This is a genomic window from Aeromonas genomosp. paramedia (assembly GCF_023093515.1).
Classification (GTDB): Bacteria; Pseudomonadota; Gammaproteobacteria; order Enterobacterales; family Aeromonadaceae; genus Aeromonas.
The window spans coordinates 56,919-287,604 of the sequence record NZ_JAAROG010000018.1; the positions used below are offsets into that span (position 1 = coordinate 56,919).

201 protein-coding genes, 3 tRNA genes, 3 pseudogenes and 2 riboswitches (2 of these 209 only partly in view) are annotated in these 230,686 nt (G+C 62.3%); of the genes and pseudogenes, 92 read left to right on the forward strand and 115 right to left on the reverse strand.

Annotated features, from left to right (window positions below; all coding sequences use genetic code 11):
* A protein-coding gene (locus HB860_RS13410) for a response regulator (RefSeq protein ID WP_247626974.1) crosses the window boundary here: on the forward strand, window positions 1-3,006 show its 3' portion. Its footprint begins 195 nt before the window's first position; 3,006 of the gene's 3,201 nt are visible here — the last part of the coding sequence; its start codon lies off the left edge, out of view; the stop codon is at window positions 3,004-3,006.
* 101 nt (window positions 3,007-3,107) lie between these two features.
* Here HB860_RS13410 and HB860_RS13415 read toward each other — a convergent pair whose 3' ends face one another.
* Together HB860_RS13415 and HB860_RS13420 are read right to left on the reverse strand one after the other, a co-directional pair.
* A complete protein-coding gene (locus HB860_RS13415; protein ID WP_247626975.1) occupies window positions 3,108-3,581 on the reverse strand; it encodes a DUF1203 domain-containing protein in 474 nt (157 codons plus the stop codon).
* A gap of 324 nt (window positions 3,582-3,905) precedes the next feature.
* A complete protein-coding gene (locus tag HB860_RS13420; RefSeq protein WP_025327782.1) occupies window positions 3,906-4,106 on the reverse strand; it encodes a YbfA family protein in 201 nt (66 codons plus the stop codon).
* Window positions 4,107-4,320: 214 nt separating this feature from the next.
* Here HB860_RS13420 and HB860_RS13425 point away from each other — a divergent pair, with 214 nt between their 5' ends.
* Complete coding sequence (locus HB860_RS13425) at window positions 4,321-4,614, forward strand: hypothetical protein (RefSeq protein WP_202046854.1); 294 nt, start codon at window positions 4,321-4,323, stop codon at window positions 4,612-4,614.
* Window positions 4,615-4,689: 75 nt separating this feature from the next.
* Here HB860_RS13425 and HB860_RS13430 read toward each other — a convergent pair.
* Window positions 4,690-4,763, reverse strand: a tRNA-Cys gene (locus HB860_RS13430).
* 57 nt (window positions 4,764-4,820) lie between these two features.
* A tRNA-Gly gene (locus HB860_RS13435) sits at window positions 4,821-4,896 on the reverse strand.
* 248 nt (window positions 4,897-5,144) lie between these two features.
* Between HB860_RS13435 and HB860_RS13440 the strand changes: the two genes are divergently transcribed.
* The gene (locus HB860_RS13440) at window positions 5,145-8,582 is read left to right on the forward strand and encodes an ATP-binding protein (protein ID WP_247626976.1); all 3,438 of its coding nucleotides are present in this window, start codon (window positions 5,145-5,147) and stop codon (window positions 8,580-8,582) included.
* Window positions 8,583-8,884: 302 nt separating this feature from the next.
* Here the strand turns inward: HB860_RS13440 and HB860_RS22370 are convergent, their stop codons facing one another.
* Window positions 8,885-9,679, reverse strand: coding sequence for an SPOR domain-containing protein (locus HB860_RS22370; protein WP_247626977.1), 795 nt, complete (start codon window positions 9,677-9,679; stop codon window positions 8,885-8,887).
* 714 nt (window positions 9,680-10,393) lie between these two features.
* Here HB860_RS22370 and HB860_RS13450 point away from each other — a divergent pair.
* The 11 genes from HB860_RS13450 to HB860_RS13500 all read left to right on the forward strand — a co-directional run bounded on the left by HB860_RS13450 (window position 10,394) and on the right by HB860_RS13500 (window position 26,955).
* Complete coding sequence (locus HB860_RS13450; protein ID WP_247626978.1) at window positions 10,394-12,697, forward strand: tetratricopeptide repeat protein; 2,304 nt, start codon at window positions 10,394-10,396, stop codon at window positions 12,695-12,697.
* 265 nt (window positions 12,698-12,962) lie between these two features.
* Window positions 12,963-13,937 carry an AAA family ATPase gene (locus tag HB860_RS13455; RefSeq protein WP_247626979.1) on the forward strand — a complete coding sequence of 325 codons (975 nt, stop codon included), beginning with the start codon at window positions 12,963-12,965 and terminating at the stop codon, window positions 13,935-13,937.
* Between the two features lie 8 nt (window positions 13,938-13,945).
* Window positions 13,946-14,902: a DUF58 domain-containing protein gene (locus tag HB860_RS13460; protein ID WP_247626980.1), complete on the forward strand. Its 957-nt coding sequence runs from the start codon at window positions 13,946-13,948 to the stop codon at window positions 14,900-14,902.
* Window positions 14,899-15,402: a DUF4381 domain-containing protein gene (locus HB860_RS13465; protein WP_247626981.1), complete on the forward strand. Its 504-nt coding sequence runs from the start codon at window positions 14,899-14,901 to the stop codon at window positions 15,400-15,402. Before HB860_RS13460 ends, HB860_RS13465 begins: the two co-directional genes overlap by 4 nt.
* Window positions 15,389-16,378, forward strand: a complete 990-nt coding sequence (locus HB860_RS13470; protein WP_247626982.1) for a vWA domain-containing protein — start codon at window positions 15,389-15,391, stop codon at window positions 16,376-16,378. The genes HB860_RS13465 and HB860_RS13470 overlap by 14 nt, the downstream gene beginning before the upstream one ends.
* Window positions 16,375-17,976: a VWA domain-containing protein gene (locus tag HB860_RS13475; protein ID WP_247626983.1), complete on the forward strand. Its 1,602-nt coding sequence runs from the start codon at window positions 16,375-16,377 to the stop codon at window positions 17,974-17,976. The genes HB860_RS13470 and HB860_RS13475 overlap by 4 nt, the downstream gene beginning before the upstream one ends.
* Window positions 17,973-19,334 (forward strand): BatD family protein, encoded by a 1,362-nt coding sequence (locus HB860_RS13480; protein ID WP_247626984.1) that lies wholly within the window; start codon window positions 17,973-17,975, stop codon window positions 19,332-19,334. The genes HB860_RS13475 and HB860_RS13480 overlap by 4 nt, the downstream gene beginning before the upstream one ends.
* The gene (locus HB860_RS13485) at window positions 19,334-20,338 is read left to right on the forward strand and encodes an HAD family hydrolase (protein WP_247626985.1); all 1,005 of its coding nucleotides are present in this window, start codon (window positions 19,334-19,336) and stop codon (window positions 20,336-20,338) included. The genes HB860_RS13480 and HB860_RS13485 overlap by 1 nt, the downstream gene beginning before the upstream one ends.
* Window positions 20,339-20,456: 118 nt before the next feature.
* A complete protein-coding gene (locus HB860_RS13490) occupies window positions 20,457-22,028 on the forward strand; it encodes an arylsulfatase (protein ID WP_139439660.1) in 1,572 nt (523 codons plus the stop codon).
* A gap of 84 nt (window positions 22,029-22,112) precedes the next feature.
* Entirely contained in the window at window positions 22,113-24,644 is a 2,532-nt protein-coding gene (locus HB860_RS13495) for a fused MFS/spermidine synthase (protein WP_247626986.1), read from the forward strand.
* 505 nt (window positions 24,645-25,149) lie between these two features.
* Window positions 25,150-26,955, forward strand: a complete 1,806-nt coding sequence (locus HB860_RS13500; protein WP_247626987.1) for an amidohydrolase — start codon at window positions 25,150-25,152, stop codon at window positions 26,953-26,955.
* Window positions 26,956-27,069: 114 nt separating this feature from the next.
* Here the strand turns inward: HB860_RS13500 and HB860_RS13505 are convergent, their stop codons facing one another.
* The 3 genes from HB860_RS13505 to HB860_RS13510 form a co-directional block, all read right to left on the reverse strand.
* A complete protein-coding gene (locus HB860_RS13505; protein WP_247626988.1) occupies window positions 27,070-28,239 on the reverse strand; it encodes an MFS transporter in 1,170 nt (389 codons plus the stop codon).
* A 193-nt stretch (window positions 28,240-28,432) separates the two neighbouring features.
* A complete protein-coding gene (locus HB860_RS22375; protein WP_432612680.1) occupies window positions 28,433-28,705 on the reverse strand; it encodes an IS1-like element transposase in 273 nt (90 codons plus the stop codon).
* 209 nt (window positions 28,706-28,914) lie between these two features.
* Window positions 28,915-29,664: a 3-oxoacyl-ACP reductase family protein gene (locus tag HB860_RS13510; RefSeq protein WP_247626989.1), complete on the reverse strand. Its 750-nt coding sequence runs from the start codon at window positions 29,662-29,664 to the stop codon at window positions 28,915-28,917.
* 171 nt (window positions 29,665-29,835) lie between these two features.
* Between HB860_RS13510 and HB860_RS13515 the strand changes: the two genes are divergently transcribed.
* The 6 genes from HB860_RS13515 to HB860_RS13540 all read left to right on the forward strand — a co-directional run bounded on the left by HB860_RS13515 (window position 29,836) and on the right by HB860_RS13540 (window position 35,471).
* The gene (locus tag HB860_RS13515; RefSeq protein ID WP_247626990.1) at window positions 29,836-30,759 is read left to right on the forward strand and encodes a LysR family transcriptional regulator; all 924 of its coding nucleotides are present in this window, start codon (window positions 29,836-29,838) and stop codon (window positions 30,757-30,759) included.
* Window positions 30,760-31,116: 357 nt separating this feature from the next.
* Window positions 31,117-31,494, forward strand: coding sequence for a hypothetical protein (locus HB860_RS13520; protein WP_247626991.1), 378 nt, complete (start codon window positions 31,117-31,119; stop codon window positions 31,492-31,494).
* Window positions 31,495-31,544: 50 nt separating this feature from the next.
* A complete protein-coding gene (locus HB860_RS13525) occupies window positions 31,545-33,587 on the forward strand; it encodes a protein-disulfide reductase DsbD family protein (RefSeq protein WP_247626992.1) in 2,043 nt (680 codons plus the stop codon).
* Window positions 33,584-34,315, forward strand: coding sequence for a DsbA family protein (locus HB860_RS13530; RefSeq protein ID WP_247626993.1), 732 nt, complete (start codon window positions 33,584-33,586; stop codon window positions 34,313-34,315). Before HB860_RS13525 ends, HB860_RS13530 begins: the two co-directional genes overlap by 4 nt.
* Before the next feature lie 2 nt (window positions 34,316-34,317).
* Complete coding sequence (locus HB860_RS13535) at window positions 34,318-34,842, forward strand: protein disulfide oxidoreductase (protein ID WP_247626994.1); 525 nt, start codon at window positions 34,318-34,320, stop codon at window positions 34,840-34,842.
* A gap of 152 nt (window positions 34,843-34,994) precedes the next feature.
* Window positions 34,995-35,471, forward strand: coding sequence for a DoxX family protein (locus HB860_RS13540; RefSeq protein ID WP_247626995.1), 477 nt, complete (start codon window positions 34,995-34,997; stop codon window positions 35,469-35,471).
* Between the two features lie 319 nt (window positions 35,472-35,790).
* On the opposite strand, the gene HB860_RS13545 is transcribed toward HB860_RS13540, so the two are convergent.
* Window positions 35,791-35,880 (reverse strand) — tRNA-Ser (locus HB860_RS13545).
* Between the two features lie 369 nt (window positions 35,881-36,249).
* Between HB860_RS13545 and HB860_RS13550 the strand changes: the two genes are divergently transcribed.
* Both HB860_RS13550 and HB860_RS13555 read left to right on the forward strand, forming a co-directional pair.
* Window positions 36,250-37,167, forward strand: a complete 918-nt coding sequence (locus HB860_RS13550) for a L,D-transpeptidase family protein (RefSeq protein ID WP_247626996.1) — start codon at window positions 36,250-36,252, stop codon at window positions 37,165-37,167.
* Window positions 37,168-37,186: 19 nt separating this feature from the next.
* Window positions 37,187-38,185 (forward strand): DUF481 domain-containing protein, encoded by a 999-nt coding sequence (locus tag HB860_RS13555; protein ID WP_247626997.1) that lies wholly within the window; start codon window positions 37,187-37,189, stop codon window positions 38,183-38,185.
* Window positions 38,186-38,245: 60 nt separating this feature from the next.
* On the opposite strand, the gene HB860_RS13560 is transcribed toward HB860_RS13555, so the two are convergent.
* The 3 genes from HB860_RS13560 to HB860_RS13570 form a co-directional block, all read right to left on the reverse strand.
* Complete coding sequence (locus HB860_RS13560) at window positions 38,246-38,968, reverse strand: MaoC family dehydratase (protein WP_247626998.1); 723 nt, start codon at window positions 38,966-38,968, stop codon at window positions 38,246-38,248.
* A 253-nt stretch (window positions 38,969-39,221) separates the two neighbouring features.
* Window positions 39,222-40,163 (reverse strand): 23S rRNA (adenine(1618)-N(6))-methyltransferase RlmF, encoded by a 942-nt coding sequence (rlmF, locus tag HB860_RS13565; protein ID WP_247626999.1) that lies wholly within the window; start codon window positions 40,161-40,163, stop codon window positions 39,222-39,224.
* Between the two features lie 151 nt (window positions 40,164-40,314).
* Window positions 40,315-40,803: a C40 family peptidase gene (locus tag HB860_RS13570; RefSeq protein ID WP_162519271.1), complete on the reverse strand. Its 489-nt coding sequence runs from the start codon at window positions 40,801-40,803 to the stop codon at window positions 40,315-40,317.
* A gap of 276 nt (window positions 40,804-41,079) precedes the next feature.
* Here HB860_RS13570 and HB860_RS13575 point away from each other — a divergent pair, with 276 nt between their 5' ends.
* Entirely contained in the window at window positions 41,080-41,802 is a 723-nt protein-coding gene (locus HB860_RS13575) for a 4'-phosphopantetheinyl transferase family protein (protein WP_247627000.1), read from the forward strand.
* On the forward strand, window positions 41,799-42,647 hold the full coding sequence (locus HB860_RS13580) for a tetratricopeptide repeat protein (RefSeq protein WP_247627001.1): 849 nt from the start codon (window positions 41,799-41,801) through the stop codon (window positions 42,645-42,647). Before HB860_RS13575 ends, HB860_RS13580 begins: the two co-directional genes overlap by 4 nt.
* Window positions 42,648-42,780: 133 nt before the next feature.
* On the opposite strand, the gene HB860_RS13585 is transcribed toward HB860_RS13580, so the two are convergent.
* Entirely contained in the window at window positions 42,781-43,023 is a 243-nt protein-coding gene (locus HB860_RS13585) for an Lpp/OprI family alanine-zipper lipoprotein (protein WP_025327798.1), read from the reverse strand.
* 223 nt (window positions 43,024-43,246) lie between these two features.
* The gene (gene ribB / locus HB860_RS13590) at window positions 43,247-43,900 is read right to left on the reverse strand and encodes a 3,4-dihydroxy-2-butanone-4-phosphate synthase (RefSeq protein ID WP_139438249.1); all 654 of its coding nucleotides are present in this window, start codon (window positions 43,898-43,900) and stop codon (window positions 43,247-43,249) included.
* Window positions 43,901-44,005: 105 nt separating this feature from the next.
* Window positions 44,006-44,152, reverse strand: a riboswitch (FMN riboswitch).
* 209 nt (window positions 44,153-44,361) lie between these two features.
* On the opposite strand from ribB, the gene purU reads away from it, so the two are divergent.
* A complete protein-coding gene (gene purU / locus HB860_RS13595; RefSeq protein WP_247627002.1) occupies window positions 44,362-45,198 on the forward strand; it encodes a formyltetrahydrofolate deformylase in 837 nt (278 codons plus the stop codon).
* 64 nt (window positions 45,199-45,262) lie between these two features.
* On the opposite strand, the gene HB860_RS13600 is transcribed toward purU, so the two are convergent.
* Entirely contained in the window at window positions 45,263-46,531 is a 1,269-nt protein-coding gene (locus HB860_RS13600; RefSeq protein WP_247627003.1) for a DUF945 family protein, read from the reverse strand.
* 107 nt (window positions 46,532-46,638) lie between these two features.
* The gene (gene cls / locus HB860_RS13605; RefSeq protein WP_139438243.1) at window positions 46,639-48,120 is read right to left on the reverse strand and encodes a cardiolipin synthase; all 1,482 of its coding nucleotides are present in this window, start codon (window positions 48,118-48,120) and stop codon (window positions 46,639-46,641) included.
* A 96-nt stretch (window positions 48,121-48,216) separates the two neighbouring features.
* Between cls and HB860_RS13610 the strand changes: the two genes are divergently transcribed.
* On the forward strand, window positions 48,217-48,768 hold the full coding sequence (locus HB860_RS13610) for a DUF1439 domain-containing protein (protein ID WP_161507403.1): 552 nt from the start codon (window positions 48,217-48,219) through the stop codon (window positions 48,766-48,768).
* On the opposite strand, the gene HB860_RS13615 is transcribed toward HB860_RS13610, so the two are convergent.
* A complete protein-coding gene (locus tag HB860_RS13615; RefSeq protein WP_226989643.1) occupies window positions 48,759-49,199 on the reverse strand; it encodes a GNAT family N-acetyltransferase in 441 nt (146 codons plus the stop codon). The genes HB860_RS13610 and HB860_RS13615 overlap by 10 nt on opposite strands.
* A 325-nt stretch (window positions 49,200-49,524) precedes the next feature.
* Here HB860_RS13615 and HB860_RS13620 point away from each other — a divergent pair, with 325 nt between their 5' ends.
* On the forward strand, window positions 49,525-50,223 hold the full coding sequence (locus tag HB860_RS13620) for a lytic transglycosylase domain-containing protein (RefSeq protein WP_139438319.1): 699 nt from the start codon (window positions 49,525-49,527) through the stop codon (window positions 50,221-50,223).
* 118 nt (window positions 50,224-50,341) lie between these two features.
* Here the strand turns inward: HB860_RS13620 and aqpZ are convergent, their stop codons facing one another.
* The 4 genes from aqpZ to HB860_RS13640 form a co-directional block, all read right to left on the reverse strand.
* Entirely contained in the window at window positions 50,342-51,028 is a 687-nt protein-coding gene (gene aqpZ / locus HB860_RS13625) for an aquaporin Z (protein WP_025327805.1), read from the reverse strand.
* 313 nt (window positions 51,029-51,341) lie between these two features.
* Window positions 51,342-51,863: a crossover junction endodeoxyribonuclease RuvC gene (ruvC, locus tag HB860_RS13630; protein WP_139438236.1), complete on the reverse strand. Its 522-nt coding sequence runs from the start codon at window positions 51,861-51,863 to the stop codon at window positions 51,342-51,344.
* A gap of 263 nt (window positions 51,864-52,126) precedes the next feature.
* Entirely contained in the window at window positions 52,127-53,053 is a 927-nt protein-coding gene (locus HB860_RS13635) for a Gfo/Idh/MocA family protein (RefSeq protein ID WP_247627004.1), read from the reverse strand.
* A 50-nt stretch (window positions 53,054-53,103) separates the two neighbouring features.
* Complete coding sequence (locus HB860_RS13640; RefSeq protein WP_247627005.1) at window positions 53,104-53,343, reverse strand: hypothetical protein; 240 nt, start codon at window positions 53,341-53,343, stop codon at window positions 53,104-53,106.
* Window positions 53,344-54,013: 670 nt separating this feature from the next.
* Between HB860_RS13640 and HB860_RS13645 the strand changes: the two genes are divergently transcribed.
* From HB860_RS13645 to HB860_RS13660, 4 genes are all read left to right on the forward strand, one after another.
* Window positions 54,014-55,570 carry an OmpA family protein gene (locus tag HB860_RS13645; protein ID WP_247627006.1) on the forward strand — a complete coding sequence of 519 codons (1,557 nt, stop codon included), beginning with the start codon at window positions 54,014-54,016 and terminating at the stop codon, window positions 55,568-55,570.
* 17 nt (window positions 55,571-55,587) lie between these two features.
* A complete protein-coding gene (locus HB860_RS13650; RefSeq protein ID WP_247627007.1) occupies window positions 55,588-57,183 on the forward strand; it encodes a hypothetical protein in 1,596 nt (531 codons plus the stop codon).
* A gap of 2 nt (window positions 57,184-57,185) precedes the next feature.
* On the forward strand, window positions 57,186-58,019 hold the full coding sequence (locus HB860_RS13655; protein WP_247627008.1) for a hypothetical protein: 834 nt from the start codon (window positions 57,186-57,188) through the stop codon (window positions 58,017-58,019).
* A 1,282-nt stretch (window positions 58,020-59,301) separates the two neighbouring features.
* The gene (locus HB860_RS13660) at window positions 59,302-60,030 is read left to right on the forward strand and encodes a hypothetical protein (protein WP_247627009.1); all 729 of its coding nucleotides are present in this window, start codon (window positions 59,302-59,304) and stop codon (window positions 60,028-60,030) included.
* Window positions 60,031-60,092: 62 nt separating this feature from the next.
* Here the strand turns inward: HB860_RS13660 and HB860_RS13665 are convergent, their stop codons facing one another.
* The 4 genes from HB860_RS13665 to HB860_RS13680 form a co-directional block, all read right to left on the reverse strand.
* Window positions 60,093-62,510, reverse strand: a complete 2,418-nt coding sequence (locus tag HB860_RS13665; RefSeq protein WP_247627010.1) for a YgiQ family radical SAM protein — start codon at window positions 62,508-62,510, stop codon at window positions 60,093-60,095.
* Between the two features lie 101 nt (window positions 62,511-62,611).
* Window positions 62,612-62,983: a hypothetical protein gene (locus HB860_RS13670; RefSeq protein WP_139438225.1), complete on the reverse strand. Its 372-nt coding sequence runs from the start codon at window positions 62,981-62,983 to the stop codon at window positions 62,612-62,614.
* Window positions 62,984-63,078: 95 nt separating this feature from the next.
* On the reverse strand, window positions 63,079-66,216 hold the full coding sequence (locus tag HB860_RS13675; protein ID WP_247627011.1) for an efflux RND transporter permease subunit: 3,138 nt from the start codon (window positions 66,214-66,216) through the stop codon (window positions 63,079-63,081).
* Window positions 66,216-67,268, reverse strand: a complete 1,053-nt coding sequence (locus HB860_RS13680; protein ID WP_162852240.1) for an efflux RND transporter periplasmic adaptor subunit — start codon at window positions 67,266-67,268, stop codon at window positions 66,216-66,218. Before HB860_RS13680 ends, HB860_RS13675 begins: the two co-directional genes overlap by 1 nt.
* 212 nt (window positions 67,269-67,480) lie before the next feature.
* On the opposite strand from HB860_RS13680, the gene HB860_RS13685 reads away from it, so the two are divergent.
* Together HB860_RS13685 and HB860_RS13690 are read left to right on the forward strand one after the other, a co-directional pair.
* A complete protein-coding gene (locus HB860_RS13685; protein ID WP_247627012.1) occupies window positions 67,481-69,040 on the forward strand; it encodes a sensor domain-containing diguanylate cyclase in 1,560 nt (519 codons plus the stop codon).
* A gap of 33 nt (window positions 69,041-69,073) precedes the next feature.
* Entirely contained in the window at window positions 69,074-69,937 is an 864-nt protein-coding gene (locus HB860_RS13690) for a patatin-like phospholipase family protein (protein ID WP_139438218.1), read from the forward strand.
* 69 nt (window positions 69,938-70,006) lie between these two features.
* Here the strand turns inward: HB860_RS13690 and HB860_RS13695 are convergent, their stop codons facing one another.
* Entirely contained in the window at window positions 70,007-71,368 is a 1,362-nt protein-coding gene (locus HB860_RS13695) for a sodium-dependent transporter (RefSeq protein WP_139438216.1), read from the reverse strand.
* A gap of 195 nt (window positions 71,369-71,563) precedes the next feature.
* The gene (locus tag HB860_RS13700; protein ID WP_005298604.1) at window positions 71,564-71,830 is read right to left on the reverse strand and encodes a helix-turn-helix domain-containing protein; all 267 of its coding nucleotides are present in this window, start codon (window positions 71,828-71,830) and stop codon (window positions 71,564-71,566) included.
* Window positions 71,831-72,088: 258 nt separating this feature from the next.
* On the opposite strand from HB860_RS13700, the gene HB860_RS13705 reads away from it, so the two are divergent.
* The 4 genes from HB860_RS13705 (at window position 72,089) to HB860_RS13720 (ending at window position 76,725) form a co-directional block, all read left to right on the forward strand.
* Window positions 72,089-72,682, forward strand: coding sequence for a hypothetical protein (locus HB860_RS13705; RefSeq protein ID WP_247627013.1), 594 nt, complete (start codon window positions 72,089-72,091; stop codon window positions 72,680-72,682).
* Between the two features lie 308 nt (window positions 72,683-72,990).
* A complete protein-coding gene (gene ompA / locus HB860_RS13710) occupies window positions 72,991-74,010 on the forward strand; it encodes a porin OmpA (protein WP_041206213.1) in 1,020 nt (339 codons plus the stop codon).
* 417 nt (window positions 74,011-74,427) lie between these two features.
* Window positions 74,428-75,429, forward strand: coding sequence for a porin OmpA (gene ompA, locus HB860_RS13715; RefSeq protein ID WP_139438212.1), 1,002 nt, complete (start codon window positions 74,428-74,430; stop codon window positions 75,427-75,429).
* A 219-nt stretch (window positions 75,430-75,648) separates the two neighbouring features.
* The gene (locus HB860_RS13720) at window positions 75,649-76,725 is read left to right on the forward strand and encodes an OmpA family protein (RefSeq protein ID WP_247627014.1); all 1,077 of its coding nucleotides are present in this window, start codon (window positions 75,649-75,651) and stop codon (window positions 76,723-76,725) included.
* 73 nt (window positions 76,726-76,798) lie between these two features.
* Here HB860_RS13720 and HB860_RS13725 read toward each other — a convergent pair whose 3' ends face one another.
* Both HB860_RS13725 and HB860_RS13730 read right to left on the reverse strand, forming a co-directional pair.
* The gene (locus HB860_RS13725; RefSeq protein WP_247627015.1) at window positions 76,799-78,493 is read right to left on the reverse strand and encodes an NAD-dependent malic enzyme; all 1,695 of its coding nucleotides are present in this window, start codon (window positions 78,491-78,493) and stop codon (window positions 76,799-76,801) included.
* Window positions 78,494-78,548: 55 nt separating this feature from the next.
* Window positions 78,549-79,406, reverse strand: a complete 858-nt coding sequence (locus HB860_RS13730) for a helix-turn-helix transcriptional regulator (RefSeq protein WP_247627016.1) — start codon at window positions 79,404-79,406, stop codon at window positions 78,549-78,551.
* Between the two features lie 120 nt (window positions 79,407-79,526).
* On the opposite strand from HB860_RS13730, the gene HB860_RS13735 reads away from it, so the two are divergent.
* Both HB860_RS13735 and HB860_RS13740 read left to right on the forward strand, forming a co-directional pair.
* Complete coding sequence (locus HB860_RS13735) at window positions 79,527-80,906, forward strand: MATE family efflux transporter (protein WP_247627017.1); 1,380 nt, start codon at window positions 79,527-79,529, stop codon at window positions 80,904-80,906.
* A 133-nt stretch (window positions 80,907-81,039) separates the two neighbouring features.
* Entirely contained in the window at window positions 81,040-81,288 is a 249-nt protein-coding gene (locus HB860_RS13740) for a DUF2498 family protein (RefSeq protein WP_247627018.1), read from the forward strand.
* 27 nt (window positions 81,289-81,315) lie between these two features.
* On the opposite strand, the gene HB860_RS13745 is transcribed toward HB860_RS13740, so the two are convergent.
* The gene (locus tag HB860_RS13745; protein WP_139438202.1) at window positions 81,316-82,455 is read right to left on the reverse strand and encodes a GGDEF domain-containing protein; all 1,140 of its coding nucleotides are present in this window, start codon (window positions 82,453-82,455) and stop codon (window positions 81,316-81,318) included.
* A 243-nt stretch (window positions 82,456-82,698) separates the two neighbouring features.
* Here HB860_RS13745 and HB860_RS13750 point away from each other — a divergent pair, with 243 nt between their 5' ends.
* The gene (locus tag HB860_RS13750; protein ID WP_139438201.1) at window positions 82,699-84,096 is read left to right on the forward strand and encodes a nucleobase:cation symporter-2 family protein; all 1,398 of its coding nucleotides are present in this window, start codon (window positions 82,699-82,701) and stop codon (window positions 84,094-84,096) included.
* A 100-nt stretch (window positions 84,097-84,196) separates the two neighbouring features.
* On the forward strand, window positions 84,197-84,913 hold the full coding sequence (locus HB860_RS13755; RefSeq protein ID WP_247627019.1) for a lipoyl protein ligase domain-containing protein: 717 nt from the start codon (window positions 84,197-84,199) through the stop codon (window positions 84,911-84,913).
* Window positions 84,914-85,007: 94 nt separating this feature from the next.
* Here HB860_RS13755 and HB860_RS13760 read toward each other — a convergent pair whose 3' ends face one another.
* Window positions 85,008-86,390, reverse strand: coding sequence for an alanine/glycine:cation symporter family protein (locus HB860_RS13760; protein WP_247627020.1), 1,383 nt, complete (start codon window positions 86,388-86,390; stop codon window positions 85,008-85,010).
* Window positions 86,391-86,640: 250 nt separating this feature from the next.
* Window positions 86,641-86,756: riboswitch (glycine riboswitch) on the reverse strand.
* Between the two features lie 506 nt (window positions 86,757-87,262).
* Between HB860_RS13760 and HB860_RS13765 the strand changes: the two genes are divergently transcribed.
* The gene (locus HB860_RS13765) at window positions 87,263-88,411 is read left to right on the forward strand and encodes a type III PLP-dependent enzyme (protein ID WP_202046888.1); all 1,149 of its coding nucleotides are present in this window, start codon (window positions 87,263-87,265) and stop codon (window positions 88,409-88,411) included.
* A gap of 74 nt (window positions 88,412-88,485) precedes the next feature.
* On the opposite strand, the gene HB860_RS13770 is transcribed toward HB860_RS13765, so the two are convergent.
* The 3 genes from HB860_RS13770 to yfcD all read right to left on the reverse strand — a co-directional run bounded on the left by HB860_RS13770 (window position 88,486) and on the right by yfcD (window position 90,850).
* Window positions 88,486-89,451, reverse strand: a complete 966-nt coding sequence (locus HB860_RS13770; RefSeq protein WP_247627021.1) for a calcium/sodium antiporter — start codon at window positions 89,449-89,451, stop codon at window positions 88,486-88,488.
* 124 nt (window positions 89,452-89,575) lie between these two features.
* A complete protein-coding gene (locus HB860_RS13775; RefSeq protein WP_247627022.1) occupies window positions 89,576-90,049 on the reverse strand; it encodes a peroxiredoxin in 474 nt (157 codons plus the stop codon).
* A gap of 282 nt (window positions 90,050-90,331) precedes the next feature.
* On the reverse strand, window positions 90,332-90,850 hold the full coding sequence (gene yfcD / locus HB860_RS13780; protein WP_247627023.1) for an NUDIX hydrolase YfcD: 519 nt from the start codon (window positions 90,848-90,850) through the stop codon (window positions 90,332-90,334).
* A gap of 177 nt (window positions 90,851-91,027) precedes the next feature.
* Here yfcD and HB860_RS13785 point away from each other — a divergent pair, with 177 nt between their 5' ends.
* Window positions 91,028-91,243 (forward strand): DUF1107 family protein, encoded by a 216-nt coding sequence (locus HB860_RS13785; RefSeq protein ID WP_139438188.1) that lies wholly within the window; start codon window positions 91,028-91,030, stop codon window positions 91,241-91,243.
* 102 nt (window positions 91,244-91,345) lie between these two features.
* Here the strand turns inward: HB860_RS13785 and HB860_RS13790 are convergent, their stop codons facing one another.
* The 20 genes and pseudogenes from HB860_RS13790 to HB860_RS13885 form a co-directional block, all read right to left on the reverse strand.
* Entirely contained in the window at window positions 91,346-92,089 is a 744-nt protein-coding gene (locus tag HB860_RS13790) for an amino acid ABC transporter ATP-binding protein (protein ID WP_005328952.1), read from the reverse strand.
* A gap of 13 nt (window positions 92,090-92,102) precedes the next feature.
* Window positions 92,103-93,197 carry an amino acid ABC transporter permease gene (locus tag HB860_RS13795; protein ID WP_202046892.1) on the reverse strand — a complete coding sequence of 365 codons (1,095 nt, stop codon included), beginning with the start codon at window positions 93,195-93,197 and terminating at the stop codon, window positions 92,103-92,105.
* Window positions 93,198-93,206: 9 nt separating this feature from the next.
* Window positions 93,207-94,394, reverse strand: coding sequence for an amino acid ABC transporter permease (locus HB860_RS13800; RefSeq protein WP_247627024.1), 1,188 nt, complete (start codon window positions 94,392-94,394; stop codon window positions 93,207-93,209).
* Window positions 94,395-94,460: 66 nt separating this feature from the next.
* Window positions 94,461-95,480 (reverse strand): amino acid ABC transporter substrate-binding protein, encoded by a 1,020-nt coding sequence (locus HB860_RS13805; protein WP_202046893.1) that lies wholly within the window; start codon window positions 95,478-95,480, stop codon window positions 94,461-94,463.
* Window positions 95,481-95,964: 484 nt separating this feature from the next.
* Entirely contained in the window at window positions 95,965-96,264 is a 300-nt protein-coding gene (locus HB860_RS13810; RefSeq protein ID WP_139438182.1) for a DUF2845 domain-containing protein, read from the reverse strand.
* A complete protein-coding gene (locus HB860_RS13815) occupies window positions 96,261-97,274 on the reverse strand; it encodes an ABC transporter permease (protein WP_247627025.1) in 1,014 nt (337 codons plus the stop codon). The genes HB860_RS13810 and HB860_RS13815 overlap by 4 nt, the downstream gene beginning before the upstream one ends.
* Before the next feature lie 76 nt (window positions 97,275-97,350).
* Window positions 97,351-98,232: an ABC transporter ATP-binding protein gene (locus tag HB860_RS13820; protein ID WP_247627026.1), complete on the reverse strand. Its 882-nt coding sequence runs from the start codon at window positions 98,230-98,232 to the stop codon at window positions 97,351-97,353.
* Window positions 98,233-98,377: 145 nt separating this feature from the next.
* Window positions 98,378-98,989, reverse strand: a complete 612-nt coding sequence (locus HB860_RS13825; protein ID WP_005324672.1) for an FKBP-type peptidyl-prolyl cis-trans isomerase — start codon at window positions 98,987-98,989, stop codon at window positions 98,378-98,380.
* Between the two features lie 181 nt (window positions 98,990-99,170).
* A pseudogene (locus HB860_RS22380) lies at window positions 99,171-99,289 on the reverse strand (copper homeostasis protein CutC); the annotation flags it as partial.
* Window positions 99,290-99,424: 135 nt separating this feature from the next.
* Window positions 99,425-99,541, reverse strand: a pseudogene (locus tag HB860_RS13835) (copper homeostasis protein CutC); the annotation flags it as partial.
* Window positions 99,542-99,550: 9 nt separating this feature from the next.
* Window positions 99,551-100,276, reverse strand: coding sequence for a copper homeostasis protein CutC (locus tag HB860_RS13840; RefSeq protein ID WP_247627027.1), 726 nt, complete (start codon window positions 100,274-100,276; stop codon window positions 99,551-99,553).
* Window positions 100,277-100,317: 41 nt separating this feature from the next.
* A complete protein-coding gene (locus tag HB860_RS13845) occupies window positions 100,318-101,220 on the reverse strand; it encodes an ROK family protein (protein WP_247627028.1) in 903 nt (300 codons plus the stop codon).
* 110 nt (window positions 101,221-101,330) lie between these two features.
* The gene (locus HB860_RS13850; RefSeq protein ID WP_247627029.1) at window positions 101,331-101,837 is read right to left on the reverse strand and encodes a GNAT family N-acetyltransferase; all 507 of its coding nucleotides are present in this window, start codon (window positions 101,835-101,837) and stop codon (window positions 101,331-101,333) included.
* Window positions 101,825-102,634 (reverse strand): M48 family metallopeptidase, encoded by an 810-nt coding sequence (locus HB860_RS13855; protein ID WP_043131085.1) that lies wholly within the window; start codon window positions 102,632-102,634, stop codon window positions 101,825-101,827. Before HB860_RS13855 ends, HB860_RS13850 begins: the two co-directional genes overlap by 13 nt.
* A 152-nt stretch (window positions 102,635-102,786) precedes the next feature.
* Entirely contained in the window at window positions 102,787-103,761 is a 975-nt protein-coding gene (locus HB860_RS13860; protein WP_139438166.1) for a PstS family phosphate ABC transporter substrate-binding protein, read from the reverse strand.
* A 290-nt stretch (window positions 103,762-104,051) separates the two neighbouring features.
* Window positions 104,052-105,347, reverse strand: coding sequence for a phosphate regulon sensor histidine kinase PhoR (phoR, locus tag HB860_RS13865; RefSeq protein ID WP_042648619.1), 1,296 nt, complete (start codon window positions 105,345-105,347; stop codon window positions 104,052-104,054).
* An 8-nt stretch (window positions 105,348-105,355) separates the two neighbouring features.
* Window positions 105,356-106,045 (reverse strand): phosphate regulon transcriptional regulator PhoB, encoded by a 690-nt coding sequence (phoB, locus tag HB860_RS13870; protein WP_041206225.1) that lies wholly within the window; start codon window positions 106,043-106,045, stop codon window positions 105,356-105,358.
* Window positions 106,046-106,147: 102 nt separating this feature from the next.
* Window positions 106,148-106,558: a VOC family protein gene (locus HB860_RS13875; RefSeq protein ID WP_202046898.1), complete on the reverse strand. Its 411-nt coding sequence runs from the start codon at window positions 106,556-106,558 to the stop codon at window positions 106,148-106,150.
* 135 nt (window positions 106,559-106,693) lie between these two features.
* Window positions 106,694-107,974 carry a GGDEF domain-containing protein gene (locus HB860_RS13880; protein WP_247627030.1) on the reverse strand — a complete coding sequence of 427 codons (1,281 nt, stop codon included), beginning with the start codon at window positions 107,972-107,974 and terminating at the stop codon, window positions 106,694-106,696.
* A 318-nt stretch (window positions 107,975-108,292) separates the two neighbouring features.
* A complete protein-coding gene (locus HB860_RS13885) occupies window positions 108,293-109,963 on the reverse strand; it encodes a sigma-54-dependent Fis family transcriptional regulator (RefSeq protein ID WP_247627031.1) in 1,671 nt (556 codons plus the stop codon).
* 296 nt (window positions 109,964-110,259) lie between these two features.
* On the opposite strand from HB860_RS13885, the gene exaC reads away from it, so the two are divergent.
* A complete protein-coding gene (gene exaC / locus HB860_RS13890; RefSeq protein ID WP_247627032.1) occupies window positions 110,260-111,777 on the forward strand; it encodes an acetaldehyde dehydrogenase ExaC in 1,518 nt (505 codons plus the stop codon).
* Window positions 111,778-111,828: 51 nt separating this feature from the next.
* Here the strand turns inward: exaC and HB860_RS13895 are convergent, their stop codons facing one another.
* Window positions 111,829-112,623 (reverse strand): AraC family transcriptional regulator, encoded by a 795-nt coding sequence (locus HB860_RS13895; protein ID WP_247627033.1) that lies wholly within the window; start codon window positions 112,621-112,623, stop codon window positions 111,829-111,831.
* A gap of 96 nt (window positions 112,624-112,719) precedes the next feature.
* Here HB860_RS13895 and HB860_RS13900 point away from each other — a divergent pair, with 96 nt between their 5' ends.
* Window positions 112,720-113,607, forward strand: coding sequence for a DMT family transporter (locus HB860_RS13900; RefSeq protein ID WP_247627034.1), 888 nt, complete (start codon window positions 112,720-112,722; stop codon window positions 113,605-113,607).
* A 77-nt stretch (window positions 113,608-113,684) separates the two neighbouring features.
* On the opposite strand, the gene HB860_RS13905 is transcribed toward HB860_RS13900, so the two are convergent.
* The 4 genes from HB860_RS13905 to HB860_RS13920 are packed head-to-tail and all read right to left on the reverse strand — an operon-like array spanning window position 113,685 to window position 118,847.
* Complete coding sequence (locus HB860_RS13905; protein ID WP_005324712.1) at window positions 113,685-114,377, reverse strand: response regulator; 693 nt, start codon at window positions 114,375-114,377, stop codon at window positions 113,685-113,687.
* Between the two features lie 3 nt (window positions 114,378-114,380).
* Window positions 114,381-115,946: an ATP-binding protein gene (locus tag HB860_RS13910; RefSeq protein ID WP_247627035.1), complete on the reverse strand. Its 1,566-nt coding sequence runs from the start codon at window positions 115,944-115,946 to the stop codon at window positions 114,381-114,383.
* A gap of 17 nt (window positions 115,947-115,963) precedes the next feature.
* Window positions 115,964-117,514, reverse strand: a complete 1,551-nt coding sequence (locus tag HB860_RS13915; RefSeq protein WP_247627036.1) for an NAD-dependent malic enzyme — start codon at window positions 117,512-117,514, stop codon at window positions 115,964-115,966.
* A gap of 22 nt (window positions 117,515-117,536) precedes the next feature.
* Window positions 117,537-118,847, reverse strand: a complete 1,311-nt coding sequence (locus tag HB860_RS13920; protein WP_247627037.1) for a 2-hydroxycarboxylate transporter family protein — start codon at window positions 118,845-118,847, stop codon at window positions 117,537-117,539.
* A gap of 217 nt (window positions 118,848-119,064) precedes the next feature.
* Here HB860_RS13920 and slyA point away from each other — a divergent pair, with 217 nt between their 5' ends.
* The 4 genes from slyA to HB860_RS13940 all read left to right on the forward strand — a co-directional run bounded on the left by slyA (window position 119,065) and on the right by HB860_RS13940 (window position 122,173).
* The gene (gene slyA / locus HB860_RS13925) at window positions 119,065-119,538 is read left to right on the forward strand and encodes a transcriptional regulator SlyA (protein WP_247627038.1); all 474 of its coding nucleotides are present in this window, start codon (window positions 119,065-119,067) and stop codon (window positions 119,536-119,538) included.
* 1 nt (window position 119,539) lies between these two features.
* Complete coding sequence (locus HB860_RS13930) at window positions 119,540-120,595, forward strand: HlyD family secretion protein (protein ID WP_202047145.1); 1,056 nt, start codon at window positions 119,540-119,542, stop codon at window positions 120,593-120,595.
* A 10-nt stretch (window positions 120,596-120,605) separates the two neighbouring features.
* Window positions 120,606-121,634 (forward strand): DUF2955 domain-containing protein, encoded by a 1,029-nt coding sequence (locus tag HB860_RS13935; protein ID WP_247627039.1) that lies wholly within the window; start codon window positions 120,606-120,608, stop codon window positions 121,632-121,634.
* 179 nt (window positions 121,635-121,813) lie between these two features.
* Window positions 121,814-122,173, forward strand: a complete 360-nt coding sequence (locus HB860_RS13940; RefSeq protein WP_139436481.1) for an MliC family protein — start codon at window positions 121,814-121,816, stop codon at window positions 122,171-122,173.
* A gap of 60 nt (window positions 122,174-122,233) precedes the next feature.
* Here the strand turns inward: HB860_RS13940 and HB860_RS13945 are convergent, their stop codons facing one another.
* From HB860_RS13945 to nrdD, 4 genes are all read right to left on the reverse strand, one after another.
* Window positions 122,234-122,617, reverse strand: coding sequence for an energy transducer TonB (locus HB860_RS13945; RefSeq protein ID WP_247627040.1), 384 nt, complete (start codon window positions 122,615-122,617; stop codon window positions 122,234-122,236).
* 153 nt (window positions 122,618-122,770) lie between these two features.
* Window positions 122,771-122,941: a YqaE/Pmp3 family membrane protein gene (locus HB860_RS13950; protein ID WP_025327864.1), complete on the reverse strand. Its 171-nt coding sequence runs from the start codon at window positions 122,939-122,941 to the stop codon at window positions 122,771-122,773.
* Window positions 122,942-123,112: 171 nt separating this feature from the next.
* Window positions 123,113-123,628: an anaerobic ribonucleoside-triphosphate reductase-activating protein gene (gene nrdG, locus HB860_RS13955; protein ID WP_247627041.1), complete on the reverse strand. Its 516-nt coding sequence runs from the start codon at window positions 123,626-123,628 to the stop codon at window positions 123,113-123,115.
* 196 nt (window positions 123,629-123,824) lie between these two features.
* Window positions 123,825-125,942, reverse strand: coding sequence for an anaerobic ribonucleoside-triphosphate reductase (gene nrdD / locus HB860_RS13960; protein ID WP_247627042.1), 2,118 nt, complete (start codon window positions 125,940-125,942; stop codon window positions 123,825-123,827).
* A gap of 432 nt (window positions 125,943-126,374) precedes the next feature.
* Here nrdD and HB860_RS13965 point away from each other — a divergent pair, with 432 nt between their 5' ends.
* A complete protein-coding gene (locus tag HB860_RS13965; protein WP_247627140.1) occupies window positions 126,375-127,349 on the forward strand; it encodes an ABC transporter substrate-binding protein in 975 nt (324 codons plus the stop codon).
* Window positions 127,350-127,408: 59 nt separating this feature from the next.
* On the opposite strand, the gene ligA is transcribed toward HB860_RS13965, so the two are convergent.
* The 3 genes from ligA to HB860_RS13980 form a co-directional block, all read right to left on the reverse strand.
* Window positions 127,409-129,415 (reverse strand): NAD-dependent DNA ligase LigA, encoded by a 2,007-nt coding sequence (gene ligA, locus HB860_RS13970; protein WP_247627043.1) that lies wholly within the window; start codon window positions 129,413-129,415, stop codon window positions 127,409-127,411.
* Window positions 129,416-129,515: 100 nt separating this feature from the next.
* Window positions 129,516-130,643, reverse strand: coding sequence for a cell division protein ZipA (gene zipA, locus HB860_RS13975; RefSeq protein ID WP_139436491.1), 1,128 nt, complete (start codon window positions 130,641-130,643; stop codon window positions 129,516-129,518).
* A 15-nt stretch (window positions 130,644-130,658) separates the two neighbouring features.
* Entirely contained in the window at window positions 130,659-134,033 is a 3,375-nt protein-coding gene (locus HB860_RS13980; RefSeq protein WP_247627044.1) for an AAA family ATPase, read from the reverse strand.
* A 387-nt stretch (window positions 134,034-134,420) separates the two neighbouring features.
* Here HB860_RS13980 and cysZ point away from each other — a divergent pair, with 387 nt between their 5' ends.
* A complete protein-coding gene (gene cysZ, locus HB860_RS13985) occupies window positions 134,421-135,185 on the forward strand; it encodes a sulfate transporter CysZ (protein WP_247627045.1) in 765 nt (254 codons plus the stop codon).
* A gap of 134 nt (window positions 135,186-135,319) precedes the next feature.
* Window positions 135,320-135,934, forward strand: coding sequence for a trimeric intracellular cation channel family protein (locus tag HB860_RS13990; RefSeq protein WP_042649503.1), 615 nt, complete (start codon window positions 135,320-135,322; stop codon window positions 135,932-135,934).
* A 94-nt stretch (window positions 135,935-136,028) separates the two neighbouring features.
* Here HB860_RS13990 and HB860_RS13995 read toward each other — a convergent pair whose 3' ends face one another.
* From HB860_RS13995 to HB860_RS14010, 4 genes are all read right to left on the reverse strand, one after another.
* On the reverse strand, window positions 136,029-136,280 hold the full coding sequence (locus HB860_RS13995) for a DUF3862 domain-containing protein (protein WP_202046917.1): 252 nt from the start codon (window positions 136,278-136,280) through the stop codon (window positions 136,029-136,031).
* A 61-nt stretch (window positions 136,281-136,341) separates the two neighbouring features.
* Window positions 136,342-136,887, reverse strand: coding sequence for a YcbK family protein (locus HB860_RS14000; RefSeq protein ID WP_139436499.1), 546 nt, complete (start codon window positions 136,885-136,887; stop codon window positions 136,342-136,344).
* A 148-nt stretch (window positions 136,888-137,035) separates the two neighbouring features.
* Complete coding sequence (locus tag HB860_RS14005) at window positions 137,036-138,517, reverse strand: L,D-transpeptidase family protein (RefSeq protein WP_247627046.1); 1,482 nt, start codon at window positions 138,515-138,517, stop codon at window positions 137,036-137,038.
* 91 nt (window positions 138,518-138,608) lie between these two features.
* A complete protein-coding gene (locus HB860_RS14010) occupies window positions 138,609-139,376 on the reverse strand; it encodes a substrate-binding periplasmic protein (RefSeq protein WP_247627047.1) in 768 nt (255 codons plus the stop codon).
* Between the two features lie 310 nt (window positions 139,377-139,686).
* Between HB860_RS14010 and HB860_RS14015 the strand changes: the two genes are divergently transcribed.
* From HB860_RS14015 to HB860_RS14035, 5 genes are all read left to right on the forward strand, one after another.
* Window positions 139,687-140,232, forward strand: coding sequence for a hypothetical protein (locus tag HB860_RS14015; RefSeq protein WP_025327877.1), 546 nt, complete (start codon window positions 139,687-139,689; stop codon window positions 140,230-140,232).
* A 56-nt stretch (window positions 140,233-140,288) separates the two neighbouring features.
* Entirely contained in the window at window positions 140,289-141,326 is a 1,038-nt protein-coding gene (locus HB860_RS14020; RefSeq protein ID WP_247627048.1) for a glycosyltransferase family 2 protein, read from the forward strand.
* The gene (locus HB860_RS14025) at window positions 141,323-141,694 is read left to right on the forward strand and encodes a GtrA family protein (RefSeq protein ID WP_005324511.1); all 372 of its coding nucleotides are present in this window, start codon (window positions 141,323-141,325) and stop codon (window positions 141,692-141,694) included. The genes HB860_RS14020 and HB860_RS14025 overlap by 4 nt, the downstream gene beginning before the upstream one ends.
* A complete protein-coding gene (locus tag HB860_RS14030) occupies window positions 141,694-142,860 on the forward strand; it encodes a hypothetical protein (protein ID WP_139436507.1) in 1,167 nt (388 codons plus the stop codon). Before HB860_RS14025 ends, HB860_RS14030 begins: the two co-directional genes overlap by 1 nt.
* Before the next feature lie 239 nt (window positions 142,861-143,099).
* The gene (locus HB860_RS14035) at window positions 143,100-145,226 is read left to right on the forward strand and encodes an alpha-amylase (RefSeq protein ID WP_247627049.1); all 2,127 of its coding nucleotides are present in this window, start codon (window positions 143,100-143,102) and stop codon (window positions 145,224-145,226) included.
* A 71-nt stretch (window positions 145,227-145,297) separates the two neighbouring features.
* Here the strand turns inward: HB860_RS14035 and HB860_RS14040 are convergent, their stop codons facing one another.
* On the reverse strand, window positions 145,298-145,924 hold the full coding sequence (locus HB860_RS14040; RefSeq protein ID WP_247627050.1) for a glutathione S-transferase N-terminal domain-containing protein: 627 nt from the start codon (window positions 145,922-145,924) through the stop codon (window positions 145,298-145,300).
* A 159-nt stretch (window positions 145,925-146,083) separates the two neighbouring features.
* Here HB860_RS14040 and HB860_RS14045 point away from each other — a divergent pair, with 159 nt between their 5' ends.
* From HB860_RS14045 to HB860_RS14070, 5 genes and pseudogenes are all read left to right on the forward strand, one after another.
* Window positions 146,084-146,728: a response regulator gene (locus HB860_RS14045; protein WP_005324525.1), complete on the forward strand. Its 645-nt coding sequence runs from the start codon at window positions 146,084-146,086 to the stop codon at window positions 146,726-146,728.
* A gap of 120 nt (window positions 146,729-146,848) precedes the next feature.
* A pseudogene (locus HB860_RS14055) lies at window positions 146,849-146,953 on the forward strand (DNA-binding response regulator); the annotation flags it as partial.
* Between the two features lie 88 nt (window positions 146,954-147,041).
* Window positions 147,042-147,623, forward strand: a complete 582-nt coding sequence (locus HB860_RS14060) for a TetR/AcrR family transcriptional regulator (RefSeq protein WP_247627051.1) — start codon at window positions 147,042-147,044, stop codon at window positions 147,621-147,623.
* A 71-nt stretch (window positions 147,624-147,694) separates the two neighbouring features.
* Entirely contained in the window at window positions 147,695-148,552 is an 858-nt protein-coding gene (locus tag HB860_RS14065) for an alpha/beta fold hydrolase (RefSeq protein WP_247627052.1), read from the forward strand.
* Window positions 148,553-148,674: 122 nt separating this feature from the next.
* On the forward strand, window positions 148,675-149,820 hold the full coding sequence (locus tag HB860_RS14070) for a patatin-like phospholipase family protein (protein WP_247627053.1): 1,146 nt from the start codon (window positions 148,675-148,677) through the stop codon (window positions 149,818-149,820).
* 67 nt (window positions 149,821-149,887) lie between these two features.
* Here the strand turns inward: HB860_RS14070 and HB860_RS14075 are convergent, their stop codons facing one another.
* Window positions 149,888-151,840: a cation:proton antiporter gene (locus HB860_RS14075; protein ID WP_247627054.1), complete on the reverse strand. Its 1,953-nt coding sequence runs from the start codon at window positions 151,838-151,840 to the stop codon at window positions 149,888-149,890.
* 303 nt (window positions 151,841-152,143) lie between these two features.
* On the opposite strand from HB860_RS14075, the gene HB860_RS14080 reads away from it, so the two are divergent.
* Window positions 152,144-152,986, forward strand: coding sequence for a GGDEF domain-containing protein (locus HB860_RS14080; protein WP_247627141.1), 843 nt, complete (start codon window positions 152,144-152,146; stop codon window positions 152,984-152,986).
* A gap of 152 nt (window positions 152,987-153,138) precedes the next feature.
* Here HB860_RS14080 and tilS read toward each other — a convergent pair whose 3' ends face one another.
* Window positions 153,139-154,476, reverse strand: a complete 1,338-nt coding sequence (gene tilS / locus HB860_RS14085) for a tRNA lysidine(34) synthetase TilS (RefSeq protein ID WP_247627055.1) — start codon at window positions 154,474-154,476, stop codon at window positions 153,139-153,141.
* Window positions 154,477-154,603: 127 nt separating this feature from the next.
* Here tilS and HB860_RS14090 point away from each other — a divergent pair, with 127 nt between their 5' ends.
* The 4 genes from HB860_RS14090 (at window position 154,604) to HB860_RS14105 (ending at window position 159,910) form a co-directional block, all read left to right on the forward strand.
* Window positions 154,604-156,634 carry a M13 family metallopeptidase gene (locus tag HB860_RS14090; RefSeq protein ID WP_247627056.1) on the forward strand — a complete coding sequence of 677 codons (2,031 nt, stop codon included), beginning with the start codon at window positions 154,604-154,606 and terminating at the stop codon, window positions 156,632-156,634.
* Window positions 156,635-156,748: 114 nt separating this feature from the next.
* Window positions 156,749-157,186: a PliI family lysozyme inhibitor of I-type lysozyme gene (locus HB860_RS14095; RefSeq protein ID WP_139436525.1), complete on the forward strand. Its 438-nt coding sequence runs from the start codon at window positions 156,749-156,751 to the stop codon at window positions 157,184-157,186.
* A gap of 365 nt (window positions 157,187-157,551) precedes the next feature.
* Window positions 157,552-159,291 (forward strand): ABC-F family ATP-binding cassette domain-containing protein, encoded by a 1,740-nt coding sequence (locus HB860_RS14100; protein WP_247627057.1) that lies wholly within the window; start codon window positions 157,552-157,554, stop codon window positions 159,289-159,291.
* An 82-nt stretch (window positions 159,292-159,373) separates the two neighbouring features.
* Window positions 159,374-159,910 carry a GNAT family N-acetyltransferase gene (locus tag HB860_RS14105; RefSeq protein WP_247627058.1) on the forward strand — a complete coding sequence of 179 codons (537 nt, stop codon included), beginning with the start codon at window positions 159,374-159,376 and terminating at the stop codon, window positions 159,908-159,910.
* 59 nt (window positions 159,911-159,969) lie between these two features.
* On the opposite strand, the gene yjeH is transcribed toward HB860_RS14105, so the two are convergent.
* Entirely contained in the window at window positions 159,970-161,247 is a 1,278-nt protein-coding gene (gene yjeH, locus HB860_RS14110) for an L-methionine/branched-chain amino acid transporter (RefSeq protein ID WP_247627059.1), read from the reverse strand.
* Between the two features lie 135 nt (window positions 161,248-161,382).
* Entirely contained in the window at window positions 161,383-162,675 is a 1,293-nt protein-coding gene (locus HB860_RS14115; protein ID WP_247627060.1) for an HAAAP family serine/threonine permease, read from the reverse strand.
* A gap of 496 nt (window positions 162,676-163,171) precedes the next feature.
* Here HB860_RS14115 and HB860_RS14120 point away from each other — a divergent pair, with 496 nt between their 5' ends.
* Together HB860_RS14120 and HB860_RS14125 are read left to right on the forward strand one after the other, a co-directional pair.
* Window positions 163,172-164,080 carry a LysR family transcriptional regulator gene (locus HB860_RS14120; protein WP_247627142.1) on the forward strand — a complete coding sequence of 303 codons (909 nt, stop codon included), beginning with the start codon at window positions 163,172-163,174 and terminating at the stop codon, window positions 164,078-164,080.
* Between the two features lie 101 nt (window positions 164,081-164,181).
* Window positions 164,182-165,588, forward strand: a complete 1,407-nt coding sequence (locus HB860_RS14125) for an MATE family efflux transporter (protein ID WP_247627061.1) — start codon at window positions 164,182-164,184, stop codon at window positions 165,586-165,588.
* Between the two features lie 76 nt (window positions 165,589-165,664).
* On the opposite strand, the gene accA is transcribed toward HB860_RS14125, so the two are convergent.
* The 17 genes from accA to rpsB form a co-directional block, all read right to left on the reverse strand.
* Window positions 165,665-166,615: an acetyl-CoA carboxylase carboxyl transferase subunit alpha gene (accA, locus tag HB860_RS14130; RefSeq protein WP_025327902.1), complete on the reverse strand. Its 951-nt coding sequence runs from the start codon at window positions 166,613-166,615 to the stop codon at window positions 165,665-165,667.
* Window positions 166,616-166,631: 16 nt separating this feature from the next.
* Complete coding sequence (gene dnaE, locus HB860_RS14135; protein WP_139436535.1) at window positions 166,632-170,111, reverse strand: DNA polymerase III subunit alpha; 3,480 nt, start codon at window positions 170,109-170,111, stop codon at window positions 166,632-166,634.
* The gene (gene rnhB / locus HB860_RS14140) at window positions 170,112-170,702 is read right to left on the reverse strand and encodes a ribonuclease HII (protein WP_247627062.1); all 591 of its coding nucleotides are present in this window, start codon (window positions 170,700-170,702) and stop codon (window positions 170,112-170,114) included.
* A gap of 80 nt (window positions 170,703-170,782) precedes the next feature.
* Window positions 170,783-171,922 carry a lipid-A-disaccharide synthase gene (gene lpxB, locus HB860_RS14145; protein ID WP_247627063.1) on the reverse strand — a complete coding sequence of 380 codons (1,140 nt, stop codon included), beginning with the start codon at window positions 171,920-171,922 and terminating at the stop codon, window positions 170,783-170,785.
* A complete protein-coding gene (gene lpxA / locus HB860_RS14150; protein ID WP_139436541.1) occupies window positions 171,915-172,706 on the reverse strand; it encodes an acyl-ACP--UDP-N-acetylglucosamine O-acyltransferase in 792 nt (263 codons plus the stop codon). Before lpxA ends, lpxB begins: the two co-directional genes overlap by 8 nt.
* 2 nt (window positions 172,707-172,708) lie before the next feature.
* Complete coding sequence (fabZ, locus tag HB860_RS14155) at window positions 172,709-173,170, reverse strand: 3-hydroxyacyl-ACP dehydratase FabZ (RefSeq protein WP_010673414.1); 462 nt, start codon at window positions 173,168-173,170, stop codon at window positions 172,709-172,711.
* Window positions 173,171-173,194: 24 nt separating this feature from the next.
* Window positions 173,195-174,214, reverse strand: a complete 1,020-nt coding sequence (gene lpxD, locus HB860_RS14160; RefSeq protein ID WP_139436543.1) for a UDP-3-O-(3-hydroxymyristoyl)glucosamine N-acyltransferase — start codon at window positions 174,212-174,214, stop codon at window positions 173,195-173,197.
* A gap of 3 nt (window positions 174,215-174,217) precedes the next feature.
* Entirely contained in the window at window positions 174,218-174,730 is a 513-nt protein-coding gene (locus tag HB860_RS14165) for an OmpH family outer membrane protein (protein ID WP_139436545.1), read from the reverse strand.
* A gap of 142 nt (window positions 174,731-174,872) precedes the next feature.
* Window positions 174,873-177,296, reverse strand: coding sequence for an outer membrane protein assembly factor BamA (gene bamA / locus HB860_RS14170; RefSeq protein WP_139436547.1), 2,424 nt, complete (start codon window positions 177,294-177,296; stop codon window positions 174,873-174,875).
* A gap of 34 nt (window positions 177,297-177,330) precedes the next feature.
* Entirely contained in the window at window positions 177,331-178,683 is a 1,353-nt protein-coding gene (gene rseP, locus HB860_RS14175; protein ID WP_247627064.1) for a sigma E protease regulator RseP, read from the reverse strand.
* 64 nt (window positions 178,684-178,747) lie between these two features.
* Window positions 178,748-179,944 carry a 1-deoxy-D-xylulose-5-phosphate reductoisomerase gene (gene ispC, locus HB860_RS14180; protein ID WP_247627065.1) on the reverse strand — a complete coding sequence of 399 codons (1,197 nt, stop codon included), beginning with the start codon at window positions 179,942-179,944 and terminating at the stop codon, window positions 178,748-178,750.
* Window positions 179,944-180,801: a phosphatidate cytidylyltransferase gene (locus HB860_RS14185; RefSeq protein WP_041206258.1), complete on the reverse strand. Its 858-nt coding sequence runs from the start codon at window positions 180,799-180,801 to the stop codon at window positions 179,944-179,946. Before HB860_RS14185 ends, ispC begins: the two co-directional genes overlap by 1 nt.
* Before the next feature lie 27 nt (window positions 180,802-180,828).
* The gene (gene uppS / locus HB860_RS14190) at window positions 180,829-181,605 is read right to left on the reverse strand and encodes a polyprenyl diphosphate synthase (RefSeq protein ID WP_139436553.1); all 777 of its coding nucleotides are present in this window, start codon (window positions 181,603-181,605) and stop codon (window positions 180,829-180,831) included.
* 72 nt (window positions 181,606-181,677) lie between these two features.
* Window positions 181,678-182,235, reverse strand: a complete 558-nt coding sequence (frr, locus tag HB860_RS14195) for a ribosome recycling factor (protein ID WP_139436556.1) — start codon at window positions 182,233-182,235, stop codon at window positions 181,678-181,680.
* Window positions 182,236-182,331: 96 nt separating this feature from the next.
* The gene (gene pyrH / locus HB860_RS14200) at window positions 182,332-183,066 is read right to left on the reverse strand and encodes a UMP kinase (protein ID WP_025327915.1); all 735 of its coding nucleotides are present in this window, start codon (window positions 183,064-183,066) and stop codon (window positions 182,332-182,334) included.
* Window positions 183,067-183,137: 71 nt separating this feature from the next.
* Window positions 183,138-184,019, reverse strand: a complete 882-nt coding sequence (gene tsf / locus HB860_RS14205; RefSeq protein ID WP_139436558.1) for a translation elongation factor Ts — start codon at window positions 184,017-184,019, stop codon at window positions 183,138-183,140.
* A 104-nt stretch (window positions 184,020-184,123) separates the two neighbouring features.
* Window positions 184,124-184,852, reverse strand: coding sequence for a 30S ribosomal protein S2 (gene rpsB / locus HB860_RS14210; protein ID WP_025327917.1), 729 nt, complete (start codon window positions 184,850-184,852; stop codon window positions 184,124-184,126).
* Between the two features lie 358 nt (window positions 184,853-185,210).
* Between rpsB and map the strand changes: the two genes are divergently transcribed.
* The 4 genes from map to HB860_RS14230 all read left to right on the forward strand — a co-directional run bounded on the left by map (window position 185,211) and on the right by HB860_RS14230 (window position 190,332).
* The gene (gene map / locus HB860_RS14215; protein ID WP_139436560.1) at window positions 185,211-185,999 is read left to right on the forward strand and encodes a type I methionyl aminopeptidase; all 789 of its coding nucleotides are present in this window, start codon (window positions 185,211-185,213) and stop codon (window positions 185,997-185,999) included.
* Window positions 186,000-186,085: 86 nt separating this feature from the next.
* Entirely contained in the window at window positions 186,086-188,731 is a 2,646-nt protein-coding gene (gene glnD, locus HB860_RS14220) for a bifunctional uridylyltransferase/uridylyl-removing protein GlnD (RefSeq protein ID WP_139436562.1), read from the forward strand.
* A gap of 176 nt (window positions 188,732-188,907) precedes the next feature.
* The gene (gene dapD / locus HB860_RS14225) at window positions 188,908-189,735 is read left to right on the forward strand and encodes a 2,3,4,5-tetrahydropyridine-2,6-dicarboxylate N-succinyltransferase (RefSeq protein ID WP_005330795.1); all 828 of its coding nucleotides are present in this window, start codon (window positions 188,908-188,910) and stop codon (window positions 189,733-189,735) included.
* 213 nt (window positions 189,736-189,948) lie between these two features.
* The gene (locus tag HB860_RS14230; RefSeq protein WP_202046941.1) at window positions 189,949-190,332 is read left to right on the forward strand and encodes a DUF3461 family protein; all 384 of its coding nucleotides are present in this window, start codon (window positions 189,949-189,951) and stop codon (window positions 190,330-190,332) included.
* A 177-nt stretch (window positions 190,333-190,509) separates the two neighbouring features.
* Here the strand turns inward: HB860_RS14230 and ptsG are convergent, their stop codons facing one another.
* From ptsG to HB860_RS14260, 6 genes are all read right to left on the reverse strand, one after another.
* On the reverse strand, window positions 190,510-191,940 hold the full coding sequence (ptsG, locus tag HB860_RS14235; protein WP_139436569.1) for a PTS glucose transporter subunit IIBC: 1,431 nt from the start codon (window positions 191,938-191,940) through the stop codon (window positions 190,510-190,512).
* 429 nt (window positions 191,941-192,369) lie between these two features.
* Window positions 192,370-193,344 carry a MalM family protein gene (locus tag HB860_RS14240; protein WP_247627066.1) on the reverse strand — a complete coding sequence of 325 codons (975 nt, stop codon included), beginning with the start codon at window positions 193,342-193,344 and terminating at the stop codon, window positions 192,370-192,372.
* A 90-nt stretch (window positions 193,345-193,434) separates the two neighbouring features.
* Window positions 193,435-194,691: a maltoporin gene (locus HB860_RS14245; protein ID WP_247627067.1), complete on the reverse strand. Its 1,257-nt coding sequence runs from the start codon at window positions 194,689-194,691 to the stop codon at window positions 193,435-193,437.
* A 519-nt stretch (window positions 194,692-195,210) separates the two neighbouring features.
* Entirely contained in the window at window positions 195,211-195,651 is a 441-nt protein-coding gene (locus HB860_RS14250) for a flavodoxin (RefSeq protein ID WP_139436573.1), read from the reverse strand.
* Window positions 195,652-195,836: 185 nt separating this feature from the next.
* Window positions 195,837-196,583 (reverse strand): tRNA pseudouridine(65) synthase TruC, encoded by a 747-nt coding sequence (gene truC / locus HB860_RS14255; protein WP_139436575.1) that lies wholly within the window; start codon window positions 196,581-196,583, stop codon window positions 195,837-195,839.
* 70 nt (window positions 196,584-196,653) lie between these two features.
* Complete coding sequence (locus HB860_RS14260; RefSeq protein WP_139436577.1) at window positions 196,654-196,989, reverse strand: YqcC family protein; 336 nt, start codon at window positions 196,987-196,989, stop codon at window positions 196,654-196,656.
* A 212-nt stretch (window positions 196,990-197,201) separates the two neighbouring features.
* Here HB860_RS14260 and HB860_RS14265 point away from each other — a divergent pair, with 212 nt between their 5' ends.
* The 5 genes from HB860_RS14265 (at window position 197,202) to HB860_RS14285 (ending at window position 200,181) form a co-directional block, all read left to right on the forward strand.
* Complete coding sequence (locus tag HB860_RS14265) at window positions 197,202-198,230, forward strand: DUF3549 family protein (protein ID WP_247627068.1); 1,029 nt, start codon at window positions 197,202-197,204, stop codon at window positions 198,228-198,230.
* A 71-nt stretch (window positions 198,231-198,301) separates the two neighbouring features.
* Window positions 198,302-198,598 (forward strand): DUF3301 domain-containing protein, encoded by a 297-nt coding sequence (locus HB860_RS14270; RefSeq protein WP_025327929.1) that lies wholly within the window; start codon window positions 198,302-198,304, stop codon window positions 198,596-198,598.
* Window positions 198,599-198,663: 65 nt separating this feature from the next.
* On the forward strand, window positions 198,664-198,900 hold the full coding sequence (locus HB860_RS14275; RefSeq protein ID WP_025327930.1) for a DUF2789 domain-containing protein: 237 nt from the start codon (window positions 198,664-198,666) through the stop codon (window positions 198,898-198,900).
* Window positions 198,901-199,089: 189 nt separating this feature from the next.
* A complete protein-coding gene (locus HB860_RS14280) occupies window positions 199,090-199,386 on the forward strand; it encodes a hypothetical protein (protein ID WP_247627069.1) in 297 nt (98 codons plus the stop codon).
* 9 nt (window positions 199,387-199,395) lie between these two features.
* Complete coding sequence (locus HB860_RS14285; RefSeq protein WP_247627070.1) at window positions 199,396-200,181, forward strand: Zn-ribbon-containing protein; 786 nt, start codon at window positions 199,396-199,398, stop codon at window positions 200,179-200,181.
* Between the two features lie 90 nt (window positions 200,182-200,271).
* On the opposite strand, the gene syd is transcribed toward HB860_RS14285, so the two are convergent.
* Window positions 200,272-200,820 (reverse strand): SecY-interacting protein, encoded by a 549-nt coding sequence (gene syd, locus HB860_RS14290; RefSeq protein WP_202046948.1) that lies wholly within the window; start codon window positions 200,818-200,820, stop codon window positions 200,272-200,274.
* 105 nt (window positions 200,821-200,925) lie between these two features.
* On the opposite strand from syd, the gene queF reads away from it, so the two are divergent.
* The 7 genes from queF to HB860_RS14325 all read left to right on the forward strand — a co-directional run bounded on the left by queF (window position 200,926) and on the right by HB860_RS14325 (window position 210,009).
* Window positions 200,926-201,774 carry an NADPH-dependent 7-cyano-7-deazaguanine reductase QueF gene (queF, locus tag HB860_RS14295; protein ID WP_247627071.1) on the forward strand — a complete coding sequence of 283 codons (849 nt, stop codon included), beginning with the start codon at window positions 200,926-200,928 and terminating at the stop codon, window positions 201,772-201,774.
* A gap of 114 nt (window positions 201,775-201,888) precedes the next feature.
* A complete protein-coding gene (locus HB860_RS14300; protein WP_247627072.1) occupies window positions 201,889-204,159 on the forward strand; it encodes a hypothetical protein in 2,271 nt (756 codons plus the stop codon).
* An 85-nt stretch (window positions 204,160-204,244) separates the two neighbouring features.
* Window positions 204,245-205,840 carry a GGDEF domain-containing protein gene (locus HB860_RS14305; protein ID WP_247627073.1) on the forward strand — a complete coding sequence of 532 codons (1,596 nt, stop codon included), beginning with the start codon at window positions 204,245-204,247 and terminating at the stop codon, window positions 205,838-205,840.
* Between the two features lie 158 nt (window positions 205,841-205,998).
* Window positions 205,999-207,354, forward strand: a complete 1,356-nt coding sequence (gene ppnN, locus HB860_RS14310) for a nucleotide 5'-monophosphate nucleosidase PpnN (RefSeq protein ID WP_025327937.1) — start codon at window positions 205,999-206,001, stop codon at window positions 207,352-207,354.
* Between the two features lie 132 nt (window positions 207,355-207,486).
* Window positions 207,487-208,296 carry a flap endonuclease Xni gene (gene xni, locus HB860_RS14315; RefSeq protein WP_247627074.1) on the forward strand — a complete coding sequence of 270 codons (810 nt, stop codon included), beginning with the start codon at window positions 207,487-207,489 and terminating at the stop codon, window positions 208,294-208,296.
* A 142-nt stretch (window positions 208,297-208,438) separates the two neighbouring features.
* Window positions 208,439-209,446, forward strand: coding sequence for an isocitrate dehydrogenase (locus HB860_RS14320; RefSeq protein WP_025327939.1), 1,008 nt, complete (start codon window positions 208,439-208,441; stop codon window positions 209,444-209,446).
* A 119-nt stretch (window positions 209,447-209,565) separates the two neighbouring features.
* Window positions 209,566-210,009 (forward strand): hypothetical protein, encoded by a 444-nt coding sequence (locus HB860_RS14325; RefSeq protein ID WP_247627075.1) that lies wholly within the window; start codon window positions 209,566-209,568, stop codon window positions 210,007-210,009.
* An 82-nt stretch (window positions 210,010-210,091) separates the two neighbouring features.
* On the opposite strand, the gene rlmM is transcribed toward HB860_RS14325, so the two are convergent.
* From rlmM to dinB, 6 genes are all read right to left on the reverse strand, one after another.
* Window positions 210,092-211,186 (reverse strand): 23S rRNA (cytidine(2498)-2'-O)-methyltransferase RlmM, encoded by a 1,095-nt coding sequence (rlmM, locus tag HB860_RS14330; protein WP_247627076.1) that lies wholly within the window; start codon window positions 211,184-211,186, stop codon window positions 210,092-210,094.
* On the reverse strand, window positions 211,179-211,565 hold the full coding sequence (locus tag HB860_RS14335) for a DUF423 domain-containing protein (RefSeq protein WP_043130931.1): 387 nt from the start codon (window positions 211,563-211,565) through the stop codon (window positions 211,179-211,181). The genes rlmM and HB860_RS14335 overlap by 8 nt, the downstream gene beginning before the upstream one ends.
* Before the next feature lie 34 nt (window positions 211,566-211,599).
* Window positions 211,600-212,238 carry an alpha/beta family hydrolase gene (locus HB860_RS14340; protein WP_432612681.1) on the reverse strand — a complete coding sequence of 213 codons (639 nt, stop codon included), beginning with the start codon at window positions 212,236-212,238 and terminating at the stop codon, window positions 211,600-211,602.
* Window positions 212,239-212,242: 4 nt separating this feature from the next.
* Window positions 212,243-213,163, reverse strand: a complete 921-nt coding sequence (locus HB860_RS14345; protein WP_042649544.1) for a transcriptional regulator GcvA — start codon at window positions 213,161-213,163, stop codon at window positions 212,243-212,245.
* 282 nt (window positions 213,164-213,445) lie between these two features.
* The gene (locus tag HB860_RS14350) at window positions 213,446-215,581 is read right to left on the reverse strand and encodes a methyl-accepting chemotaxis protein (protein WP_247627078.1); all 2,136 of its coding nucleotides are present in this window, start codon (window positions 215,579-215,581) and stop codon (window positions 213,446-213,448) included.
* Between the two features lie 67 nt (window positions 215,582-215,648).
* Window positions 215,649-216,701: a DNA polymerase IV gene (dinB, locus tag HB860_RS14355; protein WP_247627079.1), complete on the reverse strand. Its 1,053-nt coding sequence runs from the start codon at window positions 216,699-216,701 to the stop codon at window positions 215,649-215,651.
* Between the two features lie 198 nt (window positions 216,702-216,899).
* On the opposite strand from dinB, the gene HB860_RS14360 reads away from it, so the two are divergent.
* Window positions 216,900-217,112, forward strand: a complete 213-nt coding sequence (locus HB860_RS14360; RefSeq protein ID WP_247627080.1) for a hypothetical protein — start codon at window positions 216,900-216,902, stop codon at window positions 217,110-217,112.
* A gap of 73 nt (window positions 217,113-217,185) precedes the next feature.
* Here the strand turns inward: HB860_RS14360 and nqrM are convergent, their stop codons facing one another.
* The 9 genes from nqrM to HB860_RS14405 form a co-directional block, all read right to left on the reverse strand.
* Window positions 217,186-217,410, reverse strand: a complete 225-nt coding sequence (gene nqrM / locus HB860_RS14365) for a (Na+)-NQR maturation NqrM (protein WP_005330718.1) — start codon at window positions 217,408-217,410, stop codon at window positions 217,186-217,188.
* 94 nt (window positions 217,411-217,504) lie between these two features.
* Window positions 217,505-218,548 carry an FAD:protein FMN transferase gene (locus tag HB860_RS14370; protein ID WP_139436607.1) on the reverse strand — a complete coding sequence of 348 codons (1,044 nt, stop codon included), beginning with the start codon at window positions 218,546-218,548 and terminating at the stop codon, window positions 217,505-217,507.
* Between the two features lie 3 nt (window positions 218,549-218,551).
* Complete coding sequence (gene nqrF / locus HB860_RS14375) at window positions 218,552-219,775, reverse strand: NADH:ubiquinone reductase (Na(+)-transporting) subunit F (RefSeq protein WP_025327948.1); 1,224 nt, start codon at window positions 219,773-219,775, stop codon at window positions 218,552-218,554.
* 17 nt (window positions 219,776-219,792) lie between these two features.
* Window positions 219,793-220,389 (reverse strand): NADH:ubiquinone reductase (Na(+)-transporting) subunit E, encoded by a 597-nt coding sequence (nqrE, locus tag HB860_RS14380; protein ID WP_005330713.1) that lies wholly within the window; start codon window positions 220,387-220,389, stop codon window positions 219,793-219,795.
* Window positions 220,390-220,392: 3 nt separating this feature from the next.
* Complete coding sequence (locus HB860_RS14385) at window positions 220,393-221,025, reverse strand: NADH:ubiquinone reductase (Na(+)-transporting) subunit D (RefSeq protein WP_005303545.1); 633 nt, start codon at window positions 221,023-221,025, stop codon at window positions 220,393-220,395.
* The gene (locus tag HB860_RS14390) at window positions 221,018-221,806 is read right to left on the reverse strand and encodes a Na(+)-translocating NADH-quinone reductase subunit C (protein WP_202046957.1); all 789 of its coding nucleotides are present in this window, start codon (window positions 221,804-221,806) and stop codon (window positions 221,018-221,020) included. Before HB860_RS14390 ends, HB860_RS14385 begins: the two co-directional genes overlap by 8 nt.
* Window positions 221,796-223,025 (reverse strand): NADH:ubiquinone reductase (Na(+)-transporting) subunit B, encoded by a 1,230-nt coding sequence (locus tag HB860_RS14395; protein WP_247627081.1) that lies wholly within the window; start codon window positions 223,023-223,025, stop codon window positions 221,796-221,798. The genes HB860_RS14390 and HB860_RS14395 overlap by 11 nt, the downstream gene beginning before the upstream one ends.
* A 3-nt stretch (window positions 223,026-223,028) precedes the next feature.
* Window positions 223,029-224,372, reverse strand: a complete 1,344-nt coding sequence (locus HB860_RS14400; protein WP_139436612.1) for a Na(+)-translocating NADH-quinone reductase subunit A — start codon at window positions 224,370-224,372, stop codon at window positions 223,029-223,031.
* 438 nt (window positions 224,373-224,810) lie between these two features.
* Entirely contained in the window at window positions 224,811-225,119 is a 309-nt protein-coding gene (locus HB860_RS14405; RefSeq protein WP_041204526.1) for a BolA family protein, read from the reverse strand.
* Window positions 225,120-225,338: 219 nt separating this feature from the next.
* On the opposite strand from HB860_RS14405, the gene HB860_RS14410 reads away from it, so the two are divergent.
* The 6 genes from HB860_RS14410 (at window position 225,339) to HB860_RS14435 (ending at window position 230,573) form a co-directional block, all read left to right on the forward strand.
* Window positions 225,339-226,472: a methyltransferase gene (locus tag HB860_RS14410; RefSeq protein ID WP_247627082.1), complete on the forward strand. Its 1,134-nt coding sequence runs from the start codon at window positions 225,339-225,341 to the stop codon at window positions 226,470-226,472.
* A 29-nt stretch (window positions 226,473-226,501) separates the two neighbouring features.
* A complete protein-coding gene (locus tag HB860_RS14415; RefSeq protein WP_139436616.1) occupies window positions 226,502-227,074 on the forward strand; it encodes a YajG family lipoprotein in 573 nt (190 codons plus the stop codon).
* Between the two features lie 15 nt (window positions 227,075-227,089).
* On the forward strand, window positions 227,090-227,641 hold the full coding sequence (locus tag HB860_RS14420; protein WP_106886050.1) for a peptidylprolyl isomerase: 552 nt from the start codon (window positions 227,090-227,092) through the stop codon (window positions 227,639-227,641).
* 114 nt (window positions 227,642-227,755) lie between these two features.
* Window positions 227,756-228,085, forward strand: coding sequence for a hypothetical protein (locus HB860_RS14425; RefSeq protein WP_247627083.1), 330 nt, complete (start codon window positions 227,756-227,758; stop codon window positions 228,083-228,085).
* Between the two features lie 85 nt (window positions 228,086-228,170).
* Entirely contained in the window at window positions 228,171-229,574 is a 1,404-nt protein-coding gene (locus HB860_RS14430; RefSeq protein WP_432612682.1) for an AmpG family muropeptide MFS transporter, read from the forward strand.
* Between the two features lie 156 nt (window positions 229,575-229,730).
* Entirely contained in the window at window positions 229,731-230,573 is an 843-nt protein-coding gene (locus HB860_RS14435; RefSeq protein WP_247627084.1) for an outer membrane protein OmpK, read from the forward strand.
* Window positions 230,574-230,674: 101 nt separating this feature from the next.
* Here the strand turns inward: HB860_RS14435 and HB860_RS14440 are convergent, their stop codons facing one another.
* Window positions 230,675-230,686: the final stretch of a YajQ family cyclic di-GMP-binding protein gene (locus HB860_RS14440; RefSeq protein ID WP_139436622.1), read on the reverse strand. 471 nt of this gene lie beyond the right edge of the window; only the last 12 of its 483 coding nucleotides appear in the window; the start codon falls outside the window, past its right edge; it ends in the stop codon at window positions 230,675-230,677.

The following is a 230,686-nucleotide window of genomic DNA, read 5'->3' on the forward strand; positions in this document are numbered from 1 at the left end:
GTCTCCCGGCACAGGTTCGAGGGGATCTCCGCCGATTACCTCGGCATCCTCGCCCATATGCTGCAAAAGCCCCTGTCACTGCAGCTCTTCGCCGACAAGGAGAGCGCCCTGCTCGCCCTGCGCCGGGGAGAACTCGATCTGGTCAACCTCGGCAACCTGACCCTGGCGGACACCGAGGCCTCCGGGATCCGGCTCAGCCAACCCTACTTCAGCAGCGCCCTGGTCTTCTCGGCCCCCAAAGCCTATCAGGGCCCCCTGCTGACCCCGGGCCAGCGCGTCGCCGCCGTAAAGGGCCAGATAGACGCGCAGCGGTTCAGGCTCTACTACCCCACCCTCACCCTGGTGACCCATGACTCCAACATGGAGGCCTTCGACGCCGTCTTCTTCGGCCGCCAGGAGATACTGCTCAGCGACGCCCACGCCATGCACTACCTCAACAGCGAGCGCTTCGACCACCTCAGGCAGCGCGGCGAGGCGCAGCCCAGCCTGGCTCCGGCCGACTTTCGCTTCGCAGTCTCCGCCCGCGTGCCGGCCCTGCTCGGCCTCATCAATCGCGGCCTGGACGCCATCGACGACGGGACCCGCAATGCCATCTTCAGCCAGTGGAACGGGCCCATACGTGATATGAACGACGGCGCGAGCGAGCGCTATGACGCCGTGGAGCTTGCCTGGATGCGCCAGTCTCCCCCCATCAAGGTGTGGCTGATGGACAACCTCTATCCCTATGGCGCCCTGGATCACGACGGCCAGCTCACTGGCATGACGGTCGACATGCTGGCCAAGGTGAGCAAGCGCACCGGCCTCTCCTTCGAGTTCATCCGCTTCGACTCCGACCGGCAGCGGGACAAGGCCATCCGCTCGGGGCGCCTCGATCTCATCGGTGCCATCTCCCGGCCCGTGGCCGAGCGCTATGGCCTGCGCCCCTCGGTCCCCTATGCCACGGACGACATCTACGTGATCCTCACCCATCAGGGGGAGGAGAGCATGGGCTCGCTGCAGGGTCTGGCGGGCAAGCGCGTGGGGATGACCCGCTACAACCCGCTCGCCGATCAGCTCAAGGGCAGCCGGCTCACCACCATGGAGAGCGCCGAGGAGGCGATGCAGGCCGTCGAGGGGGGCAGGCTGGATGCCGCCATAGTGCCGCTCTATTTTGCCCGCCACGCCCTGGACAACGATCCGCAAACCCGGCTGCGCATCGCGGGGCCCGCCGATGACGAGCCCATACGGATGGGCTTTGCCAGCCAGCCCGGCAACGAGATGCTGATGGGTATTCTCGACAAGACCCTGCTCGCCATCCCGCCCAACGAGCTGGCCATGACGAGCTACGAGTGGCGCAACCGCAAACTGCCGATGCCCGGCTTCATGGAGCGCCACGCCCACGCCTTCTACCTGCTGTTTGCTGTGCTCTTCGCCCTGGCCCTGGTGCTGCTCTATCGCAACCTCATGCTCAAGCGGCTGGCCCGCGCCGAGCAGACCTCCCGCCAGCAGCTGGAGGCCCACGTGAGGTTCATCAAGGCGCTCGGGGAGAGCCAGCCCCACCCCATAGTGGTGCGGGACAAGAGCGGCAAGGTCTTGCTGTGCAACAGCAAATACCTGGCCCAGCTCGGTGCCCGCCCGGAGGACGTCATGGGGCACCCCTTCGTCCAGGGACTGGAGGGGCTCATCGAGCCCCGGAGCATCGCCGCCCTGGAGCAGGACTTTACAAAGGTGCTGCAGCATGGCCAGCCCGTCTTCGCCGATCGTATTTTCAACCGCGAAGGGAGGCAGACCCACATCTATCACTGGATGGTGCCCTACTTCGATGCCGAGGGGGCCATCAGCGGGGTGATCGACGGCTGGATCGACATCACGGACCGCAAGCGGCTGGAGGAGGCTCTGCGCCAGGCCAAGCTGCAGGCCGACAGCGCCAGCCGGGCCAAGAGCGACTTTCTCGCCACCATGAGTCACGAGATCCGCACCCCCATGAACGCCATCCTCGGCATGCTGGAGCTGGCCACCGAGGATCCCGCCCTCAGTCGTCACAGCGCCGAGCTGCTGCGCATCGCCGCGGACTCGGCCCACGGTCTGCTGGATCTGCTCGGGGATACCCTGGATATCGCCAGCATAGAGGCGGGCCAGATGACCCTGACCCCGACCCCCTGCGAGCTGACGCCGCTGCTGCTGTCGGTCACCCGGGTGTTCGATGGCATGGCCGGGCAAAAGGGGGTGGCCTATCGCGTCGAGCTGCCCGGCGCCCCCCTGCCGACCGTGCTGATCGATTCCCTTCGGCTGCGCCAGATCCTCTTCAACCTGATCGGCAACGCCATCAAGTTCACGGAGCAGGGGGAGGTGAGCATCAGCGCCGCCCTGACGGGAGACCCCCAGCAGGCCCCCGTGCTGCGCCTGGTCATCGCAGACACCGGGGTCGGCATCCCGGCGGACAAGCTGCCGCTGCTGTTCACCCCCTTCTACCGTGCGCACTCCCTCGAGCAGTACCTTGGCCTGAACCTGGCCCGCATCCTGTGCCAGCTGATGGGGGGAGAGATAGGCGTCGACAGCGAGCCAGGACGGGGGACCCGCCTCGAGATAAAACTCCCCCTGACCCTGGCCACCCCGGATCGCCCCCAGGTGATGGCCCCCCTACCCCCGCGGGAGCCAGGGCCCCGGCTGCGGATACTGGTGGTGGATGACAACCATGCCAACCAGATCCTGCTGCGCCAGCAGCTCAAGCACCTGGGACACGAGGTGAGCGTGCGCAGCAACGGGCTGGAGGCGCTGCGGGCCGTCGGCAGCCACCCCTTCGATCTCGTCATCACCGACTGCCAGATGCCGGTGATGGACGGCTTCGAACTGACCCGCAACCTGCGGGCCCGTGGCCATGAGCTGCCGGTCTGGGGCTTTACCGCCCACGCCTTGCCCCGGGAGCGGGAGCTCTGCCTCGCCGCCGGCATGAACGACTGCCTGTTCAAACCCATAGGTCTCGCCCGCCTGCGCGCGGCGCTGGCCGAACTCGGCCGGGAGGCATAGGCGCCATTTCGCAAGAGAAGCCGTTGTCCGGCGGGGCAAGGAGCACTGCCTTGCTTGGCAGACAGGGCTGCGCCTTGAGCGGTGCATGAACCAGAGCTGGCTCAGGCACGGCTGACGGTGCAGCTGAAACAACCCGGGCTGGCATTGTGTACCTGCATGTACGCAACCTCCCCATTCGACAGCTGCTGACGAATGGCTCGCTCGAATTCACTGCCTTGAATGGTCTGGGCGTGGATCATCATGTGCGCCCTGTCATAGGACCTGACCGAGAGCAGGCGCCCTGGCAGGATCTCCGGTATCTCATTGACACCCAGCACCGCAGTGTCGGCGTGTTCGCGCACAAAGATGGGTCCCCCTGCCCGATAGGGAGAGTCGACGTCATGGTGCAGGAAGTGGATCAGCAGTACCCTCTCCCCCGGCATGGCATCCTGCAGGGAAACCCGGCACGGGTAACCGGGTCTGGCATCGGCCGTCACCCATCTTGCGTTGATGCCCTGCAGCTCCTCCTCGCTCATCGCCATGAAGCGTGCAAACAGACCCTTCTCTAACCCCTGAATCCTGAAATCGGTGTTCATCGCGGCACTCCCTCTGATCAAAGACACCATGTTAGCCATGGCGCGGCCCTATGCTGGCCATTTCCGGTCAGGCAATCCTATTTCTGCCACCGGGCTCTGCTGTGCGGTGCTTGACGGCCCCTTCTGAGGTATGGAGTGAGGAGAGTGAAGATGGGATGAGATGGGAGCCAGCGCCGGGCCTGCGACCAGCCGCAAGGCGTGCTGTGGCTGTTCGATACCCATAAAAAAACCGACACCCGTGGTGTCGGTTTTTGTATCGGGAGGTGCGCCCTGCCTTCCTTTTGCGCCGACATAGGCCGGGCGAGGCAGGTCACGCGACGGGGATCAGTAGAAGATCCGCTCACCCCGTTCGCTCATCTTGAGCCACACCGGCTTGGTGCTGGTCTTGTTCCAGATCCGGTGCAGGTAGCTGTAGAAGCGGGCGCGATCGCGGCGAAACAGCATCACAGGGAAGGCGAGCAGACCCACCATCAGTACGAAGATGCGACGAAGGATTATCTGAGTCAGGGAGAAGGGATGAAACATGATTTAACGCCTCACTGGTAAGACCACTGAGCAAAGATTACTCCACAATCTGTAGGATTACTACACCAACAAGCCCACTTTTTTATAAAAAAACCGCCTAAAAACCAGAAAGTGAAACTGGGTTACATTATTTAACCAAAGAGTAACAAGGCTGGCAAAAACCACGCCTTGGGCAAGAGTTAGAACATGGAGAGGTAAATGGGGGGAGAAGCGCATGAAACTGGCAGACATTGCTGTCCTGAGCGTACTGGGTCTGCTCGCCTGGTCACAGTGGCAGGAGTGGCGGCTCAACCAGAACGACGCCATCACGCTGGCGTATCAGGGGGTGCCTGTCGTCAGCCTGTGGCAATGCGGTCAACTGAAGCAGAAGATGGCCGATCTGACCGACCACGCCGCCGAGCTGCAGCTTCAGTATCGGGGGCAATCCCTCGACGAGATAAGTCACTATCTGCAAAGAGAGTGGCGCCATCAGGGCTGCGAGCTGTTATTGACCCAGCAAGGATATTGAACGCAAGGGGATATGCCGAAAGAGGTTCTTGGGATGAAACCTGGCATGGAACAAGAATGAAACAGAGGAAGAAGATGGAGGCACGTTCCGGAGTCGAACCGGACTAAACGGATTTGCAATCCGCTGCATAACCGCTTTGCTAACGCGCCATGCTGACAAGACTGATGGTCTTGAAAGTGAGTTCCACCGTTGGTGCGATGGAAAATTGGAGCGGGAAACGAGACTCGAACTCGCGACCCCGACCTTGGCAAGGTCGTGCTCTACCAACTGAGCTATTCCCGCCTGACTTCATGATGCCAGTTGCCTGACAACGAGGCGCATTATACGTACCCCGAGCCCGGGCACAACCCTTTTTTATGACTTTGAGCGCTTTTTTGGAGCGTTTGCTCAGGCTTTAAACGCCTTGGTCGAAATTCCCGCCATTCCCTGTGACCCGACGAGCGAATTTAAGATAAAGCCATTGAAATAGTTAGTCTTTAGTCAGAAACTCAAGCCGCTTAGTAACTGGATTCTCAATTGAAATTCACACCATGAAATGGATCTTCAGGCCTCGTGGGCTCAGACCGCAGCTGATGCAGGCTTTCTTCATGTTGGGCCTGGTGCCTTTCCTGGTCGTCACCCTGTTTTTCCTCTACAGCCACGGCAAGGATCTCACCACCCAGACGTCCAACCATCTGGTGTCGGTGCGCAACATCAAGAAGAGCCAGCTGGAAGACTACTTCGGCAACCTCAAGGAGCAGATCATCAACTTCTCCCAGCAGGACTTTGCCGGCAACAGTATCGGTCGCTTCTACGGTTTCACCGGGGCCTTCGAAAAGCTCGGCACCACGCCGCAGGAGGCCCGCGCCCGCGCCCAGGCCCGCTATGTGCCCGGCTCCTGGGACAAGCTGCAACAGCCGGACAGCCAGGTGGACATAGAGCCGTCCATCAGCGCCCTGATCCTCGCTGACGAGATGTATGGCCGGGTGCACCAGCGCTTTCACCGCGGCTACGCCGACATGGTGCGCAAGTCCAACTACAGCGACATCTTCTTGGTGGATCTCAACGGTGACGTTGTCTATTCGGTCACCAAGCACCCCAACTTCGCCACCAACCTGCTCTCCGGCCCCTATCAGGCGAGCGGCCTTGGCAACACCTTCGCCAAGATCAAGCGCCGCCTCGACGGCGGCCAGAAGCCCCAGCAGATCTTCGAGTTCACCGACTTTGGCCGCAACGAGCTGACCGGCCAGGTGGTCGCCTACCTGGCCGCCCCCGTGATGCAGTACGACTATGTGCGCGGCGTGGTGATCTTCGAGCTGCTGCCGGACAAGCTCAACCAGATCATGGCGGAGCGGGAGGGGCTCGGCGAGACCGGCGAGACCATCCTCATAGGCCCGGACAAGCGGATGCGCGCCAACGCCTGGCTGGCCCCCGAATTCAGTGTGGAGAACAGCTTCAGCCCCAACTTCCGGCCGCTGCAGACCCCGCTCGTCATCAAGGCCCTCTCCGGCGAGCAGGGGGTCGGCCCCTTCCTCTCCTATCACGACGACGAGGTGCTGGCCGCCTACACCCAGGTGAAGGTGTTCGACACCGAGTGGGCCTTCATCGCCGAGATCTCCACCAGCGAGGCCTATGCCCCCATACGCCAGCTGGAAACCCTGGTGATCCTGCTGGGGGCGGGCTCATTGCTGCTGCTGATCCTCTTCTCCCGCTGGCTCTCCCACTCCATCACGGCGCCCCTGCGCTCCCTCACCGCCGCCGCCGAGCAGGTGGCGGATGGCGCCCTGGAGCACCCCATCACCATACCGCGCACCGACGACGACATAGACCGGCTGGCCCAGGCATTCCGCCACATGCAGCGCTCGGTGAAGGACAAGATAGAGCTCATCGAACGCCAGACCCAGGAGCTGCAGCAGCAGGTCAAGCTGACCCACAAGCAGAACCTCAGCCTGCAACAGGCGGACAAGCTCAAAGACGAGCTCCTGGCCAACACCTCCCACGAGCTGCGCACCCCCATCCACGGCATCAAGGGGATGGCCGAGTCCATGCTCGCCAGCCAGCAGGACCTGACCGAGGGGCAGCAGAAGCAGCTCGGACTCATCATCAAGAGCGCCGACGGCCTGGCCCGGCTGGTGGACGATCTGCTCGACTACCACCAGATGCGCTACGGCCAGCTGGAGATCCACCCCCAGCCCGTCTCCTCCAAGGGGGTGATCCGGCTGGTGCTGGATCTCTGCCAGCACCTGGTGCAGGCCAAGCCCCTCACCCTGGTGGACATAAGCCCGGCGGAGCTGCCTCCGGTGCTGGCGGACGAACAGCGCCTCGAGCAGGTGCTCTACAACCTGGTGGGCAACGCCATCAAGTACACCCCCCAGGGCAAGGTGGTGCTGAGCGCCCAGGTGGAGGGCAACTTCCTGCGCATCAGGGTGACAGACACCGGCATCGGCATCGCCAAAGATCATCTGGAACACATCTTCGAACCCCTGGTGCAGATGAGCCCGGAAGTGAGCAAGCAGGGGGCGGGCCTTGGCCTCTCCATCACCCGTCAGCTGGTGCACCTGATGGGGGGTGAGCTGTTCGTCGAGAGCGAGCCGAGCGTCGGCTCCACCTTCGCCTTCACCCTGCCGCTCGCCAGCGGCAAGGCGGGCAGCCTGACGCTCGACAGCCGCCAGATAGAGCATCAGCTGATGCGCCAGCAGCCCCTGATACTGCCGGACTGGGAGAGCGACGATCTGCCCCCGCCCCCACCTGGCGCGCCCCTCATCCTGGTGGTGGATGACGAGCCCATCAACCTGCACATCCTCCGCCACCTGCTGCAACCCTGCGGCTACCGCATACTGCCGAGCAGCGATGGCCACGACGCCCTGGCCAAGCTGGCCCAGGAGCCGGTGGACCTCATCCTGCTGGACGTGATGATGCCGACCCTGTCGGGCTTCGACGTCTGCCGCCGCCTGCGCCAGCAGCATCCCAAGGACAAGCTGCCGGTGCTGCTGCTCACCGCCCTCAACCAGCCCAAGGAGATCGAAGAGGGCTTCAACGCCGGGGCCAACGACTACCTGGTGAAACCCTTCTGCAAGGAGGAGCTGTTTGCCCGGGTCAGGGCCCTGCTGGAGGCCAGCGCCGGCCGCGCCTCCCTGGTGGAGAATCACCTGCTCAAGCAGGAGATAGAGCACCGCCTGCGGCTGCAGGCCCAGCTGCATCAGGATCAGGAGCGGCTGCTTGCGCTGCTCGGGGAAGGGGCCGACCCCATGGTCTTCATCGACGAGCAAGGGGTGGTGCTGTTTGCCTCCCGGGCCCTGGCCCGCTTGCTGGGCCAGGAGCCGGAAGCCATGGAGGGGCTGCCGCTGGACGAGTGGCTCGCGACCCCGCTGGCGAGCCAGTGGCCCGACATGGCGGCGCGACCGGAGCAGGATCTGAGCTTCCTGGTGGCGGGCCAGAAGGACGGGCTCAATGCCCGGGCCCTGCCCATCAGCCTGGGGGGTCAGCACGCCTTCGCGCTCACCCTCAGCACCGAGCAGCGCCAGGACGACAACAGGGTGATGGCCCTGGAGAACGCCCTCAAGAGCCTGTCGCGCCAGGCCATCATCGAAGATGGCCAGTTGCTGGGAGAGCTGAGCAGGCTGGGAGGGGAGTTCAGATCGCTGGCGGACAACCTCATTCGCCAGCAGGACGACGAACCCTTGCGCCGGGCCCTGGTGGACACCATGCGCCTGACACTGGATACCTGGCAGCAGAGCACCGGCAAGGGCAAGATAGTGCTGGCGGAGAAGAGCAAGCTGTGGCGCGTCTACATGGACAGATCCAGCCCCCAGACCCGCACCCTCGACAAATACCTGAGCCTTGACACCCTGCCCAAGGCGCCGCGCTGGAAGACGGTGGTGGCCAGCGCCGAATACGTGCTCAAGCAGTGCCCCTTGAGCGAAGTGCAGCAGCAGAGCCTGCACCAGAGCACCCAGCTGCTGCGCCAGCTCGCCAGCCGCAAGGGCTGAGGTTCTGCTGCGATCTCGGGCGGCCTCTCTTCCGTTGACGAAATGAGCCCGAGATATCGAGCAGATGACATGCCAAAAACACCACACCCGCGAATGACACGGGTGTGGTGTTTTTGACGTTGTGCCATTGAGGCGAAGGGGCTGCTCCGGCGGTGCGACTCAGCAAGCGGTCCGGCACATCCCGAACGAGGGCATACAGCCTACCCGATGTCAGCCAACGCTCACCTCCCCCCAAGGGCGCCGGTAGCCCAACGCCCATGGGATGAGGCCTGTTCACTCGGGCCTATCCCCTGTCACCCGGCTTATGGCTTCAATTCTCTATTCACCTGGGCGAAGGATTTGGGCCAGGGCTGTGCCTTCCGCAGGGCTGGCGACAGCTGGCGAATGGCTGCCTGCGCCTGGCTCAGGCCGACATAATCCCCTTTCAGCACCACATACCAGGGACTGCCATGGTAGTTGGTGCGATAGATCCACACCTGGTCGGCGAGCCGATTGACGCGCACAAACTGCGCTACGGCATCCAGACTGCTCGCTCCCATCAGCTGGATGCTGAGGTGGGTGATGTTCTTCTGGTGCAGGACGCTGGCGGGCGTCAGGTTGACCTTGCCGGATGCCTTGCCTTGCGGCTCGGGCACGGTGGCTGGTTTAGACTGCGATTTCGCTGCCGGCTTGGACACAGGCTCCGGGGCAGGCGTGGACACGGGCTCGGGGATGGCGGCAGGCTCGACCTCAACCAGAGGCGCCGAGGGGGCAGGTATTGGCGGCTCAGGCTGCACGACCTCTTCGGCCACGATCGGCAGGGCGCCGCTGGCCGGCATACCCAGCATGGGGGTCGGCTTGCCGGCCACACCGTCGACCTGCCGTTCGATCGACTCGGGAGCAGAAGGCAGGAACCCGGTCTCAGCCGGCGGGATCAACGTCGCGGCGGCGCCACTGACCTGATCCGTAGCGGCCTCCCCCACCTCGGGCTCGTCCTGCCGAGCCGTGGGGCTCACATAGCTCAACATCAGCAAGCAGAGGGCGCCTGCCGCCAGACCTATCCCTATCTGGCGAATGAGGAAGGCGGGGTTGCACTTGCGCAGATGGCCTTCGGTCATATGTCCTCCTGGACGGCATGAAAATGGGGGCGCCGGTGCGGCAGAAAAAGGTCATGGACCGGCATGGGGCGGCCGCTCGTCGCGGCAGAAAATGGGTGTAGTCCGTGAGAGCAGGCCCGGATCAGGATGTCACCCCATGTCGCCGTTCCTCATCGCCTTGGCGGGCTTGAAGAGAAACGGGCAGGGCTCGGCCTGCAGCCACCTCGCTTGCCATTCGTTGCCTCCCATCGACGCCGAGCACCATACCGGAGTCGCGCTGAACTTGGCCTGAATCCTCCCCCCATCCGGGGGCCTTGGCCCTGTCCAGGGGCTTGTTTCCTCTGGCATTTACCCCAGACGCTCTCCTCTGCTCCATGCGCCTTGAGAAAGCGCCAGCGAGCCGTTCGGGAGCCAAGAGGTCGGCAGACTCGAGACCCTGCAAGCTGACGGCAAAAGGCCGCCAGCAGCCTCTGCGCCACGACCTCGTCACTGCCTGCGTTGACGAGATCACGGCCAGGTTTCCATTTAGCGCTTGATGGTCCTGGCGCTTAGTGATAGTTAAATAACCAGAAAAATCAGTCATGTCGGACACATGACCACGCCAGCAACCTCGATGCCGAGCGGCAGGGGAGCACCATCCCGGACACAGGCAAGCAGCCAGATCCAGGGTGATACAGGATCAAGGAGCGATCAGTGAGGGAGAGGCGTTATCAGGGCGGGTTGCCGCGCAGGGTCATGACAGTCTTGCTATCCGCCCTCTGGGGGGGGATCTGGTGTATCGCCACCCTGGCCCATGCCGCAGCGGAGCCGACCAGCCCAGGTCAGCTCCCTGCGCTCGCCGCCAAGGCCGAGGGTTATGCCGCCGAGGCGAGCTGCCTCGGTTGTCACGACAGCCAGGTGGCCCAGTGGAAGGGGTCCGACCATGCCTGGGCCATGCGCCACGCCACCCCTGACAACGTGCTGGGGGATTTCAACGACGCCCATTTCGACGAGGCTGGCGTCAAGGCCCGCTTCTTTCGCAAGGGAGAGGGCTATTTCGTCAATCTCGAGGGGGAAGACGGCAAGCCGGTTGACGTCAAGATCCTCTACACCTTCGGCCATGATCCGCTGCAGCAATACCTGGTCGCCCTCTCCCGCGGCCGCCTGCAGGCCCTGACCCTGGCCTGGGATAGCCGTCCGAAAGAGGAAGGCGGACAGCGCTGGTTCTCCCTCTATCCCGGCCAGCGCTTCGCCACCAGCGATCCCCTGCACTGGACCGGGCGTTATCAGAACTGGAACGCCATGTGCGCGGATTGCCACTCCACCGCCCTCGACAAGGGCTACGACGACAAGAACGACAGCTTCACCACCACCTGGCACGAGCAGACCGTCGGCTGCCAGGCCTGCCACGGCCCGAGCCAGAGCCATGTGACCTGGGCCAATCAGCACAAGGCAGGCGGCAGCGCCAAGGCGCCGGATGACCACTATGGCCTCGGCGTCGATACCAGAGCGCTCGACAGCAAGGGGCAGGTGGAGCAGTGCGCCTTCTGCCACAGCCGTCGTCAAGGGCTGGGAACCGGTCAGCAGCCGGGTCATCCGCAGCTGGATCAGAGCCTGCCCACCACATTGCGGGCCTCCCTCTATCATGCGGATGGCCAGATAGATGGCGAGGTCTACGAGTTTGACTCCTTCGTCCAGAGCAAGATGTCCGCCGCCGGGGTGGGCTGCACCGATTGCCACAATCCCCACACCACCAAGGTCAAGCTGGAGGGCAACGGCCTCTGCCTCCAGTGCCACAATCCCCAGCCCCCGACCAACCGCTTCCCCAGCCTGCAGGCCAGGGAGTACGACAGCAAGGCCCACCATCACCATGAACCGGGCAGCGCCGGGGCACAGTGCGTCAACTGCCACATGCCGACCAAGACCTACATGGTGGTCGACCCGCGCCGTGACCACAGCCTGCGCATCCCGCGCCCCGATCTGGCGGCCAGGACCGGTAGCCCGGATGCCTGTACCGCCTGTCATCAGGACAAGGAGCCCGCCTGGGCGGCCAAGGCCATCGACACCTGGTATGGTAAGCCCAAACGCCCCCCCCACTACGGGGAGAGCTTCCACGCCGTGCAAAGCGGCCAGGGCTCCCCCCTTGACCTGCTCCCCCCCTTGCTGGCGGACAAGAGCAAGCCCGCCATAGTGCGTGCCACCGCGGCCGAGCAGCTGGCCGACCTCGGCTTGCCTGCCATCCCTGAGCTGCGTCTCGCCCTCAAGGACGAGAGTGCACTGGTACGGGCCTATGCCGTCTCCGGCTTTGCCAATACGCCCCCCATGGCGCGACTCGACGACCTCCTCCCCTTGCTGCGGGACCCGACCCTGGCGGTGCGGGACGAGGCCATCAGGGCTCTCGCCGACATACCGCCGGAACGCTTGCCCGAGGCCGAGCGGGCAGGATTCCAGCACCAGCTTGCCGACTATGAGCAGCGCCTGCGTGGCAATGCGGATCTGCCGGGCGGGCGCCTCAATCTGGCGGTGCTGCTCTCACGCCAGGGGCGCCAGCAGGAGGCGATGGACGAGTATCGCCAGGCCCTTAGGATGGATCCCTACTTCGTGCCGGCCCGGGTCAACCTGGTGACCCTCGCCAGCGCGGCCCAACAGCTGGATGAGGCGGAAACCCTGCTGCGCGGCGGCGTCGCCCTGGACAAGATGCCGGTCGCCGACCATGGCAATCTCGCCTACATGCTGGCGCTGCTGCTGGTGGAGCGGGGCAAGACCGAAGAGGCGGTCGACTGGCTGGACAAGGCCGCCGCCGAACTGCCTGGCAACGTGCGGATCCGCTACAACCAGGGTCTGCTGCTCTCCCAGCTGAACCGGCGCGAGGAGGCGCTGGCCGCACTGCGGGCAGGGCTGGCGCAGGCACCGGACGATCCCGACTTGCTCTACACCCTGATCTACCTGCATGCCATTGCCGGTGAACAGGAGGAAGCCTTCGGATACGTCAAGCGGATGCGCAAGGCCGCCCCGCAGGATCCCAGGCTGCTGGCCATCGAGCCCTACTGGACCAAATGATCCTCGGAATGGGGAGCATTCATACCCCATTCTGCGCCTGCCTGGCGACCTGGCCTGGCGCGAACCAGCCGTCTGCGTCAGCACTCGGCGTCACAAATGGGTAATTGAGAAACAGTAATGTTCTCACTACGATAGCGCCGAGATGCTGTGTTATGGTTGTTCAGTTGTTAACAAAAAGCTTGTTAGTCTGGATCTGACGGCTCATCGCACCGTCCCATGGGGATGCCGTCGATGAGCGAACCTCACTCTGCCAAGGAATGGAACGGTGACGACACGAAAACAGATTGCCCAGCTGGAGGCCAATGTCGCCGAGCTGGTATTCGGCCAGGCCGATACCATACGCCACGTGCTGCTTGGGCTCCTGGCCAACGGCCATGTGCTGCTGGAGAGCCTGCCCGGGCTCGCCAAGACCCGCACCGTCAAGGCACTGGCGACCCACCTCGATGCGCAGATGAGCCGCATCCAGTTCACCCCGGATCTGCTGCCCTCCGACATCACAGGGGGCGAAATCCTCCAGCAGACCCCCAGCGGCAACCGGATCAGCTTCCAGCAGGGCCCCTTGTTTGGCAACGTCATCCTGGCCGACGAGATCAACCGCGCCCCCGCCAAGGTGCAGGCCGCCCTGCTCGAAGCCATGGAGGAGCGCCAGATCACGGTGGCGGGGCAGAGCTACCCCATGCCTTCTCTGTTCATGGTGCTGGCCACCCAGAACCCCATAGAGCAGGAGGGCACCTATCCGCTGCCGGAAGCCCAGATGGACCGCTTCCTGATGAAGCTGCAACTGGACTACCCGAAGGTGGAGGACGAGATCCGCATCCTGCGCCTGATCCGGGGCGAGGATCGGCAGCAGGCGGGGGAACATCCCCAACCGAGCCACCTGCCCCAGGAGGTCATCTTCGCAGCAAGGCGCGAGGTGGCGGCCATCCATGTCTCCGAGGCCATCGACACCTACCTGATGGCCCTCATCAATGCCACTCGCCACCCGGCCGAGGTGGATGCCGACCTCGCCTGCTGGATCGCCATCGGCGCCAGCCCGCGGGGCGGGATCAGCCTGGACAGGGTCGCCCGGGCGCAAGCCTGGCTGTCAGGGCGCGACTTCGTCTCGCCCGATGACGTTCGCGCCGTGGTGCACCCGGTGCTGCGCCACCGGTTGCAGCTCTCCTACGATGCCATCGCCGACGGGGTCAATGGGGATGATGTCATCGACCGGCTGCTCGACAAGGTGGCCATTCCGGCCTAAGGAGCACCATGACAGCAGAGACGGACCTGCGCTCGCCAGATGGCTTCGTATATGCCTCCCTTCCCCAGCTTATGGCGCTGGAGCACCACAGCCGCGGGCTCAGCTTCCTCTCCCGCCAGCCCCTGTCGAGCATTCTCTCGGGCGCCCATGCCTCCCGCCTGCGGGGGCGTGGCCTGAGCTTCGACGAACTTCGCAACTACACCCCCGGGGATGACCTTCGTCACCTGGACGCTCGCGCCACCCTGCGTTACGGCAAGCCCTTCGTGCGCACCTTTACCGAGGAGCGCGACCGCCCGACCCTGCTGCTGGTGGATCAGCGGATGAACATGTATTTCGGCTCCCGCCACTGCTTCAAGTCGGTGGCGGCGGCCCAGCTGGCCTCCCTCTGCGCCTGGATGGCATTTCATGCCGGCGACAGGGTCGGTGGCCTGGTCTTTGGCGATGAGACGCTGGAGCATATCCGCCCCCAGCGCAGCCGCGCCCGCATCGAAGCCCTGTGCGCCGCCGTGATCCGGGCCAATCATGGGCTCCATGCCGCCCTGCCGGAGACCGGCCAGCCGGACAGGCTAGATACGGTATTGCGCCACTGCCTCGCCAGTGCCGGCCACGACCACCTCATCTGCATCATCAGCGACTTCGCCGGTGCCGGCGATCAGACCTTGCAGCTGCTGCGCCAGCTCAGCGCCCACAACGACGTGATCGCCATGCAGGTCTATGACCCCATCGCCCTGCAATTCCCCGACAAGGGCAGGATCACCATCACCCAGGGCTCGGTGCAACGGGAGCTGCAGGTGGACAAGCGCCAGGTACACGGGCCGCTCGGCGACTTCCTCTCCGGTCGTCTGCGGGACGTGGCCGAGCTGCTGCGCCGCAGTCGGGTGCCCCTGATGATGTTCGGCACGGGGGAGGAGGTGCTGGGGCAATTGCGCCTGGCGCTCGGCCGCCTGACCGGGAGCGCGCGATGACGGCCCAGGTCCCCGACATAGCCCAGCTAAAGGAGCTGGCCATTCCCACGCCCCCGGTCAGCTATCTGCCCCAGACCTGGGGCTGGCTGCTGTTGCTGCTGACCGTCCTCTCCCTGCTTCTGCTCTGGGGAGGGCGCCGCTGGTGGCAATGGCGGCGCGATCGCTACCGCCGGGAGGCGCAGGCACGGCTAGAGGCGCTGCGTCTTTCCCTCGCCGATCCCCAATCCCGTCTGGCGGCCCTGCGGGCACTGCCCGGTCTGCTCAAGCGGGTGGCGATCTCCATGCCCGGCGGCGAGGGCGCCCGGCCGCTCGGTGGCGATGCCTGGATGGCATTCCTGGCCCGCAGCGCCCCCTTCCCCCTGCCCTCCCATTTTGCCGAGGATCTGTTCACCCTGGCCTATGCCCCGTCCAGCCGGGTGCTGGACATCCCCCACGGCCGCATCGATGAGATCTTCCAGCTCAGCCGACGTTGGATAGGAGAGCATCATGTGGCAGTTTGACGCCCCCTGGGCACTGCTCCTGCTGCCCCTGCCCTGGCTGGCCTACCGCTATCTGCCCCCCTATCGCGCCGCCCGCAGTGCCCTGCGCGTGCCCTTCTTCGCCGCCATGGATCAGGCCCTTGGCCAGTCTCCCCGCACCCTGGGCGGGGGGCGCTGGCAGCTTGGCCTCAACCTGCTGGTCTGGGCGCTGCTGGTGACGGCCTGCGCCCGCCCCGTGCTGATCGAGCCCCCCATTCGCCATGACAGCCCCACCCGCGACATCATGCTGGCCATCGACATCTCCCAGTCCATGGAGACCCGGGATTACACCACTCCGGATGGCCGCCAGAGCGATCGCCTGAGCGCGGTGAAGGGGGCGGTGCAGGACTTCATCCAGCGCCGCAAGGAGGATCGCCTCGGCCTCATCGTCTTTGGCACCGGCGCCTACCCCCAGGCGCCGCTGACCCTGGATCACGCCAGCCTGCAACTGCTGCTCGATGAGGTCGGCATCGGCATGGCGGGCCCCAATACGGCGCTCGGGGATGCCATTGGTCTGGCCATCAAGCTGCTGGAGAAGACCCGGGAGAGAGAAAAGGTGCTGATCCTGCTGACGGACGGCAATGACACCGGCAGCGCCATCACCCCGGCCCACGCCGCCCAGCTGGCCCGTGACCGGGGGATCAGGGTGCACACCATTGGCATAGGCGATCCGGCGGCCAGCGGCGATGCCAGGGTCGACTTGCAGGTGCTGATGGAGATCGCCAACACCACGGGCGGGCGTTTCTTCAGGGCCGACGATCGCCAGGCGCTGCACGCTGTCTATGCCGCCCTGGACGAGCTGACCCCCCATAGGGTGAAGACCTTCAGCCACCAGCCCAAGCGCGACCTGTTCTGGTGGCCCCTGGGGGCCAGCCTTCTATTGCTGCTGGTGTGCCACCTCCTGGCCGCCCTGCTCGGCAGGCGCACGCCCCCCTCCCGTATCGAGGAGGAGTCATGACGATCGAGCTGGCGGCCTTCCATTTCCTGCGCCCCCTCTGGCTGCTGCTGATGGTGCCGGGGATAGTGCTGCCGCTGCTCTGGCTGCGTCGCCACGACATCAAGCGGCAGCTGCGCGGCATCATAGCCCCCCATCTGGTGGCATCCCTGGTCATCACCCCGGCCAGGGAGCGCACCCTGCACCCCATACACCTGCTGGCCAGCCTGCTGGTACTGGGGGGGCTGGCCGCCGCCGGCCCCACCTGGCAACAAGATATCCCCGATTTCCTCGACGATCGGGCCCCGCTCATCCTCGCCGTGGATCTCTCAGCCTCCATGGATGCCGATGACGTACCGCCGACCCGGCTCGCCGCCATCCGCCACAAGCTGCACGACCTCGTCCAGCGCCGGGCCGGTGCCCGTACCGCCCTCATCGCCTATGCCGGCAGCGCACACCTGGTGTTGCCCGCGACCGAGGATCCCGCCCTGCTGGACACCTTCGTCCAGGCGCTGGCCACCGATCTGATGCCAAGTCCCGGCAAGGACGTGCTGGGGGTGATCGATGAGGCCCAGCGCTTGCTGGCCGCCGAGCACTCCCCCGGCACCCTGGTCCTGCTGACCGACGGCGCCGACCCCAGCCAGTTTGATGCCATCGGCAAGCGCCTCGCGGGCAGTCAGCTTCAGGTGCTGGTCCTGGCGGTAGGCAGCCAGGATGGCACCCTGATCCGCGATGCGAAGGGTCAGCACCGCACAGGGCCTGACGGCCGCCCCCTGGTGAGCCGCTTCGACGAGGCAGCCCTCAAGGGGCTGGCCAGCGCCGCCAATGCCCCCCTGGGCAGCCTGACCCTCGACGATGACGATCTCGACTGGATTGGGCTGCACGCCCAGCAGCATTTTCAGGCCGCCCAGGGAGATGATCAGCAGATCCACTGGCAGGATGCCGGTTACTGGCTGTGCTGGCCCCTGGCACTGATCGCCCTGTGCTGCGTGCGCCGGGGCTGGCAGGTGCACTGGTTGGGGGGCGTGTTGCTGATGCTGATCCTGGGCACGGCATCTGCGCCGACGCACGCCAACGCCCTGGCCGACGCTTTCTTCACCCCGGATCAACAGGGCCGCTGGGCCTTCGAGCAGGGCCACTACCCCGAGGCGGCGGCCCATTTCAAGGATCCCTACTGGAAAGGGCTCTCGGCCTACCTGGCCGCCGACTTCGATCTCGCCCAGGCCAGCCTGGCCCGGCTGGACACGGCCAATGCCTACTTCTACCTCGGCAACACCTATGTGAAGCTGTTCAAGTTCCCGGAGGCGATCCTCGCCTATCAGCAGGCCCTGAAGCAGCAACCCGACTTCCCCGAGGCCAAGGCCAATCTGGCGTTGGCCCGGGCGCTCCAGCAGGATCACGAGGATCAGCAGGAGGCCGGCACGCCGGATGAGAAGGCCGACCAGACCCTGGAGGACCAGACCCCTTCCAAGGGCGGCAAAGCGCAACAGCAGCAGACCCCCCAGGCCAGCTCGGATCAGCTCTGGCTCGACAACCTCAGCACCTCGCCGGCCCAGTTCCTCAGGCGCAAGTTCCTGCTGCAGGATGCGGCCAGCACGCGCACGCCGGAGCCTGCCCCATGAGAGCCCTGCTGCTCATCCTGCTGCTCGGCCTCGGCGCCCTTGCCCGGGCAGCCGAGCCCGAGGTCCGCATTCAGAGCAGGCTGGTGCCCGCCAACGGCGTGAGCGTGGGCGGCACCCTCAATCTGGAGGTGGATCTGCTGGTGGACACCTGGTTTACCGCCGCCCCCGTGCTGGCGCCCCTCCAGCTGGCGGGGGCCGTGGTTGCCCCCCCCAGCAGCGAGGCCAGCCATCTCACCGAGCAGATCGATGGCAAGACCTTCTTTGGCATGAGGTTCACCTACCGCATCACCCCTCAGCTTGCCCAGACATTCGAGATCCCCCCCCTGCAGTTCCAGGTTCAGCCCGGGCAGGGCACGGGGCCGGTCAGCCTCAGCAGCCCGCCCCTGAGCTTCCAGGCCAGGGCCCTGCCTCATGGGGGCAAGACACCCCAGCTGGTCGCCAACGAGGTACGCTTCACCCAGCAGATCCAGCGCTCTCACACCCCGCTGCGGGTGGGTGACAGCGTGCAGCGTCAGCTGCGCATCGAAGCGGAGGGGGCCCAGGCCATGTTGCTGCCGGTGCCGCACTTCGCGGCTGTGAAGGGGCTCAGGCGTTATGTGCAGACCCCCAGTGTGATGGCCATGGACGACGGCCGCGGGACCACCACGGGGGGCGTGCGCGAGGACAAGGTCAGCTATGTGATAGAGCAGAGCGGCCACTTCACCCTGCCCCCCATCCGGCTCATCTGGTGGGATGCAGGCAGTGGCCAGTCCCAGGAGCTGACGGTCCCCGAGGTCGCCCTGAGCGCGGCAGCTGGCACCTATCAGGCCCCCTTCTCCATCAGCGAGGATCTGCACGCCCTAGGGCAGCAGGCCCGCATCACCCTGGCCGGTCAGGGAGTGCTGCTCGCTGGCCTGGGGCTGATGGCGGTCGCCCTCCTCTGGCTGGTGCGGCCCCGGCTGCAAGCCTTGTGGCACCGCCTCCAGCGGTGGCGGGCAAGCCGCCGGCTCGCCTGGCTCGACTCCCCCGACTACGCACTGCGCCTCGCACGCACCCAGTTGCGGCAGCAACCCGCCGAGCTGGGCGGACTCTATCTCTGGGTGAGGCGGCGCAGCGGGCTGCTGGCCATTGCCCCCTTGCTGAAGAGCGGCCCGACGAGTCGCCTCCACCCTGTGCTAGCCTTCTTCAGACTCAACTACGGCCTTGACAACAAGCCCTCGGGAGAGGACGCCACCGCCGCCCTCGCCGAGCAGATAGTGCCGGCCCTCGAAGGGGCCATGATGGAAGCAACCGATCGCCGACCCCGGCCCCATGCCTTGCAACCACTGAATCCTGGGCTGGATGAACCGGATCATCGTCGTCATACAAGGAGGTCATAATGCGTCATCCCCCCATGCTGTCGTTCATGCGCTGGTGTGCCTTGCTGCTGCTCGTACTGCCCTTGCTGGCACGGGCCGCCGATCCGCTCCCCTCCTGGCAGGATGGCCCCTCGCGCCAGGCCATCGAGGCCTTCGTCACCGCGGTGACGACGGAAGGGGGCAAGGATTATGTGGCCCCCGCCGAGCGGATCGCCGTGTTCGACAATGACGGCACCCTGTGGAGCGAACAGCCCGCCTATTTCCAGGTGCTGTTTGCCCTGTCCGAGCTCAAGCGGATGGCGCCTGAGCACCCGGAATGGAAACAACAGCAGCCCTTCAAGGCCGCCCTGGAGGGGGATCAGCAGACCCTGGCCAAGAGCGGCATGGCGGGCCTGCTCCAGATAGTGCTCGCCACCCACAGCGGCATGAGCTCGGCGCAGTTCATCCAGAATGCCCGGCATTGGCTCGACACCGCCCGCCACCCCACCACGGGGCGCCGTTTCACCGAGATGGTGTTCCAGCCCATGCTGGAGCTGCTCGATTACCTGCGGGCCAACGGCTTCAAGACCTACATAGTGTCGGGGGGCGAGGTGGTCTTCATGCGCGCCTTCGCCGAGCAGGTGTACGGCATCCCCCCAGAGCAGGTGATAGGCACCACCCTCGGCAGTCGCTTCGAGGAGAAGGCGGGTCGCCTCAGCATCCAGCGTCTGCCCAAGCTGGTGCACAACGACGATGGCGTCGGCAAGCCGGAGAGCATAGACCGCATCATAGGTCGCCGCCCCCTCTTCGCCTTTGGCAACTCGGATGGCGACCTGCAGATGCTGCAATGGACCATGGCGGGGGCAGGCAAGCGCTTCGCCGGTCTGGTACATCACACCGATGCCAAACGGGAATGGGCCTATGACAGGAACAGCAAGGTTGGGCGTCTGGACAAGGCGTTGAGTGCAGCGAACAGGGGTAACTGGACCGTCGTGGACATGGCCAGAGAGTGGCGCCGTGTCTATCCGTTCGAGTCGCCCAGGTAGAGTAAGTGCAAGTCAAGTAGAGAAGGACCGCAGGATGTCTCGGGATGACGCACCGTCATCAGCTTTCCGGCACTCGCCGTCGCGGACAAGGACTGTAGCGTGATACGGAGAAACAACTATGACATTTGCAAGAAAATGGATGCCCGGGCTGGCACTGTCCATTGCGACGGCCCTGGGGGCCTCGGCCGCCATGGCGGCAGACAAGCCCAACATCCTGGTGATCTTCGGTGACGACGTTGGCCAGACCAACATCAGCGCCTATGGCAAGGGAGTCGTCGGTTATCAGACTCCCAACATCGACCGCATCGCCAAGGAAGGCATGATGTTCACCGACTATTACGCGGAGAACAGCTGCACGGCGGGACGCTCGACCTTCATCACGGGTCAGACCATCTTCCGGACCGGTCTCTCCAAGGTGGGGCTGCCCGGCGTGCCTGTCGGATTGCAGGCCCGTGATGTCACCATAGCCCAGGCCCTCAAGTCCCACGGCTACGCCACCGGCCAGTTCGGCAAGAACCACCTGGGGGATCGTGACGAGTACCTGCCGACGGCCCATGGCTTCGACGAGTTCTTCGGCAACCTCTACCACCTCAATGCCGAGGAGGAGCCGGAGCGCGAGTGGTGGCCAAAGGATGACGAGAAATTCGTCAAGAGCGCCTCGCCGCGCGGGGTCATCCACTCCACCGCGGACGGCAAGATCGAGGACACGGGGCCGCTGAACAAGAAGCGCATGGAGACCATAGACGACGAAACCACCCAGGCCGCCATCAACTTCATGGAGAAGCAGGTCAAGGCCGACAAGCCCTTCTTCGTCTGGATGAACACCACTCGCATGCACCTCTTCACCCATGTCCGGGACTCCATGAAGGGGCAGAGCGGCATGCCGGGCAACGAGTATGCCGACGGCATGATCGAGCACGATGGCCATGTGGGCAAGATCCTCAAGGCGGTGGACGACCTGAAGATCGCGGACAACACCATAGTGGTGTACACCACGGACAACGGGCCGAACCAGTTCTCCTGGCCGGATGCGGCCACCACGCCGTTCCGCAACGAGAAGAACTCCAACTGGGAAGGGGCCTACCGGGTACCTGCCATGGTGCGCTGGCCGGGCCACATCAAGCCGGACACTGTCTCTACCGAGATGTTCTCCGGTCTTGACTGGTTCCCGACCCTGCTGGCCGTTGCGGGTGACACCGACATCAAGGAGAGGCTGCTCAAGGGCACCGATCTCGGTGGCAAGAACTTCAAGGTGCACCTCGACGGCTTCAACCAGCTGGACTACATCACTGGCAAGGCCGACAAGGGGGCTCGCAATGAGTTCTACTACTTCAACGACGATACCGACCTGGTGGCCATGCGCTTTGGCAACTGGAAGGTGGTGTTCTGCGAGCAGCGCATCCCGGGCGGCATGAGGGTATGGAGCGAGCCTTTCGTCTGCCTGCGCTTGCCGAAGATCTTCAACCTGCGCATGGATCCGTACGAGCGGGCTGACATCGTCTCCGATCAGTACTATGACATGCTGACCAAGAACGTCTTCATCACGGAACAGGCGACCCAGCGGGCCGCGGCCTTCCTGCAGACCTTCGTGGACTACCCGCCCAGCCAGCGTCCTGCCAGCTTCAGCATCGACCAGATCCGCGCCAATGTGGACAAGCAGATCGAAGCCAAGATGAACCAAAAACAATAAGTATCGTGCCAGGTGCCCGCCCCGGCGGGCACCTTTTTATCTCTTCTGTTCGTGCGGATAGTCCCGCCCGATAAGGCTAATTCGATGTCCAAAGCCGCCCATTCCCCCGTTGCCAACCGCCGTGACAAGGTGGAGGCACCCTGCCGTCAACGGGCCTCTTTGAAGATGCTGCTTCCCGCCGCTCTCCTGTTCGCCTCCGGCGGCGCGGCCCTGATTTACCAGGTACTCTGGGTCAAACAACTCTCTCTGGTGGTGGGGGTGGAGGTCTATGCCGTCACCACCGGCATCAGTGCCTTTTTTGCCGGCCTTGCCCTCGGTGGTCTCTATTTCGGTCGCAGAGCCGACCGGCTGCAGGATCCGGTGCGCCTCTACGCCTGGCTCGAGCTGGCCGTGGCGCTGCTCGGCGTTGGAGCCACCTTGGCCCTCTCCCACCTGGCCGAGCCGTTCGCTCGCCTGGAAGCGAGTCTGGGCCTGCTCGCCTGGGTGCTGCCCTTCGTGCTGGTCGGCCTGCCCGCCGTGCTGATGGGGGGCACCCTGCCGGTCCTGGTGCGTGCCCTGACCCCTGCCAGTGACAGGGTGGCGAGCGCCGGGGGCAGCCTCTATGCGGCCAACACCGCAGGGGCCATCCTCGGCACCCTGCTGACCGCCTTCCTGCTGCTGCCCCGGCTCGGTGTCCATGGCAGCGCCTTCGCCGCCGCCACCCTGAATCTGCTGGCCGCCCTCGGGGCCTGGCTCTGGTGTCGCAAGGCGCGCACGCCCCTCCCCGTCGCCCCGCCCCAGGACACCCCCTCGCCCCAGGCCAGAGTGGCCGTCGCCCTCTATTGCGTGGCCGGGGGCATAGCCCTCGGCTACGAGGTGGTCTGGAGCCAGTCCATAGTGCAGTTCATGAGCACCCGCACCTTTGCGTTCGCCGTGGTTCTGGCCACCTATCTCACCGGCCTGATGCTCGGCAGCGCGCTCTATGCGAGGCGAGCCGAGCGCATCCAGAACCCCTGGGGCCTGTTTGGCCTGCTGATCACCGCGGCCGGCCTGCTGGCGCTGTTGCAGGTGGCCGGCCTCGGTCGCTGGCTCGTGATGGCCCAATCCCAGATGGAGCTCTGGGCCCTGCAAGTGACCGGTAACGAGCTGGCCGGCATGTGTGCCCGCTTCCTCACCGTGGCCCTCTCCACCGTCTTCCTCCCCACCACACTGCTCGGCGCAGCCTTTCCACTGGCCCTGCGGCTGGCGGCCACCAGCTCGCAGATAGGCCGGGACGTGGGCACCCTGGTGGCCCTCAACACCCTGGGGGGCATCGCCGGGGTCGCCCTGACCGGCTTCCTGCTCATCCCGAGCCTTGGCCTGGTGCGTACCCTGGCACTCCTGGCCGTGCTGGCGGCCCTGCTTGGCTGCATTGCGACCTGGCAGAGCCCGGCTCCTCGCCGCTACCTGGCCGGAGCCACATTGGCCATGACGCTGATGACGATCCTCCTCGGCGCGCTCACACCACCACAGCGGCTGGCCGAGCTGTTGCCCGGGGCCAGAAACGGACACCTTGCCTACTACCATGAGGGCAAGGGGGGCACTGTGGCCGTCGTCACCCGGGGACAGGGGGAGCGCCGCTTCCAGCGTCTCTATATTCAGGGGGTCTCGAACACCGGGGATGCCATGCCCTCGCTGCGCTACATGCGGCTGCAAGCCCTGCTGCCGCTGCTGATCCACGGCCAGCAGCCGGATTCGGCCCTGGTCATCGGGTTTGGCACCGGCATCACGGCCGGCGCCATGCTGCGCGACCCCGGACTGACCCGCCCCGTGGTGGCCGAGCTGCTGCCTGAGGTGCTGGAAGCCGCCCCCCTCTTCAAGGGCAACTACGATGCCGTCCATGATCCGCGCCTCGACATCAGGCTGCGGGACGGGCGACGGGAGCTGCTGCGCAGTGACGAGCAGTACGATCTCATCACCCTGGAGCCGCCACCCCCCTCGGCGGCCGGGGTGGTGAACCTCTACTCCCGTGACTTCTATCAGCTGGCCGCACGGCGCCTGCATCGGGGGGGCATGGTGGCCCAGTGGTTGCCGCTGCCCACCCAGAACAGCGAGGAGAGTCGCTCCCTGGTGCGCAGCTTCGTGGAGGTCTTTCCTCACGCCACCCTGTGGACGACCGAGTTTCACGAGATGCTGTTGATAGGATCCCTCGACCCGCTGGCGCTGGATGTCCCCCGGATAAGGGCGCGCTTCGCCGAGCCCGGGGTGGCCGCGGCCCTGGCCGACGTCGGCATAGACACACCCGCCGCCCTGCTGGCCACCTGGGTCACGGACAGGGATGGCTTGCTGCGCTTTGCCGGTGACGCCCTGCCGGTCACCGATGACTGGCCGCGCATCGAATACGCCCCCTGGGTCAGGCGCAACGAGATCACCCGGGTGCTGCCCGAACTGCTGGCGCTGCGCTCACCGCCCCCGCTACGGCAGGCGGATGCGGCCTTCAAGGGAGAGGTCGAGCGCCAGTGGCAGTCGCTGGATCACTTCTACTCGGTGGCCTTCTATGCCTATCAGGGAGACAGGGACGCCTGGGCTCGCGGGGTCGGCCAGATGACCCCAGAGGAGCGGGCCAACCCCTACTACCGCTGGTTTATCGGCCACTGACCCCCAGGCCAGTCCGTCGGGCTGGCCTGCTCTGGACACAGCCATGCCTGACCCTGTGCGGCCCGATCAGGGCGCCGGGTCAGCCTCGTTTTTTGTGGTGGTGACGACACGACAACCCCCGCCATGGCGCAGCCTGGAGGGCAGCTGCAGCTGCGTAGCGCGCCATAGCCACCTCTTCTTTGATACGGACGGTTCAACCGGCCGATCGAGGCCACGCTTTGGCTGCGATGGGGGTTGCCCTGAGACTGGCCAACAAGCAGCAGGTGCTTGACGTGCGCACTGTCACAGCGCAGACACGAGACACGACGGTGATCCCATGCTGGAGTGGCAAGGCCTGGGAAGAGGGGGCGCTCTGAACGGGTGTTAAGGCTCAGATGAATTTCCCTGCTGTGTCACATTTGAGCGGGGCATATCCTTGTATATTCAGCATATTCCCTTCACAACGCGCCTGATTGGACAACTGCGGTGAGCCATCCCAGCGACCTTTCGGCATGGAGCATGTCACATGAACATCACCCCTATCGCCATCGCATTGCTGGCGGCCAGTTCGGCCAATGCCGCAAGCCCCGCCAAACCCACCGCCCAGACCATTTATCTCGGTGGCGATATCGTTACCGTCAATGATGCGGCGCCGACGGCGCAGGCGCTGGCCATCAGGGATGGCCGCATTCTGGCGCTGGGCAGCGAGCGCGACATCCTCACGCTGCGAGATGGCGAAACCCGGGTAGTCGACCTGCAGGGCAAGACCCTGATCCCGGGCTTTATCGATGCCCATGGTCATGTGTTCAACACCGGGATCCAGGCGCTCTCCGCCAATCTGCTGGCCCCGCCGGATGGAGCAGTGACCAGCATTGCGACCCTGCAACAATCGCTGCGAAACTGGGTCGCCAAACCGCAACACAGGGAGCACGGGATCATTCTGGGTTTCGGTTATGACGACTCCCAGCTCAAGGAGGGGCGCCACCCCACCCGTCAGGAGCTCGATGCCGTCTCGCAAGAGCTCCCGGTGCTCATCATTCATCAGTCCGGTCACCTCGCGACACTCAACAGCAAGGCACTGGCGCTGGCCGGATTCGGGCCTGACAGCAAAGATCCGGAAGGGGGCAAGATCCGCCGTGAAGCGGACGGCAAGACGCCCAACGGGGTACTGGAAGAGACCGCCTTCTTTGGCACCTTGCTGCCGATGTTCGCCAAGTTGAACAACCAGGAAAACGAGGCGATCTTCAAGGCTGGCATGGCGCTCTACGCCAGCTTCGGTTACACCACGGCCCAGGAGGGGCGCGCCTCCACCTCCGCGGTCAAGACCATGTACCAGCTGGCCCAGAAAGCCAGGCTGCCCCTGGATGTCGCGGCCTATCCCGATATCCAGATTGCGCGGGATGTCATCGCCCCTCCCTACTACTCCAGCCACTACCTGAACGGGTTCCGGGTCGCGGGAGCCAAGCTCAACCTCGATGGCTCTCCTCAGGGCAAGACCGCCTGGCTGACCCAGCCCTATTTCGTTCCCCCTGCCGGACAAAAGGCCGATTACAAGGGCTATCCCAGCATGAGCGACGAACAGGCCGCCCACTATATCGAACTGGCCCAGCGCAACGGCTGGCAACTGCTCACCCACGTCAACGGCGATGCGGCCATCGATCAGCTGATCAAGGGGATTGAGGCCAGCGAGAAGCAACATGGCAAGCCGGATCGGGGCTTTGTCGCCATCCATGCCCAGACCGCCCGCAAGGATCAGGTCGCCTCGTTCCAGCGACTCGGCATCTTCCCCTCCTTCTTCCCGATGCATACCTTCTACTGGGGGGATTGGCACAGTGACTCAGTGCTTGGCAAGGAGCGGGCGCAGCATATCTCTCCCACCGGATGGGCCCGAGATCTGGGGATGATTTTCACCTCGCACCACGACTCCCCCGTGGCATTGCCGGATGCCATGCGGGTCTATTATGCGACCGTCAACCGGATCAGCCGTACCGGACGCCCCATCGGGCCGGATCAGCGGGTCTCCGCCCTGGATGGACTGAAGGCCCAGACCCTGTGGGCGGCAACCCAATACAAGGAGGAACACGACAAGGGGTCGCTGGAGGTCGGCAAGCTGGCGGACATGGTGGTGCTCTCGGCGAACCCGCTCAAGGTGAAACCGGAAACCCTGGCCGATATCCGGATCGAAGAGACGATAAAGGAGGGGATCTCCATCTACCGACGTGACGGGCAGAGCGCTCGGGAATCGACCGCCTGCACGGATTCCACTCGCTGCAGCGCTGTCGCTACCACAGCCATGGTGGCCGCAGGGCTATTACATCATCAGCCACACTAGACCCCATGGCCTGACGCTTCGCAGCCTTGGGCCATCTCTTGAACATCATGGCTGACTCAATAAATGGGACCTTCCCCACACCTTGAGCCAGCCATATCAACAGTTAAAACTGTCTTATTTTGCCTCTGCAACTTTCAGCGCCATGCCTTTTTTCTGGTTTAGCAAGATGCTGACCAATGCCAGGACAGAAAATACCAGGCTAGAGATAAACAGATTCTCAACGCCTAACCTGGAAATAAACCACCCAGCGACAACAGAACCAATCGTGATACCCAAGTTAGAGAAAGAGATATACAGGCTATTGGCAAACACCTTCGCATCCCCCGCATTATCCATCACCCACGTCTGACTGACAATCAAACCTGCTGAGTGAACTGCACCCCAGAAAGCAATCATTGCGATCATGAAGTAGAAAGAAAAGCCCACTAGATAAATAGCGACAAAGATCAAGCTCAGGATTATTGGGTAGATGATGACGGTTTTTTTCATATTGTTGCCAATCAGCTTCCCAAAAATGAAGTTACCAAAAATACCAAATACACCAAAGACCATCAGCATGGCGCTGATCCAGGAACCATTCATATTCGTCACCATACTCAAGTACTGTGTGATGAAACTATATGAAGAGAACATCGCGGAGAATACAAACACGACTGTGAATAAAGAAAGCCACATCGACTTGCTGCGCAAAATGTTTACTTGTGACCCAAAAGACATCTTCTTCTCGACGGGGGAGTCTTCCATTAGGAACATGACGCTCACTAGAGCTACTGCACATGACGCCAAGCCAAAGTAAAACGCATAAGCTAGCGAGTATTGCTCAGCCAGGAAGGAGCTGACAGGAATACCAAAAACCAGGCCTATAGCAACCCCGGCAAACACTTTGGCAGCTGCGTTGCTTTGCTCCTCTACCGGCACAATGGAGGTTGCGGCAACAAGCGCTACCGAGAAGAATACCGCATGGACCAGTGCCGGCAAGACGCGGAAAGTCATCATCGTTGTGTAATCCTGAGTAAGGGCATACACAAGATTAGAGACCACAAACAATGCAAGTATCCCCATCAATACATATTTCCTATTCCAGCCAGATATCATCAGAGTAATGAATGGGCCGCTGATAGCAACAACAATGGCATAGACGCTTACCAAAAGGCCTGCCTGTTGAACATCGATCTGGAAGTTGTTCATCACCTGAGGAAGCAAACCAATTATTGCCAACTCTGTCGTGATAACCCCAAATACCGCCAAAGACAATGCGAACAAAAATAGACTTTGTTTTTTCATTTTCTCTCAATTTTAAATTAATTAGCAAATATGATGACTATAAAAGCCACATCATCAGTATCGTTTCAAAAAACACTGCCCAAGCGACATGAAACGCGTGATTAAAATATATTGACCAGTAATCAACAACACGCCACCAATGGCGTGGCTTGATACGGCCACCATATCAAAATCCGTGTTTATAAAAATGATGTTATTGCTTTCCGCTTGTCTTAATATTTTTTAAAACGGTATTGCAAGCAACCTTTAAATAGCATCCCGTTTTTCTAATCCCATAATTGGCCGCAACCATTCCAACAATCCTTTTCTTCATGCCAGGCTTACAGGCTTCATAACAATAATCAAGTTGAAATGTACGCTGACAGTCAAGGCAGCGAAACCGCTGAAAACCATTGGGGCTATACCCATGCCTGATAACCCCGCCATTTTTACTACAGAAGCGGCAAGGTATTTCAGTTGTAGTCATTTGACGTTTATCAAAGAGCCCGACAAGCAATATGCAACCAATGGCTTCTACATTTAATTGAATAGTGGAAGAGGCGAGTCACTCTCTTGACCGTGATGAGAGCGTTCAGAACAGTTGCCAGTCGGTGATCTCGATGCGCCGCGCCAACGGCGCATCGAACTCATACCTGATGCGTTACTTCCAGAGCCGATACACTCGGCTGTTATGCCTTAAGCGGAGAAACCACCGTCTATGGTCAAGCTGGCGCCCGTGATATAGCCGGCTTCCGGTCCTGCCAAGTAAGCAACGAAGCTGGCAATCTCTTCATCCTTGCCATAGCGGGCCAAGGCTATCAGCCCCTTGATATACTCCGCCGATTCCCCGTCTGCCGGGTTCATGTCGGTATCAACCGGACCTGGCTGCACGTTGTTCACCGTAATCCCCTTGGGGCCCAGATCACGCGCCATGCCTTTGGTCAAACCGACCAGTGCCGACTTGCTCATGGCGTAGATGGAACCACCCGCCATGGGAATGCGTTCGGCGTTGGTGCTGCCGATGTTGATGATGCGCCCCCCCTTGCCCATGTGGTGCGCCGCCTCCTGGGAGGCCACAAATACACTGCGGATGTTGACCGCCAGAGTGCGATCGAGATCGTTCAGGGTCAGCTCCTCCATGTCGCCCCATACCAGTACTCCGGCACTGTTGACGAGGATGTCCAGTCGACCGAGGGTGGTGACTGTCTGGCGGATGGCTTGCTGCAGAGAGACTTCATCTGCACTGTCGGCGCGAATAGCCAGCGCCTTGCCGCCAGCAGCCGTGATAGTCGCGACTGTCTCTTCTGCCTTGTTGGTAGAAGAGACATAGGTGAAAGCCACGGCAGCGCCGTCGCGAGCGAGGCGTTTTACGATGGCGGCACCGATGCCGCGTGAGCCACCTTGAACGAAAGCAACTTGTCCACTGAGGGGTTTAACGGTCAACATCTGAACTCTCCTGTCTGAAATGAAGTCATGTCTGAGCGAGTCGGGAACTAGAGCCCATTCAGCCAGGGAGCAAAAGTGGCGTTGAATGAACCTGTGAGCAGTGTGATTGATTCCTTGGAATTGATTAAGTAGCTATTATTCCAATCTCTATTTCCCTCAAGGACCCAATAGATGGCCACACAAGATCCCTTTCTGAGCGTCAGACACTTTGTCACTGTGGCGCAGTCAGGCAGTTTTACCGCTGCAGCATTGGCGCTGGGGATAACAGGTTCGGCGTTGAGCAAGAGCATAGTGCGCCTGGAAGCACGACTGGGGATCAAGCTGTTGCACAGAACCACCCGCAGGGTAAGCCTGACTCTGGAAGGGGAGGCGTATCTGGCCAGCTGTCTCCAAGCGATCAGGTTGCTGGAAGAGACTGAAAACAGTTTTGCATCAGGAAAGCAAAATCCGTCTGGTCGTGTGCGTATCGATCTTCCTGCTGCTTTTGGCCGCAGGCATGTACTGCCGATCTTGCTGGAACTGGCCGGCAAGCACCCACAGCTGGACCTGTCTGTGACCTTCAACGAGCGCAAGGTTGACCTCATTCAGACCAACATCGATCTGGTGGTACGGATCGGCACGCTGGAAGACCAGGCTGATCTCGTCGCCCGCCGTCTGGGAGAGCAGAGACTCGTTATCTGCGGGTCCCCCTCCTATTTGACCAGGCGCGGGGTTCCCTTGACCCCGGATGAGTTGTCACGGCACGACTGCATCATCGACTGGCGATCCGGGCATCGTCATAGCTGGCTGCTCAGGGATAGTGTTGGCAAAACGGAAGCTTACGACATCCCGGTGCGATACGAGATGGGGGATGGTGAAGCCGTGCTGGCTGCTGCTCTGGCTGGTCTTGGGCTGGTTCAGGCGCCAACCTGGCTGGTGAGCGAACAATTGGAGTCAGGAGCCCTGATACCTGTGCTCAATGACCAATCCGGCGGTGAGATGCCGATCAATCTCATCTGGGCTAGAAGCCAGCATATGCAGCTCAAGTTACGTGTCGTCATCGATGCCCTGTTATCGGCTGCACAAGAGAGTGGCAGCGGTTTCCGGGCAATGTGAACTAACCAGTCACAATTTAGGCCCACCTGGGGCTCTGTTGGTACCCCGCTAGCTGCACGCATTAGAGGAATATATTGAGCCAGCACACTGAGCGTGATCATCTGATGTGCGGCATTCTCTTAACCCCATTTGCCCCTCATGTATCTGCTTTCCTCGCTCAGGCCAGCAGTATGGATAGTGCCAAATGCGGACATCAAGTAGTTATATTTCAACCACTTAACACCGTTACCAATACCGGAAAGGAACACGCCATATTCCCCCAGCGGCATCACATACATGGTCAGTTCGAATCCGACTGGCTTGCTCAAGTCTCTATTGATCGATAGGATATGCACCATTCAACAGGGTAGGGCCAGCATGATTTTGCGACAACGCGTAGCGACAAGATTACTGCTGCTGGTCTGTATTCTGGTGCTCAACTGTGCGGCCCAGCCGCTGGCCAGGCTGGCTCAGCTCGACATGGCCCTTAGTTGTCAAATGTTGCCCATTCCATCCTCCGGTGTCGAAGCCGACGAGGGGCAATCCGCAACGCCCCAACCCAGTAGTTGCCAGCTCAACGGCAAGTGGCTCAGTGCCGCCAACCTGCTCTGCGCCGAGCAGATCTTCTTTGCCATCGCATTCGTGATTGTCCTGCTGGCCCCCCTGTCGCGTCGCTCCCCCAGGCTCCCCCCACCCAGAAACATATCGCCGCCAGAACGGCGACTTCATCTCACCCTCTGTGTCTGGCGAGAATGAGTTAGCCGCGGTTTACACCACCCTAACTTTCATTTTCAAGAGACAGAAACATGTCAAACATCATCAAGACTGCCCTGTTGATGGGCGGTCTGCTGTGGCAATCAACGGGATTGGCCAGCGATACCGGCTGGCTGACCAGCCCCCGAAACGATCACGCGCAAGTTCGGCTGCAAGCAGATACCCGCGATCCAGCCCACACCCGCGTGTTGCTGAGCCTGGAGCTCGAGTCCGGCTGGAAAACCTATTGGCAGAATCCAGGCGAAGGGGGTATTGCCCCTGAAATTTTTTGGGATGACCCCCAACTCATCCAGCAGTGGCACTGGCCTGTGCCGGAGCGATTCGATGTCAGCGGTATCTCGACCCAGGGATATCAGAAGGCCGTCAGCCTTCCCATCAGCCTGACCCATGGCAACAGCAAGGCGTTGACAGGCACGCTACGCCTTTCGACCTGCAGCAACGTCTGCATCCTGACGGACTACTCCTTTAGCCTCCCACTGGATGGCTCGGTGCCAGAAGGGTTTGACTTTGCCTATGCACAGGCAATGAGCAAACTGCCACAAGCCATGCCGGACACCGTCGCCCTCAAGGCGGGTTATCGGCAAAACCAGCTGCAGCTGACCGCCAACAACCCTCAGGGCTGGCAGGCTCCACAGATTTTCCTCCAGCGGCTGGAGGGGGCTGAATTTGGCGAGCCCAGCCTGGACGTCCAGGGCAACACCCTGGTCGCCCGTATTCCGGTCAGCGATGGCTGGCAGGGGGATGCACCAGATATCCGCCACCAGCAGATCGGATTCGTACTGGTCAATGGTGAAGAGGCCTGGCAGAGCGACGCCAAGATAGGTGAACCGCTGAACCTCCCAAGTGGCGGCCACTCACTGCTCTGGCTGCTGGGAGCCGCACTGCTGGGGGGGCTCATTCTCAATCTGATGCCCTGCGTGCTGCCGGTGCTGGCGCTCAAGCTGGGGTCGGTACTGCAGATGGAAACGCGAGAGCGTCGTCCGGTTCGCCTGCAATTCCTGGCGGCCAGTGCCGGCATCCTGGTCTCCTTCTGGGCGCTGGCATTGATGAGCACCCTGCTGCGCGCAACCCAGGGGGCGGTCGGCTGGGGGATCCAGTTCCAGAGTGTCTGGTTTATCGGCTTCATGGTGGTCGTCACCCTGTTGTTCTGTGCCAACCTGCTGGGGCTGTTCGAGATCAGGTTGTCCAGCAACCTCAATACCCGTCTGGCAACTACGGGCGGCAACGGCCTGGGCGGTCACTTCCTGCAGGGCTGTTTTGCCACCCTGCTGGCGACCCCCTGTTCTGCCCCTTTCCTCGGCACTGCGGTCGCGTTTGCGCTCGGGGCGCCACTCGGTCAGCTCTGGCTTATCTTTACCGCGCTGGGGGTGGGCATGAGCCTGCCATGGCTGCTCATCGCCGCCTTCCCCCGCCTCGCGCTCTGGTTACCGAAGCCGGGCCGCTGGATGGGGCGCCTGCGCGTCCTGCTGGGCTTGATGATGTTGGGCTCCAGCCTCTGGCTGCTCAGCCTGCTCGGCAACCATATCGGTCAGTTCTGGATGTTGAACCTGATGGCGCTGATGCTCGCCGTCATGCTGCTGGCCGTCGTGTGGCGCCATGGCATCCGTGGTGTGACCCTGGGGTTGACCCTGGGTTACTTGCTGGGGGCTGCACTGCTGCTCGGCGGTGCCTTCACCCTGGACGGCAAACCCCAGCAGGACAAAGTCGACTGGCAACCACTCACGGAGCAGGCCATCGAGCTGGCTCTGGCCCAGAACAAGCGGGTCTTCGTCGATGTGACCGCCGACTGGTGCATTACCTGTAAAGCCAACAAATTCAATGTGCTGCTGCGAGATGATGTGCAACAAGCCCTGAGCGCCCCCGACGTGGTGGCCCTGCGCGGGGACTGGAGTCGCCCCTCCGACAGCATCGCCAGCTTCCTGCGTCAACGGGGCAGCGTGGCCATTCCGTTCAACCAGATCTATGGCCCCGGGCTACAAGGTGGCGAGATCCTCTCTCCTCTGCTGGACCGCTCGACCCTGCTTGCCGCTCTGGAACAAGCCGGTATTGCCCCCTCTCAAGGAGACACTCAATGAAACCGACTCTGCTCGCCCTGACCCTGCTGGGCACCTTGTTGACCCCGACCCTGCACGCGGCCCCCTTCAGCCCGGAGCAGGAGGCCCATATCAAAGAACTGGTCCGCGAGACTCTGGTACAGAATCCGACAATTCTGGAAGAGGCGGCGCAATCCTGGGAAAAACAGAATGCAGCCACCCAAGCGGCCCAAATCGACAAACTCCTCAAGGACAATGAGGATGTGTTGTTCAATAGCCCGACCAGCCCGCGCCTGGGCGCCAAAAACCCCAGGCTGACGCTGGTATCCTTCTCCGACTACAACTGCCCCTTCTGCAAGCAGTTCGATCCTCATCTGGCCAAACTGCTCAAAACCTACCCTGACGATATCGCACTGGTGATCAAGTTGTTGCCATTCAAGGGGCAGACCTCCGCCAAGGCGGCAGAGTACAGCCTGAGCCTGTGGCAGCAGGATCCGGCACGCTTCCTCGCCCTGCACGACAAGCTGATGAGCAAGCAGGGCATGCTGACCGAGGCGGACATCAACAAGGCGCTGGCAGCCACCGGCAACTCGGACCTCAAGCTTGACGACAAGGCGACGGAAGAGCTGCGTAGCAGCCTGAAAATTGGAACCCTGATGGGTGTGCGGGGCACGCCTGCGACACTGGTCGGCAACCAACTGGTCTCTGGCGCCATTCCTTACGAAGAGCTCGAGGAGATAGTGAAAGCCGAACTGGCCAGGAAGGGGTGATCATGGAGACCAAACCATCCCTCACTCCCCGTCTGCGGCGCTGGGGCAAGGAGGCGCTCTGGCTGCTGCTGTTTGCTGTGATCATCTCGACAGCGCTGGATCTCTGGCGCAGTCCGGCTCTGCCGGAGGGTAGCCCGCTGCCAGTGCTGACCCTGCAAGATGGCACCCAGGCCGACCTGCAGGCAATGAGTCGGGACAGGCCACTGCTGGTCTATTACTGGGCCAGCTGGTGCGCCGTCTGTCGCTTTACTACACCGACAGTGGAGCAGCTATGGCGAGACGGTGAAAACGTGCTGACGGTGGCGCTGCGCTCCGGCGATGCGGCCAGGTTGCAGCAGGGCATGGCCAAGAAGGGGCTGACCTTCCCGACCCACAATGATGAGCATGCCGATCTCGCCGCCCGCTGGCAGGTGAGCGTCACCCCCAGCTTCCTCATCGTCAAGGACGGCAAGGTAGTCAGCACCACCACGGGCTGGAGCTCGGGCCTGGGGCTGAAACTGCGGCTGGCCTGGGCCAACCTCGGCTAAATCAGCCTGATAAGAATCGCCCCTCTTCCTGGTGAAGGGGGGCATCTATCGGCTCGCATATCATCGCGATAGAGGTGGCCTTGGCCCAGAAGGCGCTCGCCGACTTCTATCCCCCATCAATTTCACATCCTCATTCAATTACAGGAGTGGATATGACATCCATCATCGCCCGTTCGCTGTCGACCCAGGTTGGGCGCTATTTCTTGCCTCTGACACTGATCCGGATATCGTTCGGCCTTTTCTTCTTTGCGTCTGGTTTGAATAAGCTGATCCAGCCAGATAATCAGCAGGCCATGCTGCATACCATGATCGAGGCGGGGCTCCCCTACCCTGCCTTCATGGCAACCTTTGTAGCGGGTAATGAAGCCCTGTTCGGCTTGCTGCTGGTCTTGGGTCTGTTGAGCAGATTGTCTGCATCGGTGCTGCTGGTGATCAATATCGTCGCCCTGATGACCATCGGCATTCACCAGATCCCGGCCGATGTAACTGGCCTCGAGTGGTATAGCTGGCTGCTCTATCTGCCCGAGTCCGTTTATATCCTGCTGTGTATCTTGATCTCAGTTCAGGGGTCTGGCCCATGGGGGCTGGATCGTCGTCTGGGCCGTCTGTTACCCGCGACAGGGCGTTGACCACAGACAACGGGCCCTCATCCCTATAAATAATCTTGCGCCCGGCTCTGCCGGGCTCTTCGCTTCTGGTACCTGCAACCAGAATGCGCGATGAGGCTTTCAACATGTGCCCAGGTCAGGGCTGGCGAGCTGGACTGGGTATCAGGAATGGGTCATGAAAGGATCTGCAGCCCCTTTCTATCATCAAGCGACCGAAGGGAAGTGCTGCGGATGCCCAAAGCCGTTCATCCAGGTAGCATGCCAGCCAACACCTAATGGCATACCAGAAGAAACACATAAATAAAAAACCCAACTGATTCAATCAGTTGGGCTGTATAAGTGGCGGAGAGACAGGGATTCGAACCCTGGGTGGCATTGCTGCCACAATTGATTTCGAGTCAATCCCGTTCGGCCACTCCGGCATCTCTCCGCGGGCCCTCATATTGACCTAACCCGAGTCGGGAAATCAACGTAAATCTCGTTGCAGATCAGACGACTGGCTATTAAACCGTCAGCCTGTGGCGGCCCCCCCCTTGCCAGGCCCAGGCTTGCTTGCCGACGTGCGACGCCAAGGTGTCGGACCTGGTCCCAGGGCCGACCACCCCGGCGCCGATCCAGGCTTATTCCCCTTTCCCCGACAAACCGGGGGCTGCGGGCCGAAAATCCCCCTCGACATGCCTCGATACGGCCCGGGAGACGCACGGTCTGACGCTGGTAATCCCCGGTCGATTGGTTGACAATCTCCGCTCATTTTTGGGGAGGGAAGCACTTCCCTCGAGAACTGCCGATAGGAAAAACCATGCGCAATATCCGTATCGTCTCACTGCTGCTGGCCGCTGCCAGCCTCTGGACCACACCGGCCTGGTCGATAACCTATCCGCTTCCACCGGCGGGCAGCCGTCTCATCGGTGAGCTGGAAGATTACATAGTCCAACCTGGCGATCATCTGGAGCTGGTCGGCAAACATACCCAGATTGGCTTTTTGGCGCTGCTCGAGGCAAATCCCGGGGTAGATCCCTATTTGCCCACACCCGGCACCCGGCTGACCCTGCCGACCCAGATGCTGCTGCCCGATGTGCCGCGGGAGGGCATCGTCATCAACCTGCCGGAGCTACGCCTCTATTACTTCCCCAAGGACAAGGCGCAGGTGATGGTGCTGCCCATCGGTATAGGTGACATAGGTCGCGAGACGCCCGAGATGACCACCACTGTCATCGCGAAGAATCCGAACCCGACCTGGGTGCCAGGCCCCATGGTGCGCAAGTCCTGGCTGGAGCAAAAGGGCATAGATCTGCCGGCCGTGGTGCCCCCGGGCCCGGACAATCCCCTCGGCAAGTTCGCCATGCGCCTCGGCTATGGCAACAAGGACTACCTCATTCACGGCACCAACAAGGAGTTCGGGGTCGGTCTGCGGGTCAGCGCGGGCTGTATCCGGCTGCGCCCGGATGACATAGAGACCTTGTTCAGCCTAGTGCCTGTCGGTACCCGGGTGCAGGTGATCAACCAGCCGGTCAAGATGGCGGTCGAGCCCGATGGCCGCCGCTGGCTGGAGGTGCACTCCCCCCTCTCCCGCACCGAAGCGGAGATGGCCGAGGGTGCGCCCCTGGTGCTCTCCCCCGAGGTCGAGCAGTTTATCGCGGCCCCCGAGATAGACGGCGCCCGGGTGACGGCCCTGCTCGACCACAAGAACGGGCTGCCCCGCCCCATCAGCGGCTAAGATCCTCCCGGAGATCACCATGACGAGATGCGGCCTTCCCCTGCTGGCGCTCCTGTTGACCCTGCTGCCCGGATCAGCCGCGATGGCGGACATACTGTGGATGCAGAACGGCGATCGCCTGACCGGCACCATAGAAGAGATCACGGACGATCAGATCCGCATCAAGCCATCCTACAGCAAGGCCCTGACCGTCCAGCGCCATGCCATCAAGCGCTGGCGCCTGGACAAGCAGGAGCAGCCAAAACCGCTGACCAAGACGGGGATCCCCTTGCTGGACGCACCTGACGAAGTGAATGCCTGGCTCCTGAGCGGCACCAGCGATCTGAACATCAAGCTCAAGGAGAACACCAAGAAGACCAACAACGTCAACCTCAAGGTCTCCACCGAGCTGGCCAATCTGGACTGGCGTTACAGTCTGGATGGCGAGTACATCTACGAGACGGCGAACAACATCACCGACAGCCACGAATACAAGCTAAAACCCAAACTCGACTTCTTCTTCGACGATCACTGGTTCCTGAGCTCCTCCATTGACATCGACTACAACCTGATCGAAGCGGGCTACCTGGAAATCGACTATGCCTCAGGCCCCGGCTACCGCTTCTGGAATGACAAGCGGCGCCGCCTGGAGTTCATCACCCAGCTGGGTCTGGAGCGGGCCTATTTCAGGCCGGAGGTGTGGAGCAATTCGGACATTTTTGACGACAGGATAATCAATTACCCCTTCGTCAACCTGGGCTGGGACTACCGGCAACCTCTCGCCTTCTGGGAGGAGAAGTTCGAGTTGTTCAGCAAGGGGAGCTATGAAAAGTTCGTCGATCAACCCTCCCCCTACCTGACCAGAAAACAGTCCGTCAGCGGCAGCCTGGGGCTCAGGTACTACTTCAACGATCACCTGCGCCTCTCCTGGTCGAGCGAGCTGGATTGGGACGATGTCTGGTTCGACTACCACGGCCTGGACATGGATGTGAGCGAGAAGGAGTGGCGTCACATCATCACCCTGGGCGCCAGCTTCTAGCCCCCAGAAACGACACAGGCCCACCGAAGTGGGCCTGTGTATCGCCGTGAGGGACGGGCGTTAGAAATAGATCCGAGTGACCGACTCGATGACGCAACCAGGGCGGCGGATCCCCTCGATCTCTATCTTGATCTCCTTGAGCAGCTCGATCCCCCCCTTGATGGGAGTGACTCGCGACAGCCTGGTACGGGCACGGATGTTGCTGTCCACCTTGATGGGATAAGGGAAGCGGACCTGCTCCAGACCGAAGTTCACCACCATGCGGGCGCTCGGGAATTCCGGCGTCGCCTCGTCCACCGAGCCGGTGAGCTGGGGCAGCAGGGCCAGGGTCAGGAAACCGTGGGCAATGGTGGTCTTGAATGGCGACTCGGCTGCCGCACGCTCGGGGTCGGTGTGGATCCACTGATGGTCACCGGTCACGGCCGCGAACTGATCGATCAACCCCTGATTTATCTGCAACCACTCACCCACATGGGTCTCTTCCCCGATCCGGGCCTGCAGCTCGGCGTAGAGGGTGGCGGCTTCGCCACTCAGCTCCACCGGGTTCTCTTCGATCAGGGTCGGCTGGCTGTTGACCGCCTGAGCCTGGGATGCGCGCTGCTGCCGTACCAGCGACTGGTCGGCCTGCAGATCCAGCACTCGCCCCAGCAAAGGGTGAAGGTGTGCCTTTTGCTGAAACTCACGCCAGTAGTCACGGATCGCCGGAGAGAGCCAATCCTTGAGCTCAAAGGGGTGTTGCGCCAGGATTTCGCGCTTGTGCTTCAGAAAATCGACAACTTTCATGTACCGATCCCTATTCGATTCAAAGCCTGTAAAGAGGTCTAACCAGTCCCATTTTATGAAAGTTTCACAGGTAAGTACAAAAAAATCTCGGCGTACAACTGTACCGGGGATGAAAGTGGTCACTAACACGCAGGGAAAAACGGGCAGGTATAAAGCGGAAAAACGATTGCAACGAGGGGAACGAGACGGAAAACCTCGGGGCTGGCAAAGGGTGTGGTTCGGGGGTTTTTTGCTCTCAACACCCCCTTTTTCCTCAGCGGCCGGGAGCAGACCACCAGGCAGTTCGGCTCGCCTCGTCCAGGAAGCTCCAGGCCAGGATCCGGCTCACCTTGTTGCCCTGCGCCATGTCGATCACCCTGACATCCTGCGCCCCCACCCGAGCCAGCGCCTTTCGTGCGGCAGGCAGATTCTCCTTTTTCGACACCAGCGAGCTGAACCAGAGGCACTGACCGGCAAACTCCTTGCTCTGCTCTATCATGCCGGCCAGAAACGCCGCCTCGCCGCCCTCGCACCAGAGCTCCGCCTTCTGTCCGCCGAAGTTGAGCACGGGGGCCCCCGTCGGCGCCTTGCCGAGGTTGCGCAGCTTGCGCTCCGTCCCCTTGCTCGCCTCCGCCAGCGAGGCGTGGAACGGCGGGTTGCACAGGGTAAGGGCGAAGCGCTCCTTCGGCCCCAGGACGCCGCGAAAGATCTGCTTGGGGTTGTCCTGATGGCGGCACGCTATCTGGCTGCCCAGGCCATTGCTCGCCGCCAGCAGGGTCGCCGCCTTGACCGACACGGGATCGATGTCCGATCCCACGAAGCGCCAACCATACTCACGGGCCCCCAGCAGGGGATAGATGCAGTTTGCCCCGACGCCTATGTCCAGCACCCGCACCCCCTTGCCCCTTGGTACTTCCCCCGCACTCTCGGCCAGCAGATCCGCCACCCGATGCAGGTAATCGACCCGGCCCGGGATGGGGGGACAGAGGTAGCCCGGCGGCAGATCCCAGTGCTGGATGCCGTAGTGCAACGCCAGCAGGGCCCGGTTGAGCGCCTTGACGGCGGCCGGATCGGCGAAATCCAGGGTCCGGGTGCCATGTTCGTTGACGAACACGAAAGGCAGCAGCTCGGGAGTACGCTGACAGAGGGCGTCAAAATCGTAAGGGGTCTGGTGGCGATTGCGCGGGTGCAATCCGGATTTGTGCTGGGTCTTCATGCTGGGCCTGCCGAGGATCGAGGGGGCCACACTATAGAGAGTCGGCCAGGGAAAGTCTAAACGAGGACCATAAAAAACCGGGCCTCCAGGAGCCCGGTTCAAGTGAGGTTGGAAAAACAGTCCGTACTGCGAGCCGTTTGTCCAGCCTGACTCAGATCTCGATCCGGCGTGCCTGCCAGAACTTGCTGCGCCAATAGGAGTTGTCGAGCTTGGAGCGGGTCACCCCGGCGCGGGTGGAGGCGTGGATAAATTCACCGTTGCCGACATAGATGCCCACATGATTGAGGCGGCGGTTGATCTTGAAGAAGACCAGATCCCCTTCCACCAGATCCTGCTTGGAAACGCGGGTGCCTTCATGAACCTGGGAGCGGGTATCGCGGGGCAATTCGATGCCGACGGCATTGCGGAACACTTCACGGGCGAAGGCGGAGCAATCTATGCCTCGCTGGCTGCTGCCCCCCATGCGGTAAGGGACGCCACGCCACTCTTTGTATACGGTCAGGATTTCGTTGACATCTGGTGTGGGTGAAACTTCAGGTTCAATCACGGGTTCCATCATGGAAACCTCGATCTTGCTCGCGACCTCGGGCTGGGGTGCAGAAGCACAACCCACCATTCCGAGCGCGACCAGCAGTAGCATCAGGTGGCGCAATCCTTTATCCCCGCAAATAGAGTGAAACTTGTTAAAATGCAGCCCGACAGGGCAATTTATAAGGCAACAGCACCCGACTATATCCAAGAATTCTATCGAGGCAAGCGAAAATCCCTATCGACCTCACATTTTTGCAAGGAAATGCACTGTTTTGCATGATTAATGTGATCATGGCCAAACAATATACAATCGCAAAAGTAGCGGTTTTGCCCTGTCAAAACGGATCGTTATCGCTGTTTCGACCTCATTTTAAAGTGAAATATTATGCTCTATGCGGATCTCTATTTGTTAAAACCGGCGCTCATCGACGCCGAGCAGTTGATCGGGCTGCAAGCAGAGCTCTCGCCGGACGAATTTCGCCATTGGCACGAGATCCGCCAGCCTGGCCGCCAGCGTGAGTACCTGCTCGGCCGGATACTGCTGCGCCGCCTGCTGGCCGAGCGGCTTGGCTGTCCGCCCGATGCGCTGGTGTTTCGCACCAGCGAGCACGGCAAGCCCACCCTGATCAGCCATGACTGGCAGTTCAATCTCAGCCACAGCGGGGACTGGTTAGTACTCGCCCTCTGCCAGCAAGGCCCCCTCGGCGTGGACGTGGAGATGGGCTTGCGCCGGCGCCCCGTCCTGCCATTGGCCCGGCGTTTCTATGCCCCTGAGGAATATCAGTGGCTGCTTGCCCTGCCATCCCGGGAGCAGGCCTCGGCCTTCTATCGGCTCTGGTCACGCAAGGAGGCGGTGCTGAAAGCCCAGGGGGCCGGCATTGCCGCGGGGCTCGACAAGGTGCGCTTTGTACCGGAAGAGGGGTGGCGGCTGGACAACCGGCTCGATACCCGGAGCTATCAGGTGCTGGACTGGCATGTTGGCAGCGGCTGGCTGAGCCTCGCCGCCCCGACTCGCCAGATCAATGGCTACCTGCTGGATGAGCGCTTGAAATCCACGTCCCTGGACCCCATGTTGATCCACACCATTTTCCGAGAGTCAGCCTCATGATCGTCGACATCAATCCCCAGAACTTCCACGCCGAACTGATCGATGCGTCCATGAAAAAGCCGGTCGTCATCTATTTCCACGCCCCGCAGATGCCAGAATGCCAGGGCATGACCCCGCTGGTGGAGACCCTGGTCGGCCCGGCCAATCCCGCGGTCACCCTGGCCAAGGTCGACATGAACGATCCCCAGCTGCAACCCCTGGCCAGCCAGCTGGGTCTGCGCGCGCTGCCCGCGCTGGTGCTGTTCCATCAGGGGCGCCCGGACGAGCAGGCCATCCTGGAAGGGCCGCAAGATGAGGCCACCCTGCGCCAGTACTTCGCCACCTTCGCCCCCAAGGAAGAGGAGCTGCTGCTCGAGAAGGGTCAGCAAGCCCTGGCTGAGGGTCAGGCAGATGTGGCCCATGCCCATCTCACCCAGGCCCACCGACTGGCTCCCGAGCGTCACGACATCAGCCTCTGGCTGGTGCAGGCGGCGCTGGATCTGGCTCTGCTGGATGAGGCGCAGGCCCTGCTCGCGACCATCCCCATGGTGGCACAGGATGATCACTATCAGACCCTGAGTTCCCGCCTGGCCCTGGCGCTGCAAGCCAGCGACAGCCCGGAACTGCGCGCCCTGGAGCAGCGTCACGCCGAGACACCGGACGACGACGCCCTCACCCAGGAGCTGGCGGTGCAGTACAGTCAGGTTGGCCGTCAGGAAGAAGCCCTGGCGTTGCTGTTCAACATTCTCAAGCGCGACATGGCATTTGGCGATGCCAAGAAGATCTATCTAGATATCCTGACCACCATGGGTGCACACCCGGCGGCGCAGAGTTATCGTCGCAAGCTCTACAGCCTGCTTTATTGATCGATGAAGATATCAGGGGATGCCGAGCAATCGGCATTGCCTTGTTCAGGCAGGCAGTGCAGTAATTAAGAGAAATGACGAATTTCAGGCAAAAAAAAATGGCGCATTGAAATGCGCCATTTTTTCGCATGGATTACTTCTTGTAGGAAGTAGCCATGTTGTCGATGCGCTGGTTAGCACGAGCTGCTTCTTGGTTAGCAGTTGCGATATCAGCAGCCATCTTGGATTGATCAGCACGAACTGCGCTAACATCTTGAGCCAGTTGGTCAACTTTGTTAGACAGATTCTGAACGGAAGTTTCCAGTTCGCTGGTGTTTGCACAACCGCCCAGCAGGGCAGACAGACCAACAACACCTACCAACAACATTTTCTTCATTTTTAAAGCTCCCTTTAACTCGCCAGACGTTTAGCAAGCGGCGTGATTATGGCACAAATAAATACGAGTTTGGATAGGCCCCATCACAGATAAATGCATTAAAACCCTCATTTTTTTTTAAACGCACACTTTTTGTGCAAATCTAAGTCAAAAACGAGTGCCCTGGATGAGGTTCGCACCAAGCGTAACCAAAAAATGCCCTTAATACAATTTCGTATGAAGCTTAAGCCGAACGTTCAGACAGCATTTGACGATATTGCACCAGATCTTCGATGGTCAGCACCGGCATCCGGTGCAGGCGACCGAAGGTCACCAGATCCGGCAACCTGGCCATGGAGCCATCGGCCTTGGTCAGCTCGCACAACACCCCGTAAGGCTTGAGACCGGCCAGCTGCATCAGGTCCACCGTGGCTTCGGTATGACCGCGCCGGGTCAGCACGCCGCCGGTGCGGGCACGCAGCGGGAAGACATGGCCCGGGCGATGCAGATCAGAGGGTCGGGCGCCGTCGGCGATGGCGGCCTGGATGGTGGTGATGCGGTCGGCGGCGGAGACACCCGTGGTGACGCCCTGGGCCGCTTCTATGGTCACGGTGAAGGCGGTCTGATAATGGCTGGAGTTGGCCTCCACCATCATGGGCAGCTCGAGCTGGCGTACCCGCTCGTCGGTCAGGCAGAGGCAGACGATGCCGGAGCATTCGCGGATCATCATGGCCATCTGTTCATTGGTCATGGACTCGGCGGCGAAGATGAGGTCACCCTCGTTCTCCCGATCTTCATCATCGGCCACCAGCACCCCTTGACCGGCACGCAATGCGGCCAGCGCGGCTTCGACGCGGGCAATGGGATCACCAAATTCACTGAGTAGAGACTGATTCATGGTAAGACTCCTAAACAAGACAAGGACCAGAATCAGGGCATGGAAAGGCAGACAGAGATAGGTATGCAGCAGCCGGCCCATAGGGAGCCAGGAGTGCAGTATCTGTCTTATCCTCTTTCATCCGGACTGTGACCGTCGGCTCCGGCATCTCACCGGATCTGCTGACCCCGACCTAGGTCGGGCGCTCGCGGGCTCCCCGAGTCAGATCGGGATACCGCCGGTGGGGAATTTCACCCCGCCCTGAGAATAAGCGCAGACAGCCTAAAGAAAAAAAACCCAGGATACCAGCCCAAAACCCATCAAAGATGAATAGGATGCAGTGCACCGCCCCCCGCTGGCGACTTGCCACTCAGCTGCACGGCGCGCTGTCCTTTCTGATTTTGTTTATGGCATAGTGCCAGCAAAAACGTGCAGCCCGCGCAGACTCGGGCGCCAACACCACAAACGGAATCATGACAGAGATGGAAAAGAAAATACTGCTGACCGATTGCCCCGACGCCAAGGGACTCATCGCCAAGATCACCAACATCTGCTACAAGCACCAGCTCAACATCAACAAGAACGACGAGTTCGTGGATCACGAGAACGGTCGCTTCTTCATGCGTACCGAGCTGGAGGGTCGCTTCAACGACGAAACCCTGCTGGCGGATCTCGACGATGCCCTGCCGGCGGGCGCCCAGCGCCGTCTGGTCAAGGCGGGCAAGAAGCGCATCGTCATCCTGGTCACCAAGGAGACCCACTGCCTCGGCGACATCCTGATGAAGAACTACGCCGGCGCGCTGGACATGGACATAGTGGCGGTGATCGGCAACTACAACACGCTCGCAGAATTGACGGGCAAGTTCGACATCCCCTTCCATGCCGTGAGCCACGAGGATCTCAGCCGCACCGAGCATGAAGAGCAGGTACGCACCCTCATCGACGGCTACCAGCCGGATTACGTGATCCTGGCCAAGTACATGCGGGTGCTGACCCCGAGCTTCGTGGAGGCCTATCCGCGCAAGCTCATCAACATCCATCACTCCTTCCTGCCCGCCTTCATCGGTGCCCGCCCCTATCGTCAGGCCTTCGATCGCGGAGTCAAGCTGATCGGTGCCACCGCCCACTTCGTCACCGACGATCTGGATGAAGGCCCCATCATAGAGCAGGACGTGATCCACGTGGGCCATACCTTCAGCGCCGACGACATGGCCAAGGCGGGACGGGATGTGGAGAAATCCGTGCTGAGCCGGGCCCTGGAGCTGGTGCTGAACGAACGGGTCTTCGTCTACGGCAACAAGACGGTGGTGTTCAAGTAACCCAGCCCGTCGTTCGACGCCCAGCAAAAAGGCTCCCGAGGGAGCCTTTTTCGTCTGCCTGCGCTTATTGAGGCAGGGGCAGACCGTTGATGGTGACCACTCCCTTGTCGAGCTTGAGCTCGGCATTGAGGTGCGCCGGCTCCGCCTTCAGATAACCCAGGGCCGTGAACTGGGCCAGCATGGGCGCCAGCTGCGGCACTGCCTTGCCCAGCTGGTCGCCGAGACTGGCATTGAGCAGCCCGGACAGGGCCTGCATCCCCTCCTCGCTTCCCATCAGCTGTGCCAGGGTCGTTGGCGCCAGCTTGGCCTCCCCTTTCAGGCTGACGGGCTCGCCGTTGAGCTGGGCGCTGAGATCGGTCAGCTCCAGCGTGGCACCCCGTTGCAGCATCTTGTCCAGCGCTTCCTGGATAGCCGCCTCGTCCACCCGCTGGCTGCTGGCCTCCTGCAGGGTCTGATAGCCCTCCAGATCCAGCCCCTTGAGCGCCAGATCCAGACTTCCCTGGGTCAGCGCCAGGCTGTCGCTCTCGTTCTCCAGATTGAGGGTCGCCACCTTCATCTGATAACGGCTGGAGAGGGTCTGGGCATCGTCCCCCGCCAGCTGGGTGTTGGTGCTGACCCCCTGCAACGAGAGCTTGACGCTCTCCGGCAGTTGCAAGGAGAGGGCGGACAGCGTCATCTCGCTGTTAGGAGAGAGCCAGATGCCGCTGATCTCGGCCATGTCGGCGCTGCCCTTGAGATCCGCCAGGGCCAGATCCATCTTGCTCTGCGCATCGTGGACCGTCATGCCCAGCCACTGGAAGACCAGGTGGCCATTGCCATCGAGATCCCCGCGATAATCCCCGCTCAGTGGCAGGAAGCTGAACTCGTTGAGCCCCTCCTTGACCTTGAAGTCGCTGGCCCAGAAACGGGAGCTGTTGCTCATGGTCCAGAGGCTGCTGGCCGACTCCAGGCCAAGCTGCCATTGCTGCATGCCGAGGGCGGTGAAGACCGGGGCAAGGGTCCCCGCCGAGGTGTCGAGCAGCATGTTGCTCTTGATATAGAGCGGCAGCAGGCGGCTGTTGACGCGCAGTTGCAGCTCTATGGGGTCGCTTCCCGCCATCTGGGGATCGAAACTCGCCAGCGTCTCCTGTGTCACCACCACCTTGAGCACCCCATCACGGGTGAACAGGTTCTCGCTGGTGGGCAACCAGGTGATCTCGACGCCGCTCTCCTGCTTGGCCCTCACGATCTGCTCCCCCAGGATGCGATCGAAGGCATTGCCCGTGTACCAGCAGGCGCCCAGCCCACCCACCACCAATGCCGCTCCGGCAGCCATGGCCACTGTCTTTTTCATCTGCTCTCTTACTCCTGATTTTTCTATGGCGGGTGCCTAGGCGCACTCTACGGGGAGTATGGGAACACAAGCAAGCCAGATCCCGGCTCATTCCCCATTCTCGACTGTCACAGCAAGGGGCTGAACAGGTAGAAGATGTTCTCCAGCAATTTTTTGTACCAGGGGCGGGCCCGCCACTGGGTCAGCGACATGGGGGTCGCCTCCAGCATGTAGCCCTGCACCAGCTGATTCATCTCGGCGACAAACACCGGGTTGTCGATGAGCAGGGTGATCTCGAAATTGAGCCAGAGGCTGCGTCTGTCGAGATTGACCGTGCCCACCAGGGCGAAGTCGTCGTCCACCAGCACGCTCTTGGTGTGCAGCAGACCGGCATCATAGCGGTAGATTTCGACCCCGGCCGCCAGCAGATCCTCCATGAAGGAGTTGCTCGCGTGGTTGGCCATCAGGGAGTCGTTGCGCGCCGGCAGCACCAGCTGCACCAGCACGCCCCGCGCCGCCGCCGAGGAGAGCGCCGCCGCCAGGGGGTCGTCCGGTACGAAATAGGGGGTGGTCAGCACCAGGTGGTGGCGCGCCTGATAGATGGCCAGCAACAGGCTCTGCTGGATGCAGTCACCGCCGACGAAGGGGCCGGAGGGAATGAGCTGGGCCCGATAGTTGGTTTGCGGCCAGGCCTCGGGTTCGTGCTGCAGGCTGTCGAGCAGCCGCTCGCCGGTCTCCATCTCCCAGTCCCAGACGAAGGTGGACCACATCAGGGGCACCACGGGCCCCTGCACCCGGATCATGATGTCGACCCACTGACCGACACCGGCATCCTGCTTGAAGAAGCGGGGATCCACCATGTTCATGGAGCCGGTGTAACCGACCCTGTCATCTATCACCACCAGCTTGCGGTGCATGCGCAAGTCCTGGCGCTGGAACGGAATGCGCCAGGCCCCCACCGGCAGCACCTCCACCACCTTGACCCCGGCCGCGCGCAGCGACTTAGGCCATGGGGAGCGGAAGAAGGTCTTGCTGCCGACGGAATCGAGCAACACGCGACAATCCACGCCGCGCGCCGCCACCTCGACAAGGGCCTCGCACACCGCGTCCACGTCCCCACCGGGATGCCAGATGTAGAACTCCAGATAGCAGGACTGGGAGGAGCCGCGGATGTCGCGCACTATCTCCTGAATGATGGTGTCGGGCTTGTGCAGCAGCGTCATCCGGTTGCCCGAGAGCATGGGCATGGCCAGCCGCCCCTGGATCAGATCATGGAGCGGGCGCGCCTTGCTGCCCACCTCGCAGCAGTGCTGGGGAAAGAGGCGGGCGAGCTGGCGGATCCAGATGGCATAAGGGCGATACATGGCCTGGGCGCGTTCGGCCCGCTTGCGGCCGAGCCGTATCTCCCCAAACAGCACATAGAAGCCGACCCCGGCGAAGGGGATGGCATAGATGAGCGCCAGCCAGGCGAGGGAGACACCGATGGGGCGCCGCTTCATCACCACTCGCAGGGAGATCCCCGCCACTATCACGGTGTGAAACAACAGCAACAGCCAGCCAAGAAAGCGGGAGAACAGCAACTGAATGTCGTATTCCAGACCGTCGAGCAAGACGACTCCTTGGTGTAATGGACAAAGGGCATGGGCAGATCCCGCAGGGCCACAATGGTATGCTGTGGGACAAACCCATTCTATCAGGTCGTTAGCATGATCCTGCAATCTATGCTGCTGAGTCTGGCCATGCTAGGTCAAGGCTCATATGACATCAATGAGCAACAGATAAACCAGTACCTGCAATCCCAGGTGCAAGTCGACAAACAGCTGGAGTTGCCCGGCATCATCAAGGCCCATGTCCAGCTCGAGCAGAGCGATGTCCAGATCGGTCGCCAGAGTCCGGATACCGCCAGGGTCTTTGGCAAGGGGAAACTGAAGATCTCCCTGCCGGACCAGACCCAGTACGACGCGCTGCTGAACATGACCTATGAGGCAAGGCCGCGCTACGACAAGGCCCAGAGCGCGCTCTTCCTCGATAACATGAAGCTGATTGACTACAAGCTGGAGCCGGCGGCGGCGGAGCAGAAGTTCGGTTTCATGCTGAGGATGCTGCTGCAGAGCATGGAGAAACGGCTGGAGACCCAGCCCGTCTACAAGCTCGACGACAAGGATCCCAACCAGGCCTGGCTCAAGGAGAATCTGCTGGGGCTGGAGCTGTCACCGGGCAAGATCCGCCTGCTGACCAAGCCGAAGGATCAGTTGTAGACAGGGGCCGTCGCCTGACGCACCAGCAGCTCGATCTGGTAACCCTGTTCGCGCTGCTGGTGATAGAGGGTATGAAGCGGTCCGTCGAGTTCATGCAGGGGAAGGTGGGCAAAGCCCGCCTTGAGGTAGAAGGGTTTCTCGAAGGGCAAGGCGTGGCAGATCACGGGTTTGTCCAGCAGATCGCTGCAGGCATGCTGCAGCAGCCGGGACCCCAGCCCCAGTGACTGGTAGTGCGGCAACAGCCGGAAACCGCACAGGTGGTAATAGTCCTGTTCGTCGCGCAGGCGCACGGCCCCCACCAGCCAATGGGCATCCCGTACCACGAAGATCCGCTCGGCCAGATCCGGTACATAGTGGGAAAACGTCGTCTCGTAATAGTCCCTGATCAGGGAAAGATCCGCATCACAGTACTCTTCGAATCTGAGCTCCATCGCCCGCCTGCTTATCATACCCATTTCGCCCTGGCCACCTGGCCCTCTCTTGCCCTATCAACCGGCCCCACGAAGAGATCAGACCAGAGTGGAGCAACAGCAAGATAACACGCCTTTAACTTACAAAAAAGCCAATAGCCAGCTGGGGAGTTGCGGCGCCATCCACTGCCCCTTGCGGGGCGGCGTCATCCACCTCGGGGGCTATTGGCGCCCTCTGCCCGGGCTTTTCTTGCGACTCGTCGCCGGGGCCCTTGTTCTGCCTCGCCCCGGATGCTTTACTCAACGTGGCTAACAAGGCTTAAGGAGCAAGCCGTTGAAAGCATGGATGTTGCTGGGAGCCATTTCGCTGTTCCCCCTCAGTGCCTGGAGTCAGACGCCGCCACCGGCCGAGGTGGTGGTCCTGACATCCGAGTCGATCCCGTCACCCAGGGTGGCAGAGCCCGCACCACCCCCCGCCGCGCGCCAGATCCAGGTCTACAAGTCGGTGCAAAAGAACGGTGTGGTGCGCTATTCCGACATGATGCCGGAGCAGGGGCATTACGAGTTGCTGCTGTTCAACGACTGCTACGCCTGCGATCCCGCCTCCAGGGTCAACTGGCGCACCACCGGCCTCTTCCTCTACGACTATGCCAGCACCATCACGGCGGCGGCCAAGACCTATCAGGTGGAGCCCGCCCTCATCCGGGCGCTGATCCACGCCGAATCCGCCTTCAACCCCCTGGCGGTCTCTCGCAAGGGGGCCATGGGGCTGACCCAGCTGATGCCGGCAACCGCCCGCGAGCTGGGGGTCGGCAATGCCCTGCTGGCGGAGCAGAACATCTTCGGCGGGGTGAAGTATCTGGCGGGCCTGCTCAAGCAGTATGACGGCAACGTTGCCCTGGCCACGGCCGCCTACAACGCCGGGGCCGGTGCGGTGCAAAAACACGGTGGCATACCGCCTTATGCAGAAACCCGGGCCTATGTGGCACGGGTCAAGCTGTTGCACCAGCGCTATAAAGAGATGCTGAGCGCCCGTGGGTTATAAGCCCCTCCTTTCTCTTTAGAAAACAGATAAAACCGGAGTCATCCCGGTTTCGCTGCCCTCCAGAAACAAAAAAACACGCCCTCAGGCGTGTCGATACCACACGTAGTTCAGTAACAGCTCACTCTTTGGTGGCGATCACGCGATAGGCCAATGCCCCCAGAATGGCACCGACGATGGGAGCGACCCAGAACAGCCAGAGCTGGCTGACGGCCCAGTCACCCACAAAGAGCGCCACACCCGTACTGCGCGCCGGGTTCACCGAGGTGTTGGTCACCGGAATGCTGATGAGGTGGATAAGGGTCAGGCACAGACCGATGGCGATGGGGGCAAAGCCCGCAGGTGCACGGCTGTCGGTGGCACCCATGATGACGAACAGGAAGAAGCCGGTCATCACCACTTCACACACCAGTGCCGCCAGCAGGCTGTAGCCGCCCGGTGAGTGCTCACCATAACCGTTGGAGGCAAAGCCGGCGCTCACGTCAAACCCGGCCTGGCCGCTGGCGATCACATAGAGCACGCCGCCCGCCGCAATCCCACCAAGGACTTGAGCCACTATGTAAGGCACGACGCCCGATGCCGGGAAACGGCCACCAGCCCACAGACCCAGGGTCACGGCCGGGTTCAGGTGACAACCAGAGATGTGACCTATGGCGAAGGCCATGGTCAGCACGGTCAGACCGAACGCCAGGGCCACACCCAGCAGGCCTATCCCCACATTCGGGAAAGCGGCAGCCAGCACGGCACTGCCACAGCCCCCCAGCACCAGCCAGAAGGTGCCCATAAATTCAGCTGCAAATGGTTTCACTCTCATATCTCCCGATGATGACTAGAACAGGAGCCTGAAAAAGGCTCATACGGACACTGCTATTCAACAGGCGCCATATTATGGGAGTGTGGTGGCATAAGACGAAGCTGGCTTATTTTACGCAGAATGTGTGACGTACATCACAAGTTATTGATTCGGTAGGGGCTTCCTCTCCCGCGCCGTCCCCACTTCTCATCAGAGTCCCCCCTGACCGTGCGACAGGTTGTGACCCAATCAGCGCTTTTGAGAACAGCACGCCTGGCAACAGGGTGGTGCCAGGCGCTATGGGCGTCCTCCCAGAGCCCGTCAGGGATCAGCGGTAACGGCCACGCACCGAGCCGGTGGCACGTCCCGCCATCTTGATGAGGCTCTGGCGGGTGTGGAAGTGACAGAGCGCCACCCCGAGGGCATCCGCCGCATCCGCCTGGGGAGTGGCAGAGAGCTTGAGCAGATGGGTCACCATGTGCTGCACCTGCTCCTTGGCGGCGCCGCCCGTGCCCACCACCGCCTGCTTGATCTGGGTCGCCGAGTATTCGCTCACCGGCAGCAGGGCATTGACCGCCGCGACGATGGCGCTGCCCCGCGCCTGACCTAGCTTCAGCGCCGAGTCGGCGTTGCGGGCCATAAAGACCCGCTCGATGGCGAACTCGTCCGGCTTGAACTGGGTGATGATCTCGCTCACCCCGTCATACACCTGCTTGAGCCGTGACGGCAGCTCGCCCAGGTCGGTGCGGATGCAGCCCGAGCCCAGGTACTCCGCCTTGCCGGAGACGATGCGGATGACGCCGTAGCCGGTGATCCGCGAACCGGGGTCTATGCCCAGAATAATGCTCATGAAGGGATCACCTTGTCCGCCGCGACCGGGCGCTCATCACGGGCCCGTGGCAGGCCAGGCGCCATTTGCGAAACGTTGCTCATCACACTCTGTTGCTCTGCAGGTCTTTCATGGGCGCCAAGATAGCAAACAAGCGCCCCCTTGGCTCGCGCGGCGGCGCCCTCCCCTGTCAACCGCACAGGGATGCGTCATCTTGTACAGTACTCTGGTTGTTTTCTCGCCCCTGCAGTCCATCGGCGGCCCATGGGAAGGGCGAGCCGGGCTCACTCCCCCGCCAGCTCAACCAGTCGCTCCGCCAGCCTGTGGCTGTGCAGATAGCTCTCGATAAGTCCCCCATCGGCCCTGCCCGTTTCAATTTGCTGATACCAGTGGGCCAGCATGGCGACAAAACCCCGGCTTGCCAGCACCGGTTGCCAATCGTCGGGGGCCAGGGTCTGCACCACCTTGTCTTTGGCCAGGGTGCCCCGGGTGCAGTTCTCAATATGCAGGGAGAGGTTGTCGCCATAGGCGTCGATGCGCTCCTCGGTGAGACCGGCGCTGCGGTTCATACTGCCGCTCACGGCGCAGTCGCCGCTCTGCCAGGCGACGCTTACCCCGGCCAGCAACTCGGGCTGCTGGGCACTTCGCCGCAGCACCGCGTGCAGATCTCCGCTCGGGGCGCCGCCATAGCAGCAGAGGCTGTCGAGTACATGGATAAAGTCGTCGAACAGAAACTGGCGCGGCATACCCGGCAGGGAGTGCCTGTGCTTTTGCCAGTTAAGCTCGGTAAGCGGCTGATTATCTGCAAGCGGCTGCGCTCGGGCGGCGGCCATGGCAGGCAGATAGCGACGGTTGAAGCCCACAAACAGCGGGCAATCCTGCGCCAGGGCGAGGTCGGCAAGCGCCTCCACTTCGGCTGCGTTGTCACAGAGTGGCTTGTCGACAAAGGTGGGGATGCCGGCGCGCAGACACTGCTCCGCCAGTTTGCCATGCACGGCGGTGGCGGCGTGGATCATCACGGCGTCCGGGCGGCTCCCTAGCAGCGCATCCACCTCGGTAAAGCACTCGGCAATGCGGTACTGGCGGGCCAGCTTATTCAATACCGCAGGATTGCGGGTACAGAGCAGCGGGGTGATCCGCTCGTCGCTCGCGAGCAGCGGCAGATAGGCCTTCTGGGCGATATCACCGAGGCCAATCAGGGCAATGCGCATGGGAACTCCTTGTCATGAGTGCGATGGCACAGGGTAACATCCGGCGCTTTCTATTCGAGCTCTTTCGAGAGCCCCTTGGCCTGCTCTCTGGCATCCAGCCATTTGCCCACTCTGGCCCCCAACTCGGAACAGAGCATGGCGCTGACCGCAGCCCAGAGCAGTTGGTTGAAATCAAAGTTCGCCTGCTTCTCAAACAGCAGGGGCACCATGAGGTTGAAGGCAATAATCCCGATCACCAGCCCGAGCCCGCTGCCCATCTTCTCTCTTCTGGATCTGACCTTAACCGCCATTTATCTCTCCCAATGCAGATAAGCCTGCTGAAGTGTTCGTGAAGGATTTACAAGAGAGGAAAACATACAGCCGCTCCCTTTATCGATATTATCCGGCAGCACAAGATATCAACGCCGCCACGGTTCGACATCCCTTCTCGATAATTAATTCACCAACTGCGATCAATGCCATGTTTTATCCTGTTGATGCATATTTTTTCGCCGACGCATCGCGATAATGACGCCAGATGCCATCGCCCCTTCCCCGTCTTGCCATGCCGCGATCCAATACGGCACAACGGCAGATCTCCCCCTCGGAGGCAGCCTGACAACCACTCGCCTCCCGTTATCACCGAGAAAGAAACAGCTTGGTAACATAATTTAAAAAACGATGTTTTTCTGATGGTTGCATCACTTTTACGCTCGCTTGATCAGCCTCGTTTGGCTTATCATTGCCACTCGATACCTATTCAACGGCCTGGGCGATTGCCTCAGCTGACAAATAGGGCAAACAGGAAGCCGTTATTTACGAGAATTAGAGCATCGTGGTTGATATTCAAAAAACTCACCACTAATGCCTTTCATGTCAATAATCGTCGATTATTTTACCGCGTATTGAGAGATCACTTTCTCTGCGCATTTTTTTGCATGCCTGAATCTCGGCATTAAATAAGAATGGCAAGGAATAGCTATGGATAAATCGTTTCGTCTTGCGCCCCTCAGCTGTGTATTGATTGCTGCCGTTGGTTGCAGCTCTCAGCAGATGCAGAGTTTCAAATCGACGGTCAATGACATCGGCAAAGATTATGGTATGCCCGTGCTCTGTGGCGCAGGCATGATCGCAGGTGGGGCAGCGGGTTACGCTCTTAACGGGGAAAAAGGGGCCGTCGCAGGGCTAGCCATTGGCGGCGTATTGGGCTGTGCAGCAGGCTATGTGTGGCAATCCCGGCTGCAAGAGCTTGACCGTATCGCGAAGGAAGAGAATCTCAAGATCACCACCGAGCAGCTGACCCTTGCCGAGCCCGCGGTTGCGACCAATGTGCCTCAGAATGCGGGTCTGGTTGCCCAGATACCCGATTCGGGCATGTTCGCCATTGGTTCTGACCAACTGACGGAAAGCGGTCAACGGGTGGTGACCAAACTGGCTCAGGTGTATGCCAATCCCCCTGCCGCCACCCAAGCCGAGGCATCCACTGAGCGTCAAGAGCGCCGCATTCTCCTGGTAGGTCATAGCGATGCGACCGGCCCTGCAGAATTCAACCTGAAACTCTCCGAGCAACGGGCAAGGGCTGTCGGCAAGGTTCTGGTAAAAGCGGGGATCCCGGCCACTTCCATTTATTACCAAGGAGCGGGCTCTTCGCGCCCCATCGCAGACAACAGTGACCCCTTGCTGCGCGGTCAGAATCGCCGGGTCGAGATCGTTGAACTCGCGAACGAGCAGGCTCTGGTGATGCGGGCCCAGTCCGAAGAGGGCAACACCAGATATCTGCGTTATGGCACTTCCGATGCAGCCAAGCCTCGTGTGGCTGCGGCCACACCAGCCGCGCAGTCCGCAAGCAGTGCAAGCAAGGTGGCTGCCACGTCGAAAACTACCCCTCGTCAAGCCACGGCCAAACAGAGCGTACCTGACACCAACACAGTCAAGACTTCGCCCAACGCCAAGGCTGCGGTGGATTTCGGCGGCAAGCCTGCCGACACCTATCAGTGGAACATGGCCCAGAACATCAAGCCCAAGGCGAGCGGCTTTGCGCTGATCAGCAGCGCCTACGCGAGCGACATGCCGATGTCGAGCTGTGAGGCGGATAAGCCGCGCAGTGCGGGCCAGGTGCTGAGCATGGCAGACGACAAGCCCCTCGCACGCCATGCCACCAAGGAGTACATGCCCGGCTACAACAATCGCGTCTGGGCCAATACCGTCAACGGCCACCTGGTGACCGTCTCTCCGGTTTCCATCCTGCGGGATAGCGCCAAGGTCGATCGCCAGCCGATCCTGCAAGTTGTTCAGGGATACCAATCCTCAAGCAAGAAGAAGGCCCAAACCCTCAAGGCGGTGGCCAACACCTACGAGGGCGAGAGTGAAGTGCTTTACCGCGTCTTCACCAGCGATCCCAAGGCGCCCGTCTCCTGCATGGATCTCGTGTTCAGTAAAGGCAACGCCAAGGTCAGCCAGGGAGCTCTGTTCTATCCGGCAGGTTCCGAGGCTTATGTGGCTTCCTACATGCCCATTCCCGCCACCCATTCCAAATAAGAAAACGGAGAAACTTAGTGGAAGACTTTTCTTTAGCAGCGCTCAAAGCGCTGATCCTCGCCAACCAGATGCTGACCGTTGGCATTATTTCATTCCTCATCAGCGCCGTTGTGGTGTGGCGGCATTGGGAGAATGTCTCCTACTTCCTGATCCGGGTATGGCACAGCCTGCCTCTGATTGGCACTGTGGCTCGCCTCGCGCGCAAGCCCGCCTCGGTCGATGGTGATGGCTGGATCAACCATGAAGTCACCCTGTCGAATGTGTACTACCGCGAGTACAAGAAACACCTGAAAGGGCCGGATGCCTACAATGCCTCCCTCGACTACCTGGCCAAGGCAGGAGAGGCAGGTCGCTCCCCGCGTCCGGCGTGGGTACTTGCCCTGGTGCTGGTGCTGGTGCTGGTCGAGGCAATGGGGTTTGCCTACGTGCTCGCAGGCTGGATGAACATGGATGCGTCAACCAATGACCGCCATCTGCTGACGGCAGGTACGGCACTGCTGCTCGCAGTCGCCTCGGCGTTCTTCGCCGAAGTGGCCGGTCACTCCCTGCATCACAACAGCCTGATCGCCCGCGCCCGCCACTGGTGGCAAGGGGAAGAGCCTTCCAAACGCTCTCGTACCCTCAAGGCAAACAAGGCCATCAATCTGGAAGACTCCTTCTCGGACTCTGACAAACCCGACTATGAACAGCTGCTGGCACGGCTGAAAGATGTGAACTCGGGGGTTACCCGCAAGTTTGTCTGGCTGATTGTCTGCGCTGTATTTGTCAGCTGCATGGCCGTTGGTGCCTTCGTGGTCCGTTCAGCCACCCTCGACAGCATAGAGACCGAGATGGTGAACAGCATGCGCGCAGAGGCGACGGCACAGAGCGACAGCAGCATGGCGTCCCCCTTTGATCTGCCGGAGGAGTCCCAGGCAATCAACAGCGAGGCGGAAGAGGCCACCATCGATGACAAGATGCAGGCCATCCGTGAGGCCAGCCTGACCACCTACGTCATGCTGTCGCTCATCTACATCGCCATCCAGGGGATCAGCATCTGGCTTGCCAGCAAATACTACTTTGCCGGTACTCACTCACAGACTGCCTGGCGTCTGACTCACGAATACGCGACCGCCGAGGAGATGCTGGACGCCATGGACCAGCAACGCACCGCCATTGCCAGTCATGCCGATGACAAGCTCCGCCGCTTGCAGACCCTGCTGTCGAGCCGTGACCACACCAACTCAGGTGTGCTGGGTGCGCTGGAAGGGGAAAAGTCCGCCCATCGTAACTTCCTGGCCTTTATCGAGTACAAGGCGGACACTGTGCCACCCAAGCCCACCCCTCAGGCTACGCCTCAGGCAGCACAGACTGCGCAAGTCGAGCCGACGCCTGCCGTGCAACCAGCCGTTGCTCAGGCAGAGACGGCGCTCCCGCCCACCACAGATGCCACCGGCCAGGCCGGCACTGTCGTCAAGGCCGCCGATTTCCATGATGTCACTGGCCTGCCCGAAGAGAGCCTGGCCGCGGCCAGCCGCGCACTGGGGGTGGACGAAGCGCAGTTGCGCGATATCCGTGAACAGCAGATGGCCCTCAAGACCCTGGGCCTCTTCCCCACCAAGCAGAGTGTCTAACCGTGAAGATCACCCAGGTATTACTACTGGCGTTGGCGCTGCCTTGCGCAGCATTGGCCGCCGACCGTAACGACATACAGAGCTGCTATGAGCGCAATGGCCTGACCGACATCAAGCCCGCGGGCACGGGCCGCGAGCTGGTGGTCATCATCGACCAGACCATTCCGATGCCCGAGGATCTGCAACGCAGCAGCTGGGGGCAGATCGAACGGTTCGTGCAGGCCGGTGATCGCGTCAAGCTCTATACCTTCTCCGCCTTCCTGCCAGGCGAATACCTTCGCCTGGCCTACGCGGGGCAACTGGATATGCCGCTGAACGGAGAGATCCGGGACGATGTCAACATGCGCAAATTGCGCAGTCTGGACACCTGCCTGGCGACACAGACGAAAGTCTTTCGTAACGGCTTTGGCAAACAGTTCGTGAAAGCACTGCGTGATGCCCGCCAAGACATCCCCAAGAGCGAGATCATGAACTCGCTGCGAAAGGTGGGCGAGGATATGAAGGCCGAGCAAGGCGTCAACGATCGGGTCGTGTTCCTTATTTCGGACATGCTGGAACACTCCGATTACACCAGCTTCTATGCCACCAACAAGATCAAGCAGCTCAATGTCGGTGACGAGCTCAAGCAGGCCAAGAGCAAGGGGCTGTTTGCCGATCTGCAAGGCGCTCGCGTCTATGTCACGGGGGCCGGACTGGTGACCGACGCGGTGAAACACGCCTATCGTTCCGGCAAGACCATGGATGCCCTCGGTGACTTCTGGTCACAGTACTTCGAGCACTCCCATGCCAGTCTGGTGAACTTCGGTGCCCCCAGCCTGAGCACGGATCTGCAATAAGAGGACATTCAAGGTGAGCCTCGCGGCTCCCATCCTATGACACAAGGGCGACCAACTGGTCGCCCTTGTTATTTCCATCGCTGCCCAATCAGGGATATCGGCGCGCCAGCCGCCTGGCATCAGGTTTGATCATGTGAGCAAGAGGTGGGTATCCCGCATTTGTCGGCTCTCGGAAAAGATCCGCAAGGGACGTCGTCATCCACCCCCTTCCCCATAGGCCAAATACGATAGCCAACCACACCAGCTTGCCCGCCTTTATCGCACCGGTTTAAGCATATTGATGACGCAGTTCAAAAAACGATGATTTTCTGATGGTTACCTCCGTTTTGTGCTCGCTGGCCCAGCTTCGTTTGGCCTACCATAGCCATCCAGAACCTGTTGAGCTGCGATGGGTCACTGCCCTCGCTGGTCAATGGAGCATATTGGAAGCTGTAATCCATGGGCGGTAGCCTGGGATTTGGTGGCGTTACGCCCCATACAGAAAGATGGGTGTCCTAGATTTTCTTACTAGATTTTCTTACTTCCAGATTTCTTCTGAGCTTTCGAAGTTCAACATCTTCGATGTCAAAGGATGCCCCCCTGTTTTTTCCTTATTATTCTTTGCTGCTGGCATTTTCAAAATGATCGAGTGGTTGGTATTTTTATGACAATAGGCAATGAAATTGAAAAACTTCGTAATGGTGAATTGGTTCTACATTGTGTCCAAGTAGAAATATTTCAGCGAATAGAGAATGGATTAAAAATGTCGGGGCACGGCACTATTAAAATCAACAGTGTCGGAACAATCTACATGGAGTTCATTTGCACTATAAGTGAGAATATACCAAATGCATTTTTAATGAAAAGCTGCCTAAAGATCCATTAGATAATGGGCAAACGCTATATCTTCGCGCTCAGACAATAGGTGGATTCATCTATGAATCAGATGGTTTTTCAATTCAAGTAAATTTTAACTCATCACATCCACCAGCTCATCACTACATCTTTTTATCATTTATTTATTCCTATTCCACTACTGAACCATGTGAGCCAGCAGACAATAACTACTTGTACTTTGAATTCTCAGAAAATTTCAACATACCAGCAAACAAATCTAATTCCGTGGTGTCTAGTCTAGGCAGTGAGTCACACAGTTGGAACCAGACAGTACTAGATATGGAAGGTTACTCAATATCAATGGTTAAAAAGGCTGGTTACACAGAAGTTCTGTGTTACTGGATCCTTTGAACCTGAAGTACTACTGTTGTGTTTGAAATTTTATATCGGGTTTTCAAGCGCATCTATGCCTCAGTTTGTTTATATACAAAAACGCGAGGGAACAAATAAACAAGAAACTATATCCAGTGTAGATAACACCCAAAAGCACCAACGCGCTTCTAGCCCGATGGTAGCGAATGTTGTTGGTGAAAACTCTATTTATCATTATATGCTTTTCAACCAAATATTATATCTACATAAAAATAATCATAAGCATTTTGAAAGTATTTACTCACAGTGGGAGAGAGTGTGGTTCTCATTTCAATCAAAAAATAGCATTATGATGCTTACTTTGTCGGTAGCTATCGAAGGGCTTTTAAACGATATTTACATTCCGGCATTCAAGACTAGCGAGGAAAATGTAGAGTTAGCTTATGAAATAGCAGAAATAAAGCAGCAGATTAAAACTCTCCATTTGACCGAAATCCAACGTGGCAGGCTTCTGAGCAACGTGAGCTACTGGAAAGCCATTACAGCGGCTACAGCTTTAGAAAAATTGATTGTTCAAGGTGTAATTACGAAGGAGGATAAAAGGTTATGGCAAGAACTTCGTAATGAAAGTGCTCACCCCAAGGTTAGAGAAAATAATCTAGCTAATGAAAGGCTAGAGCATGAAAAAGTTTCATCTTGCTTGAATTTATTCCACAAACTAGTTTTGAATACATTGGCATTTTCTGGACCGATTGCCATCTTACAAGCAGGTAAAGAGCCATCCTATATAAAACTAATACATACAGAAGTATTAAATAAATAAAACTAAAAAAGGCGACCATTCGGTCGCCTTTTTCATTTCTATCGCTTTACAGTCAGGAAAACTCACCGAGCCGGTCGCTTGGCACCACTCCCTTTGGCTGCAGGCTTGCCGCCCTGAGCGGCGGGTTTGGCGCCCGGCTTGGCAGAGCCAGCGCGGGTCGGGGTTTTCCCCTTGTGGGCGGGTTTGCCGGCCGGTTTGCTCTGACCAGCACTCTTGCCTTCGCCCTGTGCGGCCGGTTTGCCATTAGCCGCCCCTTTCTGCAGCTGGGAACCCACCGGCTTGCCATTGCCCGCCTTGCCGCCATTTCTGCTGGCTGCCGGGGCATTGGCTGTACCAGCCTCGCTGCGGGCGGCCTTGTTGCCGGCCCCGTTGTTGCGCTGATGGGTGATGGCACTGTGGCGGGTCAAGGCGGGTTTCAAGCCCTTGTTGCGGCTGCGCTCGGCCTTGGCCTCGCCGCGCCCTTCCGGCGGCACCAGGCAGTCGGGGCCGTTGCCGATCAGGTGGCCCTTGCCCATCTCCAGCAGGGCTTCGCGGATCATGGGCCAGCCGGCCGGATCGTGGTAGCGCAGCAGCGCCTTGTGCAGGCGACGGCGACGCTCCCCCTTCACCACGAACACGTCCCCGCCCTGGCGACTCACCTTGTTGAGGGGGTTTTTCTCGGTGTAATACATGGTGGTGGCGTTGGCCAGCGGCGACGGGTAGAAGTTCTGCACCTGATCGAGCTTGAAGCGGTTGGTCTTGACCCAGAGCGCCATATTCACCATATCTTCGTCGGTCGTCCCCGGGTGGGCCGAGATGAAGTAGGGGATCAGGTACTGCTGCTTGCCCGCCTCCTTGGAATACTTGTCGAACAGCTCCTTGAAGCTGTAGTAGCTGCCCATGCCCGGCTTCATCATCTTGGAGAGGGGGCCCTCCTCGGTGTGCTCGGGCGCGATCTTGAGGTAGCCGCCGACGTGGTACTTGGCCAGCTCCTTGATGTAGCGCGGATCTTCCACCGCGATGTCGTAGCGCACCCCGGAGGCGATCAGTATCTTCTTGATCCCCTTCACATCCCGCGCCTTGCGGTAGAGGTTGATGGTCGGGCTGTGGTCGGTGTCCATGTGCGGGCAGATGGTGGGCCAGACGCAGGAGGCACGGCGACAGGTCTGCTCGGCCTTGGGGCTCTTGCAGCGTAAGCGGTACATGTTGGCGGTGGGACCGCCCAGATCCGAGATGACGCCGGTAAAGCCCGGCACCTTGTCGCGGATCTCTTCGATTTCCTTGATGATCGACTCTTCCGAGCGGCTCTGGATGATGCGCCCCTCGTGCTCTGTGATGGAGCAGAAGGAGCAGCCGCCGAAGCAGCCGCGCATGATGTTGACCGAGGTCTTGATCATCTCGTAGGCCGGGATCTTCTCGTTGCCATAGGCCGGGTGCGGCACCCGCTGATAGGGCAGGCCGAACACGCCGTCCATCTCGTCGGTTTCCAGCGGGAAGGCGGGCGGGTTGACCCAGATGATGCGATCGCCGTGGGCCTGGGAGAGCGCACGGGCGCAGCCGGGGTTGGTCTCGTGATGCAGGATGCGGGACGCATGGGCGTAGAGCACCTTGTCTTCCTTCACCCGCTCGAACGCCGGCAGCTTGACGTAAGTCTTCTCCCAGGGTTTCTGCTTGGGCGGCTGCACCAGGATGGGCTTGGCCTCCTGCTCCACCGGCGCCGTGCCTTCATCGTCCGAGCAAGGCGCCCCTTCCATATAGGGGTTCATGATGGGATCGATGCGGCCAATCTGGTCGAGCTTGCTCGAATCCACCCCGCGCCAGCCCGGCAGCGGCTCACGGCGGATGACGGCGGTGCCGCGAATGTCCTGCATGGTCTCCATGGTCTCGCCACCCGCGATGCGGTGCGCCACCTCGATAAGCGGCCGCTCGGCGTTGCCGTAGATGAGGATGTCGGCCTTGGCGTCCAGCAGGATGGAGCGGCGTATGGTCTCGGACCAGTAGTCGTAGTGGGCGATACGGCGAAGCGACGCCTCTATGCCGCCGATGACCACAGGCACCTCTTTATAGGCCTCCTTGCAGCGCTGGGTATAGACCAGAGTGGCTCTGTCCGGCCGCTTGCCGCCCACGTCGCCCGGGGTGTAGGCGTCATCGTGGCGCAGCTTCTTGTCGGAGGTGTAGCGGTTGATCATGGAGTCCATGTTGCCCGCGGTCACCCCGTAGAAGAGGTTCGGCTTGCCCAGGCGCATGAAGTCATCCTTGGATGACCAGTCTGGCTGGGCGATGATGCCGACCCGAAAGCCCTGGGACTCCAGCATGCGGCCGATGACCGCCATGCCGAAGCTCGGGTGATCCACGTAGGCGTCGCCGGTGACCAGCACTATGTCGCAGCTGTCCCAGCCGAGCTTGTCCATCTCCGCTCTGGACATGGGCAGGAAGGGCGCCGTGCCGTAGCACTCGGCCCAGTAGCGGGGATAGGAGAAGAGAGGGGTAACCGGCTGCATTTTGAACACCTGGAACAATTCGGGTCGCGCATTATACCGGCAGAGCAGAGCGGGGGCGATGGCTTTTTGCCCCCATAGAACAAGGGGAGAAGAGACCGCCCTCAGAGAGAGAAGCGGGCCGGCATGAACCTGTGGTGGTGGCGCAGCAGCAACTGATAGCCGCCGAGCAGGCACCAGATGCAGGCTGGCGCCAGGAAGACGGGGTGAGTGGCGAGGCGCAGCATCAGCACCCCCAGCAGGATGAGGGCGAAGGGGCGGCTCTCGTAGAGCCAGTGCGGCCAGGCCTGTCGCCGCGTCTGGCGCGACTTGTCTGGCCTGCGATGGGCACTGCGCCTGAACCAGACGAGCGAACCGGCCAGATAGAGGGCCAGCCCGGCCAGCAGCAACGCAGGCTGCCCGGCAAGGCTCAACAGCAGCAAGCCGCTGCCCAGATAGAGGAAAGGCAGCGGCTCGTAGATAGCGGATGGCAGCATGGAAGATGACCCCTGTAGGAACTGGTCATATGCTAACCAGCCCGGCCTCGGCTGCCATCCTCTTTTGCATCCCGCCCCCCGGATGGGGGGACGGATCAGGCCGCCGGCTTGTCCCGGCTCTCGGGGGCTGTCTCTACACCCGGGGGGTTCCCCTCGGCCAGCGCCTCGTCCACCAGCCGATCCCGCGCCCCCGTCATCCCCGCCCGTCTGGCGATCAGGTGATAGATGGCGGGCACTATCAGCAGGGTGACCAGGGTTGCCAAGGAGAGCCCGAAGAAGACCACGGTGCCCACAGCCATCCGGCTCTCATACCCCGCCCCCATGGAGACCATCAGCGGCACGGCGCCTATGATGGCGGTCAGGGAGGTCATCAGGATGGGCCGCAGACGGCGCACCGAGGCGGCTATGATGGCCTCCTCGAAGGATTCCCCCCGCTGGCGCAGCTGGTTGATGAACTCCACGATGAGGATGCCGTTCTTGGTCACCATGCCGATCAGCATGATCATCCCTATCTGGCTGTAGATGCTGAGCTCTTGCCCCGTCAGCCAGAGGCCGAGCAGGCCGCCGAAGATGCCGAGTGGCACTGTCACCATCACCACGGTCGGGGTCAGCAGGCTCTCGAACTGGGCCACCAGCACCAGATAGACCACCAGCAGGGCGAGGCCGAACACCATCACCATCTCCCCCTGATTGTCGCGATAATCCTTGGACTCACCGGCGTAATCCACCGTCATGCCGCTCGGCAGATGCTCCCCTGCCCAGCCATCGAGGAAGTCGAGCGCCTCCCCCAGGGTGTGGCCTGGGGCCACGTCCGCGGTGAGGGCAATGGCCTTCTGGCGCTGGTAGTGGTTGAGCCGCTGCGGGCTCGCCACCTGGGTGACGGTGGCCAGGGTGGAGAGGCTCACCATCTCGCCATTGGCGGCCTTGAGATAGATACGGCTGACGTCCGAGATGCCGTTGAACTGGGTCTGGTTGGCCCTCAGGTAGACGTCATACTCCTCCCCCCTGTCCACATAGGTGGTCTGGCTGACGCCGCCGAGCAGGGCCTGAAGCGAGCTGGCCACGGTGGAGACAGGAATGCCGAGCTGGCTGGCCCGCTCCCGCTCTATGGTCACCTGCAGCTCAGGGGTCTTCTCGGCGTAGTCGAGATCCGGGGTCAGCATCAGCCCGCTCTGGCCGGCGGCCTGTTGCAGCGCCAGCCCCTGCTGATAGAGCTCCCCATAGTCGGAGCCCTGCAGCACGAACTGCACGGCGGCGGTGGAGCCGCCCCTGAATCCGGGCTGGAAGGTGCGGATCATCACATCCGGAATGCCGGCCAGCCGCCCGCTCAAGCTGCGGCCAAACTCGGTGGCGGTCTCGTCCCGCACCGCCCAGTCGGTGAGCTGGATGATGACCATGCCGGTCTGATCGCCGCCGCGCCCGAAGGCCGGGGTGCTGAAACTCATGGCCTGCACCACCCCCTTGCCGAGCAGCGGCATGATGGCGGCCTCCACCTGCTGCATGTTGCGCTTCATCCGCTCTATGCTGGTGCCTTCGGCCCCTTTCACGAACACATAGATGACACCCCGATCTTCGGTGGGAGTCAGGCTCGCGGGCAACTTGCCAAACAGGGCGCCGATGCCGCCGAGGCAGAGCAGCAGCACCAGCGGCATCCAGACGGATCGGCGCAGCACGGCGCCCAGCAGGCGGCGATAGAGTACCTCCACCCGGCCGAGTCCCCGATCCAGCGCCGCCGTCATGGCATTGGGCTTGTCGACTGTACGCATCAGCCAGGAGCCCATGGCCGGGGTCAGGGTGAGCGCCACCAGGGAGGAGAAGAGCACCGCGAGCGATAGCAGGATCGCAAACTCGGTAAAGAGCCGCCCCACCATGCCCTCCATGAAGGCGATGGGCACGAACACCATCACCAGCACGGCCGTGGTGGCCACCACGGCAAAGCCCACCTCCCGGGTGCCGTGCCAGGCCGCCATCAGGGGGGATTCCCCTCGCTGCAGGTGGTGGTGGATGTTCTCCACCACCACGATTGCGTCGTCCACCACCAGGCCGATGGCGAGAATGAGCGCCAGCAGGGTGATGAGGTTGATGGAGAAACCGAGATACCAGGCGCCGATGAAGGCCGAAATGAGCGACACCGGCACCGTGATGGCAGGAATGAGCGTGGTGCGCCCCTGCCCGAGGAAGAGGTAGAGCACGGCCACCACCAGCACGGCGCTGATGGCCAGCGTCTCGTACACCTCGTCGATGGCCTGCTTGATGAAGACGGTGGAGTCGTAGTCCACCTCCAGGGTGGCGCCTTCCGGCAGGAAGCGCTGCATCTCTGTCATCTTGCGCTCTATGCCCTGGGCCACCGCCAGGGGGTTGGCGGTGGATTGCGCGACTATGCCTATCCCCAGGCTCTCGCGGCCGTTGCGCTGATAGGCGCTGTCTTCGTTCTTGGCCCCCACCTCCACGTCGGCGATGTCCGCCAGGTAGATGCTCTGGCCATTGACGGCCGTCTTGACCGGCAGGGCGCGAAAATCCTCGGCGCTGTGGTAGAGGCGGGCGATCTGCACCGCCATTGTCATGCTGTTGTTGCGGATCTCCCCCCCGGGCAGCTCTATGTTCTCCCGCTTGAGGGCATCCTGCACGTCGGCCACCGTGATGCCGCGGGCCGCCATGTCGGCGGGGCGCAGCCTCACATACATCACCTGGGTCAGATCGCCGGAGAGTTGCACCTCGCTCACCCCGTCCACCAGGCTCAAGGGATCCACCAGCATGCGATTGGCGTAGTCGGTCATGGCGGTGCGGTCCATCTGGGTGCTGCTGAAGTTGAGCCAGATCGCCACGTCACCGTTGCCGTTGTCCTTGGTCACCATGGGCTCGTCCGCCTCGTCCGGCAGCTTGGGTCTGGCCCGGGAGATGGCGTCACGCACATCCGAGGTCCCCTCCAGCATGTTCCAGCCGAGCTTGAACTCCACCGTGATGGAGGATCGTCCCTTGCGGGTCACCGAGTTGATGTTCTTGATGCCGCTGATGCCGGAGAGCTGATCCTCGATGGGCTTGGTGACCTGACTCTCCATCACCTCGGGGGCCGCCCCCTCATAGGTGGTGGTGATGGAGACGGACGGCGTCTGCACGTCCGGCATCTCCCGCACCGTCAGCTTGGCGAAGGCCACCAGGCCGAATACGGTGAGCAGGGCACTGATGACCACCGCCACCAGGGGGCGGCGCACTGAGATATCGGAGAGCCACATCAGCCTTTTACCTCGGTCAGGTCGCGGACCAGGGCACCGTCACGCAGGTTGACCAGCCCCTCCACCGCGATGCGATCGCCGACGTTCAGCCCCTTGATGACCCACACTTCCTCGCCATGGGTATCGCCAAGCTCCACCGGAATGCGTTTCACCCGGCCGTCCGCCTCCAGGCGGTAGACGAAGCGAAGCTCCCCCGCATACTCCACCGACTGGGCGGGGATCAGGGTCATCTTCTGGGCGGGCAGAGAGAGATCTACATTCATCAGCATGCCGGGCCTCAGCTGGCCGTCCGGGTTGGGAAGGATGACCCGCGCCTTGATGTTCTGGGTATCGTTGGAAACGCGGCTGTCGAGGGTTTCCAGCACGCCGGAGAAGGATTGATCCGGCCAGGCCGAGCTGGTGGCCGTCACCGTCATGCCGGGTTTGAGGAGGGAGAGGTAGCGCTCCGGCACCGCCAGATCGAGCCGCAATCTGGCCAGCTCGTCCAGGTGGAGCAGCACGTCGCCGCTGTTGACCAGGGCCCCTTCGCTGAGATCGATCAGGCTGACGGTGCCGTCGAAGGGGGCCGCCAGGGTACGCAATGACAGCTCATAGCGCGCCGCGTCGACCCGGGCCTGGGCCTGGGCCACGGTCGCCTCCTGCCCTTCCAGCTCAGAGGTGGTGATGGCACCGCGCGCCACCAGTCGGCGCATGTCCCGCAGCTTGCGGCTCTCGTCGCGCACGCTGGCGCTCTGCTCGGCGAGTTCGGCCTGCTGCTTGCCCGCATCCAGGGCGATCAGGGTCTCCCCCTGCTTGACCCGCTGACCGGAGCGCACCGCAATCCTGACGATGCGTCCCGTGACCTCGGGGCTGACCACCACGGAGCGATTGGCCGCCAGCTTGCTGACCAGCTTGATGGAAGGCTCCGCCAGGCTCTGCCTGACCGTTTCCGCCCTGATGTTGACCTGTCTGGGCTCGGGCTTGCTGACCGGTTTGGCCTGCCGGAGAGCCCAGGTGCCGGCCCCCAGCAGCAGGAGAAGAGGAACAAGCCACAGCCATACGCGCATTTTCATCAAACAATCCATGCAAGGTAAGAGATAAGAAGAAGAGGGAACTTCATCAATGATGGCACCATGTTACCCCCTGACTATGCCGTGACTATGTATAAATGTGACAAAACGTAACAGCCCATGGGATAGATCATCAAACTCGCCACTGACGGGGACGCTGAGACGTTTCTGCCCTAAACTGATGCACCGATATCACTCATGGTCCCGGTCTGCCCATGTCCAAACTGCCTCATCCCCTCGCCAGGTATCGCCGTCTGCAATGGCTGGTGCTGGTCTTGGTGACACTCCTGCTGGCGCTCTCGCTGCAACACACCTTCACCCAGATCACCGACCTGAATCGACGCGACACCATCCACACGGCGGCCCGGTTGGGATCCCAGTTCCAGCAGATGGAGACCTTTCTTGAAGCCATGCGTGGTCAAGCCGAGGAACGCCTGCGCAGCCATTCCCAGTCCCCCCTGACCCACCAGCTCTACCGGGCTCTGCAGGTCACGCCTGCGCTCGGGATCACGCTGGACAAGGTGCCTGCCGATCTGCCTGCCGGCCTCACTGGCAATCTGACCGGTCAGGGCCCGCTGCCGGCCCCAGGCAGCGAGCGAGAAGACAGATTTCATCTGGCGCTCAGCCTCTCTCCCCTGCTCTCGACCACCAGCAAGATACTGGGCAAGGAGGCAGCCTGGATCTATTTCACCGGGGTAGATCATTTTATCTACCTCTATCCCTGGGTGCCCTCGAGCCAGTTTCGTTTCGATCCAGCCATCTATCAGAAGTCCTTCTGGCAAGACGCCCTGGCACAGCAATCCCACACCCGGAACGCCACCCTGTCACGCCCCTATCAGGATCTCGCCGGACAGGGGCAAATGATCACCCTGTCCCAACCCATTACAAAGGCACAGACCCTGGTCGGGGTGATCAGCATCGACATCCTGCTCGGTCGCCTCGAGCAGCATCTGCGTCAACCCGCCCCCCAGGCGGGTACCCTGTTTCTGGTCAACCAGCACAGGCAGATCCTGGCTCGCAGCCAGCCGGGCACGGCGCCGCCCCTGACCCCTGACGAGGCGCAGGATGGCTATCACTGGCAACAGGGAGCCTTCCAGCTCACCCATGCCATTCCCGGCACCCCGCTGACCCTGATCCACCGTATTCCTCTATTGCCCTTGCTGCAGACACTGATCTGGCAGTCCGCCACGGCGCTGCTCACCCTGCTCTGCCTGGTGGTGGCCGCCATCTCCAGCCTCAGAGCCCGGTTGCTGAACCGGCAGCTGAACTACCTGTCCCGTCACGATGCCCTCACCGGCGCCTTCAATCGCCACCATTTCAACGCCTTCGAGCAACGGCACGCCCTGGCTGGCACCACCCATATCGGCGCCATCATGTTCGACTGCGATCACTTCAAGCTGGTCAACGATCGCTTCGGTCACGGGGTGGGCGATCAGGTACTGATCCAGCTGGTGCGGATATGCCGACCCTTGCTGGGGAGAGGCAGCATCCTGGTCCGCTGGGGCGGCGAGGAGTTTCTGCTGCTGGTCGCAGACAGGGATCTCCCCCTGGCTCAGCTTGCCGAACAATTGCGGCTACGCATTGCGGAACACGACTGGGCCGAGATAGCCCCCGAGCTGAGGGTGACCGTCAGCCTGGGCCATTGCCGCCAGGGCCCCGGCGTTCGTCTGCAGGAGGTCATCCGCCGTGCCGATCTCGCCCTCTATCGGGCCAAGGCCAATGGCCGCAACCGCAGCGAAGGCTGGCAGGGTGACGCACAGGAGAAGCAGGAGTAAGCTGGAACCCCAACTCACAACAGGAGACGCACAGTGGCACGAAAACCCCGCCTTGGCCTGGCCCTTGGCAGCGGCGCCGCCCGCGGATGGGCGCACATCGGCATCATACGGGCGCTGGAGCGCCTCGGAGTCAAACCGGATCTGGTGGCCGGCTGCTCCATCGGCAGTTTCGTCGGTGCCGCCTATGCCGCCGGCGAGCTGGACAAGCTGGAGTCCTGGGTGCGCGGCTTCAGCCGCTTGCAGGTGATGGGGTTGCTCGATCCCGCCCTCTCCGGCGGCCTGTTCCGCGGTGACAAGGTGTTTGGCATCGCCGCCAGCCACCTGGGGGATCCCGCCATCGAGAGCCTGCCGCTGCCCTTCGCCTGCGTCGCCACCGAGCTCGATACCGGCCGCGAGATCTGGCTGCAAGAGGGGCCACTGCGCCAGTGCGTGCGCGCCTCCTGCGGCATGCCCGGCATTCTGACCCCGACCCGGGTTGATGATCGCTGGCTGGTGGATGGCGCCGTGGTCAACCCTGTGCCCATCTCCCTGGCCCGGGCCATGGGGGCCGAGGTGGTGATCGCCGTCAACCTCAACACCGACCTGCATCAGCCCTGGACCGACGAGCCGGACGAGCCCGCCCCGGGAGGGATCTTCAGCCAGTGGCTGGGCCGGGGAGAACCCAGCACTCCCGGCATGTGGGGGGTGATGACGGGCTCCATCAACATCATGCAGGAGCGGATCACCCGCGCCCGCATGGCCGGGGATCCCCCCGAGATCCAGCTCTGTCCGCGCCTTGGCAGCCTCTCCATCATGGACTTCCACCGTGCCAGCGATGCCATCAACGAGGGGGAGGCTTGCGTCGAGCGCAACCTGGACCAGCTCAAGGAGGAGCTCTCCCGACTCGGCCTGATATGAGGGCACCATCGGGACACCCCAATGAAAAAGAGCGCCATCAGGCGCTCTTTTTCTGTCCGGACCGTGAGGTCAGAACAGCCCCAGCCCCTTGAGCATGACGATCAGGATGAGCGGCGGCGACACGTAGCGGATGATGAAGAACAGCGGCTTGAGGATGGCCAGCTCCAGCTCGCCCCCATTGGTCAGCGCCGCCTTCATCCGCTCGAAGCCCCAGACCCAGCCCACGAACAGGCAGAGGAAGATGCCGCCAAGGGGCATCAGCACATTGGAAGAGACGAAGTCGAACAGATCGAAGAAGGTCTTGCCGGCTATCTGCACGTCCGCCAGCGTGCTGTTGGAGAGCGCACAGGTCGATCCGACCGCCCCCAGCACCAGCAGGTTGATCAGGGTCGCCCTTCTTCGGCTCATGTGGAAACGCTCGGAGAGCACCGAGACCGGCACTTCCAGAATGGAGAGCATGGCCCCCGTGGCCGCGATGGCGGAGAGCACGAAGAAGAGCACCATGAAGAGGTGGCCGAACGGTATGCTGGCAAACACCGCCGGAATGGTGATGAACAGCAGGGAGGGGCCGGCGGTCGGCTCGAAGCCGAAGGCAAACACCGCCGGGAAGATGGCGATCCCCGCCAGCATGGAGACGAACAGATCGGCGCACATCACCCGGACCGTGGTGAGCGGTATGTGCTGATCGTCCCGAAAGTAGCTGCCATAGGTCATCATGCAGCCCATGCCGATGGAGAGCTTGAAGAAGGCCAGCCCCATGGCAGTCAACACCACGCCGGCGGTGACCTTGGAAAAATCGGGGGAGAACAGGAAATTCAGCCCCTCGCTCGCCCCGGGCAGGGTCAGACTGCGAATGCCGATCACCAGCAGCAGGATGAAGAGCACCGGCATCAGCCGCTTGGTGACGGCCTCTATCCCCTTCGACACCCCCATCAGCAATATGCCTCCCATCAGCGCCAGCACCAGCCACTGCCACAGCAGGCTCTGCAAGGGATCCGTGATGAGCGAATTGAAGGCCGCCCCCGTGACGGCGGGATCGGTCGAGAGGATCTCGCCGCTGGCCGCCTTGAAGATGTAGGCAAACACCCAGGCCGCCACTTCGGAGTAAAACGACATGATGAGGAAGGCCGCGCTCACCCCCATGGCCGCGATCAGCCACCAGGGTTGTCCCTTGGGCGCCAGCTTGATGAGCCCGCTCACCGCATCGGATTTCGCCTGACGCCCCAGCATGATCTCCGAGATCATCACCGGCAGCCCCACCAGCAGGGTGGCGATGACATAGACCAGCAGAAAACCGGCGCCCCCATTTTCCCCGGTCAGATAGGGAAACTTCCAGATGTTGCCAAGGCCGACCGCCGAGCCCAGGGTCGCGGCAAGCACGCCGAAGGTGCTGGTAAAGCCATCTCTGGCTTTGGGAAGGGTATTGCTCATGCGTGTCTCGCTTTGTGGATCAGGGGCCTGAAATTAAAGGGTCGGAATTTTCCGGGGATTAATCCAGCTTGCCAAGGTGATTTAGTTGAAATCGCCACATGAAGCACACAACGCACTCTGTATTTAAATAAATGCCTGTTTTGACAAATAAAAAATGCCGCCTCGCGGGCGGCATTTTTATCAAGGCTCAGGCAATCAAGCCTTGGCAATATCGTCCGGACCGATCTGACCGATTTCGGCGACTTTCTTGTCGGCCAGCAGCCAGAGGGTGAACTTGTGCAGTTCCGGGTGATGAGCCAGGGCGACCAGGAAGGCGCCTCCAACTTCACGGTAACCCAGTTCATAGTTCTTCAGGGTAGTCGGGGGGACGCCCAGCAGATCGGCAAACTTGGGACGGCTCAGGCCAACCGCTTCGCGGATCTGACGGATCTTCTTGCCAACAGTTACGATATTTGAATTCATGTGTTCCATACTCCGTTCGGCGGATTCACTCCACCTTTATTTTTCGCGACGACTCGTAGTCAAGTGTATCAGTTTTGAACGGACTCGTTATGGTCGAGCCTCTATCTTTAATAAGCGTCTTTCGACGACAACCCTAACAAACCTCGGGGATGGTAATCGCAGAGTCGCCTCAGGTAAACAGTCTCGAAGAGAAACCTTTATTGTTGCCACGGCCATAACTCGTATAATTCGCCGGTTATCCCTTAGAGAGTATTCAGCATGGCATTTCCCGGCATCATCTCCCGACTTCACCCGGATTCAGACCCCGATTCCCTCCCCCGCCAGCTCCGTCAGAGTCAGCAAACCCGGGCCGAGGCTCTCTGGCTGCCCGCCGCCATGCAGAGCGAGGCCGCATCCGTACTGGCTTCCCTTCCGGACAAGTGCAGCCTCTATCTCGAGCAGGCCGCCCCCCTGCCCCTGCGCAGCCACGACGGCGTCCTGCAGCCAGATGGCAGCCTGCTGCTCGGCAATGGTAACCGCATGACACTGGCGACGGAAAAAGGGGATGGTGGGCTGGTGCCCGAGCAGGGCCTGCAGGAGATGGCCCAGTGGCTTGAAGCCGGCCATCAACATTTCATCTGTTCAGCCGCGATTCAGCCGGTGGCCAGGGCCATCCTCAATATCTGGCCCCTGGACCCCTATCTCGCCCGCCATTTTTTACTCGGCTTCACACCCTTGCTGTGCGAAGCAACCGAGGCCGACTATCTCGCGGTGTTTGCGGCCAGGGACGCTATCGCCACCCCGCAGCACGCTTGGGTTGAGGCCTATATGAAGCTTGAGCGAAAGCTGCATCGCGCCTACTTGGATCACTAATAAATCCAGATAAACAGCCAGTTATCCATACGACACAATCTGCCCCACAGATTATCTGTGAGCTTGATCATGTTTTGAAATGAGCATAAAGTGCGCCACGTCATCGGAATGACATCGGCTGTTCGTGGCGAAGTATGCGCTCTCGATAGTGCAACTCGCCCACCTGTGCACCCAGATAACGTGCCTCCTGGATGGATCTAGGATCCCTGCTCGGCGCAACCCTTGTTGCCCGGCAGAGCCAGCAGCTTACATAAATTACAAAGTGCGAAGCACGTGAACAACGTGCCATCTCAACGAGGATTAATTTTATGATGAAAATGGCTCCTTCCCTGATCGCCATCGCCATGGCTGCCATGGGTGCAACTGCTGCACACGCCGCTGATGATATCTACTTCGGTGCCGGTGTCGGTGCAACTCACTTCAACGGTCTGAACAAGATCGAAGGCGTGAACACTGGTGAAGAAGACGCGGCTGCTGCCAATGCCTTCGTTGGTTACAACTTCAACGAGTACTTCGGTTCCGAACTGGGCTACCAGTACACCGGCCGTGGCAACACCGATGGCAACCGTTACGAGAGCCAGGGTGCCACCCTGTCCGGTATCGCTCGTCTGCCGCTGGGCAACGACTTCTCCCTGTTCGGTGAAGCTGGCGCCTACTGGGGCCACACCGACGGTATGGGCACCAGCGATACCAAGGTATCCCCGCTGGCCGGTGCCGGTGTGACCTACAAGGTCAACGACGCGCTGGATCTGCAAGCTCGTTACCGCTACATGTGGGACGTGGCTGACCTGCACGCCGACAACGTACGCTACAAGTCCAACCAGAGCGTTGCGACCCTGGAAGCCGTTTACCACCCGTTCCGTACTTCCTACGTAGCGCCGGCTCCGGCTCCTGTTGTTGAAGAAGCGCCGGCTCCTGCTCCGCAGATCGTTGAAAAGAACTTCGCCCTGAACTCCGACGTGCTGTTTGCCTTTGGCAAAGACAGCCTGAAGGCCGAAGGCGTGGAAGCCCTGAACGCTCTGTACCAGCAGATCGTCGAGTTCCAGCCGAAAGACGGCAACGCCGTTGTTGTTGGCTACACCGACCGTATCGGTTCCGACGCTTACAACCAGAAGCTGTCTGAAGCCCGTGCCCGCACCGTTGCCAACTTCCTGGTCAGCAAGGGTATGGCTGCCAGCAAGGTTGCCATCGAAGGTCGTGGCGAAGCCAACCCGGTTACCGGCACCAAGTGCAACGGCGTAACCGCCAAGGCTCAGCTGATCTCCTGCCTGGCCCCGGACCGTCGCGTAGAAGTACGCGTATCCGGCGTACAGGAAGTTCAGCAGTAATCTGACTCCGCTCAGATAACGCGAAAAGGGGATGCCACGGCATCCCCTTTTGCATGTCTGTCGCCTCAAACGTCACCCTCTGTCTCATCACACTCTCCCCGCCCCCTCTCTGATCAGGCCGCGCCCCGTCGTGCCAGCGCTGCATATCTGACCAGAAACTTGATCAAGCCGATTCAAAAGAATACAGTAGCAACGCTTGTAAGACATTGGATGAACTATTAAAAGTCCCCATTGCCCGGTTAGTTGTCCATGGAGAAACAGCTTCATGAGAATCCAGGTTACCATCCATTTTTTATTCAAGCCGTCCGTGACGAGATCACGGAATCGCAACATGACAACATGAAGTGTCATCTGCGATCGGTATAACAAAGAGTGCGCAGTACGCCCATAGCACGGCAACTCAACGAGGATAAAATGATGAAAATGAAAGTGGCTCCAACCCTGATTGCTCTGGCTATTGCAGCCATGGGAACTTCCACCGCCCAGGCGGCTGATGACTGGTACACGGGTATGGGTGCAGGTTGGGCTTATGGCCATGACCTGGACTCCTTCGGTCTGGATGCTGACAAGGACGCCACCGCGATCTCCCTGTTCGGCGGTTACAACTTCAACGATTACTACGCGGCCGAGCTCGGTTACCTCTACGCAGGCAAGGGTGGCGTCGATGGCGTCGACTTCAAGACCCAAGGTGCGACCCTGTCCGCCCTTGGCCGTCTGCCGCTGGGTGACATCTTCTCCGTGTTCGCCGAAGGCGGTGCCTACTTCAACCATGTCAACGGCAATGGCGAGAGCGACAACGGCACCTCGCCCCTGGCCGGCCTGGGTCTGACCGCCAAGGTCTCCGATCTGCTCGATCTGCAGGCCCGCTACCGCTACATCTGGGATCTGGGTGACGAGCAGAAGACCTGGAAGACCGACATGAGCGTCGCCACCGTGGAACTGGTGATGCACCCGAACCGCAAGGCCTATGTAGCCCCAGTGGCCGCACCGGCTCCCGAGCCGGTTCCCGAGCCCGTCATGGTCGACAAGAACTTCTCCCTGAGCTCTGACGTGCTGTTTGCCTTCGGCAAATCCACCCTGAAGCCGGAAGGGACTGCCGCCCTCAACACCCTGTATCAGCAGATCGTTGACGTTCAGCCGAAAGATGGCAGCGCCGTGGTAGTCGGTTACACCGACCGTATCGGTTCCGACGCCTACAACCAGAAGCTGTCCGAAGCCCGTGCCCGCACCGTGGCCGACTTCCTGGTCGGCAAGGGTCTGCCGGCAGGCAAGGTCGCCATCGAAGGCCGTGGCGAAGCGAACCCGGTCACCGGCACCCAGTGTGACGGCGTCAAGGGCAAGAACCAGCTGATCGCCTGCCTGGCACCGGATCGCCGCGTCGAAGTGCGCGTCACCGGCGTGCAGGAAGTCCAGCAGTAAGCGGTCAATCCGCACCTGAAAAAAAGGGGCCGTACGGCCCCTTTTTTTGTTGTCCTCCACGCCTGCCCAAGGCGCCACACTTGCCTGCTTCCTCACAAATTTTCCATATAGATGCGCCACTTAAGTGGTTAAACCTCTTATATCGCCTATACATAATGGTGGCTATACATAACAAAGGGCTGGGAGCCCTATAACACCCAACATCGACGAGGATACGCGATGAACATAAGACTGAAACCCGTGTGGATTGCATTGGCATTGGCGACGAGTGCCGCCCAGGCGGCGCCTATGCACGACTGGTATATAGGGGCAGGGGGAGGCTGGGCCATCGCCCACGACATCAATGATTTCAGCCAGGGGGTCGACAAGGACGCCACCGCCATCGATGCCTTTGTCGGTTACAACTTCACCGAAAACCTGGGCGCCGAGCTCGGCTATCTGTCGACCGGTGACTGGGACATCGCCGGCAACGACTTCAACAGCCAGGGTGCCACCCTGTCGGTGATAGGCAGACTGCCCCTTGGCGACATCTTCTCGGTGTTCGCCGAAGGTGGCGGCTATCTCTACCACGTCGACTCCGTCAACGGCGGCGATGACAACCTGGCCCCGCTGGCGGGTCTGGGGCTGACCGCCAGGCTCACCGACTGGGTCGACATCCAGGCGCGCTACCGCTACCTGGTGCGGGTCGGGGACGATCCTGACAACGACAAGCTGGGCAGCGGCACCCAGCGCTGGGTCAGCGACATCAGCACCGCCACCCTGGAGCTGGTGCTGCACCCCAACCGCACCGTGGCCGCAGTGCCGGTGGCCGCCCCCCTGGTGGTGACCCCGCCGCCGCCTCCCGAGCCGGTGGATCAGACCTTCAACCTGAGCTCTGACGTGCTGTTTGCCTTCGGCAAGGCCGAGCTCAAGCCGGAAGGCATGGCCGCCCTGGACGATCTCTACCAGCAGATAGTCGACGTCAAGCCCAAGGATGGCAACGCCCTGGTGATGGGCTATACCGACCGCATCGGCTCGGATGCCAACAATCAGGCCCTATCGGAGGCCCGCGCCAGCACGGTCGCCAACTTCCTCATCGGCAAGGGGCTGCCCGCCGACAAGGTGAGCATCCAGGGCAATGGCGAGAGCAATCCGGTCACCGGTACCCAGTGCGATGACGTCAAGGCGAGAGCCGCCCTCATCGACTGCCTGGCCCCGGATCGCCGGGTCGAGATCCGGGTGACCGGCGTGCAGGCCGCCGCACCAGCGGCCACCGAGCCCGCGGCCGAACCTGCTGCCGAGCAACCGGCACAATAACCCCTCATCCGCCTCTGCCGTGCACAAAAAAAGGGATGCTTGCGCATCCCTTCTGCTTTTGCGGCCTCTTCGATCAGAACGAAGTGCGACGATAGCGGCGGTATTCCGGCCGCCAGAAGTTCGCCTCGATGGCCTGATCTATCACATCATCAGGGGTCTGTACCGCCTTGCCCTGCAGCATGGCGGTCTTGGCCACCATCTTGGCGATGTAGCGGGAGACCCGATGGATATCCGCCAGATCCGGCAGCAAGGAGCCCTCCTCTCCCTTTACCAGCGGCGAGCACTCCGCCAGCGCCCGGCTGGCGGACATCAGCATGGCGTCGGTCACCCGGGTGGCGCCCGAGGCGATGACGCCAAGGCCTATCCCCGGGAAGATGAAGGAGTTGTTGCACTGGGCGATGACGTAGCGCTTGCCCTTGTACTCCACCGGCGCGAACGGGCTGCCGGTGGCCACCAGCACCTGGCCGTCGGTCCAGCGGATGAGATCCGCCGGCGTCGCCTCCACCCGGGAGGTGGGGTTGGAGAGCGGGAAGATGATGGGGCGGGAGCAATGCTTGTGCATGGTCTTGACCACCTCTTCGGTGAACAGGCCAGGCTGGCCGGAGACCCCGATCAGGATGTCCGGACGACCGTGCTCCATCACCTCCAGCAGGGAGATGTTGTCCCCCACCGGCCACTCCTTGATCCGCTCCAGCGGCTGGGAGAGCTTGCGCTGGAAGTCGAGCTGGTTGGGGATCTTGTCGGTGATGAGGCCGAAACGGTCCACCATGAAGACCCGGCCGCGGGCCTCCGCATCATTTAGCCCTTCGGCCTTCATCTGCGCCACTATCTGCTCGGCGATGCCGCAGCCGGCGCTGCCCGCACCGAGGAAGGCGACCCGCTTCTCGGAGAGCTTGGCCCCCGAGGCCTTGCAGGCGGCGATCAGGCTGCCGAGCGTCACGGCGGCGGTGCCCTGGATGTCGTCGTTGAAGCAGCAGAGCTCGTCCTTGTAGCGGTTGAGCAGCGGGGTGGCATTGCCCTGGGCGAAGTCCTCGAACTGCAGCAGGATCTCGGGCCAGCGGCGCTTGACCGCCTGGATGAAGGCATCGACGAACTCGTCGTACTCCTCGCCCGAGATGCGCGGATGGCGCCAGCCCATGTAGAAGGGATCGTTGAGCAGTTGCTGGTTGTTGGTGCCCACGTCCAGCACCACCGGCAGGCAGTAGGCGGGGGAGATGCCGCCGCAGGCGGTGTAGAGGGAGAGCTTGCCGATGGGGATGCCCATGCCGCCTATGCCCTGATCCCCGAGGCCCAGGATCCGCTCGCCGTCGGTGACCACTATCACCTTGACGTTCTGCTTGGTGGCGTTTTGCAGCATGTCATCGATCCTGTCCTTGTCCGGATAGGAGATGAAGAGGCCGCGGGCACGGCGGTAGATGTTGGAGAACTCCTCGCACGCCTTGCCCACGGTCGGGGTGTAGATGACCGGCAGCATCTCGGTCAGGTGGTTGTTCAGCAGGCGATAGAACAGGGTTTCGTTGGTGTCCTGGATGTTGCGCAGATAGATGTGCTTGTCCATGTCGTTGCCAAACGCCATGAACTGGCGATAGGCGCGTTCCGCCTGCTCTTCGATGGTTTCGATGTTCTGGGGCAGCAGGCCTTCCAGATTGAAGCTGCTGCGCTCCTCGCTGGTGAAGGCACTGCCCTTGTTGAGCAGCGGGGTTTCCAGCAGGGCCGGGCCGGCGTAGGGAATGTAGAGGGGACGTTTCTGATTATTATCTTCAAACATGGATCTGTACCTTGACTGTGTGGCCCGCCGATCCTATGGGCTTGGGCCAACAATTTCAAAGGGTTTGCACCTCAGTGACAACAGGTTTGCGACCCAGGCGACGAAAGGCGCCGGGGGTCTGACCAGTGAGGCGGCGAAAACGGTTCGCAAAGTTGGCGCCGTCGCTGTAACCGACCCGGCTGGCCAGCTCAGCCAGCGGCCAGTTGGTATAGAGCAGCAGCTGGCGCGCCTTGTTCATCCGAAGCTGAGTCAGCCAGGCCATGGGCCCCATGCCGAACACCTGCCGGCAGAGCCGATGCAGATGGGGCACAGAGCAGGCCATCTGGCTAGCGAGCAGGGTTACGCTCCAGGGTTCATCGAGGCGCGCCTCCACCTGGCGAAACAGCGCCTGCAGCCTGAGCTCGGGGGTGCCGCGCACCTCCCCCTGCAGGGTCCTGTCCAGCAGGGCCAGCAACAGGCTGAGCAGCTGGGGCTGCAAGGGCGATCGCACCCCCTCCCCCTGCATCAGGCTGAGCAGATGGTAGAGCTGATCCCCCTCCTCCCCCTGCCAGATCCGGTGGCCTAGCCGATGCAGGTGCTGCCAGCGCGGCACGTCATCCAGCAGGATCCAGCTTGTCTGCCAGCCCTCGCCAATGAGCCTGAGCCCCCCCGGCACGGCCGCCGGCAGGAAGATGAGCGAGCCCGCGGGGATGGGCTGCTCCCCCTGATCCGTCAGCAGGGCCCCGCCCTCGTCGTGGCTCACCATCAGGATGTGGAACTCGGGTCTGTTGCGACGAATAAGGTAATGATCCCGCAAGCGGGAGAGGCCGGTCAGGAAGATGCCTGCCTCCCCCAGCAGGGGCAAGCCTTCGCGCCCCAGCATCCGCTCCTCGCAGCCGGGAGCTATCTCAAGACACTCGCTGACAAATGCCATAACGCCTCAACATGATAGTTTTGAACAAGAAAGCCGAGAGGTGCTCACAGTGAAGCCTCCCGCCACTACCCCTATCATACCCATGACAAACCTTGCTTTTCACATACCCGGTTAACATAAATGAATTATTGGCAAGCGATTTTAAAACAAACCACCGATCGTGAGTTCATGACCCGACTGTGGCGGCTGGCCCTGCCGGTGTCGCTGCAATCCATGATGTTCTCCCTGCTCGGTCTCATCGACATCATGATGGTGAGCCAGCTTGGCACCACGGCTGTGGCGGCGGTCGGCTTGGGTAACCGGGTCTTCTTCTTCAACCTGCTGGTGATAGCGGGGCTCTCTGGCGGGGTCTCGGTGTTGGCGGCGCAATACTATGGCCGGGGCGAGCTGGCCGGGGTGCGCCGCTCCCTGGCCCTGGCCCTGGTGGGCGCCCTGCTGGTGAGCCTGCCGTTTGCCCTCGTCTATGTGCTCTCGCCGGGCAGCGTGCTCGGCTTTGCCAGCCAGGATCCCGCGCTGCGTCTGCTGGCCGACGAGTTTTTGATGATCACAGGCGCTACCATCCTCTGCACCGCCATAGTCGTGCCCCTGGAGGCGGCCCTGCGCTCGGTGGGCAACGCGGCGGCGCCGACCAGGATCGGCATCATTGCCATCATCGCCAACGTCATCCTCAACTACGCCCTCATCTTCGGCAACTTCGGCTTCGAGGCCATGGGGGTCGCGGGCTCGGCCTGGGGCACCACCATTTCACGACTGCTGCAGACGGCGCTGCTGCTCATCTATGTGCTGCGTCAGGAGCCGCGCCTGGTGCCGCGCAGACAGGACTGGTGGGACGCCTTTGGGCGCAAGGAGGTGGTGCGCTTCACCCTGATCGCCCTGCCGCTCCTGTTCCATGACGGGCTCTGGGCCTTCGGCATGCTGCTCTACGGCTTCCTCTACGCTCACCTCGGCACCGACTCCCTGGCCATCATGACCACCCTCGGCACCCTGGAGAGCATCCTTATATCCCTCTTCTTCGGGCTGGCGGTGGCCTGCTCCACCCTGCTCGGTCACCGGCTCGGTGCCGAGGAGTACGAGGCCGCCTGGCAGCACTCCCAGCTGTTCCTGCTGCTCGCCCCCATAGGCGCCCTGCTGGTGGGGATAGCCGTCTGGCTGCTGCAGACCAACCTGCTGCAGTGGGTCGGCAACCTGCCGGGGGAGCTGATGGGGGAAGCGGGCCAGGTGCTTGCCATCATGTGCCTCGGCATGTTGCTCAAGGTGTTCAACATGGTGGGCATAGTCGGGGTGCTGCGCTCGGGGGGGGACGTGAACTACAGCATCTTCATCGACATAGTCGCCATGTGGTGCATAGGCCTGCCGCTGGCCTGGGTCGCGGTCAGTCTGCTCGGCTGGCCCCTCTCCTGGGTGGTGGCCGTGGTGCTGCTGGAGGAGCTGTGCAAGGTGCTGCTGGTGCAGCGCAGGATCCGCCAACGTCACTGGCTCAAGAATCTGGTGATGGGGTGACGGCAACCCGCAGCCGGGTAAAAAGCGGGGTCATATCAATGACAGAAAATCCCCCCTTGCAGTATGCTAGCCGCCTCTTCAATCAGCGGCTGGGCACACCACGCCCTGCCAGTAGTCGTTTAAGGAGACGCACATGAAACCACAAAAAGAGCTGATCACCGAGACTGCCCTGCTGGAGATGGCCAACGGCATCATCAAGAGCCACGAAGACTTCATCCACGGCATGCGTGCCGATGCGGTGGAGCAGAAGGGGGAGATCCTGGTGTTCAAGGGGGAGTTCTTCCTGGCCGAGGATGGCACCCCGACCGGCAAGACAATGGCGGTGTTCAACATGTTCAAGCTGCTGGCCCAGCAGTTGTCAGGCAAGTATCGGCTGAACTGATAGCGCCCCCCAGACAAGATGCCGCCCTCAGGCGGCATCCGTCTTTGTGGACCCGGGCTTGCCCGGCGTCTTCGCCAGCTCGCCCACCACGCAGTTTCGCCCCGCCATCTTGGCCATGTAGAGGCACTCGTCCGCCCGGTTGAGCAGCTCCTCGACGCTCTCCCCGCGCAGGGACAGGGTCAGGCCTATGCTCACCGTCACCTCCAGCAGTTCATCCGATGTCGGGCTCTTCACCAGCCGCGCCTCCACCGCCACCCTCAGTCGCTCGGCGACCCGCTTCGCCTGGGCCAGCTCGGCGCAGTTGGGCAGCAGTATGGCAAACTCCTCCCCCCCGTAGCGACCGAGCACCATGCCGGGCTCCAGCTGCTCCGCCAGGGTCGCCGCCACCTCTTTCAGCACGGCGTCCCCCGCCAGATGGCCGAAGGTGTCGTTGATGCGCTTGAATCTGTCCAGATCCAGCAGCAGCACGGCAAAGGAAGCCTGCTTGCGGATCATGCTGACCCTGGCCTTCTCGAGCTGCTTCATCAGCAGGCGGCGGTTCATCATGCCGGTCAGCTCGTCCGTGGTGGACTCCCGATAGAGCTGCAGCAGCATGTTGAGCTGGCCGCACTGCACCCAGGCACTCGCCACCGTGAAGAGCCCCAGCAGCCAGACCTGGTTGAGGGTCTGCACGCTCAGGAGCGGCTGGCCCACCAGGAGCCAGTTGCCCGCCAGCATGGTGATCAGTATGCCCCCCGCCAGTTGCAGGCTGAGGGAGAGCGGTATGGGGAAGATGGCAAACAGGCTGATGAGCAGATAGGGGAAGGCCATGTAGCCCGCCTGCAGCTCCTGATCCGTCCCGAAGCTGTGCAGACAGATGAGGGAGAAGAGCATCATCACCGCCATCAGGTAGCCCAGGGCCAGCTTCATGCGCTCACGCTTGAAGTGGATGAGATAGGAGAGGGGGATCAGGGGAGAGAGGGCCAGCAGGCAGAAGATCCTGACCTGAAACAGCTCGTCAAACTGGGTGGCGGGCAGGGTCAACCAGTCCACCAGCGCCCAGGCAGGCAAGCCCACCATCAGCAGGCAGGTGAGCAGGCGCAGACGCACCGTCATAAAGCCCATGCGGGTCAGGGTGAAATCTTCGGAGTGGGCACGGGCACTCCAGAACTCCGACAGCTTCAGCATCCAGAGTCTCCATTTTACAACTGAGGGCTCATTCTACACCGTCCCTCCCTGGATGCATCAGCATGTCCCCCATTTATCACGAGAACTGCCTCACACAAACCGGCGGATCATAATCGCCGCGCGCAAACGTTTCAACCCATCGAAAAATAAACCGGTTATTGCTCCAATTAGCGCTGGTCAGCCCAGGTTCAGCCACTAGAATAGCGCCCAATTTTCTCCCCCACCCCACACTCAGAGGTATTTATGGAACAGGCTGCCGCCGTGCGCGCGACTCCAGAGACCCACCCCCCCAGGCGAGCCCACAGCGAGCTCATCTATGGCATAGACGAGGTTCCGCCCCTGCCCCAGACCCTGTTCGCCGCCCTTCAGCACATGCTCGCCATGTTTGTCGCCATCATCACCCCGCCCCTCATCATCGCCAATGCCCTGGGCCTCCCGGCCGCCGACACCCGCTACATCGTCTCCATGTCCCTGGTCATGTCCGGCATCGCCTCCTTCATCCAGACCCGCCGCTTCGGCCCCCTCGGTTCGGGCCTGCTCTCGGTGCAGGGCACCAGCTTCAACTTCCTCGGCCCCATCATCGCCTCCGGCCTGGCCCTCAAGCAGGCCGCCATGCCCACGGAAGATCTGCTGGGCACCCTGTTCGGCACCATGCTGGCGGCCGCCCTCACCATAGTGGTGATGAGCCGCTTCCTGCATCTGGTCAAGCGCATCATCACCCCCCTGGTGACCGGCATAGTGGTGCTGCTCATCGGCCTGACCCTGATCAAGGTGGGCCTCATCAGCATGGGTGGCGGCTATGCCGCGCTCTCGGACGGCAGCTTCGCCAGCCACACCAACCTCTTCCTCTCCCTGCTGGTGCTCGGCCTCATCGTGTTGCTGCAGCGCAGCCGCAACCCCTGGCTGCGCCTCTCCGCCATCATGATCGCCATGCTGGCGGGCTACGCCGTCGCCCTGCTGCTGGGCAAGGTCAGCCCTCCCACCTTCGAGGGCCCCCTGGTGATGGTGCCCATCCCGCTCCACTACGGCATCGGCTTTGACTGGCAGCTGTTCGTGCCGCTCGCCATCATCTTCGTGGTGACGGCACTGGAAGCCATAGGCGACATGACGGCCACCTCGGACATCTCCGGCGAACCGCTGGACGGGCCCGTCTACATGGCGCGGATCAAGGGGGGCGTGCTGGCCGATGGCGCCAACTCCATGCTGGCGGCTGTCTTCTCCACCTTCCCCATGTCCACCTTCGCCCAGAACAACGGCGTCATCCAGCTGACCGGGGTCGCCAGCCGCCATGTCGGCCTCTTCATCGCCGCCATGCTGGCCCTGCTCGGCCTGTTCCCGGCGGTGGCGAGCCTGGTGCAGCAGATCCCCGAGCCCGTGCTGGGGGGCGCCACCATCGTCATGTTCGGCACCATAGCCGCCGCCGGGGTACGCATCATCTCCCGCGAGGAGCTGGACCGCCGCGCCCTGATGATACTGGCGGTGTCGCTGGCCATGGGGCTGGGTGTCGCCCAGGTGCCCGAGGTGCTGCAGCATCTGCCGGAGCTGGCCAGAAGCGTGCTCTCCTACGGCGTCGCCACCGGCGGCCTCACCGCCATCGTGATGAACCTGCTGCTGCCCAAGCGCGGCGGCGCACAGGCCTGACGCGCTCCAGAGCGAACAGGTAAAGCCCCGCAGTGCGGGGCTTTACCTTGTTTGTCGCCCCGGGTACTGTGCTGGGCAGCCTCTGCTCAGGATGCCCTACATGCCCTATACCCTGCTTCCCCCCCTGCCCGCCCGCCACACCCCGGATCAGATACTGGCCGAGGAGCAGCGCTGGCTGCGGGAGTGCGCCCATGACGGCCAGCCCCGCGCCCACCTCTGGCAGGCCCCCCAATGCCTTGTCGTCACCCGCAAGGACGTGCGCCTGCCCCGCTATCAGGCGGCCTGCGAGCAGCTCGCCAGCGAAGGCTGGCCCGTCCATGTGCGGGACAGCGGCGGCACCGCCGTGCCCCACGGGGCCGGCATCCTCAACATGTCTATCTTGCTGCCACGTACCACCACGGATCTTGGCCACTACTACCAGCTGCTGGGGGCGCCACTGCTGGCCCTGCTGGGCGAATACGGTCTCGAGGGAAACTATGACTTCGTGCCCGGATCCTTTTGCGACGGCCAGTACAATCTGGTGATCGGGGGCCGCAAGGTAACCGGCACAGCCCAGCGCTGGCTGGCGCCGGGCCAGGATCACGGGGGAGCCGTGCTGGCCCAGGCCATGTTGCTGGTGGCCGGTGATGTGGACGAAGGCACCCGGATGGCGAGCCGCTTCTACGAGCTGGCGGGCGGGGAGCTGCGTTTCTTGCCCGGCACCTCCACTACCCTGGCGCAGCAGATCCATTGGCAGGGGAGCGAGGAAGCGCTGGTGGAGAGAGTGCGAGGACGGCTGGCGCGACTGCTGACGGAGAGTCCGATACCTTCCCCCTGATCCCCCCGGAGGGAGCGCCTCCTCCATGCGCCATTCATAAAAAAGCCACGACTCGGGTCGTGGCTTTGCTTTTCCGCATTGGTCGGGCACAGATTCAGGCGGTCTGCGGCTCGGGCTCGGACTCCGTATCGCGGTCCCGGTCCCGACTGAAGTAGGCCCGGGTCTCGGCGATCACCACGTGACGCAGGCCGATGAGGCCGATGAGGTTGGGTACCGCCATCAGGCCGTTGACGATGTCCGCCAGCAGCCAAATCAGGTCCAGATGGAGGAAGGCGCCGCTCGCCACCAGCACCAGATAGATGAGGCGGTAGGGCTTGATCGCCTTGACCCCGAACAGGTACTCGGTGCAGCGCTCGCCGTAGTAGTTCCAGCCGAGGATGGTGGTAAAGGCGAAGAACAGGAGGCCGATGCTCACCAGATACTGGCCTATATGGGCGTCCAGCCCCTGGGCAAAGGCCTGGCTGGTCATGGCGGCGCCGCTCAAGTCACCGCTCCACACGCCTGTCACCACCAGGGTCAGGCCCGTCATGGTGCAGATGATGATGGTGTCGATGAAGGTGCCGGTCATGGAGACCAGCCCCTGCTCCACGCAGGAGTCCGTCTTGGCCGCCGCCGCGGCTATGGGGGCCGAGCCCAGCCCGGATTCGTTGGAGAAGACCCCCCGTGCCACCCCGGACTGGATCGCCAGCATGATGCCGGCCCCGACGAAGCCGCCGGTGGCCGCATGGCCGGTGAAGGCGCTCTCGATCACCAGCATGACGGCGTCGGGCAGGGCGCCGGCGTTGTTCACCAGCACGCCGAGACAGGCGAGTATGTAGAAGATGGCCATGAAGGGCACCACCTTGCTCGAGACGCTGGAGATGGACTGGATGCCCCCCAGGGTCACCAGGGCCACTATCAGGGTCAGCACCACCGCGGTCACTTCACGGGGTACCGAGAAGGAGAGGCTCATGGCATCACTGATGGCGTTGACCTGAGGGAAGGTGCCGATGCCGAAGAAGGCGACGCCTATGCCGAACAGGGCGAACAGCTTGGCCAGCGGCCTGGAGCCCAGCCCCTTCTCCAGATAGTACATGGGGCCGCCCGCCATCTGGCCGTTGGCATCCTGCTCGCGGTATTTGACCGCCAGCAGGCACTCGGCGTACTTGGTGGCCATGCCGAACAGGGCCGCCATCCACATCCAGAACAGGGCGCCGGGTCCGCCGAGCTTGATGGCGGTGGCCACCCCGACGATGTTGCCTGTGCCTATGGTGGCGGAGAGGGCGGTGCACAGGGCGGCGAAGCTGGAGACATCCCCCTGCTTGCCCTGACCCTGATCCCGGCCAAAGACCAGCTTGAGGGCGAGCGGCAAGCGCACGACCTGAAGCAGACCCAATCGCCAGGTGAGATAGATACCGGTCCCGACCAGCAGGATCAGCAGGGGTGGACCCCAGACAAAGCTATCGATGGCGGCGAGCGCCGATTGAATTGATGACATGCATCCTCCTTAAAAAACAACGATTAAGGAGGAGAAGGATGATCTTCCCATAGGTGTCGCGATCGGCCAGAGGCGATCGGATGCGGGCCAAAAACGTGTTCACACTCTTACTGCGAGGCCGTGATCAAGGCTCATGCGCTGCTCGGAAGCCTCATGTATTCACATACACTCCGGTTCCTGCGCTGCTCTTTACCTTGCTGACGACCTCTCGTGACAGATCGTGAACAGTTCCAAGCTCAGGTACAACCATCCCATCCCCTCTGTCCTTTTGCCTGAGAGTTTCCGGCGCCAGCCAGCCCTTGCGGGTCGTCATGGTGCCTTGCTCCTTCGGCGCCCGATCTAACGGGTCTCTCCAGAGTATCGTCCAGTAGCAGTCCACACCGGTTGCCCGGTACCTGAAAGATTCACTTCTTCGGTGGATGGTCCCCCATCGCTCTCCTGCTACCTTCATCCGAACTAGTTTGGATTAGGAAGCGGGCATGTTAATCCAAAAAATGTGAGCTGTCTCCCACTCGGCCAGCCATGGCGCTGCTTTTTTCTGTCCAGGCCATGAGCGGAGCCATGTTAAATGTTCGTTAACTATCAATAGCTTATGAAGTCTTCTCTGCCAATGCTGCACACCGGCAGGGGCAGACTGCCCCATATCAAGATGATGTTTCGTCTCGACCAGAAATACTTGCCAACATATCCAATCAAAATGCTTGCACACAAACTCAATAAGTCGATAATCCCGCGCATAACTAAGCACTTTGCAAGGGAGTTATGCATTGTGCCTGGTCGGTCCCTCCGGACCACTCGCCTGAGCCGGCCGTCGCCGGTTCAATCGCATATGGCTTGGGCATATCACGCCCCCTAAGGATGATCAAAAGAGAATGAACGAGACCCTGGTCGCACAAGATTACCGTCAGCTGGTTGAACAATTTGGCTCCCCCCTGCTGCTGCTCGACAAGGCAGCCGTCCGCAAACAGTATCGGGCCCTGGTGGCCGCCCTGCCCGATGTGCGCTTGCATTATGCACTCAAGCCCCTGCCCCATGAGGCTGTGGTCTCTGTCTTGAAGGAAGAGGGGGCCTGTTTCGATCTGGCCACCAATGGCGAAGTGGATCTGGTGCGCAGCCAAGGGGTTCGCCCGGGACGCTGCATTCACACCCATCCCATCAAGCGCGACAGCGACATCCGTTATGCGCTGGAATTCGGCTGCACCGTGTTCGTCTACGACAACCCGCTGGAGCTGGAGAAATTCCTGCCCTACAAGGACGAGGTCAAACTGCTGCTGCGCGTCAGCTTCCCGAATCCCGAGACCAAGGTCGATCTCTCCAAGAAGTTCGGCTGCACCCCGGAGCAGGCGCTGCCGCTGCTGCAACTGGCCCAGGCCAAGGGGATCAAGGTGATGGGGCTGTCGTTCCACGTCGGCTCCCAGGTGCCCCACCCCCGTCGCCACGTGCAGGCCATCGACGCCTGCCGCGAGATCATGGAGCAGGCCTGGGATCTCGGCCTCAAGCCCTGGGTGCTGGACATCGGCGGCGGTTTCCCGGTGGACTATGAGGGTGGCGAGTTCGACATCGACGGCTTCTGCGCCCCTATCCGCGAGGCGCTGGCCAAACTGCCCGCCACGGTGCAGAAGATTGCCGAGCCGGGCCGTTTCATCAGCGCACCGGCCATGACGTCGGTCGCCAGCGTGATGGGCAAGGCCCACCGCGGCGACAAGATCTGGTACTACCTGGATGACGGCCTCTACGGCAGCTACAACGGTCAGCTCTATGATCACGTCACCTACCCGGTGAGCACCCCCTACGCCCAGGGCCCGCTGCACAATGCCGTGCTCTCCGGCCCCACCTGCGACAGCGTGGACGTGATCCGCGACGGCATCATGCTGCCGGATCTGGCCATCGGCGAGCTGGTCATAGGCCGGGTGATGGGTGCCTACACCTGGGCGTCGGCCTCCACCTTCAACTTCTTCCCCAAGGCGAGCATCCTCATCCTGGACAGCGCCCAGAAGCAGAAGCTGGTAGCAGTGGCCTGAACGGTTTGACCACGCCGGCAACATAGAGAAGGGGAGCCATTGGCTCCCCTTCTTGTTTGTCCTGCCATGCCCTATCAGAACTGGCTGGTCAACAGCCAACCGGTATAGGCGACGAAGATGCAGAGCAAGATGCCCCCTTCCACCCTGTTGATGCGGCCCTGTCCCTTGCGACCCAGGCACATCACCAGCAGCAGCAGGGTCAGCCCCATCATCAGGCTCCAGTCGCGGGAGAGCACCGCCGGGTCCACGTCCAGGGGCGCTATGCCGGCGGCGATGCCCACCACGGCCAGGGTGTTGAACAGGTTGGAGCCAAGCACGTTGCCGAGGGCCAGATCGTGCTCCTTCTTCTTGATGGCCATCAGGGAGGAGGCGAGCTCCGGCAGCGAGGTGCCCACCGCCACTATGGTCAGACCGATGACAAGGTCGCTGATGCCAAATGCCTGGGCTATGGTCACCGCGCCCCACACCAGCAGGCGGGAAGCGCCTACCAGGAGTACCAGGCCGACGATCAACCAGAAGATGGCCTTCTTGAGCGGCATGGCTTCGCTGTCGATCTCCACGTTCACGTCTTCGTCCAGGGCGTCTCCCTTGCCCTTGATCCCGGTCCAGATGGACCAGCCCAGCAGTGCGATGAAGACGCCACCCAGAATGAGGGCGTCGCCACGCCCCAGGTGACCATCGATGAGCAAGGCACCGGTCAGCAGGGTGATGCCGAGCAGTATGGGGATCTCCTTGCGCACCACCTGGGAGGAGACGGCGATGGGGCTGATGAGGGCTGTCAGCCCGAGAATGAGGGCGATGTTGGTGATGTTGGAACCATAGGCGTTGCCGAGCGCCAGGCCCGGGTTACCCTGCATGGATGCCAGGGCCGAGACCACCATCTCGGGAGCCGAAGTACCAAAACCGATGATCACCATGCCGATCAGCAGCGGCGGCATGCCGGCATAACGGGCGGTGGCGGCGGCGCCGTCCACAAATTTATCCGCACTCCAGACCAGCAACGCCAGTCCGGCAATCAGGGCAACAAAAGCCAGGGTCATATTCTTCCATCTCGTCGACTGCAAACACGAGAGCCAGGCGGCTAGCCTGGCTCCATCCAAACGCGGCCTCAGTGTATCGAGCCGCCTTGCTATTTCAAGCTGAAATCAAACGGCGATTAACAATTCACAAGGCGGCCAGCAGGCTCTGTGCATCCGACACCTCGAACTTGCCGGGAGCCTCCACGAACAGTTGCTCGACCACGCCATCATTGGCGATCAGGGCAAAGCGCTGGGCACGCAGGCCACCGAAGGCGCCTGTCTCCTTGGCAAGGCCGAGGGCCCGGGTCCAGCTGCCGTCCCCATCCGCCAGCATGGTGATGGCGTCGGCATTCTGGGCCGCCTGCCACGCCCTCATCACGAAGGCATCGTTGACCGACAGACAGCATATGGCATCGACGCCCTTGGCCTTGAACTGATCCGCCAGCACCACATAGCCCGGCAAGTGGGCGTTGGAGCAGGTGGGGGTGAAGGCCCCCGGCACCGCGAACAACACCACCTTCTTGCCCGCAAACAGGGCCTGGGTATCCTTCACCTGCTTGCCCTCGGCGGTGATGAAGGTAAATTCCCCTGCGGGCAGGGATTGACCGACCGTGATCATGATGACTCATCCTTCTGTGGTTCAAAGAGGCCCAGTCTACTCCAATCCACCCACAGGTGAACGGGTTCATCCGGGCGCAGTAAAGATAACGCGCAACAAGCGCTTGCGGCCGCTAACCCCGGCCTGCTTGCGAGCGTCGCTGCTGCCAGGTGGCGATGGCCAGCAACATATTCAACGTGAATTCGGCAACCTGCATCTCGCCCTTATTGCGAGCGTCGCGCCTGCCAGGTGACGATGGCGAGCAACACATTCAACGTGAATTCGCCAACCCGTACCTCGCTCTTATTGCGAGCGTCGCGCCTGCCAGGTTGCGATGGCGAGGAGGGAATCCGGCGTGAACTCATCGGCCCGTTCGGCTATCTCGGCCAGGCTCATCCAGTGCACCTCGCTCACCTCCTCCGCCTGGAGTTGCAGCGGCCCCTGATAATGGCAACTGAACAGACCGCCCCAGACCCGATAGCCTCCCCCGCTCGCCTCCCCCTCGGCGTAGAAGGTGCCGAAGTCGTGCAGGGGCACGTCGTGGATCCCCAGCTCCTCGGCCAGCTCGCGCCGGGCGGAGGGCTCCATCGCCTCCCCAGTGGTCACCACGCCACCGGCGCAGGCGTCCAGCATGCCGGGGCAAAAATCCTTGCTCGGAGTGCGCCGCTGCACCAGCACGCGCCCGGCCTCATCGAGCACCAGGATATAGCTGGCGCGATGGCGCAAATTCTCCTGACGCACCCGGGTGCGCTCGGCCACCCCGATCACCCTGTCCTGCTCGTCTACTACGTCCACCCACTCCACGTGCGGCACCTTGTCCATCCTGCGATGGCCGCAGTATATCGGTGCCGGGGCCGGGGGCTGCACTACTTTTTCAATGCCGGAAGCAGGGGGATGGCACGCCATAACAAGGATTCATACAAACCTTCATCAAGTGTCACATCAGTGTCATGGTGAGGCGGCATAGTGTGCCCTGTCCAAACAACAGGGTCTCTTGCCATGAAGGTGTTCAAGCAGTTGTCTCCTCGTCGAATTGCCCGCTATATCAAAAGCTTCCATCACGGCAGCTTCATGGTAGAGGCACTGGGACGATTCGAGTTTCAGGGGGGAGTCATCGATGTGAAGACGCTGGACTGCCGTCAGGCGCTGAGCCTGGCCCGGCAGATCAATCTGGCCGTGCGCGATCTGCGCACCAGCACCCTGTTGCCGGGCTGACATACTCCTTTCCGTTTGTAGTCTGCTTTCATGCATGTCTTTGCCCGCCGCTCACCGAGCCGGCGGGCTATTTTCAATGGGGTTGGCCCCGTCTGACCCGCATCAGTGCTGCAGGATCTGGGAGAGAAACAGCTTGGTCCGCTCCGACTGGGGGTGGTCGAAGAACTGATCCGGCACGTTCTCCTCGATGATCTGGCCGCGGTCCATGAAGATCACCCGATCCGCCACCTGCTTGGCAAAGCCCATCTCGTGGGTGACGCAGAGCATGGTCATCCCCTCGTGGGCCAGCTCCACCATGACATCCAGCACCTCGCGCACCATCTCGGGGTCGAGCGCCGAGGTCGGCTCGTCAAACAGCATCACCTGGGGATTCATGCAGAGGCTGCGGGCGATGGCGACCCGTTGCTGCTGACCGCCGGAGAGCTGGCCCGGGTACTTGAGGGCCTGCTCCGGGATCCTGACCCGGCGCAGGAAGGTCATGGCGATCTCCTCGGCCTCCTTGCGTGGCAACTGCTTGACCCAGATAGGGGCCAGGCAGCAGTTCTCCAGCACCGTCAGATGGGGGAAGAGGTTGAAGTGCTGGAACACCATGCCCACTTCCCGGCGTACCGTCTCTATGTTCTTGAGATCCGACGTCAGGGCCGTGCCCTTGACCAGGATGTCACCGCTCTGATGCTCCTCCAGCCGGTTGATGCAGCGGATCATGGTGGACTTGCCCGAGCCAGACGGCCCGCAGATGACGATCTTCTCCCCCCTGCCCACCTGCAGATTAATGTTGCGCAGCACATGAAACTCACCGTACCACTTGTTGACATCCTTGAGTTCTACCACAGCGTCCGTTTTCATCTCGAAACTACTCCTAATGCTTGTGACCGGTGTTGAGTTTGCGCTCCAGATAGATGGAGTAGCGGGACATGCCAAAACAGAACATCCAGAAGATCATGGCGATGAACACATAGGCCTCGGTGGAGAATCCCAGCCAGGCCGGATCCGCCAGCGCCACCTTGGAGATGGCCAGCAGATCGAACAGCCCTATGATCAGCACCAGGCTGGTGTCCTTGAACAGGGAGATAAAGGTGTTCACCAGGGAGGGAATGGTGATCTTGAGGGCCTGGGGCATGATGACCAGTCCCATCACCTTCCAGTAGGAGAGCCCCAGGGCTTCACCCGCCTCGTACTGCCCCTTGGGGATCGCCTGCAGCCCGCCCCTCACCACCTCGGCCACATAGGCCGCCTGGAACAGAATGATGCCGATGAGCGCCCTCAGCAGCTTGTCGAGCTCCACCTCGGTACTCATGAACAGCGGCAGCATGACGGAGGCCATGAAGAGCACCGTGATGAGCGGCACTGCCCGCCAAAACTCGATATAGACGGTGGAGAGGCTGGAGATGACCGGCATGTGGGAGCGGCGCCCCAATGCCAGCAGGATGCCGAACGGCAGGGCGACCACTATGCCCACCACCGCCAGCACCAGGGTCAGCATCAGGCCGCCCCAGCGGTTGGTTTCCACCACCTCGAGACCGGCCCCGCCGTGGATCAGCACGAAGGCGATGACAGGGAACACCAGCAGGGTAAAGAGCGCCAGCCAGCCCTTGCGCGGGGTGCGCGGCCAGATCAGCAGCGCCAGCAGCACGGCCAGACCGGCGAAGGCCAGATTGATGCGCCAATACTGATCGACCGGGTAAAAGCCGTAGAGGTATTGCCCCAGACGGCTCTCGATAAAGACCCAGCAGGCCCCGCCCTGGGCGCAGTCGGCACGGCTGCTCCCCTGCCAGTTGGCGGAGAAGATGGCCCAGTCCAGCGCCGACCAGAGCAGTGGCAGCAGCAGATAGGCCAGCACCAGGGTCAGCAGGCCGTTCCACCAGTTGGGGAAGAGGTTCTGCCTGACCCAGGCGACCAGCCCCCGGCGATGATTGGGAGGCGGCAGCGCCTCCTGCAACTCGTTCACAAACATGACAGCTCCCTAGCGCTCGACCAGCGTCATCCTGCGGTTGTAGATGTTCATCAGGACTGAGGTGGTGATACTGATGATGAGATAGACCCCCATGGTCATGGCGATCACCTCGATGGCCTGCCCGGTCTGGTTGAGGGTGGTTCCCATGAACACAGAGACGAGATCCGGATAACCGATGGAGGTGGCCAGCGAGGAGTTCTTGGTGAGGTTCAGGTACTGGCTGGTCAGCGGGGGAATGATGACCCGCATCGCCTGGGGAATGACCACCAACCGCAGCGTCTTGGTGGACGAGAGCCCGAGGGCGGAGGCGGCCTCGGTCTGCCCCTTGCTGATGGCCAGTATGCCGGATCGCACTATCTCGGCGATGAAGGCCGCCGTATAGATGGTGAGCGCCAGCAGCAGGGCCGCGAGTTCCGGCAACACCGTCAAGCCCCCCCGGAAGTTGAAGCCCTGCAGTATGGGCACACTCCAGGAGAGCGGGCTGCCTGCCAGCAGGAAGGCGATGGCGGGGAGCAGGATCACCAGAGCGGCCGCACAGCGCCAGAACGGGAAGATCCTGCCGGTCAGCGCCTGACGGCGCCTTGCCCAGCGACTCAGTCCCCAGCTCAGGACGACAGCGACCAGCAGGGCCCAAAGCACATAGCCAAACCCCTCTTCAAACAAGGGTTTGGGCAGATAGAAGCCCCGCACGTTCAAGAAGGCGAGCCCTCCGAGCTCCACGCTCTCACGGGGAGACGGCAGGGTGCGCAGCACCGAGAAGTACCAGAAGAAGATCTGCAGCAGCAGCGGAATGTTGCGAAACGTCTCTATGTAGACGGTGGCTATCTTGGCTACCAGCCAGTTGCGGGACAGACGCGCTATCCCGAGCACGAAGCCGAGCAGGGTGGCAAACAGGATGCCGAGCACCGAGACCAGCAGGGTATTGAGCAGGCCGACCACGAAGGTGCGACCGAAGCTATAGGTCTCGTCGTAGGGGATCAGGCTCTGCAGGATGCCGAACCCGGCGGTGTTGCCCAGAAAATCGAAACCTGTGGTGATGCCACGGGTCGCCAGATTGGTCAGGGCATTGTTGATGATGTAGAACAGAAACGCGAGAACGGCCGCAATGGCCAGGCACTGGAAGATCTGCGCCCGCACCTTAGCGTCATACCACCAGCGGCCCTGTTCTTTCCTATGGTTTGATGCTTGTATCGCCATGAGGATGACTCCGACAAAGCCAGGGCAAGGGGAAATGGGGGGCAGGGCCCCCCGACAGCTGTCTAGTTAGCGGATGGGCGGGGCATACATCAGGCCACCCTTGTTCCAGAGCGCGTTGATGCCGCGGTCGATCTTGAGGGGAGAGCCGGCGCCGACGTTGCGATCGAAGGACTCGCCGTAGTTGCCGACCTGCTTGACGATGTTGTAGGCCCACTTGTCATCCAGCCCCAGCACATTGCCCTTGGGCTCTTCCAGCCCCAGCAGGCGACGGATGTCCGGGTTGGTGGATTTGAGCATCTCGTCCACGTTGGCGCTGGTCACACCGGCCTCTTCGGCGTTGAGCATGGCGTAGAGACTCCAGCGCACCACCTTGAACCACTGCTCGTCACCCTGGCGCACCGCCGGGCCCAGCGGCTCCTTGGAGATGACCTCGGGCAGCACCAGGGCATCTTCCGGCTTGGTCAGCTTGATCTTGAGGGAGTAGAGCTGGGATTGATCCGAGGTCAGCACGTCACAACGCCCCGCCTCGAAGCCCTTGACGGTCTGATCCGAGGTGTCGAACACCACAGGGGTATATTTCATGCCGCCGTTGGCGCGGAAGTAATCCGCCAGGTTGAGCTCTGTGGTGGTGCCGGACTGGATGCAGACGGCGGCTCCGTCCAGCTCCTTGGCGCTCTTGACCCCGAGGGACTTGTTGACCAGGAAGCCCTGACCATCGTAGTAGTTCACCCCGGCAAAGGTGAGGCCCAGCGAGCCGTCCCGGGTCAAAGTCCAGGTGGTATTGCGCGACAGCAGATCCACTTCGCCGGATTGCAGGGCGGTGAAGCGCTCCTTGGCGGTGAGGGAGACATACTTGACCTTGCCGGCATCCCCGAGCACGGCCGCAGCGACGGCGCGGCACACGTCCACGTCGAGCCCTGTCCAGGTGCCCTTGGCGTCCGGGTTGGAGAACCCGGGCAGGCCATCACCGACCCCGCACTGCACGAACCCCTTCTTCTTCACGGCATCCAGGGTACCCTCTGCCCAGACATTGGCTGCCGCCAGCGACAGCACTATCACCATACCTGCCTTGTGTATCTGCTTCATGTCACTCTTCCCTGTGGTTTGATTCGAATTGGCACCCGAACCGAGCAAGATGCCATCGTTTCCCTGCTTTTTTGCAGCTTATCCAGCGCTTCAAAAACCTGTCAATCGGTGCAACCCGGCACAACTGTGGTGCAACAGCACAAAATATTCGAACGATGTGATATGCACTCTCAGAATCAAAAGTAGACCCTTATTCACCAAATAGCCTGCTGTTAAAGGCCATTCCCACTGTGAGGATTATTTTCACAAAAAAATGGGACGCACCGGGATGGGGCAGCGAAATCGGACTCCAACTGACTCATCAGACTCACTTTTCTATCGGCAAGCCCCAACGCGGGGAGTCAGGGGCAAATATTGGGCTGCGTCGAAATGGTGCCATGGCGGGGGGAGAACAGGCTCCAGCACTCAATCTTCGGGTGGGAGGCGAGGCCGGGACAAGGGGACTCAAGATAGGGGCGCCGACCCGGGGGCGGCACTCGGCGGTTCAACCGCCGCGGGGGCCGTCTTCAATCTCGGTGATGACGCCGTTTTCGACGGTGACAAACTGCATGAATTCGCTCCTGCCGAAGTTGTAGGTCCAGCGCTCGGCATACTTGACCGTCATCCGCGCCCCGAAGCCGTTCTCCTCGTAGCGTGTCAGATCTTCCTTGAGCATCGGCTGACCACAGCGGATCAGCAGCTCGGCCGTGGTGTCCCCCTCGGTCAGCAGGGCGCTCTTGCAGCGCAGGGTGCCGGCATCCACCGGCAGCGTCGCCACCAGCAGCAACCACAGTATTGGCTTCATTTTGCGCTCCATTTGAACAATGCCGCCCCCAGCGTGATGCACACCAGGGCAAACACCATGACCTGGGCCAGCATCCCCGCCACCGTCTGCCAGCCCGCCCCTTCCAGCATGACGGCGCGGGCCGCCTCGATGATCTGGCTGAGGGGCAGACGGGCTGCCACGGCCTGCAACCAGGGGGGAGATCCCTCCAGCGAAAACCAGACACCGGACAAGAACATCATGGGCAAGCTGATGAGATTGAGCAAACCGCTCGCCAGCTCCTCGTTCTGAATGCGGGCGGCGATGAGCAACCCGAGGGAGGCCATGGCGGCCCCGCCGACCAGGGCGATGAAGAGCAGCAGCCAGCCAGAGCCGAGCAGGGGCACATCCAGCAGCCAGTAAGCCACCAGGAAGACCAGCAGGCTCACCACCAGGGTGATCAACACCCGCGACAGCAACTGGGCGCAGAGAAACTCGGCCGCCGACAGCGGGGTGGCTCGCAAGCGCTTGAGCACCCCGTTCTTGCGATAGCGCACGATGACGAACCCCACCCCGAACAGACCGGAGAACATCAGGTTCATGCCGATCACCCCGGGCAGCAACCAGTCGCCATAGCGGATGGCCCGGCCGCTCAGGGCCTCTCTTTGCAAGGGCTCGCGCACCGCCTGGCGCAGCAGGTACTCGGCCATGGCCCCCTGGGGCGCATCCGGGTTGACCCAGTAGTGGCCGCGCACCGGTGACAGCAGCAAGTCCAGCTGATGGTGGCGCACCTTGAGGATCCCTCTCGCCTCGTCGTCATAGGGGAGGAGCTTGAGCAGAGGGATATGGGTCAGGGGCTGATAGGCCGTCGTCAGCTCCCCCACCACCCCTATCTGCACCAGCGGCTTGGGGGGACCCGAGAAGATGAGGGAGAAGCCAATCACCAGCAGGAGCGGAAAGAGCAGGTTCCAGACCAGGGCTGCCCTGTCGCGCACGAACTCCAGGGTGCGGGCATAAAAGAGGGCGCCTATGCGCCTTAGGGATCCAGTCATCTTTCGCTCCTTGCACAGGCTGACTTCGGCGGCATGCCGGCAGGTGCCGCAGTTGGGCACCGCCATGGGGCGGCGTTCATGCGCCGCTCCGGAGGCTGTGGCCGGTCAGGTGCAGGAAGAGATCCTCCAGGTTGGGGGAGCGCACCTGCATGCCGGTCAGCGGCACCCCCAGGCCCAGCAGCCGCGGCAGCAAGGCCGCCACGTCGGGGCAGTTAAGCTCCACCTGATCCCCGTGGGGCCGCAGCGGATAACCCAGGCTGGCGAGGGCCGGGTGATCCGCGAGTCGCACCAGCACACCGTCGAAGTGCCGCGCCAGCAGGGCCGCCGGCGTGTCCAGGCTGAGCAGATGGCCGTGATCCACGATGGCGATGCGATCGCACAGTTGCTGGGCCTCGTCCATGTAGTGGGTGGTGAGCACCACCGTCTTTCCCTGGGCCTTGATCGCCTCGATCCGCTGCCAGAAGTGGTGACGAGCCTGGGGATCCAGCCCTGTGGTGGGTTCGTCCAGAAACAGCAGTTCGGGATCCCCGAGCAGGGCCAGGGCCAGCAGCAGGCGCTGACGCTGGCCGCCGGAGAGCTTGCGGCTGTCCCTGTCGATGAACTCCCCAAGGGCGCACAGATCGATGAGCAGTTCCCGTGGCAGGGGGTTGGGATAGAGGCTGGCGAACAGGCGCAGGGTGTCGCGCACCGTCAGAAAATCCTGCAGCGCCGTGTGCTGGAACTGGATGCCGATGCGGGAGCGATAATCGGGGCCGCGGGGGGCGCCATGAAACAGGATCTGCCCGCTGTCCGGGGTGAGGATCCCCTCGAGCAGCTCTATGGTGGTGGTCTTGCCCGCCCCGTTCGGGCCGAGCAGGCCGAAACAGCTCCCGGCGGGAATGGCAAAGCTGAGTCCGTCCACCGCCCTGACACCGGGAAAGTACTTGATGAGATCGACGACTTCGATGATGGCAGCCATGGCCTGTCTCCCTGGGTGGCCGAGAGTGCGACGTCCTGACTATATCCAAATCTCCCGAGAAGGCCATGGCTCATCCACCAGGGCGTGGCGGCGCGCAAAAACAAACGGCGACCCAAGGGTCGCCGTTTGCATCACGCCAGCCGGATCACAGGATGTCCAGCAGCTCCACTTCGAAGACCAGAGCGGAGTAGGGCGGGATGGAGCCGGCGCCACGGGCACCGTAAGCCAGATCCTGCGGAATGTAGAGCTTCCACTTGGAGCCAACCGGCATCATCTGCAGCGCTTCCACCCAGCCGGCGATGACGCCGGTGACCGGGAATTCGGCAGGCTGGCCGCGAGCGACCGAGCTGTCGAACACGCCACCGTGGGTGAAGGTACCGTGGTAGTGCACACGCACGGACTGACCGGCCACCGGCACGGCGCCGTTGCCTTCTACCATGACTTCGTATTGCAGACCGGAGTCGGTCACTTTCACGTCGGCGCGCTTGGCGTTGTCGGCCAGGAAGGCTTCGCCATCGGCGGCGGCGGCCTTGGCAACGGCTTCCTGCTCTTCCTGCATGCGGGCGGTGATGACCTGGAAGGCATCATTGATATCGTCACGGCTGACCGCGAACTCCAGGCCGTTCAGGGCATCTGCCAGACCTTGTTGCAGGGCAGGGATATCCAGACCGGCGAAGGCTTGCTGCGCCAGCTGATCACCCATGTTGCGGCCGATGCCATAGCTGGCCTTCTGTTCGATAGAGTCGTATTGGGACATTGAGATGTTGCTCCGGGTCCTGAGGGTAAAAGAGACGGGATAATATCAGACTTTTTGGCGAGGTGCTGCCGGCGGCCATCCTGATTTCCCCGCCCGTGGGAGAGACTTCACATCCCCCTCATCCCCGACCCTTCTCCCGCGAGGGGAGAAGGGAGAGGAGACGGCCCAACCACAGGCTGGCTCAGGCGCGATCCAGCAAGGCCCGCACCGCTGCCACCTTGGCACCGTCGGTGATATTGACCCGGCCATCGTCCGATGGTGCCCATGTTCACACACATGAGGAGGCACCATGCCGCCGCGCGGCACCTATCAGGCCTTGTCCAGCAAAGCCCTCACTGCGCCACCTTGGCGCCGTCGGTGATATTGACCCGGCCGTCGTCCGAGGTACCCATGTTCACACACATGAGGAAGCACCATGCCGCCACGCGGCACCTATCAGGCCTTGTCCAGCAAGGCCCTCACCGCAGCCACCTTGGCGCCGTCGGTGATATTGACCCGGCCGTCGTCCGAGGTACCCATGTTCACACACATGAGAGGCACCATGCCGCCGCGCGGCACCTATCAGGCCTTGTCCAGCAAGGCCCGCACTGCGGCCACCTTGGCGCCGTCTGTGATATTGACCCGGCCGTCGTCCGAGGTGCCCATGTTCACCCCGTGGGGCACCATACCGCCGCGCCAGCCCATGCCGGACATGTGCACCTCGCTCACCCCGGTGAACTCGAGTATGGTGCGCACGTTGTCGGCATTGACCCCGGCGCCGGGCATCAGGCTGGCGCGGCCCGCCAGGGTATGCTGCATCGCCTGCAGTGTCTCCAGACCCGCCAGGGCGGTCGGGGCATGGCCGGAGCTCAGGATCCGCTCACAGCCGGCCGCCACTATGGTCTCCAGATCGGCGCGCCAGTTGGAGCTGAGATCGATGGCGCGATGGAAGGTGACACCCAGGGGACCGGCCGCCTCGACCAGCTGTTGCAACTGGGCGGCAGGCACCCTGCCCCCCTCGTCGAGCAGACCCACCACCACCCCTTGCAGGCCCGCAGAGCGCGCCGCCGCGATATCCAGCAACATGAGTTCGAACTCGGCGGCACTGAAGCAAAAATCCCCGGCACGGGGGCGGATCATGGCGTAGACGGGAATGGTTGCGTGGCGCGCCACCTGTTGCATGAAACCATAGGAGGGGGTGAGACCACCCAGCCCCAGCGCAGAGCAGAGCTCGATGCGATCCGCTCCGGCTTGCTGGGCGGTGAACAGGGATTCCAGGTTGTCGATGCAGATTTCAAGACGGGTCATGATGACTCCTTATCTAGGGAGATCAGACCCAGTGCCTGATCTCATAAATTGAGCAGGGCGGCGCCACGCACGCCCCCGGCGCCGCCGAAGCGGGCCTGGCGGATAGCCGGCAGGGCGACGCCGGGCAGCAGATGGCCGGGCAGACGCTTGGGCAGCTCTTCATAGAGGGCGGGCAGCCCGCTGAGGCCGCCTCCCAGCACCACCACCTCGGGGTCTATCACCGAGATGGCGGTGGCGAGCCCGGCGGCCAGGATCTCCAGCCAGCAGTCGATGGCCGAGAGCGCCGCGGGTTCCCGGGCCTCGGCACGGGCGACTATCTGGTGGCCGCTGGCGCGCTCGCCGCGGAAGTGGTGATAGAGCCGCTCCAGGCCGGTGCCCGAGGCGTAGGTTTCGAAACAGACCAGGCGGCCGCAGCCGCAGCGGGGACGGGGCAGGTCGGGGTATTTCATCAATATGGTGGCCGGCAGCGGGTAATGGCCTATCTCCCCCGCCAGCCAGTTGCGACCCTGGATGAGCTTGCCCGCCAGGTAGATGGCACCACCTATGCCGGTGCCAATGGTCACCCCCAGCGCACTCTCGGCCGCGGCGGCGGCACCCTGGTGCACTTCGGACCAGAGGAAGCAGTTGGCGTCGTTGTCGACGCTGACGGTGCGCGCCAGTCGTGCGGCCAGATCCGCGCCCAGATGACGACCGTGAATGGCGGGCAGGTTTGCCGCCACTATGCTCCCATCCAGGCGATTGATGATGCCGGGAAACCCGATGCCGACGGCGCCTTTCGCACCGAAGCGGGCGTCCGCCGCCTCGACCCGCGTCAGGATCAGCTGCAACAGCCCCTCGTAATCATTGCCGGGGGTGCTCATGCGTTCTTCGTGACAGAGATTCAGACCACCGTCATACACCGCGAAGGCAATCTTGGTACCACCAATATCAAATCCGTAATACATGCCACACTCCCTTGCCGGTGAACCGGGTCACCTCAGTCTGTCCAGATGGGGCACATTGTATTAATTCGCAAAAAAAATAAAGTAACCATGGGCGAAAAACGGGAGCCAGCTCAAAGCAAACGGAACATTTGTCGCTGAAGACAGGGTTGTCCCAGGCTCGTCAGGGTGCGCTCCTGGCCGTCAAACACGAAGCCGCGGCGCAGGTAGAACCCCTCGCCGATGTGATTGCCATCGAGCAGCCAGAGCCTGACGCACTCGCAGCCGGCCCTGCGCATCTGCACCGCCACCGCCTGCCACAGCCGCTTGCCATGGCCCCGACGCCAGTGTTCCGGGTGCAGATAGAGCGCCCGGATGCGCGCCGTCATCATCCCCTCCTCGTGGGCTGGGTGCCAATAGAGCAGGCCGATGACGACCTCGTCCTGGCAGAGAAGCATGGGAGCGGGGGCCGGCTCGGCGAGCCGGCGGCGCCAGATCTGCAGATGCTCGGTGACCGCCAGCTGGGCCAGCAGATCCTCACCGAGCACGCCGCCATAGGCCGCCAGCCAGCTGGCCCGCTGCATCACCGTCATGGCGGCGGCATCGGCGGGACGGGCCAGCCTCAGGCTTATGCCTTGCACTTGGGCTCCAGCCCTGCCGCTCGTGCCTGCTGATACAGGGGCTGCACCTCGGCCTGCTGGGCCTGCAGTTCGGCGATGCGATTCTCGTCGCTTGGGTGGGTGGAGAGCAGCTGGGGCGGCGCCTTGCCACCGGCGGCGGCACTCATGTTTTGCCACAGGGGGATGGCCTCGGCCGGATTGAAACCGGCGCGAGCCATCAGCTCCAGACCGAGTCTGTCGGCCTCGCTCTCCTGGGTCCTGCCATAGGGCAGGGTGATCCCCACCTGAACCCCGAGCCCGAGCGCCGCCATGGTGGCACCGCCTCCCTGGCTGCTGCCGATGGCCGCATCGGCCACCGCCAGCCCTATGCCGGTCAGCTGATCCCGGGAGAGGCGTTCGTTGGAGTGCTGTGCCAGCACGTGGGTCAGCTCGTGGCCGATGACGGTGGCGAGCTGATCCTGATTCTTGGCGACCTTGAGCAGTCCGCTGTAGACGCCGATCTTGCCGCCAGGCAGGGCGAAGGCGTTGACCTCCTTGGAGTCAAACACCACCACCTCCCAGCTGGTGATGCCATAGCTGGCAGGCACCTGGGCGGTGACCGCCTTGGCCACGCAGGAGACATAGGCATTCACCCTGGCATCCTTGCTCACCTTCTCCTGCTTCTTCATCTGCTCGAAGGAGTCGGCCCCCAGCTGGTTCATCTGCTGGGGGGAGAAGAGCAGCATCTGGCTGCGGCCGGTCGGCGACTGGGCACAACCGGCCAGCAGGGCGCTGCACAAGGCTGCCAGGCCGAATTTGGACAGGGAAGATGCACGCATGAGAGGGTCCTTTACCGTGAAGTTGCCCTATTCTCGGGAATGCCGCCCTCCGGTGCAAGCCAGGCGCCACCCCATGCGACCAAAAAGATCCCATGGCGCCAAAATAAAAACGAGCCCGTGCGGGCTCGTTTGTTTGCGGTGCAGAAGCGGGATTACATGATGCCCAGCTTCTTCAGATCGGCTTCGGCGATCTTGGCAGGAACCGGTACATAACCATCCTTGGCGACTATGGTCTGACCCGCCTTGGAGAGCATCATCTTCACAAACTCCTGCTCCATCGGGGAGAGCGGCTTGTTCGGAGCCTTGTTCACGTAAACGTACAGGAAGCGGGAGAGCGGGTACTTGCCGGTCAATGCGTTGTCTGCGGTCGCTTCGACGAAGGTAGTGCCGTCCTTGGAGAGCGGTACGGCGCGCACGCCGGAGGTGACGTAGCCGATGCCGGAGTAGCCGATGCTGTTCAGGGAAGCGGAGACGGATTGCACCACGGAGGCGGAGCCCGGCTGCTCGTTCACGCCGCTCTTGAAGTCACCGTTGCACAGGGCGTGCTCCTTGAAGTAACCGTAGGTGCCGGAGACGGAGTTGCGACCGAACAGCTGCAGATCCTTGCTGGACCAGTTGCCATCCAGACCCAGATCGGACCATTTGGTGGCGGCCTTGGCTTCGCCGCACTTGAGGGTGCTGGAGAAGATGGAGTCAACCTGCTGCATGGTTAGCCCCTTGATGGGGTTGTCCTTGTTCACGAACACCGCCAGGGCATCAACCGCGACGCGGATGGCAGTCGGCTTGTAGCCGTAGCGCTTCTCGAACGCCTCTTCCTCACCGGCCTTCATGGCACGGCTCATGGGACCAAACTGGGCGACGCCCTCGGTCAGGGCAGTCGGGGCTGTGGAAGAACCGGCGGCCTGGATCTGCACGTTGACGTTGGGGTAGACACGCTTAAATTCTTCGGCCCACAGGGTCATCATGTTGGCCAGGGTGTCCGAGCCCACGGAGGACAGGTTGCCCGAGATGCCACTGGTCGGGGCGTAATCCGGCAGATCTTTATCCACACCGGCAGCCAGGGCGCTGACGGAAAACAGGGTTGCTGCGGTGAATCCGATTACACCAGCCAGTTTGTTGAGTTTCATCCAATCTCTCCAAAGTTACAGAAGGCAATTGCCAATACATGGCGCCGATTAACACTGTCTTGCGGTGGTCAACCCGACTGCATCAGTCAGATTGTTAAGTTCTATTCCGTCCCCTCTTTCCCAAGGTGACGCTGGGTCTGTTCTTAAGACGGCGCCAGTATCTGACCTGGCAGTGACAAATTTATGGAATTTATATGACACTTTGATGACATGGGCCGGGCGCGGCACAAATGCCAAGGGGGCCGCTCTCGCCGCCCCCTTTCTTATTGCTAACCATTTGTAAAAAAAGACTATTTAACCACCACCATACGGCCGGGGATGAGGAAGCTGAAACGGCTGCCCTGGCCGACCCGGCTCTCTATCTCGAGCTGGGCATCGTGATGGCTCAGGGCATGCTTGACGATGGCGAGGCCAAGGCCGGAGCCGCCGGTGTGGCGGGATCTGGCCTTGTCGACCCGATAGAAGCGCTCGGTGAGCCGCGCCAGGTGTTCCGGGGCTATCCCCTCCCCCTCGTCCTGAACCACAAAGAGCGCCATGGCCCCCTGCTTGCGCCACTCCACCGTGATCTTGCGACCGGCCGGGGTGTAGTGAATGGCGTTGTAGACCAGGTTGGAGACGGCGCTGCGCAGCTGGTCCCTGTCCCCCTTCACGAACAGATTGGACTGCACCTGGAACTCTATCTGATGGGCACTCTCTCCCGACAGGGCCCGCGCCTCCTGCTCCAGCAGCCCCAGCATGGCGGGCATGTCCACCAGATGGGAGAGATCCACGGTCGGGGCCGCCTCGATGCGCGACAGGGTGAGCAGCTGATTGACCAGGTTGTCCATGCGGATGGTCTGCTCCATCATCACCTTGTGCGCCTTGGCCCACATGGCGGGGGGGGGCGGCTCCTCGGTCATCTCCAGATAGCCCTTGAGCACGGTGAGCGGGGTGCGCAGCTCGTGGGAGACGTTGGAGACGAAGTGCTTGCGGGTCTTCTCCAGGCTGCGCAGGCGGGTCACGTCCCGCACCACCAGCATGGCCTGATCCTCGGCATAGGGCATGATGCGAAACTCGAGAAACTTCTCCTCGTTGATGGGGGAGCTCATCTCGAACGGCTCGTCATACTGCCCCTTGCCGAGGTAGGCGACGAAACCGGGGTGACGGATGAGGTTGCCGATGTGCTGGCCGGCATCCTCGGGCCAGCGAAAGCCGAGCAGCTGCTCCGCCAGCCGGTTGCACCAGAGGATGCTGCCGTCGGTGCGAAACACCACGGCGGCATCGGGCAGGGCCTCTGCCCCTTCCCGAAACCGGCGGATGAGGCCCGCCAGCTCGCGGCGCCGGGCCCGGTGGCGCTGCTGCAACTTGTAGATGCCATTGAAGATGTATTCCCAACTGCCGCTGCCATGGGGCGGCACCAGGCTGCGATCGTGCCACAGCCAGTCCGACAGCCGCTTCTGGAAGCGGTAGTGCCAGCCCAGGTGCAGCACGGTCGCCACCAGCAGGCAGAGGGAGAGGTGTTCTATCAACCAACCTACCAAGACGAAGGGGGCGTAGAAGAACGCCATTCGCCACAACTGTCGCCGCCAGGCGTAAGGTTGCAACATGTTATCCCCTAGAGACGGGTTGAGAAGCGGTATCCGGCTCCACGCACCGTCTGGATCAATCTGTCGTGCCCGGTCTCTTCGATGGCCTTGCGCAGGCGACGGATGTGCACGTCCACCGTCCTGTCTTCTACATAGACATTGGTGCCCCAGACATTGTTCAGCAGTTGCTCGCGGCTATAGACCCGCTCGGGATGGGTCATGAAGAAGTGCAGCAGCTTGAACTCGGTCGGTCCCATGTCCAGCGCCTTCTCCTCGGCGCTGACCCTGTGGGAGACAGGATCCAGCTTGAGTCCCTGCACCTCGATCACCTCGTCCACCGAGGTGGGGGAGACCCGGCGCATCACGGCGTGCAGGCGGGCGGTCAGCTCCTTGGGAGAGAACGGCTTGGTGATGTAGTCGTCGGCACCCGCCTCAAGGCCGCGCACCTTGTCCTCCTCCTCGCCGCGGGCGGTCAGCATCACCACCGGGATCTGGCGGGTCACCTCGTCCTGCTTGAGCTGCTTGATGAACTGGATGCCGCTGCCGCCTGGCATCATCCAGTCCAGTACGATGAGCTCGGGGTAAGGTTCACGCACCTTCGCCAGTCCATCGGCATAATCTTCTGCCTCAACCGTCTCATATCCTTTTTGCTCGAGCACGAAGCAGAGCATCTCGCGGATTGGTGCCTCGTCCTCGACCACCAGAATTCGCTTAGCCATATCCCTTCTCTCTCCTCTGTGAAGATGGGTGCGCCAATTATTAGAACTTTCTGTGACACTTTTATGACTTTATGACAGGCGGGATGATAAACGTTTTCAGATTCAACTGGCAGCAGCGAGTTGCAGCAGGTCCCAGCGGTTGCCACTGATGTCCTCGAACACCACCACTGTGCCATAGGGCTCCTGGCGGGGCTGTTCACAAAAATGGACACCGTACGCCTGCATGCGCTGGTAATCCCCCCAGAAGTCGTCGGTCTCGAGGAACAGGAAGACCCGGCCTCCTCCCTGCCGCCCGATGGCGGCCTGCTGTTCGGGGGTGGCCGCACGGGCCAGCAGCAGGGCAGAACCGGGAGCGCCTTGCGGAGCGACCCGCACCCAGCGCTTGCCCGGTTTGCCCGGCTCGTCGAGGGGCGTGTCTTCGAGCAGCGCGAACCCCAGCCCCTGGGTGAAGAAGGCGATGGCCTCGTCATAATCGGCCACCAGCAGGGCCAGGGCGCCCAGGTGTTGTGACATGGAGATACTCCTCGATGGATGAGTGAAGGGGGCCAAGCCCCGGCTGGGGCGCATCATAACGGCTGCAAGGCCAGTGCTCCAGCCGCAATCACCTGCGCGAAGGCAAGGCACTTCGCCGGTTGGCAGGGCTGCGCCCTAGCCCACCTCGACCCGGTTGCGACCCCGCTCCTTGGCCTGATAGAGCGCCTCGTCCGCCCGTTTGAGGGTCAGCTCAAGGGAGTCCCCGCGCCGCTCCGCCACCCCGAAGGAGGCGGTGATCCTGAGTCCCAGGGGCCACTCCCTGTAGGCTTCCAGCGCTCCCCTCAGCCGCTCGGCCAGCCTCTCGGCCCTCGCCTGCTCATGGTGCAGGCAGACCAGCACGAACTCCTCTCCCCCCCAGCGCACCAGGCGGCACAGGCTGTCACAGTGGCGCAGCAGCTCGCTCACCATGTGCTTGAGCACCTCGTCCCCCATGGGGTGGCCGTGGGTGTCGTTGACCCCCTTGAAGTGATCGATGTCGATGTAGATGAAGGAGAGCGGCATCTCCCCCAGCTCGCTCAAGAGCTTCTCGCCACCGAGCCGGTTGAGGGCCCCGGTCAGGGGATCGTAGCGGGCCTCCTCCTCGGTGCGGCGATACTGCTCGCACAGGCTCTGGCTGAGCGCCTCCGCCGCCAGCCGCGCCTCGCGGGCCTTGCGCAGCTTGTCTCCCATCAGCAGGTACTGAGTCAGAAACAGCAGTATGCCGTATACCAGCCAGCCCAGCAGCAGCTGGCGGTAGAAGTCCCCCGGCTTGCCCCAGCGGCCATAGAACTCCAGCTTATCCAGGATCAACCGGTAGTCCCCGGGCTGCATCCTGTCGTCGGTGGCAAGCTCGATGGCATAGACATGGTGCAGATCCGTCCCCTGCTGCGCCAGCGGGATCCGGTACTGCTGCACCCACCAGGAGCTGGGGGCGAACACCTTGAGGGGGATGTCCTGGATGCGGCCGTAATCGTCGGGACGAAAGAGTACCTCGTTGAACTTGTGGGAGATCTCGTCCCCGGCTATCGAGTAGGCGGGATCATAGTTGCGCAGATAGAGGCGCCAGCTCTGCGGTTCGCCCCCCTCCACCCTCAGCTTGACCCGCACGCCGCTGAAGTGGGAGAGATCCAGCCCCCACTCGGGGGCTGACAGGGTCAGGATCAGCTCACAGAAGGGGGAGCTGTGGCCCGCGCGCAGCTTGCAGTCGATGGCCGGCTTGTCGCCCCCGGCGATCAGCGTGGTGACCGATTGGCCCCCATGGGCGCGGTCATCCTGGGCCCTGGCGGCTATGCTGGCCTGACCCAGTATGTCCAGCCGCTGCTCTGGCCCGAACTCGAACACCAGGATGGCCAGCAGGCTGCCGAGCAGCAGGCTCCAGAACAACATATTGGTCACGCGGGAATAGGATGGGGTCATGGCGATCACACCTGAAAAAGAGCTTTTACTCTACACCTTGGAATTCCGCACCGTGCTGATCCAGATCCAAGGTTATTACACACGCCCTCGTGGGCGCAGGGGCATTGGTCGGCTCAGCCCGCGCGCAGGGCGTCGCCTGCCATCCGCCGGGCTGAATCCTGTCGGCATTGCACCGCAAGAGGCGGACGCCAGCTCCTGGGGAAGCGGGTTCCCGATGTCATCATTCCTTTCACCACTGAGCGCTCCATGCCATGGAAAAATAAAGAAAAATCATCGCAGAGCCCCAGTCTACACAAGCAAGCGGTACGGCAACACCCCCTAGCCCTCTTCCCGCAGCGCCCGATAGAGGGTGGTGCGGCTGATGCCGAGGCGGCGCGCCGCCTCGCTCACGTTGCCACCACACTCCGTCAGGGTCTGCTGCACCCGCTGCCGGCTCTGCTCGCGCAGGGTGGTGGCACCCCGGGGAGCCGGCATGGCGGCCACCTCGGGCAGGTGCAGGTGGGCGGGGTCAATCCAGCCCTGCCCCTCCGCCAGCACGCAGGCCACCTCCAGCGCCTGCTTGAGCTGACGCACGTTGCCGGGCAGGGGATGGGCCAGCAGCTGTTGCTCAGCCTGCGGCGTCAGTTGCAGGGCCGGGTCCATCTCGGCGAGCAGGCGCCGAATCAAGCCCAGGCGCTCGCCCTGGGGCCAGGCCCGCAGCGGCGCAAGATGCTGGCGCCAGCCGCAGATGCGGTAATAAAGATCCTCGCGAAACCCGCCGCCCTGTACCATGGCCGCCAGATCCCGGTGGCTGGCGCTCACCAGCCAAAAGTCCACCGGCTCAGGTCTGTGGCTGCCCACCGGGGTGACGGTGCGCTCCTGCAGCACCCGCAGCAGCCGGGTCTGGGCCGGGAGCGGCAGCTCGCCGATCTCGTCCAGCATCAGGATGCCCCCATGGGCGGCGCGCAGATAACCCTGGCTGCCCTGGCTGCGGGCGCCGCTGAAGGCCCCGCCCACGTAGCCAAACAGCTCGGCCTCCACCAGATCCGCTGGCAGGGCACCGCAGTTGACGCACACCAGAGGCTTGTCCCGTCGGCTCGACCCTCGGTGCAGGACGCGCACCAGGTGCTCCTTGCCGCTGCCGGTCTCCCCCTCGATGAGCAGGGAGATGCCCCGCTCCAGCATCTTGAGGGGCACCCCGGCGGTGGCGGGCGGCGTTGCCGGCAGGGACTGGGTTTCGGTTTTAATCACCACGGGATCGGGCACCAGCCGCAATCCGCGCCGATCCCGCAGCAGCTGCTTGCCGTCAAACGGGTGCTGGCCTAGCCAGAGCCGTCCGGCCCGGTTGGCCCCGAGCAGCTCGCCCCCCTCCCCCAGCAGCAGACGGGCAGACCAGAGACTCTGGGGATCGAGATCCACCAGCCAGCCCGGCTGGCGCGCCAAGAGTGCGTTCTCGAGCGTCATGGCCAGGAGCCGCACCGTGCCCAGCATATCGCCATCGTGGTGGGCCGCATCGGTTGAGATGTCGAGCACGCCGAGCAGTTGCCCGTCCGGCCCGAGCAGGGGGCAGGCGCTGCAACTGAGGAAGCTGTGCTGGGCGAAGAAGTGCTGGGCCCCCAGCACCTGCACCTCGCTCTGCTCTGCCAGCGCGGTGCCGATGGCGTTGGTGCCCTTGCTCGCCTCCCCCCAGCGGGCGCCGCTGCGCAAAAAAATGCGCTCGGCGTGGCGGGCAAAGCCGTCGTCCCCGCTGGCGGCCAGAATGGCCCCCTCACCGTCGCACAGCAGCAGGCGACAGGGCCTGCCCGCCAGCAACTGGGCAAACAGCGGCAGCACGAAGCGCTGGAAGCAGGTGATAAGGGTTCTGTGCTGCTCCTGGCGGGCCGACAGCTCCCCCTGGGGCAGCAGATCCAGCTCGGCGCTCTGCTGACGGAGCAGGCCCTGATGCAGGCAGCGCTGCCAGGAGCGTTGGATCGGGCTGGGACTGGGACTGGATTGAGGTAACTCGCTCATCACGCCTCCTGCTCATACAGAACATGAATAGGGCCGGGACTAGATTGGGGTAACTCGCTCATCACGCCTCCTGTTCACAAAGGGCACAGTGTCACGGCCACTGTCCAGAAACGGCACAGTCTCATCGGCACCGCCGCGGTCACTGGTTAATCAAGATACGCCGCCGCACCCCGTTTGATAACGTTTTTGTAACTTTTCGTCCTCTGGTCAGACCCTCTGGCACGGCCCTTGCGATACAGAGAAGCAACCGGACTGCCCGCCAGGCCGGTCAGGACCACACACATAAGGATGATGAGATGATTTATACCGCTCCCGGTCAGGCAGGTGCCCTGGTCAGCTTCAAGTCCCGTTACGACAACTTCATCGGTGGCGACTGGGTGGCGCCGCGCGCCGGCCGCTATTTCGAGAACGTCTCGCCGGTGGATGGTCGGGTGTTCTGCGAGGTGGCCAGATCCGACGCCGCCGACATCGAGCTCGCCCTGGATGCCGCCCACAAGGCGTTCGCCAGCTGGAGCAAGACCAGCGTCACCGAGCGCAGCAACCTGCTGCTGCGCATCGCCGATCGCATCGAGCAGAACATAGAGGTGCTCGCCGTCGCCGAGACCTGGGAGAACGGCAAGGCGGTGCGCGAGACCCTGGCCGCCGACCTCCCCCTGGTGGTGGATCACTTCCGCTACTTCGCCGGCTGCATCCGCGCCCAGGAGGGCTCGGCCGCCGAGCTGGATCAGCACACCGTCAGCTACCACTTCAAGGAGCCCATCGGCGTGGTCGGCCAGATCATCCCCTGGAACTTCCCCCTGCTGATGGCGGCCTGGAAGCTGGCCCCCGTGCTCGCCGCCGGTTGCTGCAGCGTGCTCAAGCCCGCCGAGCAGACCCCGGTCACCATCATGCTGATGATGGACCTCATCAAGGACATACTGCCCCCCGGCGTGGTCAACGTGGTCAACGGCTTCGGCGCCGAGGCGGGCCAGGCGCTCGCCACCAGCGACCGGATCCAGAAGCTCGCCTTCACCGGTTCGACGGAAGTGGGCGCCCATATACTGCGCTGCGCCGCCGACAAGCTCATCCCCTCCACCGTGGAGCTGGGCGGCAAGTCCCCCAACATCTACTTCGCCGACGTGATGCAGCATGAGAGCAGCTACATCGACAAGGCGGTGGAAGGGATGCTGATGACCTTCTTCAACCAGGGGGAAGTGTGCACCTGCCCCTCCCGCGCCCTGGTGCAAGAAAGTATCTATGACGACTTTATGGACAGGGTGCTGGCCCGCGCCCGCACAATCGTGCAGGGCAACCCGCTCGATACCAATACCCAGGTCGGCGCCCAGGCGTCCCGCGAGCAGTTCGACAAGATCCTGAGCTACATGGAGATTGGCCGCGGCGAAGGGGCCAGGATGCTGATCGGCGGCGGCCCGGCCACTGTGAATGGCCTGGAGGGGGGCTTCTACATCCAGCCCACCATCTTCTCGGGCCAGAACAAGATGCGGGTGTTCCAGGAGGAGATCTTCGGGCCGGCGCTCGGGGTCACCACCTTCAAGGACGAGGCGGATGCGCTGGCCATTGCCAACGACACCCAGTACGGGCTGGGGGCGGGCCTGTGGACCCGGGACAGCAACCTGGCCTGGCGCATGGGGCGCGGCATCCAGGCCGGCCGGGTCTGGGTCAACTGCTACCACGCCTACCCGGCCCACGCGGCCTTCGGCGGCTACAAGAAGTCGGGGATAGGCCGCGAGACCCACAAGATGATGCTGGACCACTACCAGAACACCAAGAACCTGCTGGTGAGCCACGACATCAACCCCCTCGGCTTCTTCTAAGCCCATCCTGTGATCCACAAGGGCGCCTGCGGGCGCCCTTTTTCATGCAGCTCAGGCCACGGGTTGGCCCAGCTGCTGGCGATAACGCTGGGGGGCGCCCCCCTGCTCCCGCTGGAACATGGCGATGAAGGCCGAGGTGGAGGTGTAACCGAGGCGCCAGGCTATCTCCTGCACCGGCATCTCCCCCCGCAGCCAGTCCAGCGCCTTCACCAGCCGCAGCCGGGTGCGCCACTGGCCGAGGCTCATGCCGAGCTCCTTCTGGCAGCGCCGCGCCAGGGTGCGCTCCGTGGTGTGCAACACCCTGGCCCACTCGGCCAAGGTGCGGTTGTCCTCGGGGGCCGCGTGCAGGGCGGCCAACAGCGGTGCCAGCAGGCGGTCCCGACTCTGGGGCAGGTAGCTTGGCTGGCAGCGGGTGCGGGCCAGCTTCTCGATGAAGAGCTCCCCCTGGCGCGCGTCCCACTCGTCTTCCAGATGGCCGACCCGACGCTGGGTAAAGTCCTCCAGCAGGGCGCGCAACAAGGGAGTCAACGCCAGCAGCTGGGGTTCCCTTGGTAGGCGCGGCGCCAGCGCGTGGCTCACGTAGATGGAGGTGTAGTCCAGGGTCTGCTCGTTGAAGGCGCTGTGGGGCAGGTTGGCCGGCACCCAGATGAGGTAGTCGGCCGGCGCCACCAGCCGCTCTCCCCCGACCTCCACCACCATGACCCCCAGGCTGATGAGGCTGAGCTGGCCCCAGGGGTGGGCGTGCTCGGCGCAGGCGTTGCCTCCCTGGATCTGGCTGTAGCGAAAATAGAGGGGGTTGGGGTCGGCCAGCAGGCGATCCTGCTCGGCCAGGGTGAGGCTGCCCATGAAGATTGTCCCAAAGCGGTTATGACATGTCTTATTTACGCTACTTGCATCGTTCAAGACAAGGCTAGACTCTCCCCATCGTATCAAGGAGTGCCTATGCCCTTTCTCTTCCCCCTGTTCGCCATCCTGATCTGGGCCGCCAATACCGTGGTCTCCAAGGCCGCCGCCGGCGTGCTGGATCCCGCCGCCATCTCCTTCTACCGCTGGGTGATCGCCGCCCTGGCGCTCTCCCCCTTCTGCCTGCCGCAGCTGTGGCGCCGCCGGCGCGATCTCCGCCCCTGGCTCGGCAAGCTGCTGGTGCTGGCAGCCCTTGGCATGGTGCTCTACCAGTGCCTGGCCTACTACGCCGCCCACAGCACCTCGGCCACCAACATGGGGGTCATCGGCTCCCTCATCCCGCTGCTGACCCTGCTGCAGAGCGCCCTCTTCTTCGGCCAGCGCCCGGGCAAGCAGGCGCTGCTCGGCATGAGCCTCTCCCTGTTCGGGGTGCTCTGGCTGCTCGGCAAGGGCAACCCCCTGGCCCTGCTGCACGACGGCATCAATCCGGGGGATGGCCTCATGCTGCTCGGCTCCGCCAGCTATGCCCTCTATGGCCTGCTGATCCGCCGCTGGCAACTGCCGTTCGGCCCCTGGCTCAACCTCTATCTGCAGATCCTGCTGGCGGTGCTGCTGCTGATCCCAGTCGCCCTGAGTGCGGACTCCCTGGCGGTGCCTGCCGAAGGCTGGGGTCTGGTGCTGTTCGCCGGGCTCGCCTCCTCCCTGCTGGCGGCCTACTGCTGGATGCGCGGCCTGGCCAGCCTGGGGGCGGAGCGCACCTCTGTGTTCATGAACCTGATGCCCCTGTGCACGGCGCTGATCGCCGTCATCTCCCTGGGTGAGCCCATCCACGGCTATCACCTGCTGGGCGGCGGCCTGATCCTGACCGGCGTCATGATCTCCCAGTTCAAGCCAAGGCTTCGCCGCCCTCTGCCCGAAGGGGCATAAGCGTGCGAACGCCGCTCTGGCGAGATGAAAGAAGGGAGCCTCAGGCTCCCTTCTTTCATCTGCGGGTTAGCACCATCTCAGCTGCTGCGGCGCCAGTGGTAGCGGCGCTCGGGGCGGCCGCGCTGGCCGTAGTTGAGATCCACGTCCAGCTTGTCTTCGGACTCCAGAAATTCCAGGTAGCGGCGCGCCGTGGTGCGGCTAAGCGACAACCGCAGCGCCACCGTGTCGGTGGAGAAGGCGGTGTCCGGCTCCCCCGCCAGCAGCTCCAGTACCTGGCGCAAGGTGATGGCGTCTATGCCCTTGGGGGTGTCGCGCACCTCCCTCGGCTGAATGCGCCCCTTGCCCATCAGGCGGTCGAGATCGCTCTGCTCCAGCAGGCCGCGCTCGCACAGACGGCGATGCAGGGTCAGGATCTCGTCCAGGCTCTGCTGGATGCGAAACAGCCGCAGCGGCTTGATGATGTAGTCCTGCACCCCGAGATTCAGGGCCTGCTGTATGGTCTCCACGTCGCAGGAGGCGGTCACCATGACCACCAGCACCTCCCGGTTGTGGCTGCGCAGCCGGTTCACCCACTCCAGGCCCGAGCCGTCTGGCAGGGAGATGTCCACCACCAGCAACTGGGGTTCGGTGGCACGCATCATGAGATCGGCCTGGGCCAGGCTCTCGGCCCGCCCCAGCAGGGAGTAGCCCGGGGTCGAGGAGATAAGCTCGGCCAGGATGGCGCCGATCCGCTCGTCGTCCTCGATAACAAGAGTGAAGATTGGCTTCATGACTCACACCAATTGGTTTTTATTCAAATAGATACCGAACAAAGTGGTCTGTTCGGCGGTGCGGCGCCATTCTATCACACCCCCGCGGCGGGCCACCGTCTTCTTGACCAGGAAGAGGCCGACCCCGTGATCCCCGGTCTGACGGCTGACCCCATAGTCGAACAGGTGATCCGCCAGCGCCTCGTCCACCCCCTCGCCACTGTCCTCCACCTCGATCACCAGCCGGCGCCCGAAGTCATCCACCGAGATGAGCACCCGGGGGGCGCACCGCTGGCGGTTCGCCCAGGCGGCCCGGATGCCGTTGTCCAGCAGGTTGCCGATGCAGGTGATGAGATCCGCCGACACCTCGGCCGGGTACTCCCCGAGCGCCGAGCCGGGATCCAGCACCAGCTCGACCCCGAGCTCCCGCGCCCGGCTGAACTTGCCGAGGATGAGACCGGCCACCGGCTTGTTCTCGATGGAGCGCAGCAGATCCTGCAGCATGGTCTGGCAGGCCTCGTTCTCCTGCTGGATGAGCTCCACCGCCTGATCCACGTGACCGAGCTGCAGCAGGCCGGAGAGGCTGCTCAGCTTGTTGGCAAACTCGTGGGTCTGGATGCGCAGCATCTCGGCATACTGGCGCAGGTGGGTCACCTGCATGCCGAGGCTGCCGGTGCCGTCCGGCCGGCTGAAGATCAGCATGCGCCCCGGCTCGCGGCCGCCGAGCTCCTGCCAGTGGCCGACGAAGGCCTCCCCCTGCACGGTGAAGTTCACCCCGCCCTCCTGCTCCAGGGCGGGCAGCAGGCTGGGGGCCAGCTCGGCCAGGGAGTGCCCCAGCAGGGCGTGGCGACCTGTGCCCGGCAGCCGCAGCTGGTAGAAGGCCGCGCTGTTGAGCATCTTGATGCGATGGTTGCCATCGAGGGCCACTATCCCCTCCGAGATGCTCTCCAGCACCAGATCCTGCTGGGCGAAGCGGTTGACTATGGTCTCCGGCTCCAGATCCAGCAGGGTGCGCCGCAGCCGGTGCTGCAACCAGAACGCCAGCAGCAGACCACATCCCAGCACGGCGCCGATGGCGCTGATGAGCAGGGCGATCCGCTCCAGATAGATGCCCTCCACCGTGCGCATCAGGTAGCCCACCGCCACCGCGCCTATGGCGCGCCCGTCCGCCCCTATCACAGGCGAGAAGCAGCGGATGGCCGGGCCGAGGGTGCCCGCGTCCCTGGAGCAGTAACTGCGCCGCTCGTGGATCGCCGGCCAGATATCCTCGCCACGGAAGGTCGCGCCGATCAGCTCGGGGGAGGGGTGGCTCAGGCGGCGGGCATGCTCGTCGGTCACCACCATGTAGGCGGCATCGGTGCGGCTGCAGATCCCCTGTACATAGTCCCGCAGGCCGGGATCGCTGCCCTGCTGCAGGGCCTGCACCACCCGGCCGTCCGCCGCCAGCACCCGGGCCAGATCGCTCCCCTTCTCCTCCAGGTTGCTCTCCAGCAGGTGGCGGATGAAGAGGGCGAGCAGGCCCCCCAGGATCAGGATCAGCAGCAGTGACAGCCCGAGGGAGAGGGTGACCAGTTGGTGGCGCAGTTTCATCGATTCACCTTGCAACGTCAGGAGGCGGACCAATAGTGCGGGCGCCACCAGGTCTGGTCAATGAGCGGCGCGGGATCACCGTCAAAATCCGCCAGCCCCTCCTCGCGGGCGGTCAGGGCCACGGCCCTGGCGACGGCGCGGGCCACCTCCCCCACCTCCTCTATGGGGGGCAGCAGTCGCCCCTCTGCCAGCGCACAGGCGCCCACCGCCCGCACCGCCGCCTGCAGCATGCCATCGCTGATGCGCCGCGCCTTGACCGCGCAGGCGCCCAGGCCAATGCCCGGGAACACATAGACGTTGTTGCACTGGGAGACCACCCGCAGCTCCCCCGCCACCTCGACCGGGGCGAAGGGACTGCCGGTGGCGAGCAGGGCGCGCCCGCCCGTAGCCCGCCACACCTGCTCCGGAGTCGCCTCGGCGCTGCGGGTCGGGTTGGAGAGGGGCAGTATCACAGGGCGCTCGCACGCCTCCCCCATGGCCGTCAGCACCGCCTCGTCAAACAGGCCCCCCTGACCGCTCACCCCGATCAGCACCCCGGGGTGCAACCGGGCGATGAGCTCGGGCAGAGAGGTGCATGCCTCCTCTGCCGGGCGGGCGAAGGGCTGCTGGGAGGGAGTCAGGTTGGCCCTGTCCAGACAGACCAGGCCGTCCTGATCGAACAGCTGCACCCGCTGCGGGCTGCTCGCCAGCCGCGCCAGCATGGCGGCGATGCCGCAGCCCGCCGAGCCAGCCCCGACGATGAGCACAGGGGTATCGGCGAGCGTGCTGCCCGCCTGCTGCAACCCAGCCAGCACGCAGGCCGAAGCCACCGCAGCCGTCCCCTGGATGTCGTCGTTGAACATGCACAGCTCGTCTCGATAACGAGCCAGCAGATTGGCGGCATGCTTGCCGGCGAAGTCTTCAAACTGCAACACCACCTGGGGCCAGCGCGTGCGAATGGCCGCCACCACCTTGTCCATGAAGCTGTAGTAGGTCTCGCCGTCGATGCGCGGGGCCTGCCAACCGAGGTAAGAATCATCCTCCAGCAGCTCGGGATTGTTGGTGCCCACATCGACGCACAGCGGCAGAGTGCGCGCCGGGTTGATGCCACCGGCGGCGCTGTAGAGCGCCAGCTTGCCGATGCAGATCCCCATGCCGCCGATGCCGAGATCGCCGAGCCCCAGCACCCGCTCACCATCGGAGATGACGATGACGTCCACCTCCTGCTCCACCGCGGCAAAGATGGCGTCCAGCTCGTCCCTGTCGTGCCAGGAGAGGTAGAGACCGTGGCTGCGCAGGTAGAGATCGCTGTGGCGCTGGCAGGCCTCCCCCACCACTGGGGTGTAGATGATGGGCAAGAGCTCCGGCAGGTGGTGGCGCACCAGATCGTAAAACAGCACAGGGTTGTCCTCCTGCAACTGACGCAGCAGCAGGTGCTGGTCGAAGGGGCTCTGCATGGCGGAGACCAGGCGGTAGATGCGGCGGCGCTGCTGGGAGAGGGACTCCTCCTTGTGGGGCATGCGCCCCATCAGGCCCTGACGCTTGCGTTCGGCATAGGGCAGGCTGGTGCCCATCATGATGTCGTTCATGTCGTTTTCCTGTATCCGGTCGTCACGCGAGCAGAGAGATGAGGGCGGTGGCCAGGATCAGCATCACGGCCCCGCCGAGGCGAGAGGAGATCTGGGCGAAGGGCATCAGCTTCATGCGCTGGGCTGCCGACAGCACGGCCACGTCACCTGTGCCCCCCATGTTGGCCATGCACAGGCCGCCGGTGATGGCCGCCTCTATGGGATAAAAACCTATCATGCGCCCCACCAGGGCCGCCCCCAGGGCACCGCCCACCACTGTGGTCAGCACCATGATGAAGTAGTTGATCGAGAAGGCGCCGATGAGCTCGGGGATGCTGGTGTAGGCCACCCCTATGCCCACCAGCAGGGAGGGGGTGAGGTTGCTCACCACGAATTGATACCAGTCGGCGGCCGCCTGCTCGTAGCGGCGCGGCAATACACCGCTCACCTTGATAAAGGCCACCGCCAGAATCATCAGGGCGAAGGGGTGCATGGGGATGAAGTTGCCGAGCAAGGAGCCCAGCACGAACATGCTGGAGCTGATGAAGAGGCCGAGCCCCAGGCTCTGCAGGGTCGGCGCCTCGGCCTGCTCGTCGGCGACGCTCTGGCTGTTTTCCTTGACCATCAGCTTGCCGTTGCCGGTCAGGGAGGGGTAGCGGCGACCGAGGCGCGCCAGCAAGGAGCCCACCAGTATGGCCAGGGTGTTGGCGATCACCACGGCGGGCACCATGCGCGACAGCAGGTCGGCACTGGACATCTGCAAGGGGCCGGAGAGGATCTCCACCAGCGGCACGGCGCCGGCGCCCATGCCGCCCCCCATGATGGGCAGGCCGATGAGCAGCACCGCATTCTTGAAGCCGTACCCCATCAGGGAGCCGACCAGGCCGACGCTCAGCAGCGCCAGCGCCACGCCTCCCAGGATCACCGGCAGGTAGCGCATGGCGGCGTTTTTCAGCAGGGCGCCGCTCATGCCGAACACCGAGCCGGTCACCAGGCTGGCGATGAAGAAGTTCAAAAAGCCCCCCTCCTTCATGAAGCGGGTGATCACCTCACCCGCCTCGGCCGGCAGTATCCTGTACTCGAACAGGGCGGCGCCGCCGAAGATGGCGAGTATGGTGCCGCCCCCCAGGTACTCCCGTATCGGGGGGATCCGCTCGCCGAGCTCGCTCAGCAGGGTGCCGAGCACGAACATCAGCGCCAGGGCGCCGACCATGCCGAGCGGCAATGAGCCGTTCCAGCCGGCGTAGAGGACGCAGGTGGCGAGCCCGAGGAAGATCATCATGGGCATGCCGGCGATCTGCTGGTCGCCCCAGGCGCCCTTCATCTGTACTTCGGAGGTAGAGAGGTTTTTCATTGTTATGCTCCAGCTTGTGGTGTGGCGCCACTCTACGTATCCCCTCCTCTGCTGTCGGTTAGCGGCCCTGCAAAGCCATATAAAAACATTGAAACCTTAAGCACCATTGCCCTCCCCGCGTCCCCGGCCCCGAGACTGAATGTGAGCTGAATCACGCTTTACTTAGCCTGCTAAATAAATATAATGCTTAGCAGGCTAAGTATATGAGGTGTCTGCCATGAAAAAGGATCTGGAGATGTTGCGCGAGCTCTCCCTCGCCGAGCGAGTCGGACGATTACACCGACTGTGGCGCACCGTGGCCGATATCGAGCTGGCCCCCTTGGGGTTGACCCATCCGCGCTGGACCGCGCTCTGGAAGCTGAGTCGCCTCGGCGGCCACCTCAGCCAGAAGACCCTGGCCGAGGCGCTGGAGATAGAGCTGCCCTCCCTGATGCGCACCCTGGGTCAGCTGGAAGAGCAGGAACTGGTGGAGCGCCACTGCTGCAGCCAGGACAAGCGCGCCCGCATCGTCACCCTGACCCCGGCCGGCAAGGCGCTGCTCGACCAGATCGAGGATCGCATCATGGAGATACGCCGGGAGCTGCTCACCGGCATCAGCCAGCAGGAGCTGGCCCAGTTTGAAGAGATAGTGCACCGCATCTCCGCCAACGCCCTCGGCAAGATCGGTGCCCAGCATGAAGAGAGAGAATAAGATGACCCCGGATCAACAATTCAAGCGCTGGATCAAGTGGGCCATGGCCTGTTTCGTCCTGGTGTTCGGCTACTTCCTGCTGGCCGACATCAAGATGCCCCTCACCCCCCAGGCCATGGCCACCCGGGTCGTCACCAAGATGGCGCCCCAGGTCAGCGGCAAGGTGGTCGAGGTGGCAGTGGTGAACAACCAGCACGTCAAACAGGGGGATCTGCTGTTCGTGCTGGATCCGGCCCCCTTCGAGCTCGCGGTCGAGCAGGCCAGACTCGCCCTGGATCAGGCCGAGCAGCAGAATCGCCAGCTGGATGCGACCCTGAACGCCGCCGCCGCCGACTTCAGCTCGCTGCAGACCCAGACCGCCCAGAAACAGCGGGAGGCCGAGCGCATCGATACCCTCTATCGCCGCCACATGGTGTCTGAGCAGCAGAAAGATGACGCCGACAGCGCCGCCCGCACCGCCCGTGCCAACCTGCTGGCCAGCCAGGCCCGCATGGAGCAGGCTCGCGTCAACCGCGGCCTGGCCGGTGACGACAACCTGCTGCTGCGCCAGGCGCGCAACCGCCTCGCCCAGGCCGAGCTGAACCTCACCTACAGCCAGGTCCATGCGAGCCAGGATGGCATCATCACCAACCTGCAGCTCAAGCCGGGCAGCGTGGCCACGGCGGGCGCTCCCCTGCTGGCCCTGGTCTCGGAGCAGGTGGACGTGATCGCCGATTTTCGCGAGAAGAGCCTGCGTCACATCACCCCGGAAAGCCGCGCGCTGGTCGCCTTCGACGGCGAGCCAGGCCGCCTCTATCCGGCCCGGGTCGCCAGCCTGGACGCCGGGGTCAGCGCCGGCCAGTTCGACGCCAACGGCCTCTTGGCCAACCCCATCGAGTCCGACCGCTGGGTGCGGGATGCCCAGCGACTGCGTCTGCACCTGACCCTGGATCAGCTGCCCGCCCATCTGCCGGCCGGGGCCCGCGCCACTGTCCAGCTGCTGCCGGACAACGCCCTCAGCGCGTTCTTTGCCCGCGGCCAGATCCGCCTGCTCAGCCTGCTGCACTACATCTACTGAGATGACGACCATGAACCTGTGGCACAGACCCCTCACCGCCAACGAGCTGCGCCAGTGTCTGCGCATCGCCTTCGGCTGCACCCTGGGGTTTGTACTGTGCAAGATCTTCGGCTGGAGCAACGGGGTCTTCTTCACCGTCACCCCTGTGCTGCTGCTCGGCATGATCCCCGTGATGAACGGCCACGCCGCCCGCCAGCTCATCGCCTCGGCCGCCATGTGCGGGCTGGAGGTCGGCCTGCTGGGCGGCCTGTTCGGCAGTCATCCCGGGCTGATGACCCCCCTCGTCTTCCTGCTGTTCCTCTACCGTTTCGCCGCCATGTCCCGGGGCAGCCTCTTCCTGTTCGGCGCCAACGGCGTGCTCAGCCTCAGCATCATGCTGCACTTTGCCAGCTATCCCGGGACAGATCTGAACGATCTCATCTTCAGCAACCTCTGGGCCAGCATCCTGTCGGTGCTCATCGCCTACCTGATGACGGCCCTGATCCCGGACGTGGAGCCCCGGCCTGCCCCCGCCCCCTCTCCCAAGGCGCCACACCGGATGCGCCACGAGGCCCTGCTCGGTGCCAGCATCGCCACCCTGTCGTTCCTGGTCTTCCAGCTGTTCGATCTGCGCGACTCCATGTCCGCCCAGGCGACCACACTGCTGGTGCTCTTCCCCATGCACTGGGACGGGGCCCTGAGCTACGCCCGCAAGCGCGCCATGGGCACCCTGCTGGGGGTGAGTTTCGGCATCCTGGGGCAGCTGGTGCTCTACGACTGGTCCGGTCTGCTCCTGCTGGTCACCCCCCTGCTCTGGCTCGGGGCCATGCTGTTCAGCCATGCCCATGTGAAGGAGGCGAGCGGCTCCGGGGTCGGCTTCGGAGCCCTCACCACCCTCGGCATCCTGTTTGGCCAGTACCTGACCCCGGGCAACGATCTGGTGTTCAGCGCCCTCTACCGGGTGAGCAGCATCCTCTTTGCCATCGTCGCCACCCTGCTGGCCTGCTACCTCATTCACCGCCTGCTCAACCGTTTCGAGGCGACCCGTTTCGGTTATTGATCCCCTTTCCAATGGCCAAGGATGTGCTGTCTTTCGCCCCGCAACCCTGCGGGGCGTTTTTTTGCCCGCCGGTTGCACAGGGGACGGACGCATCCCGACGCACGGCCCCCACCATGAGGTTGCACTCATCCCCCAGCCTGTTAGGCTCAACTCCATATGACACCGACAAAGGATGCGACATGAAACACGCCAAGCTCTTTCTACTGGGGATGGGGGGTATGATCCTGCTCGGCGGCTGCGATCTGGGGGCCGGCAAGCTGGGGGTGACAGGGGGCGATCCCGTCACCTATCTGTGCGAGCAGAACCAGAAGGTGCAGGTGCGCTACTTCTCCCTCTCGGACGAGAGCCTGAACTTCGTCAAGCTCGCCCTGCCCGATGGCAAGGATTACACCCTGCCCCAGGCGGTCTCCGCCTCCGGCGCCCGCTACACCGACGATCACGAGGTGGTCTGGTGGAACAAGGGGAAGGAAGGCTTCGTGGAGATGCGTGATGACGCCGGGGAGTGGCAGAGCCGCTACAACGACTGCAAGGAGCAATAAGCCCCGCAGGCAACCACGCCCCCGCAGTGACAAAGACCCCGGCCAAGGCCGGGGTCTTTGTCATCTCACTTCGACGTCATATCGGACCACAACCCGTACCGGGATGGCTTGCGGATTCTGCTCGGACACCCGATAACGCACCTGCGCCAGCCCTGAGATGGCGATGAGATCCAGCACGCCGGGGGGCTCGGATTCCAGCACCTCGGGACTGAACAGATCGCCATTGGAATCGATGAGGTAGCGAAGGGTCACGCAGCCCTTCACCGGCCTCTCTTTGGGCAGTCCACCGACCGGATTGAAGTCGCCGATCTGCTCCACCTGAACCCAGTATCTGGGCAGATCTTCCCAGACGATATCCACCGGAGGCTGATTCAGCTTCGCGGTGGGGCTGGCGCAGCCCCCCAGCATCAGGGCGACCCCCAGCAGCACTAGCTTCAAACCCATTCAACTCTCCTTGTCCTGTGACCGCTCGGCTCCTTGAACGGCGAGCCAGTGTCAGACAGTGAGGCTCATTCGGGAAGTCCCCATCTGGCGAGGCACTCTCGCGGGCAATAAAAAGGCCAACCTCAGGGTTGGCCTTGTTCGCAAGGGGATGACTCAGGCGCGCTTGTCGCTGACCACCAGCCAGAGCGCATGGACCATGCCGGGCAGGCCGCCGAGCAGGGTCAGCACTATGTTGATGAAGAAGTGCAGGCTGAGCCCCACCTGGATAAAGGCACAGACCGGCGGCAGGAAGATGGCCAGCAGGATCTTGAGCAAATTGTTCATCTCATGGTTCCTCATGAAAGATGTCATGTGATTCGGATGGGCTAACCATAAACAGCCTTGCCCACAACTGCAAACCACAGCGAACAGCTTTCGCGCCTTTCTCGCCCGGGATTGAGCCCGGGTTCAGCTGACAGTGGCTGGCGCGCACCTAGCCCCCGGGCAGCGCAATGATCAGGCCAGCAGCTGGCAGGGGATCCGGCTCTTATGCTCTCGCTCCCGCCAGGCGTTGAGGTCGTGGATGATCTGGTTGCTGCTGCCGCGCCAGAGCAGGCCGGGATCCGCCAGCTCCTTCTCGAACTTGCCGTCCACCAGCACATCCAGCAGGGCGACCAGCTCGCACTGGGCCGGGCTAAGCTCGCCCAGCAGGTAGCCGGTCCAGCACCAGATGTCCTTGCCGGGGCACTCTGCCCGCACCCGTTTCACCAGCGCCAGCACCTGGGACAGGTTGGCGGGGTGGAGCGGATCGCCGCCCGAGAGCGACAGACCTCGCCGCTTGATGCGTGAATCCTTGAGATCCCTGATGACGCGATCGCTCATCGCCTCATCGAACGGCTTGCCGCCATCGAGACGCCAGGTGCTCTGGTTGTAGCAGCCCGGGCACTGGTGCTCGCAGCCCGAGACGAACAGGGTGGCCCGGGTGCCTGGGCCGTTCACCACATCGACCGGGTAGTATTGGTGGTAGTGCATCTTCTCACTTGCTCAACAATGGCTGTCACTTATCCTGGCCTCGGGTTGGAGTGGTCTCCCCCTCATCCCCAGCCCTTCTCCCGCAAGGGGAGAAGGGAGCAGATCGTCGCCAACAGCTCCTCGAACGGCCCCCTCTCCCCTGGGAGAGGGGGCCGACTTGCCCCTTGTTAAGGGGAGGCTGGGGTCCGCTCTGGACTCACATATGCTTGACCCGGCGCTTCACCTCTTCCTGCTTGCCCGCATTGAAGGGGCGCGCATCCGGGCTGCCGAGGTAGCCGCACACCCGGCGGGTCACCGACACCTTGGCGGGGTCGTGGTTGCCGCAGCGCGGGCAGGTGAAGCCCTTGGAGGTGCACTCGAACTCGCCGGTAAAGCCGCAGTCGTAGCACTCGTCTATGGGGGTGTTGGTGCCGTAGTAGGGCACCTTGTCATAGCTGTAGTCCCAGACGTTCTCGAGCGCCTCCAGGTTGTGCTGGATGTTGGGGTACTCGCCGTAGCAGATGAAGCCGCCGCTGGCGATGGGCGGATAGGGCGCCTCGAAGTCCAGCTTGTCATAGGGGTTCACCTGCTTCTCCACGTCCAGGTGGAAGCTGTTGGTGTAGTAGCCCTTGTCGGTTACGCCTGCCACCACACCGAACTCCTTGGCGTCGATGCGGCAGAAGCGGGTGCAGAGATTCTCGCTCGGGGTGGAGTAGAGGCTGAAGCCGTAGCCGGTTTCCTCTTTCCACTCGTCGGTCGCCGCCTTGAGCCGCGCTATGATGGCGATGGCCTTCTGGCGCAGGGTCTCGCTGTCGAACAGATGGACATCGGTGCCAAACAGGGCGTTGATGGTCTCGTGCACCCCGATGTAGCCGAGCGAGATGGAGGCGCGGCCATGTTTGAAGATCTCGCTGACGTTGTCGTCCGCCTTGAGGCGCACGCCGCAGGCCCCTTCCATATAGAGGATGGGGGCGACCCGCGCCTTGACGCCGTCCAGTCGCTTGATGCGGTACATGAGCGCCGTCTTGGCCACCCGCAGTGCCGCATCCAGCTTGTCCCAGAAATCCGCCTCGTCGCGGGATTTGAGCGCGATGCGCGGCAGGTTGAGGCTCACCACCCCTATGTTGTTGCGCCCTTCATGAATGAGCTCGCCATTTTCCTCGTAGGCACCGAGGAAGGAGCGGCAGCCCATGGGGGTTTTGAAGGAGCCGGTCACCTTCACCACCTGGTCATGGTTGAGGATGTCCGGATACATCCGCTTGGAGGCACACTCCAGCGCCAGCTGCTTGATGTCGTAGTTGGGATCTCCCAACTTGTGGTTGAGGCCATCCTTGATGGCGAACACCAGTTTCGGGAAGACGGCGGTCTTCTTGTTCTTGCCAAGGCCGGCGATGCGGTTGCCGAGGATGGCGCGCTGGATGAGGCGCGACTCCCAGCTGTCGCCGAGGCCGAAGCCGAAGGTGACAAACGGCGTCTGACCGTTGGCGGTGTGCAGGGTGTTGACCTCGTACTCCAGGGACTGGAAGGCGTCGTAGCACTCCTTCTCGGTGCGGGCCATGGCGTAGGCGTCCACGTCGCTGATGCCCCACTCCTCGGCCACTTCCCGGTGTTTCTGCCAGCTGATGGTCACATAGGGAGCCAGCACCTCGTCGATGCGGTTGATGGTGGTGCCGCCATAGATGTGGCTCGCCACCTGGGCGATGATCTGGGCTGTCACGGCGGTGGCCGTGCTGATGGATTTGGGGGTGTCGATCTCCGCATTGCCCATCTTGAAGCCGTGGGTCAGCATCCCCTGCAGATCGATCAGCATGCAGTTGAACATGGGGAAGAAGGGGGAGTAGTCGAGATCGTGGAAGTGCAGATCGCCGCTCTCATGGGCCTGCACCACCTCGCGGGGCAGCATGTGGCTGATGGCGTAGTGCTTGGCGACTATACCCGCCAGCAGGTCGCGCTGGGTCGGGATCACCTTGGAGTCCTTGTTGGCGTTCTCGTTGAGCAGGGCCGCGTTGGTCTGCTCCACCAGGCCACGGATCTCCTGGGCCAGCCGGCCGCGGGCCTCGCGGGCCTGATCCCGGTCGTGACGGTACTCGATGTAGGCGCGGGCGATGGCCTTGTCGTCGGACGCCATCAGATGGTTCTCGACCCGGTTCTGGATCTCGTGGATATCCACCTCGCCCCGCCCTTCCAGCTCCTGGCTGACAGCGCCTGAGATGCGCAGTGCCAGCGCCGGATTGGCCTGATTGACCGCTTCCGCCGCCCGGCTCACCGCCTCGGCGATCAGCTGGCCATTGAATGGTGCGCGACATCCATCACGTTTGATCACTACCGGTTTCATCGATTTTCCCCGCATTAAAGGCCTGGCAGCCACCCTGGGCTCACCCTTGTTGAGTCCCCTTCTCCACACCCTATCCCCGGCGCACATGCATTCAGCCGGGGCCTGAGAGGCCCGGGCTGACGCTGAGAGGGAGACGACTTATGCACAGCTTGATAACACTATATATGGGTGTTTTTTTTATGCTAACCCCTATATGTGGTAGCTATTAGGCCCCAAAGCGATGACCCGTTTCTTGATCCAGGACAGGTTTTGGAAGGAGTGGCGCAGTTCACAATCAGCGCCAGAAGAGGCCACTTGTGCGCATCCCAGACGGGGTGCGGGCTGGCGCCCGATGGAGGACCCTGGGGAAGGATGGCACCATCTGACAACAATTGACCGAGGCAACCAACAGCCGGAACGCACATAATGGGTGCAGTGTCCTGCCAATGGAAAATGAACGTGACCAAGGTGTGGCTTCTGTTAGCCCTATTCCCGCTTCAGCTGCTGGCCGCCGAGATCCTGGTGATCAGCAGCTACCATCAGGCCAATCTGTGGGATCAGAGCTACAGCGCCGGCCTGAAGACGCACCTCAAGGGCGAGCACCACATCAGCCACCTCTACCTGGATACCAAGCGTCAGCCTCAGCAGACGCAGGAGCAGCTCGTCAGCCAGGGGATGGCGGCCTATCAGGCGCGCAAGCCGGCCCTGGTGGTGCTCGGCGATGACAACGCCATCAACGCCCTCGCCCGCCCCATCGCCGCCCTCGGCACCCCTGTGGTGTTTCTCGGCATGAACGAAAACCCGCGCCCCAAGGGGCTGGTCGGTCACCCTCTGATCACCGGCGTGCTGGAACGCCCCCTGCTCAAGCGCAACATCAGCGAGATGAGCCAGCTGATGGGCGGCATCGGCAAGGCGCTGGTGCTGTTTGACGAGAGCGAGGTGTCGCGCATCGCCATCGAGGAGGAGTTCAAGGCGCGCAGCGAGCTGCGGGTCGGCCAGACCCGGGTGAGCAGCCGGCAATTCAACGACTACGGGCGCTGGCAGGAGGCGGTGCTCGCCAGCCGGCAGAACGGCTATGAGGCTCTCTTCCTCGGCCTCTATCACACCCTCACCGACGAACAGGGGCTGCATGTGAGCGAGCAGCAGGTGCTGGCCTGGACCAGCGCCCACAGCCCCGTGCCTTTGTTCGGTTTCTGGGAGTTTGCGGTGGGGCCGGGCCGCACCATAGGCGGCCTGGTGCTCGATGGTCGCACCCAGGGGGAGAAGGCGGCAGAGCTCGCCAACGCCATACTGGCGGGTACGGCGCCACAGGCCCTCTCCCCCCGCGCCGCCCAGCGCGGTGAATACCTGTTCAGCAAGAGCGAGCTGGCACGCTGGCAGCTTGAGGCCCCATCAAGATGGCAGGGGCGGGTGAGCTATGTCGACTGAGCCCGAAAACGACAGACCCGGCCATCTGGCCGGGTCTGTTTTATTGTGCCCCTGTCAACTCAGGGCTGGATCGCCGCCTGCAACTCTTCTTCGGTCCAGATGGTGATGCCGAGCTCCTGCGCCTTGGCGAGCTTGGAGCCGGCGGCTTCCCCTGCCACCAGCACATCAGTCTTGGCCGACACCGAGCCCGCCACCTTGGCCCCCAGGGCCTGCAGCGCCGCCTTGGCATCGTTGCGGGACAAGGTGGTGAGGGTACCGGTCAGCACGAAGGTCTTGCCAGCGAAGGGCTGCTGCGCAGCCTCCCTCTTCTCGATGGCCGGCCAGTGGATGCCGGCGGCCAGCAGTGCGTCGAGCACCTCTATGTTGTGGGGCTGGCGCAGGAAGTAGTAGACGTGCTTGGCCACTATGTCCCCCACGTCGGCCACTTCCAGCAACTGCTCTACCGAGGCGGCGCGCAGGGCATCCAGGGTGAGGAAGTGGTTGGCGAGGTTCAGCGCCGTCGCCTCCCCCACCTCGCGAATGCCCAAGGCAAACAGGAAGCGCGGCAAGGTGGTGCTGCGGGCCTTGTCGATGGCGGCCACCAGATTGAGGGCAGATTTTTGCCCCATCCGCTCGAGACCGGCCAACTGGATGGCGTTGAGGCTGAACAGATCCGCCGGGGTCTTCACCAGTCCCTTGTCCACCAGCTGCTCCACTATCTTGTCACCCAGGCCGTCCACGTCCATGGCGCGCCGCGCCGCGAAGTGCTTGATCGCCTCCTTGCGCTGCGCCTCGCAGAACAGGCCGCCGGAGCAGCGGGTCACCGCCTCCCCTTCCAGCCGCTCCACCGCCGAGCCGCACACCGGGCACTGGGTGGGGAAGAGGATCTCGCGGGCATCCGCAGGGCGCTGGGCCTCCACCACGGCCACTATCTGCGGGATCACGTCCCCCGCCCGGCGCACTATCACGGTATCGCCGATCATGACGCCAAGGCGCGCGATCTCGTCCGCATTATGCAGGGTAGCGTTGGAGACGGTGACACCGCCGACGAACACCGGCTTGAGCTTGGCCACCGGGGTCACGGCGCCGGTACGGCCCACCTGGAACTCGACGTTCTCAAGCTCCGTCATCTCCTCTTCTGCCGGGAACTTGTGGGCCGTGGCCCAGCGCGGGGCCCGCGCCACGAAACCGAGCTCCTGTTGCAGCGCTATGTCGTCCACCTTGTAGACCACGCCGTCGATCTCGTAGGGCAGCTCGCTGCGGCGGGCCAGGATGGCGTCGTGGAACGCCTGGCAACCGACCGCCCCCTCCTTGAGCTTCACCTCGGGACTGAGTGGCAGCCCCCAGGCCTTGAGCTGGTTGAGGCGAGCGAAGTGGGAATTCCCCAGCTCGTCGCCGCCTATGCCCACGCCATAGGCGTAGAAGCTCAGAGGACGGCTGGCGGTGATACGGGAGTCGAGCTGGCGCAGGCTGCCGGCGGCGGCGTTGCGCGGGTTGACGAACACCTTCTCCCCTGCCGCTAGCGCCCTGGCATTCATCGCCTCGAAACCGGCCTTGGGCATGAAGACCTCCCCCCTCACCTCTAAACGAGCGGGCCAGCCAGTGCCCCGCAGGACGAGCGGAATGGCCTTGATGGTGCGCACGTTCTCGGTGATCTCCTCCCCCGTGGCGCCATCGCCCCGAGTGGCCGCCTGCACCAGCTGGCCGTCCACATAGAGCAGGCTGACCGCCAGACCATCCAGCTTGGGCTCGCAGCAGAAGGTGAAGTTCAGCTCGCGCTTGAGGCGATCGCGCATGCGCTGCTCGAAGGCCTGCAGCTCTTCGGCGCTGAAGACGTTGTCCAGGCTCAGCATGGGGATCTCGTGGCGCACCTGGCTGAAGGCCGAGAGCGGCTGACCGCCGACCCGCACGCTCGGGGAGGCCGGGGTTTTCAGCTCGGGGTGCTCGGCTTCCAGCGCGATCAGCTCGCGCATCAGGCGATCGTATTCGGCGTCCGGCACCGTGGGGTTGTCCAGCACATAGTACTGATGGCCATATTCGGTGAGCAGTTCACACAGTTGACGGTGGCGGGAGAGGATGTCGCTCATGAATGAAGTCTCGAAGTGTGATGGAACAATCAGTCTGGGGCAGAAATGAAAATGCGGCACCTGGGTACCGCACTTTTCATGGCTGAGGCCAAATGGCGCATCAGTCGCGGCTGGCCTCGTAGGCGGCCAGCTCATGGCGATAACGGGCAATGTCATCGTCACTGAGCGGGCTGCGCGAGGCATCGGTCAGCATGGCATCGAGATCGCTTGCCAGCTGATCCGCCGCCTGCAGCATGTGCTCGAACGCAAAGGCCGCGTTGCTGCGCAGGGGCAGTTGCATGAAGAGGGACACACCCGGGGTGCTGAACTGCTCCATGCGGTAGGGGTTGAAGGTACCCGGCTTGACCATGTTGATCATGGAGAAGAGCACTTCACCCTTGCCGTTGAGATCCTCGTGACGGTGGAAGATGTCCATCTCGCCAAACTTGAAGCCCAGCGCCAGCAGGGAGGAGAGCAGGGTCGCCCCTTGCAGATCGTGACCAGGACGGGCCATCAGGTTGATGACATAGACATCCTGCCAGATCTTCTCGACCGGCGGCAGCTCCTGGACGGGCTCAGCCACCTGGACCGGCTCTTCGTAGGCGGGCTCGTCATCATAATCGGGCTCTTCATACGCAGGCGCGGGCTGGGCATAGCGGGCTTGCTGCTGCGGCGCGGGCTCGCGGGCACCGAAGGTCGGCGCCTGGGCGTAAGCTGGCTCCACCAGCGGCTCGTCGTCCAGTGGCTGCATCATGGGTTCGCGCTGGGGGCGGGAGCGGTGCACCGGGGTGCGGCGGATCACCTGGGCAGGCTTGCGTACCGGCGCGGCAGGCACCTCTTCGACAGGCTCGGCGCTCGGCTCCTCATACTCGTCTTCTTCTTCATAGACGGGGGGCGGCGTCACCGGACGGGGGGCAGGCTTGCGCACCACAGGTGGTGGCAGATCGTCATCCTCGTCCTCATCGAAGGCGGGCACTGTGGCGGCACGGCGGGGTTCCGGCTGATGGGCCTCGTCGTTGCGCAGCTTGGGCTCGGCACGACGGCCACCGCTGACCACGCGCACCTGACCGATGCCATCGCTGTCAAACGCATCGCTGTCACGATCCCGTGACTTGGATTCCATCCGACCCAGGGGTTTTTCCTTGATCGGTGCCTGACGGTTCTTTCTGTTGCTCCACAACCCGTGAATGAGCAATGCCGCGATGGCAATACCGCCCAGGGCAACCAAGATGTAACGCAATTCCTGCATTAGCTGCTTCTCTTTCTAGTTTTGCTCAGCCAAAGCGACGGCTTCACCGATGTCAACCGACACGATGCGAGAAACCCCGGGCTCTTGCATCGTGACGCCTATCAGCTGCTCGGCCATCTCCATGGAGACCTTATTATGACTGATGTAAACGAACTGTACTGTGCTCGACATCTCTTTGACAAGAGAACAGAAGCGACCCACGTTCACTTCATCGAGCGGTGCATCCACCTCATCCAGCAGACAGAAGGGTGCTGGATTGAGTCTGAAGATGGCAAAAACCAGCGCAAGGGCGGTTAACGCCTTCTCCCCCCCGGAAAGCAGGGCAATGGTAGCATTCTTCTTGCCCGGAGGTCTTGCCATGATGCTCACTCCGGCTTCCAAAAGATCGTCCGAGGTCAGCTCAAGCCAGGCACTGCCCCCCCCGAACACTTTCGGGAACAGGGATTTTAAATCTTCGTTGACCTTATCGAAAGTGTCGCGGAAGCGTATTTGTGTTTCTTTATCAATTCTTTTAATGGCTTGGCTCAGGGTTTCCAGCGCCTGCTCGAGATCCTGGCACTGGTTTTCCAGGTAGCTTGCCCGGGTTTTCGCCTCTTCATACTCCTCCAGCGCCGCCAGGTTGATGGCGCCAAGTGCCTCCACCTGTGTCTCCAGGGTCTGGATCTCCTGGCGCAGCTTGCCGCGATCGGCGGCGATCAGCACCGCTTGATCGAGATCCACCAGACGCACGCCCAGCTCTTCGAACTGCTCGTGCAGCCCCTGTCGCCGGGTGAGGTTGCGCTCCCGCTCCAGCCTGAGCTGGGCGAGCTTCTCCTGCAGGGCCACCAGCTGCTTGTGGTCGGCGCTTCTGGCCTGCTCCAGCTCGGTCAGCTGACGCTCCAGCTCGGCGAGCCGCTGATGGCAGGCGAGCTGCTGCACCTCCAGGTTGCGTTGCTCCGCCAGCAGGGGCGAGATGTCCTGCACCGCCTGGGCGTCAGGACCCTTGAGCTCGGCCAGTTCCAGCCCGAGCCGGGCCAGCTCCTGCTCGCGCAGGGCGATGAGCTGCGCCAGATTTTGCTGCGCCAGCTGCCAGCGCTGGCAGCTTGCCTGCTGCTGCTCCCGGCGCGCACGCGCCTCCTCCAGCGCCCGCTCGGCACTGGCGACCCCCTCCTGGGCCAGCAAGAGAGCCTTCGCCAGCGGCTCCCCCTGCTCCTGCAGCTCGGCAAGGTGCGCCTCTTCCAGCTCGAGCTGCTGCTGGGCCGCAGCCAGCCGCTCGGCTTCCTCGGCCTGCTCCTTGTCCAGCCGGATCAACTCTTCCCCCAGCTGGCCGAGGCGCAGCAGCCGCTCCTGACGCTGACCCTGCTGCAGGCTCCAGGCTTCCCGCAGTTGCTGCCATCGCTGCTCCTGCTCGCGCAGGGTGCGCTGGCTCGCCTCAAAGGTGCTGTGCAAATGGGCACGGTCGGCATCTGCGGCCTTCAACTGGGCATCCAGCTGAACCAGCGCCTGCTCCCCAGCGGCCAGTTCGGTGTGTAACCGCTCACGTTCACCGAGCAGCGCCAGGGTGCCGAGAGCGCCGACCTGGCCGAGATCGGCCCAGTTCGGGCCAAACCAGTCCCCCGCCGGGGTCAGCACAGACTCACCGGCCAGGAGGGATGACTGGCGGACCAGGGCCGCCTCCCTGTCATCGGCCAGCCAGATGACGTTGAGGAAGGCGGGGATGTGATCCCCCTCGAGCCGGGCCGCCAGGGTACCGGGCACCGCAGGGTGAGCCGGGCCTATCCAGAGCCCGCCCTGCTCGAGGTTGCACTGGTCCCCCGGCTGGGCGGTGAGCCAGCGCCCGAGCACCTTGTCCAGCGCCTGGGCCCACTCGGGGGCGACCTGCAGCCGATCCGCCAGGGTCGCGCCCTGCATCTGCTCCCCCAAAATCTGATCAAGGGTTGTGAGGCGGGCGCCGAGCTCGCGCAGCAGGCCGCCCTGCCGATCCCGCTGTCCCTTGAGGGCCTCGTGGCTGGCCACGCCGGCCTGCCACGCCTGTTCCAACGCCTCGTGGCGGGCGCGAGAGAGTGCCAGCTCATCCGACAGGGCATCCAGCGCGGGCTGCAGGCTCTCACCTTCCACGCCGAGGGGGCCGGCCTGTTCATCCTCCAGCTTGAGTCGCGCCAGCCGGGTCTTGGCCTGCAGCTCCTGCAGGCCACTTCGCCGGGCACGGGTCTGGTTGAGCCTGCCCTGTGCCTGACCGAGCTGCTGCTGCCACTGCTGCTGGTGTTGGCGGGCCAGCTCAAGCCGCTCGCCAGCCGCGAGGCGAACGGCCTGCTGATCGGCAAGTAACTGCTCACACTGCTCGAGGCGCGCCGACTCAACCTCCCCCAGGAGGACGCCCTCGGCCTGCTGATCCTGCTGGCTGGCCAGCTGGGCCTTGATGGTCTCGATGCGCTCGCCGAGGGCCTGGCGCCGCACCTGCCAGTCGCGACCGAGCTCGGTCTGGTGAAGCTGCTGCTGTTCGAGACGGGCGATGGCCTGGCCGCCGAGGAAGATCTGCTGCTGACGGCTCGCCTGCTCGGCCTGGGCCTCCTGGCGGGCCACCGACAGGGTGACGTGGCGCCCTTCGCCCGCGGTGCGCTTGGCATCGAGCGCCGCCAGCGCCTGCTCTGCCTGGGCCAGCTCGTTCTTGGCCTCGCCGAGGCGGGTCTCCAGCGCCCACAGCTCGGAGCCGATGAGCTCGGCCCTTGCGGCACGACTGCGGCTCTTGAGCTGCTTGTAACGCTCGGCGGTTTCGGCCTGGGATTTGAGATGCTCGAGGCGGGAACCCAGCTCGCCACGAATGTCGCCGAGGCGCTCCAGATTCTCCTGGGTGTGACGGATGCGCTGCTCTGTCTCCCGGCGCCGTTCCTTGTAGCGGGAGACCCCGGCGGCCTCTTCCATGAAGAGCTTGAGGTCCGCCGGGCGCGACTCCACCAGCCGGCTGACGGTGCCTTGCTCTATGATGGCGTAGCTGCGCGGACCCAGGCCGGTGCCGAGGAAGAGATCGGTCACGTCCTTGCGACGGCACTTCTGGCCGTTGATCTGGTAGTGGTTGGAGCCGTCACGCAGCACCTCGCGGCGCACCGAGATCTCGGTATAACGGCCAAATTCACCGGGCACCCGGTTGTGGGGATTGTCGAACACCAGCTCCACCGAGGCGCGGCCATGGGGGCTGCGGTTGATGGAGCCGTTGAAGATGACATCCGTCATGTTCTCCCCGCGCAGATGGCGGGCCGAGCTCTCCCCCAGCACCCAGCGCACGGCGTCGATGACGTTGGATTTGCCACAGCCGTTGGGACCCACCACGGCGGTCATGTCGGCCGACAGTTCGATGCGGGTCGGCTCGACGAACGACTTGAAGCCGGCGAGTTTGATCAGTTTCAGACGCATGGCGACCCGTGTCAGTGGCGAAATGAAGAGGCGGCGGGCGGGCAGTCAGCCCACGAATATCATCCAGCATCCGGCCTGACTGGACGGGATATCGGGAATAGTTCGCGACTTTACCAGATCCGAACCCGGCCTTGTTGGTCGTGCGCAGGCAGTCAGCCCACGAATATCATCCAGCATCCAGCCTGACCGGACGGGATATCGGGAATAGTTCGCGACTTTACCAGATCCGGACCCGGCCTTGTTGGGACTACGTAGGCAGCCAGCACACCCATATCATCCGACGTCCGGCCTGACCGGGCGGGATATCGGGAATAGTTCGCGACTTTACCAAATTGGAGGCTTGTTTGTAATATGCTGGCACCCTACCCCTTCATTGATGGATCTCAGATGAGCCAATCCCCTCACATGGTCAAAGATTCGGTCAGCGGTGCAGACTACTTCCTGCGCGGCTTCTCCCTCATTCGCCAGCCGGGCATCCGCACCTTCGTGCTGATCCCTCTGCTGGTCAACTTCGTGCTGTTCGCCGGCGCCTTCTATGCCCTGCTGCTGCAACTCGACGGCCTGTTCGCCTGGCTGCACCAGCAGATCCCGAGCTGGCTCTCCTGGCTCGACTACCTGCTGTGGCCCCTCGCCCTCATCACCATACTGGTGGTGTTCTCCTTCATCTTCAGCTCGGTGATCAACTGGATAGCGGCCCCCTTCAACGGCCTGCTGGCAGAGAAGGTGGAGCAGATCCTCACCGGCGAGGCGGTGAGCGACACCGGCATGCTGGACGTGGTCAAGGACGTGCCGCGCACCTTCAGCCGCGAGTGGACCAAGCTGAAATACTACCTGCCCAAGGCCATCGGCTGCCTGATCCTGTTCCTCATCCCGGTGGTGGGCCAGACCCTGGCTCCTGTGCTCTGGTTCCTGTTCAGCGCCTGGATGATGGCGATCCAGTATGTGGACTACCCGTTCGACAACCACAAGATCGACTTCATCACCATGCGCGATGCCTTGAAGCAGCGCCGCGGCAAATGCCTGAGCTTCGGTGCCCTGGTCACCCTCTTCTCCGCCATTCCCGTGGTCAATCTGTTCGTGATGCCGGTCGCCATCTGTGGCGCCACCGCCATGTGGGTGGATCAGTATCGCAGCGAGCAGCTTCGCCGCTGAGCCGAGCACTCATAACCAAAAACGGGGGCATAGGCCCCCTTTTCATTACTTAATCTAATGCAAACATGAGAGTGCTTGTCGTGCCAGACCAGGCTTGTTAGGATGCGGGCCTTTCTCGCACCCTGGGATAACTCATGTTACATGCACTCTTCTTGCTCGGCCTGGTGGCCGAAGGGATGACTGGCGCGCTGGCGGCGGGTCGGCGGCGGATGGATCTGTTTGGTGTCGTCATCATCGCCTCGGCGACGGCCATAGGGGGAGGTACCATCCGGGATGTGCTGCTGGGCCACTACCCCCTGCTCTGGGTGGAGCACCCCGAATATGTGCTGCTGGTGGCGGGGGCGGCCATGGCAGGCGTCATCTCGGCCCCGCTGATGCGCTATCTCGGCAAGCTGTTCCTGGCCCTCGATGCCCTGGGGCTGGTGGTCTTCTCCATCTTTGGCGCCGCCCGGGCGCTCGAGATGGGCCACGGGGCCGGCATCGCCTGCATCATGGCGGTGGTCACCGGCGTCTTTGGCGGCGTGCTGCGGGATCTGCTGTGCCAGCGCATCCCGCTGGTGTTCAAGCGCGAGCTCTACGCCGCCGTCTCCCTGGTGACGGCCGCCCTCTACTGCTTCGCGCTGGATCAGGGCCTGCCCAATGACTGGGCCGCCTTCGGGGCCATCGGCATCGGCTTCGTGCTGCGGCTGCTGGCGGTGCGCTTCAAGTGGGGACTCCCCACCTTCAATTACCAGTACGCCACCCACTGAGCGCGCCAGTTTCTGGCCAGATCGGCTGGATTGCACGCAACAAAAAAGCGCCGGATGGCGCTTTTTTGTTGCTGATGACAGTGAAAAAATTGACTCAGTTGATCCCTTCCGAACTGAAGAAGGTGGCCTTGTCGGCGATGAAACGGATCTTGATGTTCTTGCCCTCACCGCCCCAGATACAGCTGGTGGTGCCGAGCGCATCGTCGCAACGCTCCGCCTTGCCGAGGATGGCGCTCGCCTCGGCATAGGTGATCCCCATCTTCAGCTTGTCGTAGTTTTCCCGGTTCAGCTTGCTGCACCCGGCCAGCAGCAGGGCGATCAGCCCGCCAAGCAAAATATGCTTCATCTGTCTCTCCTCTGGATAGTGTCCAGAGCCTAGCAGCTCGAGGCCACCCTGTGCCAACCCGTTACCAGCTGCGCACCGGCCCGGTGTCCAGGTGGACGAAGTTGTCGGAGGGGTAGTAACCCACGCCGCCGACCTTGAGGTTCAGGGCCGCCTTGCGCAGGTGCGCCAGCTGCACGCCGGGGATGCGCACATCCACCGCCTGCCCCAGGGTGTGGTAGCTGTGCTTGGCGACACCACGGCTGCGCTGGCGCTTCTGGCGATTGGTGGCCGGGGAGCGATACCCAGAGATGAGCTGAATTTCCCCCTTGCGGCCCAGCTTGTGCTGCAGCAGGAACAGCTGATCGAACAGCTTCCTGTCGATGTTGAACACCTCGTTGCGGCGATAGTCGCGGAAGATATGGTTGAGCTCCGCCAGGCCATCGTTCAGATAACGGCCATTCTCCCAATAGCTGGCGTTGACCCGCTCGCCGGTATTGAGGTTGAAGAAGCTGAGTTCACGCCCCGTCGTGCTGCGGCTCGCCACGGCCGGGAACGACAGCAGGCTGGCCCCCATCAGGCAACCAGCCCCCAGCAGCAGACGGCGTCGGCTTATCTCTTGGTCCAGCATCCGTTGTCCGTCCATTCCAGAGTGAAGTAACAGTGGTGAATGAATATGATACAGAGGCCGAAACTACCCGCCCGTAAAAGTCATGTCAAACCGCAAAGGCCCATGAAAAAGCCCGGCAGGAGCCGGGCGCTTCACTCTGTGGCGGGGATCACAGCAAGCGGCTCTGGAAGCTAACTCGATCGAATCCGTAAATGTCATTGCGCAGTTGCTGGCGCCCCTCTTCGTCGATCCAGCTGCTCCAGTAGACGGTGAAGACAGGGATAGGGGTGGTCAACGGCAGCCACTTGGTCTGGGTCTCTTTCAGTATGCTGGCCACCTTGTCCGGCTGATAGCGGGAGTCGGCGAGCAGCAGCTCGGCCAGATCGTCCGCGTGCTCGACCCGGATACAGCCGGAGCTGAAGGCGCGCGCCCCCTGCTCGAACAGGGCCTTGCGCGGCGTCGAATGCAGGTAGATGGCGTCGTTGTTCGGCAGGTAGAACTTGTAGCGCCCCAGGGCATTGTGATCCCCCGGCTTTTGCCGCAACCGGTAAGGGAAGCCCGACGCCAGCGCATGGTGCCAGCCATCCTCGCTGAACTGCACCGGATTGCCCTCGCCGTCGATCACCTCGAACTGCTCGCGGTCCAGATAGGCGGGATCCCGACCCAGCTTGGGCAGAATGTCCTTGCTCAGGATGGAGCGCGGCACGTGCCAGGCGGGGTTGAGCACGATGGAGCGGATCTCGCTCGCGAGTATGGGGGTTGCCCGCTGCTCCTTGCCGACGATGACCCGGCTGGTGAAGACCTCGTTGCCTGACTCCACCACGCTCAGGCGGTAGTCCGGGATGTTGACCAGCACGTAGCGACCGGCGAGGTGATCCACCAGATCCCGGCGCCACAGGTTGCGCAGCAGCAGGCTGGCGCGCACTTGCGGCCCGGTATTGAGCCAGGAGCGGGTCTGGCGACCTATGATGCCGTCGGCGGTCAAGCCGTGGCGGCGCTGGAACTGCTTGATGGCCTGCTCGGTGTCCGCGTCATAGAGGCTGTCCTGATGGGTGGGGGCACCGTCTCCCAATTCGTTGAGGATTGAGCGGATCTGCCCAAGCTCGGTGGCGCTCTCCCCGGCCCGCAGGGTCGGCATGTCCAGGGTCGGCCAGTGCTTGGCCATCGGCATGGCCAGCAGCTTGCGCACTTCGTCGCGCACGGCCTCGTATTCGGCGACCTGGGGCCTGAGCTGCTTGACCTGATCCAGCAGGTTGTCACCCAGGGGCTCGTGGGCCAGGGGCTTGGTCAGATCGAGCTTGAGGGTCTGCATCTGCTCGCGGGCGACCAGATCCATGGCACGCCAGGCCTGCTGGAAACGCGCCAGCTTGCCGAAGGCTTCGTCATAGAGGGCGCCACGCCGGTCGGCCGGGGTCTTCTGCAACTGCTGCCAGAGCCGGTAGAAATCCGGGTGCAGCTGGGCAAGCACCGCCTCCTGCAGCTGCAGTTCCAGCTCATGGCGCGCCTGCTCTGCGGTGCTGTTCTGATACCAGTCATGCTGGATGCTGGGACTGGCCACCACCATCTGTTCTGCGCTGGCCTGGACCATGCCCGCCGGCCAGCAGCCCAGCCAGATAAGGTTTGCCAATGCCAACCAATACTTCTTACCCATGCTTCTTACCACGCTTACCTCATATCGGTTCACTTCGGCCTGTCAGGCGCCACGGTCAGGTGCCCATGATGCGTGAATGCTGGCGACTTTGCTAGCGGGCGGGCACGTAACGGCGCCAGATGAGCGCATGCTCCCCGCTCTTGCCAACGGCCTCGAGCGCCTGGTTGAAACGCTGCACAAACGCCTCCGACAAGGTCTTCTTGCTCAGCATGAAGAAGGTCGGCGTCTCATAGACCCCCATGATATGGGGGACTATCTCCTCTGCCAGTCCCTCTCTCTTCAGACCCCAGGGGGTGGCCAGAATATCCCCAAGAAATCCGTCTATCCGTCCCAGTTGCAGCTTGCGATAGTTTTGCACGTCGTTGACCTCGCTCACCTGGGCGCGGTAGCGCTGCAGCAGACGGGCTATCTCGGGGCCATAGTTGTAGTCTCTGGTCACCCCCAGCCTGTTGCCCCTGGCCAGCCAGCTCGCCAGATCCTGCTCCCCCTTGTCACCGGACTTGCGCACCCAGAGTGCCGTGCGCCCCGGGTTGTAGGCGGTGGAGAACCAGGCATAGCGCGTCCTCTCTTCAACGAAATAGGCTTCCATGGCGATGTCCAGCCGACCCAGTTCCAGATCGTGCAACCCCCGCTTCCAGGGACGCTCCAGATAGACGAGGCGGCAGCCCAGCCTGGCAGACACGGCGTTGAGATACTCGACCGCGAAGCCGCGCAGCTCACGGCGGCCGTTCTCCTGCTGGTAATAGTGATAAGGGGGCCAGTCGTCGAAACCGACGCGCAGGGGAGAAGTACAGAGCGGTTGGGCCAACAGCGAGTGAAGGGGCAGGCAGCAGAGCAGGCACAGGGCTAGCAGTCTCATGAGTCATCCTTGACGGCGGGACGGCTCATCTTAATTCTGCCAAAGGGAAATGGCGACAGATCCTGCCACAGCAATGCGCAATATCAGCCATTTGCCTGATGCGGCCAGGGGCAGGACAGGGCCCCTGGCCGCGCTGCAAGCCCGCCGCGAAGGCAGGATGCGCACGACCCCAAAGTCCCTTGGTCTGCAGGGGGATTGGGGGTTAATATGTGAGCAAATTTATTTTTGTGATCCACTATGCTTTTTTTGCAATTGGATTAGCATATGCGCGAATCCAGCCTACCTATCCGTCGGGCATCGAGTGAGTAATATGACCTACAAAAAGTTCGGTTTTCTGGCTGCCATACTGGCATTGAGCGGTTTTTACCTTTACACCCTCTACCTGGCCGCTCACCCCAACGTGAGCCTGGCTTACAAGCTCTATTACCTGGAAGGCAAGACCCGCTTCTGGGAGCACAACTCCAGCATGACTTACCAGCCGGGCAACGAGCTCAACCTGACCAAACCGAGCCGCTTCCTCTCCAGCGAAGGCTGGGCCAAGAAGCCCAGTGCCGAGGGCACCCAGCTCAGTGGCAAGGGAGGCCTCTATTTCGTGCTGCCCAAGCAGCAGGCCCAACCTGAGCAGCTCACCATCCAGGCCAGGATCAACAGCCCGGAAGCAGGCACCCTGCTCAAGGTGGCCCTGGGTCATGATTTCACCACCACGGTCAAGCTGGCCAAGGCGGGCATCAACGAGATCCGGCTCAACCTGCCGGGCGACTCCCTGACGGCCGATCCCAAGCATCCCAACTTCCTGGCGCTCTCCGCTCCGACACCGCTCAACGTCCAGTCGGTACGTCTGACCGTCGCTCAGTGAAGCTGAAGATCCCGGTAGCAGTCTTATAAAATAATTCTTTCAATAAGGAAGTTTCCATGTCCCGTGCCGATTTTCGACTCTCTCTGGTCGTGCCCGTTTACAACGAGGAAGAGAGCATAGACGCCTTCATCAGCGCGATAGATGCCGAACTGGCCCCCCTCAAAGACCGGCTTGAAATCGTGTTCGTCAACGACGGCAGCCGCGACCGCACCCGCGAAGTGGTCGAGCAGGCCATCGCCCGCGACCCGCGCGTGACCCTGGTCAACCTGGCCCGCAACTTCGGCAAGGAAGCGGCCATGACCGCGGGCCTGCATCAGGCCAAGGGCGATGCCATGGTCCCCATGGACGTGGATCTGCAAGATCCCCCCTCCCTCATCCTGGAGTTCGTCAAGCTGTGGCAGACCGGTGACTACGACACCGTCTACGGCATCCGGGTCGATCGCAGCGCCGACACACCGATGAAACGGCTCACCGCAGGCGGCTTCTACCGCTTCTTCAACGCCCTCTCCACCAGCACCAAGCTGCCGGAGAACGCCGGTGACTTCCGACTCATCGATCGCAGGGTGGTCGAGGCTCTCAAGCAACTGCCCGAGCGCAACCGCTTCATGAAGGGGCTCTTCGCCTGGGCCGGTTTCCGTGCCGTCGGCGTTCCCTACGAGCGTCCCGCCCGCCACGCCGGCGAGACCAAGTTCAACTACTGGAAGCTGTGGAACTTCGCCCTCGACGGCCTCATGAGCTTCTCCAGCTGGCCGCTGCGGGTGTGGAGCTACGTGGGGGTCGGCGTCTCCTTCATCGCCTTCCTCTATATCCTCAAGATCATCACCCAGGTGCTCTTCTTCGGCATAGACGTGCCGGGTTACGCCTCCCTGATGTCGGTGATGCTGTTCCTCGGCGGCATTCAGCTGCTGTCGCTCGGCATCATAGGCGAGTACATAGGCCGCATGTTCGTGGAAGTGAAACAGCGCCCCGTCTACCTCATCGAGGGCGTCTACGGCCAGTATGCCCGGCAGGACGCGGGCAAGCAGCCGGATGCGGCGGCAACCCAGAGTGAGAAGGCGCAGGATGCGGACAAGCAGGAGCCGGCGTCCCAATGATCTCCCGCGAGGAATTCTGGCGGCTGGTTCGCTTCGGTTTCGTCGGCGGGGGGGCCACCCTCGTCGATCTGGGCACTTCCATCGCCCTGTTCCACACCTGGCCCGCCATCTCGGAGCATCTGGTCACGACCCTGGCCTTTGCCATCGCGTTCTGGTTCTCGTTTTTCGGCCATCGCTACATCACCTTCCAGAAGCAAGGTGCCGCCAGCAAGTTTCTGCTGGTGGCCCTCTTCTCCCTGGCGGTGCGTAACCTCATCCTGAGCGGCCTGCTGTTTGCGGGCCTCTCCGGACTGCTGCCGGTGGTGATTGCCACCCTGACCGTTACCGTACTCACCTACATACTCTCTCGCGTCTGGGTTTTTGCCTGATGAATGACATGACCAATACTCCTCCCCTCGCCGGGGATGCACTCCCCTATCGCCCGTCACTGCGCATCAGCAGCCGCGACTGGCTGATGATCATCGCCGCCTTCGTGCTGAGCCGGGTGGCCCTGTACGGCATGGGCTATTTCGGTGTCCAGCTCTACGGCGCCCCCGACATAGGCCCGTTGCAAGCCTATTGCCAGTTCGACTGCGTCTGGTTCCAGCGCATCATAGAGAACGGCTACGACCTCTACCCGCGCTGGCTGAGCAAGGGCAACGCGGCGAACTGGGCCTTCATGCCGCTCTACCCCATGCTCGCCGGCGGGCTCTCCAGCCTGCTCAACATGGAGAGCCTGATCGGCCTGATGCTGGTGGCCAACATCGCCTTCTTCATCAGCCTGCCGCTGATGCTGCTGGTGCTGCGCCAGCTCAAGCTGGGGGATGAGACCGCCCGTTTCGGGGTCTGGCTGCTGGCCTTCTCCCCCTTCTCCGCCTACTTCGTCTCCGGTTATACCGAGTCCATGTTCATGGCGCTGATGCTGGGCATGTTCCTGTTCGCCTACCGCGAGCAGTGGCTGATGGTCGCCTTCCTCGGCATCTTCATCTCCGGGACCCGCAACCTGGGGGTCATGATGGTGTTCCCCGTGCTGATCCTGGCGCTGCAGGCCTATGGCTGGCGCGAGTTCTTCCGCTTCACCGAGCGGGCCTTCAAGGTGGTGTTCACCCTCTGGCTCATCCCTCTCGGTCTCTTCTCCTACATGGTCTACCTCTATCACCTGACCGGGGATGCGCTCGCCTTCAAGCACATCCAGGTCGCCTGGGGTCGCTACATGGACAGCCCCCTGGACTGGTGGCTGAGCGGCTTCGAGCTGGGTGGTCGCAAGGCCTACCTCTCCATCATGGTGATCTTCGGCTGGTGCCTGAACGGCTACCTGTTCAGCCAGAAGCGCTGGGCCGAGGCGACCCTGATGTTCATCTGCTGCACCATACCGCTGATGACAGGGCTCAACGCCATGCCGCGCTACATGTTCGGCCTCTACCCGACCCTGCTGGCCATCATCCTGCTGGCCCATCGCTGGCCCTCCATCCGCCCTGCGGTGCTCTGCATCAGCGGCATGGTCGCCTCCTTCATCGCGGTGGCCTTCGTCAACTTCAAGTTCTTTACCGTCTGACGAGCGTTCGCCCGCAGGCGAACAGCCCCACCTGAACATGCCGGTCCATCGACCGGCATTTTTTATGGCGCCGCGCTCCGGGCAGCAGGGCGGCCATCACACTTTGCCGGGCTTGAAAACGTAACCATTTGAACTGACCTCACAAATCGGCATTTTGCCGGTCCAAGCCCACCCGCTGGGCCCCTAGAATGAGTGCCTCAACGGAACCCGATCTCCTCACTCAGCTCAAGGAATGGCCTATGCGTCCCTCGCCTCGTTTCGATCTCCGCCCATCCTCCCTGTGGCTCGCCCTGCTGGCCACGCCGCTGTTCGTCGGTCAGGCGCTGGCCGCCCCCGAGGTGCATCTCCATGTGGATGGCAAACCGGTAGCCGAGGCGCTGACGCTGGACAAGGGCACAGTCACCCTGACCCACAGGCTGGACAAGGGGAGCCACCAGATCCGCATCAGCGATGCGGGCAACAGCTGCGGCACCAGCTTCGGGCCGACCGAGGCCAGGCCCCTCCCCTTCGGCACAGCCCAGCCCATGGACAAGTGCAGCAAGGGGGCGAGTTTCACCCTGAGGGTGATGCTGGCCGGTGACTACGAGTTCACCTTCAACCCGGATACCCCCAGCCTCAAGGTGCTGAGGGCGACCAAGAAGAGCGAGTTCAAGCGCCAACCCCCCACGGAGCCCTGCATCAGCTGGGATGGCGGCCCGGTGACGGTGTCGCTGAAGGGGGTCTGGCCCGACGGCACCCGGCTGCGGGATGCCTACTCGAAACAAGAGGCCGTGGTCAAACAGGGCAAGCTGACCCTGACCCCGAGCAAGGAGAGCGCTGGCCTGCTGCTGCTAGAGCCGGTCGAGGCGGCCAAGGCGGCCCCCTTCAGCTGGGATCAGGCGAGCGTCTATTTCCTCCTGACCGACCGCTTCCACAACGGCGACCCGAGCAATGATCACAGCTTCGGCCGCCAGAAGGATGGCCAGGACGAGGTCGCCACCTGGCACGGCGGCGACTTCAAGGGGCTGACCGAGAAGCTCGACTACATCAAGAGCCTCGGCATGAACGCCATCTGGATCACCCCCATGGTGGAGCAGGTGCACGGCTTCATCGGCGGCGGCGAGCAGGGCAGCTTCCCCTTCTACGCCTACCACGGCTACTGGGCGCTCGACTTCACCAGGATTGACCCCAACTACGGCGACGAGGAGAGCCTGAAGACCCTGGTGGACGAAGCCCACAAGCGCGGCATGAGGATCATCCTGGACGTGGTGATGAACCACGCAGGCTATGCCACCCTGGCCGACCTGCAGGATCTGGGGCTCACCGAACTCACCCAGAACAGCGGCAAACTGCCGAGCCGCTGGAACGAGTGGCGCCCGAGCGGCGGCCTCAACTGGCATGGCTACAACCAGTTCATCGACTATCAATCGAGCGATTGGAGCAGCCAATGGTGGGGCCCTGACTGGGTGCGCGCCGGTCTGCCCGGCTACCCGCAACCCGGCACCGACGACGTCACCGGCTCGGTGGCGGGGCTGCCGGATTTCCTGACCGAGTCCAGCAAGCCGGTGGGCCTGCCGCCGCTGCTGGCGGCGAAAATAGACACCCGCGCCAAGGCCCTGCCCGACGCCACCGTGAGCGACTACCTCATCGCCTGGCACACCGACTGGGTGCGCCGCTTCGGTATCGACGGCTTCCGGGCCGACACCGTCAAGCACCTGGAGCCAGCGGTCTGGGCCAAACTCAAGCAGGCGGGCACGGCGGCGCTCAAGGAGTGGAAGGCCGCCAACCCGGACAAGGCCCTCGATGATCTGCCCTTCTACATGGTGGGCGAGGTGTGGGATCACGGAGTCGCCAAGGATTTCTGGTATCAGAACGGCTTCGATTCCCTGATCAACTTCGACTATCAGCGGGAATTCGCCCTGCCCCAGGCCCAGTGCATGGCGGGCGCCGAGCCCACCTATGCCAGCTACGCCAGCCGCATCAATCAGGATCCCGAGTTCAACGTGCTGAGCTACATCAGCTCCCACGACACCAAGCTGTTCTTTGGCGACTACCAGGACGTGCCGCTGCAACGACGGGTAGCCAACAGCTTTATGCTGCTGCCGGGGGGCATCCAGCTCTACTACGGGGACGAGTCAGGCCGCGGGCTCGCCAAGGATGGCGGCGTGTTCGATCAGAGCGTGCGATCCGACATGAACTGGCAGGAGCTGGGGAGTGGCGACAAGGCCGAACTGGTCAAGCACTGGCAGCAACTCGGCCAGTTCCGCGCCGCCCACCCGGCGGTGGCGGCAGGCAGCCACAAGAAGCTGTCCGATGCCCCCTACGCCTTCGTGCGGGAAAAGGGGGAGGACAAGGTGGTGGTGGTGTTCGCCGGCCGGCAGCCATAACCGGGCCAGTGTCGGACAAGCGATGAGGGGAGCCAGTGGCTCCCCTCTCTCATTGAGCAGGCACGTTCACCTCATGCCGGCTGGCGGGCCGCGGCCGGCCATTGCAGCCGCGCCTTGACCAGGGTCTCCTGCCACAGGGGCCAGGCCAGCAAGGCCTGCTGATAGACCCCCGCCTGACCGGGCAGCGAAATGCCATAGCTCGCCAGCCGATAGGCCATCACCCCGTAGAAGGCATCCAGGATCCCCGCCTCCTCAAAGTAGAAGGGCCCCCGAGCCTGTGACCAGAGCGTCTGCAGCCGGGCCAGCTCCCCCAGGGTCTCCACCGGGGGCTCGCTCTGGGTCGGCGCGCCGAGGAAGAAGGGCAGACGGCTGCGGATCTGGCCAAAGCCCGAGTGCAACTCGGCGCAGAGGCTGCGGGCCAATGCCCGCTCGGCCCGGTCCAGGGGGTAGAGGTGGCGCGACGGGCACAGCTCGTGGAGATACTCGGCGATGGCGAGGGAGTCGTGGATCCGCAGCTCGCCGTCATCCAGCCAGGGCACCAGCCCGGCCGGCGCCGTGCGCTTGAGCCGCGCCAACGCCTTGGCATCCTCCAGATCGAACACCTGCTCCTGCCACTCCAGCCCGCTCATGGCGAGCACCAGCGACGCCCGCATCGCCCAGGTGGAACCTGTGCCTACCGTCAATACCAGGGATCCCATGGATTGCCTCCTGCGTTGGGTTGTTCATGACCATCCCGTCGGCCCCGCTGGCACGACATCCGACGGTCGCCTCACATTTGCGCACCCGCGGGTTTGACCCCCTTGGGGAGCAGTGCTAGTTTGATTTTTCAAAACAATCAGTTAGCAAAAATGTGAGCAATGGACAGCCAATTTACCATCGTCATCGCAGATGACCACCCCCTGTTTCGGGGCGCCCTCTATCAAGCGGTGCACATGGCCATCGACGAGGCCAGGCTGCTGGAGGCCGACTCCATCGACAGCCTGACCCACCTGCTCGCGGAGCACCCGGAAGTCGATCTGCTGCTGCTCGATCTCAAGATGCCAGGCGCCAACGGCTTCGAGGGGCTGGCCTATCTGCGTGGCCAGTACCCGGATCTCCCCATCGTCGTGGTCTCCGCCTCGGAAGATGCCGCCATCATCCAGCAGGTGCTGCGTCTCGGCGCGCTCGGCTTCATTCCCAAGTCGGTGCCCATGAAGGAGCTGGTCAGCGCCCTCAATACGGTGATCGGGGGGGACAACTGGGTACCGGAAGGGATCTCCCTGCATCCCGAGTCCGAGGATGGCCCCGACTTTGCCAGCAAGCTGGCCAGCCTCACCCCCCAGCAATACAAGGTGCTCATCATGCTGCGGGACGGCAGCCTCAACAAGCAGATCGCCTGGGAGCTCAACGTCTCCGAAGCCACCATCAAGGCACACATCACCGCCATCTTCCGCAAGCTCGGGGTCAAGAACCGCACCCAGGCGGTCATCGCCCTGCAGCAAATGGATATCAAGGACAGCTGAGCCTCTTGTCACCCTCGGGGCCCATATCATGCCCATCCTTCAGAAAGCTCGGGGTCAAGAACCGCACCCAGGCGGTCATCGCCCTGCAGCAGATGGATATCAAGGACAGCTGAGCCCCTTGCCGCCCCCAGGGCCCATATCACGCCTATCCTCCGCAAGCTCGGGGTCAAGAACCGCACCCAGGCGGTCATCGCCTTGCAGCAAATGGATATCAAGGAGAGCTGAGCCCCTTGTCTCCACCACTATGGGCGTTTGTTGCTCGACAATTAGCACGATCGTACTTTATGCTGCAGAACCCAGAGAGGAGAGTGCGATGAGCAAGGGCCGCCTGACCCGCGACACCATTTTGCAGACAGCCTTCGAGCAGGCGAGCCAGCAAGGGCTGGAGAGCCTGACCATAGGCTCGCTGGCCAGTGCCTGCGAGATGTCCAAGAGCGGCCTGTTTGCCCATTTCCAGTCTCGCGACAACCTGCAAATCGCCGTGCTCACCCATTCCGCCGAGGTGTTCAGGGAGCGGGTGATCCAGCCGGTGCGCCAGCAGCAGCACGGCACCCAGCAGGAGAAACTGCTGGCCCTGCTGCGGGCCTGGCTGGCCTGGAACCAGAGCTTTGCCGGACGCTGCATGTTCCTCGACGCCTGGACCTCGGCCCAGGAGGGGGAGGTGCAACAGGCGGCCCGCCAGCTGGTGCGCTTCTGGCTCGACTACCTGGCTCGCCAGGTGGTGCAGGGCCAGGAGAAGGGAGAGTGGCGCAGGGATCTGGATCCCTGGCGCGCCGTCTACCGGCTCTATGGCCTCTATCTGGGAGATCAGGTGTTCAATGCCCTGAACTTGTGTCAGGATCCGGCCCGCCACTTCTGGCCCGAGGTGGAAGATCTGCTGACCAGCTGGCGCTGAGGTTCTGGCCCTTCTTTTTAAAAACAGACAAAAAAGCACGACCGTTCGCACATAAAAACCACAGGATGACCATGAGCAGCAAGATCTATTTCAACACCCGCCGCGTCAGCCCGAGCAAGTTGCTGCTGGGGCTTGGCACCCGTCTGCACCACGCGCTGGCCCCGGCCCACGCCAAACGCACCGCCAGCAAGTTGCTGCTCACCCCCCAGCGCCCCACCCGGGAGGTCGCCGCCCCTGCCGGGCTGGTGCAGCAGGCCATCCACACCGGCGAGGGCACCCTGATGAGCTATCGGCTCGGCCAGGGGCCGGTCTGGCTGTTGATGCACGGCTGGTCCGGCAGTGCCAGCCAGTTCTACCCGCTGATGAGCCACATCGCGGCCCAGGGCTTCACGGCGCTGGCCTATGATCACCCCGCCCACGGCCAGAGCGAAGGCAGCACGGGGCACCTGCCCCGCTTCGTGCGCGCCTTCGACGAGATCCTTGCGCGCGTCGGCCCGGTCCAGGGAGTCATCACCCACAGCATGGGGGGCGCCGTCACCCTCAGCAGCCACCACCCCGCCCTCGACGCGCTGCCGCTGCTGCTCATCTCGCCCGTGCTCGACTACGTGCCCCAGCTCTATGGCATGGTGGCCCGCTCCGGCTACTCCATCCGGCTGTTCGATGCTGTGGTCAAGGAGATCGAGCACGAATACCAGCATCCCCTGAGCACTGTCGATCCCCTGGGTCGCCTCGCCCATCGCCAGGGGGTGGCCCTTATCGTTCACGACGAGGAGGACAGGTTCGCCCCCCATAAGGACTCGTTGCGGGCGGTAGAGGATGGCCGCACCCGGCTGGTCAGCACCCGTGGGCTAGGCCATGGCCGCATCCTGGCGAGCCCGCCCGTCTTCGCCGCCTTCGATCAGCTGACCCAGCCCGGAGGCACGGCCTGATCCCGCTGCACCGGTCGCCTCAAAAAATGATGAGGCGGCCCATTTTTATCCGGGATACAACGTCTTATAGTTAAATTGCGCGGTGGCAACCCGCCCTTGCAATCACAATAAGGCGCAGCAGCATGGCCAAACCCAATACAGCTCTCCTGTTGACCGGTGGTGGTGCTCGCGCCGCCTATCAGGTCGGCGTCCTCAAGGCGGTGGCCGAGCTCTACCCCCGCAACCTCGGCATCCCCTTCCCCATTTTGTGCGGCACCTCGGCGGGGGCCCTCAACATCACGGCACTGGCCTGCTACGCCTCCTGTTTTCACCTGGGGGTGCGCAAGCTGGAGTGGGTCTGGCGCCGCTTCGAGACCCATCACATCTTCGACTTCCATCCCTGCCAGCTGCTGTGGCGCACCCTCTATCAGGGCTCAGCCGGTCTCATCAGCCCCCAGAGCAACCGCGCCTTCCACCTGTTCGACAACGCCCCCCTGCGCCGCCTGCTGGATCAGCTCATCGACTATCACCGCATCGATGACAACATCCTCTACGGCAGTCTGGAGGCCATCGCCATCACCGCCTCCGACTATGACGACGGCCTCTCCACCACCTTCTTCCAGGGGCGGGCCGAGCATCAGCCCTGGGAGCGGGCCAGGCGGCGCGGCCTGCGCACCCTGCTCACCTCGGATCATCTGCTGGCCTCATCGGCCCTGCCCTTCGTCTTTCCGGCCACCCCCATCGGCGAGCGCTTCTACGGTGACGGCTCCATCCACCAGCTGAGTCCTCTGAGCCCCGCCATTCACCTGGGGGCGGAGCGGATCCTGCTGGTGACCCTGGACTCCCCCCGTCAGGAGAGCGCGGCCCCCCGTCAGAGCCACCTGACCAGCTCCAACATCGCCAGCCACCTGCTCAACACCGTCTTCTCCGACACCCTCAATTCGGATCTGGAGCGGCTGGGGCGCATCAACCAGACCCTCTCCCTCATCCCGGCGCGGGAGCGCAACCGTCTGAAGCTGCGCCAGGTGGAGACCTGCGTCATCAGGCCGAGCCAGGATCTGGATCTCATCGCCCTCGACTACCTGCCCAGGCTGCCGACCCAGTTGCGCCGCCTGCTGCGGGTGCTGGGGGTGAACGGCCAGGAGAGCAGCAGCCTGGCCAGCTTCCTGATGTTTCACCCGGGGTACTGCCAGCAGCTGATAAGTCTGGGGTATCAGGATGCGCTGGATCAGCGCCAGCACATCGAGTCCTTCCTCGACATCGAAGAGCGGATCCGCGAGGAGGCCTGAACAGGCTTGCTGTCACCAGGGATAGCCGCCACCTGGGCTCGGGCCCTCAAGCCTGTTGAGGGCAGAGCTAGTGTCCCTCCAGCAGGCGCTGCTCCGCCTGCTCCATGGCCACGGCCGTCCCAAACAGTACCAGCCGATCCCCCGCCACCAGCCTCAGTTCGGCCTTAGGCTCCAGGCTGCGCTCCCCGCGATGCACCGCCTTGATGCGCACCTCCCCCAGGGACAACTCCCGCACCCGGCGCCCCACAGCCCAGGCCTGATCGTGCAGCAGCACGGGGTGCAGCCGCTCCAGCAGCTGATCCGTCTCCAGGTTGCCCGCACTCTGATCCCCCCAGTAGAAGCCGTGCAGGAAGCGGTACTGGCTGCTGCGCTCGTGCTCCATGCGCCGGATCACCCGGCCTAGGGGGACGTCGCAGTTGACCAGCAGGTGGGAGACCAGCATCAGGGCCCCCTCCTGGGACTCAGGAATCACCTCGAAGGCCCCGGCCTGCTTGTAGTGCTCGAGGAAGCTGTCGTCCCGGGTGCGCACCAGCACCTTGAGATCCCCCGCCAGCGCCCGGATCTGCATCAGCATGGCATCGACCCGCTTGCGATCGTCGAAGGTGATGATCACCAGGCGGGCCCGCATCAGACCGGCCGCCAGCAGGATGTCGCGCCGGCTGGCATCACCGAATGCCACCTGCTCCCCCGCCAGCTTGGCCTCGCTCACCCGCTCGGGATCGAGATCCAGCGCGAGAAAGGGGATCTCCTCGAGCTTGAGGAAGCGGGCGCAGGTCTGCCCGGTGCGCCCGAAGCCGGCGATGATGACGTGCTGGTGCTTGCTGAGCCCAGACTGGGCGACCCCGGCGCGGGAAAGCAGGGCCGCGTCGGTGAGGGAGTGGGCCAGCCCCAGGGCCCGCTGCACCAGCCAGGGGGTGAGAGAAATGGTGATGACGCCGACGCCGATGAGCAGGGAGACCATCTCGTGACCGAGCAGGCCATGGTGGCTCGCCAGCGCCAGCAGCACGAAGCCGAACTCGCCGACCTGGCTCAGCATGATGCCGGCCGCCATGGCATCGCGCTTGCGCTCCCCCATCAGCCGGCCCGCCAGCAGTACCAGCAGCGACTTGCACAGGATGAGTCCGAGCACGCAGAGCAGCACCTGCCACCAGGCGTTCGCCACCAGCGTCCACTCCATGGTCATGCCGATGGTGATGAAGAAGAGCCCCAGCAGCACGTCCCGAAACGGCTTGATGTCCACCTCCAGCTGATGGCGGTAGTGGGACTCCCCCAGCATCATGCCGGCCAGGAAGGCCCCGAGTGCCATGGAGAGCCCCATCCACTGGGTGAGGGAGGCCGCCAGCAGGGCCACCAGCAGGGTGCTGAGCACGAACAGCTCGTCGGAGCGCGCCCGCGCCACCTCGTGAAACACCATGGGCAGCAACCACTTTCCCACCGCGAGCAGCACCGACAGGGCGAACAGCCCCTTGAGGGAGGCCCAGGCCACCTCCGCCAGCAGGGCACTGCCCTGCACCTCGGGCCTGGCCAGTATGGGGATCATCACCAGGAGCGGCACCACCGCCAGATCCTGAAACAGCAGGACGCTCACCCCGAGCTGGGCACGCCGGGTATGGAGTTGCTGCAACTCCCCGAGCTGCTTGATCACCACGGCGGTGGAGGAGAGGGCCAGGGTGCCGGACACCACCAGCGCCTGGGGGAGACTCAGACCCCACCACCAGCCGAGCCAGAAGAACAGCAATGAGGTGAGCAGCACCTGCAGGCCGCCGACCCCCAGCACCAGCTTGCGCATGGCGAGCAGGCGCGGCAGCGAGAACTCGAGCCCGAGGGAGAACATCAGGAAGACGATGCCGAGCTCCCCTATGGTCTGCATCATGGCCTGCCCGGTGACGATGGCCGCACCATGGGGGCCGAGCAGCATACCGACGAACAGGTAGGCGAGGATCACCGGCTGGCCCAGGCGTCGGAAGATGGCCACCAGCAGAACGGCAGAGAGCAGCAGGATCAACACATCGGCGTACACACATCCCTCCCTCTTATCTGTCTCCATGGCCCGAAGAAGCTGTACCTCAGGCTCCGGCCATCGTCGCTGCCGGGCAGGATCCCGCCCTGGCCGCGGGCGCTCGGACTGCGGCGCACAGGGGTTATTTCCCCTCCCGTTTCATGTTGCTAAGCCTAGCCAGCCCCCTTGTTTTCCATCGAACATATTTTGGGCACGGGGATTGCAAGAAACCGGTCAATGAGTGGAGAGGTGTAAGGCTGCAACGTGGAAAACACATCGTCTTTGAACGGCTTCGGACATGGCATAGAGCAGTGGGTTCAGCAGATGGAGCGGCTCACGCCGCTGACCGGACAGGATACTTATCAGCAGCTTCAGGAGCTGCTGAGGCAACGGGATCTTGACGCCCTGCTGGCAATCTTTGCCGAGCGGGTGGCAAAGATTGTCCGGATCCACACCCTTCACCTCGACTGCGGTCAGCCCCACAGCCTCATCGCCCACGCCCCCCAGGCCCGGCAGGTGCTGCATAGCTATCGCTTCGAGCTGCGCGGCCAGCACGAGCAGTTGCTCGGACAGCTGCAATACGAGCTGGAGCAGCCCCTGAGCGACAGCCAGCGGCGGCAGCTGGGGCAATATCACCAGCTGTTCTGCCTGCCCCTGCCGCTCTATCTGCGGCTGAGCCGGCTGGAGCAGCAGGTGCGGCTCGATCACCTGACCGGGCTTGGCAACCGCTCCTATTTCGACGAGGCCATAGGCCGGGCGGTGGAGCAACACTGCCGGGAGCCCCACGGTCTGGTGCTGGTGCTGCTGGATCTCGATCGCTTCAAACAGGTCAACGACACCTGGGGCCATCCGGTGGGGGATCTGGTGCTGAGCCGCTTCGCCCAGCTGCTGCAGGGCTGCATCCGTGGTACGGATCAGGCGTTTCGCCTCGGTGGCGACGAGTTCGCCCTGCTGCTGCAACCCGCCGATCCCGAGGCCTGGCGCCCGGTCTGGCTGCGGCTGCAACATGTGCTGCACAGCCACAAGGAGCTCAGCGCCTTCTCGGTGGGCTGCAGCCTGGGAGCCGCCAGCTGGCACTCTGGCATGGACGTGCAGCGCCTCTATGCCACGGCGGATGCCCACCTCTACGCCCGCAAGAAGGCCGGGGTAAACGGCCCGTCCGAATAGGGCGGCCTCACGCCACCTCAGCGGCGTTCAGTCAAGGCCCGGGGAACCGGGCCGTCCGAATAGAGCAACCTCCCGCCATCGCAGCGGCCCTCAATCAAGATCCTGTGACCGGGCCGTCCGAATAGGTCGGTCTCACGCCATCGCAGCTGCGTTCAATCAAGATCCGGGGCGACGACTCGCCGCCACTCCCCCTTGATGCCCCCCCCGGACGCCAGAAATCCGTCGCAGACGAAGAGTCCGGCCACCTGCGCCACCTGCTCCCCGTAATAGAGGATGGGGATGCGCCCCCGTTGCCAGGAGGGCACCCCGTACTCTTGCAGCAGCTTCTTCAGGCGCCGGCTGCCCACCCGCCCCACCGGCTTGAGCATGGCGCCGGGCACCACCTGGAAGCGCACCGACAGGGGCTCGTCCGCCCGTGGCGGGCGCAGCCCTTCTGCCCCATCCGATGACAGCAGCCTGAACTGCCCGAGCCCGTCCGGCAGGCAGAGCGTCTCTCCCACCCGGATGGGCAACACCTCCTCACGGGGGGCAAGGCCGGGCGGCACCAGATGGAGTCGCCCCTGAAAGCGGCGGCACTCCAGCCCCTGCAGGCTCAGCCTGGGGTTGGCGTCTTCGCGCGCCAGCGCCACCTCCTGCCACAGCAGCCCCAGCAGCTCCCGGGACGGCATCTCCCCCCCCAGGCGGCGGATCCAGTGGCGCAGCAGGTTGTTGCGCCGCACCGGAGAGAGCGGCCGCAGCGCCTCGATGCGCAGCGCATCGCGCTCCCCGGCCTGTAGCCAGTCCGCCTCCGCCAGCTCGTTGATCAGGGCCTCCTGCTCGGCGCACAGGGCCATGCTGCGCGCCGCGGTCTGGGCCATGGCGGGCCAGCGCGCCTTGAGCTGGGGAATGAGCTGCTGGCGCAGGAAGTTGCGATCGTAGCTCACATCCTGGTTGCTCTCATCCTCCACCCAGCCATAGGGCAGGGTCTCGGCCAGCGCCGCCAGCTCGGCCCGGCTGACCTCGAGCAGCGGGCGCAGCAAGCGGCCGCCGGCGAAGGGCTGGTCCGGCACCATGCCCGCCAGCCCCCGCAGTCCGGCGCCGCGCTTGAGCGCCAGCAGCAGTGTCTCCAGCTGATCGTCCTGATGATGGGCGGTGAGCAGCCACTCCCCCTCCCCCAGGCATGCGGCGAGGCACTGGTAGCGGGCCTCCCGCGCCTGGGCCTCCAGGCTGTCGCCGCTGCCCCGCTGCAGTTGCACCCGCTCGACCATGAGGGGCACCCCCAGTTGCCGGCACACCCCTTCACAATGGGCCACCCAGTGATCGGCGTGCTGGCTCAGGCCGTGGTGGACGTGCAGGGCACGCAGGGCAAGGCCCTGCTCCCGGGCAAAACGCGCCGCCAGCACCAGCAGCACAGTGGAGTCGAGCCCGCCACTGAAGGCCACCAGCAGGCCCCGGGAACCTTCCGGCGCGGGCAGAGTCTGACAAAAACGAGAATAAACACGAGAAATCATAGGCTTCCCCAATACGACCAGGCCGATCTTAGCAGACTCGGGCTTATCAAGCGCTAACCCGACTGCTAGAGTGAGTCTCCTCCCGACCTGGGCCGGGACGCTGAGTAACCCGAATTGGAATCAGACAATGAACAATAAGAAAAGCATACTTGCCGGCCTCATCGGGCTGGCCTTGCTGGCCGGTTGCAGTCAGGGACCGGACCAGGCAGACAAGCACTCCGGCCTCGCGCTGGCCAACATGGACACCAGGGTCAAGCCCGGTGACGACTTCTTCCGTTACGTGAACGGCCACTGGCTGGCCACCGCCAAGATCCCGGACGACAGGCCCGCCGACGGCGCCTTCTACCTGCTGCGGGACAAGTCCCTGGCAGACGTGCGGGTGCTGGTGGAAGGGCTGGACGGCAAGGCCGCCACCGGCACCCCGGCCCAGCAGATCCACGACCTCTACCACAGCTATCTGGATCAGGCCACCCGCAACGCCAGGGGCACCACGCCCCTGCTGCCCCTGCTCGGCGACATCGATCAGATCCATGACGAGCAGGGTCTGGCCCAGGCCTTCGCCCGCGCCGGCAAGCTGGGGGGCAGCGCCCCCTTCGGCTTCTGGATAGACGCGGACGCCAAGGCGCCTGACAGCTATGCGGTCTACCTCTATCAATCCGGGCTCGGCCTGCCGGACCGGGACTACTACCTCAAGCAGGATGCCGCCAGCCAGGCGCTGCGCCAGAAATACGAGCAGCACATCGCCGGCATGCTCGGCCGCTTCGGCGAGGCGGATGCGGGGGCCAAGGCCAAGCGCATCCTGGCCCTCGAGAGCAAACTCGCCCAGATCCAGTGGGACAACGTCGCCCTGCGGGATCGGCAGAAGAACTACAACAAGGCCCCCGTCGGCGAGCTTAAGCGCCTCGCCCCCAGCATCGACTGGAACAGCTATCTGGATCAGGCCGGCTTGAGCGGCCAGCAGAGCCTCATCATAGGCCAGCCGAGCTACCTCTCGGCCCTGGACGAGGTGATGAAGCAGACCCCCATGGGCGACTGGCAGGCCTACCTCAAGTGGCAGCTCATCACCGACTTCGCCCCCTACCTCGACAGCCAGACCGATGCCCAGAACTTCGCCTTCTTCGGCACCACCTTGAGCGGCACGCCCAAGCAGCGCGCCCCCTGGGAGCGGGCCCTGGGGGTACTGGACAACAACCTGGGGGAGGCGGTGGGCAAGCTCTATGTGGAGCGCTACTTCCCGCCAGAGGCCAAGGCCCGCATGGAGCAGTTGGTGGAGAACCTGCGCACCGCCTATGGCCAGAGCATCCAGGAGCTGGACTGGATGTCGCCAGCCACCAAGACCCAGGCCCTGGAGAAACTCGCCAAGTTCAGGCCCAAGATAGGCTACCCGGACAAGTGGAAGGACTACAGCGCCATCGAGATCCGCGCCGATGATCTGGTGGGCAACCTGCAGCGCGCCCGCGCCTTCGAATATGCCGACAGCCTGGCTCGCCTCGGCAAGCCGGTGGACAGGGACGAGTGGCACATGTCGCCCCAGACGGTGAACGCCTACTACAACGCGAGCAACAACGAGATCGTCTTCCCGGCCGCCATACTGCAACCCCCCTTCTTCGACATGAGCGCGGACGACGCCGTGAACTACGGCGCCATCGGCGGGGTCATCGGCCACGAGATGGGCCACGGTTTCGACGATCAGGGGGCCAGATCCGACGGTGACGGCGTGATGCGCGACTGGTGGACGCCCCAGGATCTCAAGGAGTTCCGCTTCCGCACCAGCCGGCTGGTGGCCCAGTACAACCGCTTCGAGCCCATCAAGGGGCAGTACGTCAACGGCCAGTTCACCCTGGGGGAGAACATCGGCGATCTCGGCGGCCTCACCATAGCCCACAAGGCCTACCTGCTGTCGCTGGATGGCAAGGAGGCCCCGGTGCTGGACGGCTTCACCGGGGAGCAGCGCTTCTTCCTCGGCTGGGCCCAGGTGTGGAAGGGCATGTATCGCCCCGAGCTGATGCAGATGCTGCTCGCCTCGGATCCCCACTCGCCGCCCGAGTACAGGGTCAACGGCGTGGTGCCGAACATCCCCGCCTTCTACGAGGCGTTCAACATCCAGCCGGGTGACAAGCTCTATCTGGACCCGGCCAAACGGGTCAAGATATGGTAAACACGAGGTTGACAGGGGCTGGCCAAGCGCCGGCCCCGGGTCGGCCACAGACAGGGCGGGGCCAGGCCCCTGCCCACTGACACAGCAAGACAAGCAGCAACAAGGGTCACATCCATGAAAGCCTTACTCATTACTCTCGGCCTGCTCAGCCTGCCCCTGACCACCCAGGCGGCGGAGGGATTCTTCCAGCAGCTGACGCTGCCCACGGGCCAGGTGCTCACCGTCGGCGAGGGGCGCGGCGAGCCCGCCTCTACCGGCAGCTACGACGTGCGCCTCTACTCAGGCGCCAACCCCGAGTTTCCGCTGGATCAGTTCATCGACGGCAAGGTGATGCCACGCGATGGCAGCATCAAGGCGCTCAAGCTGCTGGATCTCAACGGTGACAAGCAGCCCGAGCTCATCGTCCTGGTGGAGAGCGCCGGCAGCGGCAGCTACCAGAGCGCCGACGCCTTCACCATCAATGGGCAGGAGGGGCTGGAGAGCTTCAACCACGTGGAGGGACTGGCCCCCAATGAAGATGTGATCCAGGCGCTCAAGACACCCCGCGACTGATCCGCCACCGCCATCACAACGCCCCGCCCCGCGGGGCGTTTTGCTGTTACCGTCCCTCTTTTCACCGGATCCCTCCAGCGATCCTGAGGCTGGCCCTCCGATAGACGGCTGTTTTTTATGCGCTTATAATCGCCTCACCCAGCCATCACTAAACACAAGGAGGTAAAAAATGGTTATCCAAGCGTGTCCGATGTTCTCGGCTCGCCTGTTCGGCACATTCGCCCGCTCTTGCCTGCATACCATCGCGCTGCGATAGCGGGTTCGAGCAAAGCCGACTCCTTCCACACCGAGACCTTTCTCGACCGTTGTCGCCAGCGCTCCTGATGACAGGGATCTTCGATCCCGCCATTTTAGAGAGCAAGAGCATGACGACACTGATGAGTACCCACTCCCTGCAGATGACTGCGGGACACCTCCCCTTGTTTGACCACCTCAATCTCGGCATCCAGAGCGGCGATCGCCTGGGCCTGATTGGCGCCAATGGCTGCGGCAAGAGCACACTGCTCGCCCTGCTGGCCGATGAGCTGCAACCCCATGACGGACGAGTGCAGCAGGCCGCCCCCTGCCGCTGCGAGTTCGTGGCCCAGCACCTGCCCCCCAGGCTGCAAGGGCTCGGCACCCGCGCCGTGCTGCAGGATGCCCTGGGGGGTGACCCTGCCGCCGACTGGCAGGTGGACAAGATGCTGACCGAGTTGCAGCTCGAAGAGCAGGCCGAGCTCCCCGCCAGCGCCCTGAGCGGCGGCCAGCACACCCGGTTGCAGATAGGCCGCGCCCTGCTGCGCCAGCCGAACCTGCTGCTGCTCGATGAACCCAGCAACCACCTGGACCTGCCCGCCCTGCTCTGGCTGGAGCAGTTCCTCCTGGGCTGGCGGGGCGCCCTGGTGCTGGTCTCCCACGATGCCCGCCTGCTCGATCGGGTGACCCGCGAGACCCTGATCCTGCGGGACGGGCGACTCCATCGCTTCGTCCTGCCCTGCAGTCAGGCCAGGGTGGCGCTGGCCGAAGAGGACGAGCAGGCCCGCCTGCGCCGGGCCGACGAGCAGAAGGAGATAGATCGCCTGAGTGCCAGCAGCAAGCGCCTCGCCATCTGGGGACGGGAGCATGACAACGAGAAGCTGGTGCGCCAGGCCAAGTCCATGGAAAAACGCATCAGCCGCCTGCAGGAGGAGCAGAGCCAGGTCGCGGCGCCGGCCCCCTGGCGCCTCGAGCTGCACGGGCAGGCACTGCCCGCCGATGCCCTGCTGCGACTGGAAGCCCTCGAGGTGCGCCCCGCCCCCGGCTTGCCACCCCTGCTGCGGGCCGAGGATCTCTGGTTGCGGGCCGGCGACAGGGTCGCCCTGCTCGGCGCCAACGGCACCGGCAAGTCCTCCCTGCTGCGCCAGTGCTGGCGCGAGGTATGCGATCAAGGGCCGGGTGAGGGCTGGTATCGCCACCCAGGCGCCAGCATCGCCTACTACGATCAGTCCCTGCAGCAGCTGGATGGCGACGCCACCCTGAGCGACGCCCTCTATCCCCTGGCGCCCTTGCCGGAGGTGACACGGCGCCAGGCGCTGATCCGCGCGGGCTTCCCCTACTCCCGCCATGGCCAGCGGGTGCACGCCTTGAGCGGGGGTGAGCGGGCCAGGCTGCTGTTCCTCGCCCTCTCCCTGGCGAGCCACCATCTGCTCTGGCTCGATGAACCCACCAACCACCTGGATCTGGCGGGCAAGGAGGAGCTGGCCGAGGCCTTGAACGCCTTCCCCGGGGGCGTCTTGCTGGTCTCCCACGACCGGGATCTGATCGAGCGCAGCTGCAACCGCTTCTGGCTGATCAGAGACGGGCGCATCCAGGAGGCCCACAGTGCCGAGCGGGCCTATGCCGAGCTGCTCGGCGATGCGCCCTCGTTGGCTGCAGACAAGGCAAACCTGGCCGCCTCCGCAATGGTGCAGGCGCCGGCCGGCCCGGCGGATAACAAAGAGGCGCAGCTGGCCCGCTGGTATGAGCTCGATGCCCTGCTGGCCGCCGATCTCGCCCGCAAGCCCAGGCACCAGACGCCGCGGCTGCAGCAAGAGTGGCGCCATGAACTGGCAAGGCTGGCTGGCCTGCTCGGGCTGGTCGAATCATGAGCGCAGCCATGAACCACCTTGACCATCCCCCCTGTCTGACTCAACACAAGCGGCCAGCCACGGCTGGCCGCAAGGAGCCCTCATGAATTCAACTACACCACCGGAGATCAGGCTGGATCCCGTCACCGAGGCCGACCTGCCCCACGTCTATCGCGGCCTGTCGGATCCGAGAGTCATCGCCTGCTACGGCGTCAGCTATGACAGCCTGGCTGCGTGTCAGGCCCAGATGGATTGGTACGCCGAGCTGAACATCACGGGCCGCGGTGCCTGGCACCTGATTCGCAACCAGCACACCAAAGAGCCGCTGGGGGCCATCGGCTACAACGATGCCGACCTTCAGCACCGGCGGGCCGAGCTGGGCTACTGGCTCTACCCCGAACACTGGGGCAAGGGGGTGATGAGCGCGGCGCTGCGGCTGTGGCTCCCGCTCACTTACCGCACCACAGCGCTGCACCGGCTGCTGGCGGTGGTAGAGGAGCCCAACCTCCCCTCCGCCCGCCTGCTGGAGCGGGCCGGCTTTCGCTACGAGGGCACGGCACGGGAGTGTGAGCGCAAGGGGGAAGGCTTCATCTCCCTTCGCCACTACGCCCTGTTGCGCAGCGACCGGCCAGACCTTTAAGCACCACCATTTCTGATAGCCAGTAAAAAGCCCCGCACTGCGGGGCTTTTTTTGGGCGGCTACTTGATGGCGCAGACGTCGCCTGATGCCGGGCGGCGGCGCCTGCGCCGCCACAGGGAGAAGCAGCCGTAGCCCGCGCTCAGCAGCAGGGCGTAGAGCACCTGGGAGGCGAGCGCCACCAGCACGGCCGCGCAGAGCAAGACGCTCACCCCCGCCAGCCCCTTGCCCGTGCCGCCGAGCAGGCGCCAGCCCGCCGCCATGCAGAGCAGATAGACCAGCACGAAGTTGCCGTTGGCGTAGCGGATGAGCTCATCGAGCGGCAGCTTGAGCCAGAGGATCAGGGTGATGGAGACCAGGCAGATGGCGAGCACCCAGCACAGGGCATTGAGGGGGGCACCCCGGGCCGAGAGCCGGGCCAGGGAGGCGGGCAGTTTGCCTTCCCGCGCCATGCTCCAGATAAGGCGCGCAAAGCCCTGCAGATAGATGTTGATGCTGGCGAAGCAGGAGAGATAACCGAGCACCGCCACCAGCCACTTGGCGGTGGGGCCGAACAGCAGGGAGAGCAGGGCCGGAATGGCGGTGGCATTGGTCGCCTCGTCCCCATAGAGACCGTATTTGAGCACCACCAGGGAGTGGACCCAGTAGATGAGCCCCGCCAGCAGCACGCCGCCGAGCAGGGCCAGCGGATAGTCCCGCTCTGGCCGCTTGAACTCCTCCCCCATGTGGGCGAAGGCTTCCAGCCCGACGAAGCACCAGAACATCACCGCCAGCGCCGTGCCCATGGCGGGCCACTCGGCGGCCGTCGGCAGCGGCTGGGCCCCGTCACGCCAGCTCAGATCCCCCTTGAACCAGATGAGCAGGGTCAGCCCCAATATGGCCAGGGCGATGAGCAACTGCAGGTTACCGGAGGAGCGCGCCCCCCTCAGCCCCAGCAGGAAGACCCCGAGCAGGGTCAGCAGCTGGATGGCCCACAGGGTCCACTCCCCCATGTCGAACAGGGCGTGCCAGAAACCGGCGGCTATGGTGAGGGCGGCGGGCAGCCCCACCGGCAGCACCGCCAGAAACAGGAAGGCGGAGAAGCGCTCGGCGCCGTTGCCAAAGGCGAGCCCGATGAGGTGCGGCGCCCCGCCCGCATGGGGGTAGCGGCGCCCGAGCCGGGCGAAGGTGAAGGCGATGGGCAGCACCAGTACGATGAGCAGCACCCAGGCCCAGAGCGAGGCCCCTCCCGCCAGCGAGGCTGCGGTCGCCGGCACCACGAAGATCCCGGTGCCGAGCAGTGAGGTAGCGAGCAGCCCCATCCCCTGCCAGAGCCCGAGATCCTTTTTCAACCCAGACATATCCTTTTGTCCCGTCTAGAAAAACATCCCGCCATGTTAGGCCGCTGCCACGGCTTTGTTAAGCACTCTGCGCCGCAAATAAAAAAGCCGCCTCTTGGGAGGCGGCTTCTTCATTCAACGGCGTAACCGGAGTTATCAGGCAATCAGCTTGTAGATGATGCCGGACATGGCGATCAGGCCAATCAGGGTCACGAAGCCGTTGCTGATGTTGCCGGCGTATTTGCGCATGGCCGGGATCTTGGCGATGGCGTACATCGGCATCAGGAACAGCAGCATGGCGATGATGGGGCCGCCCAGGTCTTCGATCATGCCGAGGATGCTCGGGTTGATGGTGGCGATGGCCCAGGTGGTCAGGATCATGAAGAGCGCGGTCACCTTGTTCAGCTGCTTGATCTCGACCTTCTTGCCCTTCTCGCGCAGCGCCTTGGCCATCAGGCCGTTCATGCCCTCTTGCGCACCCAGGTAGTGACCCAGGAAGGATTTGCTGATGGCAACCAGGGCGATCAGCGGTGCCACAGTGGCGATCACCGGGTTGTCGAAGTGGTTGGCCAGGTAGGAGAGGATGGAGATGTTCTGCTCCTTCGCCGCCGCCAGATCAGCCGGGGAGAGGCTCAGTACGCAGCTGAATACGAAGAACATCACAGTCATCACCATCATGACGTGGGCGCCCAGCAGTATGTTGCTGCACTTCTTCTCGGCACCTTCACCGTAACGACCCTTGTTGTCCACCGCGAAGGAGGAGATGATCGGGGAGTGGTTGAAGGAGAACACCATGACAGGGATGGCCAGCCACAGGGTCTTGATGAAGTCACCGTTGAAGGCCTCGGACAGCGCAGGCGCTTCGGTCACAATGGCACCGTTCCAGTGCGGGACCAGGTAGAGCGCCAGGCCCATCAGGGTGATCACGAAGGGGAACACCAGCACGCTCATCGCCTTGACGATCACCTGGCCGCCGAGGCGAACGATCGCCATCAGACCCAGGATCAGCACCAGGGAGAGGATGGCACGGGGAGGCGCCGTCATGCCCAGCTGGTGAACCATCAGGCTCTCGACTGTGTTGGTGATGGCCACCGAGTACATCAGCAGGATGGGGTAGATGGCAAAGAAGTAGAGCAGGGTGATGAACTTGCCTGCGGTCTTGCCGAAGTGCTCTTCCACCACTTCGGTGATGTCGCCATCACGGGTGGAGCCGGACAGCACGAAGCGGGTCAGGCCGCGGTGGGCGAAGAAGGTCAGCGGCAGGGCCAGCACCAGCATGGCCACCAGCGGCCAGAGGCCACCGACGCCGGCATTGATCGGCAGGAAGAGGACACCGGCACCGATGGCGGTACCGTACAGGCCCAGCATCCAGACCAGATCGGCCTTGTTGATGCCACGGGAGGAGGCTTTGCTCAAGCTGCCTTCAACTGCAATATTCATGTCAGACATAGGGATGTTCCTGTCATCAAGGAAAGTGGATTCTTACTAGTCGGTGGGCATGGGCCCGGTTCCCTCTCCCTGGAACACCTGCTGTTCGTCCTTTTTTATTCTCATGCCCCGGCTATCCGGCCATCACTCCATGTGACAACCAAATTGCAACAAACGAAGGCATGAGATCGTGATGCTGAGGGTGTCGCTCGTGCCATTTAACAAACCGGCAACGGCCACCTCATCCGATGAGCTGACTCTAGTTAAAAGCCCCTATTAATCACAGCGTTTTTTTGAATTAATCAACCAAAGTTTGATTCCAGTCGCCTTTCAAACGAGCAAGATCACATTACGTACGCCATGTTGCGAAATTTTTTTAACAAATCAAAAATGGACGGTGGTTTTAGGCCCCCCTGAAAGAGCAACAAAGCCGTTACAACCCCCGCAACAGCGTGCCGATTGTCTCCCGTCCGCCCTTGGCGTACCCTTGGTTTTCCCCCACTGCCCCTTGCTGAACATGACCATCACCCGCACCGATCTTGCCGAACTGGCGGTATTTGCCGCCGTCGCCCGCCACCGCAGTTTCAGCAGGGCCGCCCTCGAACTCGGGGTCTCGGCCTCGGCCCTGAGCCACTCCCTCAAGGGGCTAGAGAGTCGTCTGGGAGTCAGGCTGCTCAATCGCAGCACCCGGGCCGTGGTGCCGACCGAGGCGGGGGAGCGCTTGCTGACGCAGCTGCTGCCGACCCTGGGTCAGCTGGAGGAGGCGCTGGAGGAGTTGACGCGCCACGGGGATGAGCCGGTCGGCAGGCTGAAAATCTGTGCGCCCAGGGCCGCCATTCAGGAGGTGCTGGCTCCTGTGCTTATCGACTATCTGGTGCGCTATCCGCGCATGCAGGTGGAGGTGGTGGAGCAGGAGCTGATGCCCCGTCTCATCGAGGATGGCTATGACGCCGCCCTCTTCTACGGCGATCTGCTGCCCCAGGAGATGATAGCCGTGCCCCTGGGTCCGTTGCAGCGCTATCTGGTGGTGGGCTCCCCCGACTACCTGGCAAGGCGCGGCATCCCCCTGCACCCCTCCGAACTCAGCCAGCACGACTGCATCGGCTACCGCCTGACCCCCCATCACCACTATCGCTGGGCCTTTGCCGCCGACGGCGCTCTGCTGGAGATAGAGGTGAGCGGGCCGCTGACCACCAGCACCCCCGCCCTCTATCTGGGGGCGGCCGAGGCGGGTCTGGGGCTGGCCTACTGCTACGAGGAAGAGGTGAGCGACGCCCTGGCGGCGGGTCGGCTGGTGAGCGTGCTGAGCGCCTGGAGCCCCACCTTTGCCGGCTTCCATCTCTTCTACCCCAGCCGCCACCAGCTGGGCCACGGCCTGCGGGCCCTGATAGACATGTTGAAGGCCCACCACAGCCCGACAGACTAATGAGCTTTACTCATCAATCCATCAAATAAACACCGGATTATCAATGGAAAGATAAGAATCTACACTGTGGCTTCGATCCCCGACCCGGCAGAAGCACAGATATGTCAGCCTATTTCATTCGCCGCCAGCGGGCCATGACCCGCCGTTTCTGGGGCTATGCCCTCCCCTCCATCATGGCCATGCTGGTCTCCGGCGCCTATTACCTGGTGGATGGCATCTTCGTCGGTCACTATGTGGGGGCCGCCGGTCTCGCCGGGATCAATCTGGTCTACCCGGTCATCATGGTGCTGATCGGCCTCGCCGCCATGATCGCCATGGGGGCGGCGACCGCCATCTCCCTCCAGCAGGGGGCCAGAAACGTCGCCCTGGCCCGCCAGGCCCTGGTCAATGCGCTCTGGTTGCTGGGGCTGCTGGGGGCCCTGGCGCCGCTGCTGCTGCACCACTGGCACATCGACATCCTGCTGGCTCTGGGCATCACACCGGATACCGAGACCTGGCAACAGGCCAGCGACTACCTCGGCTGGATCGGGGGCGGCACCCTGCTGCTGGCCAGCAACCTGGCGGTGCCCTATCTGCTGCGCAACGACGGTCGACCCCGCCTCGCCATGGTGCTGGTGAGCGGCGGCGCCCTGCTCAACATACTGCTCAACTACATCATGGTCGGCCGCCTGGGGCTGGGGCTGGTGGGCACGGCCCAGGCCACCCTCATCTCGGAAGGGGTGGTCAGCCTGCTTGGCCTTGGCTATTTCTTTACCTCCCGCGCCAGATTGCGGCTGGAATGGCGCCAGCTGGTGCCCAGCTTCCCGGCCATGCCCAGGCTGCTGTTCACCGGGCTGCCGAGCCTGATCGCCCAGTTCAACCTGGGGTTGTTGCTGCTGCTGCACAACAGCCAGCTGATGGTGCACGGCTCGGTCAAGGATCTGGCGGGCTTCACGGTGGCGGGTTACACGGAGGCGGTGTTCATCGTGATCCTGCAGGGGCTGGCCTTCGGCATCCAGCCGCTGATCAGCCAGGCCACCGGGGCCGGGCGCCAGCGGGATCTCAGATTCCTGATGGCCATGGGGCTCAAGATCACGCTGATCTATGGCATGGGGGTCTGGCTGCTGATCCAGCTGCTGCCCCGCCAGGTCGCCATGCTCTACACCGGGGATCAGGATGCCGAGCTGCTGGCCGCCGCCATCAGCAGCCTGACCCTCAACCTCGCCGCCATACCGCTGGAGGGGATCATCATGTTCGGCATAGTGCTGCTGCAGTCCATGGCGCGCACCCGCCAGGCCCTGGTCATCTCGGCCGCCAAGACGGCGCTGCTGCTGCCCCTCATCTTCCTGCTGCCGCTCTGGTGGGGCCGCGACGGCGTGCTGCTGGCCCAGCCCGCGACCGTGCTGCTGCTGACCCCGCCGCTCTGCTGGCTGTTGTGGCGGGAGTGGCGTCGCCTCGCGCAGGCCAAGGCCCCCCGCCACCCGCGCCGCCCCCTGGTACAGGTGAGGGAGGAGGTGATGACGAGATGAGATCCCTGGTTGTCTGCCGCCCATAAAAAAAGTCCCCGCAATGCGGGGACTTTTCACAAGAGATGATCGACGTGCATCAGCAGTAGCCGTAACCCAGCAGGCGCTGGTAGCGCTGCTCCAGCAACTGGTCGCTGTCCAGCGGGCGCAAGGCCGCCAGGTCTTGCTTGATGCGATCCTTCAGGCGCTGGGCCATCAGCTCCACGTTGCGGTGGGCGCCGCCGAGGGGCTCTTCGACGATGCTGTCGATGAGCTTCAGCTCCTTCAGACGCTGGGCGGTGATGCCCATGGCATCGGCGGCCACCGGCGCCTTGTCGGCGCTCTTCCACAGGATGGAGGCGCAACCTTCCGGCGAGATGACGGAGTAGGTGGAGTACTGCAGCATGTTGACGCGATCGCCGACGCCGATGGCCAGCGCACCGCCGGAGCCGCCTTCACCTATCACGGTGCAGACCACGGGCACGGTCAGACCGGCCATGACTTTCAGGTTGCGGGCAATGGCCTCGGACTGGCCACGCTCCTCGGCACCCACGCCGGGGTAGGCGCCCGGGGTGTCGATGAAGGTGATGATCGGCATCTTGAAGCGCTCGGCCATCTGCATCAGGCGCAGGGCCTTGCGGTACCCTTCCGGGCGCGGCATGCCGAAGTTGCGACGGATCTTCTCCTTGGTCTCGCGACCCTTCTGCTGACCAATCACCATGACGGGCTCGCCGTCCAGGCGGGCGATGCCGCCGACGATGGCCTTGTCATCGGCGTAGGCGCGATCGCCGGCCAGCTCGTCGAAGTCGGTGAAGATCTGCTCGATGTAGTCGAGGGTGTAGGGGCGCTGGGGATGACGCGCCATCTGGGACACCTGCCAGGCACCCAGATCGCCGAAGATCTTCTTGGTCAGCTCTTCGTTTTTCTTCTCCAGCCGACGGATATCTTCGCTGAGATCCACGGCACTGTTGTGCTCGCTCACATGGCGAAGTTCATCGATCTGAGCCTGCAATTCGGCGATCGGCTGTTCAAAATCCAGAAAAAGACTCATAGGGACAATAGATCCTCTAATCAAAAACCAATTCAACCCGCTCTCGTCCAAGCAGGACTCGCAAGTCATCTATCAGTTGATCGGTGGGCGTCACCCGCCACTCGGTACCGAGCGTCAATCGCGCCCGGGAGCCGGGCCGACGATAGTTTACCTGAACCGGACAGACTCCGGCACGGGCGGGCTCCAAAATCTCGCACAAACGCGGGAAAAAGCGTTCGTCAATGCGTTGTTCATCGAGGGAGATGCGGATCGCCCTGGCGAAACGCTCCCTCGCATCGTTGATATCCAGCAATTCGCGGGCCGACATTTTAAGGCCACCGGAGAAGTCATCAAAGCTGACCTGTCCAGAAACCACTAAAATACGGTCTTTTTGCATCAATTCTTCGTATTTTTCCAGCGCTTCACTGAAGAGGGTCACATCCAGACGGCCGGATCTGTCGTCCAGGGTGAAGATCCCCATCTTGTTGCCGCGCTTGGTCACCATGCTGCGCGCCGCGATCACCAGCCCAGCCGCCGTGGTCACCGTATCCCGGGAGGTGGGATGCAGATCGCACAGCCGGCCCGAGGTGTAGCGACGCAGCTCGCCGCTGTACTGGTTGATGGGGTGGCCGGTGAGGTAGAGCCCGAGGGTCTCCCGCTCCCCTTCCAGCCACACCTTGTCGGGCCAGTGCGGCACGTTGGCGAACGCCTTCTTGACGTCGTCTATCTCCTCGGTCAGCACCCCGAACATGTCGACCTGCCCCACCGCCTGGGCCTTGGCGTGCTGTTCGGCGGCGCGCATCGCCTCCTCCAGCGTCGCCATCAGGGCGGCGCGGTGGGGGCCGAGCCGGTCCATGGCGCCGGAGAGGATGAGTTTTTCCATCACCCGCTTGTTGAGCTTCTTGATGTCGACCCGGTTGCAGAAGTCGAACAGATCCCGGAACGGGCCATCCTGATCCCGCGCGCTGAGTATCGCATCTATGGGGCCTTCGCCGACCCCCTTCACCGCGCCGATGCCGTAGACGATATGACCATCTTCGTTGACCGAGAAGCGATAGCGGCCGGTGTTCACGTCAGGGGGTATGACGGTTAGCCCCATCCGCTGGCACTCGTCCACTAGCGTCACTATCTTGTCGGTGTTGTCCATGTCCGCGGTCATCACCGCCGCCATGAACTCGGCCGGGAAGTGGGTCTTGAGCCAGAGGGTCTGGTAGGAGACCAGCGCATAGGCGGCGGAGTGGGACTTGTTGAAGCCGTAGCCCGCAAACTTCTCCACCAGATCGAAGATCTTCATCGCCAGTTCGCCGTCGACGCCGTTCTTGATGGCGCCCTCCTCGAAACCGGCCCGCTGCTTGGCCATCTCCTCGGGTTTCTTCTTGCCCATGGCCCGGCGCAGCATGTCAGCCCCGCCAAGCGTGTAACCCGCCAGGGTCTGGGCTATCTGCATCACCTGCTCCTGGTAGAGGATGATGCCGTAGGTGGGCTCGAGTATGGGCTTGAGGCTCTCGTGCTGCCACTTCTCGTCCGGGTAGGAGATGGCCTCCTTGCCGTGCTTGCGCTCGATGAAGTTGTCCACCATGCCGGACTGCAGCGGGCCCGGACGGAACAGGGCCACCAGGGCGATCATGTCTTCGAAGCAGTCAGGCTGCAGCCGCTTGATGAGATCCTTCATGCCGCGGGATTCGAGCTGGAATACCGCCGTGGTCTCGAAGCGCTGCAACAGCGCGAACGACTTCTTGTCGTCGATGGGGATGGCGGCGATGTCGACCGGCGGCTTGCCCTCCTTGGCCAGGCGCGGGTTGATCATGCCGAGGGCCCAGTCGATGATGGTGAGGGTCCGCAGTCCCAGGAAGTCGAACTTCACCAGGCCGGCGTACTCCACGTCGTTCTTGTCGAACTGGGTCACCGGGTGGTGGCCGGAATCGTCGCAGTAGAGCGGCGCGAAGTCGGTGATCTTGGTGGGGGCTATCACCACACCACCGGCGTGTTTGCCGGCGTTACGCACCACACCTTCCAGTCGGCGCGCCATGTCGATGAGGTCCTTGACCTCCTCGTCCTGCTCGTAGAGCTCCGGCAGCTTGGGCTCGGCCTCGAACGCCTTGGCGAGCGTCATGCCCGGATCCGGCGGAATGAGCTTGGAGATGCGATCCACGAACCCATAGGCGTGGCCCAGCACCCGGCCCACGTCCCGCACCACCGCCTTGGCCGCCATGCTGCCGAAGGTGATGATCTGGGAGACCGCCTCCCGGCCATACATCTCGGAGACGTGGTCGATCACCTCGTCCCGTCTGTCCATGCAGAAATCGACGTCGAAGTCGGGCATGGAGACCCGCTCGGGGTTCAGGAAACGTTCGAACAGCAGATCAAACTCGAGGGGATCCAGATCGGTGATCTTGAGGGCGTAGGCCACCAGGGAACCCGCCCCCGAGCCCCGGCCCGGGCCGACCGGGATGCCGTTGTCCTTGGACCACTGGATAAACTCCATCACGATGAGGAAGTAACCCGGGAAGCCCATCTGGTTGATCACCTTGAGCTCGATGTCGAGGCGCTCGTCGTACTCGCCACGCTTGGCGGCGCGGACTTGCGGATCCGGGAACAGGAAGGCCAGGCGGTCTTCCAACCCCTCCTTGGACTTCATCACCAGGAAATCTTCGGTGGTCATGTCGCCGGTCGGGAAGTTCGGCAGGAAGTACTCCCCCAGACGCACCGTCACGTTGCAGCGCTTGGCGATCTCCACCGTGTTTTCCAGCGCCTCCGGGATGTCGGCAAACAACTCGCACATTTCTTCCTGACTGCGCAGGTACTGCTGCGGGCTGTAGCGGCGCGGACGGCGCTTGTCCATCAGGGTGTAGCCGTCGTGGATGGCGACCCGGATCTCGTGGGCATCGAAGTCGTCGGCCCCGAGGAATACCACCTCGTTGGTGGCCACCACCGGCAGCTCGAACTCGGCGGCGATGGCCACCGCCATGTGCAGGTAGACCTCCTCGTCTGGGCGGCCGGTACGCAGCAGCTCCAGGTAGTAGGCATCCGGGAAGTGAGTCCGGTAGAAGGCGAGGCTCTGCTCCACCATCTGGCGGTTGCCCTTGAGCAGGAACTTGCCGAGATCCCCCTCGCGACCACCGGAGAGCACTATCACCCCCTTGGCGTGCTCGACCAGCCAGCTCTTGTCGATGACAGGCCGCCCCTGCACGTGGCCGCGCTGGTAGCCGCGGGAGATGAGCAGGGTGATGTTCTGGTAGCCGTCGTTGTCCATGGCGAGCAGGGTGAGGCGGAACTGCTCGTCGCCGAGCTCCTCGCTCTGCACCCAGAAATCCGCCCCGACGATGGGTTTGATCCCCTTGCCGTGGGCCGAGCCATAGAAGCGCACCAGGCCGCACATGTTCATCTGGTCGGTCAGGGCCAGCGCCGGCATGTTGTTGGCCGCGGCCGCCGAGACGATGGGGCCGATTTTCTGCAGGCCATCGACCATGGAGAAGTCGGAGTGGACCCGCAGGTGGACGAAGCGAGGATCGGCCATCTATTCGATCCCCAGCGCCCGGCGCACCGGTTTGAAGCTCTGCCGATATTCGGGCAGGGGGCCGCGCTCGGCCAATATGGCGAGGTGTTCGGCGGTCGGATAGCCCTTGTGGCGGGCGAAGCCGTACTCGGGATGACGGCCGTCCAGCTCGGTCATCTCGGCGTCGCGGGTCACCTTGGCGAGGATGGAGGCGGCGCTGATGGCGGCCACCAGGCTGTCCCCCTTGACCACGGCACGGGCCTCCATCGGCAAACCTGGACAACGGTTGCCGTCGATAAAGACCAGCTCGGGGGTGATGGACAAGCCCGCCACGGCGCGCTGCATGGCCAGCATGGTGGCGTGCAGTATGTTGAGCTCGTCGATCTCCGCCGGGGTGGCACGGCCGATGGACCAGGCCAGGGCCTTTGCCTTGATTTCATCAAACAGGGCGAGGCGCTTCTTCTCGGAGAGCTTCTTGGAATCGGCGAGGCCTTCGATGGGATTGGCGGGATCCAGGATCACCGCGGCGGTGACCACGTCACCCACCAGGGGGCCACGACCCACCTCGTCAACCCCGGCAACCCGCTTGTCTTGTGGAATATCGATCGTCATATCACAGGCCTTGAATCAAAACCGGCCCCGCAGGGCCAGTATCAGCACAACATAACGCCAACAGCGCGCCTCCAGCCACCCTAACTGTCGAGCAGCTCGGCCACCGCCTCGGCGGCCTGCACATCGGCGTTGCAGCGGATCTTCTGGTGCAACTTGGTGAAGGTGGCGATGAGCTCGCTGTTGTCGTGCTCCAGCAACTTGCTGACCTCTTCCACCAGATTGGCCGCAGTGCACTCATGCTGGATGAGCTCGGGCACCAACATCCTGTCTGCCAGCAGATTCGGCAGGGAGACGTACTCCGTCTTCACCAGCCACTGGGCCAGCCAGTAGCTCAGCGGCTTGAGCTTGTAGCCCACCACCATGGGGCGCTTCACCAGCATGGCCTCCAGCGCGGCCGTGCCGGACGCCAGCATCACCACGTCGGCGGCAATCATGGCCTCACGGCCCTGACCGTCCAGCAGCACCATGTCGAGATCCGGCGCCACCTCGGCCTTGATGGCGAGGAACTGGTCGCGCCGCTTCTCGTTCACCAGCGGCACTATGAAGCCGAGATCCGGGCAGTGCACCGTCAGGTGCTTGCACGCCTCGAGGAAGACGGGGGACATGAAGCCGACCTCGGCGCTGCGGCTGCCCGGCAACACCGCCAGCCAGCGGCGGCCCGGCTCGAGGCCGAGGGTCTCGCGCATCTCCTGCCGATCCGGCACCAGGGGAATGTCGTCCGCCATGGTGTGCCCGACGAAGCGGCAGGGGGCATCGAAGCGGTCGTAGAAGGCTTTCTCGAACGGCAGGAAGGCGAGCACCATGTCGGTGGCGGCCTTGATCTTGTGAATGCGGCCCTGACGCCAGGCCCAGACCGAGGGGCTGACATAATGGACCGTCTTGATACCGGCGCGGCGCAGTTTCAGCTCCACCCCGATATTGAAATCCGGTGCATCCACCCCGACGAAGATGTCCGGGGGATTGGCAATGAAGTGGCGCAGCAACTCGCGGCGCACCTGGAGGATCCGGGACAGACGTCCCAGCACCTCGCTGATGCCCATGACGGAAAGCTCTTCCATCTCGAACAGGGCCTTGACGCCCAGGGCCTGCATGCGCGGCCCGGCGATCCCTTCGAACTGGGCATCGGGATAACGAACCAGCAGCTCGCGCACCAGACCGGCAGCCAGGATGTCGCCGGAGGTCTCTCCGGCGACTATGCCGATGCGGATGGGCTTAGGCACGGATGATCCCGCGCTCGTTGCCCTTGAGGAAATCCACATAGAGCTGGACGGCCGGCTCGGTGGCCGCCATCTCGCTCAGAACCGGCAGCACCTCTTCGATGGTCTTGCCGGAGCGGAAGATCTCTTTGTAGGCACGCTTGACGGCCGAGATGGCTTCGGGCGTGAAGCCGCGACGACGCAGCCCTTCGGAGTTGACCCCGAACGGCTTGGCGTAGTTGCCGGCGGCCATCACGTAGGGCGGCACGTCCTTGTTCAGGGCGGCGCAGCCACCGACGAAGGCGTGGGAGCCAACGCGGCCGAACTGGTGAATGGCAGACAGACCGCCGAAGATCACGAAGTCACCGATGTGAACGTGACCAGCCAGGGTCGCGTTGTTGGCGAAGATGCAGTTGTCACCGATCATGCAGTCATGGGCCACGTGGACGTTGACCATGAAGAGGTTCCCGCTGCCGACCCGGGTCAGGCTCTGATCCTGAGTGGTGCCGCGGTGCACGGTGCAGTTCTCGCGAAACACGTTGTTGTCGCCGATCTCGAGGAAGGTGCGCTCGCCGGCGTACTTCTTGTCCTGGCAATCCTCACCGATGGAGGTGTGCTGGAAGATCTTGTTGCCACGGCCGATCCTGGTCGGGCCCTTGATCACCACGTGGGAACCCACCCAGGTGTCGTCACCTATCTCCACCTCGGCACCGATGACGGTAAAGGGGCCGATTTCCACCCCTTTGCCGATCACGGCAGACTCATGGACGATGGCGGTATCGTGGATGATGGCAGTCTGGTCAATCACGGTTACACCTCGCGTTTGGCGCACATCAGTTCGGCGGTACAGACCACTTCACCATCGACTGTGGCAACGCCGGTGAACTTGGCGATGCCGCGACGCTCCTTCAGAAACTCTACGTCGAGCACCAGCTGATCGCCAGGGCCGACCGGACGCTTGAAGCGGGCGTTGTCGATGGAGGCAAAGTAATAGAGCTCGTTGGGGGACGGCTTGCCCACCATGGTAAAGGCCAGGATACCGGTCGCCTGGGCCATGGCCTCCAGGATCAGCACGCCGGGGAACACCGGCTTGGCCGGGAAGTGCCCCTGGAAGATCGGCTCGTTGAACGAGACGTTCTTGATGGCGCGCAGGGTCTTGCGCTCATCGCTGATCTCGTAATTTTCCACCTTGTCCACCATCAGGAACGGATAACGGTGGGGCAGCAGATCCATGATTTCCTGGATCCCCAGGCTTTTCTTTTCAGTAGTCAAAACAGTACCCTATACCAATCGTGATTATTCTTGATCCAGCTTTTTCTCAAGTCGGCTCAACCGCTTGTGCATCTCTTCAATACGCATCACCCGGGCAGCGGTCTTGCGCCACTCTTTATTGGTTTGCAGGGGGATGCCTGAAGAGTAGATTCCGGGCTCGGTAATGGGTCGCATCACCATGGCCATACCGGTGACGGTGGCCTGGTCGCAGATCTCCATGTGCCCGTTAAAGACGGAGGCGCCGCCAATGATACAGTATTTGCCGACCTTGAGACTACCGGCCATCACGGTCGAGCCCGCCACGGCGGTGCCGTAGCCAATCTCGACGTTGTGGGCGATCTGGCACTGGTTGTCGATGATGACGTTGTCCGCGATGCGGGTGTCTTCCAGGGCACCGCGGTCTATGGTGGTGCAGGCACCGATTTCCACCCGGTTGCCTATGGTCACGCCGCCGAGCTGGGGGATCTTGATCCACTCGCCACGCTCGTTGGCATAACCGAAACCGTCGGCCCCGATCACGGTGCCGGCTTGCACCAGACAATCCGTGCCCAGGGTCACGTTATGATACAGGGTGACGTTGGCCCACAACCGGGAGCGTGCTCCCAGTCGGGTATCCTTGCCAACGAAACAGCCCGGGCCGATGCGGACATCATCCCCCAGCACGACGCCGGATTCGATGACCGCATTGGCGCCGATGGCCACTCTCTCGCCCAGTTGCACATCCGCCGCGATGACGGCACTCGGATGGATATCCGTGGCCGGCTGCGGTGTGGTGTCCAGCAGTTGGGCTACCCGGGCAAAGCCCACATAGGGGTCTTTGAGCACCAGGGCATTGGTGGGGCAAAACGGCAGGTCCGCCTCAGTAATGAGCACGGCAGTCGCCTTGCTCTGCTCCAGGAAATGCCGGTACTTCTTGTTGGACAGGAAGGCAATCTCCCCCTCCCCGGCTTTTTCCAGTGTCGCTACCTTGCGGATTTCCCGGGTCCCATCCCCATGGACCTCGGCCCCCAGTTGCTGGGCCAGCTGTGCGAGAGTGAATGCCATCAATTAGTTGCTCTTGCTTACCTGAGAGATAACCTGGCTGGAGATGTCCAGCTTGCTGGCGGCATAGGGAGCAGCATTGCGCTCCAGCACCAGATCGTAACCATTGCTCTTGGCGATGGCGTCGATGGCAGCCTGTACCTTGGTCAGGATCTTGTTGCGCTCTTCAGCCTGACGACGGCCGTTGTCCTGCTCGAACGCCTGACGCTTCTGGTTGAACTCCATCTGCAGCTTGGCCAGCTTCTCCTGGTTCTGCTTCTTCTGCTCGTTGCTCATGAAGGCTTCGTCCTTCTTGAACTTCTCGACCAGAGCCTGACCGTCGGATTCCAGCTTCTGCAGCTCGCGCATGCGCGGCTCGAACTCGCCCTTCAGTTTCTTGGCCACGGCTTCACGCTGGGGCAGCTTTTGGAAGACTTCGCCCATGTCGACCACGGCGATCTTGGTCTCAGCCCAGGCGGAGCCCATACCGGCAGCCATCAGTGCAAAACTCAAACCAGCTACTTTCAACGCTTTATTCACACTTACTCCTTGGTCCCTCGGTCGAGGGCTACCTGATTTACCTGATTGTGCAAGCGATCTCTGGGACCGGCTTGTTACCTGGTGAGGCACGCAAGCTGCGCGTCCCATCATTGAATACCCCCTGGTGGGGGCGGGCCCGCCTTTAGAAGGTACGGCCGATGTTGAAGGAGAAGACTTCGGTATCGTCCCCTTCGTATTTCTTGAGCGGCTGCGCCAGCACGAACACCAGGGGTCCCATGGGGGAGAGCCACTGCAGTGACAGACCCGCCGACATCCGGATATTGGTGGGGTCAGAATAGTCCATCAGATAGTTACAGCCACTGAAGCAACGGTTCTGGTACTGACCATATTCGAAGGTGGTATCCCACACGGTACCGGCATCGATGAAGAAGCTGGTCCGCAGCTGGGGCTGGTAGCTTTCAGACGCGAACGGCGTCGGCACTATCATCTCGAGGGAGGCCACCGCCAGGGCATTGCCCCCCACCGAGCTGTCGGTGCCCTGGATCACGTCGTTACCGCCCAGGTTGTAGTAGTAGAGCGCCTTCGGACCGACGGTGTTGCTCTTGAAGCCACGCAAGGTGTCGAAACCACCGGCGTAGTAGTTCTCGAAGAAGGGCAGCACGTGGTCGTAGTCACCGTTGCTGCCGTAGCCATTGCCGTAAGAGGCGCGGGCCTTGGCCAACATGACCCACTGGTGGTCGGCATCAAACGGGAAGTAATGGGAGTCTTCGGCGTTGAGCTTGAAGTACTGCAGATCCATGCCAGGCACGGTCACCTTGGCGTTCACCCGTTGACGGTCACCGGCGGTCGGGAACTGACCCTTGTTGAGGGTGGAGCGGGTCCAGCCGGCGGTGACGTCCACGGTGTTGAACACCATGCGGTTGTCGCCGTCCAGGTTGGCCTGGTAGACCTTCCAGAACTCATCCACCTGCACATAGGGGTTGGGCTGGGAGAGCTTGTTGTTCTCGTAGCCGAGGCTGAAGTCGAGACGGTTGTTCTCGTTGACCGGGAAACCGCTGGAGAGACGGAAGCCTATGGTGGTGTTTTCGTAGTCGACGATGTTGGCATCGGCCGCACTGAACTTGTTGTAGTAGAGGCGGCCGCCCAGGCTGACGCCATCGACGGTGAAGTAGGGATCGTTGTAGCTGAGATCGATGTTCTTCGAGTAGTCGTTGGTGCTGGCGTTGATGCCGATCTTCTTGCCGGTCCCCATGAAGTTGTCTTGCTGCAGGCCCGCCTGCAGGCTCAGACCAGACTCGGTACCGTAGCCGATGCCGGCGTTGATGGAGCCTGCCGGCTGCTCCTTGACCTTGAAGTCCAGATCGACCTGATCGTCGCTGCCCGCCACCCGCTTGGTGTCCACTTCCGCGGTCTCGAAGAAGCCGAGGCGGTTGAGACGGGTCTTGGACTGCTCGACGTTGTCGGAGGAGAGCCAGGTGCCTTCCATCTGACGCATCTCGCGACGCAGCACTTCGTCCTTGGTGGTGACGTTGCCGCTGAAGTTGATGTTGCGCACATAGACACGGGGGCCCGGCTCTATGTTGACGATCAGCTCCACTTCCTTGGTCTGGTCATTGACCTGGGGGAAGGTGACCACTTTCGGGTAGGCGTAGCCATAACGGCCGAGGAACTTGGAGAGCACCTCTTCGGTGTGGGTCACCTGGCTGGCGGAGTAGACGCTGCCTGCCTCTATGGGGATGAGCCCCTTCATGTCGCCGCCACGGTCGATGAGATCGCCCTTGAGCTGCACGCCGGAGACCTTGTACTGATCCCCTTCCTTGATGTTCAGGGTGACGTAGACGCCCTTCTTGTCCGGGGTCATGGAGACCTGGGTGGACTCCTGAGCGAAACGGATGTAGCCGCGGTCCATGTAGTAGGAGCGCAGCACTTCGATGTCACCGGCCAGCTTCTGCTTCTGATAGCGCTGATCGCCGGTGAAGTTCCACCAGGGCACATCGTCCTTCAAGGAGAGCTGGGCCAGCAGTTTCTCTTCCGGGAACACCTGGTTGCCGACTATGTTGATCTGCTGGATCTTGGCCGCTTCCCCTTCCACGAAGGTGAACTTGAGGTCGACCCGGTTGCGGGGCAGCGGGGTGACGATGGCCTTGACCTTGGCGGAGTACTTGCCCACGCCGTAGTAGAAATCTTCCAGTCCCTTCTCGAGGGAGCTCAGCACGGTGCGATCCAGGGGATCACCGACGCGGATGCCGGAAGACTCCAGGCTCTGGGTCAGCTGCTCCTCCTTGATGTCCTTGTTGCCGGAAAACTCGATGCTGGAGATGGTCGGGCGTTCCTTCACCACGACTTGCAGCACCTGGCCGTCACGATAGACCTTGACGTCCTCGAAGTTGCCGGAGGCATAGAGCTTCTTGATGGCGTTGGCCAGGGCCACCGAGTCCACGGAGTCACCGACCCGGACCGGCAGATTCAACAGGGCGGCGCCCAGGGTCACCCGCTGCAGACCCTCGACCTGAATGTCTTGCACCACAAAAGAGGCAGGGGCCGCCTGAGCCAGGAAGCTGGCTCCCAGCAGGCAACTCAACACCAATGCTTTTTTAACAGCCATTTTGTTCTTATGTGTCCTTGTTGATGCTCTAGCCTCAGAGGCGAGCGAAATCATTAAACAGCGCAATGCCCATCAGTAACATCAGAATGGCGGCGCCTATCCTGAACCCAATTTCCTGAATTTTTTCTGGTACCGGCTTGCCGGTGACTGCCTCGATGAGGAAGTAGACCAAATGGCCCCCATCCAGCACCGGCAGGGGGAACAGATTGATGATCCCCAGGTTGACGCTGATGAGCGCCAGGAAACCGAGGAAATAGACCAACCCGTAATCTGCGCTGCTGCCAGCCCCCTTGGCGATGGAGATGGGGCCGCTCAGGTTGTCCAGGGAGACGATGCCACCGATCAGCTTGCCGATCATGTCGAAGGTCAGCGTGATCAGGCTCCAGGTCTTCTGGACCCCATGCCACAGGGCTTGCAAAGGCCCATACTGTAACAGAACTCGATACTCATCCGGTAATGGAACCAGTTGCGGCGACAGGCCGACGAAACCGACCAGCTGGCCCCGTACTTTTTTCACATCCGGGGTCAGGGTCAGGGTCAGATCGCTGCCCTCGCGCTCCACCGTCACCTGCAGTGGCTGCTCCGGTGATTGCTGCACCTTCTCGACAAACTCGGTCCATTCGGTGATCGCCTGATCACCCACGCCCTTGATGCGATCGCCCACCTGCAGACCCGCCTTCTCGCTGGCGCTCGAGGGCACTATGGCCTGCACCACGGGCAGCACCTTGCCGCCGAGGGGGACTATCCCCAGGCTGCCGATGGGGGACTCCTTGTCCGGATCGAAACTCCAGCTATCCAGCATCAGCGTCTTGTCGACGGCGTAGCTGGCGCCAGGCGCCTTCAGCTTGAGCTGTACCGACTTGTCACCCAGGTGGCTGATGAGGGCATAGGTCACGCTCTCCCAGTCTCCGGTGGCCTCGTCGCCGACGCCGATGATCTCCATGCCAGGCTCTATGCCGGCCTGGGCCACGATGGACGCAGGGCGCACCTCGCCGACCACCGGCTTGACGCTCGGCACCCCTATCATGAACATCAGCCAGAAGGCGAACAGGGCGAATACGAAGTTCGCCATGGGGCCGGCCGCGACTATGGCCATCCGCGCCCAGACACTCTTGTGGTTGAAGGCCTGTGCCTCCTCCCCCGGCTTGAGTTCATCGACCCGGCCGTCCAGCATCTTGACGTAGCCGCCGAGCGGGATCAGGGCCAGCACATACTCGGTGCCATCCTTGCCGATGCGGCGCCAGATGGCCTTGCCAAAGCCGATGGAGAAACGCTCGACCTTGACGCCGCAGCGGCGGGCTACCCAGAAGTGGCCAAATTCATGCACCGCCACCAGCAACCCGAGGGCCACGATGAAGGCGCCTATGTTCCACAACACGCCGCCCATCAGAGCTTCACCTCGACATCATTCCCGAAGGCGTAGAGAGAGGCCGCTGGCCACCACAGTCCGTTCATCGAGCAAGCTCCTCTATCAGTTGCTGGGCATGGGCACGGGCCCTGCCATCCAGCGCAATCAGATCCTCCAGCGAACCTGCGGCACTGGTGCCCAGTGTCGTCATGATGGATTCGTTGACTCTGGCAATATCCATAAATCCAATGCGCTCTGCAAGAAAAGCCGCGACGGCCTCCTCGTTGGCGGCATTGAGAGAGGTGGTCGCCGCCTGCCCTTGCTGGCAGGCCGCCATGGCCAGTGCCAGGCAGGGATAACGGGCGTAGTCGGGGCGGATAAAGCTGAACTCTCCGACACTGAAGAAATCCAAAGGTTCCACACCGGACTCAATCCTGGCCGGGTAGGCCAGGGCGTGGGCGATGGGGGTACACATGTCCGGGTTGCCGAGCTGGGCCAGCACTGAACCGTCCTTGTACTGCACCATGGAGTGGATCACCGACTGGGGGTGGATCACCACCTGGATCTGCTCCGGGAGGGCGTTGAACAACCAGCGCGCCTCTATGTATTCCAGCCCCTTGTTGATCATGGTGGCGGAGTCCACCGAGATCTTGGCCCCCATGGACCAGTTGGGGTGCGCCACCGCCTGGGCCGGCGTGACCCTGGCCAGCTCGTCGATGTCGGTATAGCGGAAGGGGCCACCTGAGCCGGTCAGCAGTATCTTGCTGATGCCAGCCCCTGCCAGATCGCAGAAGCCAGGCTCGCGCTGGATGGCCTCGGGCAGGCACTGGAAAATCGCATTGTGTTCGCTGTCGATGGGCAGCAGCTCGGCGCCGTGATGGCGCACCGCCTCCATGAAGAAGGCGCCGGACATCACCAGGGCCTCCTTGTTGGCCAGCAGGATCCGCTTGCCGGCACGCACGGCGGCCATGGTGGGAGCCAGACCCGCCGCACCGACGATGGCAGCCATGACGCTGTGGGCATCAGGGTGAGCGGCCACTTCGCACAGGGCAGCCTGGCCACAGAGCACCCGGGTGGGGCAGCCGTGGGTCTTGAGCCGGCCAGCCAGATCGCTGGCGGCCTTCTCATCCACCATGACGGCGAAACGGGGGGAGAATTCGAGACAGTCCCGCACCATGGCGCCCACGCTGCGAGCCGCGGTCAGCGCCAGCACCTGCCAGCGCCCCGGATTCTGCCGCAGCACTTTCAGGGTGCTCTGACCGATGGAGCCCGAGGCTCCCAGAATGACCAGATTGCGCATCAGAACTCCTGACCGAGCAGCAGATAGCTGAGCAGGAAGACGGGCAGGGCCGCCGTCAGGCTGTCGATGCGATCGAGGATGCCGCCGTGGCCCGGCAGCAGGGTACCGGAATCCTTGATGCCGGCCTCCCGCTTGAACATGCTTTCGGTCAAGTCGCCGAGCACGGACGCCAGCACTGCCAGCAGGGAGCAGAGCAGCACGACCCCCATCTTGGCCGGCACGAAGCCCATGAACCAGGTCACGCCTATGGCCAGCACGCTGGCGGTAAAGAGGCCGCCCAGCATGCCCTCTATGGTTTTACCCGGGCTGACGGCCGGGGCCAGCTTGTGCTTGCCGAACGCCTTGCCGAAAAAATACGCGCCAGAATCTGCCGCCCAGACCAGGCCCATCACGAACAGCAGGATCCAGGCCCCCATCATGGGGTCGTGATAGAAGTTGTACCCACGGATGGCCACCAGGGACCAGAAGAAGGGCACCAGGGTCACCAGACCGAACAGGGACTTGAGCCAGACGGACTCTTTCCACAGCCTGGCGCTCCTGGGGTAACGCAGCACCAGCAGCAGCCCGAGCAGCCACCAGCTGATGGCGGTCCAGAGCACCCCCATCACCAGCGGATGCAGCTGGGGGATCCAGAGTTGCTCTACGGGCACCCAGAACAGGCTGGCACCGAGCAACAGACAGAACACCAGCGGCAACCATTGTTGCGGCTGGGCAGAGACGAAGGCGCTCCACTCACGGCTGGCCAGCAGAAAGACCAGGGCAGCGAGCAGGGCAAAGAATTTCAATGGCAGGAAAAACAGTGCCCCCAACACCAGGGGTACTAACAGTAATGCGGTAATAATTCGTTGTTTTAGCAAAAGAAACCTCTCTCTTGGGAGCGGGGTTTAGCCGGTCTGTTGCGCGGCGATCAATTCCCGTATCTGTTCACCCGTACACCCGAAGCGACGCTCGCGAGCAACGAAGGAGGCAACTGCCCCGCTGAACTCGGCCTCGTCAAAGTCGGGCCACAAGACCGGGGTAAAATAGAGCTCGGCATAAGCAAGCTGCCATAACACAAAATTGCTGATGCGATGATCCCCGCCGGTGCGGATCAGCAGATCCACCGGAGGCAGGTCGGCCATGCAGACCTGACGTGCCAGTGCCTCTTCATCGACCGCCTCTGCATCCAGCTCGCCCGCTGCCACGGCGCGAGCCAGCTTGCGGGCCGCCTGGGCTATGTCCCACTGACCGCCATAGTTGGCGGCGATGTTGAGGGTCAGTCCCTGGTTGCCGGCGGTCAGGGCCTCGGCCTTGGCGATCTTGGCCTGCAGCCGCTCACTGAAACGGGCGGTATCGCCGATCACCTTGAGCCGGATGCCATTGCTGTGCAACTTGTTCACCTCGCGGCCAAGCACCGTCATGAACAGCTCCATCAGGGCATTGACCTCCCCTTCCGGGCGGCGCCAGTTCTCACTGGAGAACGCGAACAGGGTTAGCGCCTCCATCTTGGCACGGGCGGCAAAGGCCACGGCCTCACGCACGGATTTCACGCCCGCCTTGTGGCCAGAGACCCGCATCTTGCCACGGTTCTGAGCCCAGCGACCATTGCCATCCATGATGATGGCGACGTGACGAGGCAAGGACGAGCTGGCGCTATCGCCTAGCGCTGCCAAAAGCGACATTCATTTCTCCCACAAAGACAAAAGCGCCGTGCAGGGGCACTACACGGCGCTCGTAATATACCTGTCGGAGGCTTAGATTTCCATTAGCTCCTTTTCCTTCGCGGCCAGGGCTTCATCCACCAGCTTGACGAAGGCGTCGGTCAGTTTCTGGATCTCTTCCTGGGCACGACGGTCGTCATCCTCGGAGATCTCCTTGTCCTTCAGCAGCGCCTTCAGGTCTGCGTTGGCATCGCGACGGATGTTGCGCACGGCAACCCGGGCGCCTTCGGCCTCGGCACGGACGATCTTGGTCAGATCGCGGCGACGCTCTTCGGTCAGCGGGGGCAGCGGCACACGCAGGGTCTGGCCATTGCTGGACGGGTTCAGGCCCAGATCGGAGGTCAGGATGGCTTTTTCCACCGCCTGGATCATGGAGCGATCGAAGATGGAGATGGACAGGGTGCGGGCATCTTCTGCCACTACGTTAGCCAACTGTTTCAGAGGAGTGGCGGCACCGTAATACTCCACCTGGATACCGTCGAGCAGGCTCGGGTGAGCGCGGCCGGTACGGATCTTGGACATCTGGGTCTTGAGCGATTCTACGCTCTTGGCCATGCGGTCCTTGGCGTCGTTTTTAATCTCGTTGATCACAGTGGTTTTCCTTTTGGCGAACGAGCCGGCATGCGGCCCGTATCTATCTTGTTTACTGGCGTAATGGACAAGCGCGCCAGGCGGCTCAGGCTTGTCTTACTTGCTGACGTGGTGGATCAGGGTACCTTCCGGCTCACCCATGATAACCCGACGCAGGGCGCCCGGTTTGTTCATGTTGAACACCCGGATCGGCAGATCGTGGTCGCGGGCCAGGGTAAAAGCAGCAAGATCCATCACTTTGAGTTCTTTTTCAAGAACTTCATCATAACTCAGTTCTTGATAGAGCACTGCATCCGGGTTCTTGACCGGATCATCGGTGAACACACCATCGACCTTGGTGGCCTTGAGCACCACGTCGGCTTCGATCTCGATGCCGCGCAGGCAGGCTGCGGAGTCGGTGGTGAAGAAGGGGTTGCCGGTACCGGCGGAGAAGATCACCACCTTGCCGGCGCGCAGCTGGCTGATGGCCTCGGCCCAGCTGTAGGAATCGCAGACACCCTGCAGGGAGATGGCAGACATCAGACGGGCGTTCACATAAGCACGATGCAGGGCATCACGCATGGCCAGGCCGTTCATGACGGTCGCCAGCATGCCCATGTGGTCACCCACCACGCGGTTCATGCCCGCCTTGGCAAGACCGGCACCACGGAACAGGTTGCCGCCGCCAATGACCAGACCGACCTGAACACCCAGCTCAACCAGCTCTTTGATCTCTTGGGCCATCCGCTCCAGCACCGCTGGATCAATGCCAAAACCCTCGGATCCTTGCAGGGCTTCACCACTCAACTTCAGAAGAACACGTCTGTATGCAGGCTTGGGATTGGTACTCATGTCACTGATTCCTGGTCATATAAAGACCGCGACATAAGTCGCGGTCTGGGGAAACGGAAAAACCGGTTCGATTAGGCCTTCTGAGCGGCCGCGATCTGGGCTGCAACTTCAGCCGCGAAATCGGTCTCTTGCTTCTCGATGCCTTCGCCCACTTCGAAACGGGTGAAGGAAACAACGTCAGCGCCTTCTTTCTTCAGCAGCTCGGCCACGGTGATGGACGGGTCCTTAACGAAGGGTTGACCAGTCAGGGAAACCTCACCGGTGAACTTCTTCATGCGGCCTTCAACCATCTTCTCGGCGATCTCTTTCGGCTTGCCGGAGTTGATGGCGATGTCGATCTGGATTTCGCGCTCTTTGGCAACGACTTCGGCAGACACATCTTCAGGCTTGACGAACTGCGGGCTGTTGGCAGCGACGTGCATGGCCAGATCTTTGGCCAGGTCGGCAGTACCGCCGGTCAGCTTGGTGATAACACCGATACGGGAACCGTGTACGTAGGTACCCAGGTTGTCACCTTCAACCAGCATCACGCGACGCAGGTTCATGTTCTCACCGATCTTGGCGATCAGGTTGGTGATGGTCAGCTCAACGGACTCACCGTTACCGAAATCGGCGGCCTTCAGGGCGTCGATGTCGGCAATTTTCTGGGTCGCGGCGATGTCGGCGATCTTCTGGCCCATGGCCATGAAGCTGGCGTCTTTGGCGACGAAGTCGGTTTCGCTGTTCAGCTCGATCATGACGGCAACGTTGCCTTCGGTGCGAGCAAAGATCACGCCTTCAGCGGCGATACGGCCCGCTTTCTTGGCGGCCTTGGCCTGACCGGATTTGCGCATGTTCTCAATTGCCAGCTCGATGTCGCCAGCGGCTTCTTCCAGTGCTTTTTTGCAATCCATCATGCCAGCGGCGGTGCGCTCGCGCAGTTCTTTTACCAGGGCGGCAGTAACGTTAGCCATGTCCAGTATCCTCGGTCTTGAATTGACAAGAAACAGGGGCCACAAGGGCCCCTGCTAACCAATTACATCAGCTTGGTTAATAAGGGCTTTACAGTCCTTATCAATTACTCAGCTTCAACGAAGCCATCTTGTTCGGCTTGAACAACGATGTCCTGAGCGCGAGCTTCCAGTACGGTGTCAGCAGCAGCATTCAGGTACAGCTGTACGGCACGGATAGCGTCGTCGTTACCCGGGATGACATAGTCAACGCCGTCCGGGTTGGAGTTGGTATCAACGATGGAAACTACCGGGATACCCAGGTTATTGGCTTCTTTGATAGCGATGTGCTCGTGGTCGGCATCGACAACGAACAGAACGTCAGGCAGGCCGCCCATGTTCTTGATACCACCCAGGCTCTTCTCCAGCTTGTCCATTTCGCGAGTACGCATCAGCGCCTCTTTCTTGGTCAGCTTGTCGAAGGTACCGTCTTGGCTCTGGGTTTCCAGATCTTTCAGGCGCTTGATGGACTGACGAACGGTTTTCCAGTTGGTCAGCATGCCGCCCAGCCAGCGGTGGTTAACATAGAACTGGTCGCAACGCTCAGCGGCTTCTTTTACGGCTTCAGACGCGGCACGCTTGGTACCTACAAACAGGACCTTGCCCTTCTTGGCAGCTACGGAGCTGATGAAGTTCATGGCATCGTCAAACATCGGAACGGTTTTTTCCAGGTTGATGATGTGAACCTTGCTGCGGGCGCCGAAGATGTAGGACTTCATTTTCGGGTTCCAGTAACGAGTCTGGTGACCGAAGTGAACGCCGGCTTGCAGCATGTCGCGCATAGAAACTTTAGCCATTTTATACCTCTGTATTGGGGTTAGGCCTCCACACATCCCATGTAACCGACCCCAAAGGGGCACCCCGGTACAGGTGTCGATGTGTGTGTGTTATTGAGTAAGGGTGATGGAAGGGGGCACAAGTTCCCCATTCCGGCGCGCTTTATACCATAACTTTGGTCAGGACACCACCAGCTGGGCCGCTAAAAATGGATCCCGGCGAGGGCTGCGACCGCTGGATGACGTTGCGATGACGATCACACTGGAAGTAAACGGGGGTTGGGGATAAAATTTTGCCCTGATTGCAAACGCATCTATTTTTCATTACCTGATTGTTGGGCATCGGCAGGATGCGCAGTCGGGCCCCAAGAGAGATCCCATGTCCATTAAAATCAAGACACCGGAAGAGATTGAAAAGATGCGCATTGCCGGCCAGCTGGCCGCCGATGTGCTGGTCATGATCGCCCCCCATGTCAAGGCTGGCGTCACCACTGACGAGCTGAACACCCTGTGCCACAACCATATCGTCGAGGTACAGCAGGCCATCCCCGCCCCGCTCAACTATCACGGCTTCCCCAAGTCCATCTGCACCTCGGTCAATGATGTGATCTGCCACGGCATCCCCAATCACAAGAAGCTGCGGGAAGGGGACATCATCAACCTGGACATCACCGTCATCAAGGATGGCTACCACGGCGACACCTCCGCCATGTTCATCGTGGGCCAGACCACACCCCTGCGTCGCCAGCTGTGCAAGGTGGCGCAAGAGAGCCTGTACGCCGCCATCAAGCGAGTGCGTCCCGGCATGTGCATCACCGAGATCGGCGCCGTGATCCAGCCCATCGTCGAGCAGGCCGGTTTCTCAGTGGTACGTGACTACTGCGGCCACGGCATCGGCAGCGAGTTCCACGAAGAGCCGCAGATCCTCCACTACCGCAATGGCGGCAAGCTGGAGCTCAAACCGGGCATGTGCTTCACCATAGAGCCCATGGTCAACAGCAAGAAGTATCACTGCCGCATCAACCCCAAGGATGGCTGGACTGTCACCACCAAGGATGGCGGCGACTCCGCCCAATGGGAACACACCCTGCTGGTCACCGAGGATGGCTGCGAGGTGCTCACCCTGCGCCCCGACGACACTATCGACCGCGTCATCAAACACAGCTAACATCGAACCCCGGCCCTGACCTCAAAAGCGCCGGGGTTTTTACTGCCCGTTCCAGCCGTTTGCCTGCCACTTGTGTGTGAGATGCCATGGATGCCAGTCTGCTTTCCCCCCACCTGTTACCCGACGACCAGCTCACCCGTGACAACTGCAAGGAGTATCTGAGCCGCTTCCTTGTCTGGCTGCACGAGCGCTTCGATGCCGGTGACAACATCATCGAACTGGTGGCCACCCGCTCCGAGTACATGGACGCGCTGCTGACCAGGCTCTGGCACAAGTTCGGCTTCGACAAGACCAGCCTGACCCTGATCGCGGTGGGGGGCTATGGCCGGGGCGAACTGCACCCCCACTCCGACATCGATCTGCTCATCCTCTATGAAGGGGACGAGCTGGACGAGGTGCTGGGGCTGCGCATCGGCGAGTTCATCACCCTCTTGTGGGATCTCAAGCTGGAGGTCGGGCAATCGGTGCGCAACGTGAGCGAGTGCATCGAGCAGGGCCGCAGCGACATCACTGTCGCCACCAACCTCATCGAGGCGCGCTACATCACCGGACGCCAGGCGGGGTTCGAGCAGTTGCAGGCCGCCACCCAGCCCCAGCACTTCTGGCCGAGCGAGGCCTTCTTTCGCGCCAAGCGCGAGGAGCAGAGCCTGCGCCACCAGCAGTTTCTCGGCACCGCCTACAAGCTGGAGCCGGATCTCAAGAACAATCCCGGGGGCCTTCGCGACATCCAGACCCTGGCCTGGGTCGCCCGCCGCCACTTCGGCGCCACTACCCTGTTCGAGATGACCAGCCACGGTTTCCTCAACCGAGCCGAGTACCGCGAGCTGCTCGACTGCCAGAACTTCCTGTGGAAGGTGCGCTTCGCCCTGCACATGGCCATCAACAAGGGGGACAACCGCCTCTTGTTCGATCGCCAGCGCACCGTGGCCCAGATGCTGGGCTTCGAGGGGGAAGGCAACGGCCCGGTCGAGCAGATGATGAAACGCTTCTATCAGACGGTCAGACGGGTGGCCGAGCTCAACGAGATGCTGCTGCAGCTGTTTGACGAGGCCATCCTCGGCAACACCGCCATGGATGTGCGCCGCATCAGCGACGAGTTCCAGCTCCGTGGCCGCCTCATCGATGCGGTGGATTCCGAGCTGTTTGGCCGCGACCCCGCCGCCATACTGCGGCTCTTCTACCAGATAGCCCAGCACCCGGACATCGCCGGCATCCACTCCGCCACCCTGCGCCAGCTGCGGGAGGCCAGACGCACCCTCAGCTGCTGGCTGCAGGACCTGCCCGAATGCCGTCGCCTCTTCATGGCGTTGCTGCGCCACCCCAACGGCATCGGCCAGCCCCTCACCCTGATGCATAAGTACGGGATCCTCGCGGCCTATCTGCCCCAGTGGAACCTCATCGTCGGCCAGATGCAGTTCGACATGTTCCACGCCTACACGGTGGATGAGCACACCCATCGCCTGCTCCAGAACATCCATCGCTTCCCGAACCCGGCCAGCCGCCAGACCCACCCGCTCTGCCACGAGGTGTTCGCCCAGCTGCGCAAGCCGGAGTTGCTCAGCATCGCCGCCCTGTTCCACGACATCGCCAAGGGACGGCGGGGAGATCACTCCGAACTCGGCGCCGTCGATGCACTGGAGTTCTGCCAGTTGCACGGGCTGGATCGCTACGAGAGCCGCCTGGTGGCCTGGCTGGTGCGCCACCATCTGCTGATGTCGGTCACCGCCCAGCGCCGCGACATCTATGATCCCGAAGTGGTCACCGACTTCGCCCACAAGGTGCGCGACGAACTGCACCTGGATCTGCTCTATTGCCTGACCGTGGCCGATATCTGCGCCACCAACGACACCCTGTGGAACGACTGGAAGGGCACCCTGCTGCGCGAACTCTACTTCGCCACCCAGAAGGCGCTGCGCCAGGGGCTGGAAAACCCGCCGGACATGCGGCTCAAGATCCGCGAGAACCAGCGTCAGGCCAGGCAGATCCTGGCCCAGCGCGAGGTGCCGGAGGAGGCCGTCAGCGCCCTCTGGAACGACTTCAAGGCCGACTATTTCCTGCGCCACAGCCCGGAGCAGATCGCCTGGCACTGCCGCAAGATCATCGCGCACGGCGACAATCCGGCCCCCCTGGTGCTCATCGGCAAGCACCCCATCCGGGGCGGCAGCGAGGTGTTCATCTATTGCCGCGACACCCCGAATCTGTTCGCCACCGTGGCCTCGGCGCTGGATCAGAAGAACCTCAACATCCACGACGCCCAGATCATGAATTCGCGCAACGACTACGTGCTGGACACCTTCATCGTGCTCGAACCCAATGGCGAACCCATCAGCCCCAACCGCACCGCCACCATCAAGAAGGCGCTGGAGAAGGCGTTGCAGGAGCCGGGCAAGCTGGTGCTGCGCAACAAGCCCCTGTCCAGGCGCCACCGCCAGTTCAGCGTGCCGACCCGGGTGGTCTTCTTGCCCCACAAGGGGGAGAGCCGCCACACCCTGCTGGAGCTGACCGCCCTGGATACCCCGGGCCTGCTGGCCCGCATCGGTGCCGTCTTCCAGCAGTGCGGCATCGAATTGCATGCCGCCAAGATCACCACCATAGGCGAGCGGGTGGAAGACTTCTTCAGCCTCACCACCCTGGCCGGCGAGCCGCTGAACCAGGCCGAACAGCAGGCGCTGGAGGAGCGGCTGGTCAATCAGCTCAACCCGCAGGAGCAGGGGGACGAAGAGGGGCGATAAGGCCCGGGCAAGGCTTCACAAGACACCGTTTACCGTTCTGATTTATCAATCAGAACAAGTGGTTGGGCCACTCAAGTACAATAAATCGCCTTTCTTTTGAAGAAATCGGCTAGAGCCCTTAAAAACGATTGGAAAAGTGTGATACAACAAACAGAATTTTTTAAAGGAAACCTGTCATGACCCAGTTGCAACAGACCATCGAAGCGGCCTTCGAGCGCCGTGATTCCATCACCCCCGGCTCCGTCGATGCCGCCACCAAGGCTGCCATCCTGGAGGCCATCGATCTGCTGGACTCCGGCAAGGCCCGGGTCGCCGAGAAGATTGCCGGTGAGTGGGTCGTCCACCAGTGGCTGAAGAAGGCCGTGCTGCTCTACTTCCGCATCAATGACAACGGCATCATCAAGGGCGACGACGCCCAGTACTACGACAAGGTTCCCCTCAAGTTCTCCGACTACACCGCCGAGCAGTTCAAGGCGGCGGGCGTGCGCGTGGTGCCGCCGGCCACCGCTCGCAAGGGCTCCTTCATCGCCCCCAATACCGTGCTGATGCCCTCCTATGTCAACATCGGCGCCTTCGTCGATGAAGGCACCATGGTCGATACCTGGGCCACCGTGGGCTCCTGCGCCCAGATCGGCAAGAACGTGCACCTCTCCGGCGGCGTCGGCATCGGTGGCGTACTGGAGCCGCTGCAGGCCAACCCGACCATCATCGAGGACAACTGCTTCATCGGTGCCCGCTCCGAAGTGGTTGAAGGGGTGATCGTAGAGGAGGGCTCCGTCATCTCCATGGGTGTCTTCATCGGCCAGTCCACCCGCATCTATGACCGCGAAACCGGCGAGATCCACTATGGTCGCGTGCCGGCCGGTTCGGTGGTGGTCTCCGGCTCCCTGCCCTCCAAGTGCGGCAAGTACAGCCTGTATGCGGCCGTCATCGTCAAGAAGGTGGATGCCAAGACCCGCGCCAAGGTCGGTATCAACGCCCTGCTGCGTTCCATCGACGAGTAATCCGCGTTGCCGTGCATAAAAAGGGCGCCTGATGGCGCCCTTTTTGATGGTGGTGAGCCAGCCACACTATTTTGGGTGGCTCTCATGCACGACCGAGCAGCGAAAAAAGGGATCTTTTGGGACCCTGGTGATTTTGGCGCTCCTGTCACAGGCAAGCCACCGTGACTCGGTTAAGATAGATGGGTCAGGATCGTTTCAAACCGAGGAAGCCCGATGTACGAGAATCTGAAGAGCCTGGGGATCCAGGAGCCCACCTCAGTGGACAGCTATACCCTGCGCCAGGAGGCCAACCACGACATCCTCAAGATCTATTTCAAGAAGCAGAAGGGGGAGTTTTTCGCCAAGAGCGTCAAGTTCAAGTATCCCCGTCAGCGCAAGACCATGCTGATAGACTCGGGCACCCATGAGTACAAGGATGTCACCGAGATCAACGCCAATCTCAAGTACGTGGTGGATGAGCTGGATAACCTGACTCAGGGCGTACAGGTCGAGATCGATCAGGACATCAAGCAGAAAATCCTGCGCGACCTGCGCCATCTGGAAAAAGTGGTGCAGAACAAGATAAGCGAGATAGAGCGGGATCTGGAAAAACTCTAGGCAGTTTCCCATCCTGCACAAGGCGCCATCAGGCGCCTTTTTTAATGCCGATCCACAGGGAAGCTGCCAATCCCCTCCCCCCCGTAGCTGCTCAGCCCCGTCCAGCGGGCTGACAAGCGCCCAGCAAAAAGGGAGACTTTCGCCTCCCTTTTCGGAACTCTCGATGTCAGGCAACCATTAGTTGCTCTTCATCCAGATGTCCATCTCGGTTTTCAGGTTGTCGGACTTGGTACCGAAGATGGCCTGTACACCGGAGCCAGCAACCACCACACCGGCGGCGCCCAGCTTCTTCAGACCAGCCTGGTCAACCTTGGCCACATCCTTCACGCCGACACGCAGACGGGTGATGCAGGCATCCAGGGAGGCGATGTTCTCTTTACCACCGAAGGCAGACACCAGGGCGGCAGACATCTCGTCTTTGCTTTGACCAACGGTCTCTTCGGCAGCTTCGTCTTCGCGACCCGGGGTTTTCAGGTTCATAGCACGGATCACCACGGTGAAGACCACGTAGTAGATGACGGCGTAGACCAGACCCAGACCGACCAGCAGCAGCATGTTGTCGGCACGGGGCGATTGCACCACGAAGTCGATGAAGCCGTTGGAGAAGGTGTGACCGTGTACGACACCCAGGGAGTTGGTCAGCACATAGGCCAGACCAGCCAGCAGGGCGTGAATCGCATACAGTACCGGTGCCACGAACAGGAAGGAGAACTCGATAGGTTCGGTGATACCGGTCAGGAAGGAGGTCAGGGCAGCAGAGGCCATGATACCAACTATCTTGGCACGGTTTTCCGGCTTGGCTGAGTGAGCGATGGCAAACGCGGCAGCAGGCAGACCGAACATCTTGAACAGGTAACCACCGGCCAGTTGACCGAAGCCGTTACCGGCAGCACGGGAAGCGTCATCAGCAGTCAGGAAGCAGGTCATGATGCCGTGTACGGTTTCGCCAGCGGCGTTGACACAGGTACCCGCCTGATAGAAGAAGGGAACGTTCCAGATGTGGTGCAGACCGAACGGGATCAGGGAGCGCTCAACCACGCCGTAGATACCGAAGGCCAGTACCGGGTTCTGGTTGGCAGCCCAGTCGGAGAAGGCACCGATGGCACCACCGATCGGCGGCCAGATGAAGGAGAGCACAACACCCAGGCCGATGGAGACGAAGCCGGTGATGATGGGCACGGCACGCTTACCGGCGAAGAAGCCAAGGTACTCGGGCAGCTGGATCTTGTAGAAACGGTTGAACGCCCAGGCAGCGACACCACCGGCGAGGATACCCCCCAGCACACCGGTATCTATGCTTTCGACGCCCATCACAGGTGCCATGACCTTCAGGGTCGCGACCATGATGCCGTAGCCGACGATGGCTGACAGACCGGATACACCGTCGTTATTGGTAAAGCCAAGTGCCACGCCGACGGCGAACAGCAGGGCCATCTGACCAAACACTGAACCACCGGCCTGCTCCATCAGCTGGGAGACAATTTCCGGCAACCAGCTGAAGTGAGCAGCGCCCACCCCCAGCAGAATACCTGCAACGGGCAAGACCGATACGGGCAGCATCAGCGCCTTACCGACCTTTTGCAGATTAGAGAAAGCATTTTTTAACATGTGTGCGCTCCTGAATGGATTTTTTTCCGTCAACGACTCAGTGCAGCTATAGATGACGACCTTCTTCATCTGACGTTGTACTGGATGCGTTTCCCGGGTTGCTTATTTTGACCAACAGAATATAACCCAGCAGCTTTTAAAATGCCTGCGCCGCGCCCAAGGGAATAATAAATTTGGAGGAGAGATCACAAGATAATTAAATAAGGGGAAAGGGGGGAATCTTGAATATTATTTCGTATTGTTATAGTCGTGCGGCAAAAAGAAATGAATCACTTCAAAATAAATCACCGAGAAACGATATAATACCCAAGGAAACTCATTGTAACTTAATGTAACGCATTAATGTTTTATATTATCCAGTCTACCGATTAAAAAGGCCTCCAACAAGGGAGGCCTGAAATAAATATAAGTCTACATAAATTCAGTCATTCAGTTTTTTTGTGAACGTTTCACCGCATCAATAAAGACGGATTTCGCCTTGGTTGAACCGGCACGCTCGGCTTCACTCACCAGCTGCATCGCCTTGTCGATATCCCCGGCCTTGACCGCTTTCTCGATCTGGCTGTTGTAGAAGGTCTCGGTCTCGCTCAGCATGGCGGGAGCCGGTGTGCTGGGAGTTGCGGCCACGGCGGCAGTGGTCGCCGCCGTCGCAGCCACGGCCGTCGTGGCGGGCTTGGCCTGACTCATCGCAACCTTGTCCGAATACTCGGGCTTGAACACAGCCTCTATGCCCTGTGCCTTGGCCATATCAGTAACTACTATCTGTACCAGGCCCCAGGGGGAGTGTGGTATTACGGGATCCACTACGGCCGGTTCCACCGTATTGTTCGCTCTGGCGAAAGCCTTAGCTGGATGCAGTATCGTGGTGGAACCGCTAAGCTTATCGGCGGGCGCATAGACCACCATATAGGTCTCAGCAGCCGGGTTGCCTGGCATGCTGCGGTCCACGAACACCTTGCCTTCGATCCTGTCATTGTCGAGCAGGTGAGCTGGCTGATACGTGAAGACAGATTCACCCAGCACGCGGGTCACCTTGAACTGGGCATCCAGCATGATCACCTTGGGCACGAGTACCGTCTTGCTCACCTGGGAGGCCAGGGTGATGGCCAGATTGCCGGTATTGACCGGCAGACGATAGGCGGCAAAGTAGCTCATCCCCTCGTCAAACTGATAACTGGGTTGCTTGCCATCCAGGGTCAGCAACGTGTCCCCCTCCGGCAGAGCCACATAATTGAATTCGTTGAATGCCTTGCAGCAACTCGTCGTCTGAGCGAGCGCCTGCTTGGCCTGATCGGCATTACTCAGGATGGAGGCGTGCTCCTGTACGGGCACCACCATGCTACCGGAACAACCGGCCAACAGCGCGGTAACCACGGCCGCGATAGACATCTTTACCAGTTTCATTCTTCTTATCTCCATAACCCGGTTGCCAAATCCTGCTAAACAAAACTGCCCCCATCAGGGGGCAGTGACTAACTTAACTGAAGATATCGCTTACCACCAGGCTTCTGCTTGGACACCGAAGTTCCAAGTGTTGTCGTCGTTGTTGCTGCCATTGAAAGTCTGGCCGTTGTCGCCACCGGACTTCAGGTAGGAAGCGAACACACGGATTTCCGGACGGGCCCAGAAGCTGGGTCCGGCAGACCATGCTTGTGCGATGGTGTACTTCTGACCGTCGCGATCCTTGCTCTCCTGCCCCTTGACGTCTTGGGTGTCATGATAATAGCCAAGCTCCAAGATAGTTTTCTGGATATCATCCCACTTATACATGGGACGAATCACTGCGGAGAAGGTATCGGCATCGGAACCAGCCACACCGTTGATAGTCACATCATTGGACTGACCGTAGACCAGCTGGTGACCGAACTCTACCTTGTCACCCACCGGTAGCACGCCCCAGTTGATAATGCGGAAGCCGTCACCGCTGGCACCGTCCTGGCTGGTCCAGTTACCAGCACCATAGTAAATCGGCAAAGTGGCATAGCTGTCGCTCATGTATTGCAGCGTGGTCTTGTTGAAGCCACCCAGCAGGTTCTGAGTCAGTTCGGCGGTCAACATGACGCCATCTTTAATGTCATCGTTGACCTTTTCCTGATCGTCGGTCGGGTTAGCGATGGCATAGTCAACACCCAGCTCCAAGGAGGCATCGCTCCAGAGCGGGATGCCAGCATAACGGGCATCCAGAATATTGTTATTCAGTTCGCCTGCATCACTGCGAGTCCAAGCCAAGGAGAATTTGCCCGGGCCAGCCTGGATATTCTCGATACCGGCACCGGCGCCGGACACATCCCAGTAGTAGAAGTCAGAGATATGGATGTCGTGACGTTGGTAGTAACGCTTACCGGCCCAGAGGGTGGCTTCCGGAGCAAAACCAAGAACGCCCTTGGCTTGTACGTTGAACTGACGCAGAGCGAAAGTGGCGTCGTCTTCACACTGTTTTGCGTCGAAGTTGCAGTTGGTACCAGTGCCTTCCCAGTCGTTGGACTGATTGCTGACCATGGCAACCATGGAGTCAACATAGAAGGACTTCCCATCCTTGTTGTAGACTTCCTGGCCCAGTTGCACTTCGCCGTAGGTTTCATTTTCGTTACCAAGACGACCCACTTTATTCTTATCGAAGGTCTGCATGTCGCCATCTTCGGAGATGCCGACACCTGAACGGAAGTAGCCGTGGAAATCAACGGCGAAGGCGGCTTGGGAAGCCAGGGCAGCGGTTACTGCTGCTGCAATCGGGAGCCACTTTGCTTTCATTTTCATTTTCCTTATTCCCGCTGGGAGTGTGATCCTGATATTCAAGTTCTTATCACTGAAAAACGTTTCAGCGATAACCGGGGTCGATTATATGTAGCCAATTTCGCGACAAACATGAGCTGATTCACAAAACGGTGACAAATCGCGCGCCCTCACCCCGGAGGACGTATATCAAGGCAAAAAAGTCAAAAACAAGCAACAATAGACCAATAAATAACAATTCAAAGCAAAAACACACCAAGGAAAGCGCTTTCAAGTATTAATTTGCGATGAAGATTAAGTGATTAACCCGTCGTCCCGTGACGAAAACATGATTGAAATCGCTTTCAGTGCGGAACTTTTAATTTTCTGATGTGTCGCCGTTCTGATGAATATGGGTCTGAGGAATCCGATCTGGCGGGGGAAAATAACCCGATAAAGTGCGGGATATATTTCAAGGAAGATTAAGTGAATCCCAAAATAACACGCCCCCGTGAGCATGCTCACGGGGGCGAAATTTAAAATACGAAGGCAATCCGGCTACAGCCTATTTTCCCAGCTTTTCAACCAGGCCAGCGCCGCAACCTCAGGCTCATCTTCCAGTGTCGCGTCTATCTCCAGACGCGGCACCAGGGCGTCGGCAGCCAGCTCCTGCAGCAGCTCATCGAGCCTGCGTCCGGCACCGCAGAAATGCTCATAGCTGCTGTCCCCCATGGCGATGAGGGCATAACGCCATCCCTTCATATAAGGAGCGCGATCGGCCAGGGCCGTGGCGAAGGGTTGCAGATTGGGAGGAATATCCCCCTGCCCCGTGGTGGCGCTGACGATCAGCAAGAAGCGGGACGCGTCTATGTCAGTCAGCTCGGCTTCGTCGAAGAGCTGGCAGACATGCCCCTGGGCCTGCAGGTGATCCCGCAGTGTCTCGGCCACCAGCATGGCCGAGCCGTAGACTGTGCCGACCAGGATATCGATCTCGGCCATCAGCGACTCCTCGAGCGAAGGAGTGGGCCCGACTCTGGCACTGCGCCCGGAGTCTTGGCCCCGGACAGGGTCTGGGTGCGCGGGGTTGCTAGCGGGGTATCTCGTTGAGCCATAAGTGGTTCCTCTGACAGACGTGGCCTACAGCATGCCACAGCCCGGTCAGAGGTCACAAATGATGACGGGTATCAGGCGCCGTAGTCGCTCTCGCTGGCGGGCCACCCCAGCCTGGCGAACAGGCCCAGCACTTCAGGGCCGAGTGGCGCCTGGATCCGCATCGGCACCTTGAGCACAGGATGCTCGAAGCTCAAGCGGTGGGCGACCAGCAGCAGCCGCTCGCAACCATAGTGCTCGCGAAAGAAGCGATTATGGCGGCCATCACCATGGGTGGTGTCACCGACTATAGGGTGGAACAGGTGATCCAGATGACGACGCAGCTGATGCTTGCGACCCGTCTTGGGGAAGAGCCGAACCAGGCTGTAGCGACTGGTGGGATGCTTCTTGGAGACGGCGTGGGGCAGCTCGACCCGATGCAGACGACGAAACGCCGTCACCGCCTCCTGGGCGGGGCGATCGGGGTCGCTCATGGCATCGGCTATCTTGTCCAGCTGCTCCTTGAGGGGGTAGTCGATCAGCCCCTGCTCCGGGGCCCAGCCCCGCACCAGCGCCAGGTACTCCTTGTGCACCCGACGGGCGGCAAACGCCTCGGTCAGGGTCCGGGCTACAGCCGGATCCAGCGCAAACAGCAACACCCCGGAGGTGGGCCTGTCCAGCCGGTGCACGGGGTAGACATGACGCCCCCCGATAAGATCCCGGGTCATCTGCATGGCGAAACGGGTCTCGGCCTTGTCGAGCCAGCTGCGATGCACCAGCAGGCCCGACGGCTTGTTGACCGCCACCAGCCAGTCATCCTGATAGAGCAGGGTCAGTTTCATGCCGCCACCCGGGTATCGCCAATGCAGCGCGCCGCAGCCAGGGCCCGTGGCTGGGCAGGCAGGGTATTGATCATTGATCCACCACTTTTCCGGTCAGCAGCAGATCGAAACGACCGATGAGGCGCAACAGACCGGCCACCTCGGCCAGCTCGTCCTTGTAGGCTTCGCTCGCCATGGGATAGAGGGATACGCTGGTGGGCAGCGGCGCCTGCAGCAGCACCAGCTGCTCCATGCGCGGTATCAGCACGAACTGCAACCATTGATCGAAGCTCAGGGTATCGACGCAAAACGGCAGCTCGCTCGCCAGCGCCTCGGCCCCAGGATGCTCGGCTTGCCAGCGTTCGAGGCGTTGCAACTCGGCGGTGAGTTCACCCAGCAGACCGGCGACCAGCAAATATTGATTCATCTCGTCCTCTTCCTCGTCTCGACGTCCATCCCGCTGCCAGAGGGCAGGGATCCCGTCTTCTTCAAACACGCGTGCCAAAAAGGGGCGCTACTATACACCGCCCCCGGGGTGGCTGCCATGCTGCCATCACTTTCATGGCACGCACCTGCACCACTGGCTATCTGATGCAGCCTCCTTATAATCGCCCGCATCACATTTTGCCGGATGCCCTCATGTCTGCCATCAATACCCTGACCGAATTTCTGACCCAGGCCGAGACCCAGTTCCAGCTGTTCGACATGGGCCGCCAGGTGCGCCCGCTGGCGAGCGATCTCTTCGTTCGCATCGAACAACAGCAGGAGCCCTACCCCTGGCCACTGCAACAACATGCCTGGCTCGGTGTGCACTTCTTCCAGCCAGCTGAATCCAGGCACTATCTCTGGTTCCTCAAGTTTGCCCTCGACGAGCATGGCCTGCTCATCGCCAGCGGCCCCAAGCACTTCATGGATCAGGTGGTCGAGACCCTGGGCTACAAGCTCACCGGCGATCTGGACGAGGAGAAGGCGCAGCGGCTGGCCGACAACCCCTACACCTTCCGGCCGGCCGAGGCCAAGATGGCCAGCCTGCATGCCAAGCTGGCCCGTCAGCTGGAGCAGGCCCCTTCCGCCTACTACGAGGCCCTCTGCCACTACCTGGCGGCGCCAGGGGAAGAGGGGTGGCAGGCCCTGGGGCTGCAAGGCTTCGCCGATCTGGCGGAGCGGCTGCAGGATGAACGCAATCTGGCCCTGGTGTGCAAGGCGCTGCCCAGGCTGCCTCTGGAACCGCTCTACGCCCTGTGCCAGAGCCTGGAAAACGCCCCCCTGCCGCCGGCGCTGCAGGGTGCCCTGCTCGAGCGCATCGGCAAGGAGCAGGAGTGCGCCGATCCCAATGCCGAGACCCTGGCCTATCTGTGCCGGGCGCTGGCCTCCTGCTCCGGCAATGCCTTGCGCAGCAACAAGCTGCTGACCCTGCTACACACCCGGCCAAGCCCGGCCCTGCTACTCGCCATCGCAGGCCGTCTCTGGCCCGATCTGAAAAACCCCGAGCTGCTCGGACTGTTTCTGGAGCAACTCGCCCTGCAGCCCACCCAGTTCTTCAATCAGGTCTTTGCCGAGCTGGTGACACTGCCCGCCCTGCGCAATGATATGCTGGCAAGACTGCGTGACCCCGAGCGCAGCGAGGCCCTCGGCCAGGCCATAGGCCGACTGTTCGCCTCGGTATAACCACTCTCGGTGCGGCCGTGCTTTCCCCGAGAAGCACGGCCCAGGCCATACATCACAGAAGGAACCCGCTGATGGGAGAAATGCTTGGAATCTTGCTGCTTGGCGCCATCGGCTGGGCCTTCTGGCAACAGCGCCGCCAGGCGGAGCTGGCCTGGCAATATATGCGGCGCTACTGCCAGCACCACGATCTGCAACTGCTGTCGCTGGCCCGCACCCATCGCGCTCTGGGGCACAAGCCCCTGCGCCTGCTGACCTATTACCAGTTCGAGTTCTCCAGCGACGGGGAGAGCCATTACCAGGGCCAGCTCTGCATGCAGGGCCTGCATGTCGCCGGGGTCGAGCTGCCGCCCCATCGCCTCCCCTCCTAGCCCATGGGGCAAGGCCGTGGCGGCTGGCTATAATTCTCGACAATCGCCCTTCAAGGAGACTCGAGATGGAATTGCTGACCCATGACATGCCTGCCCTCTTCGCCCAGCTGGGCCTGGCCAATGACGAGATAAGCCTGCACCGCTTCATCCGCGAGCACCATCTGGACAACCAGACCCTGCTGCCGGAGGCCAGCTTCTGGAGCCCCTCCCAGGCCGTGTTCCTGCGTGACGCGCTCTGGAACGACTCCGACTGGTCCGAAGCCATCGATCAACTGGACGTGATGCTGCGCCAGGCAAACTGAGCCGGCCCGCGTCCCCCGCTTTCCCGAGGGCCGGGGTTTGAGCGCTGTGCCACCCATCACATCTCCCCCTGGCTTCCCCACCTCAACAAACTGGGCCGACCCCCTTAGCGCCGCTTTCCTGATGGGCAGGCTTTGATTAAGCTCTGTGCCACCATCCGCAAGCAGCAAGAGCGCCGCGCAGGAGCCAAGATGTCAGCCCAAGAGATCATCCAGATAGCCAACGAACTGAGTGCCAGGGGGATCACCCCCTCCACCGCCATGGTCAAGGCCCGCCTCAGTCACCCCGTGCCCATGGCCGAGCTGCTCAAGGTGTTGAGCCAGTGGAAGCAACAACCCCAGTCGGCAGACCCGGTCCCGGCCAGCGCCCCCGCCGTTGCCGCCCCGGCCCAGGCCGTCGATTTGCAACAGCTGGGCGAGCAGCTCAATCGCCTCGAGCAGAAGGTCGATCGCCTGACCGCCCTGCTGCTCAAACAGCAGCAGGATTGATGGCTCCCCATGTATATCCTCGAACTCAATTTTGAATGCTACCGTGACACCTCCCTCGGCGAGGCCGAACCGGCCATCGTCAACTACCTCGACATGCTGCGCTACCAGGGGCAGATCCTGGGGCGGGAGTTTCCCACCAGCATGCAGGAGGGTTGCTTCGTCAGCCGGGTGGTCTGCCCGGAGCGGGACAGCCTGCACCCGGACAACCAGAGCGAGCAGGTCGCGCTGGCCGAACAGGGCCTACACCAGGCGGGGCTACTGGCCCCCAAGCCCCAGCTGCTCGGCATGGATCTGCTCTCCGACAGCACGGATCCTTGCGGTGAGCAGGGTGAGCGGCCGAGCTGGATGCTGCTCTACACCAGCTTTGTGCACACTTGCTCTCCCTTGCGCTGCGGCGATCATTTCGCCCCCATTCCGCTCTACCGCCTGCCCGCCATCGCCAACGGCGACCACAAGCAGATCATCAAGTGGCAGGAGGATTGGGAGGCCTGCGATCAACTGCAGATGAACGGCTCCATCGCCGAGCACGCCGTGCTGCACGAAATCGGCGAGGTGGGCAGCCGCCTGCAGCGCCGGGGCAGCGATCTGGCCAGACGGCTGGAGGGGCTCTGCGGGATCCCGACCTACTACTACCTCTACAGGGTCGGCGGCCTGAGCAAGGCGGCGGAGTTGGCTCGCCCCTGCCCGGGCTGTGGCAACGACTGGGCACTGGCAGCGCCATTGCACGAGATCTTCGACTTCAAGTGCGATCCCTGCCGGCTGGTCTCCAACCTCTCCTGGGACTTCAAGGACTAGCTCCGCCTGCGCCGTTCCCCCCATGAAAGAAGGGCCTTGCCAGATGGCAAGGCCCTTCTCTTTAATACGGGGCGAGCGAAAACGGGTCGCTTACTGCGGCAAGGTTTCCAGCCGTGCGAGGAAGGCCGGCAGGGAGGGAGCCAGCACCAGACGGCGACCGGAATCCAGCCACTCCAGCCACACCTGGCCACTCTCGTTGTCGAGCGACACCAGCGTCATCTCGTTGCGGGTGGTGGCGATGAAGAGCGACGGCGTGCGTTTGAGTTTGCGCAGCATCAGCAGGTGGCCGATGAGGTTCTCCTTGAGCAGATCCAGATCAGCCTCGTTCCATGGCAGTATGAGTTCGATGCGCAGCCCCTTGTAGGAGCAGGGGAGCGGGCGGCTGAACCAGTGGCCAAACAGGGCAAGGGCGCTCGGGTGCAGGGTCAGCTCGAGGGCATCGGCCATGGCCGCAAAGTCGGCGGGCACAGGACGCCGGTGGGGACGCCAGGCCACCCGCCCCTCTCTGGGCTCATCCAGCTCGCAAGGGGAGCGCCAGTCGGCCTCCCACTCGCACAGAGGCAGCCCCCGCCTCGCCTCGCCATCGCGCTGCCAGCGTAAAAAGAACTGCTCCAGGGCAGACAGGACTTGATCCGACATCGATATTCCCCACAATAGCGGCCTCTGATCGCCGCAAGAACCTGACCGAAAAATCCGGGCATTGCACCATCAAACCCTTTATCAGACAAGCGTGAGCAAACAAGCATGAGCAAACAAGAGAGATACGCAGGCGCCAGCGCGTTGCAGGGCCTGAGCCTGGGGCAGCAGTCTGCCTACATCAGCCAGTACACCCCGTCCCTGCTGCAACCCGTGCCACGCAGTCTGAATCGCGACGATCTCGGCCTTGGCGAGACGCTGCCCTTCCAGGGTTGCGACGTCTGGACCCTGTACGAACTCTCCTGGCTCAATGCCAAGGGCAAGCCCGTGGTTGCGCTCGGCGAAGTGGCCGTGCCCGCCACCAGCCCTAACCTCATCGAATCCAAGTCGTTCAAGCTCTACCTCAACTCCTTCAACCAGACCCGCTGCGACTCCCTGGCGGCGGTGCAGGCACTGCTGGCCAAAGATCTGAGCGCCTGTGCCGGGGCAGGGGTGAGCGTCACCCTGTTCCCCCTCGATCAGGCCCCCCACCAGATAGCGCTGCTGCCGGGTGAGTGCATCGACGAGCAGGACATCGAGATCGACAGCTACGAGTTTGACCAGACCCTGCTGCAAGGGGCCGCAGAGGCGGACATAGTGGAAGAGACACTGCACAGCCATCTGCTCAAGTCCAACTGCCTGGTCACCAGCCAGCCGGACTGGGGATCCCTGGTGATCCACTATCGCGGCCCGCGCCTCAATCGGGAGAAGCTGCTGCGCTATCTCATCTCCTTCCGCCAGCACAACGAGTTCCACGAGCAGTGCATAGAGCGCATCTTCATCGATCTCAAGCACTTCTGCGCCCCGCAGCAGCTGACCGTCTATGCCCGCTATACCCGCCGCGGGGGCCTGGACATCAACCCCTTCCGCAGTGACTGGGAGCCGGTGCCCGCCAACCTGCGCCTCATCCGCCAGTAAAGCCGGCGCCACAAGCCGGGGGATCAGGCCCATCACCCATGTCAGCAATGAACTCTGGACGGGCGGGGGTGGGCTTGGATAACATGCCTGCACCTCCGTGCCGTTCTTAATCCAATGAATCAACTGTTTTTTCTGGCAATGATGATGTCCTCCCTGTCGGCTCCGGATCTGGATCTGGCCAAGGAGCAGTTGTCTATCGATCTGCAGCAGGCACAGACCCTGGTGCTGACCGATCCCGCCAGATGTGTCCAGATTGCCACCTCCTTCCTCGAACGCACGGCCAATAACCCCAAGCAAATCATCAGCAATCGCCAGGAATACGGCTATCGTGAGCCGATCCTGAGCTATGGCACAGCGACCCAGACCACGGGGGCCTACCTGCTCCAGGGCGAGTGCCTGCAACAGCTGGGACAGAGCCAGCCGGCCCAGGACGCCTTCGACAAGGGCATCGCCATGGCCGAGAAGGAGCAGCAATTCGAGCTGCAGGCCCATGGCCTCTATCTCAAGATCCGCAGCCGGGAGATGCAGGAGCATGCCCCTGGCGCCAGCACGATGGCGCTCGAACAGCTGGACAAGCTGCTGACCAACCCCGGCCTCAAAGAGAGTCAGCTGCAGGTCTACAGCCGCCTGCTGCACGTCAACGCCAGCATGGCGGGGCGGCAGTTCGATCTGGCCAAGCGCCAGCTGACCGAGGCGCGTCAATGGGCAGAGCAGGCCAAGAACCCCCTGGCCAGGGCCTGGGTCAGCGCCGTGGGAGGGGATCTCTATCAGGCGCTCGGGCAGCCCCAGCTCGCCCTCGGGGAGTACATAGACGCCCAGCAGCAGGCCAGGAATCTGCAGGATCCCCTCTTCCTCGGCCTGCTGTCGAACCAGATGATCAGCCTCTATCAGGCGGAGCAGGAGCCGCAAAAAGCGCTGCAATATGCCAACGAGGCGGCCAACTACTTCCATGCCCTCGGCAACCCCTCCCTGCTGAGCGACGCCCTGATCGTGCTCGCCCGGCTCAACCGGGATCAGGGAGAGATGAACATGGCGCTGGTCTACTTCTTCAACGCCCTGGATCTGCTGGACGAGAGCAAGAACCGCACCCGCATCGCCCACCTCAAGTTCGAGATAGGCAAGACCTATCTGCAGACCGGCAACCTGACCCTGGCCCGCAACTACCTCAATGCGGCGCGCCAGTCCCACGAGCTGGGGGACGACAAGGAGTCGCTGATCGATACCCTGTTGCTGTTGGGGGAGCTGCACCTCAAGCAGCAGGAGGCGGGCATTGCCATCCTGCAGCTGGAGAATGCCCTGACCCTGGCCAACCGGATTGGCGACATCCGCCGCCAGTTTGAAATCTTCCGCCTGCTCGCCATCGCCTACGAGCAGAAGGGCTACCTCCAGCAGGCCCTCGAGAGCTACAAGAACTATCACCAGCGCAGCGAGCTGGTCCGCCAGCAGCAGCTCGATCTGGAGCAGGAGGCGGTCCGCGACAACTACGCCCAGGTGGAGCGCGCCCAGCAGGTCAAGGAGCTGGAGCAGCGCCTCGACCAGAGCCAGCATCAGCAGGAGCGCTATCTCTGGACCAGCGTCAGCACTGGCCTGCTGCTGGTCCTGTTCATCTACCTCTTCTTCACCCTCTGGCTCAAGCTGCGGGTCGCCCGCCTCAATGCCAGACAGCTGGGGGAGGCCCTGCTCATCGAGCCGCGCAGCGGCCTGGCCAACTGGCAGCGACTGATGAGCCGCTGGCCGCGCGAGATGGCCAAGCGCCAGCAAAAATCCGATCGCTGGTACCTGAGCGAGCGCCCCACCAGCGAGTTTGACGACAAGCTCCACTACCTGCTGTTCCGGGTGCCCTTCCTGGTCAACAGCCTGGAGCAGCATGGATATCAGGTCAGCCGCGAGATTGAGCAGGCCTTCGGCCACTACATCAATCAGCTGACCCCCCAGGATGGCCGCATCTACGATCTGCGCGAGGGACACCTGCTCTATGTGGTGCCCCAACGCCACGTGGCCCAGCTGCACCAGCTGGCACAGGAGCTGCTGGACACCCTGGCCGCCTTCCCCTGCGAATACCCGCTGGACAGGCACATCAGCCTCGGCATCGTCAGCCATCCCTTCCTGCCCAAGGCGGCCATGGCCCTCGATCATCACGGCCTGTTCGACCTCTGTTATCTGGCGCTCTCGGGGGCCATGCAACTCAGTGAAAAATACCAGCAGAGCGTCTGGCTGGAGCTGGCAGCCATCGATTGCCAACAGGCCGCATTTTTTAATGGCGATGTGTGGCAATGCTGCTTGATGGCAATTGACAAGGGACTGGTAAAAGTAAATTCTTCTCATGAAAAGCAATGGGTTAATTGGCTTTTGCTTTCACGGACGAAAGTGCCGGATAACCCATAACAAAAAGGTACTCAACGGGGTCTTTCATTGGCTTACTGTTGCTGGACGACACAAAAACGATAATGACAACAGGGCGACCTGAACAATGAATGACATCGCTGCCGTAACAGGACAACTGGCAAGACTCAGGGAATCCCTTCAGCAAAAACAGCAGGAGCTCGATGGCATGGCCACGTTCTCCGATGCCGAACGCACCCGCAGCATCCAGTTCATCGGCAAGCTGATGCAGGCCTGCCGTGGTCACGATCGTGAACTGGACAGCCGGCTCGCCAAGCTCAAGCAGAAGCTCGATGGCAACCCTCCCCTCTCCTCGCTCGACGCCGATCTCGCCGTCATCGAGAAGCTGTTGCAGCAACATGGCCACGCCATGGAGGAGTCCATCAGTCTGACCCGGGCCGCCATCGAACTGGGCAGCAAGCAGCTCAAGTCCTTGAAGGGCTTTCCGGAAGATACCCGTCGCTCCCTCAAGGAGTTTCTCGCGAGCCCCGAGGGCTATGGCATAGGCGATCACCAGAGGAAGGTGATCCGCTTGCTGGAGTTCTACCAGCAGGCCATCAAGATCCAGCTGCTGCCACGCCAGCCCCTGCTCGCCCCCGAGATGGCCACCGAGCTCTCCAATCCGGTGCCCACTGACTCCTTCGATATCAAGGCCCACGCCCAGATCTCCGATGAGCTGCAGCGGCTCATCACAGAGCTCGACTTTGCCGGCGCCGTAGGGGAGAGCCTGGCGGACATCCGTCGCCAGCTGCTGGGGGGGATCACCCCGCCCCTGCTGGCGGAGATCTGCCTGCAGATCATCGAGCTCATCATAGAGGGGACCCGGGAGGAGCGTAAATCCTCCCAGGCCTTCCTCAGCTCCCTCAACGAGAGCCTCTCGGCGGTGCACTTCAACTTCACCGAGTCCCTGGACGAGGGGCGGGCACTGCAAAATGCCGCCCACCTCAGCGGCCAGGCGCTGGAGCGGGAGCTCGCGGCCATCGATCGCACCATGGCGACCCACAACTCCCCGCTGTCCCTCAAGGGAGCCATCTCCAGCCATCTGGACACCATACGCCGCCTGCAGCAGGAGCGGGAGGCCATGGCCAGCCGCGAGCGTCACCTGCTCACCCACCTCTCCAACATGGAAGCCAAGCTGCGACTGATGAAGGATGAGACGGCCGAGTACAAGAAGCGGCTCACCATCCAGAAGCACAAGCTGTTCCTCGACAGCCTGACCCAGGTGCACAACCGGGCGGCCCTCGACGAGCGGCTCGAGCTCGAGTACAAGCGCTGGCTGCGGTACGGCACCCCGCTGTGTCTGGCCATCATCGACATAGACCACTTCAAGAACATCAACGACAACTACGGCCACATGGCCGGGGACAAGGCCTTGAAGGTGGTCGCCAAGGCCCTGCAGAACGCCTTGCGCGACACCGACTTCATCGCCCGCTTCGGTGGGGAGGAGTTCGTGGTATTGCTGCCGAACATCAATCCGGACAAGTTCCAGAAACCCCTGGAGAACCTGCGCCAGACGGTCAAGAGCATTCCGTTCAGGTTCAGAGACGCCAGGGTCGAGATCACCATCTCCATCGGCGCCACCCTGTTCCGCGAAGGGGACCACACCACGGACGCATTCGAGCGCGCCGACAAGGCACTCTACAGTTCCAAGAATCTGGGCCGGGATCAGGTCAATCTGGCCTGAACCCGGGTTGAACTGCGGCTAAAAAACAGGCAAACGCACCGTCCCCCTATTCCCCTGCCCCACCCCTTGCCTCTACTATCGAACTCGAGGGATGCCATGGCATCCCGTTTTCTCCCCAGGGAAAGCACAACGATAACAAGCGAGTGAAAGGGGAAATTATGATTACACACATCAATCCCGTGGGCAGCATGGACCTGCTGTCCCAACTTGAGGTGGATCGCCTCAAGCAGACCGCCTCCAGCGATATCTATCAACTGTTTCGCAACTGCTCGCTGGCGGTGCTCAACTCCGGCAGCCACACCGACAGCTCCAAAGAGATACTGGAGCGCTTCAAGTCCTTCGACATTCATGTGATCCGGCGCGAGCGCGGGGTCAAACTCGAACTGTTCAATGCCCCCGAGCACGCCTTCGTCGATGGCGAGATCATCCGCGGCATCCAGGAGCACCTGTTCTCCGTGCTGCGCGACATCCTCTATGTCTCGACCCAGCTGGAGTCCAATCGCCTGGTCAACCTCACCAGCTCCACCCACATCTCCAACGTGGTGTTCGCCATACTGCGCAACGCCAAGGCGATCCTGCCGGGGGCGGATCCCAACCTGGTGGTCTGCTGGGGGGGTCACTCCATCAACGAGGTGGAGTACCAGTACACCCGCGCCGTGGGCAACGAGCTGGGCCTGCGGGAGCTCAACATCTGCACCGGCTGCGGCCCGGGTGCCATGGAGGGCCCCATGAAGGGGGCCGCCGTCGGCCACGCCAAGCAGCGGGTGCGCAACGGCCGCTATATCGGCCTCACCGAGCCCTCCATCATCGCCGCCGAGCCGCCGAACCCCATCGTCAACGAGCTGGTGATACTGCCGGACATCGAGAAGCGGCTGGAGGCCTTCGTGCGCCTGGGCCACGGCATCATCATCTTCCCGGGCGGGGTCGGCACCGCCGAGGAGCTGCTCTATCTGCTCGGCATCATGATGCACCCGGCCAACGAGCGGCAGCCCATGCCCATCATACTGACCGGTCCGAAGGAGAGCGCCGACTACTTCCGCGCCATCGACGACTTCGTCAAGGCTACCCTGGGTGAGCCGGCCACCAGCCTCTACCGCATCATCGTCGGGGATGCCCCGGAAGTGGCGCGGGTGATGAAGGAGGCGATGCCGAAGATCCGCGAATACCGCAAATCCGTGGGGGATGCCTACTCCTTCAACTGGTCCCTGCGCATAGAGCCGGAGTTCCAGCTGCCGTTCGAGCCGGATCACGCCAGCATGGCGAGCCTGGATCTGCACCGCAACCAGCCGCCCCAGCTGCTGGCGGCGAACCTGAGGCGCGCCTTCTCCGGCATAGTGGCGGGCAACGTCAAGGAAGGGGGCATTCGCGCCATCGAGAAGAAGGGCCCCTTCAAGCTGCACGGCGACAAGGAGCTGATGCACCTGATGGACAGGCTGCTGGAAAGCTTCGTCAGGCAGCAGCGGATGAAGCTGCCTGGCAGCCAGTACATTCCCTGCTACGAAATCGTGAAATAAGGGCGCTGCGCCCGTGATGACAGGAGGGGCCCCAGGCCCCTCCTCCACTTCCCGGCCCTGGCGTCCGGGGTTAGCATGACGCCCATCCCTTGTTACAATGGGCCGTCCCGACCGCCAAGAGTGCTCCCTGCCATGCAACACCTCAGGCCACACCTGCTCATCATCGATGCCCTCAACCTCATCCGCCGCCTGCACGCGGTGCAGGCCCAGCAGGCGCTGACCCCGGCCCAGGCCCTGCTCGCCACCCGCGCCAACCTCATCAACACCTGCAAGAAACTGCTGGCAGGCAGCGAGCCGACCCACGTCATCGCCGTGTTTGACGGCGAGGTGCACAGCTGGCGCAAGGAGATCTATCCGGCCTACAAGGAGGGGCGCACCCCCATGCCACAGGAGCTGAGGGAGGGGCTGGCCGACTTGCAGGACGCCTTCTGGGAGTGCGGTGTGGATGCCCTGCTCTCCCAGACCGACGAGGCAGACGATCTTATCGCCACGTTAGCCAGTGGAATTGCCCAGCACGGGGCCAGGGCCACCATCATCTCCACCGACAAGGGCTTCTGTCAGCTCATCTGCCCGCAGATCCGGGTGCGGGACTACTTCAACAAGCGCTGGCTGGATGAGGCCTTCGTCCGGCAGCAATATGGCGTCGCCCCGGCGCAGCTGGTGGACTTCTGGGCCCTGACCGGCATCGGCGGCTCCAACATCAAGGGAGTGCCGGGCATAGGGCCAAAGACGGCGACCCAGCTGTTGCAGCAATATGGCGATCTGGCCGCCATGCTGGATGCCTGCTTGCAAGAAGACGCGGGCAAGCCTCTGCTCAAGCTGCGCCAGCACAAGGAGGAGGCCCTGCTGGCCCAGCGGCTGGTGCGGCTGCAGCGGGACATCCCCCTCGGTTTCAACCTGAGGGAGATCCGCTACCCGCCCGAGCCCGACTCGGGGGCGTGATCCCCGGCACACAATTCCCCGAAACAGGCCGTACCTGTTGACATAAATGGGAAAAATGTAAAGAAACATGGAGGAAGTGGTGCAAAAATGGTATAAAACCGCCGAATCCTCCCCCTCTGTTCCCTAGAAGTGGATACGTCTCATGTCAAAAAGAAAAATTACCGTCATTCCGGGCGACGGCATAGGCCCCAGCATCATCGAATCCGCCATCCAGATCCTGACCCACGCCGGCTGTGATTTTGACTATGACTACGCCGATGCCGGCCTGGTCGCGCTGGAGAAGCACGGCGAGCTGCTGCCCCAGTCCACCCTCGATTTGATTGAGAAGAACAAGGTCAGCCTCAAGGGCCCCCTCACCACGCCGGTCGGCGGCGGCTTCACCTCCATCAACGTCTCCCTGCGCAAGAAGTTCAACCTCTACGCCAACGTGCGCCCGGTGATCTCCTTCAAGGGCACCAGGAGCCGTTACGACAACATCGACATCATCACGGTGCGTGAAAACACCGAGGGCATGTACTCGGGCGCCGGCCAGAAGCGCAGCGATGACAACCAGAGCGCCGAGGCGATGAGCATCATCACCCGCGACGGTGCCGAACGCATCGTCACCTTCGCCTTCGAGCTGGCGCGCCAGGAAGGGCGCAAGAAGGTCACCATCATCCACAAGGCCAACATCCTGAAGTCCACCTCAGGCCTGTTCCTGGAAGTGGCGCGCGAGGTGGCTGCCCGCTATCCGGATATCCAGAACGAAGAGATGATCGTCGACGCCGCCTGCATGAATCTGGTGATGTACCCGGAGCGGTTCGATGTCATGGTCACCACCAACCTGTTCGGCGACATCCTCTCGGATCTCTGCGCCGGTCTGGTGGGGGGCCTAGGCATGGCTCCAGGTGCCAACATAGGTGAGGGAGCCGCCATCTTCGAGGCGGTGCACGGTTCGGCGCCGGACATCGCTGGCAAGAACATCGCCAACCCGACCTCGGTGATCCTCGCCTCCATCCAGATGCTGGAGTACCTGGGCATGCAGGACAAGGCCGAACGCATCCGCGAGGCAGTGCGGGCGACCATCGAGTCCGGCGATCGGGTGACCCGGGATCTGGGGGGCACGGCCTCCACCAGCGAATTCACCCAGGCCATCATAGACCGTCTATAAATCATATCTAACTGATTGATTTAAAAAGGGAGCTTCGGCTCCCTTCGTTTTATACCGGATCCCCCTATCTCCCTTGTCAGATGAATACTATGTTCATATGAAGGATAAGGAGATCCATCATGCGTGCTACTTTGATCTTGCTGATCTTCAGCAGCAGTACCATGGCATTAGACAGGCCCATCGACAACGCCTGGTTGACACCACCTCCTCAGTACGATCCGCCGGCCAAGCAGACCTGGCAGTCCACCATAGACACCAACGACCTGCTCAAGAGCCCCAAGCCGCTCTCCCTCGGCGTGGACATCATGACCGACAGCAACGGCACCCAGCGGGTCACGCCCTACCAGAAACTCAATCTGACGGCCGAAAAGAGCGTGAGCCTCTCCTTCGAAAAGCACAAACCCAGGATCAAGTTCAACGCCGGTGGCCTCAATACCTCGGTCAAGCTCCGGGGGGACGGCGTCAAGATGCAGTTCAACCCCACCGACAAGACCATTCCGCTCCAGATCGAGATCAAGATCACCGATGACGAGTCCATGATGCGCGTCGACTACCGCTTCTGATGGCACCAGAAAACAAAAAACCGGACGGGGTCAGCCGTCCGGTTTTTATTTGGCGTCATACCAGATGACGCGGGTGCCCTGCTCAGGACTTGGGTTCGAGCTTGGAGACCCAGAACTTGTTGTAGACGTGCACGGTGATCTCTTCCCGATCGTGGTAGAGCTGCTTGGCCTGGATCACGAACGCATTGTCGATCTCCTTGAGCATCTCCCGCAGCACCTCTATGTTGTGCACCGCCTCGGCATAGCGCTTCTTCATCGGCAGCTTGAGGTTGAACATGGCCTCCTGGCAGTCGTTCTCGCGGAACCAGTCGGCGATCATGTGAACCACCCGCGCCGGCTTGTCCACCATGTCGCACACCAGCCAGTAGGTGTTCTTCTTGCCTGGCCGCCAGACGAAGCCGTCGTCGCGAATGTGCTTGACCTGACCGGTATCCATCAGGGACTGGGCCATGGAGCCGTTATCCACTGCAGTCACCATCATGCCACGGCGCACCAGCTGATAGGTCCAGCCGCCCGGGCAGGCACCCAGATCGACGGCCTTCATGCCGGAGGTGAGGCGCAGATCCCACTCTTCCCGCGGCACGAACACATAGAAGGCCTCTTCCAGCTTGAGGCTGGAGCGGCTCGGGGCGTCCGGCGGGCAGCGCAGGCGCGGAATGCCCATGTGGAATTCGGAGTTGTTGAAGGAGTAGGAGTACCCCAGCAACAGGTGATCATTGGCCATGAAGAAGGCGTGGAACACCGGACGGTGCGGCGTCTCCTTCTTGGTCAGGATCTCGTTGCCACGCAGCGCCTGGCGCAGCGGCACCGTGAACTTGCGGCAGAAGGCAGAGAGCTCCTTCGCCTCGTTGGTGTCGGCCGTCTCCACCCGCAGATCGCCGCAGATGGCATAGTCACGGGTCGCCTCTATGATGGGGGAAACCCGATCGGAGAGGTCCAGATCCTTCAGCTCATGGGTCACCACCAGCATCTGGCGGATGAAGATGAGCTCACGGAACGGCAGCTTGCGGGCCAGCAGATCAGCCTGCTCCTCGTCATACAGCTCGAAAATCACGTAACCGCTGTCGTCCTTGACCCGGGCGAAGCCGTAGCACTGCATGTTGCTGGCTCGTTCGGTGATCTCTGCCGCCGCCTCTTTCTCAAAACCCGGGCGGCAATAAAGCAGCAGATTATTCATTTTTTCCTCCAAGACGACAGCCGGCCCATATCAGAGCCGCCCATCCCAACATAAAACAGAGGCCACCGGCCGGGGTGATGAGCCCCAGCCCCTTGCTGCCAAGCAGCACCATGGCGTAAATACTGCCGGAGAATCCCAGGATCCCCAGCACAAAGGCCGTGCCCGCAAAGGTAATCACCTTGCTGCGCACGCCGCACCACCCCAACACCAGCAGGGCCAGGGCGTGAAAAAACTGATACTGCACCGCGGTGTTGAACGCCGCCAGCAGTGAAGGGGCTATGCCGGTCGCCGCCAGCCCGTGAGCCCCATAGGCTCCCAGCATGGTGGCCGTCAGGCCGAAACAACCCGCCAGCACCAGCCAATGTCGATGGACTTGCATCCTCTCTCCTCGTTCTCTGCGCGCGGCCATCCCTTCAGACGCACCGGGACGGGGTCACCGCGATAAACCCCTTGATCCGCTCCGCAGCCTGTCGCAGGTTCTCCTGCTCGCTCACGCCGCTGGCCTTCCTCGGCTTGAAGCCATGATCCCCATCGGTCAGCCAGTGGACCGATACGGCGGGGGAGAAGGGGAAATCGGCCAGCTCGGCGCGAGAGCCAAAGGTGTCGCGCTCCCCCTGCAGCAGCAGGGTCGGCGTCGTGATCTGCTTGAGCACCTCACCCCGCCAGCGGTCGGGGCTGGCCGGGGGGTGGAAAGGATACCCGAGAATGAGCAATCCTGCAGCATTCATCTCGTCGCCCCCTTCGTGATAGAGCTCGGCCGCCATCCGCCCCCCCATGGACTTGCCCGCCAGAAACAACCTGGGGTGGGCAAACGCACGCACCATCTCGCGCCAGTGGGCGAGCAGCACGGGCTGCCGGTCCGGCGGCCTGCGCTTGCCGTCCAGGGCCCGCTTGCTCATGTAGGGAAAGTTGAAGCGCACCACCTCGATATCCGGCCCCGCCAGCAGTCGCGACAGCTCGGCGAGAAAGGCATGATCCATGCCGGCGCCGGCGCCGTGGGCCAGCAGAATGCGAACGGGGGCGTCGCTCGCCCCCTCTCTTGTCACATCCATCCCCTCAGGCATCGGCGAGACGGGCCCGGCGACGGGCCTCCTCCTGCTCCACCAGCTCCAGCATCCAGTCGCGGAAGGCCACTATCTTGCCCTGATCGGACTGCTGCTCCTGGCACACCAGGTAGAAGGCATTCTTGCTCACCAGCACCTGCTCGAACGGACAGATGAGGCGGCCCGCCTCGATCTCGGGCTGGGCCAGCACGCTGTGACCGAGCGCCACCCCCTGACCGTGGATCGCCGCCTGGATCACCATGGTGGAGTGGCTGAAGATGGGTCCCTGGTTGACGTTCGGGGCATCGATGTCGAGCTGGCGGAACCAGGCCTTCCAGTCGCGTCGGGAGGTGTCGTGCAGCAGGGTGTGCCTGGTCAGATCCTCCGGGGTGCGCAGGGGCTTGGGGCCGGTCAGCAGCAGGGGGGAGCAGACCGGGATCAGGTACTCGGTGTGCAGCTTGTCCGAGCGCAGCCCGGGCCAGTTGCCACGGCCGTAGTAGATGGCCACGTCCACGTCGTCGGTCAGGGAGCCCTCGTCCATGTCCACCGCCTTGATGCGCACATCGATGTCGGGGTGGCGCTCGCTGAACTTCACCAGCCTGGGCACCAGCCACTGGATGGCGAAACTCGGCTGCAGGGAGACGGTGAGCGCCCCCTTGGCACTGCGGGCCAGCAGCTTGTCGGTGGCCTCCGAGATGGAGGCGAAGATGTCCTTGATGTCGAGGAAGTAGCTCTGCCCCTCCTCGGTCAGCAGCAGGGAGCGGTTCTTGCGACGGAACAGCTTGATGCCGAGGTACTCCTCCAGCGCCTTGATCTGGTGACTGATGGCGGCCTGAGTCACAAACAACTCTTCTGCTGCGCGGGTAAAGCTTAAGTGGCGAGCCGCTGCTTCGAATGCTTTCAGGGCATTGAGCGGGGGTAAACGACGAGACATGACACCAGCCGACGATGAGTTTTTCTAATGGGGCGCATTATAAATTGTCGGTTGCGGGTCGACCAGTGAATAAACATAATTCGCCACGCAATCCGTTGCCATATGGCTCACACCTTCTCTTCCATGTTGGTTTACATGTGGTTTTTGTGAGTGGGCCGACAACGATTGTGGTGTTGTGTTTCTTCCTCTGCGGGAAGAAGGGCTAAATCGATGCGATTTAACCCAGTCTGTCATCTGAATGTGTTTGGCGCCTCCGGTTGGATGGCGCCTTTTTTCTTATCTCTATACCCTGAACTGCCCCACCAGTTGCTGCTGCTTGTCCGCCAGTTGCGACAACTCGCGCCCGTTGTCGGCCGAGGTGGCCGCCTCTGCCCTGATGGTGTGGCTCACGTCGCGGATGTTGCTGACGTTGCGGTTGATTTCGTCCGCCACCCCGCTCTGCTCCTGGGCCGCCCTGGCTATCTGCTCGTTCATCTGATGGATGGTGGCCACCGCATGGATGATCTGCTCCAGCACGCTGACCGACAGCTCCACCTTGCCGAGGGTCACATCCGCCTGGCTGTGGCCCGTCATGATCGCCTTCACCACAGCCTCCGTGCCCGACTGCAGCTCGGTGATCAGCGTCTGGATCTCGACGATGGCATTCTGGGTACGCCCCGCCAGGTTGCGGACCTCGTCGGCCACCACGGCGAAGCCGCGGCCCTGTTCACCGGCCCGCGCCGCCTCGATGGCGGCATTGAGCGCCAGCAGGTTGGTCTGTTCGGCTATTCCCTGGATGACGATGAGGATGTCGTTGATGTTGTCGCTGTTGGCGGCAAGCCGCTCCACCACGGGCTTGGCGTCGCTGATCACCGCCATCAGCCTGGACATGGCCTGCTGGGTATCGGCGACCACGGACTTGCCCTCCTGGGCCGCCATGTCCGCCTGGTTGGCCGCGCTCACCGCCGAGCTGGCATTGCCCGCGACCTGCAGGGCGGTGGCGCTCAGCTCCTCGAACGCCGTGGCCACCAGATCCACCTCCTGATACTGGGACTGCATGCCGGCACTGGTGCGCTCGGCCCCTTGCGCCGCCAGCGCCGCGCTGGCCCGGGTGCCGGCCACGGTATCGATCACCTGGCTGATGGTGGACTGCAGCTTGTCCAGGAAGTTGTTGAACCACTTCGCCAGCTCGCCGATCTCGTCATCGCGACGCAGGTCGATGCGCTGGGTCAGATCCCCCTCGCCGCTGGCGATGTCCTTGAGGCGGGCCACCACGGTGCGGATGGGGGCGACGATGCGCTGGGCCATCAGCCAGATGCAGAGAAGGGCAAGGGCTGAGATGGCCCCGCCGATCAGCAGCTGGGTGGCGACGCTGCGCTGGGACTGGCCCTCCAGCTCATCCTGCAGTTGCAGGGCTGAGGCGAGCACCACGGCGCGGGGCAGTTCGATGTAGATGCCCCACTTGCGATCCGTCCCGCGCATGCTGACCGGCACGAAGGTCTGCAGCAAGGCGCCGTCCGGGCTCCAGCGCGTGACCACCTCCCCCTTGGCGAGCCAGCCGTTGAGATCCGCCGACAGCCCCTGCTGCTCCAGGGTATCCCCAAGGGCGACCTTGAACCCTTCGGCCCCGGCCACCCGCCCCTCGTGACTGAGCAGCAGCACCTTGCCTTGCCCGTCATAGAGCGTCTTGTCCATCTCCTCCACCAGGCTCTGCAAGGTGGCCAGCGAGATGTCGACCCCCACCATGCCGAGCAGATTGCCCTCTTCCAGCAGGGGGGCCGTCACCGAGGTCATCAGCACCTGACGGGTGCCCACCTCGTCCACATAGGGATCGAGCAGACAGAGGGCCTTGCTGCGAATGCTGCAGCTGTACCAGTCATTCTCCAGGCCGCCGTGCCCGGAGGGCTTGTCGTCGGCCAGCAGCGCTTCGTCCATCACCTCCAGGGTCACCTTGCCATCGACTCTGGCCCAGTAGCTGGAGAAGCGTCCCTTGTCGTTGGCCCCGAGCGCGGTCGAGCCCTGATAGTTGTCGTCTTCACCGTCGAGCTGGTTGGGTTCGAATACCGCATAGACCCCGAGCAGATTGGCCGACGACTCCGCCGCGTCCTGCAACTGCTGGTTCACGGCATTGCGCAGCGCCTCGGAGTGAACGAAGTTGTCCGCCGCGTTCTTGCGCTGGAACAGTATGCCCTCCGCCAGCAGGGTGGCCCTGAAATAGGCCTCGTCGAGGTAGCTGGTCACTCTGGCCGCCTGGGTGGACCCCATGGCCTTCATCCAGTTTTCTGCCGCGTGCTGCCCCTCCAGGGTGGTGGAGGTGAGCACCTGCTCCTGCATGCGGGCCGCGTTGAAGAGGGAAGAGGCGACCAGTGCGGCGGCACTGGCCAACAGACAGCAACCGGCGATCAGGGTGATCCGTCCCTGAACAGAAAGAGAACTCATGCCACGATTTCCTAACGTCTACAGATGTGAACACTGTATCGGTTTTGGACACAAAAACTTAACTAAATCAGCTGAGATCCAGGCTCAATTGGTTGATCTCCCCCGCCCCTGGCAGACCGACCACCAGACCGAGCAGGCGAATAGGTTTTCCTTGAGACCGTTGCAGCCCCTCGTGCAGCAGATCGTGGAAACGGCTCGCCTGGTAGCTCCCCTTGCGATAGACGGTGGTCTGGTGGAAATCGGCAAACTTCAGCTTGATCCCCTGCCCCATCAGCGCCTCCGCAGGGCAAGCCCTGGCAAAGCGCAGCTCCAGCTCGGGAATGAGCCGGCCGAGCACCTCCCGGCAGGCGGCTTCATCCAGCACGTCGCTGGCGAGGGTCGTCTCCACCCCTATGCTCTTGCGTATCCGCCGGGCCTGTACCGGCTGATCGTCATGTCCCCAGATGCGACCGGCCAGCATCTCCCCGAGCTTGCCGAAACGGCTCACCAGCTCCTCGTTACCGAGCTGGCGGGCATCCTCGCAGGAGTAGAGCCCGAGGGACTCCAGCCGTTCAGCCGTCTTGCGGCCGATGCCGGGCAGCTTGCCGAGGGGCAGCTGGCGCACGAACTCGTCCACCTCCTGGGGGCGGATGACGAACAGGCCGTCCGGCTTGCGCTGCTCGGAGGCGAGCTTGGCCAGAAACTTGTTCGGCGCCACCCCGGCCGAGGCGGTCAACCCCAGTTCGAGGACGATGGCGGCGCGGATCTCGGCCGCCATCAGGGTGGCGCTGCCGCCGCAATGGGGGCTGTCGGTGACATCCAGGTAGGCTTCATCGAGGGAGAGCGGCTCCACCTGCTCCGTGTAGCGCAGGAAGATGGCCTGCAACTGGCGGGAGGTCTCCTTGTAGACGGCCATCCGCCCGGGGATCAGCACCAGCGGCGGGCAGAGTTTCCTGGCCAGGGCGCTCGGCATGGCGGAGCGTACCCCGAAGCGGCGCGCCACATAGTTGCAGGTGGAGATGACGCCGCGCCTCTCGGCCGAGCCGCCGATGGCCAGCGGCACCTCCCGCAGGGCCGGGTTGTCCCGCATCTCCACCGCGGCGAAGAAGCAGTCCATGTCGATGTGAATGATCTTGCGCATGCCAGAGTCTGTTGAGCCGTCGGCGCCTGCCGCATGGTTGGGTGCACCGCCGCTGTCGTGACGAGGCGGCGACACCACTGTATGAATAACCAGTTAAGGCCCCATGCTACCCCAGCCCTGTCATTTCTGCCAGCGCACGGGAGGAGAGGGACGGATAGACTCTCAAGGCACCATCCACATCAGACTCAAGGAGGAGAGATGAGAGCAATCTGGCCGAGACTCTGCCTGCTGCTGTTGCCGCTGACGGGCATGACCAAGGACCATCCGACCGCCGAGTGCAGCTGGCTGTTTGAGCGCATAGAGATACTGGAGAAAGCCATCAAGCAGGGGGACGAGCTGGGCACAAGGGAGGAGCTGGCAAAGCGAAAGGCGAAGTTTCACAACAAGGCCTGCAGCCAGTACGACTACTGAGCGCCATGAAGACGCGAGCCGACCCAGGGTCGGCTCGCGTGCATTCGATGCACCCGCACGCGGGTGTTCGCCCTCAGAGGATGCGGTTGTCCACCAGCATCTTGCGACGGGCCTCTTCCTTGGCCATCTTCTTCTTGCGATTGTCGCAGGGCTCCGGGCAGTCGCACTCCTTCTCGATCCCTATGGTGCCAAGGCCGCCACAGGAGCCGGAGATGGTCTTCTTCTGGAAGATGTAGCCGATGGCCATGGCCACCACCACCACCAGAAACACCCCGAAGGTGATCAGAAAGATCTGCATGGTATTACCCCTTTACTGTTTAACCAGATACGGCTCGACGGCATCCGGCGACAAGATTCCCAGGCGCCGCCGAGTGATGGCGGCGCCTTCACGGTTAACCGGGCTGCTTGGCCAGGTAGGGCTTGAAGGCATCCGAGTAAGCCTCCTCGAAGCCCTCGTCCGTCTTGGTGATGACGAAGATGGCCAGACCCCGCTCCTTTGCATAGGCCAGGCTCTTCTGCGTTCCCATGACCGTCAGCGCCGTGGCCAGCCCGTCTGCCGTCATGCAGGAGGGGTGGATCACGGTGACCGACACCATGCGATGGGTGATGGGCTTGCCCGTCAGCGGATCCATGGTGTGGGAGAAGCGCTTGCCATCCAGCTCGTAGTAGTTGCGATAGTCCCCCGAGGTGGCGACGCCGTTGTCCCCTGGCACTATCACCTCCTGCACCGAGCCGGCATTGGCGGTCGGCTTCTCGATGGCGACGCGCCAGGGGTGACCCTTGCCGTTGACGCCATTGATCCGCAGCTCGCCGCCGATCTCCACCAGGTAGTTGCGCGCCCCCAGGGATTCCAGGTACTCGGCCACCTTGTCCACCCCGAAGCCCTTGGCGATGGCGGAGAGATCCACGTAGAGATCCGGGATGTCCTTTTGCAGGGTGTCGGCGTCGACCGAGGTTACCACATGCAGATTGCCGAGGCCCGTCTTCTGCCGGGTCTGGGCGATCAGCTCGTCGGATGGCACCTTGGTCGGTTTGGCATCCGGCCCAAAGCCCCACAGATTGACCAGGGGGCCCACGGTGACGTCCAGCGCCCCGCGGCTCTCGCGGCCAATGTGAATGGCCTCGGTCACCACCCGGGCAGTGTCACGGGAGACCACCACAGGGGTATTGTCCTTGTGCTGGTTGAAGCGCGACAGCTCGGAATCCGGGCGGTAGGTGGACATCTGATCGTTGACCCGTTCCAGCAGGACATCCACCTCGGCCTGCAGCTTGGCGGCATCCGTGACGGCGGCATCCGCCACCTTGATGGAGTAGTAGGTGCCCATGGTGCTGCCGGTGATGTGGATCTCCGGCTTGGATTGGACCGATTCCTGACCGCACCCAGTCAAGAAAAAGGCTAGCCCGAAGGCTAGCCAGGTCTTTACAACACTGTGCATGGATTAACCACCAAAGTCATCCAGGAGGATGTTTTCGTCTTCAACGCCGAGGTTTTTCAGCATGTTGATGACGGCAGCGTTCATCACGGGAGGTCCACACATGTAGAACTCGCAATCTTCCGGCGCCTCGTGGTTCTTGAGGTAGTTCTCGAACAAGACGTTGTGGATGAAGCCGGTGTAGCCATCCCAGTTGTCTTCCGGTTGCGGATCCGACAGGGCGACGTGCCACTGGAAGTTGTCGTTCTCGGCGGCCAGCATGTCGAAGTCTTCGACATAGAACATCTCGCGCTTGGAACGGGCGCCGTACCAGAAGCTCATCTTGCGCTTGGACTTCAGGCGACGCAGCTGGTCGAAGATGTGGGAACGCATCGGCGCCATGCCGGCACCACCACCGATGAACACCATTTCGGCGTCGGTGTCCTTGGCGAAGAACTCGCCGAACGGACCCGAGATGGTCACCTTGTCCCCGGCCTTCAGGCTGAAGATGTAGGAGGACATCTGGCCGGGAGGGGCAGTCCAGTTGCTCGGCGGCGGGGTCGCGATCCGCACGTTCAGCATGATGATGCCGAACTCTTCCGGATAGTTCGCCATGGAGTAGGCACGGATAATAGGCTCGTTGACCTTGGACTCCAGCTCGAAGATCTTGAAGCGATCCCAGTCCCCGCGATACTCCTCGGGAATGTCGAAGTTCTTGTACTGCACGTGGTGGGCAGGGGCTTCGATCTGGATATAACCACCGGCGCGGAACGGGACGCTCTCGCCATCGGGGATCTGCAGCTTGAGCTCCTTGATGAATGTGGCCTTGTTGTCATTGGAGATGACGGTACAGTCCCACTTCTTCACGCCGAAGATCTCTTCCGGCAGCTCGATGTCCATGTCGGAACGCACGGTGACCTGGCAGGCCAGGCGCTCGCCATGACGGGCTTCGCCCTTGCTGATGTGATCCAGCTCGGTCGGCAGTATGTCGCCGCCGCCGGCTTTCACCCGCACCTTGCACTGACCACAGGAGCCGCCGCCGCCACAGGCGGAGGAGACGAAGATACCACTGCCGGCGAGCACGCCAAGCAGCTTGCCACCCGCCGGGCTGGTCACAGCCTTGGCCGGGTCGCCGTTGATGCTGATTGTCACGTCACCGGCGGTCACCAGCTTGGACTTGGCGAACAGAATGACTGCCACCAAGGCCAGCAGGATCACGGTGAACATGACCACACCCAGAATAATTTCCATCTATATTTCCTTTCCGATTACAGGGAAATACCAGAGAAGGACATGAAGCCCAGCGCCATCAGACCCGCGGTGATGAAGGTGATGCCGAGGCCACGCAGGCCTTCCGGAACATCGGAATACTTCATCTTCTCGCGGATCCCCGCCATCGCGACTATGGCCAGCATCCAGCCTGCACCCGACCCCACGCCATAGACCACGGACTCCACGAAGTTGTAGTCACGCTGCACCATGAAGGAGACGCCACCGAAGATGGCGCAGTTCACCGTGATGAGCGGCAGGAAGATGCCGAGGGCGTTGTAGAGCGCCGGGAAGTACTTGTCCAGCGCCATCTCCAGGATCTGCACCAGGGCCGCAATCACCCCGATGAAGGTGATGAAGCTCAGGAAGCTGAGATCCAGGCCGGAGACCAGGGCACCGTCTTTGAGCACGTAGTTGTAGATCAGGTTGTTGGCCGGAACGGCAACGGTCTGAACCACGATAACGGCAATGCCGAGGCCCATGGCGGTCTTGACCTTCTTGGACACCGCCAGGAAGGTACACATCCCCAGGAAGAAGGAGAGCGCCAGGTTTTCGATGAAGATCGAACGAATCAACAGACTCAGATAGTGTTCCATACCTTAATCCTTTGCCTCCACCTGCTTGGGATCCTTGGTGCGTACGCCCCAGATGATCAGACCAATGATGAAGAATGCACTCGGCGGCAGCAGCAGCAGGCCGTTCGGCACATACCAGCCACCATTGTTCACCAGCGGCAGCAGTTCGATGCCGAACCAGGTGCCTGACCCCAGGATCTCGCGCACAGTCGCCACGGTCAGCAGCACGGCGCCATAGCCCAGACCGTTGCCGATGCCGTCCAGGAAGGAGGGCAGCGGGGCGCTCTTCATGGCATAGGCTTCGGCACGACCCATCACGATGCAGTTGGTGATGATGAGGCCGACGAACACCGACAGTTGCTTGGAGATGTCATAGGCATAGGCCTTGAGCACCTGGTCAACCACGATAACCAGCGAGGCAATCACCGCCATCTGGGCGATGATCCGCACGCTGTTCGGGATCTGGTTGCGGATCAGGGAGATGAACAGGTTGGAGAAGGCGGTGACCGCGGTAACGGCCAGCGTCATCACGAACGCCGTCTTCATCTGGCTGGTAACGGCCAGCGCGGAACAGACACCCAGCACCTGCAGTGCGATGGGGTTGTTGCCGAGCACAGGCGTCAACAGCAATTTTTTCATTTCGCTCTTGTCAGCCATTGTTGATTTCTCCTGCACGTACCTTGGCCAGGAAGGGACCGAAGCCCTTGGGGCCCATCCAGAAGTCGAAGGTGTGCTGTACGCCATTACCGGTCAGGGTTGCGCCAGACAGGCCGTCGATTTCATGCTCGGAACCAGCCGGAGCATGGCCCTTGATCACCCGCAGCGCAGGCTGACCGTCCTGATCGAACAGCTTCTTGCCGACGAACAGTTCGCGCCAGGCCGGATTTTCGATCTCGCCGCCCAGACCCGGGGTTTCACCGTGGTCATAGTAGGTGATGCCCTTGATGGTCTGGCCATCGGCCGCGACCGCCACGAAGGCATACATGGTGGACCACAGACCCTGGCCGTAGATCGGCAGTATGATGTTGTCGACCTTGCCTTGCGCATCTTTCGCGAAGAACACCGGGATCAGCTTGGAGATCTGACGCAGGCCGGCCTTGTCGTCGGCAGGTGCCAGACGAACACTCTTGGCCGGATCCTTGGCTGCCAGCTTGGTGTCGAAGTTGTCGGCATCGCCGTCAACGAACTCACCTGTGGCCAGATCCACCAGACGGGCTTCAATCTTGTCGCCATACAGCTGGGCCAGGTCACGCTTGGCCACCGAGCTGACATCGACACCGGCAACGGACAGTATGTTGCTTTGCTTGTCCAGCGCCTTGTTTTCCAGCTGGGCCGGACGCAGACCCACGGCGGCCACGGAGACCACGATGGAGCAGACCAGACACAGACCGGTCACTACGGCGAGAGTGCCGGTAGTAGAGTCTTTATTAAACGCCACGTGCGATCCTCCGCTTGATGTTCGCCTGCGCCACGAAATGGTCAAACAAGGGGGCAAACAGGTTGGCAAACAGAATGGCCAGCATCATGCCTTCCGGGAACGCGGGGTTCACGACACGGATCAGCACGACCATGACGCCGATGAGGGCGCCGTACCACCACTTGCCCTTGTTGGTAAAGGCGGCGGAGACAGGATCGGTCGCCATGAAGGCCATGCCGAACGCGAAGCCGCCCAGCACCAGATGCCAGTGCCACGGCATGCTGAACATGGGGTTGGTATCGGAACCGATGACGTTGAACAGCAGGGAGGTCGCCACCATGCCCACCATGACGCCGGCGATGATGCGCCAGGAGGCGATCCGCATGTAGACGATCATGGCCGCACCGATGAGGATCATCAGGGTGGAGACTTCACCGATGGAGCCCGGCAGGTTGCCGAGGAAGGCATCCATCCAGCTGATGGCTTCGCCGGTAGCACCGTTGATCAGCGCCATCTGGCCGCCCTGGGCCCACTGGCTCAGGGCAGTCGCGCCTGAATAGCCGTCAACGGCCACCCAGACCGCATCGCCGGAGATCTGGCCCGGATAGGCGAAGAACAGGAACGCACGACCCGCCAGGGCCGGGTTCAGGAAGTTCTTGCCGGTACCGCCGAACACTTCCTTGGCCAGCACCACGCCGAAGGTGATGCCGAGCGCGGCTTGCCACAGGGGCAGCTCGGGCGGCACTATCAGGGCGAACAGGATGGAGGTCACGAAGAAGCCTTCGTTGATCTCGTGCTTGCGCACCATGGCGAACAGCACTTCCCAGAAACCACCGACGATGAAGACGGTGATGTAGATCGGGAAGAAGTGCGCCGCACCGATCAGCATCTTGCTGCCGATGCCGGCCACGGCCGGATCCAGGGAGGCACCCAGCAGGGTAGCCAGGGCGTATTGCCAGGTATCGGCACCGGCCGCGCTGCCCAGATGGGCGATAGCGGCGATGGACTGGTTGCCGACGTTGTACATGCCCCAGAACATGGCCGGGAACACGGCCAGCCACACCATGATCATCATGCGCTTCAGATCGATCGCATCACGGACGTGGGCGGCATTGCGGGTCACGGAACCCGGGGTATAAAACAGGGTATACGCCGCCTCGAACAGGGCATAGTACTTGGCGTACTTGCCACCCGGCTCGAAGTGATGTTCCATATTTTCAAGAAGTTGCTTGAAACTCATCGCTTAACCTTCCAGTTCTATCTTGGTCAGGCACTCACGCAAGACTGGGCCGTACTCTGTCTTGCCGGGGCAGACGAAGGTACAGAGCGCCAGATCTTCCTCATCCAGCTCCAGGCAGCCGAGCGCCTGCGCGCTGTCGGTGTCGCCGGAGATCAGATCCCGCAGCAGCAGGGTCGGCAGGATGTCGAGCGGCATCACGCGCTCATAGTTGCCGATAGGCACCATGGAGCGATCACTACCGTTGGTGGTGGTAGTGAAGTTGATGAGTTTGCCCTTCATCAGATGAGAGAGGGTGGTACGGGTGATGGAGAACTTGTCGGCACTGGGGTTGACCCAGCCCAAGAACTCTTTCTCACGACCTTCGCCCAGTACGCTCACCTGATTGTGGTAGCGACCCAGGTAGTCATGAACCCCTTCGGCCTTGGCACCGCTCAGCAGGGAACCGGAGATGATGCGATTCTCGTCCGCACGCAGCTCGTTGTTGGTCAGCTGGCTGATGCAGGCGCCCAGACGAGTGCGCAGCAGGCGCGGCTTGATCACGTTCGGTCCGGCCAGGGCGATCACCTTGTCGGTGAAGATCTGACCTGTGGTGAACAGCTTGCCGTAGGCGATCACATCCTGATAGTTGATGTGCCACTGCACTTTCTTGGCACCGACCGGGTCCAGGAAGTGGATGTGGGTACCGGGCAGGCCGGCAGGGTGCGGGCCGACGAACACGGCTTCCTTGACCTGGGCCAGGGAGGCGTGCGGCAGGCTGGCTTCGCCCTTGCAGACGTGGACAGTGCCATCGGTCAGGCGGCTCAGCACGGCCAGACCATCGAGGAAGGCCTGGGCCTGTTCCTTGATGATGATCTCGGCGTTGGCAGCCAGCGGGTTGGTGTCCATGGCGGTGACGAAGATGGCACGCGGGGCAGAGCCCACTGCCGGCACCTTGCTGAATGGACGGGTACGCAATGCGGTCCATTGGCCTGATGCGACCAGGATCTCCTGCACCTTGCTGCGCTCGAGCTGTGCCAGCTCGGCAGACGCAAAGTGTTCAAAGGTCACCTGTTCGTCAGAACCATCGATGTCGATGACAACGGATTGCAGAACACGCTTGGCACCACGGTTGATCTCAGAAACCACACCGGTGGCAGGGGCCGTGAATTTAACGCCGGGATTCTTCTTATCTTCGAAGAGCTCCTGACCTTTAATGACGCGATCACCTACTTTGACGAACATAGTAGGACGCATCCCCACGAACTCTTCGCCGAGTGTAGCAACACGGGTGATGGCCGGGCCATCGTAGATTACTTGCTCCGGAGCACCCAGCACGGGGATGTCCAGTCCTCTTTTAATTGTAATCATACTCACTTGCACTACCGTTAAGGGAAGACAGGTTGGTTAGCGCCGAGAAATACATCACGACGAGTTGTTGAATGAGCCCGTCAACATCACGGAAAACTGTCGAAGAAACAAACAAATCAGCAACATACAGGATCATTCAAAAGCGCCTGAGTTTACCACCTTAGACAAGTCAGTCGCCACGCCAAATGGGGAAAATCCCCGTCCTATCACAAAATTAACCTCCAATGAATATTTCCCTTCCATCCCTGCAACCCGTGGTTTTAAAGGATTTTTTGTTTTACTACCCACATGGAGGTAATTTCACCCGCCCCAGAGGTTGATTAGAAAAAGTAATCATTACCCTGATCCAACGCACACAGGGCCGGCGGCTGGCGCCCCGGCCCTGTCGTGATGGTTTTGTTAATTGGTCGACAATCGGGTAATGAAAAGGTCAAAGGCTCAGGCAAAAGGGGACTTGCTGACACAGCCCGGGGTCTTGGGGGCCTGCTCCCGGGCCTGCCACTCCGCCTCGGTATAGGTATGCAGCGCCAGCGCATGGATAGCCCCTGCCAGCTCCTCTGCCAGCACGCCGTTGACCTGACGATGGCGCCCCAGCAGGCGCTGCCCCTCGAAGGCCTGGCTCACCACTATGACCTTGAAGTGGCTCTCGGATCCCGGCTCCACCCTGTGCATGTAGCTCTCGTTGATCACTTCCAGATGACTGGGGGACAAGGCGGCGGCCAGTTTGGCCTCTATCTGTTGTTGCATGCTCACGGGCAAGACTCCCTCGTTGGATATCCGGCCATTGTAGCCAGGGTTGCCTACCGGATGCATCAGGCCCGCTGTAAATAGAAAGAGGCCGGGCACCTCCTTGCTGCGGGCTGGTGAAATTCTCCGTCGCCGCTAGAATAGCGCCACTTTCCCTGCCTGCCGGGCAACACGGTGCGGGCGGGCGTCATCTATCAGCAACACGTTGGACTCATTCTTATGCAAACCCTGCTCGACACTGCCCATTGTCGTCTGACCCTGTATCGCTACCCACGGCAGAGCCAGGATCCCCTGCAGGCCTGGGATGCGGCGGACGAGTACCTGATCAACGCATTGGCGGAGTCCCCTCTTGAACAGGCCGGCCCCGTCATCATCATGAACGACGGCTTCGGCGCCCTGGCCGCCTATCTGCACGGCCATGGTCCGGTCTGCGTGAGCGACTCCCATATCAGCGAGCGGGCCACCCTGGCCAATCTGGCGGAGAACGGGCTGGATCCCGCACAGATCACCCTGCTGGACGCCCTGGCCCCGCTGCCCGATGCCCCTGCGCTGGTGGTGATCAAGGTCTCCAAGTATCAGGCGCTGCTGGAGCAGCAACTGCTGGCCCTGCGCGAGGTGGTCACCCCGGCCACCCGCATCCTGGCCGCCGGCAAGGCCAAGGACATCCACAGCTCCACCCTCAAGCTGTTCGAGAAGTATCTGGGCCAGACCCGCACCTCGCTCGCCTGGAAGAAGGCGCGCCTCATTCACTGCGAGCCGCAGGCCGAGCGCCCTGCCCTGACCAACCCCTTCCCGACCGTCTGGCCGCTGGAGGGCACCGACATGCTCATCCACAACCATGCCAACGTGTTTTCGCGCACCAGCCTGGATATAGGCGCCCGCTTCATGCTGGACAATTTGCCGATCCACAGCGCGCGCAAGGTGATAGACCTTGGCTGCGGCAACGGGGTGCTGGGTCTCTCGCTGCTGGCAAAAGACAGCGAGGTGGAGGTGACCTTCATCGACGAATCCCACATGGCGGTCGCCTCGGCGCGCCTCAACGTCGAGCACAACCTGCCGGCTGCCCTGCCGCGGGCCCACTTCATGGTCAACAACTGTCTCGACGGCGTGGCGGTCGGAGCGGCGGACAGGATCCTCTGCAATCCCCCCTTCCATCAGCTGCAGGCGATCACCGATCACATCGCCTGGCAGATGTTCACCGACGCACACCGGGTGTTGCCTCAGGGGGGTGAACTCTGGATAGTAGGCAACCGTCATCTGGACTATCACAACAAACTCAAGCGCTTGTTTGCCAACGCACAAGTCGTTGCGTCGAACAGCAAATTCGTTATTTTGAAAGCCATCAAACGCTGAAAGCCATCAAACGCCAAAGGAAAACCATGATGAAAAAGTCACTCTTGCTGCTGGCCGCCCTGATACTGGGTGGTTGTGCCACCCACTGGCCGGAGACGGCGCTGCTCAATCCGCAAGTCATCCCCTCCAACCAGCAGTACTACTCTGGCAACCGCATCACCATGGAAGGGGTGGACAAGCGCGAGGCCGCCTATGTCTTCTCCATCAAGAAGAAAGAGAAGGCTCCCGTGCTGGTCAACAGCAGCCAGCCCCTCAACAACCTGCTGGCGGAAAAACTGGCGGAAGGGTTGCGCAGCCAGGGCCTCGAAGTGGGCAACAGCGGCACCACCAACCTGACCCTGGCCATCTCCACTGCCGCCGTCACCGTGGAAGAGAAGACTTTCACCTATGTCACCAAGTCCAAGGTCAGCCTGCAGGTGATCGCCGACTTCCAGGGCAACAGGCTGACCAAGCAGTTCAACATGTCTTCCAGCAAGGAAGAACCGGGTGAGCCGACCATGGCCGATCTGGAGTCCACCCTGAACCAGCAGCTGGGTAGCGTGCTGCAACAGATCATGGCCGACGAGGCACTGCGCGGTTATCTCAAAGGCCAGCCGAGCTGAGCAAGGAGCATATAAATGAAGAAACTCTGGTTACTGGCCACCCTGATCGCCCCCCTGGCGTTCGCCGGACAAAAAGTCCAGATGGAGACCAACCACGGCAACATAGTGGTGGAGCTGGCCCCCAAGCAGGCACCGCAGACGGTGAAGAACTTCCTGCGCTACGTGGCGGATGGCAGCTATGACGGCAGCCTGTTCCACCGGGTGATCCAGAACTTCGTGGTGCAGGGCGGGGGCTACAATCAGCAGTTCCAGCCACTGCCGACCTTCGACCCCGTGGTCAACGAGTCCAGGGGCGGCCTGCCCAACAAGCGTGGCAGCATCGCCATGGCCCGCACCCAGGCGGTCGACAGCGCCACCCGTCAGTTCTACTTCAACCTGGTGGACAACGACAACCTCAATGCCAATGCCGGCGCCGGTTATACGGTGTTCGGCCAGGTAGTGCAGGGGATGGAGGTGCTGGACAAGCTGGCTCAGGTCCAGACCGGCTACAGCTCCATACTGCGCGCCAATGACGTGCCGACCAGCCCCATCATCCTGAAAAAAGTGGTGCTGCTGGCGGACAAATAACGGGGGGCGGATCACATTCCGTCACCACCTGGCCCGGGTCACCGGCGCCCCTTTCTATACTCTGGCCTTGTCCTGTGTGTGCGGGACATGGCCAGGCAGAGAGAGGAGGTTCCGGTGACTTGTCACGACTACATTGCCCAACACGCCATTGAGCTGGCTCAGGCGGTTCGTCACTTCCTGGCACGGGAAATCCCCTATCGGCAGCTCGAGGATCTGAGCTGGCAACTCCTCTCCCGCTGGCAGGCACTTCCCGTCATTCCCATGGACAAAGAACCCGCCACCGAGCAGGAGGGGGTGTTCTGGCACCTGCTCCACAGCCTGCACCTGTGGGACGAGCATCAGCTCGTCACAGACACCTGGCTGCGTCAGCAACTGATGGCCTGCGCCACCTTCCTCGTGGCCGAGGGGCCCTGTCCGCGCCACTGCATCGGCTCACGACCCTGAATCCCGGGCCGCCCCGTTCGGCTTGCCTTGGCTATCCCCCTCGAACCTGACAAAATGACCCCCTTTTCTCTGAGGAGTCAGGCAGTTGAACAATCTCCGCCCGCCCAGCCATACCCCGGACCGCGCCACAAGCTGGCGAGACGCCCTCGCCGTCTATCTGGAAGCGCGGGTACTCACTCTGTTTGCCATGGGCTTCTCCTCCGGCCTGCCCTTGCTGCTGGTCTTCGGCACCCTCTCCTTCTGGTTGCGCGAAGCCGATGTCAGCCTGACCGACATCGGCTACATGAGCTGGGTGGCGCTGGCCTATGGCTTCAAGTGGCTGTGGTCCCCCCTGGTGGATCGACTGCCGCTGCCGCTGCTCTCCCGGCTGCTGGGACGGCGCCGCAGCTGGATGCTGCTCTCCCAGGTGCTGATCGCCCTCTCCCTGGTGGGCATGGCCTATTGCGATCCCAAGACCCAGCTCGCCCAGCTCGCCTTGTTCGCCCTGCTGGTGGCGTTTTGCTCCGCGACCCAGGATATCGTCATCGATGCCTACCGCATCGAGTCGGCCCCCGAGCGCCTGCAGGCGGCCATGGCGGCCTCCTACATGACGGGTTACCGGCTCGCCATGATCATGGCGGGAGCGGGGGCGCTGGCTCTGGCGGCCTGGCTTGGCAGCAACGACAGCTACGACTACCGCGGCTGGCAGCTCACCTACCTGCTGATGGCGGGGCTGATGTCCCTCGGCATCTTCACCACACTGCTCAGCCACGAGCCGGATATCGACCTCCATCGCCAGAACGAGCAACATATGGAACGCAAGGCGCTGCTGCTCGAGCGGGGCTGGCCCAGGACCCTGGCCGGGCTGGGCGCCTGGACCTATGAAGCCATCTGGTGCCCCTTTGCCGATTTCTTCCGCCGCTACGGCGGCTCGGCCCTGTTGATCCTGGGGCTCATCGCCTGCTATCGCATCTCGGATGTGGTGATGGGGGTGATGTCCAACAGCTTCTATGTGGATCTGCAGTTCAGCAAGACGGAGGTGGCCACCATCACCAAGGTGTATGGCGTCATCATGACGCTGGTGGGGGCGGCCCTGGGGGGCGTGCTGGTGATGCGCTTCGGCACCCTGCGCATCCTGTTTCTCGGCGCCCTGCTCACCGCCAGCACCAATCTGCTGTTCGCCCTGCTCAACGAAGTGGGCCACGATCTGGAGCTGCTGACCCTGATCATCTCCCTGGACAACCTCAGCGCCGGCATTGCGACGGCGGCCTTCGTGACCTATCTGTCGAGCCTGACCAACGTCGCCTTCTCGGCGACCCAGTACGCTCTGTTCAGCTCCATCATGTTGCTGATGCCCAAGCTGCTGGCGGGTTTTTCCGGTCAGGTGGTCGAGCAGATCGGCTACAGCAGCTTCTTCGTCGGCACCAGTCTGCTCGGCATCCCGGTGATGATACTGATCATCATGGTTGCCAAACGAGGCGATGCTTTGTTACCACAAGCGGACAAATAGCAAGCGTTTGCGCCATTTTGGGGGTGATTAGATTCACAAAACCGGACAAAGTTCCCTGGCTCTTGTTTATCCGTTGAATTTATTTGGCTAGAATCCCTTCCGCTCCTTGTGGGCAGGCTACGGAAAACCTCAACTAACGCACAAGAGACCAATAAAATGGCCAAATTTACCAAGACTCTGATCGCTGCCGGTCTGCTGGCTGCATCCGCCACTCCGGCCTTTGCTGCCGATTACAGCGGCGACATCCACAAGAACGACTACAAGTGGATGCAATTCAACGTGATGCACACCATCGACCAACGTCCTTTCACTGCTGGTGCTGAAGATTACAACGACACCTACTTCGAAATGGAGTTCGGTGGTCGCTCCGGTCTGTTTGACCTGTACGGCTACGTCGACGTCTTCGATATCTTTGACTCCCGTCACAGCGACAAGCACAAAGGTCAGAACCTGTTCATGAAGTTTGCGCCGCGTATGTCTCTGGATGCGCTGACTGGTAAAGATCTCTCCTTTGGTCCGGTGCAAGAGGTTTACATAGCCTCCCTGAACAACATCGGCGACAACCAGATGGAAAACATGATCGGTCTGGGTGCTGATGTGCAAGTGCCTTGGTTCGGCAAAGTTGGCATGAACCTGTATGCCCGTCATGCCACTGAAAACCAGTTCTTCACCGAAGAAGAAGGTGACTGGAACGGTTACTGGTTCGCCATGAACTGGTTCAAGCCTTTCTACACCTTCGGCAACGGCAGCTTCGTCTCCTACCAGGGCTACCTGGACTACGCCTTCGACCTGGATACTCACGACCGTGCTGACCGTACCAGCGATAACCTGGCTACCTTCCATGGCATCTACTGGCACTCTGACCGCTACGCCGTCGGTTACGGTCTGAAGTACTTCATGGATGCCTACGGCACCAAAGATGGCTCCACTGCCTACGATGGTACTCCTTGGAAGAGCTCTGGCTTCAGCCACTACTTCTCCGTGACCTACAAGTTCTAATCGAACTCGTCACACGGACACAAAAAACCGGAGCAGCTGCTCCGGTTTTTTTATGGCGCTTCGTCGATGAGGGGAGTGACCAAGGCCCTCCCCCTTCATCATCAATCGCGGAA

Coding starts and splice junctions, on each gene's coding strand:
- zipA (WP_139436491.1), bottom strand. CDS start 130,643: ATGCAGGAATTGCGTTACATCTTGGTTGCCCTGGGCGGTATTGCCATC.
- HB860_RS14245 (WP_247627067.1), bottom strand. CDS start 194,691: ATGAAAGCAAAGTGGCTCCCGATTGCAGCAGCAGTAACCGCTGCCCTG.
- HB860_RS13810 (WP_139438182.1), bottom strand. CDS start 96,264: ATGAAGCCAATACTGTGGTTGCTGCTGGTGGCGACGCTGCCGGTGGAT.
- HB860_RS13900 (WP_247627034.1), top strand. CDS start 112,720: ATGCCCTTTCTCTTCCCCCTGTTCGCCATCCTGATCTGGGCCGCCAAT.
- HB860_RS13730 (WP_247627016.1), bottom strand. CDS start 79,406: ATGGCATTTGTCAGCGAGTGTCTTGAGATAGCTCCCGGCTGCGAGGAG.
- HB860_RS13505 (WP_247626988.1), bottom strand. CDS start 28,239: ATGAAAAAACAAAGTCTATTTTTGTTCGCATTGTCTTTGGCGGTATTT.
- HB860_RS13795 (WP_202046892.1), bottom strand. CDS start 93,197: ATGTTTGTGAACGAGTTGCAGGAGGCGCTGCCGCCTCCCAATCATCGC.
- HB860_RS13420 (WP_025327782.1), bottom strand. CDS start 4,106: ATGTTTCATCCCTTCTCCCTGACTCAGATAATCCTTCGTCGCATCTTC.
- HB860_RS13775 (WP_247627022.1), bottom strand. CDS start 90,049: ATGATCACGGTCGGTCAATCCCTGCCCGCAGGGGAATTTACCTTCATC.
- ppnN (WP_025327937.1), top strand. CDS start 205,999: ATGATTACACACATCAATCCCGTGGGCAGCATGGACCTGCTGTCCCAA.
- HB860_RS13530 (WP_247626993.1), top strand. CDS start 33,584: ATGAAACCGACTCTGCTCGCCCTGACCCTGCTGGGCACCTTGTTGACC.
- HB860_RS14030 (WP_139436507.1), top strand. CDS start 141,694: ATGAATGACATGACCAATACTCCTCCCCTCGCCGGGGATGCACTCCCC.
- HB860_RS13600 (WP_247627003.1), bottom strand. CDS start 46,531: ATGAAAAAGACAGTGGCCATGGCTGCCGGAGCGGCATTGGTGGTGGGT.
- queF (WP_247627071.1), top strand. CDS start 200,926: ATGAGCAAACAAGAGAGATACGCAGGCGCCAGCGCGTTGCAGGGCCTG.
- HB860_RS14300 (WP_247627072.1), top strand. CDS start 201,889: ATGAATCAACTGTTTTTTCTGGCAATGATGATGTCCTCCCTGTCGGCT.
- HB860_RS14125 (WP_247627061.1), top strand. CDS start 164,182: ATGTCAGCCTATTTCATTCGCCGCCAGCGGGCCATGACCCGCCGTTTC.
- HB860_RS13695 (WP_139438216.1), bottom strand. CDS start 71,368: ATGAGCAATACCCTTCCCAAAGCCAGAGATGGCTTTACCAGCACCTTC.
- HB860_RS14340 (WP_432612681.1), bottom strand. CDS start 212,238: ATGGATGTGACAAGAGAGGGGGCGAGCGACGCCCCCGTTCGCATTCTG.
- HB860_RS13485 (WP_247626985.1), top strand. CDS start 19,334: ATGCGTCATCCCCCCATGCTGTCGTTCATGCGCTGGTGTGCCTTGCTG.
- HB860_RS13790 (WP_005328952.1), bottom strand. CDS start 92,089: ATGAAAACGGACGCTGTGGTAGAACTCAAGGATGTCAACAAGTGGTAC.
- HB860_RS13700 (WP_005298604.1), bottom strand. CDS start 71,830: ATGAATTCAAATATCGTAACTGTTGGCAAGAAGATCCGTCAGATCCGC.
- HB860_RS14020 (WP_247627048.1), top strand. CDS start 140,289: ATGTCCCGTGCCGATTTTCGACTCTCTCTGGTCGTGCCCGTTTACAAC.
- truC (WP_139436575.1), bottom strand. CDS start 196,583: ATGAAACTGACCCTGCTCTATCAGGATGACTGGCTGGTGGCGGTCAAC.
- HB860_RS13635 (WP_247627004.1), bottom strand. CDS start 53,053: ATGCGCATTGCCCTGATTGGCCTCGGTGATATCGCCCAGAAGGCCTAT.
- HB860_RS13800 (WP_247627024.1), bottom strand. CDS start 94,394: ATGGCGATACAAGCATCAAACCATAGGAAAGAACAGGGCCGCTGGTGG.
- HB860_RS13685 (WP_247627012.1), top strand. CDS start 67,481: ATGTCCAAACTGCCTCATCCCCTCGCCAGGTATCGCCGTCTGCAATGG.
- HB860_RS14120 (WP_247627142.1), top strand. CDS start 163,172: ATGACCATCACCCGCACCGATCTTGCCGAACTGGCGGTATTTGCCGCC.
- HB860_RS13705 (WP_247627013.1), top strand. CDS start 72,089: ATGGCATTTCCCGGCATCATCTCCCGACTTCACCCGGATTCAGACCCC.
- HB860_RS14435 (WP_247627084.1), top strand. CDS start 229,731: ATGGCCAAATTTACCAAGACTCTGATCGCTGCCGGTCTGCTGGCTGCA.
- HB860_RS14070 (WP_247627053.1), top strand. CDS start 148,675: ATGGCCAAACCCAATACAGCTCTCCTGTTGACCGGTGGTGGTGCTCGC.
- HB860_RS14095 (WP_139436525.1), top strand. CDS start 156,749: ATGAAAGCCTTACTCATTACTCTCGGCCTGCTCAGCCTGCCCCTGACC.
- HB860_RS14040 (WP_247627050.1), bottom strand. CDS start 145,924: ATGGGATCCCTGGTATTGACGGTAGGCACAGGTTCCACCTGGGCGATG.
- HB860_RS14015 (WP_025327877.1), top strand. CDS start 139,687: ATGACCTACAAAAAGTTCGGTTTTCTGGCTGCCATACTGGCATTGAGC.
- HB860_RS14305 (WP_247627073.1), top strand. CDS start 204,245: ATGAATGACATCGCTGCCGTAACAGGACAACTGGCAAGACTCAGGGAA.
- HB860_RS13470 (WP_247626982.1), top strand. CDS start 15,389: ATGTGGCAGTTTGACGCCCCCTGGGCACTGCTCCTGCTGCCCCTGCCC.
- HB860_RS13670 (WP_139438225.1), bottom strand. CDS start 62,983: ATGCTGCCATCCGCTATCTACGAGCCGCTGCCTTTCCTCTATCTGGGC.
- lpxD (WP_139436543.1), bottom strand. CDS start 174,214: ATGGCATTCACTCTCGCACAGCTGGCCCAGCAACTGGGGGCCGAGGTC.
- HB860_RS13415 (WP_247626975.1), bottom strand. CDS start 3,581: ATGAACACCGATTTCAGGATTCAGGGGTTAGAGAAGGGTCTGTTTGCA.
- HB860_RS13875 (WP_202046898.1), bottom strand. CDS start 106,558: ATGTCACAACACCTGGGCGCCCTGGCCCTGCTGGTGGCCGATTATGAC.
- HB860_RS14035 (WP_247627049.1), top strand. CDS start 143,100: ATGCGTCCCTCGCCTCGTTTCGATCTCCGCCCATCCTCCCTGTGGCTC.
- HB860_RS13930 (WP_202047145.1), top strand. CDS start 119,540: ATGACCCCGGATCAACAATTCAAGCGCTGGATCAAGTGGGCCATGGCC.
- HB860_RS13855 (WP_043131085.1), bottom strand. CDS start 102,634: ATGCGTGCATCTTCCCTGTCCAAATTCGGCCTGGCAGCCTTGTGCAGC.
- HB860_RS14105 (WP_247627058.1), top strand. CDS start 159,374: ATGAATTCAACTACACCACCGGAGATCAGGCTGGATCCCGTCACCGAG.
- ruvC (WP_139438236.1), bottom strand. CDS start 51,863: ATGAGCATTATTCTGGGCATAGACCCCGGTTCGCGGATCACCGGCTAC.
- HB860_RS13740 (WP_247627018.1), top strand. CDS start 81,040: ATGAAACCACAAAAAGAGCTGATCACCGAGACTGCCCTGCTGGAGATG.
- HB860_RS13645 (WP_247627006.1), top strand. CDS start 54,014: ATGGATAAATCGTTTCGTCTTGCGCCCCTCAGCTGTGTATTGATTGCT.
- xni (WP_247627074.1), top strand. CDS start 207,487: ATGCAACACCTCAGGCCACACCTGCTCATCATCGATGCCCTCAACCTC.
- HB860_RS13805 (WP_202046893.1), bottom strand. CDS start 95,480: ATGAAGCAGATACACAAGGCAGGTATGGTGATAGTGCTGTCGCTGGCG.
- HB860_RS13995 (WP_202046917.1), bottom strand. CDS start 136,280: ATGAAGCATATTTTGCTTGGCGGGCTGATCGCCCTGCTGCTGGCCGGG.
- pyrH (WP_025327915.1), bottom strand. CDS start 183,066: ATGAGTACCAATCCCAAGCCTGCATACAGACGTGTTCTTCTGAAGTTG.
- dinB (WP_247627079.1), bottom strand. CDS start 216,701: ATGCGCAAGATCATTCACATCGACATGGACTGCTTCTTCGCCGCGGTG.
- HB860_RS13980 (WP_247627044.1), bottom strand. CDS start 134,033: ATGCGTCTGAAACTGATCAAACTCGCCGGCTTCAAGTCGTTCGTCGAG.
- HB860_RS13945 (WP_247627040.1), bottom strand. CDS start 122,617: ATGGGTTTGAAGCTAGTGCTGCTGGGGGTCGCCCTGATGCTGGGGGGC.
- HB860_RS13765 (WP_202046888.1), top strand. CDS start 87,263: ATGAACGAGACCCTGGTCGCACAAGATTACCGTCAGCTGGTTGAACAA.
- HB860_RS13490 (WP_139439660.1), top strand. CDS start 20,457: ATGACATTTGCAAGAAAATGGATGCCCGGGCTGGCACTGTCCATTGCG.
- HB860_RS14230 (WP_202046941.1), top strand. CDS start 189,949: ATGTACGAGAATCTGAAGAGCCTGGGGATCCAGGAGCCCACCTCAGTG.
- HB860_RS14280 (WP_247627069.1), top strand. CDS start 199,090: ATGTCAGCCCAAGAGATCATCCAGATAGCCAACGAACTGAGTGCCAGG.
- HB860_RS14010 (WP_247627047.1), bottom strand. CDS start 139,376: ATGAGACTGCTAGCCCTGTGCCTGCTCTGCTGCCTGCCCCTTCACTCG.
- HB860_RS14335 (WP_043130931.1), bottom strand. CDS start 211,565: ATGCAAGTCCATCGACATTGGCTGGTGCTGGCGGGTTGTTTCGGCCTG.
- HB860_RS13840 (WP_247627027.1), bottom strand. CDS start 100,276: ATGACCCGTCTTGAAATCTGCATCGACAACCTGGAATCCCTGTTCACC.
- HB860_RS13735 (WP_247627017.1), top strand. CDS start 79,527: ATGAATTATTGGCAAGCGATTTTAAAACAAACCACCGATCGTGAGTTC.
- purU (WP_247627002.1), top strand. CDS start 44,362: ATGGAAAAGAAAATACTGCTGACCGATTGCCCCGACGCCAAGGGACTC.
- HB860_RS14325 (WP_247627075.1), top strand. CDS start 209,566: ATGCGTGCTACTTTGATCTTGCTGATCTTCAGCAGCAGTACCATGGCA.
- HB860_RS13570 (WP_162519271.1), bottom strand. CDS start 40,803: ATGCTACTGCTGGTCGCGCTCGGAATGGTGGGTTGTGCTTCTGCACCC.
- HB860_RS13535 (WP_247626994.1), top strand. CDS start 34,318: ATGGAGACCAAACCATCCCTCACTCCCCGTCTGCGGCGCTGGGGCAAG.
- HB860_RS13750 (WP_139438201.1), top strand. CDS start 82,699: ATGGAACAGGCTGCCGCCGTGCGCGCGACTCCAGAGACCCACCCCCCC.
- HB860_RS13450 (WP_247626978.1), top strand. CDS start 10,394: ATGACAGTCTTGCTATCCGCCCTCTGGGGGGGGATCTGGTGTATCGCC.
- yjeH (WP_247627059.1), bottom strand. CDS start 161,247: ATGTCTGGGTTGAAAAAGGATCTCGGGCTCTGGCAGGGGATGGGGCTG.
- HB860_RS13640 (WP_247627005.1), bottom strand. CDS start 53,343: ATGGCGGTTAAGGTCAGATCCAGAAGAGAGAAGATGGGCAGCGGGCTC.
- HB860_RS14345 (WP_042649544.1), bottom strand. CDS start 213,163: ATGTCTCGTCGTTTACCCCCGCTCAATGCCCTGAAAGCATTCGAAGCA.
- glnD (WP_139436562.1), top strand. CDS start 186,086: ATGGATGCCAGTCTGCTTTCCCCCCACCTGTTACCCGACGACCAGCTC.
- HB860_RS13515 (WP_247626990.1), top strand. CDS start 29,836: ATGGCCACACAAGATCCCTTTCTGAGCGTCAGACACTTTGTCACTGTG.
- HB860_RS14405 (WP_041204526.1), bottom strand. CDS start 225,119: ATGCAACAACAGATAGAGGCCAAACTGGCCGCCGCCTTGTCCCCCAGT.
- HB860_RS14115 (WP_247627060.1), bottom strand. CDS start 162,675: ATGTCTGACATGAATATTGCAGTTGAAGGCAGCTTGAGCAAAGCCTCC.
- HB860_RS13425 (WP_202046854.1), top strand. CDS start 4,321: ATGAAACTGGCAGACATTGCTGTCCTGAGCGTACTGGGTCTGCTCGCC.
- HB860_RS14005 (WP_247627046.1), bottom strand. CDS start 138,517: ATGGGTAAGAAGTATTGGTTGGCATTGGCAAACCTTATCTGGCTGGGC.
- dapD (WP_005330795.1), top strand. CDS start 188,908: ATGACCCAGTTGCAACAGACCATCGAAGCGGCCTTCGAGCGCCGTGAT.
- rpsB (WP_025327917.1), bottom strand. CDS start 184,852: ATGGCTAAAGTTTCTATGCGCGACATGCTGCAAGCCGGCGTTCACTTC.
- rlmF (WP_247626999.1), bottom strand. CDS start 40,163: ATGAAGACCCAGCACAAATCCGGATTGCACCCGCGCAATCGCCACCAG.
- HB860_RS13860 (WP_139438166.1), bottom strand. CDS start 103,761: ATGAAACTCAACAAACTGGCTGGTGTAATCGGATTCACCGCAGCAACC.
- ptsG (WP_139436569.1), bottom strand. CDS start 191,940: ATGTTAAAAAATGCTTTCTCTAATCTGCAAAAGGTCGGTAAGGCGCTG.
- HB860_RS14060 (WP_247627051.1), top strand. CDS start 147,042: ATGAGCAAGGGCCGCCTGACCCGCGACACCATTTTGCAGACAGCCTTC.
- HB860_RS14270 (WP_025327929.1), top strand. CDS start 198,302: ATGGGAGAAATGCTTGGAATCTTGCTGCTTGGCGCCATCGGCTGGGCC.
- nrdG (WP_247627041.1), bottom strand. CDS start 123,628: ATGCACTACCACCAATACTACCCGGTCGATGTGGTGAACGGCCCAGGC.
- HB860_RS14265 (WP_247627068.1), top strand. CDS start 197,202: ATGTCTGCCATCAATACCCTGACCGAATTTCTGACCCAGGCCGAGACC.
- HB860_RS13675 (WP_247627011.1), bottom strand. CDS start 66,216: ATGTGGCTCTCCGATATCTCAGTGCGCCGCCCCCTGGTGGCGGTGGTC.
- HB860_RS13910 (WP_247627035.1), bottom strand. CDS start 115,946: ATGAAACTGCGCCACCAACTGGTCACCCTCTCCCTCGGGCTGTCACTG.
- phoB (WP_041206225.1), bottom strand. CDS start 106,045: ATGGCTAAGCGAATTCTGGTGGTCGAGGACGAGGCACCAATCCGCGAG.
- HB860_RS22375 (WP_432612680.1), bottom strand. CDS start 28,705: ATGACTACAACTGAAATACCTTGCCGCTTCTGTAGTAAAAATGGCGGG.
- HB860_RS13720 (WP_247627014.1), top strand. CDS start 75,649: ATGAACATAAGACTGAAACCCGTGTGGATTGCATTGGCATTGGCGACG.
- HB860_RS13745 (WP_139438202.1), bottom strand. CDS start 82,455: ATGCTGAAGCTGTCGGAGTTCTGGAGTGCCCGTGCCCACTCCGAAGAT.
- HB860_RS13610 (WP_161507403.1), top strand. CDS start 48,217: ATGATCCTGCAATCTATGCTGCTGAGTCTGGCCATGCTAGGTCAAGGC.
- HB860_RS13575 (WP_247627000.1), top strand. CDS start 41,080: ATGCTCTATGCGGATCTCTATTTGTTAAAACCGGCGCTCATCGACGCC.
- HB860_RS14385 (WP_005303545.1), bottom strand. CDS start 221,025: ATGGCTGACAAGAGCGAAATGAAAAAATTGCTGTTGACGCCTGTGCTC.
- rseP (WP_247627064.1), bottom strand. CDS start 178,683: ATGGGCGGCGTGTTGTGGAACATAGGCGCCTTCATCGTGGCCCTCGGG.
- nqrM (WP_005330718.1), bottom strand. CDS start 217,410: ATGCAGATCTTTCTGATCACCTTCGGGGTGTTTCTGGTGGTGGTGGTG.
- HB860_RS14320 (WP_025327939.1), top strand. CDS start 208,439: ATGTCAAAAAGAAAAATTACCGTCATTCCGGGCGACGGCATAGGCCCC.
- HB860_RS14400 (WP_139436612.1), bottom strand. CDS start 224,372: ATGATTACAATTAAAAGAGGACTGGACATCCCCGTGCTGGGTGCTCCG.
- slyA (WP_247627038.1), top strand. CDS start 119,065: ATGAAAAAGGATCTGGAGATGTTGCGCGAGCTCTCCCTCGCCGAGCGA.
- HB860_RS14090 (WP_247627056.1), top strand. CDS start 154,604: ATGAACAATAAGAAAAGCATACTTGCCGGCCTCATCGGGCTGGCCTTG.
- HB860_RS13465 (WP_247626981.1), top strand. CDS start 14,899: ATGACGGCCCAGGTCCCCGACATAGCCCAGCTAAAGGAGCTGGCCATT.
- HB860_RS13915 (WP_247627036.1), bottom strand. CDS start 117,514: ATGAACGACATCATGATGGGCACCAGCCTGCCCTATGCCGAACGCAAG.
- ribB (WP_139438249.1), bottom strand. CDS start 43,900: ATGAATCAGTCTCTACTCAGTGAATTTGGTGATCCCATTGCCCGCGTC.
- HB860_RS13950 (WP_025327864.1), bottom strand. CDS start 122,941: ATGAACAATTTGCTCAAGATCCTGCTGGCCATCTTCCTGCCGCCGGTC.
- HB860_RS14000 (WP_139436499.1), bottom strand. CDS start 136,887: ATGCTGGACCAAGAGATAAGCCGACGCCGTCTGCTGCTGGGGGCTGGT.
- HB860_RS13770 (WP_247627021.1), bottom strand. CDS start 89,451: ATGACCCTGGCTTTTGTTGCCCTGATTGCCGGACTGGCGTTGCTGGTC.
- uppS (WP_139436553.1), bottom strand. CDS start 181,605: ATGTCGCTTTTGGCAGCGCTAGGCGATAGCGCCAGCTCGTCCTTGCCT.
- HB860_RS14350 (WP_247627078.1), bottom strand. CDS start 215,581: ATGAGTTCTCTTTCTGTTCAGGGACGGATCACCCTGATCGCCGGTTGC.
- HB860_RS13510 (WP_247626989.1), bottom strand. CDS start 29,664: ATGTTGACCGTTAAACCCCTCAGTGGACAAGTTGCTTTCGTTCAAGGT.
- HB860_RS13820 (WP_247627026.1), bottom strand. CDS start 98,232: ATGGCTGCCATCATCGAAGTCGTCGATCTCATCAAGTACTTTCCCGGT.
- HB860_RS13585 (WP_025327798.1), bottom strand. CDS start 43,023: ATGAAGAAAATGTTGTTGGTAGGTGTTGTTGGTCTGTCTGCCCTGCTG.
- HB860_RS13990 (WP_042649503.1), top strand. CDS start 135,320: ATGTTACATGCACTCTTCTTGCTCGGCCTGGTGGCCGAAGGGATGACT.
- HB860_RS14260 (WP_139436577.1), bottom strand. CDS start 196,989: ATGAATCAATATTTGCTGGTCGCCGGTCTGCTGGGTGAACTCACCGCC.
- HB860_RS13615 (WP_226989643.1), bottom strand. CDS start 49,199: ATGGAGCTCAGATTCGAAGAGTACTGTGATGCGGATCTTTCCCTGATC.
- HB860_RS13550 (WP_247626996.1), top strand. CDS start 36,250: ATGCGCAATATCCGTATCGTCTCACTGCTGCTGGCCGCTGCCAGCCTC.
- phoR (WP_042648619.1), bottom strand. CDS start 105,347: ATGTTGCAACCTTACGCCTGGCGGCGACAGTTGTGGCGAATGGCGTTC.
- HB860_RS13905 (WP_005324712.1), bottom strand. CDS start 114,377: ATGAAGCCAATCTTCACTCTTGTTATCGAGGACGACGAGCGGATCGGC.
- HB860_RS14045 (WP_005324525.1), top strand. CDS start 146,084: ATGGACAGCCAATTTACCATCGTCATCGCAGATGACCACCCCCTGTTT.
- HB860_RS13680 (WP_162852240.1), bottom strand. CDS start 67,268: ATGAAAATGCGCGTATGGCTGTGGCTTGTTCCTCTTCTCCTGCTGCTG.
- HB860_RS14250 (WP_139436573.1), bottom strand. CDS start 195,651: ATGGCCGAGATCGATATCCTGGTCGGCACAGTCTACGGCTCGGCCATG.
- HB860_RS13885 (WP_247627031.1), bottom strand. CDS start 109,963: ATGAGCGAGTTACCTCAATCCAGTCCCAGTCCCAGCCCGATCCAACGC.
- HB860_RS13620 (WP_139438319.1), top strand. CDS start 49,525: ATGTTGCTGGGAGCCATTTCGCTGTTCCCCCTCAGTGCCTGGAGTCAG.
- cysZ (WP_247627045.1), top strand. CDS start 134,421: ATGAGCCAATCCCCTCACATGGTCAAAGATTCGGTCAGCGGTGCAGAC.
- HB860_RS13555 (WP_247626997.1), top strand. CDS start 37,187: ATGACGAGATGCGGCCTTCCCCTGCTGGCGCTCCTGTTGACCCTGCTG.
- accA (WP_025327902.1), bottom strand. CDS start 166,615: ATGAGTCTTTTTCTGGATTTTGAACAGCCGATCGCCGAATTGCAGGCT.
- HB860_RS13540 (WP_247626995.1), top strand. CDS start 34,995: ATGACATCCATCATCGCCCGTTCGCTGTCGACCCAGGTTGGGCGCTAT.
- HB860_RS13475 (WP_247626983.1), top strand. CDS start 16,375: ATGACGATCGAGCTGGCGGCCTTCCATTTCCTGCGCCCCCTCTGGCTG.
- HB860_RS14275 (WP_025327930.1), top strand. CDS start 198,664: ATGGAATTGCTGACCCATGACATGCCTGCCCTCTTCGCCCAGCTGGGC.
- syd (WP_202046948.1), bottom strand. CDS start 200,820: ATGTCGGATCAAGTCCTGTCTGCCCTGGAGCAGTTCTTTTTACGCTGG.
- HB860_RS13880 (WP_247627030.1), bottom strand. CDS start 107,974: ATGACCCCATCCTATTCCCGCGTGACCAATATGTTGTTCTGGAGCCTG.
- HB860_RS22370 (WP_247626977.1), bottom strand. CDS start 9,679: ATGACCGAAGGCCATCTGCGCAAGTGCAACCCCGCCTTCCTCATTCGC.
- HB860_RS13520 (WP_247626991.1), top strand. CDS start 31,117: ATGATTTTGCGACAACGCGTAGCGACAAGATTACTGCTGCTGGTCTGT.
- HB860_RS13495 (WP_247626986.1), top strand. CDS start 22,113: ATGTCCAAAGCCGCCCATTCCCCCGTTGCCAACCGCCGTGACAAGGTG.
- HB860_RS13895 (WP_247627033.1), bottom strand. CDS start 112,623: ATGGGCAGCCTCACCCTGGCCGAGCAGGATCGCCTGCTGGCCGACCCC.
- HB860_RS13815 (WP_247627025.1), bottom strand. CDS start 97,274: ATGACTGGATCCCTAAGGCGCATAGGCGCCCTCTTTTATGCCCGCACC.
- rlmM (WP_247627076.1), bottom strand. CDS start 211,186: ATGAATAATCTGCTGCTTTATTGCCGCCCGGGTTTTGAGAAAGAGGCG.
- HB860_RS13580 (WP_247627001.1), top strand. CDS start 41,799: ATGATCGTCGACATCAATCCCCAGAACTTCCACGCCGAACTGATCGAT.
- rnhB (WP_247627062.1), bottom strand. CDS start 170,702: ATGACGATCGATATTCCACAAGACAAGCGGGTTGCCGGGGTTGACGAG.
- nqrE (WP_005330713.1), bottom strand. CDS start 220,389: ATGGAACACTATCTGAGTCTGTTGATTCGTTCGATCTTCATCGAAAAC.
- tilS (WP_247627055.1), bottom strand. CDS start 154,476: ATGATTTCTCGTGTTTATTCTCGTTTTTGTCAGACTCTGCCCGCGCCG.
- HB860_RS13935 (WP_247627039.1), top strand. CDS start 120,606: ATGAACCTGTGGCACAGACCCCTCACCGCCAACGAGCTGCGCCAGTGT.
- bamA (WP_139436547.1), bottom strand. CDS start 177,296: ATGGCTGTTAAAAAAGCATTGGTGTTGAGTTGCCTGCTGGGAGCCAGC.
- yfcD (WP_247627023.1), bottom strand. CDS start 90,850: ATGGACAAGGTGCCGCACGTGGAGTGGGTGGACGTAGTAGACGAGCAG.
- HB860_RS14420 (WP_106886050.1), top strand. CDS start 227,090: ATGAAGAAACTCTGGTTACTGGCCACCCTGATCGCCCCCCTGGCGTTC.
- nrdD (WP_247627042.1), bottom strand. CDS start 125,942: ATGAAACCGGTAGTGATCAAACGTGATGGATGTCGCGCACCATTCAAT.
- HB860_RS14410 (WP_247627082.1), top strand. CDS start 225,339: ATGCAAACCCTGCTCGACACTGCCCATTGTCGTCTGACCCTGTATCGC.
- map (WP_139436560.1), top strand. CDS start 185,211: ATGTCCATTAAAATCAAGACACCGGAAGAGATTGAAAAGATGCGCATT.
- exaC (WP_247627032.1), top strand. CDS start 110,260: ATGATTTATACCGCTCCCGGTCAGGCAGGTGCCCTGGTCAGCTTCAAG.
- HB860_RS14415 (WP_139436616.1), top strand. CDS start 226,502: ATGAAAAAGTCACTCTTGCTGCTGGCCGCCCTGATACTGGGTGGTTGT.
- HB860_RS13440 (WP_247626976.1), top strand. CDS start 5,145: ATGAAATGGATCTTCAGGCCTCGTGGGCTCAGACCGCAGCTGATGCAG.
- HB860_RS13560 (WP_247626998.1), bottom strand. CDS start 38,968: ATGAAAGTTGTCGATTTTCTGAAGCACAAGCGCGAAATCCTGGCGCAA.
- HB860_RS13755 (WP_247627019.1), top strand. CDS start 84,197: ATGCCCTATACCCTGCTTCCCCCCCTGCCCGCCCGCCACACCCCGGAT.
- HB860_RS13785 (WP_139438188.1), top strand. CDS start 91,028: ATGAAGGTGTTCAAGCAGTTGTCTCCTCGTCGAATTGCCCGCTATATC.
- HB860_RS13660 (WP_247627009.1), top strand. CDS start 59,302: ATGCCTCAGTTTGTTTATATACAAAAACGCGAGGGAACAAATAAACAA.
- ligA (WP_247627043.1), bottom strand. CDS start 129,415: ATGAGCGACATCCTCTCCCGCCACCGTCAACTGTGTGAACTGCTCACC.
- ompA (WP_041206213.1), top strand. CDS start 72,991: ATGATGAAAATGGCTCCTTCCCTGATCGCCATCGCCATGGCTGCCATG.
- nqrF (WP_025327948.1), bottom strand. CDS start 219,775: ATGGAAATTATTCTGGGTGTGGTCATGTTCACCGTGATCCTGCTGGCC.
- ispC (WP_247627065.1), bottom strand. CDS start 179,944: ATGCGCAATCTGGTCATTCTGGGAGCCTCGGGCTCCATCGGTCAGAGC.
- HB860_RS13525 (WP_247626992.1), top strand. CDS start 31,545: ATGTCAAACATCATCAAGACTGCCCTGTTGATGGGCGGTCTGCTGTGG.
- HB860_RS14100 (WP_247627057.1), top strand. CDS start 157,552: ATGACGACACTGATGAGTACCCACTCCCTGCAGATGACTGCGGGACAC.
- HB860_RS14285 (WP_247627070.1), top strand. CDS start 199,396: ATGTATATCCTCGAACTCAATTTTGAATGCTACCGTGACACCTCCCTC.
- HB860_RS14360 (WP_247627080.1), top strand. CDS start 216,900: ATGAGAGCAATCTGGCCGAGACTCTGCCTGCTGCTGTTGCCGCTGACG.
- HB860_RS13725 (WP_247627015.1), bottom strand. CDS start 78,493: ATGTTTGAAGATAATAATCAGAAACGTCCCCTCTACATTCCCTACGCC.
- HB860_RS13920 (WP_247627037.1), bottom strand. CDS start 118,847: ATGAAAAACCTCTCTACCTCCGAAGTACAGATGAAGGGCGCCTGGGGC.
- HB860_RS14395 (WP_247627081.1), bottom strand. CDS start 223,025: ATGAGTTTCAAGCAACTTCTTGAAAATATGGAACATCACTTCGAGCCG.
- HB860_RS13760 (WP_247627020.1), bottom strand. CDS start 86,390: ATGTCATCAATTCAATCGGCGCTCGCCGCCATCGATAGCTTTGTCTGG.
- HB860_RS13665 (WP_247627010.1), bottom strand. CDS start 62,510: ATGCAGCCGGTTACCCCTCTCTTCTCCTATCCCCGCTACTGGGCCGAG.
- HB860_RS13845 (WP_247627028.1), bottom strand. CDS start 101,220: ATGTATTACGGATTTGATATTGGTGGTACCAAGATTGCCTTCGCGGTG.
- HB860_RS14370 (WP_139436607.1), bottom strand. CDS start 218,548: ATGCACAGTGTTGTAAAGACCTGGCTAGCCTTCGGGCTAGCCTTTTTC.
- HB860_RS13460 (WP_247626980.1), top strand. CDS start 13,946: ATGACAGCAGAGACGGACCTGCGCTCGCCAGATGGCTTCGTATATGCC.
- HB860_RS13940 (WP_139436481.1), top strand. CDS start 121,814: ATGAAACACGCCAAGCTCTTTCTACTGGGGATGGGGGGTATGATCCTG.
- HB860_RS14240 (WP_247627066.1), bottom strand. CDS start 193,344: ATGAAACTGGTAAAGATGTCTATCGCGGCCGTGGTTACCGCGCTGTTG.
- HB860_RS14025 (WP_005324511.1), top strand. CDS start 141,323: ATGATCTCCCGCGAGGAATTCTGGCGGCTGGTTCGCTTCGGTTTCGTC.
- HB860_RS14065 (WP_247627052.1), top strand. CDS start 147,695: ATGAGCAGCAAGATCTATTTCAACACCCGCCGCGTCAGCCCGAGCAAG.
- ompA (WP_139438212.1), top strand. CDS start 74,428: ATGAAAATGAAAGTGGCTCCAACCCTGATTGCTCTGGCTATTGCAGCC.
- dnaE (WP_139436535.1), bottom strand. CDS start 170,111: ATGGCCGATCCTCGCTTCGTCCACCTGCGGGTCCACTCCGACTTCTCC.
- HB860_RS13825 (WP_005324672.1), bottom strand. CDS start 98,989: ATGTCCCAATACGACTCTATCGAACAGAAGGCCAGCTATGGCATCGGC.
- HB860_RS13480 (WP_247626984.1), top strand. CDS start 17,973: ATGAGAGCCCTGCTGCTCATCCTGCTGCTCGGCCTCGGCGCCCTTGCC.
- HB860_RS14080 (WP_247627141.1), top strand. CDS start 152,144: ATGGAGCGGCTCACGCCGCTGACCGGACAGGATACTTATCAGCAGCTT.
- HB860_RS13500 (WP_247626987.1), top strand. CDS start 25,150: ATGAACATCACCCCTATCGCCATCGCATTGCTGGCGGCCAGTTCGGCC.
- tsf (WP_139436558.1), bottom strand. CDS start 184,019: ATGGCTAACGTTACTGCCGCCCTGGTAAAAGAACTGCGCGAGCGCACC.
- HB860_RS13965 (WP_247627140.1), top strand. CDS start 126,375: ATGAACGTGACCAAGGTGTGGCTTCTGTTAGCCCTATTCCCGCTTCAG.